185 protein-coding genes and 16 pseudogenes (2 of these 201 only partly in view) are annotated in these 230686 nt (G+C 67.5%); 72 read left to right on the top strand and 129 right to left on the bottom strand.

Translation table 11 applies throughout. The features are described from left to right. The 6 genes and pseudogenes from Bsp3421_RS05430 to Bsp3421_RS05405 all read right to left on the bottom strand — a co-directional run. Window positions 1–772, bottom strand: the 5' portion of a protein-coding gene (locus Bsp3421_RS05430) for an aldo/keto reductase (RefSeq protein WP_273997302.1). The gene continues 290 nt to the left of window position 1, outside the view; 772 of the gene's 1062 nt are visible here — the first part of the coding sequence; it begins with the start codon at window positions 770–772; its stop codon lies off the left edge, out of view. Then, window positions 769–2067, bottom strand: a complete 1299-nt coding sequence (locus Bsp3421_RS05425) for a UxaA family hydrolase (protein WP_273997301.1) — start codon at window positions 2065–2067, stop codon at window positions 769–771. Before Bsp3421_RS05425 ends, Bsp3421_RS05430 begins: the two co-directional genes overlap by 4 nt. Window positions 2068–2099: 32 nt before the next feature. Further along, the gene (locus tag Bsp3421_RS05420) at window positions 2100–2420 is read right to left on the bottom strand and encodes a UxaA family hydrolase (protein WP_273997300.1); all 321 of its coding nucleotides are present in this window, start codon (window positions 2418–2420) and stop codon (window positions 2100–2102) included. After that, window positions 2417–3454: an ABC transporter permease gene (locus Bsp3421_RS05415; RefSeq protein ID WP_273997299.1), complete on the bottom strand. Its 1038-nt coding sequence runs from the start codon at window positions 3452–3454 to the stop codon at window positions 2417–2419. Before Bsp3421_RS05415 ends, Bsp3421_RS05420 begins: the two co-directional genes overlap by 4 nt. After that, window positions 3444–4974: pseudogene (locus Bsp3421_RS05410) on the bottom strand (sugar ABC transporter ATP-binding protein). Before Bsp3421_RS05410 ends, Bsp3421_RS05415 begins: the two are co-directional and overlap by 11 nt. Next, on the bottom strand, window positions 4971–5984 hold the full coding sequence (locus Bsp3421_RS05405) for a sugar ABC transporter substrate-binding protein (protein ID WP_273997298.1): 1014 nt from the start codon (window positions 5982–5984) through the stop codon (window positions 4971–4973). The pseudogene Bsp3421_RS05410 and the gene Bsp3421_RS05405 overlap by 4 nt, the downstream one beginning before the upstream one ends. 191 nt (window positions 5985–6175) lie before the next feature. Here Bsp3421_RS05405 and Bsp3421_RS05400 point away from each other — a divergent pair, with 191 nt between their 5' ends. The 3 genes and pseudogenes from Bsp3421_RS05400 (at window position 6176) to Bsp3421_RS05390 (ending at window position 9380) form a co-directional block, all read left to right on the top strand. Then, a complete protein-coding gene (locus Bsp3421_RS05400; RefSeq protein ID WP_273997297.1) occupies window positions 6176–7003 on the top strand; it encodes an IclR family transcriptional regulator in 828 nt (275 codons plus the stop codon). Between the two features lie 83 nt (window positions 7004–7086). After that, window positions 7087–8458 (top strand): annotated as a pseudogene (gene iaaH / locus Bsp3421_RS05395) (indoleacetamide hydrolase). 379 nt (window positions 8459–8837) lie between these two features. Beyond that, window positions 8838–9380 (top strand): hypothetical protein, encoded by a 543-nt coding sequence (locus tag Bsp3421_RS05390; protein ID WP_273997296.1) that lies wholly within the window; start codon window positions 8838–8840, stop codon window positions 9378–9380. A gap of 211 nt (window positions 9381–9591) precedes the next feature. Here the strand turns inward: Bsp3421_RS05390 and Bsp3421_RS05385 are convergent, their stop codons facing one another. From Bsp3421_RS05385 to Bsp3421_RS05365, 5 genes are all read right to left on the bottom strand, one after another. Further along, a complete protein-coding gene (locus tag Bsp3421_RS05385; protein ID WP_273997295.1) occupies window positions 9592–11952 on the bottom strand; it encodes a bifunctional acetate--CoA ligase family protein/GNAT family N-acetyltransferase in 2361 nt (786 codons plus the stop codon). Window positions 11953–12467: 515 nt separating this feature from the next. Next, window positions 12468–12755 (bottom strand): H-NS histone family protein, encoded by a 288-nt coding sequence (locus Bsp3421_RS05380; protein WP_273997294.1) that lies wholly within the window; start codon window positions 12753–12755, stop codon window positions 12468–12470. A 102-nt stretch (window positions 12756–12857) separates the two neighbouring features. Beyond that, window positions 12858–13145, bottom strand: a complete 288-nt coding sequence (locus tag Bsp3421_RS05375; protein WP_443111473.1) for a hypothetical protein — start codon at window positions 13143–13145, stop codon at window positions 12858–12860. Window positions 13146–13206: 61 nt separating this feature from the next. After that, on the bottom strand, window positions 13207–13713 hold the full coding sequence (locus tag Bsp3421_RS05370) for a BON domain-containing protein (RefSeq protein ID WP_273997293.1): 507 nt from the start codon (window positions 13711–13713) through the stop codon (window positions 13207–13209). A 30-nt stretch (window positions 13714–13743) separates the two neighbouring features. Continuing rightward, complete coding sequence (locus Bsp3421_RS05365; protein ID WP_273998292.1) at window positions 13744–15183, bottom strand: sigma-54 interaction domain-containing protein; 1440 nt, start codon at window positions 15181–15183, stop codon at window positions 13744–13746. A 301-nt stretch (window positions 15184–15484) separates the two neighbouring features. Here Bsp3421_RS05365 and Bsp3421_RS05360 point away from each other — a divergent pair. Continuing rightward, window positions 15485–16889, top strand: a pseudogene (locus Bsp3421_RS05360) (GntP family permease). A 97-nt stretch (window positions 16890–16986) separates the two neighbouring features. Here Bsp3421_RS05360 and Bsp3421_RS05355 read toward each other — a convergent pair. Then, on the bottom strand, window positions 16987–17802 hold the full coding sequence (locus tag Bsp3421_RS05355) for an MFS transporter (protein ID WP_273998291.1): 816 nt from the start codon (window positions 17800–17802) through the stop codon (window positions 16987–16989). 165 nt (window positions 17803–17967) lie between these two features. On the opposite strand from Bsp3421_RS05355, the pseudogene Bsp3421_RS05350 reads away from it, so the two are divergent. Beyond that, a pseudogene (locus tag Bsp3421_RS05350) lies at window positions 17968–18238 on the top strand (hypothetical protein). Window positions 18239–18372: 134 nt separating this feature from the next. Continuing rightward, complete coding sequence (locus tag Bsp3421_RS05345; protein ID WP_273997291.1) at window positions 18373–19356, top strand: DedA family protein/thiosulfate sulfurtransferase GlpE; 984 nt, start codon at window positions 18373–18375, stop codon at window positions 19354–19356. Between the two features lie 51 nt (window positions 19357–19407). On the opposite strand, the gene Bsp3421_RS05340 is transcribed toward Bsp3421_RS05345, so the two are convergent. The 7 genes and pseudogenes from Bsp3421_RS05340 to Bsp3421_RS05310 all read right to left on the bottom strand — a co-directional run bounded on the left by Bsp3421_RS05340 (window position 19408) and on the right by Bsp3421_RS05310 (window position 27319). After that, a complete protein-coding gene (locus Bsp3421_RS05340; RefSeq protein WP_273997289.1) occupies window positions 19408–20859 on the bottom strand; it encodes an OprD family porin in 1452 nt (483 codons plus the stop codon). A 173-nt stretch (window positions 20860–21032) separates the two neighbouring features. Continuing rightward, window positions 21033–22082 carry an ABC transporter ATP-binding protein gene (locus Bsp3421_RS05335; protein ID WP_273997288.1) on the bottom strand — a complete coding sequence of 350 codons (1050 nt, stop codon included), beginning with the start codon at window positions 22080–22082 and terminating at the stop codon, window positions 21033–21035. Further along, a complete protein-coding gene (locus Bsp3421_RS05330; RefSeq protein ID WP_273997286.1) occupies window positions 22079–23068 on the bottom strand; it encodes an ABC transporter ATP-binding protein in 990 nt (329 codons plus the stop codon). Before Bsp3421_RS05330 ends, Bsp3421_RS05335 begins: the two co-directional genes overlap by 4 nt. A gap of 1 nt (window position 23069) precedes the next feature. Beyond that, window positions 23070–23972: pseudogene (locus Bsp3421_RS05325) on the bottom strand (ABC transporter permease). A 10-nt stretch (window positions 23973–23982) separates the two neighbouring features. Beyond that, window positions 23983–24921: an ABC transporter permease subunit gene (locus Bsp3421_RS05320; protein WP_273997285.1), complete on the bottom strand. Its 939-nt coding sequence runs from the start codon at window positions 24919–24921 to the stop codon at window positions 23983–23985. Window positions 24922–24934: 13 nt separating this feature from the next. Beyond that, window positions 24935–26554, bottom strand: a complete 1620-nt coding sequence (locus Bsp3421_RS05315) for a peptide ABC transporter substrate-binding protein (RefSeq protein ID WP_273997283.1) — start codon at window positions 26552–26554, stop codon at window positions 24935–24937. A gap of 183 nt (window positions 26555–26737) precedes the next feature. Beyond that, the gene (locus Bsp3421_RS05310) at window positions 26738–27319 is read right to left on the bottom strand and encodes a cupin domain-containing protein (RefSeq protein ID WP_252982212.1); all 582 of its coding nucleotides are present in this window, start codon (window positions 27317–27319) and stop codon (window positions 26738–26740) included. A gap of 675 nt (window positions 27320–27994) precedes the next feature. Between Bsp3421_RS05310 and Bsp3421_RS05305 the strand changes: the two genes are divergently transcribed. Further along, the gene (locus Bsp3421_RS05305; protein ID WP_273997282.1) at window positions 27995–29497 is read left to right on the top strand and encodes a peptide MFS transporter; all 1503 of its coding nucleotides are present in this window, start codon (window positions 27995–27997) and stop codon (window positions 29495–29497) included. 130 nt (window positions 29498–29627) lie between these two features. Further along, on the top strand, window positions 29628–29834 hold the full coding sequence (locus tag Bsp3421_RS05300; RefSeq protein WP_273997281.1) for a hypothetical protein: 207 nt from the start codon (window positions 29628–29630) through the stop codon (window positions 29832–29834). A 108-nt stretch (window positions 29835–29942) separates the two neighbouring features. On the opposite strand, the gene rarD is transcribed toward Bsp3421_RS05300, so the two are convergent. Both rarD and Bsp3421_RS05290 read right to left on the bottom strand, forming a co-directional pair. After that, entirely contained in the window at window positions 29943–30821 is an 879-nt protein-coding gene (gene rarD, locus Bsp3421_RS05295) for an EamA family transporter RarD (RefSeq protein WP_273998290.1), read from the bottom strand. Between the two features lie 29 nt (window positions 30822–30850). Further along, window positions 30851–31147, bottom strand: coding sequence for an acylphosphatase (locus tag Bsp3421_RS05290; RefSeq protein WP_273997280.1), 297 nt, complete (start codon window positions 31145–31147; stop codon window positions 30851–30853). Between the two features lie 160 nt (window positions 31148–31307). On the opposite strand from Bsp3421_RS05290, the gene hpnA reads away from it, so the two are divergent. Continuing rightward, entirely contained in the window at window positions 31308–32318 is a 1011-nt protein-coding gene (gene hpnA / locus Bsp3421_RS05285; protein ID WP_273997279.1) for a hopanoid-associated sugar epimerase, read from the top strand. A gap of 104 nt (window positions 32319–32422) precedes the next feature. Next, window positions 32423–34186 (top strand): hypothetical protein, encoded by a 1764-nt coding sequence (locus tag Bsp3421_RS05280; RefSeq protein WP_273997278.1) that lies wholly within the window; start codon window positions 32423–32425, stop codon window positions 34184–34186. Between the two features lie 34 nt (window positions 34187–34220). Here Bsp3421_RS05280 and Bsp3421_RS05275 read toward each other — a convergent pair whose 3' ends face one another. After that, a complete protein-coding gene (locus Bsp3421_RS05275; protein ID WP_273997276.1) occupies window positions 34221–35408 on the bottom strand; it encodes a glycosyltransferase in 1188 nt (395 codons plus the stop codon). A 359-nt stretch (window positions 35409–35767) separates the two neighbouring features. Here Bsp3421_RS05275 and ispH point away from each other — a divergent pair, with 359 nt between their 5' ends. From ispH to Bsp3421_RS05260, 3 genes are all read left to right on the top strand, one after another. Next, window positions 35768–36709, top strand: a complete 942-nt coding sequence (gene ispH, locus Bsp3421_RS05270) for a 4-hydroxy-3-methylbut-2-enyl diphosphate reductase (protein ID WP_273997275.1) — start codon at window positions 35768–35770, stop codon at window positions 36707–36709. 12 nt (window positions 36710–36721) lie between these two features. Beyond that, window positions 36722–37882, top strand: coding sequence for an adenosyl-hopene transferase HpnH (hpnH, locus tag Bsp3421_RS05265; protein ID WP_273997274.1), 1161 nt, complete (start codon window positions 36722–36724; stop codon window positions 37880–37882). 174 nt (window positions 37883–38056) lie between these two features. After that, window positions 38057–38410, top strand: a complete 354-nt coding sequence (locus tag Bsp3421_RS05260) for a DOPA 4,5-dioxygenase family protein (RefSeq protein ID WP_273997273.1) — start codon at window positions 38057–38059, stop codon at window positions 38408–38410. Window positions 38411–38953: 543 nt separating this feature from the next. Here Bsp3421_RS05260 and Bsp3421_RS05255 read toward each other — a convergent pair. Next, entirely contained in the window at window positions 38954–39316 is a 363-nt protein-coding gene (locus Bsp3421_RS05255; RefSeq protein WP_273997271.1) for a hypothetical protein, read from the bottom strand. 386 nt (window positions 39317–39702) lie between these two features. Between Bsp3421_RS05255 and Bsp3421_RS05250 the strand changes: the two genes are divergently transcribed. The 4 genes from Bsp3421_RS05250 to egtD all read left to right on the top strand — a co-directional run bounded on the left by Bsp3421_RS05250 (window position 39703) and on the right by egtD (window position 45417). Then, window positions 39703–40593, top strand: a complete 891-nt coding sequence (locus Bsp3421_RS05250) for a prohibitin family protein (RefSeq protein WP_273997270.1) — start codon at window positions 39703–39705, stop codon at window positions 40591–40593. A 203-nt stretch (window positions 40594–40796) separates the two neighbouring features. Further along, window positions 40797–42776 carry an acyltransferase family protein gene (locus Bsp3421_RS05245; RefSeq protein WP_273997269.1) on the top strand — a complete coding sequence of 660 codons (1980 nt, stop codon included), beginning with the start codon at window positions 40797–40799 and terminating at the stop codon, window positions 42774–42776. A gap of 417 nt (window positions 42777–43193) precedes the next feature. Then, window positions 43194–44414 (top strand): ergothioneine biosynthesis protein EgtB, encoded by a 1221-nt coding sequence (egtB, locus tag Bsp3421_RS05240; RefSeq protein ID WP_273997268.1) that lies wholly within the window; start codon window positions 43194–43196, stop codon window positions 44412–44414. Then, window positions 44407–45417 carry an L-histidine N(alpha)-methyltransferase gene (egtD, locus tag Bsp3421_RS05235; protein WP_273998289.1) on the top strand — a complete coding sequence of 337 codons (1011 nt, stop codon included), beginning with the start codon at window positions 44407–44409 and terminating at the stop codon, window positions 45415–45417. The genes egtB and egtD overlap by 8 nt, the downstream gene beginning before the upstream one ends. Before the next feature lie 187 nt (window positions 45418–45604). On the opposite strand, the gene Bsp3421_RS05230 is transcribed toward egtD, so the two are convergent. The 9 genes from Bsp3421_RS05230 to Bsp3421_RS05190 all read right to left on the bottom strand — a co-directional run bounded on the left by Bsp3421_RS05230 (window position 45605) and on the right by Bsp3421_RS05190 (window position 57984). Beyond that, a complete protein-coding gene (locus Bsp3421_RS05230) occupies window positions 45605–47227 on the bottom strand; it encodes an NAD(P)/FAD-dependent oxidoreductase (RefSeq protein ID WP_273997267.1) in 1623 nt (540 codons plus the stop codon). A gap of 639 nt (window positions 47228–47866) precedes the next feature. Continuing rightward, a complete protein-coding gene (locus Bsp3421_RS05225) occupies window positions 47867–48421 on the bottom strand; it encodes a hypothetical protein (RefSeq protein ID WP_273997266.1) in 555 nt (184 codons plus the stop codon). 353 nt (window positions 48422–48774) lie between these two features. Then, window positions 48775–48981, bottom strand: coding sequence for a YbdD/YjiX family protein (locus Bsp3421_RS05220; protein ID WP_273997264.1), 207 nt, complete (start codon window positions 48979–48981; stop codon window positions 48775–48777). A 13-nt stretch (window positions 48982–48994) separates the two neighbouring features. Continuing rightward, a complete protein-coding gene (locus tag Bsp3421_RS05215) occupies window positions 48995–51073 on the bottom strand; it encodes a carbon starvation CstA family protein (RefSeq protein ID WP_273997263.1) in 2079 nt (692 codons plus the stop codon). Window positions 51074–51302: 229 nt separating this feature from the next. Then, complete coding sequence (locus tag Bsp3421_RS05210) at window positions 51303–52259, bottom strand: queuosine precursor transporter (protein ID WP_273997262.1); 957 nt, start codon at window positions 52257–52259, stop codon at window positions 51303–51305. Window positions 52260–52668: 409 nt separating this feature from the next. Then, on the bottom strand, window positions 52669–53097 hold the full coding sequence (locus tag Bsp3421_RS05205; protein ID WP_273997261.1) for a PRC-barrel domain-containing protein: 429 nt from the start codon (window positions 53095–53097) through the stop codon (window positions 52669–52671). A 247-nt stretch (window positions 53098–53344) separates the two neighbouring features. Continuing rightward, window positions 53345–54538, bottom strand: coding sequence for a porin (locus Bsp3421_RS05200; protein WP_443111472.1), 1194 nt, complete (start codon window positions 54536–54538; stop codon window positions 53345–53347). A 382-nt stretch (window positions 54539–54920) separates the two neighbouring features. Continuing rightward, window positions 54921–56666, bottom strand: coding sequence for a phospholipase D-like domain-containing protein (locus Bsp3421_RS05195; RefSeq protein WP_273997259.1), 1746 nt, complete (start codon window positions 56664–56666; stop codon window positions 54921–54923). A 463-nt stretch (window positions 56667–57129) separates the two neighbouring features. Beyond that, on the bottom strand, window positions 57130–57984 hold the full coding sequence (locus tag Bsp3421_RS05190) for a mechanosensitive ion channel family protein (RefSeq protein WP_273997258.1): 855 nt from the start codon (window positions 57982–57984) through the stop codon (window positions 57130–57132). 329 nt (window positions 57985–58313) lie between these two features. Here Bsp3421_RS05190 and Bsp3421_RS05185 point away from each other — a divergent pair, with 329 nt between their 5' ends. Next, window positions 58314–58685, top strand: a complete 372-nt coding sequence (locus Bsp3421_RS05185; protein ID WP_273997257.1) for a hypothetical protein — start codon at window positions 58314–58316, stop codon at window positions 58683–58685. An 89-nt stretch (window positions 58686–58774) separates the two neighbouring features. Here the strand turns inward: Bsp3421_RS05185 and Bsp3421_RS05180 are convergent, their stop codons facing one another. Together Bsp3421_RS05180 and Bsp3421_RS05175 are read right to left on the bottom strand one after the other, a co-directional pair. Continuing rightward, a complete protein-coding gene (locus tag Bsp3421_RS05180) occupies window positions 58775–60928 on the bottom strand; it encodes a hypothetical protein (protein ID WP_273997256.1) in 2154 nt (717 codons plus the stop codon). A 317-nt stretch (window positions 60929–61245) separates the two neighbouring features. Then, a complete protein-coding gene (locus Bsp3421_RS05175; RefSeq protein ID WP_273997255.1) occupies window positions 61246–62295 on the bottom strand; it encodes an aldo/keto reductase in 1050 nt (349 codons plus the stop codon). A gap of 606 nt (window positions 62296–62901) precedes the next feature. Here Bsp3421_RS05175 and Bsp3421_RS05170 point away from each other — a divergent pair. Then, window positions 62902–63621 (top strand): CDP-alcohol phosphatidyltransferase family protein, encoded by a 720-nt coding sequence (locus tag Bsp3421_RS05170; RefSeq protein WP_273997254.1) that lies wholly within the window; start codon window positions 62902–62904, stop codon window positions 63619–63621. A gap of 24 nt (window positions 63622–63645) precedes the next feature. Here Bsp3421_RS05170 and ddlA read toward each other — a convergent pair whose 3' ends face one another. Then, complete coding sequence (gene ddlA / locus Bsp3421_RS05165; protein ID WP_273997253.1) at window positions 63646–64743, bottom strand: D-alanine--D-alanine ligase; 1098 nt, start codon at window positions 64741–64743, stop codon at window positions 63646–63648. Between the two features lie 157 nt (window positions 64744–64900). On the opposite strand from ddlA, the gene Bsp3421_RS05160 reads away from it, so the two are divergent. Continuing rightward, the gene (locus tag Bsp3421_RS05160; protein WP_273997252.1) at window positions 64901–65464 is read left to right on the top strand and encodes a GNAT family N-acetyltransferase; all 564 of its coding nucleotides are present in this window, start codon (window positions 64901–64903) and stop codon (window positions 65462–65464) included. Window positions 65465–65540: 76 nt separating this feature from the next. Here Bsp3421_RS05160 and Bsp3421_RS34260 read toward each other — a convergent pair whose 3' ends face one another. Beyond that, a complete protein-coding gene (locus tag Bsp3421_RS34260; RefSeq protein WP_443111491.1) occupies window positions 65541–65894 on the bottom strand; it encodes a hypothetical protein in 354 nt (117 codons plus the stop codon). Between the two features lie 776 nt (window positions 65895–66670). Here Bsp3421_RS34260 and Bsp3421_RS05150 point away from each other — a divergent pair. The 3 genes from Bsp3421_RS05150 to Bsp3421_RS05140 all read left to right on the top strand — a co-directional run bounded on the left by Bsp3421_RS05150 (window position 66671) and on the right by Bsp3421_RS05140 (window position 69056). After that, window positions 66671–67213, top strand: coding sequence for a helix-turn-helix transcriptional regulator (locus Bsp3421_RS05150; RefSeq protein WP_273997250.1), 543 nt, complete (start codon window positions 66671–66673; stop codon window positions 67211–67213). A 160-nt stretch (window positions 67214–67373) separates the two neighbouring features. Next, complete coding sequence (locus Bsp3421_RS05145; RefSeq protein ID WP_273997249.1) at window positions 67374–67976, top strand: ribosome-inactivating family protein; 603 nt, start codon at window positions 67374–67376, stop codon at window positions 67974–67976. A gap of 72 nt (window positions 67977–68048) precedes the next feature. Further along, the gene (locus Bsp3421_RS05140) at window positions 68049–69056 is read left to right on the top strand and encodes a hypothetical protein (RefSeq protein ID WP_443111471.1); all 1008 of its coding nucleotides are present in this window, start codon (window positions 68049–68051) and stop codon (window positions 69054–69056) included. Window positions 69057–69377: 321 nt separating this feature from the next. Here Bsp3421_RS05140 and Bsp3421_RS05135 read toward each other — a convergent pair whose 3' ends face one another. Next, a complete protein-coding gene (locus tag Bsp3421_RS05135; RefSeq protein ID WP_273997248.1) occupies window positions 69378–70052 on the bottom strand; it encodes a helix-turn-helix transcriptional regulator in 675 nt (224 codons plus the stop codon). Window positions 70053–70327: 275 nt separating this feature from the next. Here Bsp3421_RS05135 and Bsp3421_RS05130 point away from each other — a divergent pair, with 275 nt between their 5' ends. From Bsp3421_RS05130 to Bsp3421_RS05090, 9 genes are all read left to right on the top strand, one after another. After that, on the top strand, window positions 70328–71023 hold the full coding sequence (locus tag Bsp3421_RS05130) for a DUF2589 domain-containing protein (protein ID WP_273997247.1): 696 nt from the start codon (window positions 70328–70330) through the stop codon (window positions 71021–71023). A 28-nt stretch (window positions 71024–71051) separates the two neighbouring features. Continuing rightward, a complete protein-coding gene (locus Bsp3421_RS05125) occupies window positions 71052–71969 on the top strand; it encodes a DUF2589 domain-containing protein (RefSeq protein WP_273997246.1) in 918 nt (305 codons plus the stop codon). Next, window positions 71962–72408, top strand: a complete 447-nt coding sequence (locus tag Bsp3421_RS05120; protein ID WP_273997245.1) for a lysozyme — start codon at window positions 71962–71964, stop codon at window positions 72406–72408. Before Bsp3421_RS05125 ends, Bsp3421_RS05120 begins: the two co-directional genes overlap by 8 nt. Window positions 72409–72503: 95 nt before the next feature. Beyond that, a complete protein-coding gene (locus Bsp3421_RS05115; protein WP_273997244.1) occupies window positions 72504–72938 on the top strand; it encodes a hypothetical protein in 435 nt (144 codons plus the stop codon). A gap of 604 nt (window positions 72939–73542) precedes the next feature. Then, a complete protein-coding gene (locus tag Bsp3421_RS05110) occupies window positions 73543–74640 on the top strand; it encodes an extracellular catalytic domain type 2 short-chain-length polyhydroxyalkanoate depolymerase (RefSeq protein WP_273997243.1) in 1098 nt (365 codons plus the stop codon). A gap of 34 nt (window positions 74641–74674) precedes the next feature. Then, window positions 74675–75217: a hypothetical protein gene (locus Bsp3421_RS05105; RefSeq protein ID WP_273997242.1), complete on the top strand. Its 543-nt coding sequence runs from the start codon at window positions 74675–74677 to the stop codon at window positions 75215–75217. Then, window positions 75214–75837: a hypothetical protein gene (locus tag Bsp3421_RS05100; protein ID WP_273997241.1), complete on the top strand. Its 624-nt coding sequence runs from the start codon at window positions 75214–75216 to the stop codon at window positions 75835–75837. The genes Bsp3421_RS05105 and Bsp3421_RS05100 overlap by 4 nt, the downstream gene beginning before the upstream one ends. A gap of 106 nt (window positions 75838–75943) precedes the next feature. Next, window positions 75944–76561, top strand: a complete 618-nt coding sequence (locus tag Bsp3421_RS05095) for a hypothetical protein (protein ID WP_252982250.1) — start codon at window positions 75944–75946, stop codon at window positions 76559–76561. 59 nt (window positions 76562–76620) lie between these two features. Next, window positions 76621–77238: a hypothetical protein gene (locus Bsp3421_RS05090; RefSeq protein WP_273997240.1), complete on the top strand. Its 618-nt coding sequence runs from the start codon at window positions 76621–76623 to the stop codon at window positions 77236–77238. A gap of 24 nt (window positions 77239–77262) precedes the next feature. Here Bsp3421_RS05090 and Bsp3421_RS05085 read toward each other — a convergent pair whose 3' ends face one another. Next, the gene (locus tag Bsp3421_RS05085; RefSeq protein ID WP_273997239.1) at window positions 77263–79710 is read right to left on the bottom strand and encodes a penicillin-binding protein 1A; all 2448 of its coding nucleotides are present in this window, start codon (window positions 79708–79710) and stop codon (window positions 77263–77265) included. 307 nt (window positions 79711–80017) lie between these two features. On the opposite strand from Bsp3421_RS05085, the gene Bsp3421_RS05080 reads away from it, so the two are divergent. Beyond that, complete coding sequence (locus Bsp3421_RS05080; RefSeq protein ID WP_273997238.1) at window positions 80018–80842, top strand: class I SAM-dependent methyltransferase; 825 nt, start codon at window positions 80018–80020, stop codon at window positions 80840–80842. Between the two features lie 52 nt (window positions 80843–80894). Here Bsp3421_RS05080 and Bsp3421_RS05075 read toward each other — a convergent pair whose 3' ends face one another. The 23 genes and pseudogenes from Bsp3421_RS05075 to Bsp3421_RS04965 all read right to left on the bottom strand — a co-directional run bounded on the left by Bsp3421_RS05075 (window position 80895) and on the right by Bsp3421_RS04965 (window position 108534). Next, window positions 80895–81191 (bottom strand): DUF1493 family protein, encoded by a 297-nt coding sequence (locus Bsp3421_RS05075; RefSeq protein ID WP_273997237.1) that lies wholly within the window; start codon window positions 81189–81191, stop codon window positions 80895–80897. Between the two features lie 56 nt (window positions 81192–81247). Beyond that, a pseudogene (locus Bsp3421_RS05070) lies at window positions 81248–81678 on the bottom strand (STM2901 family protein). Window positions 81679–81956: 278 nt separating this feature from the next. Next, a complete protein-coding gene (locus tag Bsp3421_RS05065; RefSeq protein WP_273997235.1) occupies window positions 81957–83528 on the bottom strand; it encodes a thioredoxin family protein in 1572 nt (523 codons plus the stop codon). A 187-nt stretch (window positions 83529–83715) separates the two neighbouring features. Beyond that, a complete protein-coding gene (locus Bsp3421_RS05060; RefSeq protein ID WP_273997234.1) occupies window positions 83716–84891 on the bottom strand; it encodes a porin in 1176 nt (391 codons plus the stop codon). Window positions 84892–84982: 91 nt separating this feature from the next. After that, complete coding sequence (locus Bsp3421_RS05055) at window positions 84983–86596, bottom strand: amidase (RefSeq protein WP_273997233.1); 1614 nt, start codon at window positions 86594–86596, stop codon at window positions 84983–84985. Window positions 86597–86665: 69 nt separating this feature from the next. Beyond that, the gene (locus Bsp3421_RS05050; RefSeq protein ID WP_273997232.1) at window positions 86666–87568 is read right to left on the bottom strand and encodes a hypothetical protein; all 903 of its coding nucleotides are present in this window, start codon (window positions 87566–87568) and stop codon (window positions 86666–86668) included. Between the two features lie 93 nt (window positions 87569–87661). Beyond that, on the bottom strand, window positions 87662–90838 hold the full coding sequence (locus Bsp3421_RS05045) for a multidrug efflux RND transporter permease subunit (RefSeq protein ID WP_273997231.1): 3177 nt from the start codon (window positions 90836–90838) through the stop codon (window positions 87662–87664). A gap of 12 nt (window positions 90839–90850) precedes the next feature. Continuing rightward, window positions 90851–91402 carry a GNAT family N-acetyltransferase gene (locus tag Bsp3421_RS05040; protein ID WP_273997230.1) on the bottom strand — a complete coding sequence of 184 codons (552 nt, stop codon included), beginning with the start codon at window positions 91400–91402 and terminating at the stop codon, window positions 90851–90853. Next, window positions 91392–91955 (bottom strand): GNAT family N-acetyltransferase, encoded by a 564-nt coding sequence (locus Bsp3421_RS05035; protein WP_273997229.1) that lies wholly within the window; start codon window positions 91953–91955, stop codon window positions 91392–91394. The genes Bsp3421_RS05040 and Bsp3421_RS05035 overlap by 11 nt, the downstream gene beginning before the upstream one ends. Before the next feature lie 12 nt (window positions 91956–91967). After that, window positions 91968–93329: a metallopeptidase TldD-related protein gene (locus Bsp3421_RS05030; protein WP_273997228.1), complete on the bottom strand. Its 1362-nt coding sequence runs from the start codon at window positions 93327–93329 to the stop codon at window positions 91968–91970. Then, window positions 93329–94762, bottom strand: coding sequence for a TldD/PmbA family protein (locus Bsp3421_RS05025; RefSeq protein ID WP_273997227.1), 1434 nt, complete (start codon window positions 94760–94762; stop codon window positions 93329–93331). The genes Bsp3421_RS05030 and Bsp3421_RS05025 overlap by 1 nt, the downstream gene beginning before the upstream one ends. Continuing rightward, the gene (locus Bsp3421_RS05020; protein WP_273997226.1) at window positions 94759–96390 is read right to left on the bottom strand and encodes an ABC transporter ATP-binding protein; all 1632 of its coding nucleotides are present in this window, start codon (window positions 96388–96390) and stop codon (window positions 94759–94761) included. The genes Bsp3421_RS05025 and Bsp3421_RS05020 overlap by 4 nt, the downstream gene beginning before the upstream one ends. Then, window positions 96390–97502: an ABC transporter permease gene (locus Bsp3421_RS05015; RefSeq protein ID WP_273997225.1), complete on the bottom strand. Its 1113-nt coding sequence runs from the start codon at window positions 97500–97502 to the stop codon at window positions 96390–96392. Before Bsp3421_RS05015 ends, Bsp3421_RS05020 begins: the two co-directional genes overlap by 1 nt. Beyond that, on the bottom strand, window positions 97456–98508 hold the full coding sequence (locus tag Bsp3421_RS05010; RefSeq protein WP_273997224.1) for a microcin C ABC transporter permease YejB: 1053 nt from the start codon (window positions 98506–98508) through the stop codon (window positions 97456–97458). The genes Bsp3421_RS05015 and Bsp3421_RS05010 overlap by 47 nt, the downstream gene beginning before the upstream one ends. 4 nt (window positions 98509–98512) lie before the next feature. Further along, complete coding sequence (locus tag Bsp3421_RS05005) at window positions 98513–100441, bottom strand: extracellular solute-binding protein (protein ID WP_273997223.1); 1929 nt, start codon at window positions 100439–100441, stop codon at window positions 98513–98515. Between the two features lie 184 nt (window positions 100442–100625). Continuing rightward, window positions 100626–103418: a TonB-dependent receptor gene (locus Bsp3421_RS05000; RefSeq protein ID WP_273997222.1), complete on the bottom strand. Its 2793-nt coding sequence runs from the start codon at window positions 103416–103418 to the stop codon at window positions 100626–100628. Window positions 103419–103482: 64 nt separating this feature from the next. Beyond that, entirely contained in the window at window positions 103483–103611 is a 129-nt protein-coding gene (locus tag Bsp3421_RS04995; protein WP_273997221.1) for a hypothetical protein, read from the bottom strand. A gap of 178 nt (window positions 103612–103789) precedes the next feature. Continuing rightward, entirely contained in the window at window positions 103790–104365 is a 576-nt protein-coding gene (locus Bsp3421_RS04990) for a helix-turn-helix domain-containing protein (RefSeq protein WP_252984498.1), read from the bottom strand. Between the two features lie 391 nt (window positions 104366–104756). Further along, window positions 104757–105953, bottom strand: a complete 1197-nt coding sequence (locus Bsp3421_RS04985) for a tetratricopeptide repeat protein (RefSeq protein WP_273997220.1) — start codon at window positions 105951–105953, stop codon at window positions 104757–104759. A gap of 20 nt (window positions 105954–105973) precedes the next feature. Next, the gene (locus tag Bsp3421_RS04980) at window positions 105974–106405 is read right to left on the bottom strand and encodes an ExbD/TolR family protein (RefSeq protein WP_273997219.1); all 432 of its coding nucleotides are present in this window, start codon (window positions 106403–106405) and stop codon (window positions 105974–105976) included. A 9-nt stretch (window positions 106406–106414) separates the two neighbouring features. Beyond that, window positions 106415–106837, bottom strand: a complete 423-nt coding sequence (locus Bsp3421_RS04975; RefSeq protein ID WP_252984487.1) for an ExbD/TolR family protein — start codon at window positions 106835–106837, stop codon at window positions 106415–106417. A 12-nt stretch (window positions 106838–106849) separates the two neighbouring features. Then, a pseudogene (locus Bsp3421_RS04970) lies at window positions 106850–107763 on the bottom strand (MotA/TolQ/ExbB proton channel family protein). Between the two features lie 75 nt (window positions 107764–107838). Then, entirely contained in the window at window positions 107839–108534 is a 696-nt protein-coding gene (locus tag Bsp3421_RS04965; protein WP_273997218.1) for an energy transducer TonB, read from the bottom strand. Between the two features lie 1388 nt (window positions 108535–109922). On the opposite strand from Bsp3421_RS04965, the gene Bsp3421_RS04960 reads away from it, so the two are divergent. Both Bsp3421_RS04960 and Bsp3421_RS04955 read left to right on the top strand, forming a co-directional pair. Continuing rightward, complete coding sequence (locus Bsp3421_RS04960; RefSeq protein ID WP_273997217.1) at window positions 109923–111113, top strand: acyltransferase family protein; 1191 nt, start codon at window positions 109923–109925, stop codon at window positions 111111–111113. A 204-nt stretch (window positions 111114–111317) separates the two neighbouring features. After that, entirely contained in the window at window positions 111318–111863 is a 546-nt protein-coding gene (locus tag Bsp3421_RS04955) for a DNA-binding protein (protein ID WP_273997216.1), read from the top strand. A 241-nt stretch (window positions 111864–112104) separates the two neighbouring features. Here the strand turns inward: Bsp3421_RS04955 and Bsp3421_RS04950 are convergent, their stop codons facing one another. Further along, on the bottom strand, window positions 112105–112734 hold the full coding sequence (locus tag Bsp3421_RS04950) for a LysE family translocator (RefSeq protein WP_273997215.1): 630 nt from the start codon (window positions 112732–112734) through the stop codon (window positions 112105–112107). Window positions 112735–113668: 934 nt separating this feature from the next. Between Bsp3421_RS04950 and Bsp3421_RS04945 the strand changes: the two genes are divergently transcribed. The 3 genes from Bsp3421_RS04945 (at window position 113669) to Bsp3421_RS04935 (ending at window position 117220) form a co-directional block, all read left to right on the top strand. Next, window positions 113669–114433, top strand: coding sequence for a hypothetical protein (locus tag Bsp3421_RS04945; RefSeq protein WP_273997214.1), 765 nt, complete (start codon window positions 113669–113671; stop codon window positions 114431–114433). Window positions 114434–114447: 14 nt separating this feature from the next. Next, entirely contained in the window at window positions 114448–115608 is a 1161-nt protein-coding gene (locus Bsp3421_RS04940; RefSeq protein ID WP_443111490.1) for a cysteine desulfurase family protein, read from the top strand. A gap of 400 nt (window positions 115609–116008) precedes the next feature. Then, window positions 116009–117220 carry an MFS transporter gene (locus tag Bsp3421_RS04935; protein ID WP_273997212.1) on the top strand — a complete coding sequence of 404 codons (1212 nt, stop codon included), beginning with the start codon at window positions 116009–116011 and terminating at the stop codon, window positions 117218–117220. A gap of 22 nt (window positions 117221–117242) precedes the next feature. On the opposite strand, the gene Bsp3421_RS04930 is transcribed toward Bsp3421_RS04935, so the two are convergent. Genes Bsp3421_RS04930 through Bsp3421_RS04920 form a run of 3 tightly spaced genes read right to left on the bottom strand, consistent with a single transcriptional unit; the run spans window position 117243 to window position 118972 of the window. Further along, window positions 117243–117872, bottom strand: coding sequence for a LysE family translocator (locus Bsp3421_RS04930; protein WP_273997211.1), 630 nt, complete (start codon window positions 117870–117872; stop codon window positions 117243–117245). Between the two features lie 33 nt (window positions 117873–117905). Continuing rightward, window positions 117906–118238: a branched-chain amino acid transporter permease gene (locus tag Bsp3421_RS04925; protein ID WP_273997210.1), complete on the bottom strand. Its 333-nt coding sequence runs from the start codon at window positions 118236–118238 to the stop codon at window positions 117906–117908. Further along, complete coding sequence (locus Bsp3421_RS04920) at window positions 118235–118972, bottom strand: AzlC family ABC transporter permease (RefSeq protein WP_273997209.1); 738 nt, start codon at window positions 118970–118972, stop codon at window positions 118235–118237. Before Bsp3421_RS04920 ends, Bsp3421_RS04925 begins: the two co-directional genes overlap by 4 nt. 163 nt (window positions 118973–119135) lie before the next feature. Between Bsp3421_RS04920 and Bsp3421_RS04915 the strand changes: the two genes are divergently transcribed. Genes Bsp3421_RS04915 through Bsp3421_RS04905 form a run of 3 tightly spaced genes read left to right on the top strand, consistent with a single transcriptional unit; the run spans window position 119136 to window position 122598 of the window. After that, the gene (locus tag Bsp3421_RS04915; protein WP_273997208.1) at window positions 119136–120554 is read left to right on the top strand and encodes an aminotransferase-like domain-containing protein; all 1419 of its coding nucleotides are present in this window, start codon (window positions 119136–119138) and stop codon (window positions 120552–120554) included. Further along, on the top strand, window positions 120551–121954 hold the full coding sequence (locus tag Bsp3421_RS04910; protein WP_273997207.1) for a cache domain-containing protein: 1404 nt from the start codon (window positions 120551–120553) through the stop codon (window positions 121952–121954). The genes Bsp3421_RS04915 and Bsp3421_RS04910 overlap by 4 nt, the downstream gene beginning before the upstream one ends. Further along, window positions 121951–122598, top strand: a complete 648-nt coding sequence (locus Bsp3421_RS04905) for a response regulator (RefSeq protein ID WP_273997206.1) — start codon at window positions 121951–121953, stop codon at window positions 122596–122598. Before Bsp3421_RS04910 ends, Bsp3421_RS04905 begins: the two co-directional genes overlap by 4 nt. Window positions 122599–122723: 125 nt before the next feature. Here Bsp3421_RS04905 and Bsp3421_RS04900 read toward each other — a convergent pair whose 3' ends face one another. The 17 genes and pseudogenes from Bsp3421_RS04900 to Bsp3421_RS04820 all read right to left on the bottom strand — a co-directional run bounded on the left by Bsp3421_RS04900 (window position 122724) and on the right by Bsp3421_RS04820 (window position 151392). Beyond that, on the bottom strand, window positions 122724–123320 hold the full coding sequence (locus tag Bsp3421_RS04900; RefSeq protein ID WP_273997205.1) for an MlaC/ttg2D family ABC transporter substrate-binding protein: 597 nt from the start codon (window positions 123318–123320) through the stop codon (window positions 122724–122726). Window positions 123321–123725: 405 nt separating this feature from the next. After that, window positions 123726–124313 carry a hypothetical protein gene (locus Bsp3421_RS04895; protein ID WP_273997204.1) on the bottom strand — a complete coding sequence of 196 codons (588 nt, stop codon included), beginning with the start codon at window positions 124311–124313 and terminating at the stop codon, window positions 123726–123728. Beyond that, entirely contained in the window at window positions 124288–125286 is a 999-nt protein-coding gene (locus Bsp3421_RS04890) for a hypothetical protein (RefSeq protein WP_273997203.1), read from the bottom strand. The genes Bsp3421_RS04895 and Bsp3421_RS04890 overlap by 26 nt, the downstream gene beginning before the upstream one ends. Then, window positions 125279–127962, bottom strand: a pseudogene (locus Bsp3421_RS04885) (type VI secretion system Vgr family protein). The gene Bsp3421_RS04890 and the pseudogene Bsp3421_RS04885 overlap by 8 nt, the downstream one beginning before the upstream one ends. Window positions 127963–128362: 400 nt before the next feature. Continuing rightward, window positions 128363–129103 carry a TenA family transcriptional regulator gene (locus tag Bsp3421_RS04880; RefSeq protein ID WP_273997202.1) on the bottom strand — a complete coding sequence of 247 codons (741 nt, stop codon included), beginning with the start codon at window positions 129101–129103 and terminating at the stop codon, window positions 128363–128365. A gap of 33 nt (window positions 129104–129136) precedes the next feature. Beyond that, window positions 129137–131461 (bottom strand): putative bifunctional diguanylate cyclase/phosphodiesterase, encoded by a 2325-nt coding sequence (locus Bsp3421_RS04875; protein WP_273998287.1) that lies wholly within the window; start codon window positions 131459–131461, stop codon window positions 129137–129139. Between the two features lie 149 nt (window positions 131462–131610). Next, the gene (locus tag Bsp3421_RS04870; RefSeq protein ID WP_273997201.1) at window positions 131611–132714 is read right to left on the bottom strand and encodes an esterase/lipase family protein; all 1104 of its coding nucleotides are present in this window, start codon (window positions 132712–132714) and stop codon (window positions 131611–131613) included. Window positions 132715–132792: 78 nt separating this feature from the next. Further along, window positions 132793–133515 (bottom strand): 4'-phosphopantetheinyl transferase family protein, encoded by a 723-nt coding sequence (locus Bsp3421_RS04865; protein ID WP_273997200.1) that lies wholly within the window; start codon window positions 133513–133515, stop codon window positions 132793–132795. A 99-nt stretch (window positions 133516–133614) separates the two neighbouring features. Next, window positions 133615–134013 (bottom strand): DUF4345 domain-containing protein, encoded by a 399-nt coding sequence (locus tag Bsp3421_RS04860; protein WP_273997199.1) that lies wholly within the window; start codon window positions 134011–134013, stop codon window positions 133615–133617. Window positions 134014–134034: 21 nt separating this feature from the next. Beyond that, entirely contained in the window at window positions 134035–135336 is a 1302-nt protein-coding gene (locus Bsp3421_RS04855; protein ID WP_443111470.1) for a hypothetical protein, read from the bottom strand. A gap of 2 nt (window positions 135337–135338) precedes the next feature. After that, on the bottom strand, window positions 135339–136109 hold the full coding sequence (locus Bsp3421_RS04850) for an outer membrane lipoprotein-sorting protein (RefSeq protein WP_443111489.1): 771 nt from the start codon (window positions 136107–136109) through the stop codon (window positions 135339–135341). Between the two features lie 43 nt (window positions 136110–136152). After that, on the bottom strand, window positions 136153–137568 hold the full coding sequence (locus tag Bsp3421_RS04845) for an ABC transporter permease (RefSeq protein WP_273997197.1): 1416 nt from the start codon (window positions 137566–137568) through the stop codon (window positions 136153–136155). After that, window positions 137568–138275 carry an ABC transporter ATP-binding protein gene (locus tag Bsp3421_RS04840; RefSeq protein WP_273997196.1) on the bottom strand — a complete coding sequence of 236 codons (708 nt, stop codon included), beginning with the start codon at window positions 138273–138275 and terminating at the stop codon, window positions 137568–137570. Before Bsp3421_RS04840 ends, Bsp3421_RS04845 begins: the two co-directional genes overlap by 1 nt. Beyond that, a pseudogene (locus Bsp3421_RS04835) lies at window positions 138275–139649 on the bottom strand (flavin-containing monooxygenase). The gene Bsp3421_RS04840 and the pseudogene Bsp3421_RS04835 overlap by 1 nt, the downstream one beginning before the upstream one ends. A gap of 35 nt (window positions 139650–139684) precedes the next feature. Further along, window positions 139685–143632 carry a cytochrome P450 gene (locus tag Bsp3421_RS04830; RefSeq protein WP_273997195.1) on the bottom strand — a complete coding sequence of 1316 codons (3948 nt, stop codon included), beginning with the start codon at window positions 143630–143632 and terminating at the stop codon, window positions 139685–139687. Next, a complete protein-coding gene (locus tag Bsp3421_RS04825; RefSeq protein WP_273997194.1) occupies window positions 143629–149775 on the bottom strand; it encodes an SDR family oxidoreductase in 6147 nt (2048 codons plus the stop codon). Before Bsp3421_RS04825 ends, Bsp3421_RS04830 begins: the two co-directional genes overlap by 4 nt. 93 nt (window positions 149776–149868) lie before the next feature. Further along, entirely contained in the window at window positions 149869–151392 is a 1524-nt protein-coding gene (locus tag Bsp3421_RS04820) for an acyltransferase domain-containing protein (RefSeq protein WP_273998285.1), read from the bottom strand. 535 nt (window positions 151393–151927) lie between these two features. Between Bsp3421_RS04820 and Bsp3421_RS04815 the strand changes: the two genes are divergently transcribed. Both Bsp3421_RS04815 and Bsp3421_RS04810 read left to right on the top strand, forming a co-directional pair. Further along, window positions 151928–154564: an MMPL family transporter gene (locus Bsp3421_RS04815; protein ID WP_273997193.1), complete on the top strand. Its 2637-nt coding sequence runs from the start codon at window positions 151928–151930 to the stop codon at window positions 154562–154564. Continuing rightward, window positions 154557–155429: pseudogene (locus Bsp3421_RS04810) on the top strand (MlaA family lipoprotein); the annotation flags it as partial. The gene Bsp3421_RS04815 and the pseudogene Bsp3421_RS04810, both read left to right, overlap by 8 nt. A 49-nt stretch (window positions 155430–155478) precedes the next feature. Here the strand turns inward: Bsp3421_RS04810 and Bsp3421_RS04805 are convergent. The 8 genes and pseudogenes from Bsp3421_RS04805 to Bsp3421_RS04770 form a co-directional block, all read right to left on the bottom strand. Beyond that, the gene (locus tag Bsp3421_RS04805) at window positions 155479–156033 is read right to left on the bottom strand and encodes a carboxymuconolactone decarboxylase family protein (protein WP_273997191.1); all 555 of its coding nucleotides are present in this window, start codon (window positions 156031–156033) and stop codon (window positions 155479–155481) included. A 32-nt stretch (window positions 156034–156065) separates the two neighbouring features. Beyond that, the gene (locus Bsp3421_RS04800) at window positions 156066–157397 is read right to left on the bottom strand and encodes an aspartate aminotransferase family protein (RefSeq protein WP_273997190.1); all 1332 of its coding nucleotides are present in this window, start codon (window positions 157395–157397) and stop codon (window positions 156066–156068) included. Between the two features lie 127 nt (window positions 157398–157524). Beyond that, window positions 157525–157919, bottom strand: a pseudogene (locus Bsp3421_RS04795) (transporter substrate-binding domain-containing protein); the annotation flags it as partial. 454 nt (window positions 157920–158373) lie between these two features. Next, on the bottom strand, window positions 158374–159072 hold the full coding sequence (locus Bsp3421_RS04790; protein WP_273997189.1) for a phosphorylase: 699 nt from the start codon (window positions 159070–159072) through the stop codon (window positions 158374–158376). 6 nt (window positions 159073–159078) lie between these two features. After that, window positions 159079–161061, bottom strand: coding sequence for a squalene--hopene cyclase (gene shc, locus Bsp3421_RS04785; RefSeq protein WP_273997188.1), 1983 nt, complete (start codon window positions 161059–161061; stop codon window positions 159079–159081). Further along, a complete protein-coding gene (hpnE, locus tag Bsp3421_RS04780; RefSeq protein ID WP_273997187.1) occupies window positions 161058–162326 on the bottom strand; it encodes a hydroxysqualene dehydroxylase HpnE in 1269 nt (422 codons plus the stop codon). Before hpnE ends, shc begins: the two co-directional genes overlap by 4 nt. A 4-nt stretch (window positions 162327–162330) precedes the next feature. Beyond that, window positions 162331–163179 carry a presqualene diphosphate synthase HpnD gene (gene hpnD / locus Bsp3421_RS04775; protein WP_273997186.1) on the bottom strand — a complete coding sequence of 283 codons (849 nt, stop codon included), beginning with the start codon at window positions 163177–163179 and terminating at the stop codon, window positions 162331–162333. 198 nt (window positions 163180–163377) lie between these two features. Next, window positions 163378–163716 carry a hypothetical protein gene (locus tag Bsp3421_RS04770; protein WP_273997185.1) on the bottom strand — a complete coding sequence of 113 codons (339 nt, stop codon included), beginning with the start codon at window positions 163714–163716 and terminating at the stop codon, window positions 163378–163380. Window positions 163717–163919: 203 nt separating this feature from the next. Here Bsp3421_RS04770 and Bsp3421_RS04765 point away from each other — a divergent pair, with 203 nt between their 5' ends. Next, window positions 163920–164822 carry an alpha/beta fold hydrolase gene (locus Bsp3421_RS04765; protein WP_443111469.1) on the top strand — a complete coding sequence of 301 codons (903 nt, stop codon included), beginning with the start codon at window positions 163920–163922 and terminating at the stop codon, window positions 164820–164822. A 30-nt stretch (window positions 164823–164852) separates the two neighbouring features. Here the strand turns inward: Bsp3421_RS04765 and Bsp3421_RS04760 are convergent, their stop codons facing one another. From Bsp3421_RS04760 to Bsp3421_RS04750, 3 genes are read right to left on the bottom strand one after another with little or no spacing between them, the layout of a single operon-like run. Beyond that, window positions 164853–165791 (bottom strand): GGDEF domain-containing protein, encoded by a 939-nt coding sequence (locus Bsp3421_RS04760; RefSeq protein WP_252982695.1) that lies wholly within the window; start codon window positions 165789–165791, stop codon window positions 164853–164855. After that, the gene (locus Bsp3421_RS04755) at window positions 165788–166411 is read right to left on the bottom strand and encodes a chemotaxis protein CheC (protein WP_273997184.1); all 624 of its coding nucleotides are present in this window, start codon (window positions 166409–166411) and stop codon (window positions 165788–165790) included. Before Bsp3421_RS04755 ends, Bsp3421_RS04760 begins: the two co-directional genes overlap by 4 nt. Continuing rightward, the gene (locus Bsp3421_RS04750; protein ID WP_252982696.1) at window positions 166404–166772 is read right to left on the bottom strand and encodes a response regulator; all 369 of its coding nucleotides are present in this window, start codon (window positions 166770–166772) and stop codon (window positions 166404–166406) included. The genes Bsp3421_RS04755 and Bsp3421_RS04750 overlap by 8 nt, the downstream gene beginning before the upstream one ends. Window positions 166773–167272: 500 nt before the next feature. On the opposite strand from Bsp3421_RS04750, the gene Bsp3421_RS04745 reads away from it, so the two are divergent. Continuing rightward, window positions 167273–169534, top strand: coding sequence for a hybrid sensor histidine kinase/response regulator (locus tag Bsp3421_RS04745; RefSeq protein ID WP_273997183.1), 2262 nt, complete (start codon window positions 167273–167275; stop codon window positions 169532–169534). A 28-nt stretch (window positions 169535–169562) separates the two neighbouring features. On the opposite strand, the gene Bsp3421_RS04740 is transcribed toward Bsp3421_RS04745, so the two are convergent. Next, a complete protein-coding gene (locus Bsp3421_RS04740; protein ID WP_273997182.1) occupies window positions 169563–170117 on the bottom strand; it encodes an NADPH-dependent FMN reductase in 555 nt (184 codons plus the stop codon). A 373-nt stretch (window positions 170118–170490) separates the two neighbouring features. On the opposite strand from Bsp3421_RS04740, the gene Bsp3421_RS04735 reads away from it, so the two are divergent. Together Bsp3421_RS04735 and Bsp3421_RS04730 are read left to right on the top strand one after the other, a co-directional pair. Beyond that, a complete protein-coding gene (locus Bsp3421_RS04735; RefSeq protein WP_273997181.1) occupies window positions 170491–171096 on the top strand; it encodes an RNA polymerase factor sigma-70 in 606 nt (201 codons plus the stop codon). After that, entirely contained in the window at window positions 171077–171274 is a 198-nt protein-coding gene (locus Bsp3421_RS04730; RefSeq protein ID WP_273997180.1) for a zf-HC2 domain-containing protein, read from the top strand. The genes Bsp3421_RS04735 and Bsp3421_RS04730 overlap by 20 nt, the downstream gene beginning before the upstream one ends. A gap of 16 nt (window positions 171275–171290) precedes the next feature. Here the strand turns inward: Bsp3421_RS04730 and Bsp3421_RS04725 are convergent. The 3 genes and pseudogenes from Bsp3421_RS04725 to arsC all read right to left on the bottom strand — a co-directional run. Further along, a pseudogene (locus tag Bsp3421_RS04725) lies at window positions 171291–171701 on the bottom strand (transposase); the annotation flags it as partial. A 51-nt stretch (window positions 171702–171752) separates the two neighbouring features. Next, window positions 171753–173132, bottom strand: coding sequence for a GntT/GntP/DsdX family permease (locus Bsp3421_RS04720; protein ID WP_273997179.1), 1380 nt, complete (start codon window positions 173130–173132; stop codon window positions 171753–171755). A gap of 160 nt (window positions 173133–173292) precedes the next feature. Next, window positions 173293–173649, bottom strand: a complete 357-nt coding sequence (gene arsC / locus Bsp3421_RS04715) for an arsenate reductase (glutaredoxin) (RefSeq protein WP_273997178.1) — start codon at window positions 173647–173649, stop codon at window positions 173293–173295. A 1150-nt stretch (window positions 173650–174799) separates the two neighbouring features. On the opposite strand from arsC, the gene parA reads away from it, so the two are divergent. After that, entirely contained in the window at window positions 174800–175462 is a 663-nt protein-coding gene (gene parA, locus Bsp3421_RS04710; protein ID WP_252982703.1) for a ParA family partition ATPase, read from the top strand. 24 nt (window positions 175463–175486) lie between these two features. Next, window positions 175487–176548: a ParB/RepB/Spo0J family partition protein gene (locus Bsp3421_RS04705; protein WP_273997177.1), complete on the top strand. Its 1062-nt coding sequence runs from the start codon at window positions 175487–175489 to the stop codon at window positions 176546–176548. Between the two features lie 91 nt (window positions 176549–176639). Here Bsp3421_RS04705 and Bsp3421_RS04700 read toward each other — a convergent pair whose 3' ends face one another. Then, window positions 176640–178010 (bottom strand): replication initiation protein, encoded by a 1371-nt coding sequence (locus Bsp3421_RS04700; RefSeq protein ID WP_273997176.1) that lies wholly within the window; start codon window positions 178008–178010, stop codon window positions 176640–176642. 1810 nt (window positions 178011–179820) lie between these two features. Between Bsp3421_RS04700 and Bsp3421_RS04695 the strand changes: the two genes are divergently transcribed. Further along, complete coding sequence (locus Bsp3421_RS04695) at window positions 179821–181005, top strand: DNA-binding protein (protein WP_273997175.1); 1185 nt, start codon at window positions 179821–179823, stop codon at window positions 181003–181005. Between the two features lie 89 nt (window positions 181006–181094). On the opposite strand, the gene Bsp3421_RS04690 is transcribed toward Bsp3421_RS04695, so the two are convergent. Beyond that, on the bottom strand, window positions 181095–182075 hold the full coding sequence (locus tag Bsp3421_RS04690) for a tyrosine-type recombinase/integrase (RefSeq protein WP_273998283.1): 981 nt from the start codon (window positions 182073–182075) through the stop codon (window positions 181095–181097). A 263-nt stretch (window positions 182076–182338) separates the two neighbouring features. Between Bsp3421_RS04690 and Bsp3421_RS04685 the strand changes: the two genes are divergently transcribed. Then, on the top strand, window positions 182339–183754 hold the full coding sequence (locus Bsp3421_RS04685) for a DUF2252 domain-containing protein (RefSeq protein ID WP_273997174.1): 1416 nt from the start codon (window positions 182339–182341) through the stop codon (window positions 183752–183754). A 48-nt stretch (window positions 183755–183802) separates the two neighbouring features. On the opposite strand, the gene Bsp3421_RS04680 is transcribed toward Bsp3421_RS04685, so the two are convergent. Both Bsp3421_RS04680 and Bsp3421_RS04675 read right to left on the bottom strand, forming a co-directional pair. Further along, window positions 183803–184174 (bottom strand): DUF2471 family protein, encoded by a 372-nt coding sequence (locus Bsp3421_RS04680; RefSeq protein WP_273997173.1) that lies wholly within the window; start codon window positions 184172–184174, stop codon window positions 183803–183805. Between the two features lie 78 nt (window positions 184175–184252). Beyond that, window positions 184253–184855, bottom strand: coding sequence for a helix-turn-helix domain-containing protein (locus tag Bsp3421_RS04675; RefSeq protein WP_273997172.1), 603 nt, complete (start codon window positions 184853–184855; stop codon window positions 184253–184255). Between the two features lie 164 nt (window positions 184856–185019). Here Bsp3421_RS04675 and Bsp3421_RS04670 point away from each other — a divergent pair, with 164 nt between their 5' ends. Both Bsp3421_RS04670 and tdh read left to right on the top strand, forming a co-directional pair. After that, window positions 185020–186219, top strand: a complete 1200-nt coding sequence (locus Bsp3421_RS04670; protein WP_273997171.1) for a glycine C-acetyltransferase — start codon at window positions 185020–185022, stop codon at window positions 186217–186219. A gap of 12 nt (window positions 186220–186231) precedes the next feature. Then, complete coding sequence (gene tdh, locus Bsp3421_RS04665) at window positions 186232–187260, top strand: L-threonine 3-dehydrogenase (RefSeq protein WP_252982711.1); 1029 nt, start codon at window positions 186232–186234, stop codon at window positions 187258–187260. Window positions 187261–187311: 51 nt separating this feature from the next. On the opposite strand, the gene kdpA is transcribed toward tdh, so the two are convergent. The 3 genes from kdpA to Bsp3421_RS04650 form a co-directional block, all read right to left on the bottom strand. Continuing rightward, a complete protein-coding gene (kdpA, locus tag Bsp3421_RS04660) occupies window positions 187312–189120 on the bottom strand; it encodes a potassium-transporting ATPase subunit KdpA (protein WP_273997170.1) in 1809 nt (602 codons plus the stop codon). A gap of 140 nt (window positions 189121–189260) precedes the next feature. After that, a complete protein-coding gene (locus Bsp3421_RS04655; RefSeq protein ID WP_273997169.1) occupies window positions 189261–189656 on the bottom strand; it encodes a hypothetical protein in 396 nt (131 codons plus the stop codon). Then, window positions 189653–190288: a GNAT family N-acetyltransferase gene (locus tag Bsp3421_RS04650; protein ID WP_273997168.1), complete on the bottom strand. Its 636-nt coding sequence runs from the start codon at window positions 190286–190288 to the stop codon at window positions 189653–189655. The genes Bsp3421_RS04655 and Bsp3421_RS04650 overlap by 4 nt, the downstream gene beginning before the upstream one ends. 203 nt (window positions 190289–190491) lie before the next feature. Between Bsp3421_RS04650 and Bsp3421_RS04645 the strand changes: the two genes are divergently transcribed. Together Bsp3421_RS04645 and Bsp3421_RS04640 are read left to right on the top strand one after the other, a co-directional pair. Continuing rightward, window positions 190492–191118 (top strand): TetR/AcrR family transcriptional regulator, encoded by a 627-nt coding sequence (locus Bsp3421_RS04645; RefSeq protein ID WP_273997167.1) that lies wholly within the window; start codon window positions 190492–190494, stop codon window positions 191116–191118. 118 nt (window positions 191119–191236) lie between these two features. Next, a complete protein-coding gene (locus Bsp3421_RS04640) occupies window positions 191237–191716 on the top strand; it encodes a nuclear transport factor 2 family protein (protein ID WP_273997166.1) in 480 nt (159 codons plus the stop codon). A 7-nt stretch (window positions 191717–191723) separates the two neighbouring features. On the opposite strand, the gene Bsp3421_RS04635 is transcribed toward Bsp3421_RS04640, so the two are convergent. Both Bsp3421_RS04635 and Bsp3421_RS04630 read right to left on the bottom strand, forming a co-directional pair. Further along, window positions 191724–192716, bottom strand: a complete 993-nt coding sequence (locus tag Bsp3421_RS04635) for a M14 family metallopeptidase (RefSeq protein ID WP_273997165.1) — start codon at window positions 192714–192716, stop codon at window positions 191724–191726. A gap of 45 nt (window positions 192717–192761) precedes the next feature. Continuing rightward, window positions 192762–193847 (bottom strand): tartrate dehydrogenase, encoded by a 1086-nt coding sequence (locus Bsp3421_RS04630; protein WP_273997164.1) that lies wholly within the window; start codon window positions 193845–193847, stop codon window positions 192762–192764. Between the two features lie 126 nt (window positions 193848–193973). On the opposite strand from Bsp3421_RS04630, the gene Bsp3421_RS04625 reads away from it, so the two are divergent. From Bsp3421_RS04625 to Bsp3421_RS04610, 4 genes are all read left to right on the top strand, one after another. After that, window positions 193974–194891 (top strand): LysR substrate-binding domain-containing protein, encoded by a 918-nt coding sequence (locus Bsp3421_RS04625; RefSeq protein ID WP_273997163.1) that lies wholly within the window; start codon window positions 193974–193976, stop codon window positions 194889–194891. 327 nt (window positions 194892–195218) lie between these two features. Then, window positions 195219–195842 carry a glutathione S-transferase family protein gene (locus Bsp3421_RS04620; RefSeq protein ID WP_273997162.1) on the top strand — a complete coding sequence of 208 codons (624 nt, stop codon included), beginning with the start codon at window positions 195219–195221 and terminating at the stop codon, window positions 195840–195842. Window positions 195843–195894: 52 nt separating this feature from the next. Then, window positions 195895–196710, top strand: a complete 816-nt coding sequence (locus Bsp3421_RS04615) for a PhzF family phenazine biosynthesis protein (protein ID WP_273997161.1) — start codon at window positions 195895–195897, stop codon at window positions 196708–196710. A 406-nt stretch (window positions 196711–197116) separates the two neighbouring features. After that, window positions 197117–198658, top strand: coding sequence for a class I tRNA ligase family protein (locus Bsp3421_RS04610; protein WP_273997160.1), 1542 nt, complete (start codon window positions 197117–197119; stop codon window positions 198656–198658). Between the two features lie 98 nt (window positions 198659–198756). Here the strand turns inward: Bsp3421_RS04610 and Bsp3421_RS04605 are convergent, their stop codons facing one another. The 5 genes and pseudogenes from Bsp3421_RS04605 to Bsp3421_RS04585 form a co-directional block, all read right to left on the bottom strand. Further along, entirely contained in the window at window positions 198757–199638 is an 882-nt protein-coding gene (locus tag Bsp3421_RS04605; RefSeq protein WP_273997159.1) for a DUF5672 family protein, read from the bottom strand. A gap of 230 nt (window positions 199639–199868) precedes the next feature. After that, window positions 199869–200333, bottom strand: coding sequence for a hypothetical protein (locus Bsp3421_RS04600; RefSeq protein WP_273997158.1), 465 nt, complete (start codon window positions 200331–200333; stop codon window positions 199869–199871). Between the two features lie 74 nt (window positions 200334–200407). After that, window positions 200408–201619 carry a patatin-like phospholipase family protein gene (locus Bsp3421_RS04595; RefSeq protein ID WP_273997157.1) on the bottom strand — a complete coding sequence of 404 codons (1212 nt, stop codon included), beginning with the start codon at window positions 201617–201619 and terminating at the stop codon, window positions 200408–200410. Further along, window positions 201616–202401 carry a 3-hydroxybutyrate dehydrogenase gene (locus tag Bsp3421_RS04590; protein WP_273997156.1) on the bottom strand — a complete coding sequence of 262 codons (786 nt, stop codon included), beginning with the start codon at window positions 202399–202401 and terminating at the stop codon, window positions 201616–201618. Before Bsp3421_RS04590 ends, Bsp3421_RS04595 begins: the two co-directional genes overlap by 4 nt. Before the next feature lie 43 nt (window positions 202402–202444). Continuing rightward, window positions 202445–203185: pseudogene (locus Bsp3421_RS04585) on the bottom strand (acetoacetate decarboxylase). 456 nt (window positions 203186–203641) lie between these two features. Between Bsp3421_RS04585 and Bsp3421_RS04580 the strand changes: the two are divergent. Then, window positions 203642–204226, top strand: coding sequence for a phosphatase PAP2 family protein (locus Bsp3421_RS04580; protein ID WP_273997155.1), 585 nt, complete (start codon window positions 203642–203644; stop codon window positions 204224–204226). Between the two features lie 25 nt (window positions 204227–204251). Here the strand turns inward: Bsp3421_RS04580 and Bsp3421_RS04575 are convergent, their stop codons facing one another. The 7 genes from Bsp3421_RS04575 to Bsp3421_RS04545 form a co-directional block, all read right to left on the bottom strand. Beyond that, window positions 204252–204491 carry a hypothetical protein gene (locus tag Bsp3421_RS04575; RefSeq protein WP_273997154.1) on the bottom strand — a complete coding sequence of 80 codons (240 nt, stop codon included), beginning with the start codon at window positions 204489–204491 and terminating at the stop codon, window positions 204252–204254. Between the two features lie 12 nt (window positions 204492–204503). Next, window positions 204504–204800: a hypothetical protein gene (locus Bsp3421_RS04570; RefSeq protein WP_273997153.1), complete on the bottom strand. Its 297-nt coding sequence runs from the start codon at window positions 204798–204800 to the stop codon at window positions 204504–204506. Between the two features lie 127 nt (window positions 204801–204927). After that, window positions 204928–205746: a siderophore-interacting protein gene (locus tag Bsp3421_RS04565; RefSeq protein ID WP_273997152.1), complete on the bottom strand. Its 819-nt coding sequence runs from the start codon at window positions 205744–205746 to the stop codon at window positions 204928–204930. A gap of 35 nt (window positions 205747–205781) precedes the next feature. Continuing rightward, a complete protein-coding gene (locus tag Bsp3421_RS04560) occupies window positions 205782–206477 on the bottom strand; it encodes a PadR family transcriptional regulator (RefSeq protein ID WP_443111468.1) in 696 nt (231 codons plus the stop codon). Window positions 206478–207184: 707 nt separating this feature from the next. After that, on the bottom strand, window positions 207185–208369 hold the full coding sequence (locus Bsp3421_RS04555) for a porin (RefSeq protein WP_273997151.1): 1185 nt from the start codon (window positions 208367–208369) through the stop codon (window positions 207185–207187). 53 nt (window positions 208370–208422) lie between these two features. After that, window positions 208423–209205: an ABC transporter substrate-binding protein gene (locus Bsp3421_RS04550; RefSeq protein ID WP_273997150.1), complete on the bottom strand. Its 783-nt coding sequence runs from the start codon at window positions 209203–209205 to the stop codon at window positions 208423–208425. An 81-nt stretch (window positions 209206–209286) separates the two neighbouring features. After that, a complete protein-coding gene (locus Bsp3421_RS04545) occupies window positions 209287–210420 on the bottom strand; it encodes a M20 aminoacylase family protein (RefSeq protein WP_273998280.1) in 1134 nt (377 codons plus the stop codon). Between the two features lie 184 nt (window positions 210421–210604). Between Bsp3421_RS04545 and Bsp3421_RS04540 the strand changes: the two genes are divergently transcribed. Further along, window positions 210605–211564, top strand: coding sequence for a LysR substrate-binding domain-containing protein (locus Bsp3421_RS04540; RefSeq protein WP_273997149.1), 960 nt, complete (start codon window positions 210605–210607; stop codon window positions 211562–211564). Between the two features lie 75 nt (window positions 211565–211639). On the opposite strand, the gene Bsp3421_RS04535 is transcribed toward Bsp3421_RS04540, so the two are convergent. From Bsp3421_RS04535 to Bsp3421_RS04505, 7 genes are all read right to left on the bottom strand, one after another. After that, on the bottom strand, window positions 211640–212362 hold the full coding sequence (locus Bsp3421_RS04535; protein ID WP_273997148.1) for an HAD family hydrolase: 723 nt from the start codon (window positions 212360–212362) through the stop codon (window positions 211640–211642). Continuing rightward, complete coding sequence (locus tag Bsp3421_RS04530; RefSeq protein ID WP_273997147.1) at window positions 212353–212832, bottom strand: YbaK/prolyl-tRNA synthetase associated domain-containing protein; 480 nt, start codon at window positions 212830–212832, stop codon at window positions 212353–212355. Before Bsp3421_RS04530 ends, Bsp3421_RS04535 begins: the two co-directional genes overlap by 10 nt. Continuing rightward, window positions 212829–213800 (bottom strand): threo-3-hydroxy-L-aspartate ammonia-lyase, encoded by a 972-nt coding sequence (locus tag Bsp3421_RS04525; protein WP_273997146.1) that lies wholly within the window; start codon window positions 213798–213800, stop codon window positions 212829–212831. The genes Bsp3421_RS04530 and Bsp3421_RS04525 overlap by 4 nt, the downstream gene beginning before the upstream one ends. Beyond that, the gene (locus tag Bsp3421_RS04520; protein WP_273997145.1) at window positions 213797–214795 is read right to left on the bottom strand and encodes an ornithine cyclodeaminase family protein; all 999 of its coding nucleotides are present in this window, start codon (window positions 214793–214795) and stop codon (window positions 213797–213799) included. Before Bsp3421_RS04520 ends, Bsp3421_RS04525 begins: the two co-directional genes overlap by 4 nt. Window positions 214796–214887: 92 nt before the next feature. Then, the gene (locus tag Bsp3421_RS04515; protein WP_273997144.1) at window positions 214888–216201 is read right to left on the bottom strand and encodes a dicarboxylate/amino acid:cation symporter; all 1314 of its coding nucleotides are present in this window, start codon (window positions 216199–216201) and stop codon (window positions 214888–214890) included. A gap of 29 nt (window positions 216202–216230) precedes the next feature. Beyond that, entirely contained in the window at window positions 216231–216641 is a 411-nt protein-coding gene (locus Bsp3421_RS04510) for a RidA family protein (RefSeq protein WP_273997143.1), read from the bottom strand. Window positions 216642–216738: 97 nt separating this feature from the next. Then, window positions 216739–217851 (bottom strand): asparaginase, encoded by a 1113-nt coding sequence (locus tag Bsp3421_RS04505; protein ID WP_273997142.1) that lies wholly within the window; start codon window positions 217849–217851, stop codon window positions 216739–216741. Between the two features lie 179 nt (window positions 217852–218030). On the opposite strand from Bsp3421_RS04505, the gene Bsp3421_RS04500 reads away from it, so the two are divergent. After that, window positions 218031–218663 (top strand): helix-turn-helix transcriptional regulator, encoded by a 633-nt coding sequence (locus Bsp3421_RS04500; RefSeq protein ID WP_273998279.1) that lies wholly within the window; start codon window positions 218031–218033, stop codon window positions 218661–218663. 136 nt (window positions 218664–218799) lie between these two features. On the opposite strand, the gene Bsp3421_RS04495 is transcribed toward Bsp3421_RS04500, so the two are convergent. After that, the gene (locus tag Bsp3421_RS04495) at window positions 218800–219429 is read right to left on the bottom strand and encodes a TetR/AcrR family transcriptional regulator (protein WP_273997141.1); all 630 of its coding nucleotides are present in this window, start codon (window positions 219427–219429) and stop codon (window positions 218800–218802) included. A 132-nt stretch (window positions 219430–219561) separates the two neighbouring features. On the opposite strand from Bsp3421_RS04495, the gene Bsp3421_RS04490 reads away from it, so the two are divergent. From Bsp3421_RS04490 to Bsp3421_RS04470, 5 genes are all read left to right on the top strand, one after another. Continuing rightward, window positions 219562–220005 carry a hotdog fold domain-containing protein gene (locus Bsp3421_RS04490; RefSeq protein WP_273997140.1) on the top strand — a complete coding sequence of 148 codons (444 nt, stop codon included), beginning with the start codon at window positions 219562–219564 and terminating at the stop codon, window positions 220003–220005. 663 nt (window positions 220006–220668) lie between these two features. Beyond that, a complete protein-coding gene (locus tag Bsp3421_RS04485; protein ID WP_273998278.1) occupies window positions 220669–221442 on the top strand; it encodes an ABC transporter substrate-binding protein in 774 nt (257 codons plus the stop codon). A 54-nt stretch (window positions 221443–221496) separates the two neighbouring features. Next, window positions 221497–222186 carry an ABC transporter permease gene (locus Bsp3421_RS04480; protein WP_273997139.1) on the top strand — a complete coding sequence of 230 codons (690 nt, stop codon included), beginning with the start codon at window positions 221497–221499 and terminating at the stop codon, window positions 222184–222186. Next, window positions 222183–222896: an ABC transporter permease gene (locus tag Bsp3421_RS04475; RefSeq protein ID WP_273997138.1), complete on the top strand. Its 714-nt coding sequence runs from the start codon at window positions 222183–222185 to the stop codon at window positions 222894–222896. The genes Bsp3421_RS04480 and Bsp3421_RS04475 overlap by 4 nt, the downstream gene beginning before the upstream one ends. 42 nt (window positions 222897–222938) lie before the next feature. Beyond that, window positions 222939–223706: an ABC transporter ATP-binding protein gene (locus Bsp3421_RS04470; RefSeq protein ID WP_273997137.1), complete on the top strand. Its 768-nt coding sequence runs from the start codon at window positions 222939–222941 to the stop codon at window positions 223704–223706. A gap of 249 nt (window positions 223707–223955) precedes the next feature. Here Bsp3421_RS04470 and Bsp3421_RS04465 read toward each other — a convergent pair whose 3' ends face one another. Further along, the gene (locus Bsp3421_RS04465) at window positions 223956–224513 is read right to left on the bottom strand and encodes a recombinase family protein (protein ID WP_273997136.1); all 558 of its coding nucleotides are present in this window, start codon (window positions 224511–224513) and stop codon (window positions 223956–223958) included. A 914-nt stretch (window positions 224514–225427) separates the two neighbouring features. Here Bsp3421_RS04465 and Bsp3421_RS04460 point away from each other — a divergent pair. Both Bsp3421_RS04460 and Bsp3421_RS34255 read left to right on the top strand, forming a co-directional pair. Next, a complete protein-coding gene (locus tag Bsp3421_RS04460; protein WP_273997135.1) occupies window positions 225428–225874 on the top strand; it encodes a hypothetical protein in 447 nt (148 codons plus the stop codon). A gap of 124 nt (window positions 225875–225998) precedes the next feature. Continuing rightward, a pseudogene (locus tag Bsp3421_RS34255) lies at window positions 225999–227096 on the top strand (ESPR-type extended signal peptide-containing protein); the annotation flags it as partial. Window positions 227097–227218: 122 nt separating this feature from the next. Here Bsp3421_RS34255 and Bsp3421_RS04455 read toward each other — a convergent pair. Then, a complete protein-coding gene (locus Bsp3421_RS04455; protein WP_273997134.1) occupies window positions 227219–227353 on the bottom strand; it encodes a hypothetical protein in 135 nt (44 codons plus the stop codon). Between Bsp3421_RS04455 and Bsp3421_RS34250 the strand changes: the two are divergent. After that, window positions 227292–228770, top strand: a pseudogene (locus Bsp3421_RS34250) (YadA family autotransporter adhesin); the annotation flags it as partial. The gene Bsp3421_RS04455 and the pseudogene Bsp3421_RS34250 overlap by 62 nt on opposite strands. Before the next feature lie 92 nt (window positions 228771–228862). Here Bsp3421_RS34250 and Bsp3421_RS04440 read toward each other — a convergent pair. Then, the gene (locus Bsp3421_RS04440; protein WP_443111488.1) at window positions 228863–229069 is read right to left on the bottom strand and encodes a hypothetical protein; all 207 of its coding nucleotides are present in this window, start codon (window positions 229067–229069) and stop codon (window positions 228863–228865) included. Between Bsp3421_RS04440 and Bsp3421_RS34245 the strand changes: the two are divergent. Together Bsp3421_RS34245 and Bsp3421_RS04430 are read left to right on the top strand one after the other, a co-directional pair. After that, window positions 228969–229643, top strand: a pseudogene (locus Bsp3421_RS34245) (YadA family autotransporter adhesin); the annotation flags it as partial. The gene Bsp3421_RS04440 and the pseudogene Bsp3421_RS34245 sit on opposite strands and share 101 nt — an antisense overlap. Before the next feature lie 507 nt (window positions 229644–230150). Further along, a protein-coding gene (locus Bsp3421_RS04430; RefSeq protein WP_273997129.1) for a hypothetical protein crosses the window boundary here: on the top strand, window positions 230151–230686 show its beginning. Its footprint extends 8992 nt past the window's final position; the window shows 536 of its 9528 coding nt (coding positions 1–536); its start codon is at window positions 230151–230153; the stop codon falls past the right edge of the window.

Genomic DNA, 230686 nt, shown 5'->3' with positions numbered 1-230686 from the left:
CGCGCGCGAGAATGCCCGAATTGAACGCGCCGCCGAGCAGGAGCGCCACGCCGCGCTGCGCGCAGGCCGGCAGCAGGTCGGCGAGCGGCCCCTGTTCGAGCAGCGTGTAGCGGCCCGCGAGCAGCGCGCAGTCGATGTCGAACTCGGCGAGCGCATCGAGAATCACCGCGCTTTCGTTCACGCCCAGGCCGACCGCCTTCACCGCGCCCGACGCGCGCAACGCGTCGAGCGCGCGAAAGCCGCCGCCCATCGTCAGCTGCGCCCAGTAGTGCGTGTGCCGGTCGCGATGCGTGAGACGGCCGATATCGTGCACGAGCAGGATGTCGATCCCGGGCATGCCGAGCCGCTGCTGGCTGTCCTCGAACGCGCGCAGGATGCCGTCATGGCTGTAGTCGTACACCGCCTCGAACGGCAGCGGCTGCCGCCAGCCCTCGCTGCCGTCGTAGGGCGTCGTGCGCGGCACGTAGCGACGCCCCGCCTTGGTCGACAGCACGTAGTCGGCGCGCGGATACGCGCGCAGCGCGGCGCCGAGCCGATGCTCGGCGCGCGTGTGGCCGTAGTGCGGCGCGGTATCGAAATAGCGGATGCCGGCCTGCCAGGCGGCGTCGACGGTGGCCTGCGCGTCGGCGTCCGACAGGTCGCGGTACAGGCCGCCGAGCGGCGCGGTGCCGAGGCCGAGCGCCGTCAGCGTCAGGCCGCACGCGCCCACCGGGCGGCGCGGGCCGAGCGCGGCCGAGGCGCGCGGCGACGGCCGCGCATCCGCCGCCGTCATGCGCGCGGCCCCCGCGAGACGCCGGCAGGCAGGCAGGCCGGGCCGATCGGTTCGAATGCCTTGTACGTCAAGATGAACTCCTGATGACCGAGCGCTTCCGATTTCGATGCGCCGCCGCTCGCGACCGCGAGCGTCTTCGCGAACACCTCGCGGCCGACTTCGTCGAGCGTCGCGCGCCCGTCGAGGATGCGGCCCGCGTCGATATCCATGTCGCCCGCGAGCTTGCGGAAGGTGGCGGGATTCGCACACACCTTGATCACCGGCGCGAGCGCCGAACCCACCACCGAGCCGCGCCCCGTCGTGAACAGGATCACGTGCGCGCCGCACGCGATCAGTTCGGCGATCTCGGCATTGTCGCTGATATTCGGAAAGCCGAAGCGCGGTTCGCCGTCCGGCACGACGTCGAGCAGATACAGCCCCGAGGTCGGCGGCAGGTCGCCGGGTTTCACGAGGCCGACGATCGGCGACGCGCCGCTCTTCGCATACGCGCCGAGCGACTTCTCCTCCTGGGTCGTGAGGCCGCCGTCGGCGTTGCCGACCGCGAAGCTGCCGTGGCCGAGGGCGGCGTAATAGCGCTCGGCCTTGCGCACCGCCCCGACGATCTCGCGCCCCAGCTCGGGACGCGCGGCGCGCTGCGCCATGTGCGGCTCGCAGCCGACCAGCTCGCCCGTCTCCTCGAACAGGCAGGTCGCGCCCTGCGCGATCAGCAGATCGAACGCGCGGCCGACGGCCGGGTTCGCGGTGATCCCGCTCGTGCCGTCCGAGCCGCCGCAGATGGTGCCGACCACCAGTTCGTCGAGCGTCATCGGCGCCTTGCGCTGCGCGGCGAGCCGCGCGCGCGCATCGCGCACCCAGGCGACGCCCGCGTCGATCGTGCCCAGCGTGCCGCCCGCCTCCTGGATCGTCAGCACCGCGGTCGGCCGGCCGCTCGCGCGCACCGCGTCGACCAGATAGTGCTTGTTCATGCTCTCGCAGCCGAGCGACACGAACAGCACCGCGCCGACGTTCGGATGGGTCGCGAGCCGCGCGAGCATCTTCTCCGCATAGGCGTTCGGATAGCAGCCCGGAAAACCGATCAGGTGCACGGGCGGCGCGGCGCATTCGGGCGTCTCCGTCGCGCGCGGCGGCGCGCGGAAGCTCGCGACGATCTCCCGCGCGACGTGATGCGCGCACTCGACCAGATAGGCCACCGCGACGATATTGCGGATGCCCTTGCGCCCGTCGCTGCGCGGATAGCCGGCCAGGATCGCGGCGGCGACGCCGGGCTGGGCGTCGATGGATGCTGCCATGGTCATGATGCGTCCTCCTTCGGGCGCGCGGCCGCGCGTCACCGTTCGACGAAGGCCTGGCCCGCGTCGTGCGTATAGGTCGGCAGGTAGTCGCTGACGAGATTGTGGGTATGCAGATGCTCGCCGCGCGCGACCGCCCGGACCACGTGGCCGATCGGCGCGCCGTAGCGCCGCACCTTGTCGCCGTCCGCGAGCGCGCGGCGCGCGACCTTGTGGCCCAGCTCGACCGTCTGCGCGAGCGCCACCGGCTCGCCGTCGATCAGCACGCGCGTGCCGGCGTCGAGCCGGGTCGCCGCGATCAGGCAGTTGTCGTCGGGCGACAACAGCAGGAGGCGCGGATCGGTCGGCGGCGCGCTCATGCCGGCGCATCCGCGCCCGCGATGCGGGCGACCATCAGCGCGCCGAGGATGATCGCGCCGTAGATGGCCTGGATCCAGAACGACGGCACCTGCGCGAGCGTCAACAGGTTCTGCACGACGCCGAGCAGCAGCACGCCCGTGAGCGCGCCGAGCAGGCTGCCCTTGCCGCCGTCGAGCGAGATGCCGCCGATCACCGCTGCCGCGAACACCGTGAAGATCATGCCGCTGCCCTGGTTCGCGTTGATCGCGCCGACATAGCCGGTCACGACCAGCCCACCGAGCGCCGCGAGCGCCCCGCCCAGCACGAACACCGCCCAGGTGATGCGTTCGACGCGGATCCCCGCCGCGCGCGCGGCCTCCGGGTTGCCGCCGATCGCATACAGCGCGCGGCCGAGCCGGTGATAGCGCAGCATGAACGCGGCCGCGCCGAACGCCGCCGCCGCGAGCCACACCGACAGCGGCAGCCCGAGCAGCAACAGGGTCGCGAGCGCGAGGAACGCGGGCGGCAGGTCGAACAGCGTGCCGCCGCGCGTCGCGCCGACCAGCACGCCGCGCAGCACGATCAGCATCGCGAGCGTGACGATGAACGCGTTCAGGCGCATCCGCACCACCAGGAAGCCGTTCACCCAGCCGATCGCGGCCCCCGCCGCGACGGTCGCCGCGAGGCACGCCGCGACCGGCCATTCGAAGCCGAAGCCGGCCGACGCGGCGGGCATCGCGAGCATCGCGCCGAGCGCCGGCGCGACGCCGACCGTCGATTCGAGCGACAGGTCGAACTTGCCCGTCAGCACGATCAGCGCCTCGGCGAGCACGACCAGCGCGAGCGCCGCCGAGGCGCCCAGCACGCTCGTCAGGTTCGCGCGGGTCAGGAAGCTCGGGCTCACGAGCGCGCCGATCGTGATCAGCAGCACGAGCGCCGGCACCAGCGCGAGGTCGCGCAGGCGCACGGGCACGAAGTGCCGGCGCGGCGCCCCGCGCGCGCCGACGGTCGGATTCCCCGCGGCAAGCGCGGGACGCATCAGTTCAGGCTTCATGGCGTTCGACTCCTTCAATGCCTGCAATCAGATCCGCGTCCTGCCAGCCGGCCGCGTGTTCCGCGACGACGCGGCCGCGAAACATCACGAGCACCCGGTCGCACGCGCGCAGGTCGTCCAGCTCGCCCGACGCGACCAGCACCGCCGCGCCGGCCGCGCGCACCTGCTCGACCACGGCGAGCAGCGCGGCCTTCGACTTGACGTCGACGCCGGCGGTCGGATCGATCAGCACCAGCACGCGCGGCGCGTTCGCGAGCGCGCGCGCCATCACGACCTTCTGCTGGTTGCCGCCCGACAGCCCGGCGACAGGCTGATGCGGCCCCTGCGCGGCGATGCCGAGCGCCTCGATCATGCGCACGCCGAACGCGCGCTGACGCGCGGGCGACACGAAGCCCAGCGGGCCGAATCGATCGGCGATGGTCAGCGAGGCGTTCTCGGCGATCGACTGGCCGGGCACCAGCCCTTCGCGATGACGATCCTTCGGCACGCAGCCGACGCCGAGCGCGAGCGCCGCCGGCACGTCGCCCGGCGGCAGCGCGCTCGCGTCGACGCGGATCGCGCCCAGGCGCGGCGCGCGCAGGCCCGCGACCGCCTCGGCGACACCCGTGCGGCCGCTGCTCGTCGCGCCCGCCAGCCCGACGACCTCGCCGCGCCGCACCTCGAACGACACCTCGCGATAATCGTCGCCGGCGATCCGCTCGACCCGCAGCGCGACCGGCGCGTCGGCCGCGCACGGCGCGCGGCGCGCCGCATCGACCGGGGCGACGCCGCCGCGCTCGCCCGTCATCGCGTCGATCAGCGCGTCGCGCGGCAGCGCCGCCACCGGCGCGCTGACGATGTGCCGCGCGTCGCGCAGGACGGTCACCGCCTGGCAGATCTCATACACCTCCTGCAGGTGATGCGAGATGAACAGGAAGGTCACGCCGTCGCGCTGCAACGCGCGGATCCGCGCGAACAGCCGCTTGATCTCGTCGCCGTCGAGCTGCGCGGTCGGCTCGTCGAGGATGATGAAGCGCGCGCCGTACGACAGCGCGCGCGCGATCTCGACCAGCTGGCGCGCCTCGACGCCCAGGTCGCCCGCGCGCGCGTCCTCGCCGACCTCGATGCGCCAGTGGTCGAGCAGCGCGCGCGCGTCGCGGCGCAGGCCGCGCCAGTCGATCGCGCCGCGCCGCAGCGGCTGCCGGTTGATGAACAGGTTTTCCGCGACGCTCAAGCTCGCGCACGATCGTCGAATGCTGGTAGACGCACGCGACGCGCGCGCGCCACGCGTCGCGATCCGCGAGCGGCGGCGCGGCCGCGCCGTGAAACCGCACCTCGCCCGCGTCGGGCGCGCGCAGGCCGGTGAGGATCGACACCAGCGTCGACTTGCCCGCGCCGTTGCGGCCGACGAGCGCGTGCGATTCGCCGGGCCGCACGCACAGCTCGACCTCCGCGAGCGCGAGATGCGGGCCGAAGCGCTTGGTGACGCCGCGCGCCTCGACGACGGGCGCGCCCGCCGCGCCGGACGATGACGCGTTCATTTGAGCGTATTGCCCCACAGCTGCCGGTCGTCGACGTTCGCTTTCGTCACGAGCGGCGCGGGCAGCTGATCCTCGAGCACGCCCGGCCCGCGCTCGACGATCGTGCTGCCGTGATCGGTCGGCCCCGGCCGGAACGTCTGCCCGGCCAGCGCCGCCTTCAGGTAGTACAGCCCGTACTTCGCGTACAGGTCCGCCGGCTGCGACACGGTCGCGTCGATGTCGCCGCGCCGGATCGCCTCGAACTCCTGAGGAATGCCGTCGTTGCTGACGATCACCACGTGGCGCGGGTCGCCGGCCGGGAACAGCAGCTGCTTGCGGCGCAGGGTCTGCAGCGTCGGCGCGAGATAGACCCCGCCTGCCTGCATGTAGATCGCCTTCACGTCGGGATTCGCGGCCAGCAGGCTGTCGAGCGCAGCCGCGGCGGCATCGCCCTTCCAGGCGGCTGGGATCTCCAGCAGCGCGAGCTGCGGGAAGCCCTTCAGGCAAGCGCGGAACGCCTCCGAGCGATCGCGCCCGTTGACCGACGCGAGATCGCCCATGATCTGCACGACCTTGCCGCGCGGCACGTGCGCGCCGATGTAGCGGCACGCCTTCTCGCCGTACGCGTGGTTGTCGGCGCGCACCACCATCGCGACCCGGCCCTGGGTCGGCGCGACGTCCACCGCGACCACCGGCACCTTGCGCGCGGCGGCCGCATCGAGCGCCCGGCCGATCGCCGCCGAATCGAGCGGCCCGACCACGATGCCGCCCGCGCCGAGGTTCAGCAGCGTGTTGACGTCGGTGATCTGCTGCGCCGGATCGCCGTTCGAGTTGACGGGCGCGAGCAGGTCGAGCCCCAGCGCCTTCGCGTAGCGCGGCAGATAGGCGTGGTAAGACTGCCAGAACGGCGAGGTCAGCAAGGGCAGGTCGACGCCCACCTTGCCGGCGTCGGCGCGGACGGGCGGCCCCGCGAGCGCGCAGGCGAGCGCGACGCAGGCCGCCCAGAAACGGGGACGATTGATCGGAGTCATGCCTGTCTCCTATATGCGTTTAGTAATCTTGAGTGAAACGCCTAACCGCTACGCAATGGCCCCGGTATTGTTATGTGGATCGCATGCAATTCATTCACGGGTGAACATATTATTCATAGAAGGATTTTTTGAAGTCAAGCAAGGTGCGGCGCACCATCACTCCGGACTTTCCCTAGCCCTGACCCACGCCCATGAAGACCACGAAAGCACAGCCCCCCGGCCCCGACGACCAGGACGAACAAGACAGCGACGAAGTCGAGCGCTACCGCGCGCCCGCGCTCGACAAGGGCCTCGACATCCTGGAATTGCTGGCCGAGCAGAAGGAAGGCCTGACCCGCACCGAGATCACCAAGGAACTCGGCCGCAACGCGAGCGAGATCTACCGGATGCTCGAACGGCTCGTCGTGCGCCAGTACGTGATGCGCTCGCCGGGCGGCGACCGCTATACGCTGAGCCTCAAGCTGTTCGCGCTCGCGCATCGCCACCCGCCGATGAGCCGGCTGATCGCCGAGGCGCTGCCGCCGATGCAGCGCTTCGTGGACGCCGCCGAGCAGTCGTGCCACCTGTCCGTCTACGATCGCGGCAACCTGCTCGTGATCGCGCAGGTGGACGGCCCCGGCACCTGGGGGATCTCGGTCCGGCTCGGCTCGCGGGTGGGGCTCGTCGACACCGCGTCCGGCGAGGTGATGCTCGCGTTCCAGACCACCGACCAGCGCACCCACATGCTGGCCGAGCACACCCGCGTCAAGGGCGAGACGACGCTCGACGCCGATGCGCTCGCGCGCCGCTGCGAGGCGATCCGCGCGCGCGGCCACCTGCAGCAGGAGAGCCGCCAGACCTTCGGCGTCACCGATCTCACCTACCCGATCCTCGGGCCGTCCGGCCATGCGATCGCCGCGCTGACCTGCCCGTACCTGCGGCGCATCGACGCCTACGTCGCGCCGTCGCTCGACGCGGTCGCGGCGAGCCTGCGCGACACCGCGCGCGGTTTATCCATGTCGAGGAATGCCTTCATCTGACGGAATGTGAAATGATCCGGGGTTTGCGTTCACGCGCAACGCGCGCCGCATCCGGATGGTGCGCGCCACCTGGAGAGAGATCGATGCCGTCACCTCAGCCCGACCTTGTCTCGACCGCCAGCGCGCGGTCGATCGCCGCCTCCGTCAACGCCGGCCGCAGCCGCGCCGCCGACCATGCGGAAGCGGCGCTCGACCGCCTCGCGCGCATCGCGCCGCTCAACGCGATGACGCACGTCGACGCGGCGCTGGCGCGGCAGACGGCCGCGCGCGTCGACGCGGCGCGCGCCGAGGGCCGCACGCTGCCGCTCGCCGGCGTGCCGTTCGTGATCAAGGACAACCTCTATACGCCGGACCAGCCGACCACGGGCGCGAGCCCCGCGCTCGAAGGCTTCGCCGCGCCGCGCCACGCGACCACCGTGCGGCAGCTGCTCGACGCGGGCGCGGTGCCTCTGGGCAAGGCGAACATGCACGAACTGGCGTTCGGCATCACGAGCGCGAACGCGCATTACGGCGCGGTGGGCAACCCGCACGATCCGGCGCGCGTCGCCGGCGGGTCGAGCGGCGGCACCGCGGCCGCCGTCGCGGCCGGCATCCCGTTCGGGCTCGGCACCGACACGGGCGGCTCGGTGCGCATCCCGGCCGCGTTCTGCGGCGTCTACGGGCTGCGGCCGACGCTGCACCGCTACTCGACCGACGGCGTGCTCGCGCTCTCGCACACGCGCGACACCGTCGGCCCGATCGGCCAGGATCTCGACGACCTGCTGCTGCTCGACAGCGTGCTCGCCGGCGATGCGTCGGAGCCCGCCGCGCCGCCGCTCGCGGGGCTGACGATCGGCGTGCCCGGCACGCCCTACGCCGACGGCTTCGATCCGTTCGTCGCCGCGGCGGTCGAAGACGCGCACGCGCGGCTCGCGAAGGCGGGCGCGCGCCTCGTGCCGATCGACGCGCGCGCGCTGCACGACGCGGACGAGGCGTGCGGCTTCGCGATCGTGGCGTTCGAGACCCACGCGTACTGGCGGCGCTTCAGCGCGGACCGGCTCGGGCTGCCGTTCGCGGAATTCGTCGCGCGGCTCGCGAGCCACGACGTGCGCAACCTGTTCCAGGGGCTGCTCGAAGCGCCGCCGTCGAGCCGGGCCTACGCGGCCGCGCTCGACACGCGCACCACGATGATCCACTGGTACGACCAGGCATTTCGTCATAGCGGCGTCGATTGCCTGCATGCCGATGCCGACGCACGACCTCGCGCCGGAGCAGGCGGGCGCGCTGTTCTCCCGCGTGCTGCGGCAGACCAGCCCGGCGACGCTCGCGGGCGTGCCGTCGGTGTCGCTGCCGGCGGGGCGCGTCGCGCAGGCGCCCGCGCCCGTCGGCTTGATGCTCGAAGGGCCGGCGGGCAGCGACCGACGCCTGCTCGCGATCGCGCGCGCGCTCGACCGGCTGTTGCGCGACGCGGGTTGAGGCGGCGGTCGGCGGGTTCATGTTCGAAGGGACGGCAGGCAGCGGCTGGTGCCTGCTTGCCATCGCCTGCGCTCAACCGGCTGTTGCTCAACGCGGATTGAGGCGGCGACCGTGAATCGCGCAACCGGCGACCCTCGGCGGCAAGCCGCGGGACCGCCTGCCGCGCGGGTTCATGCTCATGCTCGATCGCGGCCGGGACGCGAGCGCGCGACCAACGGCCACGCGCTCGCCGCGCTCGACAAAGCCGCACGCCTGCCGCAAGGTCTCCTGCCGCCCCTCCCTCCGGCCCGAACGTCGCACCCGCCGCGTTACGCTAAAATGGCGGCCCTTTTCAATACTTCGCCCGCTCGCCCGGCGGCGGGCGCGTCTCACGGATCTCATGGCCAAACTTCTGACCGATCTCGAATTCCAGCGTTTCTCCGAACTTCAGCAGAAGCAGGCAAGCTTCACGATCACGGCCGAGGAGGCCGACGAACTGCGCGAGATCGTCGCACACGCGCAGAAGAAGCGCGACGATCGCGCCGCCGCGATGCAGGCGATCGAACAGCACATCGAGCAGTTCGCGATCACGCCGGACGAACTGTTCTCGCCGGAACAGATCGGCGAAGCCGCGCGCACCTACGGCCTCATCACCGCGAGCAAGAAGGAACGCGCGCTGCCGCCGACGCTGACCTTCAACGGCAAGCCGTATCAATGGACCAAGACGCTGCCCGACGAAGTGCGCGGGCCGCTGTTCGACGCCTTCAAGGCCGGCGAATCGGTGAAGCGCTTCATCGCGATGCCGAAGGACGGCGCGCGCTGCGCGCTGACGATCGCGCGACTCGAGCGCGAAACGGGCGCGATCTACGCGGACACGCTGCTCGACGAACTGGCGATCTCGCGCGACCAGGTCGACGAAGCGTCGACCAAGCTCGCCGCCTGAGTTCCGCCGCGCGACGGCCCGCGCCGTCGCGCGGGGGCATGCGCGACGACGACTACGGCCGCCGCCGCGCGTGACGCATGCCCGAGGCGCGCGCGAAAGCGACCCACCGCGCCGACACGCTGCGGTGAGTCGCGCATCAGCGCCGGCCGCACCTCCCGCAAAGCCTCACCTCGGCTCCCGAAAACCCTCACCTCGACGCGCACGCCATCCGTCACGGCTGCAGCTTCATCCGCACGCCGACCACCGACGGCTCCTCCGTCGGCGCCACCGTAAACCCGCAGGCCTTCGCGAGCGCGATCATCGGCGTGTTCTCGCGCAGCACTTCGCCGATCATCCACGCGGTGCCGCGCGAGCGCGCATGGTCGATGATCTGCGTCATCAACAGGCGGCCCAGGCCCTGCCCCTTCTGATCGGGGCGCACGGCGATCGCGAACTCGGTCGTTTCGTTGTCCGGATCGGTCACGGCCCGCACCACGGCGAGCGTATGCGCGCGGCCCGCCTCGTCGTCCGCGGTCGCGATCAAGGCCATCTCGCGGTCATAGTCGATCTGCGTCATGCGCGCCACCTGCGAATGATCGAAGCTGCGCACCGCGCCGAAGAAACGCATGCGCAGATCGTCCGGCGTCATCGACGCGAGCAGTTCGTTGTGCGCCTCCTCGTCCTCCGGGCGGATCGGCCGCAGCGTGATCGCGCGGCCGCGCCAGTCGAGCTTCTGCTCCAGCTGGCGCGGATACGGCATGATCGCGAGCCGGCTGCGCCCGGCCGCGAAGCGCACGCGCGGCGCGACCGTCACCACGCGTCCGGGCAACACCCGCAGCGTGACCGACAGCGCCACCAGCTCGCGCACGTCGCACACGGCCTGCGACAGCTCGGTGAACGCCGCGAGCAGCGGCTCGGGCGCCTCGCGGCGCGCATAGGGCGAGCGCTGCACGACGGCGCGCGCCAGCACCGTGTTGAACGGCGGCAGCCCATAAACCACGAACGGTGCGGAATAACCGTCGGCGGGCGGCACCGTATAGCGGAACACCGGGCCGAAGTTCGCGTCGTCGTACAGCTCGACCGCGATGTCGACGATCGCCTCGTCCGCGCGGTCGTTCGCCGCCTCGCCCGCGACCAGCCCGAAATGCGCGAGCCAGCGCGCCGCCGCCGCGCCGTCCAGCGCCGCGCGGCCGCCGTCGAGCGCCGCTCGCGCCGCCTCGCGCGCGGCCGATACCGAGGCGGCCGGCTGCAGCGGCGTGCCCTCGGGCGTCTGCATCAGCAGCTCGCGCCCGAGCCGATAGTCGACGAGCCGCGCATAGGCGCGCGCGAGCCGCTGCGGCGTGGTGTGCACCGGGATGCCGTGCGCGTGCAGCGCATCGCGCGTCGCCGCGTCCACCCCGCCGAAGAAGCACGCGAGGATCCCGCGATGCGCGAACGGACGCGCCTCGATCAGCACCTGCGCGACCGCGTCGACGGGCGCGCTGTGCGACGTCGCGTGCACGACGAACACGGTGCCCGTCTGCGGATGCGGCGCGAGCGCCTGCAGCACCGCGCCGAAATACTCGGGCCGCGCATCGTCGCCGAGCAGCAGCGGATTGCCCGCCGCGATGCCCTGCGGCAACAGGCCGGCCACCGCATTGACGGCCGTCTGCGGCCACTGCGCGAGCGCGGCGCCCGCGTCGTCGAACGCGTCGACCGCCAGCTTCGCGACGCCCGCGTCGCTCGTCAGCAGGGTTGCCGCGCCGCTCGTCGCGACGCGGCCGACGCCCAGCGTCTCGATCTCGTCGAGCAGATCGTCGAGCGCATCGACGCGCACCATCCCCGCGCGCTGGAACGCGGCCGTATACAGCGCGTCGCCGGGATCGGCGCGCCCGGTGCGCAACGCGAGCACCGGCTTGTTGCGCGCCGCCGCGCGCGCGGCCGACATGAACTTGCGCGCCGATTTGACGGTGTCGAGTTCGAGCAGGATCGCGCGCGTGCCGGGATCGCTCGCGAGATAGTCGAGCACGTCGGCGGCGTCGACGTCGGCTTCATCGCCGAGCGCGACCGCATGCGAGAAGCCCAGGCCGCGCGCGCGCGCCCAGCCGAGCACCGCGTTGGTCAGCGCGTTCGACTGCGACACCCACGCGACGCCGCCGGCCTTCACCGTGCAGGCGGGCGCGCCGAAATGCGCGTTCAGCACGGGCGACACCACGCCGACGCTGCCCGGCCCGACGATCCGCAGCACATGCGGCTTGGCGGCCGCGAGCGCGCGTTCGAGCGCGGCTTGGCCGGCGCTCGACTTCGCTTCGCCGACGATGATCGCGACGCGCGCGCCGAGCGCGCCGAGCTTGCGCACGATGCCGGGCCAGGTCGCGGGCGGCGTGCAGATGAGCGCGACCGAAGGCGCGCGCGGCAGCTGGTCGACCTGCGGATAGACGCGCTCGCCGTCCAGCGTGCCGTACTTCGGATTGACGGGCCACACCGGCCCGCCGAAACCGCCGTCGCGCACGCGCGCCCATACCATCGCGCCGATACTGCCGACGCGCGACGACGCGCCCACGACGGCGACGGATTTCGGCTGAAACAACGCATCGAGATTGCGGACGGTCACGACCACTCCAGCGGATGGGAAAGGGAGAACACGGATGGCATGCGCGGCGGCGAACGCGCGGGCGGACGCGGCCGGATACCCGCCCCCAAAGCATAGGCGAAGCGCGTGACGCTGCCTATCCGTGGCCCGCACGGCGGTCGGGCCAGGTCAAGATCCATGCGCGCGTCGCGCGAAGGTGAGCGTTTTCGGGATCCAAGGTGAGTGTTTTCGGGGATTCGCGCGACGTCGCCGAAAAAACCCGAAAGTGAGCGTGCAGCGCTTAATCGCCCCACCGTTGCCGGCGCGAATCGGTGCAGGCGGGTTTGCGCACGAAACTGGCGCGCGGCGCGCCTGAAGGCACGCAAATCCCGTCAAATCAGCGCGATATGCGGTGGATTATGTCCGGCCCGCCGGATCATGGATGCCCGGAAAAAGGATTCAGCCGGTGCGACGGCCCGCCCAAAACAAAATGGTGCGACCCGCGGCATTGCCGGTCGCACCGTCGTTCAAGGCGCCAAAGGTGAGTGTTTTCGGGATCAGTCCTTGATCAGGAAACGGTTGCGGTTCTTGCCGAGCCAGGCCGGCGCGCGGCCGCGGCCGCTCCAGGTCTCGCCCGTCTTCGGGTTCAGGTACTTCGGCGGCAGCGGGCGCTTCGGCTTGACCGCCGCGGCACTCCTGAAACCCAGTTCCTCCGGGGTAATGTCGTACTCCGCGATCTTCGCCTTGATGTCTTCAATCGCGTCGGAAATCGCCTTTTCACGCTCCTTGTCGATTTTCTGCTGCAGCTTCTCGAGTTGCGCGGTCAGTTGCCTATAGGTCGCCATAAGAGTGGAACTCCGTCTCGTTATTTATAGAGAAAGTATATAAATTAAAACGTCTTCAACCGTGCATTTTTTCTTTGGCTTTCATACATTGCAAGCCCGGTGTCAATCCGCTTTTTTTGGTTTGCATGCAAAGAGAAGGTTCCTGACTCCATTGTCGACCGATTGTTGGATCGTGTCGAAATCGCCACCACAAATACCCTGTGCGTTTTGAGTGCAGGTTTCCCAAGGCCCGCCCGCCGGACATTGCACGAGCGTCGTCGAGCGGCCGTCCGACGTGAACAGCGGCGCGCTGCCGCCGCAGGCCGAAAGCCCCGACATTAGAGCAATGGAAAAAAACATCCGCAATACGGTAATACTCCGCGAGGATGCCGATACCGGCGAAAGTTTCATGGGCTGACCTGTCAATCTCTTTTCGAACGTCGCGAGTATGCCATGCGGCCAGGCGCGCGCGTCAATTCGGATCGGGATGCGTCCGGTAAGGCAAGGGGCCGCGCGGATCATCGGTAATCCGCAGGTACACGCGCTGCACATCGGGCAGCGTTTCCAGCCCGTGCTGGAATGCGGCGCGGTCGAATGACGCGCCCGCGCACCCTTCCGCATAAATGAAGCGCCGCTGAATCGTCAGCCAGAGGCTCGTGCCGGCAAGCAGCGGAGAGGCGGCGAACCGCGCCTTCGCCGCGGCGGCGATCGGCGCGTCGTAGAGATAGGAATTCGGCTTGCTGCATTCATGCGCGAGCCAGCACGAGGTGCCCTGCTCGACGCGGTAGTGCGCATCGGTTTCCATCTGGCGACGCGTCGTGAACGGCCCGAGCGGCGTCGGGCACGCGGCGAACGACTGCGAGAGCGCGATGAACGGATCGTCGTACCAATTGCGCAGCGCCTCGGGCGCGCCGTCCTGCGCGAACGCCTGCGCCGCGCACCAGGCGCACGCGCACCATGCGATGCCGATCCGTCTCATCCGCGTCTCCCGGAACGGGCGCGGCCGCGCTCAGCGCGCGAGGCCGTGCGCCGCCAGTTTCTTGTAGAAGGTCGCGCGGCCGATGCCGATCCGCTCGGCCGCCTCGGTGACCCGCCCGTCGCACGCGTTCAGCGCCTCGGCGAGGAAGCCGCGCTCCCAGGCCGCGAACGCTTCCGCGTAGGCCGTTGCGTCCGCATCGACCGGCGCGGCCGCGCCCGCCTCCGCGACCGACGCGCGCGCGGGGCCCAGGACAGGCGCGAGTGCGCGCGCATCGATCACCGCATGCTCGGACAGCATCAGCGCGCGTTCGAGCGTGTTGCGCAGCTCGCGCACGTTGCCCGGCCATGCATGCGCGCACAGGGCGCGCAGCGCGTCGTCGGTCAGTTCGCAATGCGCGGCGCGGCCATGCTGCGCGGCCAGCTCCTCGAGCGTCGCGTAGACCAGCGCCTCGATGTCGGACGCGCGCTCGCGCAGCGGTGGCGCATGAATCGTCAGCACGTTGAGGCGGTAGTAGAGATCGGCGCGGAACCGTCCCGCGTCGACGAGCGCCGGCAGGTCCGCCGAGGTCGCCGCGATGATCCGCACGTTGGCCCGCACGATCCGGTTCGAGCCGACCGGCTCGAACTCCTTGTCCTGCAGCACGCGCAACAGCTTGCCCTGGAGCGGCAGCGGCATGTCGCCGATTTCGTCGAGGAACAACGTGCCGCCGTCCGCGAGTTCGAACTTGCCGACCCGCCCCTTGCGGTCCGCGCCGGTATACGCGCCGGGCGCCGCGCCGAAGAATTCGGTTTCGAGCAGCGCGTCGGGAATCGCCGCGACGTTGACCGTCACGAGCGGCTTCAGCGCGCGCGCCGAAGCCGCGTGGATCGCATGCGCGAGCAGTTCCTTGCCGGTGCCGGTCTCGCCGAGCAGCAGCACCGGCGAATCCACCTGCGCCGCGCGCCGTCCCTGCCGCTTGGTTTCGAGGCTCGCGGCGCTCGTGCCGATGAAGCTCGCGAACGTGTACTTCGCGCGGCGCGCCTGCGCGAGCGAGCGCTGCGTCGCGATCAGTTCCTGCTGCACCTGCAGATAGCGGGAGAACAGCGGTGTGAGCGTCTTCAGCTCGTCGAACAGCGCGAAGCCTATCGCGCCGATCGTCACGCCCGCCTCGTCCTTCAGCGGCAGGCGCGTGACGACGAGCGGCTCGCGCCCGGTCTCCATGATGTCGAGCAGGATCGGCCGGCCCGTGAGCACCACCTCGCGCATCAGGCTTTGCGGAATCACCGCCTCGCAGTCGCGCCCGATCGCCTGCCCCGGATCCGCATAGCCGAAGCGCGCCGCATAGCGCTGGTTGATCCACACGACGCGCGCGTCGCGGTCGACGATCAGCGTGCCCGCGCTCGAATGCTCGAAGGTCTTGAACAGCGACTCGGCCGCGCGCCGCAATACGTCGCCGTAATTCGCGGGCCAATCCGCCCAGTCGTTCATCATCTTGTCTTGATCGTCCGCCAGCATCGTCGTCTCCAAACCGGGACGGATTATCTCATTTTTGAGACAGCCCGCCACGGCACGCTGCACAAGGCGGGAGCGCACTTAGCGGCGGCCGGCTTGCGCCGCGTCGTCTCTTCCCGGAGACATTTTCGGTAGAATCATCCGCGCCCTGCCCCGGCGGCGCGCCGCGCGGGCGGGCGGACCCCGCCGGACGGCCGGTGGCACGAAACCTGCACGAGCCGCCGACGGGTCGCGTCCGCCGTTGCCGCGCCCATACAACAACCAGAACCAGGAGACTCTCTTGTCATTCGTGATCGTCCTCGCCGCGCTGGCGTTCCTGATGTTCGCCGCCTATCGCGGCTACAGCGTGATCCTGTTCGCGCCGATCGCCGCGCTCGGCGCGGTGCTGCTGACCGATCCGGCCGCCGTCGCGCCGGTGTTCTCCGGCATCTTCATGGAGAAGATGGTCGGCTTCGTGAAACTATATTTCCCGGTCTTCCTGCTCGGCGCCGTGTTCGGCAAGGTCATCGAGCTGTCGGGTTTCTCCGAGTCGATCGTCGCCGCCGCGATCCGCTACATCGGCCGCTCGCGCGCGAACGCGGTGATCGTCGCGGTGTGCGCGCTGCTCACCTACGGCGGCGTGTCGCTGTTCGTCGTGGTGTTCGCCGTCTATCCGTTCGCGGCCGAACTCTATCGTCAGAGCAACATCCCGAAGCGCCTGATGCCGGGCGCGATCGCGCTGGGGGCGTTCTCGTTCACGATGGATTCGCTGCCGGGCACGCCGCAGATCCAGAACATCATCCCGACCACCTTCTTCAAGACCACCGCCTGGGCCGCGCCGTGGCTCGGCACGATCGGTTCGGTGTTCATCATCATCGTCGGCCTGTCGTATCTCGAATGGCGCCGCCGCGCCGCGATGGCGAAGGGCGAAGGCTACGGCACCGCGCTCGTCAACGAGCCGGAGCGCGTCGAAACCCAATCGCTGCCGAACCCCCGCGCTCGCGATCGCGCCGCTCGTGCTGGTCGGCGTCGCGAATTTCGCGCTCACCAAGCTGATCCCAGTGTGGTACGGCGGCGCATCGTATACGGTGCCGCCCGAGGTGCTGCCCGGCGTGCACGCGCCCGTCACCACCTCGATCAAGACCGTGGTCGCGATCTGGTCGGTCGAGGCCGCGCTCCTGCTCGGCATCCTGCTCGTCGTGCTCACCGCGTTCAAGCGCGTCAGCGCGCGTTTCGCGACCGGCACCAAGACGGCCGTCGGCGGCGCGCTGCTCGCCGCGATGAACACCGCGTCCGAGTACGGCTTCGGCGGCGTGATCGCCGCGCTGCCGGGCTTCCTCGTCGTCAGCGACGCCCTCAAGAGCATTCCGAATCCGCTCGTCAACGCCGCGGTGTCGGTCAGTTCGCTCGCCGGCATCACCGGCTCGGCGTCGGGCGGCATGAGCATCGCGCTCGCCGCGATGTCGGACCTGTTCATCAAGGGCGCGCAGGCCGCGCAGATCCCGCTGGACGTGCTGCACCGGGTGGTCGCGATGGCAAGCGGCGGCATGGACACGCTGCCGCACAACGGCGCCGTGATCACCCTGCTCGCGGTGACCGGGCTCACCCACCGCGAGTCGTACCGCGACATCTTCGCGGTCACGCTGATCAAGACGCTCGCGGTGTTCTTCGTGATCGCGGTGTACTACGCGACCGGGCTCGTCTGACGCGCGGCGCGCTCGCGCTTCGCCCGACGGCCGCCGTTCGCGAGAGCGGCGGCCGTTTTTTCGAGCGCGCGAGCGATCACGCGATCACGCGCTGGCGTCACGCCGTGCCGGCCGCCGTCTTCGCGTGCCGCGTGGCCGCGCCGCGCGAATCGATCAGCGCGATCGCCACGGCGGCGGCCGCCGCCGAGATCGCGATCGCGACGAAGTTGGGCCGGACAACCATCGTGCCGCGAACGCGGCGCGGTGCGTATCCGGTCATCTGCGCGGCGACGTTCGGCATCATGCCACCGATCCCGAGCCCCGCGACGAAACGGCTCGCACCGCACGCGAACGGCTCCGCCGCGAGCCCGGCCAGCGCCGTGAACGCGCTGAACAGCACGAGGCAAATCACGATCGTCACGCACCGCCCGATCCGTTCGGCCAGTCCGCCGAAGCCGATGTTGCCGATCATCATCCCGACCAGCGCCGTGCTCGCCAGCACCCCGGCGGCGGCCAGCTGCAGCGCCATGTCGGCCATCATGGATGGCAGCGCGACGCCCATGATCGCGAGGTCGTAGCCGTCGCATACAATCATCAGCAGGCGCCGATGGAAACGGTCCAGCGCGGCGTTATCGGCGAGGTGTTGCAGATTCGTGTCGTGCATGACTTCTCCAATCGAGATCGCGGGCGGCACTGGCCGATCGCATGGCGCGCCATGCAGTCCCGCAATCTCGACAGGCGACACGATCGCCGCTTCTCCGCCGTGACGCTTGCGTGACCATGCGGTTCGGCACACAGACGAAGTTATGAAAACGAAAGCGCGCACGCGCGCCACGCACCCGGCATCGGCACGCGCGGCCGCGCTGCACCGCGCGATGCGCGACGCGGCCCCACCGACGCGATGCCCAATCGCAGTGCACGGACACTGTGTCATCGTCACGAAACATCAGAAGGAAAAGGCCCACGGTCGGGGTTCCGCCGCACCCTGCATGAAAATGTCCGTAATCGTCGCCGGTTCGCGTTAAACTGCACAAAGCTGTTTGCACCAGGGACTCTCCCACCTTCACGTTACGGCAAGAACGATACGAGGATAGGTTCGATGCGCACTACCGGCTCAACCGGGGCAATGACCCTGCTCACCGAACACGACCCGACCGACAGCCGCGAATTGCGCTCGCTGCGTCTCGAAGCGACGAGCGACGGCAAGAGCGTGCTGCTGATCGAAGTCGACGAACGCAAGCCCGGCATTCATCGCGAGGTGCGTTATGAAATCACGCCGGCGGAATTGATCGCCGCGATCCGTTCACACGGCGCCGAGCTTGCCGGGCGAAAGCCACGGCGCCGCCACGCTCGCCCGCAGCGCTATCTGACCCCTTCCCCACGGTGAGCGTGCGTTCTTCGCGCACGCTCACCGTCGTCCGTCCGGTTTCCCCCCAATCTCTTCGTGGTCTTGAAAATGGCCGATAATCGGCGCATTCAGTCGGTCTCATCCATTTGATTCGCCATGCTGCACGATCTCATCGCCCGCCACGGGCCGCTCATCGTCTTCGTCAACGTGTTCGCCGCGGCAGTCGGGCTGCCGGTGCCCGCGATGCCCACGCTCGTGCTGTTCGGCGCGATGGCGGCGCTGCATCCGGACATGCTCGGCGCGCAGCTCGTACCGGTGCTGCTGCTCACGGTGGTCGCGGCGCTGCTGGGCGACACGGTCTGGTACGTGGCGGGCCGCCGCTTCGGCGGCCGCACGCTGAAGACGCTGTGCCGGCTCTCGCTGTCGCGCGACACCTGCGTGCGTAAAACCGAGCATTTCTTCGGTCGCTGGGGCGTGCGCGTGCTCGCGGTCGCGCGCTTCATCCCGGGGCTGTCGCTGATCTCGGTGCCGATGGCGGGCGCGCTCGGCACGCGCTATCGCACCTTCGCCGGCTATGACGCGCTGGGCGCGCTGCTGTGGGCGGCCTGCGGGCTGCTCGTGGGCGTGCTGTTCTCGAAACAGATCGACTGGTTGTTCGCCGGCGCGAACCGGCTCGGCCGCGTGGCGCTGGTGGTGGTGGTCGCGCTGCTCGCGCTGTACGCGGCGGTGCGCTGGACGCGCCGGCGCGCGCTGATCCGCCAGCTCGCCAACGCGCGCATCGAGGTGGAGGAACTCGACCAGCTGCTGCAGGGCGACCCCGCGCCCGTGATCTTCGACATGCGCTCGCCCGAACACCGCCGCCTCGATCCGTATGCGATTCCGGGCGCGCAGTTTCCCGACGAGCACGCATTCGAGGCGTTCGTCGCGCGCTATCCGCTCACGCAGAAGTTCGTGATCTACTGCGCGTGCCCGAACGAAGTGACGGCGGCGCTGACGGCACGCCGCCTGAACCGCGCGGGCTTCGACAACGCGCTCGCGCTGCGCGGCGGCCTCGACGCGTGGCGCGACACGGGCCGCGCGCTGACCACGATCGCGCCGCCCGCGGCGGACGCGCCGCAGCTCGCGCCGCGCGCCGCCTGAGCGGCGCGGCCGCGACGCGCGCCGGGCCCGCCGCGCGTCGCGCGGCCGATATCAGAACACCTTGACCGGCATGTTCACGACCAGGCGGTATTCCTGGTTGCCGCTGTCCGAGTAGTGCATCGAACCCGCGTGCCACATCGCGATGAAGGTGATCTTCGTGTCCTTGAACCTGCCGCTCTGGATCGTGTAGGACGGGATGAAGCCGAACTCGTGGTGACGCCCCTGGATCGGCGCGCCGTTCTTCCAGTACATGCTCGACTGGCTCGAATCGAGCGCCGCGCTCGCGGAACCGTCCGCGCCCCAGCCTTCCAGCGCCCACACCATCGCCTTGAAGCCGGGCAGCCCCGCGTCCTTGCCCCAGAACGTGTAGCGCAGCTGCAGCGATTTTTCGTGCGGCGCGTTGTAGTCGACGTTCATCGAGTTGACGAGGAAGATGCCGTTGGTCTCGTTCAGGTAGTCGAAGAACTGGTCGCCGAGAATCTGTTGATAGCCGAGCAGCAGCTCGTGCGGCCCGTGCTGCGCGGCCAGCGACAGGCTGTATGCGTTGTTGTCGATCTTGCCCTGGCGCGCGTCGCCGGTGTCGTGCGACGAGTAGACGTTGCCGAAGCCCGTCCACTTGATCGTCTGCGGCGCGCCGTAGCTCTGCTTCACCGACGCATAGTATTGCCGGTACACGTCGTCCGCCTGGCTCGCATACAGCGACGCCGAACCCGTCGGCGAGTAATCCCAGGTGCCGCCCGCATAGGTGAAGCGATCGACGCGCGTGCCGCCGTATTGCGTCGTCAGATTGGTCAACGTGGTGCGGCCGCGCGCGTTGTTCTTCGTGAAGCTGCCGGCTTCGAGCATCACGTTGCGGAACTCGTTGCTGACAAGGGTCGCGCCGAGGAAGGTCGGCGGCAGCGCACGGTTGTCGTGCTGCTCCATGAACGGATTGTCGACCGCCTGCAAACCGTACTTGAGCACCGTGTTGGAGATCCGGGCCTTCACGTCGTAGATGCCCGGGAACGCCCATGCGAGCTGGTTCGAGCCACCGCCGCCCTTCGCGACGTGGACCATGTTGCCCGCGCCCATCCCGCCGTCGAGCTTCAGCGCCGCGTAGAGCGACGCATCCACGCCGAAGCCGATCAACCCCTGCGTGTAGCCCGATTCGAAATTCGCCATCGCCCCCTGGATCCACGCGTGGCGGTGCGGGCCGCCCTTCGCGTCGAGCACGTCGGCGTAGTTGCGGAACAGCACGTTCAGGTGGCTGTCGGCGATGAAGCCATTGGATTGCGACTGGCTCGACTTCGGCTCGGGCGGCGTCACCGCCTGGGTGGCCTCCGCGTTGACGATCGCGTTCGGCGTCGTCGCCTGCTGCGCGACCGAGGTCGCGCCCGATGCGGACGCGGCCGGCGCGTCGTCCGCCCATGCTGCGGGACTCAGCGCGAGCCCCGCGACTGCCGGCCAGCTCCATGCAAGCCGGACCGCCCTCGATGCCACCTTCATCGATTTATTTTTTCCCATGACCGTCACTTTTTATATGTGTGTGTGAACCACCATTACCGGCCGTCTCTCTCGGCCGGCAACACCCCGGCGCGTCCGAAAAAACGAACGCACCTTCCCAACGGCGCGGGAATCACCCCGCGCCGCCCCGTGAACACCGGTTGTCGATGTGTTGTGTTTGTCTATGTCGCGCGTCAGCGCGCGCCCACCCGGATGCACGCGACGCGCGACGCCGATCCGCCGCGCACTTCCGGCTGCGGCGTTTCATGCGAACACGCGTCGATCGCATCGGGGCAGCGCGTGCGGAACGCGCAGCCCGACGGGGGATTGAGCGGCGACGGCATCTCGCCCGACAGCAGCAGCGACCGGCGCGCGCGCTCGCGCACCGGGTCCGGCACCGGCGCGGCGGCGAGCAGCGCGCGCGTATACGGATGCTGCGGCGCGCCGTACACGTCGCGCCGCTCGCCGAACTCCATCACGCGGCCGAGATACATGACGAGCACGCGCTGGCTGATGGCCTTCACCACCGCCAGGTCGTGCGCAACGAAAAGATAGGAGAGCGACAGTTCGCGCTGCAGGTCGCGCAGCAGATTGACGATCTGCGCCTGGATCGATACGTCGAGCGCCGACACCGGCTCGTCGCAGATCACGAGGCGCGGCTCGGCGATCAGCGCGCGCGCGATCCCGACGCGCTGGCACTGGCCGCCCGAGAACTCGTGCGGATAACGCAGCAGGTGATGCGAATTGAGGCCGACGCGTTCGAGCATCGCGAGCACGCGCACGCGGATCTCGTTGCGACCGAGCTGCGGCTGATGCGTGACGAGCGGCTCCGCGACCACCTGCTCGATCGTCATGCGCGGATCGAGCGACGCGAGCGGATCCTGGAAGATCATCTGCATTTCGCTGCGCAGGGTGCGGATATCGCGGCGCGCACCCTGCACGAGCGGCTTGCCGCGCCACGCCACGCTGCCGGCCGTGATCGGCGCGAGGCCGATCAGCGCGCGCGCGAGCGTCGATTTTCCGCAGCCCGATTCGCCGACGAGCCCGACCGTCTCGCCGGGCCGCACGTCGAACGACACGCCGTCGACCGCGCGCAGCGTGCCCTTGCGCGACCACGGGTAGCCACCGAGCGGCACGCGGAAATGCACCTTGAGGTCGCGCACCGACAGCAGCGCGTCGTCGCCGCGCGCGGCGCCGGCCGGAGCGGGCGCCGCGGCCGGGGAAGTAAGACCGGCCGCGCTCATCGCAGTCCTCCGGAGATATCCGCCACGGGCCGATGGCAGGCGCGCACCGCGCCCGCCTCCGAGTAGCGGGTGAGTTCGGGACGATCCGTCCGGCAATGCGCCGAGGCATAGTCGCAGCGCCGCGCGAATGCGCAGCCCTGCGAAATCTGGCCGGGCAGCGGCGGATTGCCGGGAATCGCGATCAGCGGCGCGTTGTCGGGCGCATCGAGACGCGGCAGCGCGTTCAGCAGGCCGATCGTGTACGGATGCGACGGCGCGGCGAAAATCGCCTCGGCGCTCGCGTATTCGACGGTGCGGCCCGCGTACATCACCATCACGTCGTCGGCGAGCCCCGCCACCACGCCCATGTCGTGCGTGATCAGCACGATCGAGGTGCCGCGTTCGCGGTTCAGCTCGCGCAGCAGTTCGATGATCTGCGCCTGCACGGTGACGTCGAGCGCGGTGGTCGGCTCGTCGGCGATCAGGATCTCCGGCTCCGACAGCAGCGTCATCGCGATCATCACGCGCTGGCGCATGCCGCCCGAGAATTCATGCGGATACATGCGGATGCGGCGCGCGGCGTCGGGAATCCGCACCGCTTCGAGCGCCTCGATCGCGCGCCGGATCGCCGCGCGGCGCGACAGCTTGCGGTGCAGCTGCAGGCTTTCCGTCATCTGGCGTTCGATCGTCAGGAACGGATTCAGCGAGGTCATCGGATCCTGGAAGATCATGCCGATCCGGTTGCCGCGCACCGCGTTGAGCTGGCGCGTGTTCATCGCGAGCAGGTTCTCGCCGTGGAAACGCGCCTCGCCGGTGGTCGAGCCGTTGGCGGCGAGCAGGCCGAGCAGCGCCATCACGGTCTGGCTCTTGCCGGAGCCGGATTCGCCGACGATGCCGAGGGTCTTGCCGGCCTCCAGCGCGAACGACACGCCGGATACCGCGTCGACGGGCGGCGCATCCTTGCGCGTGAAGCGCACGCCGAGTTGATTGACTTCGAGCAGGGCCATGTCAGCGATCCTTCGGGTCGAGCGCGTCGCGCAGGCCATCGCCGACGAAATTCACGCAGTAGAGCGTCACGCACAGCAGGATCGCCGGCGCGAGCAGCAGCCAGGGCATCGCATCGAGCTTCTGCGCGCCGTCCTGGATCAGCACGCCCTAGCTCGTCATCGGCTCCTGCACCCCGAGCCCGAGGAACGACAGCACCGATTCGGTCAGGATCACGCCCGGCACGCTGACGGTCGCGTACACGACCACCACGCCGAGCAGGTTCGGCACGATATGGCGCGCCACGATCGAGGCGGGCCTCACGCCGATCGCGCGCGCCGCATCGACGAACTCGCGATTGCGCAGCGACAGCGTCTGGCCGCGCACCACGCGCGCCATGTCGAGCCACGAGAACGCGCTGATCGTCAGCACGACGAGCATGAACGAGCGGCCGAACAGCGTCATCATCAGGATGGCGATCAGCAGGTACGGGATCGCGTACATCATGTCGACGACGCGCATCATCGCGGAATCGATCCGGCCGCCGGCGAAGCCGGCCGTCGCGCCCCACGCGACGCCGAACAGGCCCGACACCAGCGTGCCGAGCAGGCCGACCTCGAGCGACACGCGCCCGCCGATCAGCGTGCGCACCAGCAGGTCGCGGCCGAGTTCGTCGGTGCCGAACCAATGCTGGTTCGCCCAGGTCGGCGCGAGGCTGATCGACGACCAGTCGCTCGCGGTCGGATCGTTCGCCAGCAGCATCGGCCCGAACACGCAGGCGAGCGCGATCAGCACCAGGATCGCGAGGCTCAGCATCGCGGCGCGGTTGTGCCTGAAGCGGCGCAGCGCCAGTTCGAGCGGCGTGCGCGAGCGCGGCGGCGCATCGCTGTGCTCGGGCAGCTCGACGGAGGGAGTAGCAAGCGTCACGGGCGCCTCCTCAATAACGGATGCGCGGATCGAGCCACGCGTACGTGAGGTCGACCAGCAGATTGAACAACACCGCGACCACCGTCGTCAGCACGACGAGACCGAGCACCAGCGTGTAGTCGCGGTTGATCGCGCCGTTCACGACCAGTTGGCCGAGGCCCGGCAGCGCGAACACGGATTCGGTGACGACCGCCGCGGTGATCGACGAGATGCACACCGAGCCGACCAGCGACACCACCGGCATCAGCGCCGGCTTGAGCGCGTGGCGCAGCACGATCGTGCGGCGCGGCAGCCCTTTCGCGCGCGCGGTGCGGATGTAGTTGCTCGACAGCGTCTCGATCATCGAGCCGCGCATCACGCGCGCGAGCTGCGACACGTTGATCAGGGTCAGCAGCAGGATCGGCAGCACCCGGTAGCGCCAGCCGCCGTCGCCCCAGCCGCCGGCCGGCAGCCAGCCGTTGCCCTCGCCCGTCTTCAGCAGGATCGCGAAGATCAGCACCAGGACGGGGCCGAGCACGAACGGCGGGATCACGTTGCCGAAGTTGCCGATCAGCATCACGATGCGATCGACGAAGCTGTCGCGCCACACCGCGGCCATCGTGCCGAGCAGCACGCCGAACCCGATCGAGATCGGGATCGAGATGCCGCCGACCCCGAGGCTGACCGGAAACGCCTTGCGCACGAGATCGTTGACCGTCCAGTCGACGTAGCGGTACGACGGCCCGAGGTCGCCGTGCAGCAGCGCGTTCAGGTACATCAGGTACTGCTTCCACAGCGGCTGGTCGAGGTGGTACTTCGCGTTCAGGTTCGCGAGCGTCGCGGCGGACAGCTGCTTCTCGCCGTCGAACGGCCCGCCCGGCGTGAAGTGCAGCAGCAGGTAGCAGACGGTGATCACCGCGAGGATCGTCGGCACCGCCCAGAGCGTGCGACGCAAGGCATAGGCCAGCATGGGTGCGCTCCCCTCAGTGCTTGATCAGGTACAGGTCCTGCGACGCGCGCATGTCGATGAAGTTCGTCAGCGAGTAGCCGCCGACGTACGACTTGACGAGCCGGTCCGCGGTGTACTGGAACAGCGGCAGCATCGGGTAGTCGTTCATCGCGAGGTCGTGCGCCTGCGTGAGCAGCGCCGAGCGCGCCTTGTCGTCGAGCTTCTGGTTGCCCTCGGCAACGAGCGCGTCGACCTTCGGGTTGCAGTAGCCGACCGTGTTCTGCGGGCTGCCGCAGCGCAGCAGGTCGAAGAAGGTCATCGCGTCGTTGTAGTCGGCGAACCAGCCGTCGCGCGCCATCTGCACCTTGCCGTCATGCCGCAGCTTCATCAGCACCTTGAATTCGACGTTCTCGAGCTTCGCGTTCACGCCGAGCTTGGTGCGCCACTCGGATGCCGAGAACAGCGCGACCTTCTTGTGCAGGTCGCTGGTGTTGTAGGTCAGCGTGAACGACAGCGGATTCGCATCCGAATAGCCGGCCTGCTTCAGCAGGTTCTTCGCGTACTCGACGCGCTTGGCCATCGGCCAGCTCGCCCAGTCCGGCTTGAACGGATGGTCGATGCCCTTGGTGCCGGCCGGCATCAGCCCGTACATCGGCACCTCGCCCGCCTGCGTGAGCTTCGAGGTCAGGATGTCGCGGTCGAGCACCATCGCGAGCGCCTGGCGCACGCGCTTGTCCTTGAACACCGGCTCGCTGTTCTTCACGTAGTAGTAATAGCTCGCGAGCTGCAGGCCCTGGCGCAGCTCCTTGCCGAACTGCGTGCTCACCTGCTTGATCACGCCCGCCGGAATCGAGTACGTGTAGTCGATCTGCCCCGACTGGTACATGCGCATCGCGGTATCGTCGCTCTCGATCGGCAGGTAGGTCACCTTGCGGATCACGACGTTGCGCGCATTCCAGTACTTGTCGCTCTTCGCGGCCACGATGCGGTTGTTCGGCTGCCAGTCGACCAGCGTGTACGGGCCGTTGCTGACCATGTTCTTCGGCCGGGTCCAGGCGTCGCCGAGGCGCGTGACGACGTCCTTGTTGATCGGCACGAGCGTCACCATCGCGGTCAGCTCGGGGAAGTACGCGACGGGCACCGTGGTCGTCACTTCCAGCGTATACGGGTCGACCGCGCGCACGCCCAGGTTCGACACCGGCTGCTTGCCGGCGATGATGTCGGTCGCGTTCTTCACGAACTCGATCAGAATCGTGTACTTCGAACCTGTTTTCGGATCCGCGACGCGCTGCCAGGCATAGACGAAATCCGCCGCCGTCACCGGCTGGCCGTTGCTCCACTTCGCATCGCGGCGCAGCTTGAACACCCACGTCTCCGGCGTCTTGCGCTCCCATGACTGCGCCACCCCCGGCACCACCGAGCCGTCCGCCGCGATCCGCGTGAGCCCCTCGAACAGATCGAGGCTGACCGTGTTGGCCGTCCACGACTCGATGTGCGCGGGGTCGAGCGACTCGACCTCGGCAGGCACCTGCCGCGTCAGATCCTGCTGGTCGGCAAGCGCGACGTTGGCGGGAACGGTCACGGCGGATGCCGGATGCATCGTCGTCAGGGCGAGCGCGGCCAGCACGGCCGTCATGGCATGCGTAAGTTTCATGGATATGCAGAGTTGGCTGAATTAACGGAGAGAACGCGCGACGCGAACGCGCCGGGCGCCTGAGACGCTTAGGGCTGCAACGACGGAGGCGGCCCCTGATGCTGATGTCTCGTCATTTTAGTATTCCTTACATTTCTTTCGATGGGCATTCCATTCGAAAACGAAATGAGGAATCCCCACGCATTAGAACAACCTCGGCGTCCCGACCCAGACTACCACTGATTCGATTTTCGCAGTGTTGACCCAGCTATGGGGGACGGTCGACTGATAATGCGCGCTGTCACCGGCGTGCAGGACGAAGGTCTTGCCTTCCAGCGTCAGCGACACTTCTCCGTCGATCACATACAGGAATTCCTCGCCTGCATGCGTCGTCACCTCCGACCGCTTCTGGCCCGGCGGCATCCGCACGAGAATCGCCTCGAGCTGACGTCCTTCCGGCACGTTGGTCAGGCGCGCAAACAGATTGGCCGAATCGGCAAAACTGAAAAAGCGCAGCTGATCGCCGCGGCAAACCGAGCGCTCTTCACTGGGCGTCTCGACGAAATACTGCACCGTGACGCCCAGCGCATGGGCAATGCCGGCCAACGACGTGATGGACGGCGATGCCAGACCGCGCTCGACCTGCGACAGGAACGGCTTGGAAATACCCGCGGCCGTGGCCGTTTCGTCGAGCGTGCGCTTCAAGCGCTGTCGCAACGCCCGGATCTTGCCGCCAAGCGCAATTGCCGCATTGGCAGGCCGCGTGTTTTCAGTGGGAGGAACCATAGCAGGCCGAAATCTGATCGTCAAAAATTGTTTGATGGAAAATAACTAAGTTTGATGAATATGGCTTAGTCTTCGTCTTGCTGATTGATGTCATCAAGATGAAAACCGGGCCAAGACCGCCAGGCCATACTGGCGGCAACGCGCTATCTTGCCAGACTCAAAACCTTCACAGGCAGCCACGGTGAGGCTTCGAGGGTTTTGGCGGAGGGCGGCCGGCCCAACAGGCTCAATCGTCTGACGACATCGCCACTGGGGAAAACCCGCTGGATTTCCGGGAATACCCTGAGTGACGAATTCGCCACTCGCCGCGAGAATCGCGGCCGTTCCGCGACCCCTTATTCATGCCAGGGGTCGGTTCCTGTTCTACCGATCCGCACGCGCGGCCTGTCCGCGGCGCGCGCGGGCCGATGGCGCGCCGCGACCCGGCGCCCCCGCAGTCGCACTGAAATGACCGTACTTGCTCGACCGCGCGCGCGCCGCCGTCCCGCCGGCGGCAGCGCCCACGCAGCGGCGCGCCCACGGCCACGCCGATCCGCCGCGCACCTAGCGGCTCGTCCATTCCGCCCGCCCCGGCGCGCGTCCCGCACCCGGGACCGGCGCATCAGCACATCGGCGCATCATTCAAGGCAGGCCGCGCCCGCGCGCGCCGGCCCCCCGTTCAAACAGAGGTCCATGATGAATACAGCACGTGTCTCGCAGACACGATCGTTTACGACGGTCTTCCTGATCGAAATGTGGGAGCGTTTCGGTTACTACGGGATGGCGGCCCTGCTCGTCCTGTTCATGGTCAACCAGCTCGGCTTCACCGACAGCCATGCGAACCTGACCTGGGGCGCGTTCACCGCGCTCGTCTACGCGTCGCCGTCGATCGGCGGCTGGATCGGCGACAAGGTGCTCGGCACGCGCCGCACGATGATCGTCGGCGCGGTCGTGCTGTGCGTCGGCTACCTGATGCTCGCGATGCCGAACGAACATCTTGCCTACCTGTACGGCTCGCTCGGCGTGATCGTGGTCGGCAACGGGCTGTTCAAGGCCAACGCCGCGAACCTCGTGCGCCGCATCTACGAAGGCGACGACAGCCGCATCGACAGCGCGTTCACGATCTACTACATGGCGGTCAACATCGGATCGACCACCTCGATTCTCGCGACGCCGTGGATCAAGGACCACTGGGGCTGGCACGCGGCCTTCGCGGTGTGCAGCGCCGGCATGCTGCTCGCGATCCTGAACTTCGTGCTCATGCACCGCACGCTCGCGGACATCGGCTCGCCGCCCGACGCGGAGCCGGTGCACTGGCGGCGCGCGATCGCGGTCGTCGCCGGCGGCGCGGCGCTCGCGCTGATCACGATGTACGTGCTCGAACACAAGGCGCTCGCGGTCGCGAGCGTGTGGACCGCGGCGTTCGCGATCCTCGCGATCTTCGCGTACATGATCGCGAAATCGGACAGCTCGGAGCGCGCGGGCCTGATCGCCGCGCTGGTGCTGATCGCCCAGGTGATCCTGTTCTTCATCTTCTACGTGCAGATGTCGACCTCGCTCACGCTGTTCGCGCTGCGCAATGTCGATCCGCGCTTCATCCTGTTCGGCACGACGCTGTTTACGTGGAGCGCCGCGCAATTCCAGGCGCTGAATCCGATCTGGATCATGCTGCTGAGCCCGCTGCTCGTGATCCTCTACAACCGCTTCTCGAAAGCGGGCCACGACATTCCGGTCGCGGTGAAATACGCGGTGGGCTTCGGCTCGGTCGCGATCGGCTACCTGGTGTTCTCGATCAGCGGCCGCTTCGCGGTCGACGGGCGGGTGTCGTCGTGGTTCATGGTGTGGGGCTACGGGCTTTACTCGCTCGGCGAGCTGCTGGTCAGCGGCCTCGGCCTCGCGATGATCGCGCGCTACGTGCCGGCCCGCATGAGCGGCTTCATGATGGGTGCGTACTTCGTCGCGACCGGCGTGTCCCAGTATCTGGGCAGCGTGATCGCGAACTTCGCGCAGATGCCGTCGCACGACCTGCCGGCCAGCGCGTCGCTGCCGCTGTACACGAACCTGTTCATGTGGCTCGGCTGGCTCGCCGCGGGCGGCATGGGCGTCTCGCTTCTGCTGCTGCCGCTGATGCGCCGGCTGTCGCACGAGCATCATCGCTGCGTGAACGAACAGCGCAACGCGCAGGCCGCGCCGCAGTAACGCTCAGTAATTTCCCTGTTCAGTGAATTCCCTCGTCGCGCGCCATTCCGCTGCCAAATGTGCGCACCCGTCCTACACTGGATGCATAGAGTCCATCGGACCACGACGCACCACGACGAGGGGAACCACGATGAAAAACAGAACCACGCGGCTGCTGCGCATTCTGTCGGACATCCGGCATGCGCAGCGGTGCACCGCGCTACGCGCCGCCGCCGCATCGGCCGAAGCCGACGCGGTGCTGGCCGAGCCCTCGGAGCCCGATCCGGACGACGCGGACGCGCAACGTTTCGACGACGCCGCACTCACGATCCGCTCCCGTATCAGCTCACCTCACTGACGGCGTCCGTCGTCACGCGCCGCCCGCACGGGCGCATCGTTCTCCTTGTGTCTGCCCCGCCCCGGCGTCCGGGTTTGCCCCGACGCCCGGCCGCCTGTCGACGCATCGTCAGCGCGCGACGCGACCGCGCCGCCGCAGATGCGCCGCGCCGTGCCACGCGGTCAGCGCGACCGCGAGCCAGATCGGCCCATAGGTCGCGAGCCGCGCGGACGTGAGCGGCTCGCCGAGGAACAGCACCGCGACCACGACCAGCAGGATCGGCTCGACATAACCGAGGATGCCGAACAGCGTCATCGGCAGCAGGCGGCTCGCCTTCAGGTAGCTCGCGAGCGCGATCGTGCTGAGCGCGCCGAGCCCGGGCAACAGCAGCCACAGCGCCGGATGCGCGGCAACGTGCGTCGGGCTCGCGGCGAGCGTCGCCACCGCGATCGGCAACAGCAGGAGCATCTCGCCCGCGAACAGCGCGAGCGAATCGGCCTGGATGCGCCGGCGCAACATGAAGTACGGCGGATAGCCGAGCGCGACCACCAGGGTCGGCCATGCGAACGCGCGCGTCGTCCACAGCTCGTGCGCGACGCCCGCCGCCGCGCACGCGACCGCGAGCCACTGCAGGCCGGCGAGCCGCTCGTGGTAATGGAACCGCCCGACCAGCACCATGGTCAGCGGCAACAGGAAGTAGCCGAGCGAGACGTCGAGCATCCGGCCGTGCAGCGGCGCCCACAAGAAGAGCCAGAGCTGCACGCCCAGGAGCGCCGCGCCCGCGACCAGCATCAGCGCGGTGTGCGGCTCGGTGCGCAGGCGCGCCGCCAGCGCGCCGAGCGCGGGCCCATTGCCACGCAGCGCGACGAGCGCGAGCGCGCCGGGCACGGTCCAGATGACGCGCCACGCGAAGATGTCGAGGCCCGTCAGCGGCGCGAGCAGCTGCGCATAGCCCGACAGCAGCGCGAACAGCGCGGATGCGGCCACCGACAGCGCGACGCCGCGCATGGCGCCCGACGATTCCGGCAGAACGGCGCTCACTGCTGCTGGAAGCGTTCGAAGCGCCGGTCGGTGGGCCGTTCCTCGAAGCTGACCTCGGTCACGCGCGCGGCGGGCGGCCCGTGCCGCAGCCAGGCGAGCATGCGATCGATCTGCGGCGCGGGGCCCTGGATCATCGCCTCGACCGAACCGTCCTCGAGGTTCGACACCCAGCCGCGCAACTTCAGCGCATGCGCCTCACGCACCGTGGCGTGACGGAATCCGACGCCCTGCACGATGCCGCGCACCCGTACGTAATATGTCTCGATCCGTTCGTCCAGATCGTTGCTGCCCATCGTCTTCCCCTGTACCGATATCATCCAAGCCCGGCATTGTAGTCGCGCCGCGTGCATCCCGTAGGCACGGCGCCCCGGGGCAAACCCGCACAAGCACGTACAATCCCGTCCGACACGCAACCGCGGCGCGGCCCCGGGCCGCGCCGCCATGAGGACAGGCATGACTGATACACCACGCGATCTCGTTCTGGTCACCGGCGCATCCGGTTTCGTGGGCTCCGCCGTCGCGCGCATCGCGCGCGAGAAGGGCTACGCGGTGCGCGTGCTGGTGCGCGCGACGAGCCCGCGCACCAACCTCGCGGACCTCGACGCCGAGATCGTCACGGGCGACATGCGCGACGAGACGTCGATGCGCCGCGCGCTGCGCGGCGTGCGCTACCTGCTGCACGTCGCCGCCGACTACCGGCTGTGGGCGCCCGATCCGGGCGAGATCGAACGCGCGAACCTGGAGGGCGCGCTCGCGACGATGCGCGCGGCGCGCGCGGAAGGGGTCGAGCGGATCGTCTACACGAGCAGCGTCGCGACGCTGAAGGTCACCCCGTCCGGGCACGCCTCGGATGAGACCGCGCCGCTCGCGGCCGACCAGGCGATCGGCGTCTACAAGCGCAGCAAGGTGCTTGCCGAACGCGCGGTCGAGAAGATGATCACGGAAGACGGGCTGCCCGCCGTGATCGTCAACCCGTCGACGCCGATCGGCCCGCGCGACGTGAAGCCGACGCCGACCGGCCGCATCATCGTCGAGGCCGCGCTCGGCAAGATTCCCGCGTTCGTCGATACCGGGCTGAACCTCGTGCACGTCGACGACGTCGCGCACGGTCATTTTCTCGCGCTCGAGCGCGGCCGGATCGGCGAGCGCTACATCCTCGGCGGCGAGAACCTGCCGCTGCAGACGATGCTCGCGGACATCGCGCAGCTCACCGGCCGCAAGCCGCCGACGATCGCGCTGCCGCGCTGGCCGCTGTATCCGCTCGCGGCGGGCGCGGAACTGGTCGCGAAGGTGACGAAGCGCGAACCGTTCGTCACGATCGATGGTCTGAGGATGTCGAAGAACAAGATGTACTTCACATCGGCGAAGGCGGAACGCGAGCTGGGCTACCGCGCGCGGCCGTACCGGCAGGGTCTCGAGGATGCGCTCGCGTGGTTCCGCGAAGCGGGCTACCTGAACGCGTGACGCCTGCCCGGGCGGCTCGCGCGATGCGCATTTTGTTACACGCAATCGTCTGCCCGCCGGGACGCAACGGGTAAAATCCCCGGTCTTACGTAGAGAAATACCGCATGAACCTGAACGAACAGATCGATGCGCTCGATGGCGGCATCGATCAGCTCATCCATACCGCGCGCAACGTCGCGCGCGCCGCGCGGGCGGCCAACGACGCCGCCGTCTCGACCCAGGCCGCTCATGAACTGGCGAGCGCCGACAAGGCTGCGGCCCAAGCGCTCGCCGAGCAGGCCGAGGCGGTGCAGGCCGCTGCCGAAGCGGCCGCGGCGCGGGCCGTCACCGATCGCTCGCACGCCGAGGTGCTGGCGGCGCAGGCCGCCGAGGAGCGCGCGGCGGCCGAAGCCGCCACCGCGCGGCTCGCCGAAGAACGCGCGGCAGCCGAGGCGCTCGCCGCGCGGGCCGCCAACGATCGCGCCGCCGCCGACGCCGCCTCCGCGCGGCTCGCCGAAGAACGCGCGGCAGCCGAGGCGCTCGCCGCGCAGGCCGCCAACGATCGCGCCGCCGCCGACGCCGCCTCCGCGCGGCTCGCCGAAGAACGCGCGGCAACCGAGGCGCTCGCCGCGCGGGCCGCCAACGATCGTGCCGCCGCCGAAGCGCTGACCACCCAAGCTGCCGACGCTCGCACCACGGCCGAAGCCGCCGCCGCGCAGCTCGCCGACGCGCGAGCGGCAGCCGAGGCGCTCGCCGCGCAGGCCGCCAACGACCGCGCCGCCGCCGAAGCCGCCACCGCGCAACTCGCCGACGAACGCGCGGCAGCCGAGGCGCTCGCCGCACAGGCCGCCAACGATCGCGCCGCCGCCGACGCCGCCACCGCGCAACTCGCCGACGAACGTGCCGCAACCGAAGCGCTCGCCGCGCGGGCCGCCAACGATCGCGCCGCCGCCGACGCCGCCACCGCGCAACTCGCCGACGAACGTGCCGCAACCGAGGCGCTCGCCGCGCAGGCCGCCGACGATCGCGCCGCCGCCGAAGCCGCCACCGCGCAACTCGCCGACGAACGCGCGGCGGCCGAGGCGCTCGCCGCGCAGGCCGCCAACGATCGCGCCGCCGCCGAAGCCGCCACCGCGCAACTCGCCGACGAACGTGCCGCAACCGAGGCGCTCGCCGCGCAGGCCGCCGACGATCGCGCCGCCGCCGAAGCCGCCCAACGCGCGAACGAACACGCGGTGGCCGAAGCGCTGGCCGCGCAAAACGCCGACGCCCGCGCCGCCGCCGACGCCTCTCAACACACCGGCGCCGAACTGCTGGCCGCGCAAGCCGCCGCAGATCGCGCGGCGGCGGAAATGCTCGCGGCGCAAGCCGCCGCCGACCGCGCCTCGGCCGAGGCCGCCGCGGCCCAGGCCGCGGCCGATCGCGACCTCGCCGAAACGGCGCGCACGCAAGCCGCCGCCGACAAGTCGGCCGCCGAAACGCTCGCCGCGCAGGCCGCCGCCGACCGCGACGCCGCGCCGACGCTCGCCCGATCCCACGCCGAGCAACCGGCCGAGACGGACGAGCGCCCGACGCTGCGGGTCAATCGCCCCACCCAGGATGAGCTCACTTTAACGATCCACCACCATGCCGTATCGCTGCACCCGGCGCAGTTGAGCCAGTTGATCGAGGAGTTGTCGCACGCGCGTGCGTCGATGAGCGTCGAACAGCCGGCGGGCGTGCCGTCCGGCTGGCGTTTCGTGTCGACGAAGAATCCGATGATGGCGGTGCAGAAGCAGTCGAACGGCGACCGCCTGCTGATCGCGCGGCACACGGGCTACGGCTGGGTGCCGTTCACGTTCTCGCCTGATGTGGTGATCCAGCTCTACATGCTGCTCACGCAGAAGTGAGCGGACGGCGGGGCGGCCCTGCCGCCCCGCGCGTTCAGCGCTCCACCGGCGCCTGCACGCGCGCCTTCCACTGGCCGCCCTTGCCGCGCCAGTAGCGCACGGCGGACGCGAAGGTCGCGCCCACATAGAACAGCGCGACGAGCGGCAGCGCCGGCGCCCACAGCGGCGAACGGCGGTAATAGCCGAGCATCGGCGCATACGCGGTGCACATCGAAGCCCACGCGAGCCACGCCGGCCAGGCGCGCGCGCCGTAGGCGAGCGCGGCAACCGGCGGCAGCAGGTAGATGACGGCCATCCCGAACAGCGTCCCCACGAGCATCAGCGGCGAATAGCGCAGCTGCGTGAACGCGGTGCGCGCGATCATGTTCCAGATGTCGCGCCAGCTGTCGTACGGGCGCAGCGACACGCTGCGATCCGCGAGATCGAGCCGGATCGGATGCCGGCCCTCGCCGCGATGCTTGATCTGCGCGGCCAGGCTGCAATCGTCGATCAGCGCGCCGCGGATCGACTCGATCCCGCCCGCCTCCTCCAGCGCCGCGCGGCGCACCAGCATGCAGCCGCCCGCCGCGCCGGCGGTGCGATTGCGCGGATCGTTGATCCACGAGAACGGATACAGCTTCGCGAAGAAGAACACGAACGCCGGAATCAGCGCCTTCTCCCAGAACGAATCGCAGCGCAGCCGCACCATCAGCGACACCAGATCGCGCTGCTCGGCCTGCGCGCGCGTCACGAGCTGGGCCACGGCGTCGGGCGGATGGCCGATGTCGGCGTCGGTCAGCAGCAGGTAGTCGGCCGGCAGCCCGAGCGTGCGCACGGCCGCGATGCCCTGCGACTGCGCCCACACCTTGCCCGACCAGCCGGCCGGCAGCGGCTGCGCGCCCAGCACCGTCAGGCGCTCCGCGCGGCCGATGGCGAGCGCCGCCGCGCGCGCGGCGTCGGCCGTGCCGTCGGTGCTGTGGTCATCGACGACGATCAGGTGGAACGCCCCCGGATAATCCTGTTCGAGCAGCGAGGTGACCGCCGCCGCGATCACGTCGGCCTCGTTGCGGGCCGGCACCACGGCCGCCACGGCCGGCCAGCCGTCCCGGGCCGCCGCGCCGCGCGCCTCGGGCGGCAGGCGGCGCGCCGGACGCGCGCGCCAGAAACCGCCGCGCGCGAACAACAATACGAGCCAGATCACGAGCGACAGGCACGACAGCAGGAACACGATCACGAGCGTCATGCGCGTTCCCCCGCCGCCGGGGAGCGGTGCGCGGCATGCGTCGCCGCGCGGCTGTAAGTTTTGTAAATATCGACGTCCATCAAGCCTGCCCTCGGGTCCGCGCGCCCAGACGCCGCGCGGACGGTTGCAAAACCGCGTAGTTTACTGGGTTCCGCGCGGCCCGGCGCCGAGCCTCGGGTTGTGCCGGTTGCAACATCGTCAGGAACGGTAAAGCACGCAAAGGCCGATAGGGTTAAAATGCGCGATTAATTCGGGGTGCCGGGTTCCGTTCCCGCATTCATAACATCTAAGTTGGGGCGATCGGGCCGGCCTGCACGGCTCTCTCGAACCCCGCGTCTGTCGTCGGAGTTCGCCCAAATATGCGAGTCATCCTTGCCCAGCCCCGCGGCTTTTGTGCGGGGGTTGTCCGCGCGATCGAGATCGTCGATCGCGCGCTGCAACAGCATGGCGCGCCGGTCTATGTGCGGCATGAAATTGTCCACAACCGGCACGTCGTGGAAAACTTGAGAAATAAAGGGGCGCAGTTCGTCGAGGAACTCGACGAGGTGCCGCACGGCGCCGTCGCGATCTTCAGCGCGCACGGCGTCGCCCAAACCGTCGAGCGCGACGCCGAGGCCCGCGGCCTCGACGTGCTCGACGCGACCTGCCCGCTCGTGACCAAGGTGCACGTGCAAGGCCGCCAGTACGTGGCCGCCGGCCGCCGCCTGATCCTGATCGGCCACGCCGGCCATCCGGAGGTCGAGGGCACGATCGGCCAGATTCCGGGCGAGGTGGTTCTCGTCCAGAGCGAGGCCGAGGTCGACGGGCTGACGCTGCCGGTCGACACGCCGGTCGCGTACGTGACGCAGACCACGCTGTCGGTCGACGACACGCGGGGCATCATCGAGGCGCTGACGCGCAAGTTCACCGACATCGTCGGCCCGGACACGCGCGACATCTGCTACGCGACGCAAAACCGCCAGGCGGCGGTGCGCGAGCTGAGCGCGCAGGTCGAGGTGCTGCTCGTGGTCGGCGCGACCAACAGCTCGAACTCGAACCGCCTGCGCGAGATCGGCACCGAAAGCGGCGTGCCGAGCTACCTCGTCGCGGACGGCTCCGAGATCCGCCCGGAATGGTTCGCGAACGCGACCACGGTGGGCCTGACGGCCGGCGCATCGGCGCCGGAGGAAATGGTTGAGGATGTGATCGGCGCCTTGCGCGCCCTGGGTCCCGTCGACGTCGTCACGATGGCGGGCCGGGAAGAAAAAGTTGAATTCAAGTTGCCGGCGAAGCTGTTGCAAGCTGTCGCCCGCGAAGTCTAAGGAGGACATCTCTTGTCTATTCCGCTGCTCCAACAAGTCCGCGTCGGCGCCTATATCGTGCGCCAGCACCTTTCCGGCAACAAGCGCTACCCGCTCGCGCTGATGCTCGAACCGCTGTTCCGCTGCAATCTCGCCTGCAACGGCTGCGGCAAGATCGACTATCCGGATCCCATCCTGAACCAGCGCCTGTCCGTCGAGGAATGCCTGCAGGCCGTCGACGAGTGCAACGCGCCGGTGGTCTCGATCGCGGGCGGCGAACCGCTGCTGCACAAGGAAATGCCGGAGATCGTCCGCGGCATCATGAAGCGCAAGAAGTTCGTGTACCTGTGCACGAACGCGCTGCTGATGGAAAAGAAGATGGACGACTACCAGCCGAGCCCGTACTTCGTCTGGTCGGTCCACCTCGACGGCGACAAGGACATGCACGACCACGCCGTGTCGCAGGACGGTGTGTACGAGAAGGCGGTCGCGGCGATCAGGGAAGCGAAGCGCCGCGGCTTCCGCGTGAACATCAACTGCACGCTGTTCAACGACGCGATCCCCGAGCGCGTCGCGAAGTTCTTCGACACGCTCAAGCCGATCGGCGTGGACGGCATCACGGTGTCGCCGGGCTACGCGTACGAGCGCGCGCCGGATCAGCAGCACTTCCTGAACCGCGACAAGACCAAGAACCTGTTCCGCGAGATCCTGAAGCGCGGCGACGGCGGCAAGCGCTGGTCGTTCAGCCAGTCGTCGCTGTTCCTCGACTTCCTGGCCGGCAACCAGACCTACAAGTGCACGCCGTGGGGCAACCCCGCGCGCACCGTGTTCGGCTGGCAGAAGCCGTGCTATCTGGTCGGCGAAGGTTATGTGAAGACCTTCAAGGAACTGATGGAAGACACCAACTGGGACAACTACGGCGTCGGCAACTACGAGAAGTGCGCGGACTGCATGGTCCACTGCGGCTTCGAGGCGACGGCGGTGATGGATACCATCGCGCATCCGCTGAAGGCGTTCGCCGTGAGCCGTAAGGGCATCAAGACCGAAGGCGCGTTCGCGCCGGATATCCCGATCGACAATCAGCGCCCCGCCGAGTACGTGTTCTCGCGCCACGTCGAGATCAAGCTCGAGGAAATCCAGCGCGCCGGCAAGGGCAAGCTGCAGAAGTCGACCAAGTCGGCCGCGGCGGCCTGACCGCGCGGCGCCGCGCGCGCCGTGCAGCCTGACCGACGCAAGGGGCGTCACGGACTCGGTCCGTGACGCCCTTTTTGCTGGTGCGCCGCACGCGTCTCGCGCGCACGCGCTACTATCCTCGTTTCATCCGCGGCGCACCACGATGCCGCGCATCCCTCCCGCCCGAGAACCGTCATGTCCCTGCTCGATCCCGCCGCCATCGAAAGCTGGCATGCGCACGTCTATTTCGACGCCGCCCATCGCGATGCCGCCTGGGCCTTCCGCGAGGTCGTCGACCAGCAGTTCGGCGCGCGGCTGCAACTCGGCCGCTTCCACGAGCAGCCGGTCGGCCCGCATCCGGTCTGGTCGTACCAGCTCGCGTTCGGGCGCGAGCACTTCGACACCATCGTGCCGTGGCTCGTGCTGAATCACGGCGCGCTCGACATCTTCCTGCATCCGAACACCCGCGACGAACTGCGCGACCATCGCGACTGCGCGACCTGGATCGGGCGTTCGTATACGTTGAATCTGGCCGGGTTGACCGACTAGCGGGCAGACGGCCGCGCCCGCTGGCGTCAGGCGGCGCTGGCCGCCGCGCGCCGCCGCGGCCAGCGCCGCCGCGACCGGCAGCTTCACGCCGCTCGTCGCGCACGCCGACACGTGCTGCCACAGTTCGGACAGCTGATATCTCGGCAGGGTCGCGAAGTAATCGTCCTGCAGCGTGACGAGGCGTTCCAGCACCGGGCTGTCGGCCGCATCGAGCGCGCAGCGCGCCTCCGCGCGTTCGAGCACGCGCTCCGCCTCGACGCACAGCGCGATCTGCGCATCGGGCACGTCGGCCAGATCGCTGAGCAGGAACACCAGGTACACGGCCGTCTGCAAACGCCGCAGCATCTCGAGATCGCCATGACCGCCGCGCATCGCGACGAGCGCCAGGTGATATTTGAGGGAGATCGACCGCACCTGGGCGGGCGGCATCGGCAGCAGCCACGCCTTCGTCATGGGCCGGCGGCCCTTTCCCTTGTTCCCGTGTTTCATCCCGTCCTCCCTAAGCCGTGCGGGGCACGCCGCGTCGGACGCACGCCGCCCCGCTCAGAACGTGTTCTCGCCCTTCAGGTAGTAGGCGGTCTTCACGCAGAACGCCCGCACCGGACGCCCGGACTGCGTATCCTCGGCGACGCGCGCCTCCATCGCCGCGCGCGCTTCGGCTGAGCGGTCCGGCTGCGGGTGATGGACGCGCGCGAGCGCGCGCTGCATGTCGAGCGGATAGCGCTGGTTGCCGGCCGAGGTGGCGCGATAGCCGACGCGCTGCAGTTGCAGCAGCTGCCGGTCCGTATCGGCGCGCGCCGCCCACCAGCCGAACGATCCCGCGCCGCCGTCCGGTTGCGCGAATGCGACGGCGGGCAGCCCGGCGAGCGCGCCGGACAGCGCGAGCAGGGGGACGAGCGATTTCATCGTGGCCTCCAGAATGACGTCCCACCGCGCCCCCTGGCGCGATGTCTTGAAAACATCGTAATGGGCCGCTCAAATCGAATGAATATTTGAAATCACAATTCAACGTTGTCGCACCGGAAACGGCATGCGCCAATCCCCCTTCCGATCCCCTCCATTCAGCGCCGACGCCTTTGCCTGCGAGCCCGCCGGTCGCTTTAAACCCATTCAACAAAACGTCGGAAATAGGCATCCGTGACCTCACGCAATAGGTCATTGCCGATATTCGAGACAATTTCCACGATCGATGAGAAAAGGCGCGCGTTCCGCTACACTGGCCGACGCCGCCGCGCGTACCACGCCGCGGAGGTGGACACACACCACTGAGAGACCATAAGAAGGACCACAAGATGGGCAAGATCCTCTTCATCGTGATTTTCGCGGGCGTCATCGCGGTCGCGCTCACCACCGGCCTCGCCGCCCGCTCCAACCCGAGGAAGCTGCGCCCGTCCGTCGGGATCGCCGCGTTCGTCGGCGTCACGCTGGCCGGGCTGCTGTTCATGTCGCTCACGCAGGTCCGGCAATCGACCTACGGCGTCGTCACCACCTTCGGCCACATCGAGGCCGACACGCTGCCCGAGGGGCTGCATGTGGTCAGCCCGGTGTCGAACGTGCATGAAGTCTTCGTCGGCGTCGCGGTCGCGCGGGTCGAGAAAGCCCAGGCGGCGTCGAAGGATCTGCAATCCGTGCACACCGACCTCACGATGAACTATCGCGTCGACCCGTCGCGCGTGCGGGCGCTCTACGCGATGGCGCCGTCGCTGACCTACGAGTCCGACTACGTCCAGCCCGCGATGTTCGAGGTGTTCAAGGCGGTGGTCTCGCGCTACACCGCCGAGCAGCTCGTCACCGAACGGCAGCTCGTGTCGCAGGACATCCTCGCCTCGCTCGAAGCGAAGCTCAAGCCCTACGGCTTCGTGATCCAGGACATCAACATCACCGCCTTCGCGTTCAGCGAAGCGTTCGACCAGGCGATCGAAGCCAAGGTCACCGCGAGCCAGAAGGCGGAACAGGCCGAGCGCGAGCTGCAGCGCGTCAAGTTCGAAGCCGACCAGAAGATCGCGCAGGCCGAAGGCGAGGCCAAGGCGATCGCGATCCAGGCCCAGGCGATCAAGACCAACGGCGGCGACGAATATCTGCGCCTGCAGGCCATCAATCGCTGGGACGGCAAACTGCCGACCTACATGTCGCCGCACTCGCCCATGCCTTTCATCGGTCTTTCGGCGGACGCGAACAAATAAGCGCCGGCGGCCGGCGCAGGCGGGCCGCGTTCGCAGCGGCGCGCCCGCACTCCCGCGCCGAAGATCGCGCCCGTCAACCGAGATGCAACAATTGCTCGTTTTATCTCAATAATGCCCCTAGAATCCGGGCTCGATTATTGAGTCACGCGCGATAGTGCGCGGATTCGCAGAAAACAAAAACGTCATTACGGGGTTATCAGCAGATGGACCAAGTTCAAGGTTCACGCGTCGTCGTGCCGATGGAGGGGGCGCGAAGCCCGGCCGCGGCCCTCGTCCACGCACGCGGCGGGCATCCCGCCTACCGGCCCGACATCGACGGGCTGCGTGCGGTCGCCGTCGTCTCCGTCGTCCTGTTCCATGCGTTTCCGAGCCTGTTGCGGGGCGGCTTCGTCGGCGTCGACCTCTTCTTCGTCATCTCCGGCTACCTGATCCACGCGCTGATGCTGCGCGAACTGGACCAGCGGACCTTCTCGTTCGGCGACTTCTACGCGCGGCGCGTCAAGCGGCTGTTCCCCGCGCTGCTGCTGATGGGCCTCGCGAGCTACGCATTCGGCTGGTTCAACCTGCTCGACAGCGAGTTCAAGACGTTCGGCAAGCACCTGATGGGCGGCGCGCTGTCGGTGACCAACCTCATGCAGTGGCAGGAAGCCGGCTACTTCGACACCTCGGCCGAGCTGAAGCCCCTGCTGCACCTGTGGTCGCTCGGCGTCGAGGAACAGTTCTACCTGCTCTGGCCGATGGCGCTGTGGCTCGCCTGGCGGCGGCGCATGTCGATCGCGCTGCTCGTCGCGGGCGCGGGCCTCGCGTCGTTCCTCGCCAACGTCCTGACGGTGAAGCTGTACCCGGTGGCCGACTTCTACTCCCCGCTCACCCGCGCCTGGGAACTGATGATGGGCGGCATGCTGGCGATCCGCCATCACGCCGCGCCCGGCGCATCGTCCGCCCAGGCAAACCGCAAATCCGCGGCGGGCCTCGTGCTGCTCGCGCTGTCGATCTGCGTGCTCGACAAGGACGCGGCGTTCCCGGGCTGGTGGGCGCTGCTGCCGACACTCGGTGCATGCCTGCTGATCGACGCCGGCCCGCAGGCATGGATCAACCGCACCCTGCTGTCGCAACGTGCGATGGTATCGATCGGGCTCATCAGCTACCCGCTCTATCTGTATCACTGGCCGCTGCTGTCCTATGCGCGCATCACGTGGGGAGAGACGCCGCCGTGGACGCTGCGCGCCGCGCTCGCGCTGGCCGGCTTGCCGCTCGCCTGGCTCACCTACCGCTTCATCGAGCAGCCGCTGCGCCGGCGCGCACGCACGCCGCTCAAGGTCGCGGCGCTCGTCGTGCTGATGGCGGGCATCGCCTACGCCGGCTACACCACGTACCGGCGCGACGGCCTCGCGTTCCGGATGTCGCATTCCGTCACGCGTTTCGCGCAGGACGTCGACCTCGATGTCGACCGCGATTGGCGCAGGCATGCCTGCTACCTCGAAGGCGACGCCGACAATGATCGCCCGTTCGCGCCCGCGTGCACGGAAGCCGGCGCCGCGCCCCTGTTGTTCCTGTGGGGCGACTCGCACGCCGCCGCGCTGTATCCGGGACTCGTGCAGCATCGCGACGTGCTCGGCATGCGGATCGCGCAATACACCGCCTCGGGCTGCCCTCCGCTGATCGGCGCGCAGGCGGTCGCGCCGCGCTGCGCGGCCATCCACGCGCGCATCCTGCGCCAGCTCGCCGCCGCGCATCCCGCCACCGTCGTGCTGACGGGCCGCTGGCTGCCCGAGCAGTTGCCAAACCTGGCGCCGACCGTCGCGGCCATCCGCCGCGCCGGCGTGCAGGACATCATGCTGATCGGACCCGTGCCGCGCTGGCAGGATTCGCTGCCGAAGGTGTACTGGCGCTACTGGCGCGCGGAACATGCGCCGCTGCCGGAGCGCTCGACCTTCGGCCTCGAAGCGGATGTCCGCGCGATCGACCAGGAGGCGCGCGCGACCGCCGCGACGCTCGGCATCCGCTACCTGTCCGGCTACGACGCGTTCTGCGATGCGCGCGGCTGCCTGACGCGCGTCGGCGGCGACGCGTCGGCGGACCAGCCCGGCAAGATCGTCACCTTCGACGACGCGCACCTCACGCCGGCGGGCGCGGACCTGTTGGCCGCCACGCTCGCGCGGCGGCTGCACGCCGCGCGCTGAGCGGGCCGCGGGCTCGGGTCGCGGCGTGAGCCCGCGAGCCCGCGAGCCCGCGAGCCCATTCAAACGTCATATCAATGCACGCCGACGCGCGCCCGCGCGTCGGGCGCGCGCCGCCTCATCGATTTTCCGCAAGTCAAACGTCAGCCCGCGAAACCGGCGTTCGCGACATCCGCCCGGCGTCGTGCGCAGGCGCGGACCCGCCGCCCGGCTTCACGCCCAGCCGGTTTCGCGCGTCCCGACGGCATGCCCCGCGTGCGACGACTGTCATGGGTTGTCATCACGCGATGAGCGTTCATCGCCTATGATGAACCGGTGCGCGCCGCGAGCCGCACGCCGAAAGCCCGACGACGCCTCGACGGAGGCGTCGCCGCAGCCCGCGAGCGCGCCGAGCGGGCCCCCCAGTCAGGATGACAGCCGATGACGGAACGAGCAGCTCCGACACGTCTGCCGGGCGACGCCCTGCGCCGACGCTTCCTGGATGTGCGCACGCACAGCACCGCGCTCGCCGCGCCGCTGAGCGCGGAGGATCAGGCCTTGCAGTCCATGCCGGACGCGAGCCCGACCAAGTGGCATCTCGCGCACACGACCTGGTTCTTCGAGACCGTCGTGCTCGCACGCCACGCGCGCGGCTACACGCCGTTCGACGCGCACTACGCCTATCTTTTCAATTCCTATTACGAAGCGCTCGGCCCGCGACATGCGCGTCCGCAGCGCGGGCTGCTGTCGCGGCCGTCGCTCGACGAGGTGCGACGCTACCGCGAGCACGTCGACGCCGCGCTCCTGCGTTTGCTGGACGACACGCCGGAGGGCGCGCGCGGCGCGTTCGCCGCCGAGATCGAGCTGGGCCTGCATCACGAGCAGCAGCACCAGGAGTTGATCCTGACCGACATCCTGCACGCGTTCTCGCTCAATCCGCTGCTGCCCGCGTACCGCGCGCACGCCGCGCCGCGCGCGGTCGCGCCGTCGGGCGCGCTGCGCTGGCTGTCGCACCCGGGCGGCGCGGTCGAGGTCGGCGATGCGGGGCGCGGGTTCGCCTTCGATAATGAACGGCCGCGCCATCCAGTGCTGCTGCAGCCCTATTCGATCGGAAACCGCCTCGTCACCAACGGCGAATACGCGGATTTCATCGCGGACGACGGCTATGCGCGCCCCGAGCTGTGGCTGTCCGACGGCTGGGCGACCGTGCAGCGCGAAGCGTGGCGCGCACCGCTCTATTGGCAGCCGGGCGACATGCGCGGCGATTGGCTCGTGTTCGGGCTCGGCGGCGCGCACGCGCTCGATCGCACGGCGCCGGTCGCGCATCTGAGCTTCTATGAGGCCGCCGCTTATGCGGAATGGGCGCAGGCGCGCCTGCCGACCGAATTCGAATGGGAGGCGGCGAGCATCCTGCCCGGCATCGCACAGGTCAGCGACAGTGTATGGCAGTGGACGCGCTCCGCCTATGCGCCGTATCCCGGCTTTCGGCCGCTGCCCGGCATCGCGGCCGAGTACAACGGCAAGTTCATGGTCGGGCAGCAGGTATTGCGCGGGGGCAGCGTCGCGACGCCGTCCGGCCATGCGCGACCGACCTATCGCAACTTCTTTCCGCCGGCAGCGCGCTGGCAGTTCTCGGGAGTACGCCTTGCAAAGGATGCCTGACGACCTCGACGCGCGCGACGCGTTCGATACGATGCGCGCCAGCCCGTTCGGCCGCGATCTGCTGGAAGGGCTCGGCCGCACGCCGCGCAGCATCGCGCCGAAGTATTTCTACGACGCGGCCGGGTCCGCGCTGTTCGACCGGATCTGCGCGCTGCCCGAGTATTATCCGACGCGTACCGAATACGCGATTCTCGGCCGGCATGCGGGCGAGATCGCGGCGCGGATCGGCGCAAAAGCGCAGTTGATCGAGTTCGGCGCGGGCTCGCTCGCGAAAATCCGCATCGTGCTCGACGCGTTGAACTCGGCGGGGCTCGCGCCGCGCGCTTATCTGCCGGTGGATATTTCCGCCGAGCATCTTGCACGCGAGGCGCTGACGTTGCGCGCGACCTACCCATCGCTCGACGTCAGGCCGGTGGTGGCCGATTACCTGCAGCCGACGCAGTGGCGGCCGCTCGAGCAGCTGGACGGACGGCGCGTCGGGTGCTTCCTGGGGTCGACGATCGGCAATTTCTCGATTGCCGAGGCGACGGCGTTTCTACGTCACGCGGCGGCGCTGCTCGCGGGCGGCGCGTTGTTGATCGGGGTCGATCTGGTGAAGGACCCGGCCATCCTGCATCGCGCCTACAACGATGCGGCGGGCGTGACGGCCGCATTCAACCTGAATCTGCTGCGGCGCGCGAACGCTGAACTGGCGGCGGATTTCGCGCTGGATGCGTGGGCGCATCGCGCGTTCTACGATGGCATCCGGCAGCGGATCGAAATGCATCTCGTAAGCCGCCGCGATCAGGCCGTCCAGGTCGCGGGCCGGCGTTTCAGATTCGCGCAGGGCGAAACGCTGCACACCGAGAACTCGCACAAGTTCACGATCGATGGATTTCATGCGTTGGCGCGCGAGGCGGGGTTCGTGCCGGGGCCGGTTTGGATCGACGACGCGCATCTGTTCAGCGTGCATTGGCTCGACAGCCCGGCTCCGCACACGCCCTTGCACACGCCGTTGTCGTGAAAGGGTGACGCGCGTGGCGTTGCGCGACGCCTCGTGAAAAGCGCCACCCCACGGAATGCCCGAGAGGATCGGGGCGGGCCGGTCGGGAGCGGCCCTGGATGGTCATCGGCCTCGCGCCCGGGCCGACACGCGAAAGCCGGCGCCACCCGGCTCACGAACCTTCGTGAGCCGAGCGGGGCCCGGCGCATCAGGATGCGCGCGTCGACGTCAGATTGAGCGCCACCGCCTGCGCGACTTCGATGCCGTCGATCGCGGCCGAATAGATGCCGCCCGCGTACCCCGCGCCTTCGCCGGCCGGATACAGGCCTTCGACGTTCATGCTTTGATAGTCGTCCTTGCGTCGAACCCGGATCGGCGACGACGTGCGCGTCTCCACGCCGGTGAGCACGGCGTCGTGCATCGCGAAGCCCGCGATCTTCTTGTCGATCTCGGGCAGGGCTTCACGGATCGCTTCGATCACGTAGTCCGGGAGCGCGGTGCTGAGATCGGTCGGGTGCACGCCGGGCTTGTACGACGGCGCCACGGAACCCAGCGACGTCGACGGCCGGCCCGCGATGAAATCCCCGACCAGCTGGCCGGGCGCCGAGTAATCGCCGCCGCCGAGTTCGAATGCGCGCTCTTCCCATTTGCGCTGGAACGCGATGCCCGCGAGCGGGCCGCCCGGATAGTCTTCCGGCGTGATGCCGACGACGATGCCCGCATTCGCATTGCGCTCGGCCCGCGAGTACTGGCTCATGCCGTTGGTGACCACGCGGCCCGGCTCGGAGGTCGCCGCGACCACCGTGCCGCCGGGGCACATGCAGAAGCTGTAGACGGCCCGGCCGTTGCTGCAGTGGTGGACCACCTTGTAGTCGGCCGCGCCAAGCTGCTTGTGGCCCGCGAACTTGCCGAAGCGGCTGCGATCGATCAGCCCCTGCGGATGTTCGATGCGGAAACCCAGCGAGAACGGCTTGGCTTCGATATAGACGCCGCGATCGTGCAGCATCTGGAAGGTGTCGCGCGCGCTGTGGCCGACCGCCAGCACCACGTGGTCGCAGCGCAGCGTTTCCCCGTTCGAGAGCTTGAGCGCGCGCACCTTGCCCTGATCGATCTCGATGTCGTCGACCCGGGTCTCGAAGCGCACTTCCCCACCGAGTTCGTGGATGGTCGCGCGCATTTTTTCCACCATGCTGACGAGGCGGAACGTGCCGATGTGCGGCCGGCTCAGATACAGGATGTCGTCCGGCGCACCCGCCTTGACGAATTCGTCCAGCACCTTGCGGCCATAGTGGTGAGGATCCTTGATCTGGCTGTACAGCTTGCCGTCGGAGAACGTCCCGGCCCCGCCTTCGCCGAACTGCACGTTGGATTCGGGATTGAGCACGCCCTTGCGCCACAGGCCGAAGGTGTCCTTGGTGCGCTCGCGCACGGCCTTGCCGCGTTCGAGGATGATGGGGCGGAATCCCATCTGCGCGAGGATCAGCCCGGCGAACAGCCCGCACGGCCCCATGCCGATGACGACCGGGCGCAGGGCCTCGGTATGCTCGGGCGCCTTCGCGACGAAGCGGTACGCCATGTCGGGCGTCACGCCGCAATGCGGCTTGCCGGCGAGCCGCTCGAGCGCGGCCGCTTCGTTCTTGACCTCGACATCGACGATATACGTCAGCTTGATGTCGGCGCGCTTGCGGGCGTCGTGCGCACGGCGGAACACCGTATAGCGGAGGAGTTCGTCTGCCGCCACGCCGAGGTCCGCGAGGCGCGCCCGGATCGCGGCTTCGAGATCACTTTCGGGGTGATCGAGGGGGAGTTTGACTTCGCTTAGACGTAACATGAGTACTGGAATGCGGTCGCCACGGCGTCGTGGCGGTGTTGAGACAGGCGGAGGCCGGCATGCGGGCGGCGGCGCCACGTGGGCCTCTCTGATCGCGGGAACAGCGCGACGAGGGGCGGCGCACCGACCCGGCCCGACCACTCGGGCGCGTCAGGATATCGGAGCATACAGCGCGCCGTGTGCGGGGAATATTCTTCTGATTCCAACCCATTTTGAAGCGAAAAGTGCTTCGTCATGTCGGCACCGGCGAGTGGTTCATGCGAGAACCACGCCATGCGGGCTTGACCGCCCGGGTTGTCCGAACGGGCCGGCGGAGCACATCGATATCCCTGCCGCGCAAGCGTACGGCCGGCCGCCAGAGGAAAGGGAGGCGCGATGCGCTGCGCCCGCAGCCCCGCTTTCCGTGGTGCCGCGATTATAAGAAAGCGTCACCTGGGCTGCAAATCTATTTGGGCCGGCTCCGCGTCGGCCCCGACGCCATTGGATCTCTCCTGCAGCCGAACGCGGATTCTCGATCGACGGGACCGTACGTCAGCGCCGCGCGTCGCACGCAATCGACTCGTTCCCGCGACGCCTGCTCGTCGAACGGAACCTCCGTCGAGGCCCGACGGTTCGAGACGTTCCGCCCGGGTTTCGACGCTAAGGCGCATGAACGCTACGCATGTTCCGTACTTCCGCCCGTGCCGAATAGATGGCTTCGAACAATTCTTCGAGTCTTGTCGCGATCTTGAAATAGCACAGGTATTCCGCGTACAGAACCAAGGCCCTGATCGTAGTGCGCTGCGTTCCAGCAAGCAGGGTTGCCAGCATGGGTCGAAGGTCCGCCCAATCCACCAATGAGCGCTCGGCGGCAGATACGCATTGTTCGAAATGGTAGAGCAGGTTGTCGAAGCAGTCCCGGACATAGACCTCGTTCAACGTTTTCGGTATTCGATCAATATTGAGGATCGCGACGAGTTGCTCCTCAGTCACTTCGAATGATTCGGTCGCGTCTTTCTCGTCTCGGGTAAACCGTCGCCCGATCCACGCCCCGAGCATGTACGAGGCCGCGAGCGCCTTGGGATTGGCGTCCAAATCATCGAGCATCTGCTTTGCCAGCTTGGCTCTCTCCCAGGTTCGTCGTTCGCTGCTTTCGGCAAAGTGTTTCCAGATCGCGAATCCGCCGCCAAGGATTGCGACCAACCAGAAAGCCATTTGGAGCAGGTCATACGCCGTATGAAATTCCACTGTGATCCCCCCGTAAGCAGCGCTCCTGCGTGGCCCACAAGAAACAATTATGCGGGTGTACGCCTCTGCAATCTCGCATTTCCACGAAAAATTCGATGCGTTCAACCCTGGGGAATGCGGATCGACAGGGTGTCGATCATGGACCTGCGTCGACACGTTTCCGTCGGCCAGACTGATCGCCTTCGAGCTACTCCGTGGGGGCGCTCCGAGCAGGCATTGATATCCCCGGACGCCCTCGGTGAACGCAAAAAAAGCGCCATGACCCTGGTCATGGCGCTCACCCATCCTACGCGATGCATCCGGCTGGCACCCCGGTCAAATCAACAGCACTTCCCCGCCCCCGACCCATACCGCGCATTCTGCCGTTCGCGGAAAAATTCCTCGTACGACATCACGGGCCGATCGGGATGCGTCGCGCGCATATGCGCGACATAGGTGTCGTAATCGGGCAGGCCCACCATCAGGCGCAGCGCCTGCCCGAGATACCGGCCCGCGCTGCGCAGTTCACCGCCGAGATCGGAGAACATCGCCGGCCTCCCGTCAGCGGCCGCTGCCGAGCACCTGCCCGGCCGGCATCGGCTCGAACGGCGTCTCGCGCGAGGTCGGCTTCGCCTCGCGTCGCGCGCGCAGCACGGCCAGCACGCCATACACCACGATGCTCAACACCACGAACATGAACAAGCCGGCCAGCGTCGCATCGACATAGTCGTTGAAGATGATCCGCTTCATCTGCGCGAGCGACTTCGCCGGGGCCAGCACCTTGCCCTCGTCGAGCGCCGCCTGCAGCTTCGCCGCATGCGCGAGGAAGCTGACCTTCGGGTTCGCGTCGAAGATCTTCTGCCATCCGGCCGTCAGCGTGCAGATCAGCAGCCATGCGGTCGGCACCAACGTGACCCACGCATAGCGCTCGCGCTTCATCTTGAACAGCACCACCGTGCCCAGCACCAGCGCGATCGCCGCCAGCATCTGGTTCGAAATGCCGAACAGCGGCCACAACGTGTTGATGCCGCCCAGCGGATCGACCACGCCCTGATACAGGAAGTAACCCCAGGCCGCCACGCACAGCGCCGTCGCGATCAGGTTCGCCGGCAGCGACTCCGTCCGCTTGAGCGCCGGATGGAACGTGCCGAGCAGATCCTGAAGCATGAAACGTCCCGCGCGCGTGCCGGCATCGACCGCCGTCAGGATGAACAGTGCCTCGAACAGGATCGCGAAGTGATACCAGAACGCCATCATCGCCGGGCCGCCGATCACCTGATGCAGGATGTGCGCCATCCCGACCGCGAGCGTCGGCGCGCCGCCGGCGCGCGCGATGATGGTCGATTCGCCCACCGCCTTCGCGGTTTCGGTCAGCATCTCGGGCGTCAACACGAAGCCCCATTGCGTCACCGTCTGCGCCACCGCTTCCGGCGTCGTGCCCAGCACGGCGGCCGGCGCATTCATCGCGAAGTAAACCCCGGGCTCGATCACGGACGCGGCCACCAGCGCCATGATCGCGACGAACGATTCCATCAGCATCGCGCCGTAGCCGATGAAACGCGCATTGGTTTCATTGTCGAGCAGCTTCGGCGTCGTGCCCGACGAGATCAGCGCGTGGAAGCCCGACACCGCGCCGCACGCGATCGTGATGAACAGGAACGGGAACAGGTTGCCCGACCACACCGGGCCGGTGCCGTCGATGAACTTCGTCAGCGCGGGCATCTTCAGTTCCGGCGCGACCACCAGGATGCCGATCGCGAGGCCGAGGATCGTGCCGATCTTGAGGAAGGTCGACAGGTAGTCGCGCGGCGCGAGCAGCAGCCACACCGGCAGCACCGATGCCACGAAGCCGTAGCCGATCAGAATCCACGTGAGCTGCGTGCCGTTGAAGGTGAACCACGCGGCCAGCGCCGGCGCATCATGCACGTACTGGCCGAACGCGATCGAGGCCATCAATCCGATGAAGCCGATCACCGACACCTCGCCGATGCGCCCCGGACGGATATAGCGCGTATAGACGCCCATGAACAGCGCGATCGGAATCGTCGCGGCGACCGTGAACGTGCCCCACGGCGAATTGGTCAGCGCCTTGACGACGATCAGCGCGAGCACCGCGAGAATGATCACCATGATCAGGAACGCGCCGAACAACGCGATCACGCCGGGCACGGTGCCCAGCTCCATCTTCACGAGATCGCCGAGCGAGCGGCCGTCGCGGCGCGACGAGATGAACAGCACGATGAAATCCTGCACCGCGCCCGCGAACACCACGCCCGCGAGTATCCACAGCATCCCGGGCATGTAGCCCATCTGCGCGGCGAGCACGGGGCCGACGAGCGGCCCGGCGCCGGCGATCGCGGCGAAGTGATGGCCGAACAGCACGTACTTGTTGGTCGGCACGTAGTCGAGGCCGTCGTTGTATTTGACGGCGGGGGTCATCCGCAAGCCGTCGAGCTGCACGACCTTGCTCGCGATGAAACGGCTGTAGAAACGATACGCGATCAAGTAGACGCACACGGCGGCAATCACGATCCACAGCGCGCTGATCCGCTCCCCGTGCGCGAGCGCGATCGTGCCGAACGCGAACGCGCCGAGCAGCGCGACCGCTGTCCATATCAGATATCCGGATGCCCGATTCATGACGTCTCCTGTCTTTTATTGAAATAGGCGGCGTGCGGCCGCGGTGAAAACATGCGCCCGGCTCGCGCGCGCGAGCCGGGACCGGCTATTGTTCGCTTTCACGCCAACGCGAACAAGCGGATTACTACGTATGGCCGATACGTATCATTACGTAGGGGATCGGGCGGGAATCGCCTTCGGCGCGGGCCGGCGCCCGCGTGCGGCCGGCGGGGGACGCCGGCCGGCGCGCTCAGTTCCGGAACGAAAACGGATTGAAGCGCGTGTGGTAGTCGTAGTAGTCGATCTGGTCCATCTGCTTGAGCCGGCGCGAGGCGGCCGTGACGACGGGCAGCAGGATCAGTTCGTACAGCAGCTTCACGGCGACCTGGATGCCGATCATTGTGAACACAACGTCATCGGGCAGACGGCCCCAGAACAGGATCACGCAGAACAGCGCGCTGTCGATCACGACGGCAAGGCCCGTGCTCGACACGATGCGCGCCCACAGATGGCGGCCGGCGCTCGCGACCTTGAGCTTGGCGAGAAAGGTCGTGTTGACGAACTCGCCGCAGAAGTAGGCCACCGTCGACGCGACGAAGGTGCGCGCGAATTCGAGCGCGAGCGCGGGATAGGCCGCGGCCAGCGTCGGGTTCTCCGCTTCCCAGGTGGGCAGGCCCGGCGGCAGCGTCAGCAGCCACATGCCGATGACGAACATCAGGTTCACCACGAGCCCGCCCCAGATCACCATGCGGCTCACGCTGTAGCCGTAGACCTCGGTGATGATCGTGCTGAACGCGTAGGTCATCGGAAACGCGATCAGCGCGGCGGGAATGCCGACGCTGCCCGTGCCCAGGAACGGCAGCCAGTCGAGCTGGATCTCGATCACGCGCGCGCCCGTCACGTTCGACAACATCAGGAAGCCGACGTAGATCAAGGACAGCAGCAGCACGGCGGGCGTGAGCCGCTGCTTGCGCGTGGGAAAGCAGGACAGCGGGACGAGCTGGTCGGTGTAGGCGGCGGCGTTGAGAAAGCCGATATGGGCGACGTCCTTGCGCGAGAACTTGTCGAGCCAGGCCTTTTCGTTCAGGTCGCGCGGCGCCATCCGGAAGGTGGCGCCGGAGTTCCGCTCGCGCACGAGCACCAGCAGTTCATCGCTCTCGCGCATCGGTTCGATGACGGCCTCGATTTCGTGGGACGGAAATTCCATGATCGGCTATTGGGGCGGCGTGGTTGTCGAATCGAGGTGGATCGGGCCCATCGCGACTGGGCGTGTACCGCATCTCGCGCAGGGATCGACGCCTCTCCTCGTCGTCGATCCGGCCGGCTCGCGAAGCCGCGCGGCGTCTCGCACTTGGCATGCCGCACCGCGCCGGGCACCGCGCCGGACTGCGATATATATCACAAGTCCGGGCGCGCGCATTCTCCAACAATCCGAATCACCGCACACCGAATCATCGCGCGAAGCCGCCGCCGTCGCCACGCGAGCGCCCGGTCGCGACGATGCGGATCACGAGCGCCGCCGCCCCGCGCCCCGCTCGCCGGCGCGCAGGCCGAACGCGCCGCGACGAACCGCGGCGCACGTCCGCGCCCGGTTCGCCGCCCGGCGCGCGCGCCGCTCAATGCTTCGCGTCGACCTGCTTCGGCTTCGGCGGCGCCGGCACCTTCGCATACTGGAACGCGGGCGTCGCCTTCAGCGCATCCTTGGTCGCGCCGGGCAGGTAGATGTTGCCGTTGCGCACGTCGAGCGACGCGATCGGCACCGCGACGTCGTGCGCCGCCACGCCGAGGAAGCCGCCCGCCGACACGATCGCCGCCGAGACCGACCCGTCCGGCGCGATGATCAGATCGCGCACCGTGCCGACTTTCTGGTTGTCGTCGTTGTAGACCGCCTTGCCAAGCACGCTCTTCTTCACGCTCCAGCCTTCGAGCAGCGCCTGCGACTGCTCGACGGTCACGCTGAGCGGCTGCGCGCCCGCGATCTGCGCATGCGCGCTCACGCTCGATGCCAGAACTGCCATTGCCACGATAGTTTTGTCGTATGCCATGCTGATGCACTCCGGTCAGGTATAGGCCTCGAAGACATGCCGCCAGCATCCCGCGCCCCCAGGCCGCGGGCCGGCGGGCGGCTCACGCTTCATCGATGAAGCGGCGGCGAACCGCGTCGCCGTCGCGCGCCGCGCGGTCGTTCGGAGTCCTGCTTCCGAAAGCCCGGCGTCACGCGCCTGTCATGGTAGCGTGTCTCGCGCCGGGCTGCCATGAAGCGCGGCCGTGTGCCGCGGCGCGCGGCATCGCTCAGAAACGATGACGCAGGCCCGCGGCCACCACCACCTGCACGTTGTCCGACGACGGCGCGAACGTGTACACCGATGCGTTGAACACGGGATTGCCGCCGCCGTTCGAACGCTTGTACACGCCTTCGACGTAGACGTCGGTGCGCTTCGAGAACATGTAGTCCCCCTGGAGCACGACCTGATGCCATTTCGGCTGCGCGGAACGCGCGCCCGCATCGAAACGACCGTCGGTGTAGGTGTAGCCCACGGCGGCCGACACGGCCGGCGTGAACAGGTAGCGCCCGTCGATCGAGTAGTTGTCGAGCGTGAGCGTGCGTCCGCTCAGCGGCGCGATCTTGCCGCCCGACCAGACGCCCGTCACGTCGTCCGTGGTCGAATGCGTCCACGACAGTCCCACCGACGCCGCGCCGATCCTGTAGCGCCCGGCCACGCCCCAGATGCGCTCGCGTCCGCCGCGAATCGCCGCGCCGCCGTCGGTCGTGCTCAATGCGCCGCTCGGATTCGCGTTGGCCGGATTCGCGTCGCGATCGATCTGCACGTAGGCCGCGCCGAGCGACAGCGGCCCGTTCGCATAGGAAAGGCCCGCGCTGTACGCGCGGTTGTTCGAGAACTGCCCCGCCTGGTTCGAGAACGCATACATCGCCCCGGCGCGCAGCCCGCGATAGCTGGGCGAGACGTACTTGACCGCGTGGTTCATGCGCTGGAATTTGATCGAGTCGTCGTTGTCGAACGGATGCACCGCGAGGTTGCCGCCCCAGCCGGGGCCGGGCACGCCGAGCGGCGACACGAAGTCGATCATGAAATCGTACTGGCGGCCCAGCGTGACCGCGCCGTAGCGCTTCGATTGCAGGCCGACGAACGCCTGGCGGCCGAAGATGTCGCCGCCGTTGCCGATCGCCCCGCTGCTCGGCGAGAAGCCGTTCTCGAGCGTGAAGATCGCCGCCGTGCCGCCGCCGAGATCCTCCTTGCCCTGGATCCCCCAGCGCGTGCCGTTGAGGCCGCCCATGCCCATCGACCAGCCGCTGCCGAGCGGCTTGCCATGGCTGCCCGGGTTGTTCACGTAGGCGATCGCCGTGTCGATCAACCCGTACAGCGTGATGCTGCTCTGTGCCTTCGCGTAGTCCGTCACCACCATGCCGGCCACCAACGACGCCGCGATTTGTCCTGTGCGCGTAAAACTTATTTTCATTCTCATGCAATAAAAACGGGCAGTTCGCGCGGCGGCGCGCGCACGGCATCGCCTGCCGCGCCGTTCGTCCGCTGCGCCGGAATCCTTGCGTCATCCTGCCGACTGTCCCTTATGGCTCGCTCTCCCGCGCAACCCGGCGCGATGCCCCGCCGCCATCGAAAAATCCGCCCCGACGCGCCCGGCAAGGCCCCGCGGCAAGGCCTGCCGGCCTCGTCCGCGACGCGCCGGGCGTCGTCTTCGCCGCGTCGCGAAGCGTACCGGGTTGCGCACCCCGATCGGCACGCCGCGCGTCGACGCCGCCTTCGCGGCGTCGACGCATTTCATGCCGGCCGGGATGGTAAACGACGGTTTGCGCGAAGGCGAACGGCAAATCGCCGCACGGCGCGCGTCAGCGCGTGAACAGCAAACGTTCCGTTTGACGAATGCTGCCATTCTGGTAATACGCGGCGTACCACTTCGCCGGGTTCTTCTTCAGGCACAGCGGCGCGGCCGCCTTGCCCGCCGCTTCCACGCGCTTCAGCGCGGCCGCGAACGCATAGTGATCGACGAGCCGCAGCCCTTCGATCGCGAACGCCGTCGCGATCGCGCGGTCGTAGATCGCGAACAGGTTGTCGCCGTTATGGGTCTCGCCGCCCTCCGAGAGATTCGACGAGCCGCCGAACACCACCGGGTTCGCGCCGTTGAAGTCGATCACCACGAACTTGTGGTGCACCACGTGCGCGGCCGCGCCGTGCACTTCGAGTTCGGTATTGAACGGCGGCGGGAAGGTTTCCGGATTCGCCTTCGAATAGACCAGCTCGCCGCCGCGATTCGGCGTGAAGACCTGCGTGCCGTCGACCGTGTCGTCCGCGGGATCGACATCGTCGGAAATGCCGTACGAGAATATCTTCGGATCGTCGTGCAGCTTGCTCAGCGCTTCGAGCACCTTGCCCGCGCCCTTGAGTTCCATCACCGCGAAGATCACCGAGCTGTCCGCGTGCTCGATCGCCTCCAGCAGCGTGTCGAGCGAGAACGTCGGCGACCTGTGCGGCGCGAACGACAGCTTCACCGCCGGCAGGCCCGGCTCCGTCAGGTTCAGCTCCGTTTGCGAGATCGCGTTCGCCTCGAAGGGGCCGAGCTTCAGGTCCGCATCGAACGCAACCTGGAACGCCATACCGTATTCGCCCGCGATCGCCGCGTTGTCGAACACGACGACATGATTCGCATTGACGTACAGGCCCGTGATGGAGAAGTTGGTCGAGCCGCTCAGCACCCGCACCGCGCGGCCCTGTGCGTCGCGCTTGATCAGCACCTTGTTGTGCTGATACCGCCCGAAGCGGCCGCGCTTGAAATTCCCCGCCTGCCCGTCGGCCGCCGCCGCGGCGATCGCGGCGAAGGCCTTGCCCGCGACCGTGTCGTCGCCATGCTGGCGCGGATCGTTGTCCGCCAGCAAGCGCAGGCGGCCCGCACCCGCCATCAGTTCGAGCGCGGTGACGAGATCGGGCTCGTTCAGGTCGTAGACGAACGCATCGAGCGTGCAGGCCGCGTCGGCATGGCAATCGTTGAGGAAATCGACGATCGCCTGGCGCGCATGGCCGCCGAGCCAGGTCCACTCCTCCTTGAAGGGCCCGGTCGCGAACTGCCAGTCGCCGCCCGGCTTCGGTTCGTACGGCGCGTTGTGAAACCTGTCGGCGTAGGCCTGCGACGACAGATAGCCGCGCGTGAACGCCACTTCGATCGGGCCTTCCCTGAACGGGCCCACGTCGATCCGAAGGTCGACGCGCTGGTCGTCGACGAGGTCGGTCGTTTCGTCATCCTTGAAACGCTTGACGACGACCTCGTAGCGGAACGCGCCCGCCGTCCCGTCGGGCGGGAAATCCAGCCACCAGAATTTCTGGAACGGCGCCGTATCCGACGGGAAGAACTTGCCCGTCTTCGAGACGGCCCGATCCGTGTAGGCGCCCGCGAAATTCAGCCGGTTGCCGAGCCACGTCCATTGCTGGCTCGATGCGGGCGCGCGGCGGATCGCGAAGCCCGCGAGCTTGTCGACGAGGTGATCGGCCAGGCTGAACGCCAGCATCACGCAGCGGTCGCCGGCATACGCCTTGACCGTCAATCCGCCCGCGGCGGCCGTTGCATTGAAAACTTGTGTCATCACGTGTTCCTCATGGAGGCGTCAACGGAGAAAAATCCGGCCGGGCAGGCGGCGGCCATCGCAAGACCTTGCATGGCGCGCCGCCTTCGCACGGCGGCAATCGGCTCGATTGCCGCGCCAGCATAAGCAGCCGATAGGGCACGAATGTGATGATCGGGAAACAGCGGGAAAGGATTGAAGGGGTGCTGCAGGACGGTGCCGCTCGAACGGCGGCCGATGCCGTGGGCGCGGCGGCGCTTCGGCGCGCACCCGACGCGACGATCGTTCGGGCTGCGATGCGGGCCGCCTGACCTCGCATGCGTGACAACGCCATGTTCGACGCCGTACTGTCACACGGCCCGGCGCTCCGGCGCCGAACCCACGCGAGCCGCCGCCACAAACAAGCGCGCCCGCCGGCCATGCGGGCGCGTGCGGCGCCGCGCACTGTGAACGACCGAAGCTCTTCGCGACGCCCACGGCAACCTCATTGCAGGTTCGCCTCATCCTTCACGATGTGCAACTCGCGCGTGCGCACCGGCAGCGCGCACTGCGCATCGGTCAGCGCCTTGCGGACCCGGCGCGCCAGCGCCCAGCGCACATCCCAGAACGCGTCGGTATTCGACCAGACCCGCACGTTGAGCACCGCCGTGCTGTCGTCGAAGCGCATGACCATCACGCGCGGCTCGGGATCGGCCAGCACGCCCTCGCTGCGCGCCGCGAGCGCGCGCAGCGCCTCGATCGCGCGATTGACGTCGTCGCGCATCGACACCTCGACCTCGAGATCGAGTCGACGCGTGGCATTGCGCGTGTAGTTGCGGATCGAATTGCTCCACAGCGCGCTGTTCGGCACGTATTCGCAGATGCCGTCGGGCTTCGTGAGGCGCGTGGTGAACAGGCTCACTTCCTCGACCGTGCCGGCCACCGAGCCGCCGCCGCCGTCGATATAGTCGCCGACCTTGAACGGCCGCAACAGCAGCAGCATGATGCCCGCCGCGATGTTCTGCATCGTGCCTTGCAGCGCGAGGCCGATCGCGAGGCCGGCGGCGCCCAGCACGGCGACGATGCTCGCGGTCTGGATGCCGAGCTGCGAGAGCGCGCCGACGATCGCGACGATCCGGATGCTCCAGACGCTCACGTCCGCGATGATCGGCCGCAGGGTGTCGTCCACGCGCGATTGGCGGGTCAGCACGCGGTTGAGCCAGCGGCCCACCCGCTTCGAGATCCACCAGCCGACGACGAGGATCAGGAGGCTCGTGCACAGGCTGATCGCGAAGGTCGTCAGCGCGTTCCAGAGGAAGGTCCAGCGGTCGGGATGAATATGGGAGAGCAGGGATTCCATGGTGAGATCGTTCAGGGTCGGGGTCCTCGCGGCGCGGCCGCAACGGGTGGAACGGACGCCGGGCGCGATGCGGGCCCGGGCGGCGGGACGCTGGAAACCGGCCGCGGCCCGCGCCCGAGGCGGTTCCGGCGGGCGCGGCGCCCCGCCGGACGCGGGCGGCCGTTTCCAGCAAAAACCGGGTTGGTGTGCTTCCAGCGCGAAGAGTTCACTGGGTCCGCCATATTCGGACAAATCTCAATGACAGGGGGCCCGTCCGCTCCCATCCCCGGAGGCCGCGCATTCGGGGATAATCCGCTTCGAACGACGACACGACCCATGACGGAGTATCCATGCGTAACACAATGATTGCCCTGACCTTGCTGGCCGCTTCGACACCCTGTCTCGCCGACGGCGTTCGCATCCCCGAAGGTTTCGTGGATGGCAATGCCTATCAGAAATTCAGCGCGCTGGAGAAGCAGCGCTATCTCGACGGCGTCGTCGACGGTTTCTATTTCGGCCCGGTGTTCGCCTATCAGAACCTGTCGCGCGTGGTCAAACTGAAGGAGTGCGTGACCAACCTCCATCTGACGGACACGCAGCTCGTCAAGCTCGCCGATCAGTACCTCGCGGGCCATCCGCAAGCGCTGGGCATGCCGATGCACGGCAGCGTCTTCGTGACGCTGCGCGACGCATGCGCGAAGGGCGGCGCCGCGATCGACTGAACCCCGCCGGGCTCCCCCCGTGCCGGCAGGCTTCGCGACGGCCGCCCGGTGATGTCGATATCGCCGGACGGCCGCCTCCCGTGCGCGAATCAGTCCGCGCGGGCCAGCACCGCGCCGGTCCGCACGCCGTCACGCGCCCACCAGTACCGCCCCGCCCGCTGCTGCGGCGCATGGATCGCGAGATACGTCGTGCTCCAGAGCTGCGCCGCGTTCGACTCCGTGACGTCGGTGCTGCGCGTGCCGAACGCGTCGCTGCGATAGCGTCCGTCCACGTAGGACCAGGTCCACATCTCCGACGCCCGCATCTCCTTCGCGTTCTCGACCATCTGCCACAGCCGGGTCCGGGTCTGTTCGAGCAGCGTGCGCGTCGAGGCAGGCAAATCCTGGCGCGCGAGCTGCCGGTCGAGCCCGGCCGCCCACAACGCCTGCTGCCACGACCACACCACCGTGCCGTGGTACGCGGAACTCGAGAACTTCGGCCACAGCGACTCGTCCGCGTAGACCGGGTTCGCGACCAGCATGCCGATGTCCGTCGCCAGTCCCGCCGGGAACGGACGCATCATGTCGGTCGCGATGCGTTCGAGCATGTCGGCGGGCGGCGCGCCGAACACCAGCGCGAACCCGCCATCCGAATTCATCACGCCGACCGGCTGCCCCTGCGCGTCGAGCGACACCGCGTAGAACGACAGCGGCCCGCCGGGCGCGGCCGCCGCCGGCACGCCGACCTGCGCCGCATAGCGCGCCACCCGCGCGGCCGCCTGCGCGGCCGGCACCGTCACCTGGAAGCGGTTCGGCGCCTCGGCTTCCCACACCGCCGCCGACGCGGCCGCGGTCGCGAGCTGCGCGCGCTGCCCCGCGTCCAGATACGGATCGAGCAGCCCGCGCGCGAGGAACGCGCCCGTCGCGCGCAACGCGGCCGGCACCAGCACCGCGTTGACGTCGTAGGGATAGACGCCGCCGCCGAGGCCATCCGTGCTGTCGCGCCAATTGCCGACGATCTCGCCGCGCCTCAGCTGGATCAGGTTCGCCACGACCGGCTGCGCGGCGAACGCCTGCGCGCTGCCCGCGACCCGCATCAGGTTGCGCACCAGCCGGCTGCCGTTCGACACGCCGTCGCGCCCGACCTCCGCGAGATAGGCGCGCGCGCGCGCCTGGCCGCGCGGATCGTCGATCAGCCACGCGGACAGGATCGGCGCGAGCAGGTAGTCGCCGTCGATCATCTTGTAGTCGTAGGTCGGCGTCGGATCGTTCGCGCGGCCCTGCTTCTGGTTGTCGATCAACGCGAACTCGCCGATCCCTTCCTCATGCGCGACGCGCCCGTCCGTCGACAGCCGCGCGAGCACCGCGCTCAGGCCCGCCTCGACCGCCACCGGCTGCAAGGCCGGCATCAGCATCCGCAGCGAGATCAGCGTATCGCGGCCGAAGTAGGTGTCGTACTGCCACGAGCCCGCGAGCAGCTTGTCCTCGTAGCTCAGGAACGCCAGCACGTTCTGGCTGCGGTCGTCCGGATTGACCGCCGACGTGAACAGCGCCGACTTGTCGATGGGCGTGAGCGGCGTCTCGCCCGTCACCGCCTCCACATGCACGCGCAAGGCCCGCGCGCCGGCCGCCGCGCGCAGGCGGGGCTTGCCGTCCGGTCCCGCCGTCACGCCGCCGCCCTCGCGCAGGCTCACGCGCAGCGCATAGCCGGGCGCGCCGTCGACGCGGTCCCGCGCCCAGCTCACGGTCGAGCCCGTGATGGTCGGCGTCGCGCCGATCGCGTCGGGAATCGACGCGCCGCCGTTGTAGTCGCGCAGGAAGCGCACGGAACTCAGCACCGCCGCGCGCACCGTCAGCTGATCGGTGTCGACCGTGAGATCCGCGCCGATCCCGTACTGGTCACGCCCCTTCGCGTCCTTGACGTGCACCGACGCGACCGGCGCGTCGAGCGTCCAGTTCACCGCTTGCGGCGTATCGTCGAACCACAGCCCGGTGCCGCTGTTGCCCGCCGGAAATATCGCGAGCAGCCTGGGCTTCGCGGACGAACGCGCGAGCAGGTGCGCGGCCACCTGGTCCTGCCGGTAGAACGCATTGATCTGGCCGCCCTCGTCGATCCTGAACTGCAGGGCCGCCGTGCCGCCGTCTCCTCCTCCGTCGCCGGCCGACGGCCGCGTGCTCGTGCCGTCGTCGCTCCAGCAACCTGCCAGCCCAACGCTTAGGAATGCCAATATCTGCAACGATATGAGCGAGCGTTTCACATCCATCCGTGCCTCCAGTTTTTATCGTGAATCATTCGGATTGTTGCCTCGTGACCTTAAATCAGAGGATTACGGATTGCAAACAGCAGCGCGCCGACATTGAATGGAATCATCGATGCAGCCAATCCGATAGCATGCGGAGGCGACGTGGAAGGACTTGGGATCGGGGGGATCGGGCGGTGTTGGTCAGGCCGCGCGCAGCCGGACCATGAGGCGCGGCGGGGGCCGCCGGAACGCGCGCGGCGCGCGCGGGCCCTGAGGTCCGCGCGCGCCGGCGTCGTAGAGGCAAACAGCGGCGGCGCGACCGCGCGCCGCCGTTCAGGTCAGCGTTGCGACGCGTCCAGCACCTGCCGCTGGCGCGGCTCGCCCTGGCGCGCGAGCATCCAGCCCGGATACTCGCCCGGCAGCGCGCCGGCCTTGTCGAGCGTCGCCAGTTCCTCGGCGCTCAGTTGCACCGCGGTGGCCGCCACGTTGTCCGCGAGTTGGTCCGGACGCTTCGCGCCGATGATCACGCTCGTCACGACCGGCTGATGCAGCAGCCACGCGAGCGCGACCTGCGCGACCGACACGCCGCGCGGCGCGGCGATCGCACGCATCGCGTCGATCACGTCGTAGGCGCGGTCGAGCACGACCGGCGGGAAATCGAACGTGGTGCGCCGGCCGCCCGCCTCCGACGCGCCGTCGCGCCCGTACTTGCCGCTCAGCAGCCCGCCCGCGAGCGGGCTCCACACCATGAGGCCGACGCCTTCGCTGCGCAGCATCGGCGCCAGTTCGCGCTCGAGATCGCGGCCCGCGATCGTGTAGTACGCCTGCAGCGACGCGAAGCGCGAGAAGCCGCGCCGTTCCGCGATGCCGAGCGCCTTCATGATCTGCCACGCGGCCCAGTTCGACACGCCGACATAGCGCACGTGCCCTTGCTGCACGAGCGTATCGAGCGCGGCCAGCGTCTCCTCGATCGGCGTCGCCACGTCGAAGCCGTGCACCTGATACAGATCGATGTGATCGAGCTGCAGGCGCGCAAGGCTGGCCTTGACGCCTTCCATGATGTGATAGCGCGACAGGCCGCGCGAGTTCGGCCCGCGCGTGCCGGTTTCGCCGAACACCTTGGTCGCGACCACGACGTTCTCGCGCGGCACCTTGAGGTTCCTCAACGCCTGTCCGGTGATGATCTCCGAGCGCCCTTCCGAGTACACGTCGGCAGTATCGATAAAGTTGATGCCCGCGTCGAGCGCGCCGCCGACGAGCCGCTCCGCGTCTTCCTGCTGCACGTTGCCGATCTGGCTCCAGAGCGGGCCCTGGCCGCCGAACGTCATGGTGCCGAGACACAGTTCCGAGACGAACAAGCCGGTATTGCCGAGTTTTTTGTAACGCATGAGGGTCACTCCCGTTGCAAGACATGCCATCGCGCACGGCCCGCCGGACACGTGTCCGGCGCAGCCGCCGCGGGTGACTCATTATGCGAGCGCCGCGGTGCGCGACGGATGCCCGATCCTGCGTCATTCCTGCCTGTTTCTCCATGCTTGCGCGCCGGACGCGCGCGCATCGGGTCGGCCGGCGCCGGCGACTATGCGAAGCGCCCGCTCATTGCCACCGCCGAGGCGTGCCGCTTGGTCCATCGTCAAGGAGTCGATCTCGCGCGCGCCCGCGCGCTGATCACACCGCTTCACAACATGATGCGGGCCTGTCCGCAGGACACGGCGAACGATATCGATCAGTTGATCGATGCGTTCGAGACATGCGCGGCGGCGCTGGTCCAAGCCCCCGACGGCCGCCTCGACGCTCGAACCCCACCCCTCGCGCCGGAACCGACGCCGGTGCGCGCGCGTCTCCGTCGAGACCTCGCGGGGGTCCCACGGTCCCGGAGCCGGAGCCGAGCGCCCCTCCGGCACGCCGCCGGGCGCGCCGGCCGGCGACTTCGCCCATCACGGGCGCGAGCCAATTAGAATCAGGCCTTCGATAAAAACGAGAGGGCAACCGACATGAAAGCTGGCATGCGTCCCGACGCCGCGCTGTTCAGCCTCGCCAACCTGATCACGCTCGGCTCCTTGAGCGCGAGCCTGATGCTGATGTCCCTCGTGGCCGCCGGGCACTTCGCGCCGATCGGCGCGCTGTTCGTCGCCGCGCTGGCCTGCGACGGGCTCGACGGCTTCGTCGCGCGGGCGCGCGGCACCACCGGCCCGCTCGGAGAGCGGCTCGACAGCCTGATCGACGTCGTATCGTTCGGCATCCTGCCGCCCGTCGTCGCCTGGGCGTATTGCGGCCACGCGGGCGCGCCTGCGCTGCTGCCCGCGATGTTCGTGTATCTGGCGTGCGCCGCGATCCGCCTCGGCAGATTCAACATCCAGCCCGACAAATCGGTGTTCTTCGGACTGAACAGCCCGACCGCCGCCACGCTCGTGATCCTGCCGGTATGCGTCGCGTTCGACCGGTATGGCGCGACCCCGCCCGCGTGGTTCGCCACCTTCGTCAATGGGTCGCTGGTGCTCGCGGGGCTGCTGATGATCAGCCCGTTCACCTACGTCAGCACCAAGAAACTGCGCATCCGCATGCGGCCGTTGCCGCTGCTGGCGGTTGCAACCGGCGTGGCCGGCGCGTTCATTGCACTCGGCGCGGGCGCGGCGCTGTACGCGCTGGTGCTGCTCTATACGTTGTCGGGCCCCGGCCGCGCGCTCGCCGGCCGGGTCCGCGGGCGCGCATGACGCGCGCCCATGCCGGCGCGCGCCTCAGGCTTGTGCCGGCCCCGACAGCGACCGGTTCAGCGCGGTATCGGCCGCATGCCGTTCGAGCGCGAGATCGATCAGCCGGCTGACGAGTTCGCGATACGGCAGCCCCGACGCCTCCCACAGCTTCGGGAACATGCTGATGTTGGTGAAGCCCGGCAGCGTGTTGATCTCGTTGATGAGGATCGTGCCGTCCGCCTTCAGGAAGAAGTCGACCCGCGCGAGGCCCGCGCATTCGAGCACGCGGAACGCATCCACGGCCGCCGCGCGGATCCGGTCGCTCGTCGCCGCGTCGAGCGCGGCCGGAATCACGACCTGGGCCGCGTCGTCGTCGATGTACTTGCTGTCGTAGGAATAGAAGCCGCGCGTCAGGACGATTTCACCGCACTGGCTCGCGGCGGGTTCGTCGTTGCCGAGCACCGCGCATTCGATCTCACGGCCGTCGACCGCGCTTTCCACCAGGACCTTGTGGTCGAACGACAGCGCCAGCTCGACGGCCGCCGCATACTCCGCCGCGTTGGCCGCCCGGCTCACGCCGACCGACGAACCCGAGTTCGCCGGCTTCACGAACAGCACGTCGCCGAGCGTCGCCGCGACGCGCGCGTACGACGTCGCGGCCGCCGTGCGGCGGGTCAGCGTCACCCAGGGCGTGACCGGCAGGCCCGCATCGCGCAGCAGCCGCTTCGCGACGTCCTTGTCCATGCACACGGCCGAGCCGAGCACGTCCGCGCCGACGAACGCGACGCTCGCCATCTTCAGCCAGCCCTGCAGCGCGCCGTCCTCGCCGAGCATCCCGTGCACGATCGGGAACACGACGTCGATCTGCGGCATCGCCTCGCCCGAGCCGCGCTCGACCCACTGCTCGCGCGTCTTGCCCGGCGTCATCGCCAGCTCGCGGTTCGAGCGGTTCAGCGCGATCAGCGCGGGATCGTCGCGGTTCAGCAGATACGACGACGCCTCGGACAGGTGCCACGCGCCCGCCTTGTCGATCCCGATCAGGACCGGCTCGAAGCGATCGCGATCGAGCGCGTCGACGATGTTGCGCGCCGATTGCAGCGATACTTCATGTTCCGTGGTGCGCCCGCCGAAGATGATCGCCACCCGAAGTTTTCCTGCTCCGTGCCCCATACCGTTCCCGCCTCCGCGCGTGAAAAAATGCGTGATACGGTATGACGTCGCGATGCCAACGTCAACCCGAATCCGTCGCGCCGCGCCCGATATCGCCGGGGCGGTCGCGCACCCAACCGAAAACTCGCCGATGACCGTACTCCTGCGCCCTGCCGCGCCCGCCGACGCCGCCGCACTCGGCGATCTCTACCTGCGCTCGCGCGGCGCGCTGGCCGCCTACGCGCCGCTCGCCCATGCGCCCGCCGCGGTGCGCGACTGGCTCGCCCGCGTGCTGATCCCGTCGGGCGGCGTCACGGTCGCGCACGACGGCGACGCGCTGGTCGGCATGAGCGCGCATACGCACGACGGCCCGCTCACCTGGCTCGACCAGCTCTACGTGTGCCCGACGCGCCTGCGCGAGGGCATCGGCGCGCGCCTGCTGGCCCACGTGCAGGCGCTGACGCCGGTCGCGCTCCAGCTGCACACGTTCCAGCCCAATGCCGCCGCGATCGCGTTCTACGAGCGGCACGGCTTCGTCGAGATCGGGCGCGGCGACGGCAGCGACAACGAGGAGCGCTGCCCGGACCTCGTCTATCGCTGGGTCGCCCCGCCGGCGTCCGGCCGAGCCGCGTCCGGCGGGGCCGACGCCCGCCCGGGCGGCGACCGGCCCGGCCTTTCCGCGGCGGTCGCGCCGGATCGGGAAATCTCGAAATAGGGACGATCCTGGTTGCCGCACGGCGCCGCGCCCGGGGTCCGCTTCATCCGCCCATGCCGCGCGAACCACACGGCAGTCAGAAGGAACGCCATTCGATGAGACCCGACCCGACGTCCATTCGCATCGTCGCGCTCGACGACCACGCCTTCGTCCGGCGCGGGATGGAAGCCCATCTCGCGCATACGCCGGGGCTCGAACTGGTCGGCGTCTTCGCGCATTCGCGCGACTTGCCGACTAGCGTGATGTATTCATGCTGCCCGCTGAAGCTCACCTCATCTACACCGAGATGCTTCGACGGCGCTGGCGGACATCTTGTCAATCCGCGCCTTACCGCTCGCTGGATGATGCAGTCGATTGCATTCCAGCTCAGCCGCATCCGGCGGCTCACAGCCTGAATCGATGCTTCGCGAAGCCAGTCCACCCCATGCATTTCAAACGCGCTGGTGTAGCGACTGCCGTGGGCAGTCCACGGTACTTGTACGGTCAAACAACCATGCTCAGGACACTCTACGCGCGGCAAATGGGCCTGAACGGCGGTTTCATATTCGCAAGTATCAAGATGACGCCATTGCCGTATTCGAATGTCGCAACGTGGGCAACGACGAGTGCATTGGGGGGCAGACGAATCGTGCACGCGAGCACATTCGCGCGCTGACGAGCACGACCTTTCGACGCTCATCTGGATTGACTGAAACAACTCGCCAAGGATGCCGAAGTTTCAAAATCCTTGTGTAAAGACCGCGTTCGTTCACGGCATTTGATAATTGAAAAATGCCAATTATCTATCGACACCCGAGCTGTCGGTACTCCGACTCGAGATTTGCCCGCTTATCGTACTGTCGCAACTCGTTTCGAGGCTTACCATCCGAGCCCATACCTTGCACAGCTATATTCTTGCGGTCTGGAGAAGCGATGGCCTGGCTGATGGCGGAACTGAGTTCCCTGCACCGTGTTGGCGTCGACTCCGATGAAGATGCGGATATGCCTCCATCAAGGTTACGCGCCAAGGGGGACTTGAACTGAGTGCCAGAGGGGTCCGGTACGACGCTTCCGCTGGCAACGTGAGCGCCAGCATACACAGAAAACATCAGCAAACTCAGGAATGCGAAAATCATGCGCATACAAACCACCCGCCGCTATCTAAGAGGACCAGTAAGACTTCGGCCCATTAAGATAGTTCGCTCCGGCATTCTTGACCGACCGCAATTGGGGAAGGACCTGTTCGACTATGCGCTCGGGCCCGGCGAGATCGACGGGCTCAACCGGATCCGCGCGCGCCATCCGGCCTGCCGGATCCTCATGTCGTCGGCGTTCGACGCCGCCCCGCCACCGTGGCGCTCGCGCTGCGCTCGGGCGCGAGCGGGTTCTTCGGCAAGCAGCAGGACTCGGCGCACTGACCGGCGCGATCCGCGCGTGGCGCACGGCCACCTGTATCCGCGCGCCGACCTCGCACCGCAGGTCGGCGCCGCCGCGCCGGGCGGGCGGCCGTCGCCGGCCAGCCGGGACGATCCGGACGCGCCCGCGCCGGACCGCCGCGCGCACGCGGGATGGCACGACGTGAACCTGAGCCCGCGCGAACACGAGGTGCTGCGCTGCTGTCTCGCCGGCATGAGCGTGACGGACATCGCGCTGAAATTCTCGCGCAGCCCCAAGACCATCAGTTCGCAGAAGCAGGCCGCGTTCCGCAAGCCCGGCATCACGCGCGATCTCGAGCTGTTCTCCGTGCGTCACCTGCTCGGGAACGAATGAGGCGCGCGACGCCCGCCCCGGGCCGTTGGTCCCACCCGCCTCCGTGACGTCCGCCGCATTGTGCGCGGCGGGCGCGCCGCGCACAGTGGCATCGCCTCCCGCCGCGCCGCCTTCCGCGTCGCGCCGCCCGGCGACCCTTCCGGCACACTCACCGACGATCATGACGCTACGATGCACTCAGGGCCAGGCCTACAGCGCGGACCTCCCGACCCTGCGCAACGCCATTCGCGCCAACGGCACGCGCGCCAACACGCTGGCGGTGCCCGTCCAGATCCCGAACACGCCTCCCGGCTGCGCGCTGTCGCTGATCCTCAATCTCGCGCATGAAGCCAGCGGCGCGCTGGTCGCGCCCACCGCGTCGCTCTATACGCTCGGCTTCGTCAAGGCGCATGGCACGTTCTACTTCGCGGCCGCGGCGCCGCTGCCGTGGGCGCCGCCCGTCGGGGCGACCAACCTCGGCGCGAGCGGCTCCTACGCGAGCCTCGGCTACACGGTCGCGCCGCTGCCCAGCCTGACCGCGCCCAACCTGTCCGCCTCGGCGCTCACGCTGAGCGGCTTCAACGGCCCCGTGCCGATCGGCGGCGGCACGCCGGTCGCCGATGCGCTGACGCGCGCGATCATCGCGCTGTCGGAGGCGCTCCGCTTCACCACGGCCGAATGGGCGATCGTCGACGCGCTCGATCACGGCGTGCCCTATTTCCCCACCGCAGCCGGCCACCAGGCGCTGTTCACCAACGGGTCGGGCCACGGGATCGGCCTGTGAAGGCGCGACGCGCCGCCGCCGCCGCGCCGCGACGGCCCCTTCGCGCCGCGCGCGCACCGGCCGAGTCATGAGATGCGCGCCCCTCGCTTCATGCGCGCGTCCGGGCCGCGCGAACCTCGGCCCGCGCCGGCCGCCTCGGGCGCGCTGCGCGCGCAACTGCGCGACGAGTGCGACGCGATGGCCCGCTACGCGCTGCACCACGGGCTGCCGGTCGCGCCCGAGCTGATCGCGCAGCTGGGCCGCCTGATCGACGCGCAGGGCGGCATGGCCGCCGACGCGCCGCGGGCGCTCGCGACGATCCATCGCAAGCTCGCCGCCACCATCGCGCCCGCCACGCCGCAGGCGGTGACGCTGCTCGACGCGCAGCGCTGGCGCCGGCATCCGCTCGCCTGGCTCGGGCCGGTGCCGCTCGTCCGGATGCTGACGCTCGCGGCGCTCGGGTTTCTCGTCGCGGTGATCACGACCGGCCTGTCGTCCGAAGTGTCCTCCGACAACATCGATCGCGGCTTTCTCAATTCGCACGGCAGCCTGCTGCTGTGGAACGCGCTGTTCCTGCTGTTCTGCGCGGGGCTCGGCGCGTCGTTCGCGACGCTGTTCCAGGCGCACCGCTACATCGCGGCGTCGACCTACGATCCGAAGTACGACGCATCGTACGGCGCGCGCCTGATCCTCGGCGTGATGGCCGGGCTGATCCTCGTCGAGATGCTGCCGCCGCATCTGTTCGAGGACGGCAGCATGCACAGCTTCGGCAAGCCCGCGCTCGCGATGCTGGGCGGCTTCTCGGCCACCGCCGTGCACCGGCTGCTGCACCGGCTCGTCGAGACGCTCGAGACGCTGGTGCGCGGCGATCGCTCGGCCGATACGCGCGCCGCGCTGCAGGCGCGCCACGCGCAGGCGGCGCATGACCGCACGCAATGGCAAAGCGAGCTGGCCACGCAATTGCTCGACCTGCAGCAGGCGATCGATCGCGACGGGTCCGCCGATGCGCTGCGCGCGCGCCTCGCCGACTTCACCCGCGCGATGCTCTCCGGCGATCCGGCGCGCGGCGCGGACGCGCCGCCGCAGGTCGATGCGGAGTGAGCAGCGCGGACGGCGCATGAGGCGCAAGATCCGCCGGCGTCGCGCGGCGCGCCGGGACGCGCGCGGGCCCGCACTGGTCCGCACTGGTCCGCACTGGTCCGCACTGGTCCGCACTGGTCCGCACTGGTCCGCACTGGTTTGCACTGGTTTGCGCGGGCCCGCGCGGATCTGCGCCGGCTCGTGCGAGCGCGCCCGGCGGCGCGCCCACCCGCGCGATGCGCCGCACACGCGCATCCCGCGCGACCGACGCCGCGGAGGCACTGCGCCACGGCCGGCCGCGCGAACGCGCATCGCGCCGGCTCCTCGCGCGTCACTCGCGCGTCACTCGCGCGCCGCGACGCCCGGCGCGCCGGCCGGGCGCGGCATATCGATCGTCACGTGCCGCGCCAGCCACAACGCGGCCTCGGTCCGGTTGCTGACGCCGATCTGGCGAAACAGCGCATAGAGATGGTTCTTGATCGTGCCTTCCGCGACATTCAGCACCCGGCAGATCTGCTTGTTGGACTTGCCCTCGGCCAGCAGCCGCAACACCTCGCGCTGGCGCGGCGTCAGGCGTTCGAAAGCGCGGTCTCCGTTCGAGCGGTCCTCCGCATGCAGCCCGAGGCCGTCGCGCGCCGGGACGTAGATCGCCCCCGACGCAACCCGGCACAACGCGTCGGCGAATTCGTCGGCATCGGCGTAGCGCTCGACGATGCCCGCCGCGCCCGCGAGCATCGCGTCGGCGACGGTCTGGCGACACACCGCGCTGACGACGAACAACCAGGGGGCCGCGCCGAACGCATCGCGCAGCAGCTTCGGCCACCCCACCCGCGCCGCGCGCTCGTCCCATTCGAGCGTGACCGCGCGGACCCCGTCCGGCGGCAACGCGCCGCGTATGCGGTCGATGTCCGCCGGATCGCGGGCCGGCCAGACATGGCAGCTGCGGTCGCGTTTCCACAGGACATCGGCAACCCCGGCAATGAATAAAGGCGTGCTGTCGATCATCAGGACATTCATTTTCGCTTTACCCCTCAGTGACGAGACGCCAAGCGTGATGTTAATTGCGTCTCCTGCGCTCGCTTTTACCGCTCTTTCAAAAAAGCCGCACTAGGTACGTCGCTCCGTGAAGAATGTACTAATCCACGCTTCGATTGAATTATTTGGTCATTTTTCAGATCTTCAGCACCTGCCGTCCACCATGACCGATAGGCCATATCGAGTGCTTTCCCGCTTATGTAATTTAAATATCGGCAACACATCCGTGGTGCCGGACTTACATCGAGGAGCCAGTTATGGACGCCAGTTTTATCGGTTCTGTCATTAATGCTTTACCGATGGATCAAATGATTGCAGGTCCATTGAAAGCGATGATTAGCGCGCAGACCCAGGCCGCGAAAAGCTACGCCGATTTCCTGATGCAGGTATGCATTCAGGACGGCAAGGCGGTGGCCGTGCAATTCGACTACGACGAGACGCTGGTGGACGAGAGCGGCGTGTCGAAGGGCGTGATGCAGAAGACCATGCGCATTCCGCTGCTCGCGGCGATCGTCCACCCGATCATCGCGATCGAGGAGGGCACGATCGACTTCGAGATGGAGATCACGCAATCGGAGAAAGCGTCGTCGTCGACCGAGGGCAGCGGCTCGTTCCAGGCCAAGCTCGGCTGGGGGCCGATCAGCGTCAGCCTGTCGGGGCGCGTGTCGCACAAGTCGGAACAGACCCGCAGCACCGACACCCGCGCGAAATATTCGATCCACACGCAGGTCAAGCGCCAGGCGCCGCCCGAAGCGCTGATGCGGGTCATCGACTTCCTGACCGAAGCCGCGACGAAGCCGGTCGTCACCGACGCGAAGGCGAAGGACGTCAAGCCGCTGCCCACCACGCCGACCGACGGCACGCTGATCGGCCAGAGCACGGCCGCCGGCGGCGGAACCGGAGCCGGCGACGGCGCGAGCGGCAACGCGCCGGCTCCGCAGCCCCAACCCTAAGCGCTGATCGCGACGGGCGGGCCCACCCATGTTCAAGTTCCTGAAACGGCGGCGCGCGGCGCCGCCTCCCCAGCCGGATGCTCCGGCCGCCGACGGGGCGCGCGGACCGGATGCCGAGGCCGTGCCCGGCGCGCCGGCAGACCCGCCCGCGCAGGTCCGCCCGGCCCACCCGGCAGCCGCCGGCCCCGCGCCGGAGCCGATCCCGCCCGGTGCGCCGCCGTCGGGGGTGTCGTCGTCGGGGGTGTCGTCGTCTGGTGCGCCGTCGTCGGGTGCGCCGTCGTCGGGTGCGCCGTCGTCGGGTGCGCCGTCGTCGGGTGCGCCGTCGTCGGGTGCGCCGTCGTCGGGTGAACCGTCGTCGGGTGAACCGCCCGGTTCGCCACCAGGTTCGCCGCCCGGTTCGCCGCCGGGTGCCGCCCCGCCGCCGCGCGGGCTCGCGCTCGACGAAATCGCGCGCGGCATGCAGCACGCGGCGGCGGCGGCGAACCAACTGCTCGCGCACCAGTACACGGCGGTGCTCGACCAGTTCTTCGACGCCGCGGAGGACGGGCTGCTGACGCCGCGCACGGTCGACGTCGCACTCGACGCGGAGCACACGATGCCGGTGCCGCTCGTCGCGCTCGCGACGCCGCGCGGGCTCGCGCTCGATCGCATGGTCGTGCATCTGACGGTGCGCGGCGACTTCACCGAGGCCCTGCCCGCGGGCGGCTTCGCGGGCGACGACCAGCGCTGCCGCTTCTACGTGACGCTCGCGCCGCCGTCCGCGCGCGGCGATGCGCAGGGCCAGGCGCAGGGCCGCGCGAGCGCGCGCGACAGCCAGCACATCGACATCGAGATGCAGTTCGCGGCGCTCGCGCCGCCCGAAGCCATCATGCGCGTGATCGACGAATACACCCATCGCCTCGTGCCGCGCGCACGCCACGAGGGCGAGGAGCCCAATCATGCCTGACCATCCCGAGCACACCGGTACGCAGGGCGTCGACCTGATCAAGCAGTTCGAGGGCCTGCGCCTGAATCGCTATCTCGACGCCGTCGGCAAGCCGACGATCGGCTACGGCCACCTGATCCTGCCGAGCGAGCGCTTCGACCGCCCGCTCACCGCGAGCGCCGCGGAGGCGCTGCTGCGCCGCGACCTGCGCGGCGCCGAGCAGGCGGTCCACCAGCTGGTGCGCGTGCCGCTCACGCAACAGCAGTTCGACGCGCTGATCTGCTTCGTCTTCAACCTGGGCGGCGGACGGCTGCGCACGTCGACGCTCGGCCGCTACCTGAACGCCGGCGCGTACGCGAAGGCGGCCGACCAGTTTCTCGTGTGGAACAAGGCGGGCGGCAAACCGCTCGCGGGTCTCACGCGACGCCGCGAAGCGGAACGCAAGCTGTTCCTGTCCTGATCCGAACCGGAGGAAATGCCATGCATGCACGACACACCGGCCCGCGAGGCCGCGCGGGTTCCAGCCGATGCCGCGTCGCGGGCGCGGCGCTCGCCATGTTCGCCGTCCTTGCCGCGCCGGCTGCGCGCGCGCAGCCGTCCGGCGCGCCGCCGACCTGCCGCGCGGAAGTCGCCGATCTCGACACAGCGCTGCAACGCGCGCAACAGCCCGGGCTGTGCGAGCGCTGCGCGGAACGCCTCGCGCGCACGTTGGAGAGTCTGTACACGAACGGCGTGTTGCCGTCGTTCTACCAGTCGGCCGGGCAGGCCGACTGGAGCGACCCGCAGCGCCGGCCCGCGATGCTGAGCGGCGTGAGCCTCGCGGGCCAGCCGGACGGCCCCGATCTGCTGGCCGACATCGACAGCGGCTACGGCCCGCGCGGGTCGCTCCGGTTGCGCTATACGACCGGCAACCGGCCGCTGGCCGTGACGACTTCGGATCGCGCGGTCACGATTGCCGTGACGCGCTGCGTCGCGGCCGCGCCGCGTTAGCGTGGTCGCGCCGCGTGCGTGGTCGATGACCGCGCCCACCCGGGCGTCCCACCGGCCGACCTCACTCCGCACGCGGCGGCAACGCCTGCGCGATGCGCCGCGCGCCGTCCGCCACGGCGGATGCGGGCATGCACCGCACCGGGCCCGCTCGTCGATCGGCGGCACATGACGACGTCGCCACGCGCGATGCGATACGGCGCAGCGCGCCCCCTTCGACACATGCCTCCTCGGCAAGCTTTGCGCCCGGTTCGCGGATATCCCTGTCGATATCGCTCTGCGCGCACGCCTCGCCTTCAGCCCGTTACCGCATACGGGACGCTTCCGCCATTCAGCCGCCTCGACTCGCCCGCCCGTCGCGGATCGAGGCCGACATCGCCTTCGCAGGCAGCCTCCCCGGCCCGTCACCGCCTCCATGCCGCGCGCCCCGTTCGCCGCCCGCGCATGCCGGCCCGCGTCCACCCCGGCCGCCCGTCATGGGCCACCAACCGTCCCGGCCGCCCTATTCAAGCGCGCGCCCCGCGCCCTTACGCTGCAAGGGCATCAGGACGCCACGTCACGCAGCACGCAGCCCATCCCGTCATCCCTCGATACAAGGAGCAACAGCATGCACGCGGCCCACGCCTCTCCGCCGTCCCTTCCCATCGTCCGCGCCGGCGCGCGCCGCGTTTTCGCCGCCCTGCTGCTCGCCGCCGCGGCCGCCGCCCCGCCCAGCCCGCGCCGACGACGCCCCGCCCTGCCCGCGCTGGCCGCCGACCTGCGGCAGACCTCGGTCTCCGGCCTGTCGTCCGGCGCGTTCATGGCGGCGCAGTTCGACGTCGCGTGGTCGAGCCGCCTGATCGGCGCGGGCATCATCGCGGGCGGCGCATTCCACTGCGCCGGCGAACTGCCCGCGCTCGACCCGGCCACCGCCGCGATGACGCAATGCATGCGCCCGCTCGGCGCCGCGCCGTCGGCGGAAGGCGCGTGGCGCGACGCGCGGCGCTTCGCGCAGGCAGGCCAGATCGACGATCCGGCGGCCCTGCGCACGCAGCGCATCTATGTGTTCAGCGGTGCGAAGGACACCGTGGTCGCGACGCGCGTCGTCGACCAGGCCGCGCGCTTCTACGCGCTCGCAGGCGTGCCGAAGGCGAACCTCCACTACCAGCGCCATCCGGATGCCGGCCACGCGCTGATCACCGACAACCCCGACGACAACCCCTGCGACGCCAACCGCAGCCCCTACCTCAACAACTGCGGCTTCGATCTCGCGCAGGACATCCTGCGCTGGCTCTACGCGACGCCCGATGCGCCGCTCAATCCGCCCGCCGAGCACCCGGCCGGCCGCCTGCTCGCCTTCGACCAGCGCGCCTTCGATCCGCGCGAGCAGGCGTCGCTCGCGGACACCGGCTACCTGTACGTGCCCGCCGCCTGCGATGCGGCCGGCTGCGCCGTGCACGTCGCCTTCCACGGTTGCGCGCAGGACGTCGCGGCGATCGGCCAACGCTTCGTGCGCGACGGCGGCTACAACGCGCTCGCGGAGACCAACCGGATCATCGTGCTGTACCCGCAGGTCGCGACATCGACCGTCAATCCGCTCGGCTGCTGGGATTTCTGGGGCTATTCGAGCCCCGACCCCGACCAGCCGAATTTCTACAGCCGCGAAGCGCCGCAGATGCGCGCGGTGATGGCGATGATCCGCCGCCTCGGCGCCGCGCGCCCCTGATCCCTCTCCATCCCGAACCGATCGAGGAACCCTCATGCTCTCGAACTTCATCACGCAATGGGAAGCAGCCAATCTCAGCGCGTTCCAACTGCTGGGCAAGGCCGTCGCGCAAACAGCCAATCCGGGCGGCCTCGCGGGCGCCGCCGTCGATGCGGGCGCGTGGCGCGCCTGGCTGCGCACCGCGCTGCAAGCCAGCCAGCACTACCTGAAAACCTGCGAATCCGCGCTCGACGCCGGCTGGCGCGAGCAGCGCGACCGGCTCGCGCTCGCGGGCAGCGGCGAGGCCGTCAAGGAACTCGCGGCGCTCAACGCGGATCTCGCGACCCGTGCGACGCAGGGGCATGTCGAGCATGCCGGCGCGCTCGCCAGCGCGACCGCGCAATACCTGACCGATCTCGGCCGCAGCCGCAACCCGTCCGACGCCCTGCTCGCATTCGGCCGGCTCGCCGTCGACATGCAGGGCCAGAGCCGCGCCCATGCGCTGCATCTCGCCTCGCTCGCGGGCGGCGTGCCCCCCGCGCTCGCGCAATGGGCGGACCGGCACCTGGCCGGCGACGCCGCGGAGCAGACGTCATGAACATCGCGCTGCGTTTCATCAACCGCTCGAACGACCGCGGCAACAGCGAGGTGGTGCTGTTCCAGCGCAACGTGGTGCCGGATCTCGACGAATTCGCGCTCGCCTGGAAAGTGATCCGGTTCTGCGGCCGCGACTGCCTGCATCCGTTCACCTACTCGACCGCGATCGAACTCGCGCTCGGCGACGAGCACGGCAATTTCTCGCCGCGCCTGCGCGCCGGCCATACCGGCCGCTTCGTCGTCGACACCCATCCGGGCGGACGCGGCCGCCTGGTGCCCGCATCCGCGCACGGCGCGGTCACGGGGGAGCTGGAAGTCGTCAACCAGATGACGCGCGGCGCGGTCAACGTCAACGCATTCAGCGCGGGCCGGCTGATCGCCGCCAAGCACGCGGTCGCGCCGGGCCAGAAGGCGGTGTTCCGCTTCACCCCGGCGCTGTGGATCGGCCTCGCGTCGCAGGTGCAGGAGAGCCGCGCGCTGAGCGCGGGCGTGCTGTCCAGCGACCACACGATGCTGCCGCTCGCGGGCGTGACGCGCGCCGACATCGTGATGACGGGCGGCGGCGGCGGCGCCGACGCGCAGCCGTTCGCCTTCACGCTCGACAACGTCGTGCGCGGCTGACGCGCCGCGCGGATTTCGCTTTCCGGTGTAACGGCCCGCCGCCGGCGGGCCGGTGGCAAGGTGCGCGGCAAACCGATTGCCGTCTTTCAACCCAAGGAGCAAGCAAGTGGATATCCAGCTGAACTTCGTCAACCGCTCGAACGACGCGAACAACTCGAGCATCGTGATCTTCCAGAAAAACGTCGCGACCGACTTCGACGAACTCGCGATCGCCTGGAAGGTGATCCGCAACTGCGGGCAGGGCGACAACCATCCGTTCAAGTTCCCGATGACCATGAGCGTGAGCGCGAGCGACAGCTACGGCAACTACATGCCGCAGCAGATCGCGACCAACGGCCAGGTGTTCCAGGTCGTGCGTTCGAACTCGGGCGACGTGCTGACGCTCGCGACCGACCCGGGCAACAGCTCGGAAGTACAGGTCCGCAACGATCTGCCGAGCGGCGCCGCGAACGCGACGATCTACAAGGACGGCAGCGCGCTCGCGACCAAGACCTCGATCGCGCCGGGACAGAAGGCGGTGTTCCAGTTCAAGCCGACGCTGTGGATCGGCGTGGCGTCGCAGATCGAGCAGGGCGCGCTGCTGAACTCGGCGGTGATCTCCGACATCAACACGGAGCTGTCGTTGCTCGGTCTCGCGAGCGCCGACATCGTGATGACGGGCGGCGGCCCGGGCCCGCGCTCGCTGCCGTTCACGTTCCGTCTCGAGAACGTCGTGATGGCGTGACGCCACGGCCGGCGGCGGCCGCGCCGCCGCCGCGCTCCCACGAACGACAAGGACCCATCATGGACATCAAGCTCAATTTCATCAATCGCTCGAACGACGTCAACAACAGCCAGATCGTGATCTTTCAGAAGAACGTCGCGACCGATTTCGACGAACTCGCGATCGCGTGGAAAGTCATCACATATTGCGGGCGCGGCGACAACCACCCGTTCGTGTTCCCGGTGCGCACCACGCTCACCGCGAGCGACTCGGACGGCAACTTCATGCCGCAGCGGCCCGCGCAGAACGGCCAGATGTTCAGCGTCGCGCGCAGCGCGTCCGGCAACGTGCTGAGCCTCGCGGGCGCGTCGTCCAGCTCGCGCGAGATCCAGCTGCGCAACGACCTGCGCAAGGGCGCGATCAGCGTGTCGGCCTTCAAGGACAACCGCCTGCTCGCGCGCAAGACGGGCGTCGTGCCCGGGCAGAAGGCGGTGTTCGAGTTCAAGCCGACGCTGTGGATCGGCACCGCGTCGCAGATCGAGGAAGGCGCGACGCTGAACTCGGCGGTGATCTCCGACATCAACACGGAACTGACGCTGCTCGGCGTCGCGAGCGCCGACATCGTGATGACGGGCGGCGGCGGCGGGTCCGCCGCCGTGCCGTATCAGTTCCAGCTGGCGAACGTGATCATGTGCTGAAGCGGGCGCCTCGCGAACGGCGGCTCAGCCGCCATTCACGGAGGCCGGCGCCGACGCCGGCGCCGGGGCGTCCGGCGCGGGCGTGGGCGCGAGCGGCACGTCCCCGGCCGGCAGCGCGCCGCCCGTGTCGGGCGGCGCGACGGGCGCGAACGGTTGCGACGCCGGCACGGAAACGCCGGACGCGGCGACCGCCGACGCCGCCCAGGCCGCCGACGCGGCGGACGCAGCCTCCGACGCCGCCGGTGCGGCCGGTGCGCTGGCCTCCTCGACCGGCTCGGGGCGCGGCGCGCGCACGATCTTCGGCGGCGCCTTCTGCTCCGTCTTGCCGAACAGATACTGATACCAGTCGCGCAGCTTCTCGCGGAAGATCTCGAACGCGCTCGGCGGCACGTCGGTCGCGAAGCGCGCGCGCGCGTCGATCAGGCGTGCGCGGAACGCGCGCTGATAGAAATCGCCGACGATCGGCAGCGCGCTGCGCGCGCCCTGCCCCCAGTAGTCGCTGCCGAGCGTCACGCGGCCGTCGTCGAAGCCGACCCAGGCGCCCGCCACCAGCTGCGGCTGCATCAGGATGAACCAGCCGTCCGTGTTGTCCTGGGTGGTGCCGGTCTTGCCCGCGACGTCCGCGCGGATCCCGAAGCGCGAGCGGATGCTCGCGCCCGTGCCGCGATCGATCACGCCGCGCATCACGTCGAGCAGCGTGCGCGCGGCGCGGTCGTCGAGCGCGCGCTCGGCCGAGGCCGGATCGAACTCGGCCAGCACCTCGCCGTTGCGATCCTCGATGCGCGTCACCATGCGCGGCTCGACGTAGGCGCCGAAGTTCGCGATCGTCCCATACGCGGCCACCATTTCCTTCAGCGTCACCGGGCTCGTGCCCAGCGCGAGCGACGGCACCGGGTCCAGCGCGCTGTCGCGCACGCCCATCGCGCGCGCGAGCCGCGCGACCTTGGCCGGGCCGACCGTCTCCATCAGCTGCGCGGTGATGCGGTTGCGCGAATAGGCAAGCGCGTCGCGCAGCGTGACCGGACGGCCGCTCGGCGGCGATTCGTCGCTCGGCCGCCAGATCTCCCCGCCCTTGAGCGGAATCTCGACGGCCTGATCGGGAATGGTGTCGCCGGGCGACGCGCCCGACGCAAACGCCGCGCCATACACGAACGGCTTGAAGGTCGAACCCGGCTGACGCCGCGCCTGCTGCACGTGATCAAACGGCTCGGTCGTGAAGTCGCGGCTGCCGACCCACGCGCGGATCCAGCCGGTGCCCGGCTCGATCGCGATGAAGCCGGCCTGCACGTCGGCCTTCGCCTTGCACAGCGCGCGCGTGAACGCGCGGTCCGCGCCGAGCTTTTTCAGTGCATCCGCATCGTTTTGCCCGGCGTCGCGCGCCGCGCGATAGTCGGACGTCTCGCGGATGAAGGTCTGGAACAGCGGATTGCGCGGCGCGCAGCCGCTGCCCGCGTTCCAGGCGCCGTTCGCGATCCCCTGCAGCTGGTTCGCGTGCTGCGTGAGCGCGGCATTCGCCATCGTCTGCAGGCGCGAGTCGATCGTCGTGCGCACGACGAGCCCGTCCGCGTAGATGTTGTAGTCGTTGCGGTCCGCCCAGGCGATCAGCCACTTGCGCAACTGCTGCGCGAAGTGCGGCGCGGGGCCGGGCGGCTCGGTCTGGCGCTCGAAGTCGATGCGCAGCGGCTTCTTCTGCAGCGACGCATACGCGGCCGGCGACAGCTTGCCGTACTTCACCATCTGCGCGAGCACCGTATTGCGCCGCTGCAATGCGCGCTCCGGGTTCAGCACCGGGTTGTAGTAGCTGTTGCCCTTCAGCATCCCGACGAGGGTTGCGCTGTCGAGCACGTCGAGCTGGTCGGCCGACTTGTCGAAGTAGGTGCGCGCCGCCATCTCCACGCCGTAGGCGTTGTACAGGAACGGCACGGTGTTCAGGTAGGTTTCGAGGATCTGCGGCTTGCTGTAGACGGCCTCGATCTTGAACGCGGTGATCGCTTCCTTGAGCTTGCGCGTGAGGGTCGGCGCGCGGCCGATCTCGTCCGGGTACAGATTGCGCGCCAGCTGCTGGGTGATCGTCGAGCCGCCCTGGCGGCTGCCCGAGAAGGTGTGCAGCGCAGCGGACGCGGTGCGTCGCCAGTCGAGCCCGTGGTGTTCGTAGAAGCGATGATCCTCGGTCGCGATCAACGCATCGACCATGTGCGGCGAGATGTCCGCGAGCGCGACCCATTCGCGGTTCGCCGGCTTGAACTCGGCGAGCAGCTTGCCGTCGACGGACAGGATCCGGGCGGGCGCGTCGACGCGCGCCTTGCGGATGTCGCCGATGCCCGGCGTGAACGGGATCAGCAGCAGCACGTAGAGCGCGAACAGCGCGACGGGCGCGGCGCACGCGACGGCCACGCCGCGCCGGGTCGGATGGCGCACGCGCGCCCACAGCGCGGCGCGCGCGGAACGGATGACGGGCGCCGCACGGGCCACGATGGCGCGGACGACGGAACGAATGGCGGCGAATCCTTGCGCGCACCGGTCACGGAAAGACGACACGAGGCTCGGGAGTAAGGGTGGAAAGCCCGCATCGTATCAAAACGCGGGGGGTGGACCGGGAAGCGTAGGGCATGCGGCGGCCGCCGGTGCGGTGCGACGGGTTGGCGCGCCCGCTTGCGCAACGCGGGTTACGCCGCTGCCGCGCCTCGCTCCGCGCGCAATACCGAACGCTCCGCATGGCGGGCCGTGCGCGCCATCGATAAGATCGAGGCACCTTCACTCTCTCGCCCCGGCCCCCGTCATGTCCGCCACCGAACACTATCTGCAGGATTTCCACGCGCGCCGGCCGGGTGCGACCCGCCGCGCGTTCGCGCACCACCCGTGCCGGTCCGCTGGCGGCGAATACGCGTCGTCCTACGCCGTGCTCGCCGCGCTCGTGCCGCGCGATGCGGGCACGCCGACGGTGGTCGACGTCGCCTGCGGCGACGGGCCGCTGCTGCAACTGCTCGCCACCCGGAACGACACGCCGCCGCGCCTCGTCGGCGTCGATTTCAGCCGGGGCGAACTCGCCGCCGCGCGTGCCGTGCTGCCTGCGGAGGTCGACCTGCTCCACGCGCGCGCGCAACAGTTGCCGATCGAAAGCGGCACGGTCGACTACGTGCTGTCGCACATGGCGCTGATGCTGATGGACGATCTGGATACGGTGATGGCCGAGATCCGGCGCGTGCTGAAACCGGGCGGCCTGTTCGCGACCGTGGTCGGGCGCAGCTTCCTGCTCGGCGAAGCGGGCGAGGTCCTGCTCGACGTGTTCCGGCCGATCGCGCGCGATGCGCTGTCGCCGCTGCGCTTCGGCGATGCGCGCACGTCCACGCCGGAGGGTTGGGCCGCCTGCGTCGGGCGCGGCTTCGATGCGCCGCATTGCGAAGATCTGGAGGTGAAATGGACGCCGACGCCGCAGGAATTGTGGGAGTCGATGCTCGAAACCTACGACGCCGACCGGCTGCCCGAGGCGGCGCGGCAGGCGTTTCGGGAGCGCCTGCTTGCGGCGCTCGCGCCGCTATGCGACGCGCAGGGGCGACTCGACACGGCGTGGGGGCTGCGCCTCGTGCGCGCGCGGGCTTGCTGAGGATTCGGCGGTGTGATGAACACAACGTGATGGGATGCCTATTCCTTGTGCGCTATTCTCGCGACCACTTCCCGTCGCGCATGACCGCCTCCAGCATCCCGAGCGTCAGCGCCCGGCCGCCGAGCGCATCGCGCGCCGCCGCGCTGAACGGCGCTTTCAAGGCGGCCCACATAACATCGCGCCGGCGCATGCTCGCGGAAGGAACGTAATCCTCGACCGTGAAATCGCCGAGGTCCACATCGAAGCGCGCGGCCCAAGCGCGCATCACCGACGCGATCCTGGCCGGTTCCCAGTCCAGGTCGTGATACAGATCCATGTCGCGGGTCAGTTGCGCGTCCAGGCCGAACAAGGAAGGCGCACGCACCTCGCGAATGAATGCTTGCAGGTGGCTCCACGGGTCATCCATCACAAACGATCCTCTGGTTTCACGAGGCGATTGCATGTCGTCATGGTCCGATAGCCAATCGTCACCGCATCAGACGCCGTGATCACCCATCCGACACCTGGAATGGCGCGCCCGACAAACGCACCAATGTGATTCGTATATTTCACTCGCAACAAAGCCACACTCTTCAGCGAAGTAAACGTCGGCAAAATCCGATACTTGATTTCAAAAGGAAGCAGGGAGCGGGACAGCTTTGACGAGACTGATGTTCCTTTGACAGCGCCAGCAAACTTCCCTCGCGTCGGTACGAAACGAGCGCCTGCCAGGATCATTCCGACACCCACTATGTCACTCACGCCCAAGACCTCCATGGTCTCGTCTATCGCAACAAAAAAAGCCATTCGACAGGCGTCAGATTTTCATGATTTCCGTAATGGTACGTATTAGCCATGTGTCATTCAGCGCTCTCGGAGCGTTGAAAACGATCTTTGAAAACAACACGCAGCTTAATCCGCATTATCCACCGTCCATCTTAATACTGTTGATCTAACCTACGCATAAACGGCATCCAAGGCCGCGCGTTCGAGAAGCGTTGAGCCACGCACATTTTTCTTCTGCATACCGAACTTTCCTAAAGATCATCCTTTCGTCAATCTATCAGGTAGCTCCCGATCCCCTCCGCCCCCTCGCGAAGGCCCGCGCCGTCGCGCGAGCCCCCGCGTTCCCGCCTCAAGCCTTGGCCGGCTGGATCAGACTCCCGCACGTCCCCGCCTGCGGATCGCCGGCCGGCAGTTTCCCGCACACGCCCTCGAACTGCCGCACCACCGCCTTCACGGTCGACTCGTGCGCCCCGCCCTTGTTCCAGCGCACCAGCTGCGCCACCACCGTCGTCAACGCGCGGCGATTCGCGCCGTAGAACGCGTTGCGGGTCTGCGCGACCTGCGTGAGCAGGCTGTTCGCGATGCCCTGGATCCGCGCGGTATCGTCCGGCGCCAGCTCCACCGCGTTCGTGAAGTACTTCGCGCCCCAGCGCAGCCGCGTCGCCGGCCCGCTCGCCGCGTTGTACGCCTTCTCGTACCAGTCGAGCGCAGCCGTCTTGTCGCCGCGCGCCTTCGCGTTCGCGGCCAGCCCCGACATGAAGTAATACGGCGTCGCCGAGCGCGGCAGCTCCGCCTTCAGCAGCGCATCCGATGCATCGAGCAGGCCCGCGTCGGTCAGCGTGTCGGCGGCCGTGCTGATCACCGCCGCCCGCTCGTAGACGTTGGTGGTCGCCTTGTCCGCCGCCGCGACCTGCGTGCGCACCGTGTCGAGCAGCGGTTTCGCGAGCGGGCCCTTCGGCGTGTCGAGACGCGCCAGCGCGACGCGCCCGTCGAGCGCCGCGAGCCGGTCGATCGGCGACAGCGAACGGTCGCCGTTCAACCGCACGAGCGCCGCATCGTAGGCGCCGGCGAGACGCGCGCGCGCCGCCGCGTCCCTGCCCGCCAGATAGCCGACGAGATCGGCGGGCGCCGTGACCAGCACGTCGAAATTGCTGCGGCTCTGCGCCGCGTCGCGCAATACGTCCTGCAACGCGGCCAGGCCCGCCGCCTTGTCGATCTCGCCCTGTTGCGCGCCCGCGCCGCTGCTCCCCGCCGCCGCCACGACCGCCTTCAGTTCCAGCCGCAGCGCCTCGCCGTTCGCGTGATCGGCCTTCGCGCGCTGCGCGAGCGTCTGCAGTGTCTGCGCGACGCGCTCGTTCGGCACCGGCAGGTCGCCGTCGGTATCCCACGAGTAGTCGGCCAACATCCGCCATTCGTCCGGCGTCAGCTTCGCGCCGTCCTTGAGCGCGTTCGCGAGCGTCTGCCGCACCGGATGGGCCGCGTTCATGCCGAGCGACAGCGCCTGCATGTAGCGTTCGAGATCGACCTCGCCCGGCAGGCGCGTGATCTCGGTGCCGTCCGGACGGAACAGGATCATGGTCGGATAGCCGCGCACCTTGAAGCGTTCGCCGAGCTTCTGCGCGCTTTCGTTGTCACCGTCGAGGTAGACCGGCACGAAGAACGACGAGCGGTCCTTGAATGCCTGCTGGCTGAAGATGGTCGCCTTCACCTGGTTGCACGAGGGGCACCACACCGCGCCCCAGTACAGCAGCAGCGGCTTGTTGGTCCGCTTCGCCTGCGCGAACGCGGCATCCACGTCGCCCTGCTGCCAGGCGATGCCGGGCGGCAGGTGGACCGGCGCGGGCGGCGTGTTGGCGGCCAGGCAGGCGCCCGCGACCGCAAACAACGCGGCCGCCGCCATGGTTCGAATCGTCGTGTTCATGGGTGTCCCTCGGAAGCGCCGACGCGTCGCCGGCCGCTGCGGCCCACGCGCGTCATGATCGATGAATGGGAATACGTATTAAATCAAATCGTCTGAAGTATAGATACGGTATCGCATAATCCAAGCGCGGGCGAGGCGGGGCAGCGCATCCGCCGCCCCGCCTCGCCCGCGCGTCGCGCACGGTTCGTCAGAACCGGTGACGGATGCCCACCACCGCGAGTTCCTGCGAATCCGTACCCGAATTCACGCCATACGAGCCGATCGACGCGGCCGCGTTGACCACCGTGCCGTTCGCGCCGAGCGTCCGGCCGCTGGCCTTCTGGTAGCCGAACAGCGCATACAGGTCGGTGCGCTTCGACAGCGAATAATCCGCGCCGAGGTTCACCTGGTTGTAGTGCGCGGACGTCTGGCCCGACAGCGCCGTGTAGTTGTAGCCGATCCCCGCGCGCACCGCCGGCGAGAACTGGTAGTCGAGGAACGCCGAGCCGCTGTTGAACTTCGCGGTCTGGGTGAACGCCGACAGCGAATCCGCGCCGTACTGCGTGTTCGAATACGCGACCCCGAAGGTGGCCGACCCCAGCACGTACTGGGCCGCCGCGCGCACGATCTGGATCGACTTCGCGCTCGAGAAGCCCTGGTTGATCACCGTGTTGAACAGCGTGTCCGAGCTGCTGTTCCAGCTGCGCACGCCGCTCGTGGCCGTATTGCCGCCGTTCGCGTAGAAGAAGCCCGCGCCGAGCGACAGCGGCCCGGTCGCGTAGCTCGCCGCGAAGCTGTAGGTGCGGCCGTTGCCCGCCGCGCCCGCCACGCCGCCGAAGCCGTACAGCGCCTCGACCTGGAAGCCCGCGTACAGCGGGCTCACGTACTTGATCGAATTGCTGACGCGCAGGCTGTTGTCGTAGTTGTCGAGATCGCCCGGCGTCGCGAACACGCCGCCGTAGTAGTTGTCCGCGGTGAGGCCCTGCACGAGATCGACGATCGGATCGTACTGGCGGCCGAGCGTCACGGTGCCCCAGGCGGTGCTCGACAGCCCGACCACCGACTTGCGGCCGAACTCGCGCTGCCCCTGGTTCGCCACCCCGGTGCCGATATTGAAGCCGTTCTCGAGCTGGAACAGCGCCGACAGCCCGCCGCCCAGATCCTCGCTGCCCTTCAGGCCCCAGCGGCTGCCCGACAGATTGCCGCTGCTGAACTTGACGAGCGACGACTGATTCTTGCCCGCGCCGTCCTGCGCGTTGTGCACGTAGGCAATGCCCGCGTCGACGATGCCGTACAGCGTGACGCTGCTCTGTGCGTGGGCGGCGGTGGCGACCAAGGCGCTGGCGGGCAGCGCGAGCAGGGCGAGGCGCGTGGTGTGCTTCATGAAATGGCTTCCTGTTGTTGATTGTTTCTCCAGACCGGCTGCCACGATACGGGGCCGCCGGCCGGCAGGAAACCAATTAATTCTGAGATGGTTATGAAGCGTCCGTTCCGTTGGGCGTCGGCGCGTCGGGCGGCGGAACGTTCGTGCGTTCGACGAAGCGCGGCGCCGCGCGCCACTGCGTCGCCTGCTCGAACGCATGGCCGAGCGCGAGCAGGCGCGCCTCGCTCCACGGCGCGCCGACGAACGACACGCCGACGGGCAGGCCGCGCACCAGCCCGGCCGGCACCGTCAGGTGCGGATAGCCGGCGACCGCGGCCGGCGTCGAGAAGCCGTCGCCCGCGGCGTCGCCGTTGATCAGGTCGATCAGCCAGGCGGTGCCGCCCGTGGGCGCGACGAGCGCGTCGAGGCGATGCGCGCGCAGCACCCGCGCGAGCCCCGCGTCGCGCGCGCGGCGGCAGGCGCGCAGCGCGCGCCGGTACGCGGGGCTGTCGAGGCCGCCCGCGGCCTGGGTCTGCAACAGCAGTTCCTGCGCGAAGTACGGCATTTCCTTCGCGCGCTGCGCGTAGTTGAATTCGATCACGTCCGCCACGTTGCGCACGGACGCGTGCGGCGCGAACTGCGCGAGCCACTGCGGCAGGCCATGACGGAACTCGTGCAGCAGCACGACCAGTTCGTCGCCCTGGTAGTCGGGCTTCGGCAGATCGACGGGATCGATCACGACCGCGCCGAGCCGCGACATCACCGCGATCGACTGCTCGATGCGGGCGTCGACTTCGTCATGGCCGGTGAAGTACGCGCGCGCGACGCCGATCCGCGCGCCGCGCAGCGCGTCGGGATGCAAGGCGCCGACGTAGTCGACGGGCGCGAACGCGGATGCGCCCGCGCGCCGCGCCGCCGGATCGCGCGCGTCGCGCCCGGCCAGCACCGACAGCAGCAGCGCCGCGTCGGCGACCGTGCGCGCGATCGGCCCGGCCGTATCCTGGCTCGCCGAGATCGGGATGATGCCGTCGCGGCTCACGAGCCCGACGGTCGGCTTGAGCCCGACCACGCCGTTGATCGACGCGGGCGACACGATCGAGCCGTCGGTTTCCGTGCCCACCGCCATCGCGACGAACTGCGCGGCGACCGCCGCGGCCGAGCCGGAGCTGGAGCCGCTCGTCGTGCGGTCGAGCGCGTGCGGGTTCAGCGACAGTCCGCCGCGCCCGCTCCAGCCGCTCGTCGAGCGGGTCGAACGGAAGTTCGCCCACTCGCTCAGGTTGGTCTTGCCGGTGATCACCGCGCCCGCGCGCCGCAGGCGCTCGACCAGGAACGCGTCGCGCGTGGCCGACACGCCGTCGAGCGCGAGCGAGCCGGCCGTCGTCGCCATCCGGTCGCCGGTCGCGATGTTGTCCTTGAGCGCGACCGTGACGCCGTGCAGCGGCCCGCGCACCCGGCCCGCGTCGCGTTCCGCGTCGAGCGCGGCGGCGATCGACGCGGCGTCCGGATTGAGTTCGATGAAGCTGCGCAGGCGCGGGCCGCCGCGATCGAGCGTCTCGATCCGCTCCCGTTCGTGCTGCACGGCCCACGCGGCCCCGGACGCGCCCGGCCCCGGCGACAATTCGCTCGCGCGGCCCGGCAGCGGGCGCTCGGCCGCCGCGCGGGCCGAAGCGGCGCCCCATGCCGAACTCAATGCGCCCAGCGCGGCCAGGAAGCGGCGTCGTTCCATCCTTGTGTTCTCCAGTCGAGGGACTTCGGCAGGGCGCGCGCCGCGCGCCCGTCCATCAGGCATCAGGCATCAGGCGCCGCGCGCCTCGCGCAGCGCGGCCGCCTGCGCATCGTACATGTCGCGCAGGCCCGCATCCTCCCAGCCGGCCGCGATCGCCTCCGCCTGCTCGAACGCGCGCGCGCCCGCCTCGGGTTCGCCGAGCCCGTGGCGCGCGTGCGCGATCTCCACCAGCAGGAACGCGCGATCGATTTCCGCGTGACCGTCCTCGAGCAGCCCCGCGCCGCGCTCCGCCGCCGCGAGCGCATCCGTATGCCGGCCGAGCGCGCGGTGCGCACGCGCGCACAGGTAGTCGCCGCGCGCCGCGTTCAGCGGCGTGCCGGCCCGCGCCCACAGCGCCCGGCTCGTTTCCGCGCCGCGCCGGATCGCGTCGCGCACCGTGGCGTGCGCGAACGGCGGGCCGCCGTCGGCATCGAGCAAGGCCGACACCGCGTTGTTGAAGCCGGACGCGAGCATCGTGTCGGCCGGCCCGGCGGGCGGCAGCGGATCAAGCTGGTCGAGCGCGGTCAGGAGGCTCGCCGCGCAGTGCTCGGCGCGGCCGCCGGGCAGCGCGTGCGCGGCCGTCGCGACCCGCACCGCCGCGCCCGCGAGCGCCGCCGACACGCCGTCGCGCTGCATCCGGTGTTCGAGGTAATGCGCCTGGGCCGGATCCCCGGCCAGCGACGCCGCGACCGCGCCGTTGCGCAGCACCGCGAGCGGCGGCGCGTCGTCCGTCAGCAGTTGGCGCTGGAAGCGCAGCGCGTCGTCCCAGCGCTTGAAATGCTCGCCGATCACATGATTCGCGAGCCAGCCCGCGCGCGCCTGGAAGCGCGTCTCGACGCCGTGTTCGAGCACGGCCCACAGCCGCGCTTCCGCCTCGGCGGGAGCGCTGTCGTGCAGCGCCATGATGGCGTTGATTTCCTGGTCCACATCCATTCGTCATGCTCCCCGACGGTGATGCGATAGGCCGCGACGGCCCGTTCGCGGCCGCGTCGCGCGGCCGCACCTGAACTGCGGGACGGACGACCCTCAGTCGCCCGCCGCCTGCCCGCCGCCCGCGCCGGCGGACACCTGTGTCTCGTCGTGCGCCGCGCCGCGCCGGCGGCGGCCGGCGCGCAGCGACGCCACCACATAGAACGCGATGGGCGCGAACACGAGCCCGAACACGGTGGCCGCGAGCACCCCGCCGAACGCGCCGGTGCCGATCGAGCGGCGGCTCTCCGCGCCGCCGCCCGTCGCGAGCACGAGCGGCACCACGCCCAGCAGGAACGCCATCGACGTCATCACGATCGGCCGGAAACGCCCCGCCGCCGCCTCGATCACCGCCTGCTGCAGCGCCATGCCGCGCGCATGCAGGTCGCGCGCGAACTGCACGATCAGGATGGCGTTCTTCGCGGACAGCCCGATCACCGTGATCATCCCCACCTTGAAGTAGATGTCGTTCGGCAGCCCGCGCAGCAGCGCGGCCGCGATCGCGCCGATCACCCCGAGCGGCACGATCACGAGCACCGACAGCGGAATCGTCCAGCTCTCGTACAGCGCCGCGAGCGCCATGAACACCGCGAGCACCGACAGGCCGATCAGCAGCGGCGTCTGCTTCGCCGCGATGGTTTCCTCGCGCGCCGCATCCACCCAATCATAGGAGATTCCGGTCGGCAAGCCAGCCGCGAGCCGCTCCATCTCGGCCATCGCCGCGCCCGAGCTGTAGCCGTTCGCCGGCCGCCCGTTCAGGTCGAGCGACGGATAGCCGTTGTAGCGGTTCAGCGCGACGGGGCCGACGCTCCAGTGCGGCGTCGCGATCGCCGCGAGCGGCACCATGTCGCCGTTGCGGTTCGGCACCGTCATCGCCATCAGCTGCGCGTCGGTCATGCGCGTCGCCGCGTCGGCCTCGATGATCACGCGCCGCATCCGCCCCTTGGTCGGGAAGTCGTCCACGTAGTTCGAGCCGAAGGTGCCGCCCAGCAGCGCCGCGATCTTGTCGAACGACACGCCGAGCGCATAGGCCTTCTCGCGGTCGATTTCGAGCATCACGCGCGGCGCGTCCGGCAGATCCTCGAAGTGCACGGACGCGAGCGCCGGGTCGGCCCGCGCACGATCGGCGAGCCGCGCGCGCGCGTCCTTCAGCGCGGCGATGCCGAGCCCGCCGCGGTCTTCCAGCCGGAACGTGAAGCCGTCCGAGTGGCCGATGCCCGGCACCGACGGCGGCAGCGACGCCTCGACCTGCCCTTCGAGGATCGAGGCGAAGCGCTCGTTGAGGCGATCGCGCAGCGTGACCGCGTCGACGCTGCGCGTGCTCCAGTCCTTCAGCTCGACGAACGCCATGCCGACGTTCTGCCCGCTACCGGCGAAGCTCCAGCCGATCACCGTGGTCACGTTGGCGATGCCCGGCTGCGCATGCAGCAGGGTCTCGACCCGCTGCATCACGGCCATCGTGCGGTCCTGCGTCGCGCCGGCCGGCAACTGCACCATCACCTGCAGCTGGCCCTGGTCCTCGGTCGGCAGGAAGCCGCCCGGCAGCGCCCAGTACATGATCGCGCCCACGCCGAGCAGGGCCGCGTAGATGCCGAGCACCGGCCCGACGCGCCGCACCGTGCGCGTGGTGAGCCGCCGATAGCCGTCGGACGCGCGCGTGAAGCCGTTCGCGAACCATTCCGCCCAGCGCGCGCCGAACTCCCGCCGGCCCGCGCGCGGCGCGTGCGCGTCGGCCATCGGCTTGAGCAGGTTCGCGCACAGCGCGGGAGTGAGCGACAGCGCCATGAACGACGACACCAGCATCGACGCGATCATCGCCACCGAGAACTGCCGGTAGATGCCGCCGACCCCGCCCGGGAAGAACGCCATCGGCACGAACACCGCGGTCAGCACCGCGGTCACGCCGACGATCGCGCCGCCGATGCGCTTCATCGCGCGCCGGGTCGCCTCGCGCGGCGGCAGGCCTTCATCCTCCATCACGCGGTGCACGGCCTCGACCACCACGATCGCGTCGTCGACCAGGATCCCGATCGCGAGCACGAGGCCGAACATCGTGAACACGTTGATCGACAGCCCGAACATCCACATCGCGACGAACGCGCCCATCAGCGTGACCGGGATCACGACGGTCGGCACGAGCGTGTAGCGCAGGTCGCGCAGGAACAGCCACATCACGCAGAACACCAGCACGACCGCCTCGCACAGCGTCAGCACGACCTCCTCGATCGCGATCTTGACGAAGTGCGCGCCGTCGAACGGAATCTCGACCGCGACGCCGGACGGCAGCGTCTTCGACTGCTCCGCGAGCCGCGCGCGGATCGCATTCGAGGTTTCGAGCGCGTTGCCGCGCGGCCCGAGCTGGATCCCGACGGTCGCGGCCGGCTTGCCGTTCAGGCGCGACCAGAACGTATAGTCGTCGCGGCCCAGCTCCACGCGCGCGACGTCGCGCAGCCGCACCGACGCGCCGTCGGGCTTCGACTTCAGGACGATCGAGCCGAACTCCTCGGGCGACACCAACTGGCCCTTCACGATCACCGACGCGGTCAGCTGCTGGCCGCCGACGGTCGGGGCATCGCCGAGCGCGCCCGCCGTGACGGCCGCGTTCTGCGCGGAGACCGCGTTGATCACGTCGTCGGCGCCGAGGTTGTACTGGCGCAGCTTGACGGGATCGAGCCAGATCCGCAGCGCCTGGTCGGCGTCCCACAGCTGCGCGGCGCCGACGCCGGGCGCGCGCTTCAATTCGCGCAGCACGTAGCGGCTCAGGTAGTCGCTCAGCTGCACCGAATCGCGCGTGCCGTCGGTCGAGCGCAGCGCGACCAGCATCAGGAAGGTGTTGGCGGCCTTGAACACGCCGATGCCCTGCTGCACCACCTGCTGCGGCAGCCGCGACTCGATCTGCTTGAGGCGGTTCTGCACGTCGACGAGCGCGATGTCGGGATTGGTGCCCGGCGCGAAGGTCACGTCGATCTCCAGCTCGCCGTGGCCGCCGCTGCCCGTCGTGTAGTAGAGCATCCCGTCCGCGCCGTCGAGGCTTTCCTCGATGATGCTGGCGACGTCGGAATCGATCGTCTCGGTCGACGCGCCCGGATAGTTGGCGTTGATGATCACGCGCGGCGGCGCGAGGCGCGGATACTGCGCGATCGGCAGCTGCGGGATCGCGAGCATGCCGGCGAGCACGATCGCGAGCGCGACGATCCAGGCGAACACCGGCCGGTCGATGAAGAAGGAAGGCATGGGCGGCTCCGCTCAGGCGCGCGCGAGCGCGGGGGCGTCGACGAAGCGCGCCATGTGCAGCACGTCCGCCAGCTCGCCGTCGCGCACCGCGTAGGCGCGCGAGCGGCCTTCCTCGACGAAGCCGAAGCGGCGATACAGCGCGATCGCGCGCGCGTTGGCGACGAACACCGTCAATTCGAGCCGGCGCAGGCCGAGCACGTGGTCGGCGTGGGCGACGAGCGCCGCCAGCAGCGCCGCGCCGACGCCGCGCCCCGCGTAGGCGTCGTGCACGCCGAGGCCGAGCGGCGCGCTGTGCGAGCGGCGCGGCGGCGCGACGTCGAAGCCGCCATGACCGACCACCCGCCCGCCGACGAGCGCGCACAGCTCGACGCCCTCCGCGCGCCGCGCGCTCAGCCGCGCGAGCCAGGCGTCGACCGCCTCGCGGCCGCGAAACGGCAACGCGAGCGTCTCGCGCAGCACGCCCGGTTGATTGCGAATCTCCGCGATCGCCGCCGCGTCGCCCGCCTCGAGCGCGCGGATCGTCACGTCGCCGGGCAAGGCCGGGACGCCAGCATCATGTGTCATGTGTCGTGTGTTCCGCCGCGACGGGCATCGGCGCGCGCAGGCGCGCCATCAGACAACCGTCGACCAGTCCCTCGTCGCGCAGCGCGAAACCGCGCTGGCGCACCTCCATCTCGAAGCCGGCCGAGCACAACAGCGCGCTCGCCGCTTCGTTGTCTGCATACAGTGTGGCTTCGAGCCGCCGCAGGCCGAGCCAGCGATCGGCGAGATCGAGCATCGCCAGCAGCAGCGCGCGGCCGATGCCCCGCCGCTGCCAGTCGTCGTGCACGACGAGCGAAAGCGACGCGACGTGCGCGCGCCGATAGCGCCCCGGCGTCAGCTCCGCCCAGCCGACCAGCGTGTCGCCGACCCACGCGGCCAGCAAGTGCCGGCTCAGCACCGCCACTTCGAGCCACGCGCGGCACGCGTCAAGCGTCAGGTGCGGCGCGCGCGGTTCCCAGTACGCCAGCGCGGGCCGCTGCGCGAGCGCATGCAGCGCCGCCGCGTCGTCGAGCGACAGCGGCCGCAGCGCCAGCCCGGCGAACGGCGCGGCGGCGGCGGCGCGGTCGACGCTCATCCGGCTGCCTCTCTACAAGGTCAGCTCAAAACCACGCGCAAGCAGGCCCGGCAGGCACAGCCCGCCCGTCGCGCGTTCGCCCCAGGTGTTTTCGTCCAGCAACAGCTCGGGCTTCTCGCCCAACTGCTCCAGTTCCTCGCCGAACAGCCGGTACAGGCTGTCGTCGAAACGCATGGCGTCGATGGGCGCGACGATCCGGCCGTGCTCGACCCAGAACGTCGCGAAGCGCGTCATGCCGGTCAGCCGGCAGTTCATCCGGTCCGAGAAATTCACGTACCAGAGATTGCCGATGTACAGCCCGGTGTCGAGCGTCGCGAGCACGTCGGCGTCCGCGAGCGCGCCGCCCGCCATCGTGAGCGACACCGGCGCCTCGGGCTCCTCCGCGCCGTTCGGGGTCAGCCCGTGCTCGCGCGCGGTACGCGCGCTCGTGAGCCGGCCCACGCTGCGCCCGCCCGCGACGAGCGGCACGTTGTCGCGCACGTAGCCGTCGGCGTTGAACGCCGGGGCGATGCCGAGCGTCAGGTCCTCGGTGAAGGCGATGCGCGGATCGAATGCGGCGTCGCCGGCATGCAGCCGGTGCAGCGGGCTGCGCGCGCTCGCGTGCGTGCGCGCCGAAAACCCGTCCTCGGCCATCACGTCCACCAGCTGTTCGAGCGCGGTCGGTTCGAAATAGGTGCGATAGCGGCCCGGCGCGAGCGTCTTCGGCGCGAGCCGCAAGGTCGGCAGCCGCGCCGCGGCCGCCTCGACCCGGCGCGCGAATTCCGCGTCGCGCCAGTCGTCGCCCGTGTAGCGCGTGCGGATCGCGCGGCCGCTCGGGTCGTACAGCGACCAGCTGAAATCGAAATTGGTGACCGCGTACCAGCCGCGGCTGCCGCGCGTCGACGCAAAACCGCGCGACAAGGTGCCGCCCGCGTAGAAGCCGACGAAGTCGAGCCCCCGCGCGCACTCGGCCACCGTGCGCGCGAGCGCGGCCGCCTCGGGCAGCCGGCCGTCGCGGCGGGTTTCGCGTTGCCAGGACGTCGTGTCGAACAGCAGGTGCGGATCGTCGGGCGCGTCGCGCAGGCTGTCGCGCAGCGTGGTCAGCGCGTCCGCGAGTGCGGCGCGATCGGCATCCGCATCGCCGCAGATGGTCAGCGACAGCGACGCCTGCCGCGCGCCGTCGATCAGGCGCACGCCCAGCTTGCCCTGCACGACCTGACCGGTCTGGCGGATGCGCCCGCCGTTGAAGCGGACGAAGTCCGATTGCTCGGCCGCGAGCGTGAGCAGCACGGTCTCGTCGCCGCGCGCCACGCGTGCCGCGTCGTCCGCGAGCCGGCCGAAATGCGCGTGCCAGCCGATGCCGCCCGCCGCGCCGTCGAGGTCGATGACGCTCATCACGCGCCTCCGAACACGTCGACGTCGGCGAACACGCATGCGGGCAACGCATGGCCGACGCGGATCACCTGCGTGGGTTCGCCCTTGCCGCAGTACGGCGTGCCGTACACGCCGCGGGTCGACGCATCGCCGACCGCGCGCAGGCTGCGCCAGAAGCTCGCGGAAATGCCGCGGTAGTTCGGCTGCTTGACCACCTGTGTCAGGCGGCCGTTCTCGATCAGTTGGCCGAATTCACAGCCGAACTGGAATTTGTTGCGATGGTCGTCGATCGACCACGAATTATTGGTGCGCATCAGGATGCCGTTCTCGATCCCCGCGATCAGCTGGTCGAGCGAATGCATGCCGGGTTCGATGTTCAGGTTCGCCATCCGGTCGATCGGCGGCCGGTTCCAGTTCGAGGCGCGCGAATTCGCCACGCCCGCGAGCCCCGCGCGCTGCTGCGACAGCGCGCCGCCGAGCGGACGCTCCAGCACGCCGTCGCGGATCAGGTGCTGCCGGGTGGCCGCGCTGCCGTCGTCGTCGAAGGCGTACGACGCCGCCTCGCCCGGCACGCCCGGATCGAAGGTCACGTTCAGGAGCGCCGAGCCGTATTGATAATGACCGAACATCTCCGGCTTCACGAAGCTCCAGCCCGCGAAGTTGCGCTCGTCGCCGAGGATCCGGTCCAGCTCCAGCGGATGACCGATCGACTCGTGGATCTGCAGCATCATCTGGTCCGGCATCAGCAGCAGGTCGCGCTTGCCCGACGGACAATTCGGCGCGGCGAGCAGCCGCAGCGCCTCGTCGGCGATGCGCGCGCCCGCGCCGTCGAACTGGTGGCGCGCGAGCACGTCGAGCCCACCCTGCGTGAGCGTGCCGTACGCGCCGAGCGTGCGGATCTGGGTGTCGCCGTCCGCATGCGCGGTGGCGCTCAGCTGCGGCATCAGGAAGCGGAAGCGCTGCGCGATCCGCACCCCGTCGCTCGTCAGGTACAGCTGGTCCGCATGCGCGACCTGCACGCTCGCCGTGCGCTCGACGATGCGCGCGTCGACGGCCGCCGCCGCGCATTCGTGCGCAAGCCGCTCGATCCATTCGCGACGGGTCGGCAAGGCTTCGTCGAGATCCGGCGAAGCGTAGTGGCCACTCACCTCAGGACGTGCGATCGCACGATGATCGATCAGCGACAGCGCGGCGCTCGCCTTCGCGCGCGCGGTCGCGACGTCGAGCGCGGCCTGCAGGCCGGCGGGCGACAGGTTCACGGTGGCCGCGTAGCCGGCGCCCGCGCCGGCCCAGGCGATCAGCATCGCGCCGCGATCGCGCACGCTCGACAGCGGCAGCGCGACGTCGTTGCGCACCGCGTGTTCGTCGATCTGCTCGTCCACGATGCGCAGCGACCAGAAATCGGCCTCGCTGCGCAACCCGCGGGCCGCGTCGGCCCACCGCTCATCGATCATCGGCTCTTCTCGGGCAGCGCGCCGTCCGGCGCCATCATCGACGACGCCAGCAGCGACTGAGTATAGGGATGCGACGGCGCATGCAGCACATCGAGCGTGTCACCCTGCTCGACTACACGCCCCGCTTTCATCACGATCACCCGGTGCGCCATGGCGCGCATGACCGCGAGATCGTGGGTAATGAACAAGTAGCTGAGTTTGTACTTTTTCTGGAGATTCGTCAGCAGGTTCAACACCTGTTTTTGTATAGAAACGTCGAGCGCGCTGGTCGGCTCGTCGAGCACCAGCAGCTCGGGTTCGACCGCCAGCGCACGCGCGATCGCGATGCGCTGGCGCTGGCCACCCGAGAACTCGTGCGGATAGCGCAGCATCGATTCGGCCGGCATCCCGACTTCCTCCAGCAGCCCGGCGATCCGCGCGCGCCGCGCGGGCCCGGCGATCTCCGGCCGATGCACGGCCAGCCCCTCGCCGATGATCTGCTCGATCGTCATGCGCGGCGACAGCGAACCGAAAGGATCCTGGAACACCACCTGCATGCGCGCATACAGCTTGCGGCGTTCGTCGGTCGAACGCAGCGATGCGAGCGGCAGCCCGCCGATCTCGATGCTGCCGGACGCCGGGCGCTGCAGCCCGAGCACCGCCGACGCCAGCGTCGACTTGCCGGAGCCCGACTCGCCGACGATCCCGAGCGTCTCGCCGCGCCGCAGGCTCAGCGCGACCTCGTGCACCGCGCGGAACGCCGTGCGGCCGAACAGCGAGCGCAGGCCCTTCGCCGGCACCCGGTAGTCGATCGCGAGATCCTTCACGTCGACGATCTTGCCCGCGTCGGCCGCCACCGGTTCGATCGCGCGCTGCGGCTCGCTGTCGAGCAGCCGCTGGGTGTACGGGTGCTGCGGATTGCCGAACAGCGCGTCGGTCGTGTTGGTCTCGACCAGCACGCCCTTCTCCATGACCGCGACCCGCTGCGCGAAGCGCCGCACCAGGTTCAGGTCGTGCGTGATCAGCAGCACGGCCATGCCGCGCTCGGCCGCCTCCTGCTCTTGCAGTTCGATCAGCAGGTCGACGATCTGCTGGCGCACCGTCACGTCGAGCGCGGTGGTCGGCTCGTCCGCGAGCAGGAGACGCGGCCGGCACGCGAGCGCCATCGCGATCATCGCGCGCTGCCGCTGGCCGCCCGAGAGCTGGTGCGGGAAGCTGTCGATGCGCCGCTCCGGCTCGGGAATCCCGGTCCGGCGCAGCAGCTCGATGCCGCGCTCGCGCGCGGCGCCCGGGCGCAGGCCCTCGTGCAGCCGCAGGCTTTCCGCGATCTGCTTGCCGATGGTGTACAGCGGGTTGAGCGCCGTCATCGGCTCCTGGAACACCATCGCGATGTCCTTGCCGCGAATCCCGCGCATCTGCTGCTCGGTCTTCTTGAGGAGGTCCTCGCCGTTGAACAGCATGCGGCCCGACAGCTGCGCCTGGGCGACGAGCCGCAGGATCGACAGCGCGGTCACGCTCTTGCCCGAGCCCGATTCGCCCACCAGCGCGACGCGTTCGCCGCGCGCGACCGACAGGCTCAGTTCCTGCACGGCGACTTTCTCGCCGAATCGCACCGAGAAGCGGTCGATTTCCAACAACGGTGCCGCCATCACTTGCCTCCGCCGAATGCCGAGCCGCGCGAGCGGGTGTCGAGCGCGTTGCGCAGCGCATCGCCCATGAAGGTCAGCAGCAGCAGCGTGATCACCAGCGCCGAGAATGCCGACACCGAGATCCACCACGCGTCGAGATTGTTCTTGCCCTCCTGTAAAAGCTCACCGAGGCTCGGGGTCGGCGGCGGCACGCCGAGGCCGAGGAAGTCGAGGCTCGTCAGCGACAGGATCGCCGCGCTCATGCGGAACGGCAGGAAGGTGATCACGGGCGTCAGGCTGTTCGGCAGCACGTGGCGCCACATGATCTGCCAGTTCGACAGCCCCATGGTGCGCGCGGCCTTCACGTAGTCGAGCGAGCGGTTGCGCAGGAACTCGGCGCGCACGTAGTCGGACAGCACGAGCCAGCCGAACATCGACAGCAGGATGAACAGCAGCCACAGCGACGGATCGAAGATCGAGGCGAAGATGATCAGCAGGTACAGGTCCGGCATCGCGCTCCAGATCTCGATCAGGCGCTGGCCGATCAGGTCGGTGCGGCCGCCGTAGAAGCCCTGCACCGCGCCCGACAGCACGCCGAGCAGCACGCCCGACACGGTCAGCGCGAGCGACATCAGCACCGACAGCCGGAAGCCGTACAGCAGGCGCGCGAGCACGTCGCGGCCGAACTGGTCGGTGCCGAGCCAGTTGCTCGACGTCGGCGGCGCCGGATACGGATGCGACGCGAAATAGTCGATCGTGTCGTAGTGGTAGCGGCTCAGCGGATAGATCGCGAAGTTGCCGTTCGCCTCGAGCTTCGACTTGATGTACGGATCGAGGTAGTTGGTCTTCGCCGGGAAATCGCCGCCGAACAGCGTCTCCGGGTACTCCTTCACGATCGGGAAGTAGTAGTGCCCTTCGTAGCGCACCATGAGCGGCCGGTCGTTCGACAGCACCTCGGCGAACAGGCTGACCACGAACAGCGTCGCGAAGATCACGAGGCTCCAGTAGCCGAGCGGCTGGCTGCGAAAACGCAGCCAGGTGCGCCGCCAGGGCGACACGGACGCGGCGCAGGCCACGTTCGCCGGATCAGTGGTCCAGGCGGTTGAATTGGATGCGGGGGTCGACGAGGACATAGCAGACGTCAGCGATGAGTTTGGTAACGAGGCCGATCAGCGTGAACAGGAACAGCGAGCCGAGCACCACGGGGTAATCGCGGCGGATCACCGAGTCGTACGACAGCTGGCCCATCCCGTTCAGCGAGAACAGCGTTTCGATCAGCAGGTTGCCGTTCAGGAACGCGGCGACGAAGGCGGCGGGCAGCCCGGTCAGGAGCGGAATCGCCGCGTTGCGCAGCACGTGCTTCCACAGCACGTCGCGCTCGGGCGCGCCCTTGGCGCGGGCCGTCAGCACGTACTGGCGGCCAATCTCCTCGAGGAAAGTGTTCTTGGTCAGGATCGTGACGATCGCGAAGTTGCCGACCACCGATGCGGTGACGGGCAGCGCGATGTGCCACAGGTAATCGAGCGCCTTGCCGACGGTCGACAGGGAATCGAAGTTGTCGGAGGTGAGCCCGCGCATCGGGAACACCTGCCAGAAGGTGCCGCCGCCGAACAGCATCAGCAGCAGCACGCCGAGCACGAAGCCGGGAATCGCGTAGCCGCCGAGCACCAGCACGCTCGTCACCGTGTCGAAGCGCGAGCCGTTGCGCACCGCCTTGGCGATCCCCAGCGGCACCGAAACGAGGTAGGTGAGCAGCACCGTCCACAGCCCGAGCGTGATCGACACGGGCAGGCGCGAACGGATCACGTTCCACACGCTGTCGTGCGCGAAATACGACTGGCCGAGATCGAAGGTCGCGTAGCTCTTCACCATCATCAGATAGCGCGTGAGCGGCGGCTTGTCGAAGCCGAACTGTTTCTTGATCTGCTCGATCTGCTGCGGATCGACGCCCTGGCTGCCGTGATAGCCGCCCCCGCCGCCGCCCGTCTCGCCGCCGCGCGCCGCGCCGTGGCGCAGCTGGTTCATCACCTGCTCGACCGGACCGCCCGGCACGAACTGCGTGACGACGAAGGTGATGGTGATCACCCCGATCAGCGTCGGGATCATCAGCAGCAGGCGCCTCAAGATATATGCAAGCATGGTCTTACCTCGCTACGACGCCGCCCGGCTGCGCGCCGGCCGGCTTCTTCTGGTACCAGTAGTCGATGATCCAATCCTCGTACTGGTAGGTGGTCGGCACGACCTTCGGGAACCCGAGCGTGCTCTTGTAGCCGATCCGCGCGTTCGGCAGGTAGTACTGCGGCACGAGGATGTACATGTTGATCAGCACGCGGTCGAGCGCATGCATCGCGGTCTGCAGCTCGTCGAGCGTCTGCGCGGTCAGCGCGGCCTGGATCAGCGCGTCCACCGCCTTCGAGCGCACCCCCGGATAGTTTTCCGAACCCACCTGCGAGGCCGCCGCGCTGCCGAAGCGGCGCGTCAGCTCCACGCCCGGGATCGTCACCGGGTTGTAGATGAAGGTGGTCATGTCGTACTCGAAGTTGTCGAGCCGCTTCTGGTACAGCGCGCTGTCGATCTCGTGCATGCGGGCCTGGATCCCGAGCATGCCGAGCGCCTGGATGTACGGCAGGATCAGGCGGTCCATCCCGGGCTGGTTGTCGATGAACTCGATCGTCATCGCATTGCCGTCCTTGTCGCGCAGCGCGCCGTCGCGGTAGTGCCAGCCCGCCTGTTCGAGCAGGTCGCGCGCCTGGCGCAGGTTCGCGCGCAGCGAACCCGGCGGCAGCGTGCTCGGCTGCTGCACCATCGGCCCGAACACCTCGGGCGGCAGCTCCGCGCGGAACGGGTCCAGCAGCGCCAGTTCCTTGTCGCTCGGCACGCCGGTCGCCTTGAACGGGCTCGCGTCCCAGAAGCTGTTCGTGCGGCGGTACTGGCCGTAGAACATCATCCGGTTCATCCAATCGTAGTCGAACGCCAGCGCCAGTGCGTGACGCACGCGCACGTCCTTGAACATCGGCTTGCGCATGTTGATCAGGAAGCCCTGCATCTGCGCGGGGCCGTCCGGGAACAGACCCTTCTTCAGCAGCCCGTTGTTGAAGTTCTTGCCGACGTACTTGCGCGCCCACTGGGTCGAGCTGTATTCCATGCGCGCGTCGATATCGCCGGCCTTGAACGCTTCGAGCGCCGTGTACTGGTCGAGATACAGCTTGAACGACACCTTCTCGAAGCGGAACATGCCGCGCCGCGTCGGCAGGTTGGCGGCCCAGTAGTCGGGATTGCGCCGGTACAGGATCTGCTTGTCGTCCTTGCGTTCCGCGATCAGGTATGCGCCGCTCGCGATCGGCGGCACGTTCGCGATCTGGTCGAACGGCGGACGCTTGCCGTCCGGCCCCATGCCCCATTTGGGCGAGAACACCGGCAGGTCGCCCGCGATCAGCGGCGCGTCGCGTTCGGCCTGCTTGAAATCGAAACGGATCGTGAGCCGGTCGAGCACCACCGCGCGCTTGATCACCGCGAACTGCGCGCTGACGATCGGCGAGGCCTGCGGGCCCGACAGCGTGTCGTAGGAATACTTGACGTCGGCGGCCGTGATCGGATCGCCGTTCGAGAAGCGCGCGGCCGGATTGATGTGGAAGGTCGCCGAACTGTAGTCGGGGGCGACCTGCACGTCGTCGGCGATCAGCGCGTACTCGGAGGCCAGCTCGTCCCAGCTGCGCTGCATCAGCGTGTCGAACATCAGGTTCTTGATGTCCGGCGCGGCCGAGCCGCGCGTGATGAACGGATTCAGCGAATCGTAGCTCTGCGCCTGGTCGTAGTTCTCGAAGCTGAGCATGCCGTCGGTCGGCGCATCGGGCTCCGCGTAGTCGAAGTGCGTGAAATCGGGGGGATATTTGGGCTGATCGTATTGCGCGATCCCGGCGGCCGCGTGCGCGGCCAAGGGCGCGAGCCCGGCCGCCGCGAGCGCCGCGCACGCGACGGTCAGGATCCGGGCAATCCGCCGGGGCAGTCCGCCTGGCGCCGCCGTGGGCGCCGGTCGCGAAAGCGTCGGCAAACGCAACGTCACAAGTCTCATCTTCAGCCTGCGTAGGGACGCGCCGGCTTGTGGCCGGCGCTGGGTCAATCTGGTTCGCGGCGCCGGGCGGCCGGATCGCGACGCGCGTCGAACCGCCTGGTACCGCCTCCGGCCGGAGGCGGGCCGCACTCGACGCATCGCGAAGAGCACGGCCCGCCGGCGGCCGGTCAAGCCACGTACTGCATCAGAACTTGTAGGTCGCGCCGATTTGCGCGAAGCGACCGATATACGTGTACAGCGACGAGTCGTAGCCCGTCTGGTAGCTCGAGTTCATGTAGACCGGATCGAACGGGGGCGCACGATTGAAGATGTTGTCGATGCCCGCGTAAATGGTCCAGTGCTTGATACCCGTATAGCTGACCATCAGGTTGAACTGGCTGTACGACGCCACGCTGCCCTGCATGTTCGGATACTGGCCCGCCGGGAGAATGGCCTGCGTGTACGGACCCGTATACATCCAGGTCAGCGTCGCGTTCCACTTGCTCTGGTAGTTCCAGCCCAGGCTCGTGTTGCCCTTCCAGCGCGGGAAGCTGCCGCCGAACGGCTGGTTCAGCGAACCGTTGTTGCCCGCGAAGTCGGTCGACACGCCGCCCACCGGCATCTTGAAGTGCCACACGTAGGCCCAGTCACCCGACAGCGTGAAGGTGCCGAGCTTGGTCGGGACCGACTGGCGGAAGGTGGTTTCGAAGCCATCCGTGTCGAGCGACGACAGGTTCTGGAACGGCATCAGCACGTACGCGATCGAGCCGTTCGAGCTGCGCACCACCTGCGTCGGATCGTTCTGGTTGACAGTCTGCTGGATGTCCGCCGTACCGATCACGTTGTCGATGTGGATCTTGTACCAGTCGAAGCCGATATCGGTGTTGCGGGTCGGCGAGAGCTGGAAGCCCACGTTGTAGTTCTTCGTGCGCTCCGGCTGCAGGTTGCGGTTGCCGGTCTGCACTTCCTCGACCAGGCCGTATGCGCCCGGATTGTTCGGATCGTGCGGATCGACCGCGCCCTGTGCGCTGAAGCTGCGCGAAGGCGTGTTCTCGATCAGCGTCGGTGCGCGGAAGCCGCGGTTGTACGAACCGTACATCGTCAGCTCGCGAACCGGCTGGAAGCGCAGTGCGAAGCGCGGCGAGAATGCGCCGCCGAAATCGCTGTAGTGATCGTAGCGGCCCGACTGGCTGAAGGTGAGGTTTTTCAGGATCGGAATGTCGATCTGGTAGTACACCGCCGCGACGTTGCGCTGACCGCTCACCGATTGCAGCGCCGGCGAGATGAACGTGCCGTCCGCGTAACCCGCGCTGTTGCCGACATACTGGCTCTGGTGCATGAACTGCGCGCCGAGGCCCAGGCCGACGTCACCCGTGGGCAACTTGAACAGCGACGGCGCCGACATCGTTGCATCCAGCGCGTCGAGCTTCGTGATCGCCTGGTTGGAGGTCGAGCCGAACAGGCCCGCGAGGCCGTTCGGCGTGGCCGACGGATTCGCGAAGTTGAACACGCCGTTCTGCACGATGTTCTCCAGCGCGTTCGCGTTGATGCGGTTCGTGAAGGTGTTCGAGACCGTATCCTGCGAGTGCGTATACGAGGTCGACCAGTCCAGGTCTCCCACGTACGGCGCCGTGAACGTGCCCTTCACGCCCGTCGCGGCCCGCCAGAAATTCGCGCTGGTGCGCACCCCCTGGGTGTTCGGGAACGCGTACACGAGTTTCGACGGCACGCCGAACGGGTTGTACGGGTTGCTCGCCGGCACCACGTTCGAGATCAGGCGCAGGCCGCCCGTCGCCGGGTCATATGCTTGCGTGCTGTTGCCGAGGCCGCCGACGAAGTTGTTGGTATTCGTCGTGTTGTTGCTTTCCCACAGATCGGCGAACGCCTGCATCGAATCGCTGATCTTGAAGTCGGCGTGCACCTTCGCGCTCAGGCGCTCGGTCCACGGCGACAGCGAGGTCGCGTAGGCAGTGTTGTTCTGGCAGATCGTGCCCGGGCCGTTGATCCGCGCGGTGGCGCTGCCAGCGATCGCCGAGCCGCCCCACGGGCACGGGCTCAGCGGCACTTTCGCGCCGGCCGGGTTGCGCCAGTATGACGGCGACTGGTTGTACAGGCCGCCCGGGAAGTTCGAGAAATTCTGATTTTCGGTAGTGTCGCGATCCGCCGCCGACACGCCGTTGAAGCGGTAGAAGCTCGCGGCCGCCGTCACGTTGAAGCGGTCCGCGTTGAGGTCGCCGAAGCCGCCGAGAATGCTGAACTTGGTGGTGCCCGCACCGCCGCCGTTCTGCGTCGCGCCGCCGTAGCTGCCGTCGAGCTGCAGGCCCTGGAAGTTCTTCTTCGTGATGATGTTGACCACGCCCGCGATCGCGTCGGAGCCGTACTGCGACACCGCGCCGGTCTTGACGATTTCGATCCGGTCGATGATGTTGAGCGGCAGCGTGTTCAGATCGAAGAACTGGTCCGTCACGTTCGTCGCGAACGCGTACGGCGCCACGCGCTGACCGTCGATCAGCACCAGCGTGTACTTCTCCGACAGGCCGCGCAGCGCGATGCCCGCGCCGCCCGGCGCGAAGCTGTTGGTCGTGCCTTCCGCCCAGCTGCTCGCCGAGTTCGCGGTCGTGCTGCGCAGGTAGTCCGCCACGCTGTTCTGGCCGCTGGCCTCGATGTCCTTCGCGGTAACCGTCTGGACCTGGTTGAAGCCCACCTTGTCGGCGCTGCGGATCAGCGAGCCCGTCACTTCGAAGCGCTTGATCTGCGCGACGTTGTTCTTCACGGGCGTCTTCTTCGCCGCCGCTGCGCCGGACGCGCCCGCGGGTGCGTCCGCAACCGGTGCGGCGGTCGTATCGGCCGGCGCGCTCTGCGCGACGGCCTGCGCAACCGCGGACGGGCCGGGTTGCGGCTGGCTCTGTGCAAACGCCGGGCCCGCCAGCGTCGCCGTCAATGCCAGCTCAGTCCAGATTATCCGTCTGATGGCCAGCGCCAATGCTCTTTGCTTCATGTTCCCCTCTCACTCGTCAGTAAGACCCCACCCGTTCCGCGCGCGAGCTTGTTGTAGTTCCCCGTCACGCGGTACTGGGCACTTGTGTGCCATTCCCTTTATTGCCGACTTGCACTTCTACTGCCTGAAACATCGATAAAGCGGCATGTCCCGATGCCGCCGACCATCGCTTCATATCCTTCTTCTGGTTCATCGATCACACCAAGAGCGTCAGCTTTTTGCAGCTTGTTCCGGGAACGGGCACGCCGTGGTCCCGCGGCTCTGTTGTCGCCATGGCCGCTTGATGCATCCTCGACTGATAGGATTCCTTACATTAAGCTTGATATGGTCAGGCTGTTATTTGCTATTCGTTATTCGTTATTGCCGTTCATTCAGAACAACCTGGGCGTTCCCACCCAGACGATCACCGCCTCTTCATTGGCGGTATTGCCCCACGCATGCGGCACCGTGGATTCGTAATGCGCGGTATCGCCCGCTTTCAGGCTGAACGTGCGCCCGTCGAGCGTCAGCGCCACTTCGCCGGACATCACGTACAAAAACTCTTCACCCGCGTGCGTGGTCACTTCAGACGCCGGCTGCCCGGCCGGCATCTTCACGAGGATCGCATCGAGCTTGCGTCCGTCGGCAAGATTCGTCAGTCGCGCAAACGAACTGGCCGAATTGGCGAAACTGAAATACTGCAGTTTCTCGCTGCGGCAAACCGATTTCGCTTCCGTCGGCGTATCGACGAAATACTGCATCGTGACGCCGAGCGCCTTGGCGATTCCCACCAGGGAGGTAATGGATGGTGTCGCGCGCCCCCGTTCGACCTGCGACAGAAACGGTTTGGAAATCCCCGCCGCTGCCGCCGCCTCGTCAAGCGTGAGCTTGAGCCGCTGGCGCAGCGCCCGTATTTTGTTTCCTATCGAGACTGTGACCAGTGCCGATTCGTCGGTTTGCAAAACCATAGCAAGACAGAATCCCGCGGTCAAAATCTGTTTGATATAAGTGCATCGTGTTTGATGAGAACGATGCGACCGAAGCAGGGCATATGTGCCGTATCGGAAACCGGCAAACGTTTTGCATGCGTGCACCACAGGTCCCATGCGGTGCACATTGCACATATCCATTCGCACAACTTATCGATACGGCGATTTCCCCGCCGTTGCTTTCCCGGCGCTTCGTCCGGTCAGGAAAATGCCCTGTCAGTCATACCGCCCGCATGCGGGGCGCGCCCCGCGCCGGCCGATCCTGCCGCCGGCGCGCGACGCGCCCATCACTGCGTCCCCAACCCCTGCCGCCTGAATTTTCCAGCCGCGCGTCGCGCCGGCAGCACACCGGCCCGCGCGCGATCATCTGTCACTTCGCCGCCACCATCGCCCACAAGCGCGCCAGTTCCGCCGATCCGTCCGCGCCCTTCACCGTCTTGAAGATCTGCACGGCGCGGGCCTTCTGGCCGGCCACGTAATACGCTTCGCCGAGGCGCAGCTGCGCGGCGTCCGGATGGTCGATGCCACCCTTCGCGATCGCCGCCTCCATCGCCGCGAGCCCCTGCTTCGCCTGTCCCGCGTACACCTGGTTCATCCCCGCATCGAGCGGCGCAACCGGATTCGCGGGATCGGCAGGCGCCTGCGCCCGCTTCGCGGCGAGCGCCTGCAGGCGCTTCTGGCGATCGGCGCCGGCATCGCGGCCGAGCACGCCCGACGCAAAGCCCTGGTCGATCACCTGCTTGCCTTCCACCGGCGTGCCCGCGACGATCGACAACTGGGTCATCTCCATGTAGTCGTCGGCCGTGGTCAGCGTGCCCGTCGCGCGCCGCAGGCGGTACATGTCGACGTCGAGCGACGACAGGTAGCCGGGCTTCGAGCGGATCGCCTGGAACAGCTGGTCCCAGTACGCCGGATTCGGGTGATACGCGACCAGCTTCTCCAGCGAATCGCGATACGCGGCGCCGTCCTTCACGCGCTGCGCGCAGGTGCCGAGCATCTGCAGCTGCCCCTCGTCGGGCGTGCGGCCCGCGCGGGTCTGCGCGTCGACGCTCGCCTTGAGCTGCGTGACCACCTGCCCGCAATCGCCGGACAGGTAGTACGACTGCGTGAGCAGCGTGCGCATGTCGGGATCGCCGCCGCCCGACTTCAGATAGCGCTGCGCGATCTTGATCGCCTGCGGGTAGTTCTTCTGCTGGAAGTAGATGCCCGCGAGCGCCGCCGTCGTGCGCTGCTCGTCCTCGCCGCTCAGCCGTCCCGAGCCCAGCAACGTCTCGTACGCCTGGATCGCCGTGCCCGTGTCGCCGGCCGCCATCGCCGCCGCGCCGCGCATCTCCTCGACCATGTAGGTCTCGTAGGGCGTCTTGTTCGGTACCGCCGCGGCCTGCGCGATCTTGCCGAGCGCATCGCGATACTTGTGCGCGCGGTACAGGTCCTGGGCGGCGTTCAGCGGCTTCGAGACATCGGGACGCAGCGAATCGGCCGCCACCGCGGACGACAGCGTCGCGAACGCGAACACTCCGCCGAGCGCGGCCGCGATGACGGCGCGCTTCAATCGTTGCTGGATCATGGAAAGCTCGCTTGTTTTCTTTATTGCATGTACTGCTCGTTGCCGATCAGACCGATCTTGGTCGCGCCCACCCGCTGCGCGGACGCGAGCACGGAGGCCACGTCCTTGTACGGCACCAGCTTGTTCGGCCGCAGATGGATCTCGGCCTGCACCGGCTCGGCCGCGACCTGCGTCAGCTTCGCTTCCAGCGCGGCACGGTCCGGCACCAGGGTGCCGTTCCAGGTGGTCGTGCCGTCGAAGTCGATATCGATCTGCACGATCTCCGGCTGTACCGCCGGCGGCGGCGGATTGCCGACCGGCAGGTTCATCTTGACCGAGTGCATCTGGATCGGGATCGTGATGATCAGCATGATCAGCAGCACCAGCATCACGTCGATGAGCGGCGTGGTGTTGATGTCGACCATCACATCCGGTTCGCCACCCCCGCCACCCGAAGATACGTTCATGCCCATCGTCGACTCCTAGCCGCCGCGCGCCGGCGGCTCAGTGATGAATGAAACCTTGGCGATCCCTGCGCGCTCGCACGCGGTGATCACGCGGCCGATGAATTCATAGCGCGTGTTCTGATCGCCGCGCACATGCACGTCCGGCTGCGGCATCTGGACCGATACGGCCTTCAGCTTCGTCAGGAGCGTCGGCGCATCCACGAGCGCGTCGTTCCAGAAGAAATCGCCATCGCGATTGACCGCGATTTCCACGCTCTTCGGCGTCGTCTGCAGCGGCTGCACCGCTTCCTTCGGCAGCTGGAGCGGGATCGTGTGCGTGACGACCGGGATCGTGATCAGGAAGATGATCAGCAACACCAGCATCACGTCCACGAGCGGCGTGGTGTTGATGGCGGAGATAACCTCGTCGTTATCTTCTTGCCCAACGCTCATGGCCATGGCGAACCTCGCTTACTGAACCAGCGACGCGGCGGATTGCGACTTGCGCGCACCGCGCTTGCCGCCGGCCAGCAGAACCGTATGCAGTTGCGCGCCGAAGTTGCGCACGCGCTCCATCACGGACTTGTTGCGGCGGACGAGGAAGTTGTAGCCGAGCACCGCCGGCACCGCGACCGCGAGACCGATCGCCGTCATGATCAGCGCCTCGCCCACCGGGCCCGCGACCTTGTCGATCGACGCCTGGCCCGCGATACCGATCGCGGTCAGCGCGTGATAGATCCCCCCACACCGTACCGAACAGGCCGACGAACGGCGCCGTCGAGCCGACCGTGCCGAGGAACGCGAGGCCGTCCTGCAGGCGGTTCGAGACGTTGGTGATGGCGCGCTCGACCGACACGTCGATCCAGGTATTGCGGTCGACGGCTTCGAGCAGCGCTTCGTCGTGGTGCTCGCCGGCTTCGATCGCGGTTTCGGCGATGAAGCGGAACGGCGATGCCTCGTCGAGCAGCTTCGCGCCTTCGGCGAGCGACGGCGCGGTCCACAGCTGCTCATCGGCGACCTTGGCGCGGCGGTTGGCGCGCAGCTGCTCGATGAACTTGGTGATCATGATGTACCAGCTGCCCATCGACATGATCACGAGCAGGATCAGCACGAAGCGGGCCACGAAGTCGCCGTTCTTCCAGAGCGCGCCGAGACCGTAGGGGGTTCTCGACGGATTCGCTCGTGGCGGGCGGCGGCGGCGGCGCCGGCTCGTTGGCGGCGGGCGCAGGAGCCTGCGCCGTTGCGGGCGCCGTGGCGGGCGCCGATGCGGCCGCGGTTGCGTCGCTTGCCTGAGCGTAGGCCAGCTGCGGCGCAACAAGCGCGTCAACCGCGGTTACGGAGATCAACATGCTTGCCGCCAGCGCGGCCAGGGAACGCTTCTTCATACCCACTCCAGAACTTTCGTTGAACTTACGAAATTGACTCGATCATCCTTCTGCTGTCACCGCCCTCCCGGACGATCAGTTCAGGTTGAAGGAGAACGGAACCTGTACGCGCACCGACTGCCCTTGCGCCACGCACTTGAATCGCTTGACCGTGTTGTACGCGGCACGATCGAGGACCGGATCCGCCGACTGCGCGACACGCTCATTCGTGATGTTGCCTTCCGCATCGACGACGAACTCGATCATGACGTCGCCCGTGATGTTGTTCTCCTGCGCTTCCTTCGGGTACTGCATCGAAGCACGGATCGAATCCGAATTCGGGCACACCACGCCGACTTCATGGCTCACCGGCTTGGCGGCCGGCGCAGCGGCGACGGGCGGCGCGACGGCGGGCGCGGACTGCACGGGTGCGGACTGGTGCGTGATGGTGGCCTGCGGCGGCGCCTGGACCGGCACCTCGGGCGGCGGCACGAACGGCGGCGGCGGCGGCGCGAACTTGGGCGGCGGCAGCTTGACGACCGGCATCGGGGGCGGAGGCGGCGGCTTCACCGGCTCGATGATGCGGGTTTCGATCGGATGCTGGATGACCTGGACGACCTTGGTGGCCAGGCCGTTGAGCAGCGCGTAGATCAGGACGATGTGCAGCACCAGCACGATCGCGATGCCGCCGAACCGGCGGACGGGATTCTGTTGCTTCTTGCCGAATTCGCGCGGGCGGCCCAATCTCGCCAGCCCGCCGTTGTTAGCGGCCAAACCTTCCTCGACTTTCATACCCACCTTCAATCCCCCAAGCGTGAATCGCCCAGATTCGCGGCCACGACATCCGGTTCAGCCTTAACGACTCTTATTTACGGGAAAACCCGAATTACGGGAAAACCCCGATTTATTCGCTTAATTCGATATCCAGCTTTCATTAAGCAAATCAAGAGCCGACACAAAAACGATGAATACGGCACCCCTAATTCATTTGAGGCAGTTCGGGCGGCGCTATCGCTGCTCCAACCGCATCGAGCGAAAGCAATTTGTCAGAATCGTACGGATGCGTACGAGGGACAAGTTGGTCGCCTTCCCGCTGAGCCGTGATGATGCGGCGCTTCTTGGAGGCAGAAGATAGCAAGGAAAAAAATTGGGCGTCAAACTTTATTTGATACACCCACACAAAATTTGGAGTACTTGTTCAAAATCCATCAGTAAGGGAATTGAAGGATTTTGTATTGATGGGAGTAAATAAAATGTAAGAATTCGCGGCATTAACGGGACCGCAAACCGCGCACTGAAATTGTGCAATGCAATGCGCTTTGCGCGCGCAGCGATTATCTCGGATTTATTTTTTAATTAGCTCGGCTTTCGCGCGGCACGATTGTATTCGATATTCATCGCATGGCAATAAGCGACATAGATGCAATGCCATCATTCAGCATTCCTCTGATAGTTTTGAACCAATGATGCGGATTGTCTCCGCGCGGCTGCCGGGCTGTCGGGCGGACGTAAAAACCGTGCATGGCGATTGGCGGCATGCGGAGGTTCCGACCCGCCGCGTTGGACGGATTCGCCACCTGACAAACACGCTCGATCACCGTTCTCCAGCGCCAGAAATTGGCCCGATCGGCGCCATATTCACGCCACGAAGACCTGTCCCGCACCTGGGTTCGCGCCCCGATTTTTACACTTTGTTACGCGAAAACCGCCTGAATTCGTGAGACGCACGTCTCAATGATCGCAGCGAACCCGGCGGGAAGATGGGCGCATGAATGAATGGACACCCTGTGTCGCGACGGGCCGCCCTCGCCCGCCCTTCTGCGGCTGCGCCGCGATCGCATGACGACACGACGCGCGCGCCGGCAGGCCGCATCCGCGGTTCGCCCTGCATGCCATGCCGGCGATCTCAACCCGTCTCCGCCGCCACCCGATCATATGGATTCCAGAATAAATTTTCCGATCCGGCCTTGAGCCGGCACGCGTATATGCATCCATATATTGCCCAACCGCATAGGGGACACGCATCCGCCTGCATATGCCGCTCGCTCGACCTTGAGTAGGTTAGCGCACGGAACGCACCGTCCTGGTGCGCTACCGTGCGATTTTCCCCAGATCCATCGCCTGGTTTCGGGCCCAGACCGCGCCGCGCGCGACCCGCCAGCCCGTCCACGGCCCCGCCCATGCCAAATCCCGCCCCGTCCCATCGCCTGGCCCACCTGGATGCCATGCGTGCGATCGCCGTGCTGCTCGTGATCTGGACGCACTACGCGGAATTGTTCGCCCGCATCGCCGGCTCCCAGTTGTACCTCGACACGCTGCAGCGCTCGATCGATTTCGGCCGGGTCGGCGTCGTGCTGTTCTTCGGGATCAGCGGCATGCTGATCCCGACCAGCCTGCGCGGCGCGGCCGGAGACGGCACACGGCGCTTCGTGATCCGCCGCTTCTTCCGGCTCTATCCCGCCTACTGGCTGTCGCTGCCGCTCGGCTATCTCGTGTACTGGGTGCTGTTCGGCAACCGGATGAACGCAGCCGGCCTGCTCGCCAACATCACGATGATCCCGACCGCGTTCGGCTTCGAGCCGGTGATGGGACACTACTGGACGCTCGAAACCGAGCTGTACTTCTACGTGCTGTGCCTCGTGCTGTTCCGGCTCGGCGGGCTGCACCGGATGCGCGTCCTGTGCGCCACCTGCGCCGGACTGTGCCTCCTGTTCGTCGCGACGGGCGCACTGCACCTGATTCCGGCAAGCGCGCTCGGGCAATACAAGGGCATGCTGTTCCACCTCGCGATCATGTTCTGGGGCGCGTGCTTCCGGCAGGCTTATGACGCAGCGGCGGCCGACGCGTCGGCCGCCGCTGCGTCGAGCGCCACGCTGTCGGCCGGTATCGGGCACCTGCTGCGGCCCATCACGTATCGCGCCGCGGTTGTCCTGCTGACCGCGCTGCTCATCCTCGTCGCGCTGTCGATGGCGGTCGTGAACTGGCGGCACGGCGACCTCGCCCACGTGTCCACGTCGCTCGGCTATGTGGCGGGGCTGGCCCTGTTCATCACGTTCGCCACCGTGCTGAAGCTGCGCTCGCGCTTCCTCGCCTGGCTCGGCGAGATCAGCTATTCGGTTTATCTGCTGCACGGCGTCCCGCTGTATCTGGTGTTCTGGGCCGCCCAACGCTGGTACCTGACCGGCGGGCCGCTCGCGCTCTACATGGCAACGGCGCTCGTACCGGCAATCCTGCTGTCGTGGCTCAGCTACCGCTGGTGCGAAGCGCCGGCCGTACGCATCGCCCATGCGCTCACGCCGGCGCGGCGCGACGCGACCGGCGCCGGCGGCGAGGCGGCCGGCTCGATGCGCGCCGCGCCGCCGTCGCGCTGAGCGACGCGAAGACCGGCGCGGTCCCTCCCGCTCGCCGCTGCGCCCCGCGGCGCATCCCGTCTCCCCCGGCGCGTCAGCTTCACGGTGAGAACGCGGCGTTTCAAAAATTTATGCGCATAAAATCCGCGTCGAGCCCGTGATCCGCCCCTTGTATAATCCGCGCGCCGTCTGCTGGCTCCCTCAACCTGCTTCACGGAACTCGACATGGCCATCATTGGCGTCATGGGCTCGGGCACGACCGAATGGCCCGAACTGGCCGCGCCGCTTGGCGCGTGGATTGCGCAGCAAGGTCATGATCTGCTGACGGGCGCGGGACACGGGGTGATGCTGTGCTGCGCCCGCGCATTCGCGTTGACGCCGGGGCGCACCGGGCGTTCGATCGGCGTCGTGCCGACCGAGCCTGATCCCGTGAGAGGGTTCGCGCCGTGCGCGGGCTATCCGAATCCATACATCGACCTGCCGCTCCTCACGCCGCTGCCTCGCAAGGAGGCGGACTCGCCCGATACGGCGCTGAACCGCAACTACGTGAACATCCTGACGAGCGACGTCGTGATCGCGCTGCCGGGCAGCCGCGGCACGCTCGACGAGATCCGGCTCGCCGTGCGCTTCGGTAAGCCGTTGATGTGTGTGGGCCCTCACACTGCGTTTGCGGCCGTGCCGGCGGGAACCTTGATCGGTACGCAGCTGGAAGAGGTTTATCGCTTCGTTCTGGCACACACCCGAACCCCGTCCACGTTGGCCGCGCGCTGAGATGCAAATGTCAGTGTGTACTCACATATAGCGCTCGGCTGCACCGGGATAACGACGTGCTGCGCCGCGCCCTATGCCGTTCCTGCTCTATCGGGCCGGCACTCGGCCGGGCAAGCGAAGCGATCACTCACCATCCAAAGATGGCAAGCAAGGTCCGCGTCCCCAGGCATAAAAATGCCCGCCGAAGGCGGGCTGTCCTGCAACGCGGCGCGCGCGGCAAAGGCGGTGGGCCCTCCCGCCCTCATCGCGCCATCGCGAGCCTCGCCCCGAGCGCGATCAACAAGGCCCCCATCACCGCATCGATCGGCTTGCGCAGGCGCGCATACCCGCGCTGCACGCGCGCGGTCGAGAAGATCACGGCCATCGCGCTGAACCAGCTGACCGACACCGTCGCCACGAGCGCCACGAGCGCCACCGTCGCGCCGTGCACCCAGCCCGGCGCGTGCGCGGGCAGCAGCGTCACGAACAGGCTGCCGAAGAACGCGACGGCCTTCGGATTGGTGAGCCCCACGAGCACCCCGCGCCGATACGCATGCGGGCCGCCGCGCACCGTCGGCGCGCCCGTGTCGAGCCGCGCCGACGGCTTGCGCAGCCCCATGAGCGTCTTGACGCCGAGATAGACGAGGTAGGCGGCGCCCGCGATCCGGATCGCGCCATACAGCCAGGCGAGTTCCGTCAGGATCAGCCCGAGCCCGAATACCGCGAGGGTCGCCCACAGCGCGTGCGAGGTCGCGATCCCGAGCGCCGCGTGCACGCCGGGGCGGCGTCCCGCAAGCGCGTGCGAGGTCACCGAGATCATGTCGGGACCGGGGCTGGCGCAGGCCAGCAGCATGACGCCGGCAACGGCGGCGAGTTGCGGAACATAGCTCATCGGGAAACACCTTCGAATCAACAGGAAAGAGGATCAGGCGGAACCCTGCATCTTAATCCGGATGCCTCGCGCCCTGCCCGCCGCCCCTCCCCATTCGGCCCCGGTATTCGCGATGCGTCGGCCATCCTGCCATCGGTGCGGGGCGTCGATGCCGCCCCCGAGTGCGCGACCTTTGCTCGGCATCACCGCTCGGCCTCGCACGCGACACGTCCGCCGGGCTCCCTGCCATTTCTGGCAGTTATCTTTATATCAAATTGTGGATAGCTTATGACTCATAGTAGAAAGCGATTCTCGGCAATCTCACGACAAGACACGAGCATCGCGTCACCCGGTTTCTCGTCATTGCGAATCACTCAACAAAGACGCACTTAGAACCCATCGGCAGATGGAACAACGACGTCAAGGAGACACCCATTGCTCCGGCCCGGCGATCGCCTCCGGCCGGGCGGTGACATGGCACAACCAGGCCGGGCGGGCTCGATATCGGAACCCCGGCTTTCCAACGCTGTTGCTTGCGCGTCAGCCGACCAATCTCGATGCGGATTGCTTGGACGATCGCGGCTCACGACAGCATGCTCGAAACAGGAGCGCGGGGAGGGAATACGACGGGAGCCTGATTCACCGGCTCATCAAGGGAGCGCATCCGGCTTTGCGCCCCTTGACCATGGACGACATGAACGGCAAGCCGGTGGGACGCCCTGAAAAGCCAGCGATCCCGCGAAGCTGACACCCTAATCAGGACTCCGTGACGATTTACATCGTCATGCAAAAAACGCTCCTCAGCGTGAGGCCGATAGATTCATGCAAGTCAACCATCCGTCAGGATCAACGCGGCAAAAGACGGGCGTGGCGATCGACAACGGCGCTCCGGGCGCCTGGATGAAATCGTCCCCCGGCATCAATCCGATCTTTCGTGAACCCTCAAGGGGCATTGATGACAGTCAATCAACTGGAAACGAGCGTAAGCATACTAGCGGGCAATTCACGGGTCTTCATCGACCATGAAGGCTCGATCGTTGTCGAGCCGCAGTTGAAGGCATTCGATGCGGCGCTGCAGTTCGCCGAGCGCAGCCGGGATCAGCACGGACGGTTGCCGAGGCTATCCGTGGCGTTCGATCATCGCGGGATATTTCGCCTCCAGTTTCTTGCGGAGAAGCTGTCCAACTCCCAGAAGCGAAACCCACGCCTGAGCCATCTTCACCCGTCGATCATGCAGGTGTTCCAGCCTCTGGCCGAGAAGCACCAGATTCCGCTCGGCGAAATACATGCGATCCACGAAGACTCCGCCCGGCAGCACATCGTTCACATCCTCGCCGCCGGCGACATACCGGAAGCCGTATCGCGGCGGATGGTGTCCCGATCCTCGGCCGACAGCAAACCGGCGACATGCGGCGCGGCCGGCGACGAGCCCACGCAAAAGCTGACGTGCGCGGCGATTACGAAGGAATACTTCGAGAAAGCGGCGGGAGACAACACGGGCCGGGATGCCGTTCTCGAGGTGTACTTCGAGGACAGCGCATGGTCGAGAGGTCTCGCCTACGTGCGCGGCTTGCAGCTCAGCCACATGCTCGGCGTCTCGACCGCGATCCGGCTCAATATGGTGAATGCGGACGGCGAAGTGAGCCGCGGCGATCTGGTCAAGGTCGATGCGCTCGCGCACGCGGAAGAACAAGCAACGCATTCCGCTCTTCAAGGGTGAACATCATGCAAGACATGGCGCAACCGATATACATGGACAACAACGCGACCACCGCGTTGGATCCCGACGTGCTCGATTACATGATGCCCTATCTGACCAGCGCCTACGGCAACGCGGCCAGCAACAGCCACGAGTTTGGCTGGAAGGCGATGGCGGCCGTCGACGATGCGCGGAAAACGATCGCCGCGTCGATCAACGCGGCCGGTCCATCGGATGTGATCTTCACGTCCGGCGCCACCGAATCGATCAATCTCGCCATCGGGGGCCTCAAGAGCCGCGACGGGAAAGGGCATGTCATCACATCCATGATCGAGCACAAGGCGGTTCTCGATTCCTGCGGCAGGCTCCAGTCGACGGGCGCCGAGGTGACCTATCTCGCCCCGCAGGGCAACGGCATCGTCTCTCCTGACGCGATCGCGCGCGCCATCCGAGACGATACCTATCTCGTCTCGATCATGGCCGCCAACAACGAGATCGGCTCCCTGCAGAAAATCGCGGAAATCGGCGCGATCTGCAAGGCGCGCGGCATTCCCTTCCATACGGACGCCACGCAGGCCCTCGGCAAGGTGGAGATCGACGTCCAGCGGATGAACATCGGCCTCGCATCGTTTTCCGGGCACAAGATATATGGGCCGAAGGGCGTGGGAGCGCTTTACGTCAATTCGCTCGACCCTCACATCAGGCTCGATCCGCTCATTGTCGGCGGCGGGCACGAGCGGGGCTTGCGCTCGGGAACCCTCAACGTACCGGGCATCGCAGGCTTCGGACGCGCCGTCGAACTGTCCTGCCGGAACCTGGCTGCCGAGGCGACGCAACTCCGTCATCTGCGGGATCTGCTGCGCGCGTACATCGTCGAGAACATCGCCGACATCCGGATCAACGGCGACGTCGTCGAATGTCTTCCGGGCCTGCTGAACGTATCGTTCGAAGGCATCGACGCGGATTCGCTCTTGCTGGAGCTGTCCGACGAGGTCGCGCTGTCGTCGGGCTCGGCATGCACGTCGGCCAATGCGGCGCCCTCGCATGTCCTCAAGGCGATCGGCGTCGGCGATGCGCTGGCTCAGGCGAGCGTGCGCTTCGGCCTGGGGCGGTTCAACACCGAAGCGGAAATCCGCTACGTCGGCCGCCGGTTGAGCGAAGCCGTCAACAAGCTGAGGGCGATGGTGCCGAAATGATTCCAGGTCCGTCCCGACAAAAGCAGGCGCGCCGGTCTCCCGCCGGAGCAGGTTCCAGGTTTCAGGCGGCCTGCGGCTGTCGACCGGACCCGACCGCATCGGCGTCCGGATCCGGATGACGCGGCGTAACGGACGGCCCCGGCGGCATATAGCGTCGCCGCGTTCGACGCGCATCGCATCATGGCCCGTTCCGTCGCCGCCGGATTCCGGCGACGGGTTCGACCTCCCGATCGGGAGGCCCGCGCGAGCCGCGGCGAGGTCGTTCCGGCGCGCCGCCTCGCTGAACGGCGCATTTCACGGCATGCGGGCGATCGAAACGAGATCGCCCGACGGCCCCCTCGCACCCTGGCACACCCTACTCATGCGAACGACATCGGCCCCCTTTCTGCTCTTCGGAACCATGCTCACGGCCGCCGGTTACGGCGCGACCTTCCTGATTTCCGCCTATTTCCGCGCGCGGGGCGGCAGCGACATCGATACGGGCGCGACCTTGGGCGTGGCGCTGACAGGCACATTGATCGGCGTGCCGCTGGTCGGATGGTTTGCCGGACGATACGAGGCCTCGCGCCTTGCATCGCTCGCGGCGCTGGCGATGTCGTGCGGCTATTTTATTTTTGGCGGTCTCGCCGGCGAACGGGCCGACGTGACGCGCGCGGCCGCGTTCCTGATCGGCCTGGGTTGGGGCATGTTCTATATCAGCGGGCCGATGGCTTTGTCGGAACGCGTCACGGACACCGATCGAGGTTTGTGGTTTACCCGCTTCAGCGCGTTTCAAATGGCCGGAATCTGCGGCAGCCCCGTGCTCCTCACGGCGGCGATCCAACAGATCGGGCTGCCCATCCGGACAATTTTCCTGGCGGTGGGGGCAGCGGGAATCATCGCGTCGGGGCTGCTGCTGACCTTTGGCGTTCGGGAACCGCGCGGCCGGCGTGAAGCATCGCTTCGACCTTGGGTAAGAAAAATCACCCGGATCGCCGCGGGCAGCGCGATCCGTCCTGTCGTGATGGTGGGGCTCGGCGGATGCGTCTTCTCCGGCATGATGTCGTTCCAGGGATCGCTGGTCGAAGGCACCCGCGCGAACGCAGGGACCTTCTTCGCCGTGCATGCGGTGACGGTGATCGTCTCCCGGCTGGTGCTGGCCCGGCGTCTGTCGGCAATGCCGCGCATTCCGCTGGTCGTGGTCCTGATGTCGTTCCTGATCATCGGCGTGCTGGCCATGCTCGGCATGCCCGTGCACCCCGCCTTCCAGGTCGCGGCGGCCATCTCGACCGGAATCGGATACGGGCTGGTTTATCCCGTGATACAGACCTGGGCGATCAACGACTCCCGTCTCGAAGATCGCCACGCGGCGCTGACCTGGTTCGTGGCCGCCTATTTCATCGGCATATTTGGATTTCCCGCCATCGGCGGCTGGATCCTCGTGACCGAGGGCAAGACCAGCTTCATCCTGATCCTCGCGGCGCTGGCGTTGCTCGAGCTTGTCGTGGCGTTGCTGCATGCGCCCGGACGCCGCGTGCGCGAGCGGACGGGCAATCCGGCGCGACCGGGCGTCGTCGACCGAAGCGGCCAGGTCGCGAAGCAACCTGCCGTGGAGAAGCCGGGCCTCCGCTGATCCGCCGTTCTGGAGCGAGACGCTACGTCAACGACAACAGGATGCCTGCCGCGAGCGCACCGTATACGCAAGCGCACGCCACGCCGAACGGCCGGCGCGCGCGCGCCAATGCGGGCGCGGCCCGGCGCGAGGAGAACAGCAGCGCATAGCCCATGAAGATGCCGAAGCCGAGCGCGCAGCAGCTGGCGACGAGCGCGAACGTGCGCCACGGCGCCGCGGCCGCGCCGAGCCCGATGGTCGTGACCGCCAGCCAGTTCAGCACCGCCTTCGGGTTGGTCAGGTGGATGCCGAGCCCGCGCAGATAGAAACGCGCGCCGCCGCCGTCCATGCGCGCGGCGGCCTCGGCGGACGCGGGCGGCGGCCCCCATGCCGTGCCGCAGGTCCGCCACGCGAGCCAGAGCAGATACCCGGCGCCCGCGAGCTTCAGGGTCGCGAGCCGGCCCGGCACGGCGACCAGCAGCGCCGACACCCCCGCGGCCGCCATCACCGCCCAGCACAGCGAGCCGCTGATCACGCCGGCCGCGAGCGCGATCCCGCGCGCGCGGCCATGGTTGAGGGCCGCGTCGGCGATCGCGAGATTGCCCGGGCCGGGGCTCGCGGTACCGATCAGGTAAACGGCGAGCGCCGCGCCGAAACCGGACACATCATTCATTCAACCCATCCTCGCAACGACACGCTCACGGGTTCAGCCGACACCCACCCCGTTCACGAACACCAGATGACACCCGAGCCCCACGCCGATCGACAGCAGCGCGCGCCCGGTGCGCCAGTACAGTCCCAGCGACAAGGCGAGCGCGACCAGCTCCGGCAACCCGTACGGGTAGCGGGTCGGATCGAGATCGCGCAGCGTATACGCGACCAGCAGCAGCATCACGCCCGGCGGCATCGCATCGCGCAGATACCGCAGGTAGCCCTCCCCCGCGCCGCGCCGCAGCAGCGCGAACGGCGCGATACGCAACGCGATCGTCACCGCCGAGATCGTCGCGATCACGGCCAGCGCGCGCCAGTCGCTCGTCATGCCCACGATGCGCGCCGCCCGAACAGGTAGCCCGCCGTCACGAGCCCGAGGTAGACGAGCAGCCCGGTGATCAGGAACGAGTGCTCATGAAGCCAGCGCTCGCTCGCGAACGCGGCCACGCACGCGGCGCCCGCCGCGCCCAGCCGCGCGCGGGTGCCGTTCGCGCGGATCGCGTCCACCGCGAGCAGCGCGAACATCCCCGTCAGCGCGAAACCGAAGCCCCGCAGGCCGCCCGGCAACGCGAGCCCGACGAGCGCGCCGGCGGCGGCGCCCGCGACCCACCATGCGTGGCTCGCGAACTGCAGCGCGGTGATTTCGGGGCCGTCGAGCGCCGCGCCTTCGCCAGCCGCGGTGATCGCATAGATTTCGTCGGTCAGCACGAACACGCCGTAGGCGCGCTGCGCGCGCGTGCGCAGCCGGTCGAGCGGAAACGACAGGCCGTAGAACACATGGCGGAAATTGACGACCAGCGCGGTCAGCGCAACCTGCGCGAGCGGCATGCCGGACACCATCAGCCCGATCGCGAGAAACTCGATCGAGCCCGCGAAGATCAGCAGCGCGGACAACGGCGCCCAATACCAATGCACGCCGCTCGTCACCGCGAACACGCCGAAGGCGAGCCCGATCGGCACATAGGCGGTCGCGACCGGCAGGGACAGCCGCAGCGCGCGTGCATAACACGCATGCGACGGCTGATCCGGCGCGGCCGCGCGGGAGGATTCGACAGGGGTCACACGGGCTCCGCTCGGGCAGGATGAGGACGAGGCGCGCGGCGGGCCGCACGACGGGCTGGCGGCCATTATTCCGCTAGAATGCCGACGGCGGAATGAACAGTACCGAACAATCACTAGAAACTGTTCAGCCCATTTCGCCGAACACTTCGGCACCGGAGACCCGATGAAGCTTGCGCTCGACACCACCGACAGCGCGCCGCTGACCGATCAGCTGGCGAGCCAGATCGAGGATCTGATCCGTTCGCGCCATCTGCGCGCGGGCGTCAAGCTGCCGTCGATCCGCCAGCTCGCGGCCGAGCAGCAGATCAGCCGCTTTCCGGTGATCGAGGCCTACGACCGTCTCGCGTCGCGCGGCTTGATCCAGCCGAAGCACGGTTCGGGCTATTACGTGACGAGCCGCGCCGACGGCCGCGACCGCGCCGTGGGCAGCACCGATCCGCGCGCGGTCGAGGTCGCATCCGGTCACATCCTGAGCCAGTTCGATGCGGCGGCCGATGCGGGCGCCGCGCTGTCGAGCGGCTTCGTGCCGGCCCCCTGGCGCGATCTCGAAGGCATCGCGCAGACGGTGCGCCAGATCGCGCGCGCCGAACCCGCGAGCCTGATCGACTACGCGCCGCCGCAGGGCGACGCCCAACTGCGCGCGCTGATCGCGCACCGCCTCGTTCCGCTCGGCATCGACACGACCGCGCAGCAGGTGCTCGTCACCCACAGCGCGACGCACGCGCTCGACCTCGTGGTCCGGCTGCTGCTGAAGCCGGGCGATACGGTGTTCGTCGAGGATCCCGGCTATTTCAATCTGTTCGGCCTGCTCAAGCTGCAAGGCATCCGCGTGATCGGCATCCCGCGCCGCGCGAACGGCCCCGACACCGACGCCCTCGACGCCGCGCTCGCGCACCATCGCCCCGTCGCATTCTTCGTCCACTCGGCGCTGCACAACCCGACCGCGACGAACCTGATGCCGCCCGTCGCGTTCCGGGTGCTGCAACTCGCGCAGCAGCACGACTTCATGCTGGTCGAGGACGACGTCTACGCCGATTTCCAGACCCTGCCGACCCAGCGGCTCGCCGCGCTCGACCAGCTCGATCGCGTGATCTACATCGGCGGATTCTCGAAGACGCTGTCGGCCTCGCTGCGGCTCGGCTATCTCGCTGCGCGCGCGGATCTCGTCAAGGCGCTGGTCGACGTGAAGGCGCTCACCAGCATGGGCGGCTCGCGGCTCGCCGAACGCGTGATCGCGACGCTGCTCGAACGCGGCGCGCATCGCAAGCATCTGGAGCGGCTGCGCCGCCGCGCGGGCGAGGCGCTCACGCAGGCGGCCGCGCTGCTGGGCGGAGCCGGCTGGACCCTCTACGAGCCGCCGGCGGGCGGGCTGTTCGCCTGGGCGCGCGCGCCGGGCGTCGACGATTCGGCCCGCCTCGCCGAAGCCGCACGCGCGCACGGCCTGCGGCTCGCGCCGGGCAGCGAACACCGGCCGGACGGCGCGGCGACGCCCTGGGTGCGGCTCAATCTCGCGCATCTGCAGGATCCGCGCGCGCGCGCCTTCGTCGCCGCGGTCGGCCATGCCGGCGGAGACGCCGCGTGAAACTGAAGGCCAAGATCTTCCTGCTCGCGATCGTGCCGTTCCTGCTCGCGATCGCGGGCATCGGCTTCGGCGTGCGCCAGCAGGCGACCGCGCTCGCGCGCACCCAGCATGCGACGATCCAGACCGCCTATATGTCGAGCAAGGAAGTCGAGCTGCGCCATTACGTCGAGCTGGCGACCAGCGCGATCGAACCGCTCTACGAAGCCGGCCGCGACAACGCGCGCGACGATGCGATGCTGCGCATGCAGGCGCTCGCGATGCTGCGCAAGATGGACTTCGGCCCGGACGGCTACTTCTTCGTCTACGACCTGCACGGCAATTCGCTGATGCACCCGCGCGAGCCCGAACGGGTCGGGCACAACTTCTGGGGACTGCGCGACCCGCAGGGCGTGCTGACGATCCAGCAGCTGACCGCCGCCGCGTCGCATGGCGGCGGCTACGTGCGCTACCTCTGGCAACGCCCGTCGACCGGCCGCCTCGCGCCGAAGCTCGGCTACGTGGTCGCGCTCGACCGCTGGGGCTGGATGCTCGGCACGGGGATCTACCTCGACGACGTCGACACCGCGCTCAACCGCATCGATCAGCGCGCGTCGGCGAACATCGAGCGCACGATGACGTGGATCAGCGCGATCGCGCTCGCGGGCGCGGGCGTGATCGCGCTGTGCGCGCTGGTGCTGAACGTCAGCGAATCGCGCAGCACCGACGCCAAGCTCAAGCGGCTCGCGCAGCAGGTGGTCGAATCGCAGGAGCACGAGCGCGCGCGGCTGTCGCGCGAACTGCACGACGGCATCAGCCAGATGATGGTGTCCGCGAAGCTCATGCTGGAATCGGCGCTCGCGCGCTTCGAACACGGCCCCGCGCGACAGCCCGAGGCGGAGGCCGCGCTCGGGAAAGGCGTCGCGCGGCTCGGCGATACGCTGCGCGAAGTGCGGCGGATCTCGCATGCGCTGCGGCCGTCGATGCTCGACGACCTCGGCCTCGCGGCCGCGCTCGACCAGCTCGTGCGCGAGCTGGGCGGCGAAGCGGACGTCGAGTTGAGCTTCTCGCAGCGCGCGCAGGCCGATGCGCCGCCGCTGCCGGCGTCCGTCAAGACCGCGCTGTTCCGGATCGCACAAGAAGCGCTGACCAACATCATCCGCCACGCGCATGCGTCGCACGCGACCGTCACGCTCGACGCCTCCACGCGCGCCGTCACGTTGTCGATCTCGGATAACGGCAGCGGCTTCGACGCCGACCTCGTGCTCGCCGACGCGCGCGGCGGCGTCGGCCTGCGCAACATGCGCGAACGGCTCGACGCGCTGGGCGGCACGCTCAGGATCAGTTCGCAGCTCGGCCATACGGTGATCGCCGCGCGCGTGCCGCTCGCCGCCCCCACCGCCCAACCAGGAATTGCCCGATGAATGCTCCCTCCTCCTCCGCCCGCGCCGCCCGCCTGCTGCTGGTCGACGACCATCCGCTCGTGCGCGACGGCCTGAGGATGCGGCTCGAAGCCGCGCCCGGGCTCAGCGTGGTCGGCGAGGCCGGCAACGCCGACGAGGCGCTCACGCTCGCCGATGCGCTCGAACCCGACCTGACGCTGATGGATGTCGGCATGGCCGGCATGAACGGCATCACGCTCGCGGGGGTTTTCCACGAACGCTTTCCGGCGATCCGGGTGCTGATGCTGTCGATGCACGACAACATCGAGTATGTGACGCAGGCGGTGCGCGCGGGCGCGAGCGGTTATCTGCTCAAGGATTCGCCCGCGAGCGAGATCGTGCGCGCGATCGGCGCGGTGCTGGCCGGACAGACTTTCTTCAGCGAAGGGCTCGCCGCGCGGATGATCCAGGCCAACGCATCGGCGCCTCCGCTCGAACGGCTGACGCCGCGCGAGCGCGACATTCTCGATGCGCTCGCCGAGGGGCTGTCCAGCAAGCAGATCGCGCTGCAGAACGGCTTGTCCGTGCGCACGGTCGAGACGCATCGGCTGAACCTGAAACGCAAGCTCGGCATCGAGGGGCAGGCGGAACTGATCAAGTTCGCGGTCGAGCACCGGCGGCGTTGAGGCGTGGGGGTCTCGGACGGGTGCGGGTGTGGTGCATCGCGGGGCGCGCGCTGCAACGTAGCGGGAAATGAAAAGAGGCCGGGCGACATGTCGCCCGGCCTCTTGCGTCCTGGGGTATTCGCGCGTTAGTTCACGCGTGCGTTGTGCTTGGTCAGGAACGCGATCAGGCCATCGATGCCGCCCTGCGCGAGCTGGCTCTTGAACTGCCCCTGGTAGACCTGGATCAGCCACGCGCCCGACATGTCGATGTCGTAGATCCTCCAGTCGCCGTCGACCTTGCCGAGCCGGTAGCCGACGTTCTGGCTGTCGCCCGGGGTGGTCACCGTCGACTGCACGAGCGCGTCGGCGCCGCCTGCGCCGCCCGCGCGGAACGAGAACTTAGCGTCCTGGCTGCCGAGCTGCGCGAGCGATGCCGCGTAGGTGCGCGTCATCAGGATCTTGAACTGCTTGTACAGCTCCTGCTGCTGTTGCGGCGTCGCCTGCTTCCAGGCGTCACCGACCGCGATGCGCGTGGTGCGCTCGAAGTTCGTCGCCGGCAGGAAGCGCGCTTCCACCACCTGCGTGATCTTCGCCATGTCGCCGCTGCGCGCGCCGGGGTCCGTCTTCATCGCGTTCACGGTGCCTTCGACCGCGTTCTTCACGATCTCGACCGGCGTGGACTGCGCGAAAGCCGACACGGACACCACCGCCGTGGCGAGAAAAGCAATCAGATGACGTTTCATGCGTATAGAGCCAAGAGATGGAAAAATTCTCTTTATTTATCAAAGAGTTCGTGGATTTTACACCGAATCGCGGCGGGGCTTCGCGTGGATTGGGGCGGGAGGGTCAAGGGGTTAGGGTGGGGGCGATGTGGGCTGGTGGAGGTTCCGGCGGAGGGGATGTCGAAGGGGGCGACGTCGTAGTCGCACAGTCGACAGGTCAGGTCAGGTCAGGTCAGGTACATGCAACCACAATCACAACGGCAAGCGCGAAAATACACTGATGGCGATGCTCCATGCATCCCTCAATCCACCGTCCGAGCGCTCTTCGTGATCGTATATTTCGTGAACGTCATCGCGTTACTCGTCCCTGCTAGTACGCACTCTCATGATCAAAGCCATCGACAGTTGTATTTCTCCGGATGTTCGTTATCGTCGATTCTCGACGAACGTATTCCCGTTGTACCGATACTCACGGGTCGCAGGGCCGGAGTCGTCGATGTTGGTCCAAGAGATCTTGAAGCCGGCGGAATCGTCGAGCCACTCGATCGCAAGATATGGTGATCGATTGTTTACGTCGGTGTCGAGAGACACGCTATGCAAACAACTTTGCACCACCATCGAGTACGCTGATACTGCGACGCTGTCCTTGATCTGAAGCGCGTACAGCGTGCCTTCCTCTCCAGCACCGCAGAAGCCCATAGGGTGGTTGCTCGACGACTGGTTCACCACAACCAAAACGAACTCCTTCCCCTCAAGCACTTTTGATGTCGCCGAAGGAAACCCGATACTCGATGCCGAAGTCACTGCCCGGCGAAGCGTCGTTGGTAATTGCACGGCGCTTGTCCGATGGCGTGCGCCGTCCACTTCAACTATTCGCTTACCATCCTGCTGCAACTCGCGTCCATTCGAGAGATGTACCGAGGTTGGTGCCTCCGTGTCCGCAAAGACGCTTGCCGCCATCGCGATCGCCGCGATACAGGCAAAAAACTTAGTTACCAAAGATGTGATCGACATAACAGATTCCTGAATACATCCAACGATGCTCTTTATCCTGACCTTTATCCATTTTCTTGTACTGTTCGAGATCTCGATCGTGAAGTTCGGCCTCGGTTTTCCCAGCGTTCTTGGGATCCTTCATGCTCCATCCAATGTTACCTGTCTGCGTGTCACACAACACATCCCGACGTTCAAGTTGTCCCGTGGTCTTGTTTGCTTCGTAATAACTACCACCGTTCCATCTGGCAAAGGTCTCGCGTTTTAGCTGGTCGTCCGTATAGGGCAGACCTTTGAAGCCATTGATAGCTTCTCTTTGTTTCTGCTGATAAAGCGACGCGCCTGCCTTGATGTTCTCTTTCCAGTTCCAAACCTGCTCGTAACTTGGCGCAGGATTCGTCATTTGGGTCATCCCATAGCCTTCATCGCCAGCGACCACTGGTTCACTATCTGCGTTGATGAAGTTTTTGAATCGACTCTCCTTCTCAAGGATAAGTTCGAAACCCACTGTATTTGGAATTGCCTTGAGGTACGTCAGAACGTCATCCTTTGACGGGTTTTTCCCCAGAATGAACACCGTTCGTCGGAACTCGGCTGCCCCTGCCTTGACTTCAACGGATAGCTTGCCACCAATGATCCTCTCGTTCAGCCTTGCTTCCCAGATCGTGTCATTGCTTGTGAATGAGCCCGTCTCTGAGAACGACCTGACCTTCCTTCCACGCTTTTCCGATTCACGCAACGAACTCACCTGCGCATCCCATACAATCATCCATTTCCATTCATAAGGTGACGCAGCATCTGTCTTGATCTCGAATGTAATCGCAGGAAATCGTGCCGCCTCGTCGATGTAGAACTTATTTCCTGTCATGGGGCGAACCCACTCTCCAGTGTCGTTCTTCACGATGGCTTTCACCAATGAATTTTGATCGGTTCCAGTTGTCGACGCATGCTTCACATGACGCTTCACGGTTTTATGCTTCTTCGTCTCAGTCATACTCGATCTCCTTATACACCGTCAGGGAAAGTGACTCCGGTTGATCGGTGTGGATATGCTCGGTCAATCCGTTTGCATCGCTGAAGCCGCTCCACACCTGTCCCGACTCGCTCTCGACCTCGTAGCGAGTGTGTGGCAATACCGTCTCTCCATCGTCGTCGACCAAATGGAACTGTTCGTGATAACGCTGAACGCCACTGGCATGAGGTAGGCTAGGTGGCACGTAACCTTGCGCGGTTGGCCCGTCAAAGCTGTGCGTCGCGCCCTTGATGTCGATCTTGCCCGGCGCGTGGATCTCGATGTTGCCGCCCGCGATGCGCACGTACGCGCCGCCCGAGGTCAGCAGCACCTCCTTCGGCGAGGCCACCTCGATCGTCTGCGTCGCCGACAGGATCTTCACCGTCTTCTGCGCCGTCAGCTCGATGTTGTCCGAGTGCGCCTGGATCTCCACCTTGCCCTTGCCCGCGAACAGCTTCATCCCCGCGTTCTGCGCGAACAGGCTCAGCTTCTCCGTCACGCTCGCGATCAGCGACTTCCCTGCCGCCACGTGCGTGCTGTGTCCGCTCACCACGTTGATGTGCTGGTCCGCGCTGATCTGCGTGCTCTGCTGCGTCGACAGACCGATCCCCGCCGGGCTCCCGAACAGCATCGCCGGCTCCTTGAACGCCGCCGCCGAGCCCGTCCCGCCGCCCGCCGTGCGCCCGCCCGTCGCGCCGCCCGGCTTCGTGTCGCGCGTCACGTCGCTCAGCGCGCCCAGCGCCGCGCGCCCTTCGCTCAAACTCTCCGCGTGATGGGTCGCGCTCGCGTTCGACAGCGCGTCGAGCAGCTGCTGCGCGTTGCCCCTGGCGATGCGTGTCGCTCGCGTCGAACGGCTGGCTCGCCGCCGATTTCGGATAGGTCGTCACATACAGGCCGCCGCCCGCACCGCGCCGTAGGCGTCCGTGCGCAGATCGAAGCCCTGCCCGAGGAACGGCCCGCGCGCATTCCCGTCCTGCTGGATCAGGTAGCCCAGATGCAGGTGCGTATTGCCCTGGCTGCTGAACAACTGCGCGCGGTTCTGGCCCGTCGCATCGTCGAACACCATCTGGTTGTAGCCGCTGCCCGCGTATTCCTTCGTGCGGTAGCCCGACAGGATCCCGTTCGAATGCCACTGCGGCTTCACCGCCCGTTATAAACCCGCGCGGTAATCAGCGGCCGATCGCAGTCGCCGCCCACATAGTCGACGATCACCTCCTCGCCCACCCGCAGCGGATGCACCGCGCCGTAGCCCGCACCGCTGTCCGAGAACGCCGCGCGCAGCCAGCACGACGCGCGCTCGTCGCCCGCGTTCAGGCGGTCCCACGAACTGCACCTTGTGACGGTTCAGGTCGTCGGTATCACCTCCTCGCCCTTCGGCCCCACCACGATCGCCGTCTCCAGATGCATCTCGGGCTTCGCATGCTCGAACGCGCTGCGGTACGGCACCGACGCGCGCTGCGCCTCGATCTCGACGTGGTAGAACCCTTGCGCGCCATCGCCCGCGTGCGGCACGCTCGCCGCGGCGGATGCGCCTGTCGCGCGCCTCGGCGATCACACCCGCGAGGCTGTGCGGGAAGTTCGTCTCCCCGCCGCCGAGCGGCAGGTTGTTCTCGATCACGCGCGTGATCCCGATGATCACGAACTCGCGCTGCTCGGCCGCGTCGCGGTCGTGCTCCGGATGCCCGGCGAGATGGAAACGGCGGCCCGCGTCCGCGCCGCGCCGCCCACGCCGTGGAAACGCTTCGCGCGCGACTCCCATTCCTCGAGCCGGATCGCCGACAGCCGGTCGCCGTTCGCCTGCGGGCCGTAGGTGTACGCACCCGTGTATTCGTAGACCTCGGTCTGCCCCGGCAGCTCGCCCTGGTTCGCCTTGGTCGGCAACGACGTGCCTTTCGGGTTGTGCAGCGTCGACGGCTGCTTGTAGTCGAACGTGCGCGACGCGAACGCAGTGCTTTGCAGCGTGCGCGAGCCGGCCCACTGCGTGAGCGCGTCGCGCTCGCTGCCGAGATCGGCGCGGTGGAAGCGGATTGTGTCCGGCGTCATCGCATCGAGCGACTGCGGCGTGTCGGTGATGACGAACGTATGCGACTTGCCGTCGTCGGCGTGACGCCAGAAGCCGTACAGGCCCTCCGCTTCGAGCAGGCGGTGCACGAAGTTCCAGTCGGTTTCGCTTTGGCGGCAGTAGGAACGCGACGGCAGCGGCTTCGACAGCGCGAACTGGAAGTGCCCCCGGGCCTGGGGGTGTTCGTTGAAGACGTCGGCAATGATCGCGTCGGCGGGACGGTCCTGCCAGATGCGCTCGTCGCGCCGGAAACGCAGGAAGTGCAGCCACGACGCGAACACCAGCTGATAGCTCGTCAGGCCGCCGTCCGCGCCCAGGCGGCGGGCCGTGTGCACGTAGCCGTTGAACGGGCGATACGATTTGTCGGCCTGCTGCAGCCACGCGGTGACGGGCTGCGCGATCAGCTTCTTCAGTTCGACGTCGCCCGCCCCGGACACGACATCGACGGTCCAGCTGAAATCACGACCGAGTGCCGAGACCGCCAACGCGCGCCTGGGAACGAACGTGTTCGCCGGCAGCGGTGTATCCAGCCGCAACAGTCGGTCTTGCTGGATCAGGCCACTCCTGATGCTCAGCATCAGCTGGTGCGCATCCATCGGGCATACCTTTCGTTCTATTTAAGATAATCGCCGACAGAAATTGCTGTCCGGCCCACATGCCGGATTGTACAAACGATCGCAATCGATGAACGAGATTCTGCGTGAACTTAGGATGGCTATGCGGCGGAGTCGTCACGAAAATCCAAACAATCCTTAAAGCCGACCACACAAACAGCAGTAACCATTCCACCCAACGCGGGAAAAATGCAGGAAATGGGCCCCGCGATCTCGCATCCATCGATCAGCCGGTCATCCGGCCTGAATACGCGGCGATGCACTCCGCCCCCCTTCTACGCTTCCATCGAAACGCATGCGGAACGCATCCTTGCAAGGATACTTTTCGAGACGGCACCTCCCAAAAAGCCACCCATCCAGAACCACTCAACCACCCAGCCCCTCACCCCTCCAAACAGCAGCCCAAGCTCATCTCGAAATACCTGAAGCTCCGCTCCACCCCTGCCGCGACATCCCGCACCTGCTCGGCGCTCGGCGCGTGCCCAAGCAGCGTCGCCACGATATCCAGCGCCTCCCACGGATGCTTGTCGTCATAGCTCGAATGCAGCCGCAGCCAGCGCATCGCGCGGCCGCGCACCTCCGCGCCGAACAGTTGCTCGTACGCCTCCGACCGGCACAGATCCGCGCTCCATTCCCCCGTCACGCCCTCGATCGCGTAATTGGTCGCCGCGATGCTTGCCGCGAGCGAATCCACGCTGCTGCTCTTCCAGCACCAGTGGCTCAACGCGAGCGCCGCCGGCGGGCTCTCGCCGTCGCTGAGCACGCGCCGCTCGATGCCGCACGCCTGCGCCCAATCCGCCCAGTACTCGACATGGTTCAGCTCGACCCGGATATTGCGGATCAGATAGCGGCGCGCCTTCTCCTCGCCCGGCGACTGCTCGCCGTTCGCCTTCAACAGGTTCATCGACATGTACTTCGGAAACTGCTCGACCACCGGCCAGCCATTCACGAAGAACGCGCGCACCTGCTCGTCGCCGAGCCGGCCGTCGCGCATCAACGTAAACACCTCGTGGAAGCGCACGCGGTCGCGCGCCTCACGCACCTCGCCCACCATGTCCTCCAACCAATGCGGATAGCTGGCGATATCCATCAGGTCGCCCTCTCTTTCGAATGGAATGTGCACGTTCCTCTCCTTGTATGACTTCACGTGTTCACGTCAATACCCGCCCTCGCGCCACGGCGACGGCTTCGCAAAGTAGTAACCCTGGTAGAAATCGATCCCCAGCTCGCGCAGCACCCGCAGTTCGGCCGCCGATTCCACATGCTCGGCCACCGTGCCGCAGCGCATCGAGTGCGCGACTTCGTTGATCGCGCTGACGACGCCGTAGCTGACCCGGTCCGACAGCATGTTCGACACGAACTCGCCGTCGATCTTCAGGTAATCGATCGGCAGGTTGCGCAGGTACAGGAACGAGGACATCCCCGCACCGAAATCGTCGAGCGCGAAGCGGCAGCCCACCGCGCGCAATTCGTTGATGAAGCGCGACGCGAGATCGAGATTCTTCACCGCGATCGTCTCGGTGATCTCGAAGCAGACCGCTTTCGGATCGAGCCCCGACGCAAGCAACTCCGTCACGACGAATTCGAGAAACCGTTCGTCGGAAATCGACGCACCCGACAGGTTCACGTTGTATTCGCGATACTCGCGCGCGGCGAGCGCGCCCAGCTTGCGGAACACGGTGCGGATCACCCAGCGATCGATGAGCCCCATCAATCCATATCGCTCGGCCGCCGGCAGGAAGGCCGCGGGCGACACGTCATGCCCCGCGTCGCCCACCATGCGCAGCAGCAGTTCCGCCCGCTCGGGCACCGCGCCCGACGCATCGGTCCCGACGATCGGCTGGACGTACAGCCGGAAGCCGTCCGCTTCGAGCGCGGTCTTGATGCGCCGGCTCCACTGCACGTCGCCGACGTGGCGCGCCTGCTGCAGGTCGCTCGGGTCCGCGAGCTGGATCCGGTTGCGGCCGCGCTCCTTCGCGATGTAGCACGCGATGTCGGCAAGCTTCACCGCTTCTTCGAGGCTGTGCGGCGCGCGCTCAAGCTCCAGCATGCCGATGCTGACGCTCACGCGGAACCGCTCGCCCTCCCAGCTGAACACGAAATCCTCCAGGCTGCGGCGCAGGCGCTCGGCCTTGTTCTTCGACGGCCACGCGCCCGCGCCGCCCGGCAGCAACACGCCGAACTCGTCGCCGCCGAGCCGCGCAAGCACGTCGTCGTCGTCGAGGCAGTTGCGAAAGCGCTGCGTCACTTCGCGCAGCATCGCATCGCCGGCCGCATGGCCGCAGGTGTCGTTCACTTCCTTGAAACGATCGAGATCGAGCATCAGCAGCGTCGCGCCGTCGCGGGCCGGCTCGAACAGCGTCGTTTCCAGCCGCCGCTCGAACTCGACGCGATTCACGAGCCCCGTCAACACATCGTGCGTCGCCTGCCACGCGAGGCTTTCGAGGAACTGCTGCTCCCTCGTCATGTTGCGCAGGATCAGCACGTAGCCGACGTGGCCGCGCGCGTCGTCGCCCATCTCGGAGATCAGCGTCTGCACGACGATCTTCGCGTTGTCCCGGCGCAGCAGATGCGCCTTGCGCCGCACCGGCTCGCGCGTGCCGTTCTGCCGGTACTCGTCGACCACGTCGATCACCGCGCCCGTCTCCCTGTCGAGCAGCATCAGCATCGCCGCCATCGGCGCGCCCGCGCAGTCGGCGGACGCGTGGCCGAGCAACTGCTCGGCGGCCTTGTTGATCGAGTCGATCTGCTTCGCGACGCTGATCGTGATCACCGCCTCGGCCACCGCGCTCAGCGCCGCCTCCGCACGCGCCTCGCTGCGTTCGAGCGCGGTCTGAATCGACAGGCGCTGCAGCGCGAGCCGGCGCGCCCACACGAGCGTCAGGTACATCAGGAACAGCGACGCCGCGACATAGCAGGCGAGCAGCAGCGCGACGCTCGACCGGAATTCCGCGCTCAGCGAGCTGGAAAAGTGATCGGGCAGCCCCGACACGCGCTCGTTGATATCCCAGATCCGGTATTCGAGCTGCCTGATGCGCGGATCGCCGAGGTTGCCGCGCTGCACGAGATCGCGCAGTTCGTGCGCGATCGTGCCCAGCTCGGCCAGTTCGAGATCGGCCTGGGTCCAGCAGCGCAGCGCGTAGTCGACCTTGGTGACCCAGCTCAGCGCGGGAAACAGCCAGACCGCCGCGGCCGCGTCGCTCGGCTCGATGCCGCTCGCGACGATCGCGCGGCGCGCGGCCCCGCGATCGGGCGGATCCCGTTGCAGCGCGGCGCGCGCGAGCCCGAGCAGATAGGGCTTGCCGATCGCCGTCTCGTAGCGGCGGTAGGCCTCGGGGTCGCCGGTTTCCGCATAGCGGCTCAAATAGATCACGGCGTCCTTCTGCGATTTCGACCAGGCGCTCTCGCCGCCGATGTACACCCGCAGAAACGACACCACCGCGAGGGTGATGATCACGACACACACCAGCACCGTCACCATCAGCAGGATCGGCCAGATGTCACGCGCGGGCCGCAGCCGCGCGGCGCCGCGCCCCCCACGGCGGTGGTCCGCCTGATCGCGCTTGCTCGAAGTCACGTTCTTCCTTCGTCCACAATGGCCCCAGGCCGGAGCGGCGTGGGGCCCGTCCGTCAAGTGCCTTGCAGTTTCAGGCGATTCGCATGGGTCCGCATCACCGCGACGGGATCGGCCGCGTACGCGCCGCGCACGCCGAGCAGCTGGTTGATCGCATCGAAGTGGTTCCACTTGTAGCCGGTCGACACCACGGTGCCGTACAGCGAGCTGCACACCGACGTGAAGCCGTCGTTCGGGCCCGCGTGCTGCAAGGCCATGATGTTGCCGGCCATCAGGAACACGAGGGTCGACGGGTCGAGCACGTTGGCCGGATCGATGAGCGGGATCACGCTCGTGTCGACCGCGCCCGTGACGAGACCGAGCAGCGACACCGGTTGATACGCGCTGCCCGTCCACGAATACAGCAGGTGGCGGTTGCCCGCGACGCTCTCGCTGCCCGCGCCGGTCGCGCAGGCGCCCGCGCGCCCCAGCCCCGCGCTCGGCAACAGCTGGTTGAAGCCCGTCGCGTCGTCCGTACTGAGCGCGCGCAGGGCCGCGATCGCATCCTGGTTCGTGTTGTGCGAGCTGCTGGTCAGAATCCCGAACACGTTCAGCAGCGCGCCGAATACCGGCGTCGACAATCCGGTCGGGTCGAGCCGCAACGCGGCCAGCACGAAGTCGGCGAATTGGGAGCCGCGATGCGGGGTCGCGATGGTCGTGACCGAGGCGACCTGCGCAGGCGCGACGGTCGCGACGTAGCGCGCGGTCAGCCCGCCCTGGCTATGGCCGATCAGATTGACCTTCGACGCGCCGGTGAGCGCCAGCACCCGCTTCACGTACGCGAGCAGCTGCTCGCCGCGTCCGTTCGGCCCCAGGTCGCTCTGGAAACCGGACAGGTTGGCCACATATACCGTCGCGCCGTGCCGTTCGAGATCCTGCTGCATGCCGTACCAGTAAGGCAGCACGCCGAGGTAGTCGTCGGTGCCGGTGAGCCCGTGCACCAGGATGATCGGATAGCGGGTCGCCGCGTAGTTGTCGACGGGCGGCGCCGCGCGCGCCCCGCCGACGGGCGCGAGCGCGAACGATGCCGCGGCGAGTACGGTCGCGCCCGCGGCCAATACGGCGCGGCAGCGGCGCGCGACCCAGCGTCGGAATGGCAGGTCGCCGGAAAATTTCGACATGGATGACAGGTTTCCTCTTGGTGTCCGTATTGCGTTGCATTCCGACGCGTGCGCCGCGCCGCCCTCCCTGCGCCGCGCTTACCAGCCGAGGCAATAGCCCCGCAGCACGGCACCCGCCTGCTCGGTCGCGACCGCCGCCCGCCAGGTCGGTCCCAGCGCGATGTCCGCGACCGTCCAGCGGCCCGTCCGGTCGTCGCACGCGCCGCGCGTCGCCGCGACCGGCCACGCGAGCGTCAGCTCGCGCCGATCGCGGGCAATACCGATGCCCTGAGCCTTCAACACCGCCTCCTTGCGCGTCCACATCTGCAACAGCCAGCCCTTGCGCGCCGCCGCCGGCATCCTGGCGAAACCGTCGCGCTCCGCACCGACCAGCGCGGTCTCGGCGAGCGCGTCGAGGTCGATGCGACGCTGCATCGACTCCAGGTCGCAGCCCACCCGCTGCCGGCCGCCGATGGCCAGCAGCACGCCGCCCGCCGCATGGCTCACGTTGAATTGCAGCTCGCGACCGAACAGCACCGGCTTGCCGCCCGCCTCGACGTCGAACACGAGCCGCGCCGGATCGACGTCGAGATACGCGCCGAGCACCACGCGCAGCATCCCTCGGGCAAACATGAACAGCTCGCGATGCGCGCGCCACCGCAGCCGCGCCGCCCGCTCGCGTTCGCTGATCGACAGGCAGTCGAGCTTCAGGTACGAGCCTGCCTCGTCGAGACGCGCACGCCAGATCTGTACCTCGCCGTCCAGCGCGCGCTGCATCAAGGCGGCCGACGGGCGCGCCACGGTAAAACCCCATTCACTCATTACTTCCTGCCATTTCTGTTACCGCCAAATACACATCGATTACTTACTCAGTAGAGCCAATTGTTTGAATGACGACCGGACTCTTCCGAGGGCGTGCGATCAGCCCGCGCCCGCCGCGACCTTGCGCTGCCACGCGATGAACAGCGGCGCGCCGAGGATTTCGAGCGCGGTGAACCCGATGAACGGCGGGAACGGCGCCCCGAGCGCGGCGAGCGAGATCAGGCGGCCGATCCCGCCGATGAAGATCATGATCCACAGGGTACGGAACAACGCGCCTTGCCGTTCGATCGAGGGGATCACCGAGAAAGCCGCGAGCCCGAGGCCCAGCCACACCCCGGCGTAGAAGCGCAGGTTGCTGTCGAGCGTCGCGTCGGCGGGCACCTGCACGCCCAGCGAGGCATAGAGCGGATCGTTGACGCCCAGCATGCCCAGCACGCCGGTGATGGTGGGAACGGCCGCGAGGATCGCGGTGGCGACTTGCAGCGCGCGTTTGCTCATGGAATGTCAGCCTTCGTTTCGTTATCGATAAAAAATGCCCAGCACCTGCACGCTGCCCGACTCCGGCATCGCACCGAAGCGGCTCCACGCCGGCCCGGTCTGCCGCAGGTACTGTACGGCAACGTCGAAGCGGTCGAAGCGCCGCCGCAATTCCAGCCAGTATTGCCGCCCCGCGCCGAGATCGGCCTGCACGAAGCCCGACAGGTCGAGCCGGCGGACCCCGACGTTGCGCCACACCGCCATCGCGAACACCCCGTGACGGGTCGGCAGTTCCTGCGCGGCGACCGAGGTCCGCACCGCCGCGCCCCAGGCGAGCGGATTGCCCGCCTGCAGCGCGCGCCATTCACCCGCCGATGCGCCGCCGCTGTTGCTCTGGAACTCGGCCGTCAGCGACAGATCGATCGGCAGCGTCCAGGTCGCACCGAACGCCGAACTCGTTCGAAACGCGCGGTCGACGTTGCTGCCCGTCGCGCGGCCGATCAGCGACGGACGGTAGCCGCCCGCCCACTCGCCATACGCGACCACCGCGTTGCCGAGCAGGAGGCTGAGATTCTGGCCGAATTGCGGCGATTGGCCGCTCTCACCATACACCACCCACTGCGGCTGCACCGTATCGCTCAGGCGCTGGCTGCTGACCAGCATCCAGCGATCGACGCCGTTGGTGCGCTGCAGGTCCGAGCCGGCCGTCGGATCGCCGGGCAAGCTGCGGCTCGCGAGCCGCGGCGACAGCATCAGCGCGACCGAGCCGGTGTCCCACACCCGCTGCACCCGCGCGGCGACCGTGCCGAGCCGGTTGGTATGCCGGCTGTCGGGATCGGGCGGCACGTCGAGGCTGACCGCGCCCGCCTTGAAGAAATCCGTCGGGTTGTAGCCGAGTGCCGCGCCGACCCGTTCGTTGATCCGGCCCGCATCGATCATCAGGTACGGCGACGCGCGCCAGCTCGCATAAGCTTCCTTCACCAGCATCACGTCGCGATGCGACGCCGCATCCGTCGACAACGGATCGAAACGGTCGAAGCGCATCGAGAAATGCGCGGCGAATGACGGCGTCAGCGCCTGATCGAGCTGGAATTCGAGCGACAGCTGGTTGCGCCACGACGCGCCCGCGTCGCGATAGTCGCTGTAGCGCACTGCATCCTGCACGCTGAACTTCCACGGACGCGCGGTTTCAGGCGCTGTGACGGGCGTCGCGTCGGCGAGGTCGAGCGCGGCCGCGGCCGGATCGTCCGTCCCGGCCGCGCGCGCGCCACCCGGCAGCGCCAACGCCAACGCCCACGCAACGGCCAACGCGAGCGAGCCATTTCGCCACCCGCCCCGCTCCACCCTCATTGCGCCTGGAAGCGGGGCAGGTAGTCGCGCTGCAGCCAGGCATCCGGGATGTCCTGCCACTGGTAGCCGGAAAAGCGCATCACCGTGACCCAGGCCGTGTCGAGCCCGTCGATGATGACGGTCTCGGTCGGCCTCTCGACGCCCAGTTCCATCGTGTAGCGCCGGTAGTAGGCGGTCTTCAGCAGCCGCTCGCTCTCCGAATAGAACTTCGCCTTCACGGGCCGGCTGCTGGTCGCGTCGAGCCACATCTCGATGCGATGGTAGGTGAGGCCCGCCGCCTTGCCGGACAGCGACAGCTTGTACGTATGACGCGGCTGGCGATCGCCGTCGGTCACGTCTTCCTCGCCCTTCAGCTCGGCCTGGTAGTCGTGCGCGAGATTGACCGTCACCACGTCGCCGTTCGCGGCCTGGCCGAGCAGGCGCTGGTCCGGCGAGATGCGGATGCTCGCCTGGTTGGCCGGGTCGTAGAACCACAGATCGTTGCCGTTCTTCAGCATCAGCTTGCCGGTGTCGCGCGCGGGCGCGACAAAGCGCACCAGTGTGCGGAACGCGCCGCCCGGCGCGTCCGGCTTCGAATAGATCGACAGCGTGTTGCCGTCGACCTGCTTGCCGCCCCGGTACTCGGTCAGCGATGCGGTCAGCACGAACGAGCGGGTCGGCGTGCGGATCGCATCGCTCGCCGCCAGCAGCTTCTGCGGATCGGGCGGCGTCTGCGCGTACGCGCCGCCCACCGCCATGCACAGGCCGATCCATCCCGTCACCAGCATCCGACGCACGCGCCACCTCCCAGTTGTATTCATCCGAATGTCCTCACACATAGCGCAGCGCGTCGACGATCGACAGCCGCGCCGCATGGCGCGCCGGCAGCCACGCGGACAGCCCCGCGACGCACGCGAGCCCGACGAAGGTCAGCGCGATCAGGCGCCACTCGCCCCACACCCGCACCGTGAGCGCGACCGAATCGATGCGCGCGGGCGGGGTCCAGGCAAGCCCGCTGTGGTTGATCGCGGACGCGAGCGCCAGCGCCGCCAGCACGCCGAGCGACGCGCCCACCACGCCGAGCAGCGCGCCCTCGCAAACGAACAGCGCCTGGATCCCGCCGCGCCGCACGCCCATCGCGCGCAAGGTGCCGATCTCGACGGTGCGTTCGAGAATCGCGGTGCTCATCGTGTTGCTGATCACGAACAGCACGATCGCGCCGATCAGCACGAACACGAACCCGAAGATCATCGAGAACATGCGGTTGGTCTGGCCGTAGAACGGATTGAGCGCCGCGAAGTCGAGCAGGTCGAGCGGCTGCCCCTCGAAGCGGCCGCCCAGCAGTTGTTCGATCCGCTCGCGCGCGGCCGGCAGCTGCGCGCTGTGGCGCAGCTGCAGTTCGATCGCCGTCACGCGCGGCGTATCGCCGCCGTAGACGAGCCGCTGCGCGCGGTCCAGGTGCAGCGCCAGATACACGTCGTCGAGTTCCTTCACGCCCTGCTGCTCGGCTTTCACCACCGTGAAGCCGCCGACGTTCGGCGCGCCGTAGGCATTCGCGGCCAGCACCTCGAGGTGGGGCGCGCCCGCGCGCGCGGGCTGCGCCGCCGCCTCGTCGGCGGCGAGCGCGAGCACGTCGGCGGGCGCATCGGCCGCGCTCGCGCTCGCCGCGCGCGCCGCCGGCTGCGCGGCCGCGTCGGCGGCGTCGCCGCAGTCCGGCACGTGCAGCGGGCCGCACATGCGCAGCACGCGCGCCACGCCCCGTCCGACCACCGCCGCGTCGGGCGCGGTGCCGGCCAGCGCGTACGGCTTCGGCGCGAGCGGGAAGCCGTACTCGTTCCAGGTCTGCATGCGGCTCTGGTCGGCGGCCACCGCGCCCTGGGCGAGCACCGTGCGCGAGACGCCCGCCGCGAAATTGCCGGCGATTCCGCCGAATTGCAGCGTCGGCGTGAGCACCTCGATCATCGGGCTCAGCACCCGATCGTCGCGCAGGCGCGCGACCAGCCGCGCATAGTCCTGGATCCCATAGGCAACCGAATTGCCGCTGCCGTACTGGAAATAGCCGTGCCGCTGGATTTGCAGGTGACCGCTGCGCCGCACGAAATCGGTTTGCAGCCCGAGCGTGATGTCCTTGCTGAAGCCGCCGAACAGCAGGATCGCGCACACCCCGACGATCATCGCGAGCAGCGTCGTGATCGAGCGCCGCCGGTTCCGCTGCAGGTTGCGCAGCGCCAACATGAAGGTATGCATCAGCGTTGCGCCTCCTCGGTCATGCGACGCTCGCCGATGATCCGGCCGTCGCGGATCTGCACGATGGCGTCGGCCGCGTCGAGCACCTGCGGATCGTGCGACGACACGATGAACGACACGCCGCTGTCGCGCTGCATGCGACGCATCAGCGCGATGATGGCCTGGCCGGTCACGCTGTCGAGGTTCGCGGTCGGTTCGTCGGCGAGCACGAGCGCGGGGCCGGCCGCGAGCGCGCGCGCAATCGCGACGCGCTGCCGCTGTCCGCCCGACAGCTGGCTCGGCCGGTGCGCGCCCTTGCCGCCCAGGCCTACCGCGTCGAGCAGTTCGGACACGCGCCGGGCGCGTTCGCGCGCGGGCCGCCGCGCCATCAGCAGCGGATATTCGACGTTCTCGTAGGCCGACAGCACCGGCAGCAGATTGAACGATTGGAAAATATGGCCGACGCGGCGTGCGCGGAAATCCGACAGCGCGTTGTCCGACAGCTCGGCCGTATCCTGGCCGTCCACCGTCACGCGGCCGCGATCGGGCCGGTCGATGCAGCCGATCAGATTGAGCAGCGTGGTCTTGCCGCTGCCGGACGGCCCGCTCAGCACCGTGAAGCGGTTCGTGTCGAGCCGCACCGACACGTCCGCGAGCCCGACGACCTCCACGCTGTCCATCAGGTAGGTCTTGCTGACATGTTCGACGGAGACGATCGCCGCGCTCATCACGCCTCCCGCGCCCGCGCGCCCTGCGCGGCCGCCGGACGCGCGACGTCGGCCGCGCGCCGCGCGGGCAGCGCGCGGATCAGCCGCTTGAGCGCGCGCCGGTACGTGAAATGCTCGAGTTCGATCACATGCCGCTGCGTGTCGCTGAACTGGATCCCGCCGGTCGAGTCGGCGCGGCCGCGCGCGACCAGCCGGTCGATGCGGCGCGCACGCGCCGGCGCGGCCTCGCGCGCGGCCAGATAGCGCGCGACGAGCTGGGCCTGATAGTCCATCAGCGGCCAGTTGCCGGTCGAGGTCTGGAACAGGCCGATGAAGAACAGGTTCGGATGCGCGGCGTCGAAGATGTTCAGGTACAAGTGCGGCTGCATCTTGTCCCACGTCAGGTACGACGCGTCGAGGAACGGAAAGCTCAGCTGGAAGCCGGTCGCGTAGACGATCACGTCGACCTGCGCCTCGCTGCCGTCGGCGAACGCCACGCGGTCGCCCTTCAGCTCGCGGACATCGGGCTTCGCGACCAGGTCGCCATGTCCTAGGTGGTAGAACAGCGTCGAGTTGATGATGAAGTGCGATTCGAACAGCTTGTGGTCCGGCTTCGGCAGGCCGTATTCCTCGGGCTGGCCGGCCGTCGTCAGGCGCAGCAGCCGCTCGCCGAAGAAGCGCCGCGCCCACAGCGGCATGCGCAGCTTGAGCGGCCACTCGGCCCAGCGGTCGGCCGGGATGCCGAACAGGAACTTCGGCCAGTAGAAATAGCCGCGCCGCGTGCTGTGGTACACCGCCTTCGCGTGGTGCACGGCCTCGACCGCGATGTCGCAGCCCGAATTGCCCGCGCCGACCACCAGCACCCGCCGGTCCTTTGAACACCTCGGGGGTCTTGTATTGCGCCGAATGCAGTTGCAGGCCGTCGAACCGGCCCGGAAAATCCGGCACCTGCGGCTTGCACAGATGGCCGTTGCAGACGACCACGCCGCGGTATTCGCGCACCTCGCGGCGATCGAGTTCGACGCGCCACAGCACGCCGTCCGCGGCCGGCGCGATCTCCAGCACCGTGCGATTGAATTCCACGTGCTCGTACACGCCGAAGCGCCGTGCGTAATCGCGCAGGTAGGCGAGCGCCTGATCGCCGCGCGCATAGGTCGGGTAGTCGGCCGGCATCGGATAGTCGGTGTACTCGGAGAACGCGCGCGAGCTGATCATGTGCACCGAGCGGTAGATCGCGCTGCACGGCTTGCCGTAGTACCAGGTGCCGCCGATCTCGTCCTCGCGTTCGATCAGGTCGAACTCGATCCCCTGCTCGCGCAGGTTCTTGGCCGTCGTGATGCCGGCGGCCCCGGCGCCGATGATGCAGTAACGCTTGCTGTAGTCGCGGTTCGTCATGGTTGCCCTGGGTTCCTTGATGCGGCGCGCGGCGCTCAGGCGCGCAACGGCGCGGCCAGCTCGCCGTCCGCGCACGCCGTCGCGGCGTCGACGCGGCTGTCGTCCAGCCGCAGCAGCATGTAGCCGCGCGCGTCGAGCACCGCGAAGCGGCCCGTCGTGTACTCGACCACCGTGTCGGCCGACGCGGCGGGCAGCGGCGCGAGCTTCAGCGCGCCGATCCGCCAGCACGACGGCGGCTCCACGGCGAGCGCCTGCCAATCCGCCAGCAGCGCGCGCAGGATCTGTTCGAGATGGTTCACCGGCAGGCGCAGCGCCGGCGTCACCGGGCCGTTCCACAGCGCGCCCGGCTCGGCGGCCGGCACGCGGCCGAGCCGGGCGATGCCCGCCGCCGCGTCGCCCGGCGCGTGCCACTCGCCGGGCGGCAGCAGTTCGCCGTTCCACGCCGCGAGCGGCGGGTCCGCCGCGCGCAGCGGCGCGGGCGGACCGGCGAGCGGCCGCGCGAGCACCGCGCCGACCTGTTCCGGCTGCAGCCGGTAGACGAGCGTCGCGCTCAGCAGCTCAGCCTGCGTATCCGCATCGCCGCACCGCACGTCGACGCGCCACACGTCGCCGATCAGGTAGCCCACCGCCGCGCTGCGCAGCGTGACGGACTGCCCCAGCCCCGCCGCGATCGGCAGCGCGTCGAGATGCAGCACGACGTCGGCCAGCTCGCCGAGGAAACGGGCCTCGCCCGTCGGCGGCATCACCCAGTCGGCCAGCGCGCACGCGTGTTCGAGCAGCAGCGACGCGGGCAGCGCGACGCGGCCGCCGAGCCGGAACGCGTTCGCATAGGGCACGACGGCCGGATCGAGCGTGTAGCGGGTTTCGAAGCGCTTCGACGGCCGGAACCGCAGCGGCTCGCCCGCGTGGTGATGACGCGCGACCAGCTCGGCGAGATTCGGCAGCTCGCGGATGACCGGGAAGCCCTTGATCTGGAGCGGCGTCGGCGCGCGGCCGACCGCGCCCATGAACATCACCTCGCCGCTGTCCGGCGCCGCCAGCTCGCGCAGCCAGTGGCGCACGCCTTCGTCGACGCTCATCGGCGTGATGTAGCGCTGCGTGACCGCGAAGTTCGTGATCATTCCGACGCCCTCCCAGGTCGGCCAGACCAGCGTCTTCACGCTGCATGCGGGCGGCAGCGCGCGATGGCGCGCCCACATCCCGAGACGCGCGAGCGCCTCGTTCGCCGCCGCGTAGTCGGTTTCGCCCGTCATGCCGCCCCAGCGGCCCGTCAGCGATCCGACGTTGCAGAACTGCGTGATGCGCGGCCGCTGGCGCACCGCCTCGCACAGGTTCGCGAAGCCGAGCACCTTGGTGCGCACGATCTGCACGAAGTCGTCCGCCCGCTTCTGCGCGAGCCGCACCGGCTGGTCGACGCCCGCGTTGTGGATCACCATGCGCAGCGCCTCGCCGAATTCGTCGAACAGCGCGCGCACCGCGCCGCGATCGGTGACGTCGCAGACCCGGTAGCGCAGCGGCAGGTCGCGCGCGGCCGCGTCGTCGAGCGCCGCCTTCAGCTCGCGGCGACGCTTCAGGCCCAACAGGCGATCGCGGATCACCTTCGGCGGCTGCTCGGGCGTCGCCTGCCGCAATTGATCGTGGCTGTAGCGGCGGAACGCGTCGTCGTCGAGCGCGAGCCACGCCTCGCTGCCGTCGGCCAGCGGCTCGCGGCCCGTGACGACCACCGTGCAGCCTGTCTGGGAGGCCAGCGCCCGCGCGCACAGCAAACCGATGCCGCGCGCGCCGCCCGAGAACAGCACGACGTCGCCCGGCCCCAGCGCGGGCCCGGTATCGACCGCGAGCGGCGGCAGCTCATGACGCCGCGCCTGCAGCGTGTAGCGCCGGCCCTGCTGATAGCCGATCTCGTACAGCCCCCAGCGATACAGCTCGCGCGCGATCAGCTGGTCGGCCCGGCGGATCTCGTCGGCGGACACATCGAGCACCCGCACGTTGCAGTTCGGCAGCTCCTGCGGCAGCGTTTTCGCGAGGCCGGCCCACAAGCCGCCGAGCGGCTGCGCGCCGCCGTCGCCGTAGCCCATCAGGCCGTCGATCCAGGTGACGGCGAGATAGAACAAGCGCTCGGTGTCCTCCTCGGCCGCCCAGTCCGCGTAGCAGGCCTGCAGCAGCGCGACGCTGCGCCGCATCGGCGCTTCCCAGGCGTCGGCCGCGTCGAGCGCGAACGGCGCCTCGACGCCCAGGTCGACGATCCCGTCGAACGGCCCGGCCGCGTGGACCAGCACCTTGGCGGCGGCGGCCGGATCAACGCCGTGCTCGGGCGCGAACACCGTGACCTTCGCGCAGGTGCGCGCGAGCGCCGCCGCGACCCGCTCGACCGTGCTGGCGCGCCCGTTGACGATCGCGATCCGCCGCCCGCTCAGGCGCGGCGACGGGCTTTCGGGGGGCAGCTCGACGGGCGCCGGCTGCCAGGTGTAGCGCCACGCCGGCACGGTCGCGGGGCGCGGCGCGGACGGCGGCGCCGGCAGCGGCGGCGCGGCGGCCGGATCGGCGGGCCGGGCACGGTCCGCCGGCGACCCGGCGTCGGGCCGCGCGGCGCGCGCGAGCGCCTGCTCGCGCGCCTGTTCGAGATGGCTGCGCCGCCGCTCGCGCGGCTTCACGATGAGCCGGATGCCGTGCACGGGCCGCAGCGAAATCATCGCGCCTAGCTCGATCGGATGGCCGGGCAGCGCATTGAGATCGAAATGCTGCGCGACCACCGCGACCAGCACCCGCATCTGCAGCAGCGCGGTCTGGAACCCGATGCATTTGCGCATGCCGCCGCCGAACGGGAAGTACACGTACTTGTGGCGGGTCGTCGCGCCGCTCGCGAAATTGTCCGGATCGAACGCGTCGGGATTGCGCCAGAAGGCCGGATGCCGATGCGTGACGTACGGCGACATGAACACCGACGAGCCCGCCGGGATGTGATAGCCGCCGATCTCGTCGTCGTCGACGAGGTCGCGCGTGAAGCCCCAGATCGGCGGATAGACGCGCAGCACCTCGTCGACCACCTGCGACAGGTACGGCAGCTGCTCGAAGTCCTGCGCACCGGGCGCGCGGCCGCCGAGCCGCGCATCCAGCTCGTCGCGCAGATTGCGCAGCACGGCCGGATGCTGCGCGAGCGCGTACAGCGCCCAGGCGAGACCGGTGCCCGTCGTCTCGTGGCCGGCGAGGAACACCGTCATCACCTCGTCGTGCACCTCCTGCTGCGTGAACGGCACGTCGGTGTCCGGGTCGCGCGCGTTGAGCAGCAGCGAGATCACGTCGCTCGCCTCGCAGCGCGCCTCGCGATGATCGGCGATGATGCGCGCGACGATCGAATCGATGCCGCGCCGCGCGAGCGCGATGCGGCGATTGAACCGCGTCGGCGCCCAACGCGGAATGAAGTCGTTCAGGTTGCCCTGCGGCATCATCGCCTGGATGCCGAAGCGCACCGCCGGCCCCACCTGCTCCGCGTGCGTCGAGATGTCGGTGTTGAACACCATGAGGCCGAGCATGCGCAGGCTCAGGTGCATCATGTCCTCGACCACGTCGACCGATTCGCCGGGCGGCAGCGCGCTCCAGCGGTTCGCGAGCGCGAGCGCCGCATCGCCGACCGCCGCCGCGTGCGCCTCCACCTGCTTCTTGTGGAACAACGGCTGCACCGCGCGCCGGTGGCGGCGCCAGAACTCGCCGTCGGTCGTCAGCAGGCCGTCGCCGAAGAACAGCTTGAAGTTGTCGTAGAAGCGGCCGCGCACGTAGTTGCGGTGATTGTCCTGCAGCACGTGCTGCACGTGCTCGGGATGCGCGAGCGCATGCGTGAGGAACGGCCCGAGCCGGTTGCGCACGACATCGCCGTACTGCTGCTGCAGCCGCAGCAGCATCGTGATCGGGTTGTGCTTGTACTCGGCCAGATTGCCCATCAACAGGCTGCCGCGCGGACCGGGGGCGAGGCGCGGCCGGCTCATGCGACGACCCGCTCGGCCGCCGCCGCCACCACCGCCTCGACTTCGGCGCGGGTCGCGTAGATGCCCGTCACGCGGTGCACGTAGCCGATCACGACGCCCGTCACGTCCTGCATCTGCATCAGCATCCGGCCGTCGGGACGCGCCGCCACGAAGCGATTGCCGCCGTGGCCGCCCTCCAGCGCGAACTCGCGCGGCGTCGCCGACAGGTCGATGCGCGCGTAGCGGTGCGCCAGCTCGATGTCGTTGCCGTCCTCGTACAGATCGATGCGGCCGATCGACACCGGCGCGGCGAGCGGAATGTAGTCGCCGCCGACCGGGTTCAGCACCGCGACGCGCGCGAGCCCGTCGAGCAGGATGCTCGGGATCGCGAAGCGCGAGAACACCGGATCGTCGGGCGCCACGTTCAGCTGGTAGCGCGCGGTCTTGCCCGCCGCGCCGACGCCCGTGTCAGTGGTCGACACGAACGGCCCGCTGAGCCGCACGGGCGCCGCAGCGAAGTGATAGGGATCGGGCACCGGCTGCCACGCGTCGTCGGCCTGCGCGGGCCACAGCGGCGCACGCGCATGGTGCGGCGCGAGCAGCGCGTCGATCTCGAAGTGCAGCTTGTCGCGCACGAGCACCTGGCCGGTCGGCGCGAGCACGTCGCCCGTGATCCGCACCGCCACCACGAGCGCATCGCCGTCGCGGCCCGCGAGCCGCGCGTGAATCCGCTTCGCGCTCGGCCGCGTGGTGTCGTAGACGCGCAGGAAGTGCCGGAACGACGCGTTGCGGAAGCCCACCACGTGCAATCCCGGCGCGAGCCGCAGCGCGGCCTCGGCGGCCAGCTCCGGCACGAAGGTGCCGGGCAGCGTCGCGAAGCGGTTGACGACATGGTGCTGCAGATAGGCGTCGGTCCGCAGGTCGAAGATCCGTTCGAAGGTCACGCTGTCGTCGCTGCGCGCCACTTCGCGGCCCAGGTAGAAATCGTGCCGGCCCGGCTGCGCGTGGGCGGGCGCGTTCGGCTCGAAGAACGCGGGCAGATGCGCGTCGATCGCGCGCCGCTCGGCCGCGCCGAGGTGCACCGAATTCGGCGCACGCCCGGCGAGGTTGATCTCGCGCAGGAAGTGATGGATGCCCTCCGCTGTCCGCATGCTCGTGAACAGGCCGCTTTTCTCGAGGAACGCGCGCGTGACCGGATTCGCGCCCAGGCCGACCGAGCGCCACAGGGTCCAGCCGATCGTGAATTCATCCTGGCCGAGCCGCGCATGCCGGTCGCTCGCCTGCGTGTTCAGGAAATCGTTGCCGGCCGCGTAGTCGGTTTCGCCCGCCTGCCCGGTCAGCCCGATGAACGAGCCGAAATTGCACCAGGCGCGCGGCGGCGCATCGGCGAACGCGTCGCGCAGGTTCCAGTAGCCGCGGATCTTGATGTCGCGGACCGCGACGAAATCGTCGAACGACTTGACCTGCACCGAGGCGGAGCGGTTGAGCCCCGCCGCGTTGACGACGAGATCCACCGGCTGCCCGCCCGCGACGATCCGCTGCACGGCCGCGCGCACGCTGTCCGCGTCGAGCACGTCGGCGCGCAGGTAGCGCACCTTGTGCGGCCCGCAGTAGGACTTCATCACGTCGAGATTGCGACGCGCGGCGCGGGCCTCCACCTGGCGCTCGAACGCCTTGATGATGACGGGCAGCGGCAGCGACGGATGGCGCGCCTTCTGTTCGCGGATGTAGTCGGGACGACGGCGCGCGAACGCCTCGTCGCTGCCCGCGAACACGTCGGGCCCGTAGGCGTCGAGCGCGCTGCTGCCGATCAGGTACAGCGTGGGCCGAAAGTGCTGGGCGACCGCCTTCATCAGTTCGGCCGTGATCCCGCGCGCCCCGCCGACCGCGACCACCACCGAATCGGGGCCGAGCCGGGCGAGGCCGTCGGCCGGCAGCGCGCCGGCCTCCTCGGTCACGCGCGGTGTCAGGCGGCGCGCGCCGTCGAGCACGACCACCGGCAGCAGCTGACGCGCGCCGCTCTCGTGCTCCGCCTGCGCGATCGCGCCGCGCGGATCGCCGCGATCGGTGAACACGGCCAGCGCGCGCGCATTCGGCAGCTCGATCGCGAGCGCCTTCACGAGCCCGGAGAACATCCCCGCATCGGGATGCAGCACGCCCTCGGTCGTCGCATCGAGCAGCAGCGCGAGACACGACCCTTCCGCGGCGACGTCGTCGTAGCACTGCTTGAGCGCGAGGAACGCGAGATCGTGCAAGGCGAGCCGCTCCGGCGCGGGCGGGGCCGCCCGGCCGGCCGGCAGTCGGCTCGCCCCCAGCGACGACAGCACGCGCACGTGGCGCGCGCCGGCGGGCAGCAGGCCCGCCAGGGCGCGCTCGTCGCGCGGCGCGACGACGTACAGCCGCACGCCCGGCAGCGAGCCGGGACGCGTCGACAGCACAACCAGGTCCGCGGGCATCGGCAGGCCGTCGAGCAGCTCGGGGGCGTCGGTGACGACCACGCAGGCGGGCGGCAGGAAGGCGATCGGGCCCGCGCCCGCGTGCCACGGCGCATCGCACAGATCGATCCGATAGCGCGTCACGCCGAGCGGCTCGCCGTCGGCCGCGACCGCCGTCGCGCGCAGCGCGGCGGGCAGCGGGCTGCGCGCCGGTTCGACGCCGGCAGGCAGCGGCGGAGTCGGGGTGGGCTTGACGGTCGGCGGCGCGAAAGACGTCGACGCATCGGCACGCGCGGCCGACGCGAAGCCCGCGGCTGGCGGCGCGTGCCGGTCGAGCCGCACGCCGAACCGGGTCCGGTCGCCGTCGTTGCCGAACGACACCGACGCGGCCGGCTCCGTGCCGACCAGCGCGCGCAGGATCGCAAGCGCCGCCTCCGCGCCCGCATACGTGACGGTGCGCCCGTCGGCGTCGCGCAGCGCGGGCCGGGCACCGACCCCGGCGGACGTCTCGCTGTCGACCCACGCGAGCACCGGCAGCCCGGCTGCTTCGGCCCGCGCCCCGGTCGTCACGGCGAACAGCACGACGCCCTCGGCCAGCGGCCGATCGAATGCGGGCTGCACCTCCTCCGCCGAATTGCCGTTGATCCCGCCGACCAGCACCATGTCGAGTTCGCCGCTGCGCAGCACGCGCGCGGCCACCTCGAATGCGGCGAGCGTCGACGCATGGCCGGCGTCGACCGTCATGTTCATCCCGTGCAGGTCGTGATAGTTCGCGACGCGCGCCGGGATCACGTTCGGCATCATGCCGGGGAACGCGTTCTCGGTGGTGGGCGGCACGAGCGCGCGGGTCGCGTCGGCGAGCCGCCCGAGCAGCGCGTCGAGCCTCGGCTGCGCCGCCGTGCGCGGATCGGCGCGCAGTGCGGTCGCGATGTCGTCGAGATAGCAGCGGCTCGCATAGAGCGCCGCATTGCGGGTCGGGCCCATGTGGCCCATCACGATGCCGATCGTATCCGCATGGTCGCGCCAGAAAGCCGCGACCCGCTCGCGCAGCTCATGCGCCGCATCGAGCGCCATCAGCTGACAGCGGTCCAGCGCGCGCAGCACGGCGGGCGGCATCCGCACCCGGTCGAAACCGGGCAGCGGATAGCTGAGGCCGAAGCTCGCGCGCGGCGCGGGGCCCTCGCCCGCGAGCCAGCGCGTGACCGCCGCGTCGTCGTCGAGGCCCGGGAACTTGGCTGACCACGCGACGATCGCGAGCGGTTCGCGCCGCGCCGGCGCGGCGCGCACGGCCATCGGCAGGTCAGGCCGGTATTCGCTGACGATCAGGTGGCCGTTGGTGCCGCCGAAGCCGAAGCCCGACACGGCCGCGACGCGCGGGCTGTCCGCGCGCGGCGGCCAGTCGACGGGCGCGCGCGGAATCGTGAAGCCGCTCGTCTCCAGTTCGAACTCGCGCGGCGGCGCGCTGAAGCGGTGTTGCGGCGGAATCCGGCCGTGTTCGAGCGCGAGCAGCACCTGGATCAGCGACACCACGCCCGCCGCCCAGCCGGTATGGCCGACCAGCGACTTGTTCGACGTGACCTGCACCGGGCGATCGCGCCGGATCATCTCGCGCAGGCTCTGGAATTCGGCGAGATCGCCGGCGGGCGTGCCGGTCGCATGCGCGACGACCCAATCGGGCAGATCCCGACCGGCCTCGGCCGGCTCGTACGCGCGGCGGATCGCGATGCTCTGGCCGGCCGAATTCGGCGCGTAGATGGCCTTGCCCTTGCCGTCGGACGACGAACCGAAGCCCTTCAGCACGCCCAGCACGCGATCGCCGTCGGCGAGCGCGCGCTTGAGCCGCTTGAGGATCACGACGCCCGCGCCGTCGGCGAACAGCACGCCGTCGCAGGCGGCGTCGAGCGGCCGCACTTCGCCGCTGCGCGACAGACCGTGCAGCTTCGAGAACAGGATCGAGCCGCGCGGCGCGAGCGCGAACGCGCCGCCGCAGGCGACCACGTCGTGCTTGCCGAGCAACAGGCCCTTGATGCCGAGGTCCACCGAATACAGCGACGACGAACACGCGGTGTCGACCATCATGTATTCCGCATCGTCGGGCAGCACGCCGCGCATCGCGTTCGCGCCGACCCGGTGCGGGAAGAATTCGGCCAGCTCGCCGGCGCCGCGCGCGTAGCGCGTGCGCAGCACCGCGTCGATCCGCGCGGCGAGGTCCGCACGCTCGGCCGGCGTCGCATCCTCGTCGTCCAGCACCGCGCGCAGGCGCTCGCGCAAGCCTGCCAGCACCATGCCTTCTTCCAGATGCTGGCTGCCGTCCGCCGTATAGCCGACCACGAACGACGCGCGGTCGCCGACGCGGATCCGCACGCCCGCGAGCGCCTGGCGCAGCGCGTGGCGCAGCCACAGCGTGGTCAGTTCGCGCGGCGCGGCGCCCGCGTCGAGTTCCGCGCGCAGCGCCGCTTCCGGCGCGAAGCGCTCGATGAACACCGAACGGGATTGATAGCTCTTGTCCTCCGCCGCCGGATCGGGCGAATAGAACGACCGGTAGTCCCAACGATCGGGCGGCACGTTGCCGAACAGTTCGGGGCCGTCGAGCAGCGCCTGCCAGAAGGCTTGCGGATCGTTGGCGCCGGGCAGCGCGAGCCCCATGCCGACGACGGCGATCGCGTCGCCGTCGTCTGGGGTGTCGTGTGCGGCGGGCACGGCGACGCCCGGAGAGGGCGCGGCGGCATTCGCGGCGGGCGGCGGATTGCCCGCGATGACGGGCTCGGCCCGGGTTGCCTGGGTTGCCTGGGTTGCCTGGGTTGCCTGGGTTGCCTGGGTTGCCGAAGCAGCCGAAGCAGCCGAAGCAGCCGAAGCAGCCGAAGCAGCCGAAGCAGCCGAAGCAGCCGAAGACCCATTCGCCCGGTGCACGTTCGCGCCGGACCCGGCCGCCGCCTTCGTCCATTCGCGCCGCGGCGACAAGCCCTCGCTGCACAGCGACAGCCCGCCATCGGCCACCACGACCTGCCCCGTGACCCAGCGCGCGGCGTCGGACGCGAGGAACAGCACGACGTCGGCGAGATCCTCGGCGGTCGCGAGCCGGCCAAGCGGCGTCGCGGCGATGCTCGACCGCTTCGTGTTGTCCGGATCCGGGAACTGCGCGGCAACATCGCCGTCGATCAGCGTCGACGACGCGCCGTTCACCCGGATGCCGAGTTCCGCATACTCGACCGCGAGATAGCGCGTCAGCGATTCGAGCGCCGCCTTCGCGGTGCCGACCACCAGGTAGTTCGCGGGCACGAGCGTCGACCCGACCGACGACACATTGACGATCGCCCCGCCGCCCGCGCGCGCCATCAGCCGCGCCGCGCGCCGCGCGCACCAGAACGCGCCCTTCAGGTTGGTGTCGAGCGCGCGGTCGAAGTGCTCGGCCGCGATGTCGTCCACGCCGAGCAGCGCGCCGGACGCCGCGTTGTTGACGAGAATGTCGAGCCGCCCATACTTCGCCTCGATTTCGTCGAACATCCGATCGACCTGCGCGGGCTGCGCCACCGACGCGCGCATCACGTCGACCGTCACGCCCAGCGCGCGCAGCTCTTCCACGGTTTGCCTGGACGCATCCAGCGAATGAAAGAAATTGACGATGACATCGGCTCCGGCTTCCGCGAAGCGCCGGCAGATCGCCTTGCCGACGTTCTTCGCGCCGCCCGTGACCAGAACCCGCTTCCCTTTCAAATAGGCGTTCGACATAAATCGCAGACCTTAGGATACCCAAACATTCGAACCTGACCGATAGACAAATTCGATCGTCTTCTCTACTCGCCGTGCTCTATCGGCACGTGCTCAACCCGCGACGAGCGCCGCCGTGCCCTGATGCTCGTAGACGAAATCGACGATCTGCCCCATCGCCTTGAAGTCGCCGGTGCGGAAATTGGCGGGCAGCGGCGGCAGCCCATAGCGGCCGCTGATCCGCTGGATGATCTCGGTCTGCTTGACGGAGTCGATCCCCAATTCCGCCTCCAGCTCGACGGTTTCGCTGAACACTTCGGTCGGGTACTCCATTGCTTCCGCGTAGATCGCGACCAGTTCGGCGAACAGCTGGTCGCGCGGCACGAGGCGGGTGGGCTCGGCCGCGACGGAGACGGGAACGGGAACGGGAACGGGAGTGGGCGACATGACCGCCGCACGCACCGCGTCGGACGGCGCCAAGGCCACGCCGGCGCCGATGCCGGGCAGATGCGGCGCGGGCGCGGCCGTCAGGCTGCGCGCGGTGAAGAAACGCTGCAGCTCGTCCTTGATCTTGTCCACGATCCCCGGGCCGCTGTGGCGCCAGAATTCGTCGAACTCCAGATTCAGGTTGCTTGCGCGAATGTCGTCGTTCATGGCCCTTTCCCCTTTAAAATATTCACAAACTCGCTCAACTGCGTCCAACTCTTCATGCACCCCCGTCGCACCCGCGAAGGTCCGGACCGCGCCCGGCCCCGCCACGCGCACGACGATCCTGCTCAGCGCGTTCAGCGCGCCGCATTCGACAAACACGCGCACGCCGGCCGTTTTCAGATGGGCCACGCCGTCCCGAAAATAAACCGGCATGACAAAATGCCCGGCCAGGGATTCGGCCAGATCATCGGAATCCGTATAGAAGCGATTGAGTATCGGAGAATATATGCGGTACTTGAATGGATTTTTTATATATACCCGCAGTCGTCTCCCGAATTCACCCCGCGCATTTTCAAGATGGGAATGGTGGAACGCATAGGGCGAATTGAGCCGCTGCGCGGAGACCCCCTCGGCCGTGCAATAGGCAATGAATGCCTGGACGGCGTCGCGCGGCCCCGAGACCACGGTCTGCGACACGTGATTCTCGACGGCGATCCGCACGCCCGCGTCGCCGCCCGGGAAGCGCGCGGCCAGATGCGCGCGCACCCGTTCCGGCGCCGCGGCGACCGCGGCCATCACGCCGTCGCGCGGCGCGGCCGCCTGCAGCGACGCGATCCGGTCGCAGACGATTTCGGCGCCTTGCTCGACCGTATAGGCGCCGCCGCACACGAGTGCGGCGATCTCGCCGAAGCTATGCCCCATCATCACGTCCGGCCGGACGCCGCGTGCGCACAGGGCCTCGAAGCGGGCCACGGACGCCGCGTAGATGGCCAGTTGCAGCAGGTCGGGCGCCTCCGCGAGAAAGCGCTCGACGCCGCACCGCTCGTCCCACAGCGCGTCGAGCAGCGGACGGCCGAGCCGCCGCGCCGCCACGGCGTCGATCGCCAGCAGCGCCTGCCGTGCGGATGGACAGACCTGCGCCACCGCACGGCTCGCCCCGGCATGGAACGCCCCCTGCCCCGGAAAAAGAAACGCAACTTGCATCATGAGATTGCCCTTGTCGCCATCACTCCGATGCCGATCTATCCAATACGCACCGCTGCGCCTCCCCACGTCTGCCCGCGCCTCCCCACGTCTGCCCGATTTCACCTCGCGCCGTTCCAGCGGCGGCCCGCTTTAATGTGGTAAATCGCGCGCATTTAATGTGGTAAATGTCATGCACAATTTAGCATAAGGACTCCGAACGCTATGTTCGGCAAATCACAGTTCCAACTGACTTATTATCTTTCGATCCATCGCCCGCCAGATCGAATTTGACTATTTCCATGCTGAAAATAGGACCACGCCTTAAGTCATTTTCTTAACACTCAGCGGTCAATTAGCCGGAATTAATGGGCGGGCGGAGATATTGCGCGGGGGCGCCCCGCATTGGCCGCGCGCCGGGAACGAATGCCGGCCCGCCGGCGCCCCGCCTCGCCCGTGCGGCCGCCTCCCGGGGCCCGACGGATCCGCGCCACTCCGAAACCGGCTCGCCGGTATACTTGCCGTTTTGCCCGTGCCTCCACGCCAGCCAGTCGTCCCCATGCTGACATCCCTGCTCGTCCAACTCGTCGCCTGGTCAGTCCGCCGCCCCATCCGGGTCGTCGTGCTGTCGCTGGTCATCGCCGCGCTAAGCGGCGTCTACGTCGCTCATCACTTCCGCATCAACACCGACGTCAGCAAGCTGATCGAGACCGACGCCGAGTGGTCCGCGCTCGGTTCAGCGATGGACACCGCGTTCCCACAACGGGGCCAGACCATCCTCGCGGTCGTCGAGGCGCCCGCGCCCGAATTCGCGAGCGCCGCGGCCAATGCACTCGCGGCCGGCCTCGCGAAGGAAACCGAGGCCGGCAGGATCGGCCAGGTGTCCGAGCCGGCGGGCGGCCCGCTGTTCGAGCGCAACGGCCTGCTGTTCCTGCCGACGTCCGAACTCGCGGACACCACGGCGCAGCTCGCCAGCGCGCGCCCGCTGATCAACGTGCTCGCGAAGGATCCGAGCATCACCGGGCTCGCGACCACGCTGGCCACGACGCTCGGGCTGCCGCTGCAATCCGGGCAGGTCAAGCTGCCGTCGATGGCCAAGCTGCTGTCGCGCAGCGCGGCCACCGTCGACGACGTGCTGGCCGGCCGCCCCGCCGCGTTCTCGTGGCGCGCGCTGGTCGATTCCGACGCGGCGCGCCAGCCCGCGCGCGCATTCGTGACCGTGCAGCCGATGGTCGACTACCAGGCGCTGAAGGCGGGCGAGCAGACCTCGCAGACCATCCGCGAGGTTGCGCGCACGCTCGACCTCGGCCAGCGTTACGGCGCCGTCGTGCGCCTGACGGGCGAGCAGCCGCTCGCCGACGAGGAGTTCGCGTCGGTGCAGGACGGCGCGGCCGTCAACGGCATCGCCACGCTGGTGGTCGTGCTGGTGATCCTGTGGCTCGCGCTGCGCTCGAAGCGGATGATCGGCGCGGTGCTCGCGACGCTCGCGGTCGGCCTCGTCGTCACGGCCGCGCTCGGCCTGATGATGGTCGGCTCGCTGAACATGATCTCGGTCGCGTTCATGGTGCTGTTCGTCGGCCTCGGCGTCGATTTCGCGATCCAGTACGGCGTCAAGTACCGCGAGGAGCGGCATCACGACGCGAACCTCGACCACGCGCTGCTCGGCGCCGCGCATGCGATGGGCATGCCGCTGTCGCTCGCGACGGCGGCCGTCGCCGCCAGCTTCTTCTCGTTCCTGCCGACCGCCTACCGCGGCGTGTCGGAACTGGGCCTGATCGCGGGCGTCGGCATGTTCGTCGCCTACGCCACGACGCTCACGCTGCTGCCCGCGCTGCTCAAGCTGCTCGCCCCGCCCGGCGAGCGCATCGCGCCGGGGTTCCCGCGCCTCGCCCCCATCGACGACTACCTCGACCACCACCGCAAGCCGATCCTGATCGGCACGCTGGTGGTCGTGGTCGGCGCGCTGCCGCTCCTCACGCAGCTGCATTTCGACTTCAATCCGCTGCACCTGAAGGACCCGAAGAGCGAATCGATGGCGACGCTGCTCGCGCTCAAGGATTCGCCGGAAGCGTCGATCAACGACGTCGCGCTGCTCGCGCCCTCGCTCGCCGCCGGCGAAGCGGCCGCGAGCCGCCTCGCCGCGCTGCCCGAGGTCGGCCGCACGACCACGCTCAATACCTTCATCCCGGCCGACCAGCCGGCCAAGCTCGCGCTGGTCGCGCCCGTCGCGGCCGCGCTGCTGCCCGCGCTGACCCAGCAGCCGGCCGCGCCGGCCGGCGACGCGCAGCGGGTCGCCGCGCTCAAGCGCACGTCGAGCCTGCTCGACTATGCGGCGGAAGATCACCCGGGCCCGGGCGCGGCCGCGGCCAAGCACCTGTCCGAATCGCTCGCGAAGCTCGCGGCCGCCGACAGCGCAACGCGCGACCGCGCGGAACACGCGTTCGGCGACTCGCTGCGCATCGCGCTCGCGCAGCTCACGCAACTGCTGCGACCCGAAACGATCACGCGCGACACGCTGCCGCCGCAACTGGTGCGCGACTGGATCGCGCCGGACGGCCACGCGCTCGTGCAGATCTCGCCGAAGATCCCGGCCGGCGCGAATCCCGGCGACGACGCGGTGCTGCGCCGCTTCGCGAAGGCGGTGAAGGCCGCCGATCCGGGCGCGATCGGCGGCCCGATCTCGATCCTGCATTCGGCCGACACGATCATCAAGGCGTTCCTGCAGGCGGCCGCGCTGTCGGTGCTGTCGATCACGATCCTGCTGTGGATCACGCTGCGCCGCTTCGGCGACGTGCTGCGCACGCTCGTGCCGCTGCTCGTGTCCGGCGTGGTCACGCTCGAGCTGTGCGTCGTGTTCGGGATGTCGCTCAACTTCGCGAACATCATCGCGCTGCCGCTGATGCTCGGCGTCGGCGTGGCGTTCAAGGTCTACTTCGTGATGGCATGGCGCGCGGGCCAGACCGGCCTCCTGCAATCGAGCCTCACGCACGCGGTGCTGTACAGCGCCGCGACCACGGCCACCGCATTCGGCAGCCTGTGGCTGTCGCATCATCCGGGCACCGCCAGCATGGGCAAGCTGCTCGCGCTCGCGCTCACCTGCACGCTGATCGGCGCCGTGGTCTTCCAGCCCGTGCTGATGGGCAAGCCGCGCGCGGCGCGTGCGACGAATCAACCCCCACAAGGTATCGATGAATAAGCTGCGTATCACGACGACGGCGCTGCTCGCCGCCAGCGCGTTCCTCGGTGGCTGCGCCACCGGCCCCGAGCGGCACCCGGGCGACCCGCTCGAACCGATGAACCGCGCGATCTTCACGTTCAACGACACGGTCGATCAGGCGATCGCGGTGCCGATCGCGAAGGGCTATCAGAAAGTGACGCCGACGCCGGTGCGCTCGGCCGTCAGCAATTTCTTCTCGAACCTCGGCGACCTCGGCAACATCGCGAACAACCTGCTGCAGCTGCGGATCACCGATGCGACGGAAGACGTGATGCGGGTCGTGATCAACTCGCTGTTCGGGGTGGCCGGGCTGTTCGACATCGCGACCCCGGCCGGCCTGCCCAAGCATCACCAGGACTTCGGGCTCACGATGGCGCGCTGGGGCGTGCCGGCCGGCCCGTATCTGGTGCTGCCGATCTTCGGGCCCAGCTCGTTCCGCGACGGCGTCGGCCGCGCGGTGGACGTGCGCTTCAACCTGCTGAACTACATCGAGCCCGCCGCGCGCAACCCGATGTATATCGCGCAGTTCATCAGCGCGCGCTCGGACATGCTCGGCGCGACCGACCTGCTGCAACAGGCGGCGCTCGACAAGTACTCGTTCGTTCGCGATGCGTATACGCAGCAGCGCCGCTCGCTGACCTACAAGGGCGCCGAGGCGTCGTCGCAGGGCGCGCTGCCCGACTACGGCGATCCGGGCGATGATACGGGCCACGACGCGCCCGCAGCGGGCAAATCGGCCGAGCCGGCCGGCCTGCCGCAGTACCAGGATCCGGGCGATGCACCCGCGCCGGCCAGCGCGCCGGTGCCGGCGAGTGCGCCCGCGGCCGCCAGCGCGCCCGCGGCCCGCTGAGCCCCAAGCCCGGCCGGCGCCCGATGCGGCGCCGGCCGGCGCGTCATTCCGCGAACGGCAGCGCCGTTTGCCCCTCCGCCCGCATCTCGAACACGTTCAGCGTCATCGAGACCAGCGCGTAGTAGCCCAGCAAGCCCACCAGGTTCACGACGACCGTCGCCCCGAAGCGCCCGACCGCCTCGCGATAGGTCGCGTCGGAGACGCGCTGCGTGTCGTACAGCTCGCTCGCGAAGCGCACGATCAGCGCGTCCGCCGGATCGTCGCAGACGGGCCGGGCGCCGGTGCGCAGCGCCTCCGCGGTCGCGGCGGGCACGCCCGCGTCGAGCGCGATCGGCAGGTGGATGTGCCACTCGGCCTGCGAGCGCCAGCGCGCCGCCGTGACGAGGATCGCCAGTTCCGACAGGCGCAGCGGCAAACCGGTCTGGTAGCGGCAGAAGGCCCCGAGCCGTTGCGCGTGCTGCGCCAGTTCCGGGCTGTGGATCCAGCCGAGGAACGGGCCGTTCAGGTTGCCGCGCGGACCGTTCAGGATGTCGTGCAGCACCGTGCGCTGCGCATCGGTCGCGGCGGCGGGATCGAAAGAGGGAAGTCGCGAGGTCATGGTGACGTGGGCCTGTGAAGTCGGGGGTTGGGTCAATGGCTCGCCGCCAGCGCCGCATCGACCGCCTCGCCGAACCGTTCGACGATCGTGTCGATATCGCGCGCGGTGCAGATGAACGGCGGCGCGAGCAGCACATGATCGCCCAAACGGCCGTCGACCGTGCCGCCCATCGGATACACCATCAAGCCGCGCTGCATCGCCTCGCGCCGGATCTGCGCATGCAGCCGGCGGGCCGGATCGAACGGCGTCTTCGCGGCCCGGTCGCGCACGAATTCGACGCCGACGAACAGGCCGCGCCCGCGCACGTCGCCGACCTGCCCGCACCCGGCGAAGCGCGCGTCCAGCGCGGCGCGCAGCTGCTCGCCGCGTACCTTGACGTTGTCGAGCAGGCGCTCGTCGGCGATCACGCGCTGCACCTCGAGCGCCGCCGCGCAGGCGGTCGCGTGGCCGATATAGGTGTGGCCATGCTGGAAGAAACCGGAACCGCCGACGATCGCCGCGTAGATCCGCGCGCTGACGAGCGCGGCGCCGATCGGCTGATAGCCCGCGCCGAGGCCCTTCGCGATCGTCAGGATATCGGGCGCGACGCCGTCTTCCTCGCAGGCGAACAAATAGCCGGTGCGGCCCATGCCCGCCATGATTTCATCGAGGATCAGCAGCACGCCGTACTTGTCGCACACCGCGCGGATCTTGCGGAAATAGGCGCGCACGGGCGGCACCGCGCCCGCCGTCGCGCCCACCACCGTCTCGGCGACGAACGCCGCGACCGTCTCCGGCCCGAGCGACAGGATCGTGTCCTCGAGCTCGTCGGCGAGGCGCTGCGCGAATGCTTCCTCGGTTTCGCCCTCGCGTTGTTCGCGATAGGCATAGCACGGGCTCACGTGATGGGCGTCGATCAGGAGCGGCAGGAACGGCTCGCGCCGCCATGCATTGCCGCCGATCGCGAGCGCGCCGAGCGTGTTGCCGTGGTAACTCTGCCGGCGCGCGATGAAATGGCGGCGCGCGGGTTCGCCGATCTCGACGAAATACTGGCGCGCCAGCTTCAACGACGCCTCGATCGCCTCCGAGCCGCCCGAGACGAAATACACGTGTTCGAGCCCGGCGGGCGCGGCCCCGATGAGATGATCCGCGAGCGCTTCGGCCGCCTCCGTCGTGAAGAACGACGAATGCGCGTACGGCAGCCGGCTCGCCTGCCGGTGCATCGCGTCGATCACGCGCGGATGGCTGTGACCGAGACAGGACACGGCTGCGCCGCCGCAGGCGTCGATGTAGCGCTTGCCGGTCGAATCGATGATCTCGATGCCGTCGCCGGCCACGGCGACCGGCAGCGTCGCGCGCGGCGCACGGTGGAATACGGTGGTCATGTCATGCCTCTCGATGTCAGGATGCCGCGCCGCGCGCGACGTATTGGGTGAAGCGCGGCACGCCCTGCGCGCGCACCTCGAAGCGGACTACGTCGTCCGTGATGGTGAAACAGGCCGTGGCGAGCGTGTTTTCGTCGTCGGGATCGCGCGGACCGTCGTATTGCCGGTCTGCACCATCGCGGCGAGGCCGCTGTCGTAGTACGGATCGGCAAAATCGATCGCCTTGCGGCGTTCCTCGCGAATCGTCATCCCCGAGAGCGCGACGTCGATATTGCGGGTCTGCAGGGCCGGGATCAGACCGCTGAAATCCATCGGCTGAAGCTGGTATTTCCAGCCCTGACTCTTGGCGATCTCCGCCCACCGGTCGAGATCGAAGCCGACGTACCTGTCGCCCTGCCGGAATTCGAACGGCATGAACGAGGTGTCGGTGCCGACGATGAGCGTCTTGTCCTGCGCGTGGGCGAAATCCGCGCCCAGCAACGCGACGGCGATGATGGACTGCATGAAGGAACGGCGTCCCATGGTGCTTCTCCGCTAGGGTTGGCGATGCCCCGCAGTGGATCCCCGGGGTGTCGCGCCTGACATCCGACTCATTGCAACATACGAATCACAATCAACACATTATGAAACATATGTTGTCAGAACGGATACTACGACGCCAAAAAAGCGGGCAACCGTAAATTGGATCGCGGGAAACCCTGACGGCGGGTTGAGGGCGGGAACAGGTCGCCGAAGGCTGCGGCTCGGCGAAGGAATGCGGAATCGATGCGCGGCGGCGGCCGGCCGAGCCCGCGCAGGCGCACCGTTCCGTATCGGCAGGCGACGTGAAAAGAGAAAGACGGGGAGGAACCGGCGTCAGCCGGTCCGTAAAGAAAGGCGAGGAGGGCGAACCATCGATGGAACGATGCGGCGGGGCCGGGCGCCGCGCGCAGACGCGCCTGCGCGCCTGCGCGCCTCATTCCCCACGGGACGCGCGTCAGCCGATCCGCAGCGCGTCCGCCTGCTCGAACGCGTGCCGCGCCTGCACGAGCGTCGTGCGCGCCGCGCGCGCATCGGCGGCGACCTGCAGCAGCCCGCGCAACTGCGCGGGCTCGCGCAGCAGTTCGCGCAGGATCGGCATGATCGCGGTGCTGCCGTCGTCGCGCAGGCCGGCGAGGGCCGCGCGCGGCAGCGTGCGCCACGCGGGATCGACGATCACCCGGCACACCGCGAACGGCACGCCGCGCGCGGCCGCGAACGCGGCGGCGATATGCGATTCCATGTCGACGGCGAGCGCCATCTTCGTGTGGTGCAGCGACGCCTTGCCGGCCGCATCGACCACCGGCGCGCCGACCGCCGCGAGCCGGCCGCGCCGCAGACGCGCCTGCACCGGCGTGCCGTGCAGCGCCGCGGCGAGCCGCGCGCTCCACGCGGCATCGGTCGGCGCGATGCCGAACGGCCCGTCGATCGCGTCGGCGATCACCAGCGTGCCCGGCTCCAGGCCGGGCGCGAGCCCGCCCGCGGTGCCGAAACTGATGATGCCCGCGCAACCGCGCGCCGTCGCGTCGGTGAGCGCGCGTTCGAGCCGGTCCGCGCGCGCCGCATAGACGGCCTCGACACCGCGCCCGCGCGCGATGCGCGCCTCGAATGCCATGCCGGCAACCGCGATCACCGGCGCTGCGACTGCTTGGCTCATCGCGCGTTACATCCCCACCGTCACGTGCCGGGTGTTGGCGCGCTTCAGGTTGCGATAGCGCGCGAGCGCCCACAGCGGGAAGAACTTGCGGTAGCCGTGGTAACGCAGATAGAACACGCGCGGGAAGCCCGTCGCGGTGAAGCGCGTCTCGTCCCACAGCCCTTCGGCGTTCTGCTGCGCGACCAGGTAGTCGACGCCGCGCGCGACCGCCGGATGGTCGACCTCGCCCGCGGCCATCAGCCCGAGCAGCGCCCACGCGGTCTGCGACGAGGTGCTCGCCGCGGGCTCGTAGCCGCGATAGTCGAGCTTGTAGCTGTCGCCGTCCTCGCCCCAGCCGCCGTCCGCGTTCTGGACCGACAACAGCCATTGCGCGCCGCGCTTCACGCGCGGATCGTCATGGCCGAGTCCCGCCGCGTTGAGCGAGCACAGCGCGGTCCAGGTGCCGTAGACGTAGTTCATGCCCCAGCGGCCGTACCAGCTGCCGTCCGCTTCCTGCTCCTTCAGCATGTAGTCGAGCGCGCGCTGCGCGGGCACGCTGTTCGCGGGCGTCTCGCCCAGCTGCGCCAGCATCGACAGGCAGCGGCCCGACACGTCGGCCGTCGGCGGATCGAGCAGCGCGCCGTGGTCCGAGAACGGAATGTTGTTCAGGTAGTACTGGGTGTTCTCCGGCTCGAACGCGCCCCAGCCGCCGTCGCTGCTCTGCATGCCGACCACCCACTCGCGCGCGCGCGCGATCGCCTCGCGATCCTCGTCCGAGCCGGTGAGTTCCGCTGCGCGCTGCATCGCCATCGCCACCACCGCGGTGTCATCGACGTCGGGGTAGTGCGGGTTCGCATACTGGAATGCCCAGCCGCCCGGCCGTATGTGCGGCCGGCGCGAGATCCAGTCGCCGCGCACGTCGAGGATCTGCAGCGGACGCAGCCAGCGCAGCCCGCGCACGGCCGCATCCTGCGCGCGCGCCTCGCCCGTCTCGAGCAGCGCGTGCGCGGCGAGCGAGGTGTCCCACACGGGCGACAGGCACGGCTGGCAATAGGCCTCGTCCTCGCCGACCACGAGCAGCTTCTCGATCGAACGGCGCGCGATCGCGCGGTTCGGATCGTCCTCCGGGTAGCCGAGCGCCGCGTACATCATCACGGCGTTGGCCATCGCCGGGTAGATCGCGCCGAGGCCGTCCTCGCCGTTCAGGCGTTCGTTGACGAACGCGACCGCGCGGTTGATCGCGCGGTCGCGCGCATAACGCGGGAACAGCCCGTCGACCGCGCGCAGCACGCCGTCGACCACCCGGAAGAACGCGAACCAGTTCGCGTTCTGGTGCGGCTGGCGCGGCAGCAGGCCGGTGTTGACGGGCGCGCTCCTGAACAGCTCGTCGATCCGCACGCCGCGCGGGTTCTTCGCGACCGGGCGCTTCGCGTTCAACACCAGGAGCGGCACGATCACGGTGCGCGCCCAGTACGACACCTTCGACAGATGGAACGGGAACCACTGCGGCAGCAGCATGATCTCGGCCGGCATCATCGGCACCGCGTGCCACGGCACCACGCCGAACAGCGCGAGCTGGATCCGCGTGAACACGTTCGACATCTCCGCGCCGCCCATCGCGTGAATCGCGCGGCGCGCGCGCTGCATGTGCTCGGCGTCCTCGTCGTCGCCGATCATCTTGAGCGCGAAATACGCCTTCACGCTCGCGCTGACGTTCGGCGCGCCGTCGGTGAACAGCGGCCAGCCGCCGTCCGCCTGCTGGATCCGGCGCAGATAGCGCGCGATCTTCTGTTCGAGTTCGAGGTTCGGCGTCTCGCCGAGGTAATGGACGAGCAGCACGTATTCGGCCGGAATCGTCGAATCCGCTTCGAGTTCGTAGACCCAGTGGCCGTCCGCGTTCTGCGCGGCGAGCAGCGCATCGGTCGCGCGGGTGACCGCCGCGTCGAGCGCGGCGGGAGCGGGCGCCGCATCGGCGGCGTCCAGTGCTTGCATATCCGTGAGATCGTTCATCGGTCCCTCTCTGATGGTGTCTGGAGCGCGTCGGCGGCCTGCTGGCCGGCGCGGATCGCGCCCTCGACGGTCGCGGGCAGGCCGGTCGCGACCCAATCTCCCGCCAGCGCGAGATTCGGCCAGCGCGTACGCACGCCCGGACGTTTCATTTCCTGTTCCGGCACCGCCGCGAAACCGGCCTCCCGCTCGATCGACAGACGCCACGCGGGCGGCGTCTCGGCCGGCAGGTCGGCGGCGCGCGCCACGTCGCGCCACAGCAGCGCCGCGAGCGCGTCGTCCGGCGTGTCGAGCAGACGGCCGGCGTCGCGCACGCTGACGGCCAGCCGGCCCTCGCAGGCGAACAGCCAGTCGGCCGTGCCGTTGACGAGCCCGGTGACGGGCGCAAGCGCGGCCGGGCGCTCGAGCGCGAACTGCGCGGTGATCGTCGCGTTGAACGCGTCGGGCACGACGAGCCCCGGCACGAGCGCACGCGCGACCGCGGGCGACACCGCGAGCACCGCCGCGTCGCCGGCGTCGAGCGCGACCCGTTCGCCGTCGAACACCAGCGCCTCCAGCCGGTCGCCGGCCGCGGAGAACGCCAGCTCGCGCACCCCCGCGCCGAGCCGGATCGTCGCGCCGTCATGCTGCAACAGCCGCAGCGCGGGATCGACGAATGCGCTGCCGAGCCCGTGGCGCGCGACGAGCGGCCGGCACGCCTGCCCGCCGGCGAACAGCGAGCCGCGCACCAGCGCGGCCGCCAGCTCGGCGGTGGCGTGACGCGGCTCGACGTTGAGCTGCGCGAGCAGGAACGGCCGCAGGAAGCGATCCCACAGCACGCCGTCGCAGCGCATGGTCTGCGCGAGCGTGCGGCCCGGGCGCGCCAGCAGCAGCGGCAGCAGCAACAGGTAGTCGGCGGCCGTCGTGCCGGGCACGCGCTGGCTCGCGTCGAAGATCCAGGTCGGGAGCGGACCGGAGCTGAGCTTCAGCAGCCAGCGTTGCCGCGCGACCAGATCCGCGAACGGATACTCGGGCAGCGCCGGGCCGACCAGCTGGTCGGCAGCGCCGATCGTGCGCAGGTAGTGGAGCGTCGCCGCGTGCCCGGACAGCAGCAGATGATTGCCCGTGTCGAGCGTCGCGTTGAGCGTGCGGTCGAAATACGAGCGGCACCGTCCGCCGGCCTGCGCGGCGGCCTCGTGCAGCACCACGCGGTGGCCGCGCCGCTGGGCGGCGACGGCGGCCGCGAGGCCCGCCAGGCCCGCGCCGATCACGTGGACGGTTCGCGCCATCGGCTCAGAACAGCGCGTAACGCGCCGCGATCAGCAACATCTTCGCGCGCGGCTTGCGCAGCGGCGCGCGCGGCGGCGCGAAGCCCCGCGCGCGCGCGGCGTCGAGGATGCAGCGATAGGCGCCCGACATGATGCGCGGCGCCTTGACCAGCGCGCGCGGCGTGGCATCCATCACCGCGTCGGCCTGCGCGAAGTGCTGCAGCGCGCGTTCGGCGAGCGTCGCGCACACGCGCGGCAGCGCCGGATCACGCGCGATCGTGCGCGGATCCGTGACCGCGATCCCCTCGCGCGCCAGCAACTCGCGCGGCAGGTAGCAGCGGTCGATCTCGGCGTCGGCGTCGATGTCGCGCAGGATGTTGGTCAGTTGCAGCGCGCGGCCCAGGTGATGCGCGAGCAGCCGGCCCGGCTCCTCCTGCATCCCGAAAACCCTCACCGACAAGCGGCCCGCCGAACTCGCGACGCGGTCGCAGTAGAGGTCGAGCGTCGCTTCGTCGGGGGCGCAGATATCCTCGGCGGCGTCCATCGCCATGCCGTCGATCATGTCGTGGAAATCGGCGCGCTGCAGGTTGAACGCCTGGATCTCGCGCGTGAGCGGCACGAGCGAGGCGCGCGGCGAGCCGGCGAAGCAGGCGTCGATGTCCGCGCGCCAGCGATCGAGGCCCGCGGCGCGTTCGGGGCGCGGGCCGCCCTCGTCGGCGATGTCGTCGACCGCGCGGCAGAACGCGTAGATCTGATACATCGCGTCGCGCTGCGCGGCGGGCAGGATGCGCATCGCCAGGTAGAAAGAGCTGCTCGATGTGACGGCAGCGGCGTCGGTTTCGGTATCGTCCACGACGGGATTGGAAACGGCCAAGACGAGCTCCGGCTAGGGCGCCCCGGGGGCGATTGAAGAAGCCATGCCCGGCTGGGGATGGAAAATGCGTGCGAGATATGCGAACGATAGGCGCAGACAGGCACAAATTACCGGCTGGAAGCCGGAAATGGCCGAAAGTATAGCAATCTTTAAGACCCGCTGCCGCTCGAATCGCCTTGTCGCACGGGCCGCCGCGCGTCACGCGAACACGATGTCGCCCTGCAGTTCGAGTGCGATCAGCCCCATGCCGCGCGCCAGCGTCAGCATCTGCCGCCGTTCGAGCCGCGAACCCATGAAGCTCGTGACCTGGCCGTCCGGCTCGACCGTGAACTGGAACACCGGATGCGGGCCGCCGGTCCCGAACCACGCGCCCGGCACGTCGTTCGACTCGCACCAGTCGAGCCGCGCGAAATGCCGGCCGATCTGCTCGCGCACCGCGTCGGCCGCGCCGATCGGCGGCGGCGCATCGCCCAGGTCGTCGAGCGTGTAGGGGCCGGGCTTGGCGGGGCGCAGGTAGAACAAGTAGTCGAGGTTCATGGGGCGCGATCAAGGGGCGAAAGCAGCAAATTACTGCCATCGTCGCGGTATGAGAATCGGAACAAACGATTTGTCGCTTGCATGAGACAAACCCGGGGCAGCGGCCGTCGTCCAACCGTGCACATCGAACTTGGGGTCTGACTATTTACTTAATAAGATAACGCGAAACCGACGCAGATCGTCCATCCTTCAGGAGACACCGCTTGTCCATCGAATCCCGCGACCCCGCTTCCGCGCGTCCCGTCCCGCATGCCGCCGCGCTGCCCGTCGTGCTCGTGCACGGCGCATGGCACGGCGCTTGGAGCTATGAACGCGTGCAGCCGACGCTGGCCGCGCGCGGCCACGCGACGCTCGCGCGCGACCTGCCCGCGCATGGTCTCAACGCGCGCTTTCCGCGCGCCTTCCTGAACCGCCCGCTCGACACCGCCGCGTTCGCGAGCGAACCGTCGCCGGTCGCGGCCACCACGCTCGACGACTATGCGCGGCAGGTGCTGGAGACCATCGACCAGATGTGCGCGCTCGGCCATCGGCAAGTCGTGCTGGTCGGGCACAGCATGGGCGGCATTGCGATCACGGCCGCCGCCGAGCGCGCGCCCGAGAAGATCGCGAAGCTGGTCTACCTCGCCGCCTTCATGCCCGCCTCGGGCGTGGCCGGACTCGACTACGTGCGCGCGCCGGAAAACAAGGGGGAAGGGCTCGGCGCGCTGATGCTCGCGAGCCCGCGCGCCGTGGGCGCGCTGCGGATGGATCCGCGCAGCGGCGACGCCGCCTACCTGGCCAACGCGAAGGCGGCGCTGTGCGCCGATGCCGGCGACGCCGCATTCGAGGCCGCGTGCGCGCTGCTGAGCTGCGACGTGCCCGCCGCGCCGTTCGCGACGCCGATCGCGACGACCCGCGAACGCTGGGGGGCGATCGAACGCCACTACATCCGGTGCAGCCAGGATCGCGTGTTGCTGCCGGCGCTGCAGCAGCGCTTCATCGCCGAGGCCGATGCGTTCACGCCGGACAACCGCACCCACGCGCACACGCTGGACAGCAGCCACCTGCCGTTCCTGTCGCAGCCGGACACGCTCGCGAACCTGCTCGCGGACATCGCGCGCAGCTGAACCGGGCAGGAAGACGCGGTCGCGGCGGCGTCAGCCGAACGCGACCGAGCAGTTGCGCCCCTGCCGCTTCGCGCGATAGAGCGCCGCGTCCGCTTCGTTGATCAGCACCTCGTAGGTCCCGGCGCCCGCGTGCGCGGCCGCGCCGCCGACGCTCGCCGTCACCGGCACGCGCACGCCCTCGACGTCGATCGGCGTGCTGCCGATCGTCTGGCGGATCTTCTCGGCGACGTGCATCGCCTCGTCGAGCCCGGTGCAGGGCAGCAGCAGCGCGAATTCCTCGCCGCCGAAGCGCCCGAAGGTGTCCTGCCCGCGCACCACCTCGGCGACGCGGCGCGCCATCACGCGCAGCACGTTGTCGCCGACCACGTGGCCGAAGCGGTCGTTGATGGTCTTGAAGTGATCGAGATCGAACAGCAGCACCGACAAGCTGCCGCCGTAACGCTGCCAGCGCGCGAATTCGTCACGCAGGCGGGCCTCGAAGAAGCGCCGGTTCGCGATGCCCGTGAGGCCGTCGCGATTCGCGTATTCCTGCAGTTTCGCGACCGCCTCCTCGCGCTCGCGCTGCATCACGCTCACGTGGGTCACGTCGGAGATCGTCACGCACACGGCCTCCACCTCGCGGCCGCGCGTGATCGGCATGAAGGTGCAGTCCTGCTGCATGAAGTCGACGCCGCCCGTGATCGGCCGGTCATGATCGAAGCGGAACAGGTAGGGCCGCTGCTCCCAGGAGCTGAACGCGAAGCTGCCGAGCTGGAACACGCTCTCGAGCTTGCGCGACAGCCAGGTGCGCGGCAGTTCCGGGAAGCAGTCGAAGAGCCGCCGCCCGATCACGTCCTCGGCGGCCACGCCACTGTGATCGTGCATGAACCGGTTCCACATGAGGACCTTCATGTCGCGGTCGAGCACGAAAATACCGAAGCTGACCCGCTCGATCACGAGGTCGCTCAACGAAGACGAGGTAGGGTTCATAAGCTTGACAGCAGGGTATCGAGGGCGTCGCTCATCTGGCGGATCGAATCCTCCGCCATCAGCATCACGAAATGGGCGCGGAAACCGTCGTCCTCGAGCCCGAAATTGACTTCAAGCAGCAGCGCGACGCTCCACGCGAGCACCGCGGGCTGGAACACATCGTCGAGCGCGATATCGGCGCCGAGCAGCCCGGGCGGCGAAAACACCGGCGTGCGCCCGAGTTCGTCGAGGATCGACGACACGCAGGCGCCCATCAGCACGTTGGCGACGTCGAACACGAGTTCGGCCTGCGTGATGGTCTCGCATTCGGTGTCGGTGTAGGCGCCGTCCACGAGCGAGACGAGCTGCCCGAGCCCCGCGCTGCGGCACAGCACGAGCGCCTCGCCCTTGATGTCCGAACGGAAGCCCTGGCGCACCGCGGTGATGTTCTCGTGGATGCCGGTCATGTCGCGCAGCGTGCGGCCCGCCTCCGCCGCCTTGACGACGCGCACCCGCGGCACCGACAGTTCGATGAAGGTGCCGAGCAGCAGCGCGAGGCGCGCGGCCGCCCGGCCCATCGCGAGATTGGCGATCTCCTGCAACGCGTCGCGTTGCTCCGCCGTCAGCAGCGTGTCAGGCATACAACCCATACTCCTTGAGAATGGGCAACAGTGCCTCCGAGGTGACGGGCTTGGCGACGAACGCCACCGCACCTAGCTCGCGAACACGTGCCTGCGCCATCGGCTGGATATCGGCGGAAACGACGATCACGAAGGTGTTGAGATCTTCGTGACGCAGCGTCTCGAGCACCTGATAACCGCTCATGTCGGGCATCGTGAGGTCGAGGAACATCACGGAAGCCTTGCCGTCGCGATACAACGCCAGCGCCTCATGGCCGTTCGACGCATAGGTGATGTCAACGTCCCAGCCCCCCGGCAGTGCCTTCGTCAACAGCTTGCGCGCAAGCAGGGAATCGTCGGCAATCACAATCGGCAAAGGCATGGCAGGCTGGCGGTAAACGGAGTTGTCTGTCTCGCGTTAACGACGGCTTACCGCGCTTCTTTAGACTTAACGCAAAAAGATCACGCGATTGACACGACATTTGTCCGCCGCGCGGCGCACCCGGGACCAGCCGGCGCCTCGCTCGCCCCTCCCTGTCCGGCGCCCGCTCCCGGCGCCCCCGGCATCGCGGGCGCGCCCACCGCAAAGGAAAGCGAAGCGCGATTCTCGGAGTAAACACCGCGCGTTGCAACTCGCCATTTTTCGGCTTTAGAACAGAATTGATCCCCCTGAAAACATTTCCGGGAAAGCCTTGAATTATTTTTGGGATAAGTACGCAAATTATTCTATTGCGCACGTTTGCGCTTTTGAATTCGTCGCTGATTTCATGTACGACAGCGAATCGAGGGAAAATGCGTGTATGCACGAATGCGGACGGCGGACGGCGCCGCCTCGCAACTCGTTTATGATGACAGCCGGTTCTTCCGCCCCCGCCTTAGCCGATGATGCCCGAACGGCCCGACACCACCCGCCCTCCCGCCGATCCGGACTGGCAGGAAGACGCACCTTATCCGTCCGCCGCGCCGGAGCACGACTTCGCGATGCGGCGCATCACGCTGATCGTGCTGCTCGTGGCGGCCGTCGTGCTGCCGTCCCTGTACGTGGCGGTGATGGCTTACAACGACCTGCGCACGCGGGAAGCCACCGCGCGCGACGTGACGATGCGCACCGTGCGCGTGGCGGAGGAACACGCGCTCAAGGTGTTCGACCTCAGCGAAACGCTCGACGCGCGGATCGTCGACCTGGTGCAGGACCTCGATGATACGGCCGTCCGCCACCAGGAGGCCGATATCCATGACGCGCTCAATACCATCGGCGGCGGCTATCCGCAGGTCGCGTCGGTGTCGATCTTCGGCGCGAGCGGCATGCTGCTCGCGAACAGCCTGTACTACCCCGCGCCTTACGCGTCGATCGCGGACCGCGACGATTTCGTCGGGATCCGCGACGGCAAGGTGATCGAGCACATCTCGCGGGTCATGCCGGGCCCCCTGCGGCTCAAGGGGCCGCCCGTGTTCAATACCGGCGTCGCGCGGCGGCACAGCGACGGCACCTTCGCCGGGATGGTGTCGATCGCGTTGAAGTCGTCCTACTTCAGCGCGTTCTACCGCGACCTGCTCGGCGGCGCGAACGCGCCGATGACGATGGCGCTCACGCGCACCGATGGCGCGGTGCTCGCCTCCTATCCACCGTTGCCGGCCGGCGCGAACGCGCCGGCGGCCGCGAGCGGTGACGACGCCGGCGATCCGCGCGCGGGCGTGGTGCGCGTGAACCACGACGGCGACAGCGAGATCGTCGCGTACCGGCGGGTCGGCAGCTATCCCGTGCTCGTGTCGTGCGCCTATCGCACCTCGGCGATCTGGCGCGAGTGGTATCAGCACCTGAGCGTGCTGTTCCTGTCGATGTTCGTGCCGTCGATCGCGCTGTGGAGCGTGATCTGGCTGTCGCTCAAGCGCCTGCGCGCCGAGGAGGAGGCCTGGGAACGCTGGCAGGCCGAGGCGTCGATGCGCCGCTCGATCGAGTCGGCGTACCGCCAGTCGCGCAAGATGGAAGCGCTCGGCAACCTGGTCGGCAGCGTCGCGCACGACTTCAACAACCTGCTGATGATCATCTCGAGCAACGTGCAGATCGCACGGCGGCGCGGGGTCCAGCACCTCGACACCGAACTCGCGGCGATCGAGCGCGCGCTGAAGAACGGCCAGTCGCTGACGCGCCAGCTGCTCGGCGTGGCCCGCAAGCAGCCGCTGCGCAGCGAGACGATCGACGTCGCGCAGTGGCTCGCCGCGTGCCGCGAGTTGCTCAAGACCTCGCTCGGCTCGAAATCATCGCTCGTCGTCGAGACGCCGTCCGACCTGTGGCCGATCCACGTCGACATGGCCGAGTTGGAGCTGGCCGTGATCAACCTCGCCGTCAACGCGCGCGATGCGATGCCGCACGGCGGCTGCTTCACGATCCGCGCGCACAACATCTCGTTCCGCCGCGAGGACGGCTTCCCGCTGACGGGCGACTTCGTCCAGCTCGCGCTCGACGACACCGGCGCGGGGATGCCGCCCGACGTGCTCGCGCGCGCGTTCGAGCCGCTCTTCACGACCAAGGCGAAAGGCATGGGCACCGGGCTCGGCCTGCCGCAGGTGTTCGCGTTCTCCGAACGCTCGGGCGGCCTCGCGACCATCGACAGCGCGATCGGCGCGGGCACCTCGGTGCGCCTGTACCTGCCGCGCGCCCGCGCCGGCGAGATGCCGCGCGCGGTGATCGCGGCCGACGCCGCCGACGCTCATCCCGCCGGACCGCCGCCCGACGGCCTGCGGATCCTGCTGGTGGAAGACAACGGCGAGGTGGCGGCGGGCACCGAGGCGCTGCTGCAAATGCTCGGCCACGAGGTCGCCTATGCCGCGAACGCCGACGACGCGCTGCAGCTCCTGCACGAGCCCGGCGACGATCCGGGCGCGCCCGGCGCGTTCGACCTCGTGATCTCCGACATCCACATGCCGGGCAAGCTCAACGGCATCGACCTCGCGGAAACGATCGAACACGGGCCGCTGAAGCTGCCCGTGATCCTCGTGACCGGCTATGCGGAAGAACTCGACCGCACGCGCCGCGTCAATGCGCGCGTGCTGTCGAAGCCGTTCGACATCACGCTGCTCGACAGCCTGCTGCTGACGATCCGCGAGGCGCGCGACGCCCGCCTCGCGGGGCCCGGGCAGTAAGGTCCGCCGCGCTTGCGCGTTGACATGCTTACACGCTCGCGTGGCGCCGCACCCAGTCGGCGTAGCGATCGACGAAGCGCTGCAGGAACTGGCGCGTATCGTCGCTGACGATGTTGCCCTGTGCATCGATGCGCGCGGCATCGTGCTTGATGAACATCTCGGGCTGCGCGAGCGTCGCGACGTCGAGATAGGCAAGCACGTTGCGCAGATGCTGCTGCGACAGCGCCGTGCCGGTCGCCCCCGGCGACGTGCCCAGCACCGCTCCCGGCTTGCCCGCCCAGACATTGCCGCCGTACGGGCGCGAACCCCAGTCGAGCGCGTTCTTCAGCACGCCCGGCACCGAGCGGTTGTATTCGGGCGTGACGAACAGCAGGCCCTGCGCGGCCTCGATCTGCTGTTTGAAACGGCGGGCGGGTTCCGGGAAGTCGGCGTCGTAGTCCTGGCTGTACAGCGGCAGGGCGCCGATGTCGGCGAATTCGAAGGTGAAATCGTCCGGCGCGAGCGAGATCACCGCATGCGCGAGCGCCCGGTTGATCGATTCGCGCCGCAAGCTGCCGACCACTACTGCAATTCGATACGTCATGGCTTTCTCCTTCCGCCTGGTTGTCAATACGTAGGATTCGTTCGCAATCCGTCATCCACAGCCCATTTGTAAGCAGGCCAGCTTGAGTCCTGCTGCACGGGCGATTGGGACCGACTTTCCACAAAGTTTTCCACAGAAACTGTGGATAACTTTGGAAACATGCAGGGCAGTTACATCCATGTCGACGGGATGTCGTTTCCGTGTCCCGACTGTGTCCGGAGCGGCGAACGCATCGCCAGCATAAACCGCTTGTTTGAAATCCCGACGAAAGATGCCGACGCGCGTTTGCGTGCGCACCGGTCGGGCGGGTAACCTTGCGGCTGGCCCGTGCGGAACGCGCGGGCGAGATTCACTTGGAACAGGATCGCATTCGATGCAACCCGCGCGCGCCGCGCACGACAACCCGACCTATCTCGCGCAACTGCGCCGCGACCTGCTGCGATTCGCGCGCCTTCAATTGCGCGACGCCGACGCGGCCGAAGACGCCGTGCAGGAGGCGCTCGCCGCCGCCTGGAGCCAGGCCGACCGTTTCGAAGGGCAATCGGCCCACAAGACCTGGGTCTTCGGAATCCTGCGCAACAAGCTGATCGACACGATGCGGATGCGGCGACGGACCATCAACGCGTCGGCGCTCGAAGCGGAGCTGGAAATCGAATCGCTGTTCGACCGCGAGCTGTTCAAGGACAACGGCCACTGGAGCCCGCACGCGAAGCCGCGGCCGTGGCCCCGCCCGGAGACCTTGCTCCAGCAGCGGCAGTTCTGGACGCTGTTCGATGCGTGCCTCGACCACCTGCCCGAGCAGATCGGGCGCGTTTTCATGATGCGCGAGTTCCTCGGCTTCGAGATCGAGGACATCTGCGGCGAGCTGGCGCTGACCGCAAACCATTGCAGCGTGCTGCTGTATCGCGCGCGGACCCGCCTGCGTACCTGCCTCACCGAAAAAGGCCTGACAACCGAAGATGCTGCTGGGGAAATGTAAGGACATCACCCGTCTGCTGTCGGACGGACTCGACCGCGCGCTGACCACGGGCGAGCAGTGGCGCGTGCGCGTGCATCTGCCGAGTTGCAGCGGATGTCGCAACTATCGACGGCAGATCGCGCTGCTGCGCCGGGCGGTGCGTGTCGCGAGCGGAAGGGAGACGGGGGAGGGGGACTGAGTAACCGTCTTCCGAGTCAAACCCGATGAAGTGAATCGTCCCAAGGTGGGTTGGTTTTGACCATGGCATTGAGCATGGTCAGGAGCTTGCGCATGCAGGCAACGATCGCGACCTTGGGCCGTTTGCCGGCGGCCTTCAGGCGTTGATAGAAGGCTCTGATGGCGGGGTTGTGGCGTGTCGCGGTCAACGTGGCCATGTACAGCACGCGACGGATCGCGAAGCGGCCACCTTGAACCCGTCGTCGCCCATTACGTAAGCCGGAATCGCAGGCGACGGGAGCAACGCCAACGAGGGCTGCAATTTGACGGCGACTGAGCTTGCCCCATTCGGGCAGTTCCGCGATCAGGCAGGCGCTGGATACCGGGCCAATTCCATGTGTGGACTGCAACAGGCGGTCGAGTTCACTGAAGTGCTCGCGTACATAACTGGCCGGCGCGCCCGGCCCACCAGGCTCGACGCGGACGCGACCTTGCCGATCTCAGCTGAACACGCTCCACAGCGCGAGCGTCAGAACGAGCCCGACCACCGACACGATCGTCTGCAATACCGACCAGGTCATCACGGTCTGCTTGAGATCGAGACCGAAGTATTCGCGCACCATCCAGAAACCGGCGTCGTTGACGTGGCAGAAAAACACCGAGCCCGCGCCGATCGCAAGCGCGAGTAGTGCGTCGTGCGGCGCGCTCAGCCCCGCGACCAGAGGCGCGACGATGCCGGCCGTGGTGGTGGTCGCCACTGTCGCCGAGCCCGTCGCCTGACGCAGCGCGACCGCGATCAGCCACGCCAGCAGCAATAGCGGGACATGCGCGCCGAGCGCGATCTTGCCGATCGTGCCGCTGATCCCGGCCAGGACGAGCGTCTGCTTGAGGCCGCCGCCCGCGCCGATCGTCAGCAGCAGCGCAGCGATCGGCGGCAGGCTCTTGCGCAGCGTCGCGCCGACCCGCTCGCGTGGCGTCCCGCGCGCCCAACCCAACGCGACAATCGCGAACAGCACGGTCAGCCCCAGCGCGATCAGCGGCTCGCCGAGGAAATCGAGGATCGCGTACGCATGCGTGTGCGGCGCGAGCCACAGCTTCGCGACCGTGCGGCCCAGCATCAATAGCGCCGGCAGGAGGATCGTGACGAGCGAGATCGCGAAACCGGGCAGCGCCTCGTCGGGACGCGCGGAGGCAAAGACGCGGGCCATCTCGGCAGGCTCCGTCACCGGCATCCGCTTCGCGAGCCACGAACCGTACAGTGGCCCCGCCAGTACGACGGCCGGCAGCGCGACGATCAATCCGAGCCCGATCGTGATGCCGAGATCCGCATGGAGCGCGCTCACCGCGATCAGCGGACCGGGATGCGGCGGCAGCAGCGCGTGCAGTGTCGTCATGCCGGCCAGCGCGGGAATCGCGATCCGCATGATCGGCTGCTGTGCGCGCCGTGCCATCACGAAGATGATCGGCACCATCATGACGAGGCCGACTTCGAAGAACAGCGGCAGCCCGATGATCAATGCGACGAGCGCCATGAGCCACGGCAGCGTGCGCGGGCTCGCATGGTCGAGGATCGTGCCGGCGAGGCGATCGGCCGCGCCGGAATCGGCCATCAACGCGCCGAGCATCGCCCCCAGGGCGATGATGATGCCGACGTCGCCGAGCAACGCGCCGGCGCCCTTGCTGAACGCACCCGCGACGCCCTCGAGCGGCAGGCCCGCGACGAAGCCGGCGGCGAACGTGCCGACCAGGATCGACAGGAACGGCGCGAGTTTCAGCGCGCTGATGAACACGATGATGATCGCGAGACCGACCAGACAGGCGACGATCAGCTGCGAATCGTGTGGGGACCACGGCAGGGGAGCAAGCAGGGCAGACGGCACGGAAACCTCTGACGGAACGGGAAAGCCGGCGTCAACGCCTCGGTGCGGCCGCGTGGTCCTTCCGATGGTGGGGGAGGAGCGGGGCCCACGCGCGGCGCGGCGCGTGAGAGGAGCGGCGCGGGCGCGCGCCGCTTAATTGCAATATTTCTTCTTTAAAAAATTACTCGAATAGCGATTTCACGTCTTCCGGCGGGCGGCCAATCGCGGCCTTGCCCTGGTAGACGACGATCGGGCGTTGCAGCAGGACCGGATGCTCGGCAATCGCCGCGAGCAGACGCGCATCCGGAATGCTGGCGTCGCCGAGCCCGAGTTCCTGATAGGGCGCTTCGTTGTCGCGGATCATGTCGCGCACTGGGCGGCCGAGTTGCTGATGGAGTGCAGCGAGTTGCTCGACGGTGGGCGGCTGCTTCAGGTATTCGACGATATCGATCGGCTCGCCCGCGGGGTTGAGCGTCTCGAGCAGCGCCAGGGTTTCGCGGGACTTCGAGCATCGGGGGTTGTGAAAGATCGTGGTCATGGGTCGGGCAGGGACTGATGGATGGTGACCGGGCTATTGTAGCCATCGCGCCCCAGGCGTGGCGGCTGCGATGGAGGAAGGCGGACAGTGTGCGTTTGATGATGGGGAGGGGGTGAGTGCTTCGGGCCGCATGGAAATGCGTGGCAATCCGAACTTTATGCGCATAAGGAAAGGGGTAGAAGGTGACTTCAGGAAAGGACTTTCGTGCCCGTCAATTCCATCCTGGTTCGTCGCTTGTACCGGCAAGTTTGGGCATCGATCGGCCCCACGCGACGGGATTGGGGGATAGCGCCTCCCTTTGAAGAAGACCACGACTTTATGCGCATAAGGGTTGGTGCCGTGCCGTGCCGTGCCGTGCCGTGCCGTGCCGTGCCGTGCCGTGCCGTGCCGTGCCGTGCCGTGCCGTGCCGTGCCGTGCCGTGCCGTGCCGTGCCGTGCCGTGCCGTGCCGTGCCGTGCCGTGCCGTGCCGTGCCGTGCCGTGCCGTGCCGTGCCGTGCCGTGCCGTGCCGTGCCGTGCCGTGCCGTGCCGTGTTGAGCCGTTGAGCCGTTGAGCCGTTGAGCCGTTGAGCCGTTGAGCCCGTGTAGCCGTAAGCCCGGATGATCTATTTGGGAGGAGGGCGGCTTCGTTGGCATTGACTTACCAGGTCCGCTTTCAGCTGAAGAGGGCAGAGGGCGCGCCCGTTCATCGATCAAGCGCGTCCACCAAGCTTTATGCGCATAAAGCTCGAGGCTGCCCCAACAACCTGCTTAACCGGACATCCCGTAGACGTCGCGCCATCACCAGCCCTTGCGCCTCATCGCGGATCTCTGCCACGTAAGCCGGACTTCCGCCCAAATCGCGAGCCATCGAAAGGCCCTCGACAAAAACATGAGCCCTATGGACATGCACCTACCACCGGGCACCGCACTGGCTTTATGCGCATAAACCAACCTAGCGATGCCTATCTCGAATTGCGCCAGCACCGCACCTCGCCCCTGACCGAAAAGTGCCCTGCTCGCAGTACCCCAACCCTTCCACTCAAACCCCGCCCGAGCTTTATGCGCATAAATGCTCTGCCGAACGGCCAATCCGTAGTCCGTTCACCACATATTCGTTGAAATAAAAAAATCGTCCTGTAAAATTCCTACGATCAAAAACAGGAGTGTAAATTGGCAGCGGAAATCATTGCAGTCACTCAGCAGAAGGGTGGTGTCGGCAAAAGCACCATTGCCATGCATCTCGGCGCCGCCTTCCATGAAAAAGGTCGACGCGTGCTGGTCATCGACGCCGACGGTCAAAATACCCTCGTCCACTGGTCCAGCGCTTCCGCCGATACCGATACCGGCATCCCGTTCCCCGTCGTCAACCTCGCCGAAGCCGGCGGCCAGATCCACCGCGAGATCAAGAAGTTCATCAACGACTACGACATCATCGTGGTCGATTGCCCCCCCTCGATCACCGAAAAGGTCTCCGGCGTCGTCCTACTGGCCGCGACGGTCGCGGTCATCCCGACCTCGTCATCGCCTGCCGACTACTGGTCGAGCGTCGGCCTCGTGAAGCTGATCCAGCAGGCGCAAGTCATGAACGAAGACCTGCGCGCCGTGTTCCTGCTCAACAAGACCGAGGAAAAACGCATGCTGACGCGCGAGCTGAAGCGTGCACTGGAAGAACTCGGCTTCCCGCTCCTCAAGACCCAGATCCCGACGCGCGAGGCCTACAAGCAGGCCATGGCGCTCGGGCAAACCGTCCTGCAGATGAACGATCGCGGCGCCAAGCTCGCCGCGGCGGAAATCCGCGCATGCGCCGACGAAATCGTCGCCATGCTGCCCTGACTTTATGCGCATAAAGGACCCTGAATGAAACCCTCCCAATTCGCCAAAGGCTTCCAAGCGCGTCCCGACATCACCACGAGCGAGAAGCGCACCGCGCTCGACCGGCTCAACGCGATCGACGGCATCGTCAAATCCGACGCCGCGCCCGCGGCGCCCGCCGCGAAGTCCGCGAAAAAGGACATCCCCGTCACCATCGTGGAAACGCCGCCGGCGGAATCCGTCGACGAGTCGAGCCAGTACCACGCCTGGCGCATCGCGAACCACTATCAGGCGGGGCAGGTCATCGAGCTGCCGCTCAAGACGATCAAGCCGAGCCCGTTCAATCCGCGCCACTTCTACCTGAAGTCGTCGATCGCGGAACTGGCGGTCAATCTCGCCAAGCAAGGCCAGCAGCAGGCCATCCACGTGATTCCCGATTACGACAATCCGGGCACGTACTTCGTCAGCGACGGTGGCCGCCGGGTCCGGGCATTGAAGGAAGCCAACAAGGAAACGGTCAAGGCCATCGTCATCGATCTGCCGATCGGCCTGCAGAGCTACAAGCTCGGCTACGACCTGAACGTCCAGCGCGATTCGCAGACCGTGTTCGACAACGCCGTCGTATGGAAGCGTTTTCTCGACGACAAGTATTTCCAGAGCCAGAAGGAGCTGGCCGAGCATCTCGGCCTCGATGAATCGACCGTTGCGGTCGCGCTGTCGATCGGCAAGCTGCCGGAAGCGGTCATGCAGGAGATGGTCGCGCGCCCCGATCGCTTCGGCTCGAACATGGCGTACCAGGTCGGCCGCTATCACGTGGCGCGCGGCACCGACGCGACGCTGCGCCTGATCCACAAGATCCTGTCCGACGATCTGAGCACGCGGCAGGTAGCCGATATCGTCAAGGGGCGAGCCACGGCACAGGAAAACGCCAAGCCCGCGGGCCGGCAGCGCTATGCGCAGCGGCACGAGATCAAGCTCGGCGGGGTATCGGTGGGGGATCTGAAGTCCTACGGCGAGGACCGCCTCGAGCTGCGCCTGCGCGGCCTGACGCGGGACAAGCGCGACGAGATCCTGCAGCAGCTCGAGCGGATGCTGTTGTCGAACTGATCCGTGTCGGTGGGGCAGGCGGAAAACAAATCGGGGCCCATCAGGGCCCCGATTGCTTTTCAGGTGTGCGACTCGCGCACACCGCGCTCGACTAAGCGGCGCGCGACTGGCTGAGCGTGAAGGCGAGCAGGTCGCCGTCCGTCGGTTCGCCCCAGGTCTTCTGCGCGAGCCAGTCGAAGAAGGCCGTCTCGGTCAGCTTGGAATCAAGGCCGCGCCGGCGCCAGTCATCGCGCAGGTGAGAACCGAGCGCGGGCAGCACGTCCGCCTCGAACGACTCGCGGGCCACTTCCCGTTCCGCGTCACCTTGCTCTTCGTACAGCGCCTTCGCCTCCTTGCGGCGATACGCATCGTACTCGCCACGCAACCGCGCCTTCGGATCGTCCTGCTGCACGCCGGCCGCCGCGCCCTTGCCGGCCGCACCGGCGCTCGGCAGCGCCTCGACGGAATCGACGGGCGGCGCATAACCTTTCTTGAGCGCGTCCTTGAACAAGGCGGCGGCGCTGCGCACGGGCGGCAGCGTCGTGCTGCGCATCCGTTGCTCGGTCATCTGCAGCGCGGCGCGAATGCGATTCTCCTCGCTGTCCGCGTACAGCGTCTGCGCTTCCTTGAGCGGAATGCCGATCTTCACCATCCGGTCGACCAGCGTGCTGTCGAACACGTTCGGATGTTCGTCGAGCGCGAGCATCGGCTGCTTGCGCTCCGATACGCGGAACTGGATCTCCGCGACGCGACGCCCTTCGCGATGCTCGATCAGTTCGACGAAGATATTGGTCACCGCATTCACTTCGGCGATCGCGGGCCGCAGGTAGTCCCGCTTGAAATACTTGTACTCGCGCTTCGCTTCGTCGCCGGCCTCGGTGTCGGGCGTGCCCGACAGGATCGGCCGCCACCATTCCCACGGCTCGCGCATCGTCAGATGGCTCGGGTTGGTCAGATAGCGCACGCAGATCTCGTACAGCGCCAAGCCGGCGCTGCTGCGCAGCTGGCTCTGGAACTGGAGGCTCAGACGCGCATACTGGACCGGGTCGAGCAGCTTCTTCTTGATCTTGGGCGCGAAAGAAAATTCGACCCAGACACGTCGCGTGGCTGGGTCTTCGAGAATTTCCGCATCGGCGATCAGGGTGGAGATCCCCCACTTGCGCCCGGGCTTCTGGCTTGACGTCCCGGTGCTCCATTCGACCTGCACCGACACCATCCGCCTCAGGTGCTCCTTGACGAGCGCGGTGTCATTGGAATCGAATGCCGAGTTCGCCACGATGTCCGACAACAGCGCGCGATAGGTATCGCCGGAATCGTCGGCCTGTTGCGCGACCGCAAGCAGCACGTTGAACAACTTGCGGGTCAGGAGGGTGATCTTGCCGTTCTTGGGCTGGATCGCGATGGCCTCGACGGCCTTCCGCAATTCGGCTGAGCTGGCACTCACCACATCCACATCGGTCTTCTTGGCGCGCTTCGTTGCCATGCTTCGGGTCGGAGGAGAAGGTTCCCCGAAGCATAGCGCCTGTGGTGAAGCACGTCTATAACGAGATGCTCACCGTATCGGGTGAAGCGCCACGCCAAATCACAGCTCACCCGATTACTCTCCCGTAAAGGCTCACCGGACAAAAAAACCTCGAAAACCCGATGCGCCTTTCTGGCTGTGGGGCCCGCAGCATATGGGCTTGCGCGGCAACATGCAAGAGTTGCCGCACAGATTTCCCGTATCGTCTCACCTTAAATCGATGTCGTGATTTTGCGACTCGAAGCCCGTTTTCGGCCCGCCCACGCACGGTGATGTTTTATTCGCCGATTTCCTCCCCGGATCGATACGCCCTTGGCGGCCTTCCTGTGCGCGCGCAGCAATCCTCCCCCCTCTGCCGCACACGCAAAGACGCCAGAGCGCCAAAAACGACGCGCAAGCGCGGGATTGAGGGCATTTTTACCCCCCGGCATCCCGCCTCGATGCCACACATTTTCCGCGTCATCCGCCTAAATCCCGAACATGCTCACCAGTGAGCGGGTGAAAGAGAACGGTGCGGAGACGGCTCAGTATTGCCGCACGGGCAACCAATGCGCAGCAACTCCCGAAAACGCTCACCTTTGATGGAATTCATGCGGCCCGAACATCGGTTTTGACGCTCCCGAAAACCCTCACCTCAGCCTTTCTGATAAAAAAAACTCAATGTAGTCAGACGCTTAAGTGATGTTGCTGAAGCATGGCCTGAAGCAAGCAGGCCCCGAATTCCCTCACCTTTGACCAACGGTCGATACCTGGCGGAACACAGTCCCACTCCCGAAAAGCTTCACCTTTGCTGATTTTTCGCCTCGAAAACGGCGACCCAGGCCCAGTATTGGCGGGCTTTTCCGGGCAAGTAGACACTCACTCCTCCTGAAAAGCTTCACCTTGAGCAAATTTTGGGCATTTCCGGGCTCCCGAAAAACCTCACCTCAAGATTCTTTACCCTGCCCTGCGCAAAATCCCGAAAATACTCACCTTTGCCTGGGATTCCGACCACGCCTCCCCAATACGGATCCCGAAAAACCTCACCTCAGCAACCCAACCCCCTTCCCCGAAGCCCACAGCGGGCGGGCTTTCCCGGAAATCCTCACAGTCATTACCGCTGGAATCCCGATAAATCTCACCGATGCCTCCCAATTGCTTAAAAGAAGGGCAGAATTCGCTGTGCACCGGCCTCCCGAAAAGCTTCACCTAGGCTGATTTCGCTGTGTCGGGCACAGTTTCGGCCTGGCGGGGCTTCACCCGTGCTGCAGCCCCGAAAAGTCTCACCTTTGCGGAATTCCGCTGTGCAGGCGGCTCCCGAATCCGCTCACGACCTTTCCCGCAGGCACTCACGCTCGCCCCTGAACCCCATCACTTCGCGTCCTGCAAAATGTCACCATGACTCCCGTAAAGCTTCACCTCACTGTCCGGAATCCCTTGCTGGTAAAGCGTTTGCCGTGGCGTTAACGTTTTTAACAAGGGTTCAAGGGTGTTTACTTTCTAATACTCTCTAGCGCCCTCCCGCGAGTTTTCCACAACACCCCAACACCCTCACCCACCGCTATGTGAAACAACGTGGTAGATTCCAGGAACGGCTGAAAGTCTTTCCAAAACAATCAGTTACCCGCTATTCTTAGATTTGTTTCACGGATATTCGAGCCAGCAGCAGCCAGATGCAACACTTGAAGCGCCAAAGAGCGCCATGTCGGCAAAAGCGCAACAGACCCTTCAAAAGGGTAGAGAAAAATACGTGTTTCGTTATGATTGATACATTTCAATCGTCCCGGCCATCATGACGCTCGACGAAATACGCCAATCCATCCGCGACGAACTCGATGCTCTGCGCACAGCGGGGGCACGCCGGCAGGATCTGTCCCTGCATGCCTGCAAGCGCTTGTTCTTCGATCTGGGCATCCGACCATCCGCTGCCAACGTCCGCGATCTCACCCAGACCGGCAGTGCCAGCGATATTCCGAAAGACATCGACCATTTCTGGGAACGGATCCGCTCCGCGTCCCGCATCAGGCTCGATGGCGCCGCGCTTCCGAAAGGACTGGAGGAAAAAGCAGGCAGTCTGCTCGGTGCGCTTTATGAAGAAGCGCTGAAAGCCGCCCGGCACAGCCTGGACGACGAGCGCCGGGAATCCGAAGCCACCTTGGCGGCAGCCGATCAGCGCTGCCGGGATGCACAGATTCGCCAGGAAACGCTCGAGGCCGCGCTGCACAAGAGCGAGGCTCGCATCGAGCAGCTCCAGGCGCGGTTGACCGATGCCGAAATCCAGCGCGCCTCTGCATCGACACAGGATTTCGCGCAGCAGCATTCCCTGCAGGAATCGGTGCAGCGTCTGCAAAGCGACAACTCACTGCTGAATCAGCGTCTCGACGCCGAACAGACCCAGAACGCGGCATTGCGCGAGCGGCTCGACACGCTGCACATGGAACTGCGCGAGCGCACCGAGCACTATGCGCAGCAGATCAAGGATGCGGTTGCGGAAGCCGAACGCCGTGTGAAACCCATGCTGGTCGAGCTGGACTCGTTGCGCAGCATGGCGGCGACCTATCAGTCCGGGCTGCGCGACGTGAATCGGAAGGAATTCGATTTCCTGCAGCAGCTGAGCGCGGCCAAGGCCCGGGCGGACCGGCTCGACGAGCAATTGCGCAGCCAGGGCGACGAACTGGCCGAGCTGGCGAAGGAAGCCGACGCGCTACGGGCGAATCCGGGCATGACGCCCGAGTTGGCCGTGTTGGTGATGCGTCTTGCGGAAACCGGCCAACTCGACCCCGCGGCGTTCGGTGCGATTGGAACGATGCTCGATACGCACGTGACGCTGCCGGCCCACTGCCCGAAATGCGAGGACGGGGAGCCGGAGTTGTCGTGCAGCGACGAGGGTTATGAATTGCTGTGTCCCGAATGCGAACATGCATCGGGGCCGGTAGCGTCTCGTTTCGAGGCGGTGACCCGTTTTGGTCGCGTCTGACGGCGCGTCGGCGCGACGTTTTCCCGGCACAGGTGAGACGATCCGGGATCTTAAAGGTGAGCTTTTTCAGGAGCTGAAAATAGCCGGATTCAGGCTGTGCCGGGCTCTGTGGAACGCATTTCCTCTGATACCGGGCTCGTATTTTGTCGTTCCGTCTGCCAGTTCTTCCAGGCTCGATGCAGACGATGCGATGAAACGGGCTGCATGAATCCGAGCCAGCCGCCGACCCGCTCCGGATCGACCCCATTCTCGAACAACTCGGCCGCATAGGTGTTGCGCAGGGTTTGCGGACTGGCCCGCGCACTGCGCGACGAGGCGATGTCGGCCGTTTCGATGATGGCGTCGACCGCTCGCAGCATCGTGGCCTTGTGCATGGGCCGGCCGTTCAGCGAGGCGGGGAAGACGAGGTCGCCCGGTATCCGGCTGCGGCGCCGCTCCGCCAGCCACGCGTCGAATAGCGCGATCGCGAATGACGCGACGTGGGTTTCCCTCACGCTATCGGGCTGCGATGCATGAACCGTCAGCATGGTGGCATCCGATTTTATGCAACTAATCGTTAATGACCGTGCTTCGCCGGTTTTCAGTCCCGCGCCGAGAAATGCCGCGACGAGCGCGCGATCGCGGCGCTCCTTCCAGTGAGCGCCGCCGCCGGTGGGCAAGGGCGAGAACAGGCAGGTGAGCAACGCGGCGCGTTCGACCGGCGCGAGGAAGCCGGTCGGATCGTTGTCGCGCGCGCTGCGCCAGCTTGCTTCGCCATCCTGAGCAATGAAGCGGGCCGGATTGGTCGAGCCGTATTCGCTGCGGCGGACGTGATCGAGCACGCGTTCGATCAGGCGAAGATAGCGGATGCGCTGGGTTTTCTTGATCGGCAGTTCACCGACGAACAGGGCGATCGATTGGGTATCCACCGTGGCGAGATCCTGCCGCTGTTCTCCCAGCCATGCGAGGAATGCACCCCACTGCGCGCGGTAAACGTCGGCGGACGAACGGCGGAATTCCTGGGTAGCGAGCCAGGCGTCGAACGCGGCGTCCGGCTGTGTCGTCCAATCGGCGGGGCGCTGGTTGAACAGGTCGGGGCGCTGGTGGGCGCGCGGGGTGTCGAAGGGGGCGCCGACATTTCAATATTTCCGTTAGTTGCGATCAATGATAGTGCGTCGGCTGCGCTCAATAAAGCGTTTCGTGCCTCGGCGAGGGCCCGCATTTACTTCGCCTGACCCTTTTCGTATGCTCGATGAGCGCCCGCCGCGTGACGCCCGATGCCTTGCGCGTCACGCGGCGCGCCGCTCGGGCGGCCCGGGTGGACGGGCGCCCGCGTCGATTCGAGGAGGCGGACATGAAGCACACGGTGACCGTGGCGGAACGCCAGGCCCAGGGGCGTGCGGTGCGCGCGACGACGCCGCGCCGGACCCATGCGCAGGTCGGGCGGACGGAGCGCGACCCGCTGGCATTGCTCGAACTCAGCAGCGCAGGCCGGGTCGCGGCACTTGTGCCGCTGCGTTATGGCCGGATGCTGGCCTCGCCGTTCGCGTTTTTCCGAGGCAGCGCGATCATTCAGGCGCACGATCTGGCCGGCACGCCCGACAGCGGCCTGCGTTTCCAGATCTGCGGCGATTGCCACCTGATGAACTTCGGCGGCTTCGCCACGCCGGAGCGCGACTTGCTGTTCGACCTGAACGATTTCGACGAAACCGCGCCTGGGCCGTGGGAGTGGGATCTGAAACGGCTGGTCGCGAGTTTCGCCATCGCCGCCCGCCAACTGGGGCACGGCGACGCGTTCGCCGCCGAACTGGCCTACCGCGCGGCGCGAACCTACCAGTATCGAATCGCCGAATACGCGCAGATGGGCGTGCTCGACCTTTGGTACGAGCGCATCACGTTCGACCGGATGATCGAATCGGCCGGCACCGACGTGCTGCGCGAGCGGATCCGGCGCGGGATCGAGCGCGCATCGCGCCGCACGCATGAAACGGTGCTGCCGAAGCTGGCGTCGCTCGAGCACGGCACCTGGCGGATCCGCGATGCGCCGCCCGCGGTGTTCCATGTGTTCGGCAGGACCACGCTGTTCGGCCCGGAGGACGACTGGATGGGGCTCGGCGACTGGGCGACGCTGATCCAGCCGATCTACCGCGACTACCTGGGCTCGCTCGCGCCCGATCGCGCCGCGCTGCTGTCGCACTTCCGGATGCACGACCTCGCGTTCAAGGTGGTCGGCGTGGGCAGCGTTGGCACGCGCTGCCTGATCCTGCTGCTGACCGATCCGCAGGACGGGCCGCTGTTCCTGCAATTCAAGGAGGCGTCGCAGTCGGTCGTGTCGAGGTTCGTGCGGAGCCGCGGCCCCAGGCACGACGGCCATCGCGTCGTGGCGGGCCAGCGCCTGATGCAGGCCGCGAGCGATCCGTTCCTCGGCTGGACGAGCGGCCCGTTCGGCCGGCCGATCTACGGCCGGCAATTGCGCGACATGAAGATTTCCGCGCAACTGGAGCTGTTCGACCGCGACACGTTCCGCCACTACGCGCAGCTGTGCGGCTGGACGCTTGCGCGCGCGCATGCGAAGGCCGGCGGGTGTGCGCCGCAGATCGCGGGTTATGCCGGCAAGGGCGAGCGGCTCGCGGAGGCGCTCGCCCGCTATGCGATGGCCTATGCGGACCAGATCGAACGCGACTACGAGATTTTTCGCCGCGCCTGCCGAAGCGGCCGGCTCGAGGCCCGCACCGAGGCCGACATGGCGGCCGATTTCGGCATCGGCTGACGTACGCGCGACGCCGGCCGGCCGGCGGGAACCGGCGCCCGGCGGCATCTAGCCGCCCCACGCGCGTGCGGCGCGTTTGCCGCGGGTGGGCGGTGGCCCCGCGTGCGGACGGGCGGCCTCGTAGGCCGCGACGGCGAACGAGAATACCGCAGGCAGGGCGTTCGAGCGGCCGAAATCGATCAGGTCGTCGGTTTCGGGGAAATGCATCTCCGGCGGCCGCTCGAACAGGCAGCGCAGCATTGGATCGTGCCGGCTCGCAAAGCCGAGATCCGCCAGCGCCTCGGCCTCGATCGCGTGCAGCAGCCGCCACGTGAGCGGCACCTGCTGGCGAATGTAGCGTCCCGCCACGTGGCGGACGATCGTCTCCATATCGTGCGCCGCAGCCTTGAAGCTGAGCGCGGCCAAATCCTGTTCGGTCATCGCGGGCTCCTGTTTCACGTATACTGTACAAATATACAGTGCTGCGCGCAACTGGCCGTTTTGCCAGGATGCCCCGCGTCAGCGGTGGATCACGATCAGCAGCGCCTTTGCCTCGCCCTTGCCGACGTTGCGGATCGCATGCGGCGCGTCGGCCGCGTAGCGCGCGGTGTCGCCCGCCTTCATGCGCCGGGTCACGCCCGCCGCTTCCACTTCAAGCGAGCCGTTCAGCACCGTCAGGTGCTCGCGCGTGCCGGGCTCGTGCGCGTTCGACACCAGCGCGCCCTGCGCGGCCAGCGTCAGTTCGTACCATTCGAACTTGCCGGCGAGCTCGATCGGACCCCATACCCGCAGCTGGTATTGCGCATCGTGGCCTGCGAGCGTCGGGATGTCGTGCGGGCCGTCGACGCGGATCGTCTCGGGCGCCTTCGGCTGCGCGAACAACTCGTCGAGGCTGATGCCGAGCGCATTGGTGAGCCGCCACGCGACCGCGATCGTCGGATTTGCCTTGTCCCGCTCGATTTCCGACAGCATCGATTTCGACACCCCGGCCGCACGCGACAGGTCGTCGAGCGTCAGCTTGCGCTCGGTGCGCAGGCGCTGGATCTGCTCGCCGACGCGCGGCGGCGTCGCGGCGGCGGGCGCGGAATCCGACGGGCGCCGTGATCCGGTGGAGCTTGCCATTTGATTTCCGTTCACTTAGAGTTGTTCGGTATTTCGAATTTCAGTTCGAAATACCAGAAATATACGATAAATCTAACGGCCGACTATATCAGGAGCAGGCTGCTTCGCCGACGTCACGAGCGCGGCGGGGCGTGCGGCCTGCGGCCATGTCAGGAGTTTTTGCGATGCGTGATGCCTTTCTTGCCCGGGTGCGCGAGACGCTCGACCAGATCCGCACGGACGGTTTCTACAAGACCGAGCGCGAGATCGCGAGCCCGCAGGCCGCCGACGTGCGGCTCGCCGACGGCGCGCCGGTACTCAATTTCTGCGCGAACAACTACCTGGGGCTCGCGAACGACGCGCGCCTCGTCGCCGCCGCCCAGGCAGGGCTCGAGCGCGACGGGTTCGGGATGGCGTCGGTGCGCTTCATCTGTGGCACCCAGACCGTGCACAAGAAACTGGAACGCGCGTTGTCGGCGTTCCTCGGCACCGACGACACGATCCTCTATTCGAGCTGCTTCGACGCGAACGGCGGCCTGTTCGAAACGCTGCTCGACGAGCAGGACGCGATCATCAGCGACGAGCTGAACCACGCGAGCATCATCGACGGCGTGCGCCTGTCGAAGGCGAAGCGCTTCCGCTACCGCAACAACGACCTCGCCGATCTCGAGGCGAAGCTGCGCGAGGCGGACGCCGCCGGCGCGCGCTTCAAGCTGATCGCGACCGATGGCGTGTTCTCGATGGACGGCATCATCGCGGACCTGAAAGGCATCTGCGACCTGGCCGACCGCTACGGCGCGCTCGTCATGGTCGACGATTCGCACGCGGTCGGCTTCATCGGCGCGCATGGCCGGGGCACGCCCGAGCACTGCGGCGTCGAGGGGCGCATCGACATCATCACCGGCACGCTCGGCAAGGCGCTGGGCGGCGCGTCGGGCGGCTACGTGGCCGCCCGGCGCGAGATCGTCGAATTGCTGCGCCAGCGCTCGCGGCCGTACCTGTTCTCCAACACGCTGACGCCGAGCATCGCCGAGGCTTCGCTCAAGGTGCTCGAACTGCTTGCGAGCGACGAAGGCGCGCGCCTGCGCGAGCGGGTGCGCGCGAACGGCGCGCGGTTCCGCGAGCGGATGAGCGCGGCGGGCTTCACGCTGGTGCCGGGCGAGCACCCGATCATCCCGGTGATGCTCGGCGATGCGCAGGTCGCGACCCGCATGGCGGATGCGCTGCTGAAGGAAGGCGTCTACGTGATCGGCTTCTCGTTCCCGGTCGTGCCGCGCGGTCGCGCGCGCATCCGCACCCAGATGAGCGCCGCGCATACGCCTGAACAGATCGACCGGACGGTCGACGCGTTCGTGAAGGTCGGCCGCTCGCTCGGCATCATCTGACGGAGGCGCGACATGAAGGCACTCGCCAAGCTGGAACGCGCCCCGGGCCTGACGCTCACGCGCGTGAAGAAGCCGGAGGTCGGCCACAACGACGTCCTGATCAAGATCCACCGCACCGCGATCTGCGGTACCGACATCCATATCTGGAAGTGGGACGACTGGGCGCAGAAGACGATCCCGGTGCCGATGCACGTCGGGCATGAATATGTCGGCGAAATCGTCGAGATGGGCCAGGAGGTGCGCGGCTTCGAGATCGGCGATCGCGTCTCGGGCGAAGGGCACATCACGTGCGGTTTCTGTCGCAACTGTCGCGCCGGGCGTCGCCACCTGTGCCGCAACACGGTCGGGGTCGGCGTGAACCGCGAGGGCGCGTTCGCCGAGTATCTGGCGATTCCGGCGTTCAATGCGTTCAAGATTCCGCCCGAGATCTCCGACGACCTCGCCGCGATCTTCGATCCGTTCGGCAATGCGACTCATACCGCGCTGTCGTTCAACCTCGTCGGCGAGGACGTGCTGATCACGGGCGCGGGACCGATCGGCGTGATGGCGGTGGCGATCGCGAAGCACGTCGGCGCGCGCAATGTCGTGATCACCGACATCAACGACTATCGCCTCGACCTCGCGCGCAAGATGGGCGCGACGCGCGCGGTGAACGTCACGCGCGAGTCGCTGCGCGACGTGATGAGCGATCTGCACATGACGGAAGGGTTCGACGTGGGCCTCGAAATGTCCGGCGTGCCGAGCGCGTTCACGAGCCTGCTGGAGTCGATGAACCACGGCGGCAAGGTCGCGCTGCTCGGCATCCCGCCCGCGCAGACCGCGATCGACTGGAACCAGGTGATCTTCAAGGGCCTGGAAATCAAGGGCATCTACGGTCGCGAGATGTTCGAGACCTGGTACAAGATGGTCGCGATGCTGCAAAGCGGGCTCGACCTGTCGCCGATCCTCACCCACCGCTTCCCGGTCGACGACTTCGAAAAAGGCTTCGCCGCGATGCTGTCGGGCGAAAGCGGCAAGGTGATCCTCGACTGGACCGTTTGAGTCCGGCGCGACGCGGGTGGGCCTTGCGCCGCGCCGGCGCCGCGGCCCGCTTCAGCGCGCGCCGAGCATCGTCAGCTGCTCGACGATCGGGCCGAGCGCGAGCGCGGGCAGATAGGTCAGCGCGGCCGTCAGCAGGATCGTGCCGATCAGGAATCCGATGAACAGCGGGCCGTGGGTCGGCAGCGTGCCGGCGCCGGCCGTGCGTCGCGCCTTAGGCGCGAGCGAGCCGGCCAGCGCGAGCACCGGCACGATCACCGCGAAGCGGCCGAACCACATCGCCGCCGCCAGCATCGCGTTGTAGTAGCCGGTGTTCGCCGCAAGTCCGGCGAATGCGCTGCCGTTGTTGTTGGCGGCCGACGAGAACGCATACAGGATCTCGCTCAGCCCGTGCGCGCCGGGATTGCCGACGCCGGCGAGGCCCGCGGGCAGCAGCACCGACAGCGCGGTGCCGACGAGCACGAGGAGCGGCGTCGCGAGCAGCGCGATCGCGACCATCTTCATGTCGAACGCCTCGATCTTCTTGCCGAGGTATTCCGGCGCGCGGCCGATCATCAGGCCCGCCAGGAAAACCGCGAGCAGCGCATGCACCAGCATGCCGAACAGGCCCGAGCCCGGGCCGCCGAACACCACCTCGCCCGTCTGCATCAGCAGCATCGGCGCGAGGCCGCCGAGCGGCGTGAACGAATCGTGCATCGCGTTGACCGCGCCGTCGCCGCTGCCGGTGGTCACGGTCGCGTACAGCGCCGACGACACGATGCCGAAGCGCGTCTCCTTGCCTTCCATGTTGCCGCCGGGATTCAGCGCGGACGCCTGCGCATCGATGCCCGGCGCGCCGAGCTGCGCGCTGCCCGCCTGTTCCGCGTGGATCGTCGCGGCGGCCAGCACGACGAGGATCGCGAGCATCGCCGCGTAGATCGCCCAGCCTTGTCGACGGTCGTCGACCATTTCGCCGAAGGTGTAGCAGAGCCCGGCCGGGATCAGCACGAGCGCGATCATCTGCAGGAAGTCGGACAGCGGCGTCGGGTTCTCGTACGGATGCGCCGAGTTCGCGTTGAAGAAACCGCCGCCGTCGCCGCTCAGCACCTTGATCGATTCCTGCGACGCGACGGGCCCCATCGGCAGGACCTGCGTGCGCCGCGTGTCGGTCTGCACGAGCGGCCGGCCGGCGGCGTCGCGCAGCGGCGCGCCGTGCGCGTCGAGCCGGGGCGTTTGCCAGCTGACGGCCTGGACGGTCGAGACGGTGCGATAGTCGGCGAAGTTCTGCAGCGTGCCCTGCGAGATGAACGCAGCCGCGAACAGCGCGGACAGCGGCACGAGGATGTAGAGCGTCGCGCGCGTCAGGTCGGCCCACGGGTTGCCGACGGTGCGCGCGCCGCGCTGCGCGAATGCGCGGATCAGCGCGAACAGCACGGCGATGCCGGTGGCCGCGGACAGGAAGCTCTGCACGGCGATGCCGAGCATCTGGCTCAGGTAGCTGAGGGTGGTTTCGCCCGCGTAGCCCTGCCAACTGGTGTTGCTGGCGAAGCTGACCGCGGTGTTGAACGCCGTATCGGCGGAGACGGCCGCGAGGGCCTGGGGATTGAGCGGCAGCGCCCCTTGCAGGCGCTGCAGCGCGTACAACACGAGTGCGCCCAGCAGGTTGAACGACAGCACGACGACCGCATACTGCTTCCAACTCGCGCCCTGGTCGGGGTCGACGCCCGCCGCGCGGTAGATCCAGCGTTCGACCACGCGGCCTGTTCGGAGCGGCCCGGGCGGATCGCCTTCCGCGATGCGCGCCATGTAAAGCCCGAGCGGCTTGACGAGCAGCGTCAGCACGACGACGAAACATCCCAGTTGCAGGACTGCGTTGAACCCCATCGATGACATTCCCCTGTTGGCTTGCCCCCGGGTTCAGGCCGGAGGATGACATTTCCATTGCAGCGCATCGGAAGTCATTTCGCGGGAAAAAATCGGGCCGTTCGCGTAAACACACCGTCAAATCTGGCGCGCCGCGCGCGTCACGCGTCGAGGAGGTGCGGATTCAGTTCGAGGTGCAGGATCACGAGCCAGCGCTTCGGGCAGGCGGCGTCGACGAGCGGTGCGCGATGGCGCGCGCACGGCGCGCCGAGCTGGTCGTTCGCCTTCGCCTCACGGTATGCGCGCCGCGCGTCGGCCTGCAGCCAGTAGCTGACGAGCGCGCAGCTGACGAAGTTGAACAGCAGCGCCGCGCCCTCGTCGGCCCCGTGGTCGCCGAGGCCCGCGCAGTAGCGGAACGCGAGGGTCAGCAACTGGCCCATGCCGAGCGTGACGAGCACGATCCTGGCGATGCCGCGCAGGCGCAGCGCCGCCTGCATGCGGGCCTGGTGCGGATCGGTATCGGGCGAAGGGGGGCGGCGGCGGTCTTCGGGTTTCATGCGGCGCGGCTGTAGGGTGTGTGGGCCAGCGTGAGCTGGCGCGACCAGGCGGCGAGCGACGGCGCGGCCATCGCGGGCTTGCTGAGGATCGCGCTGTCGTAGCCCTTGCCGGCGAAGTGGATCACGTCGACGAGGCGAAAGTCCTGCCGCGTGTAGAAGTCGACCAGGTGCGCGGCCGGCTGCGGCGTATCGAGCGCGAGGCGCGTATAGCCGCGCGTCGCGGCCCAGTGGCCGGCGAACGCGAGCATCGATTGGCCGATGCCCCGCCCCTGCCAGATCGGATCGACGCCGAGTTGGCGCACGCTCGCGACATTGGCGCGGCGGTACAGGTCGCAGGCCGATTCCGGATCGCGTCCGTAGAGCGTCATGGTCGCGACCAGATGGCCCTTGCAGACCGCGACGAAACAGTCGCCGGCCAGCGCGCGCTGGCGCGTGACGGCGGGCGGCTGGTCGACGCATGGACAGTTGAGCCCCATCTGGCCGAGGCGCGCGAACGCGCGGTGCAGCAGCGCGGTCAGCGTTTCATAACTGTCCTGGACCGGATCGAACCGGCGCAGCACGACTCGCCCGTCGACCTGCTTCGCGCAGGCGAAGTGCGCGGGTTGGCTCGCTGTCGTTCGTTGCTTTTGCATGACATCCCCCATCCCTCATCGGTTGCCCGAAGTGTAGGGAGGGGCGGCGGTTCGCTTCAAGAAAAAATGTCGTAAAAAATTGCCGGCCGCGCAGCGTTTGGCGAGGCGGCGCGCGGGTCGCGCGTTATTTCGCGACGGCGCGGGGAAACCCGTGCGCTGACAAGGTGATTGACAAGGGAGAATGATCGTTCTACCTTATCGGCATGGAACCCACGATCTCGACCGACGACACGTCGTCCTCTTCCTCCGGTGCGCGCGAACGGCTGCTCGATGCCGCCGAAACGCTGATCTATGCAGGCGGCATCCACGCGACGGGTGTCGATGCGATCGTCAAGCTGTCCGGCGCCGCGCGCAAGAGCTTCTACACGCATTTCGCTTCGAAGGAAGCGTTGGTCGCCGCCGCGCTCGAACGGCGCGATGTGCGCTGGATGACCTGGTTCGCCGCAGCGACGCTCAAGCGCGGCAAGACGCCGCGCGCCCGTCTGCTCGGCGTGTTCGACGTGCTGCGCGAGTGGTTCGTGCAGGCGGATTTCCACGGCTGCGCATTCCTGAACGCGTCAGGGGAAATCGCCGAGCCCGACGATCCGATTCGATTGGTCGCACGCATGCACAAGGCCCGTCTGCTTGCGTTCGTGCACGAGCAGTTCGATGCGCTCGCGGCGGCGGGCGGCATCGCGCGCCGGCAGGCCGAACCGCTCGCGCGTCAGTGGCTGGTGCTGATCGACGGCGCGATTGGCGTCGCGCTCGTCAGCGGCGATGCGTCGGCGGCGCACGACGCGCGCGCGGCGGCGGAGCGGCTGCTCGACGCGGTGGCGTCCGAGATGCGCTGAGCCAGGGCGGGCCGAACCGGGTCCGCTTCGTACCGAAGCAAAGAATTAGTTTTCCTGATCGGTCGGCCTGCGTCAGGCCGGCCGATGGATTGTCTCGTCCCTTCAACTGGAGAACATGATGTCCGAGTCTGCTGAAATCCGTCCCCCCGTGCCGCCGTTCACGCACGACACCGCGATCCAGAAAGTGCGCGCGGCCGAAGACGGCTGGAATACCCGCGATCCCGAGCGCGTGTCGCTTGCCTATACGCCGGACAGCACGTGGCGCAACCGCGCGGAGTTCGTGACGGGGCGCGCGGAAATCGTCGCGCTGCTGCGTCGCAAGTGGACGCGCGAGCTGGACTACCGGCTCATCAAGGAACTGTGGGCGGTGACGGAGAACCGGATCGCGGTGCGCTTCGCGTACGAATGGCGCGACGACGCAGGCAACTGGTTCCGCTCCTACGGCAACGAGAACTGGGCGTTCGATGCGAACGGCCTGATGGCGCATCGTCATGCATCCATCAACGACCTGCCGATCCGCGAATCCGAGCGCCTGTTCCATTGGCCGCTCGGGCGGCGGCCCGACGATCATCCGGGCCTGTCCGAACTGGGCCTGTGAAGGTGAGTCAGGCGCTCGGCGCGCGCTCACGTTCGAGCCGGCCGAGCCGGACGACCGTGACGCCGGGCCGCAACTGGCGCAGCGACGGCATGACGAGCACGCAGTCCGGGTAGGGCGTGCGCACCGGCTCGCCATCCGACCAGCCGATGAGCGCGCCCGCCTCGGCGAAATGCTCGAGGCCTGTGTACGGGCCGGCGAAACGGAAATCGGTGCTGCGCGCGACGACGGGTTCGGTTACCTGGACGATGCGCAGCGCCGGCGCGGGCGGCAGGAACCAGTCCGGCTGCAGGTCGTCGCGCGCGAGCGTGCCGGCGGCGACGAGAAAGCGCGCGGTGGCGTCGCGCGCAACCGCGACGGCTTGCGCTTCCCAGTGTTGGCCGCATTCGACGAGGAGCGCGTTGCGCGGGCTGGCGGGATCGCCGAACGCGCCGTAGTCGCGCATGCGCGTGCCCTCGGGATGGCCCGCGTCGCGGATCACGGTGGCGGGCGCGCCGACCCGCAGCGCCAGCTCGACGCCCTTGTCGAGCGGCCCGGCGAGCCCGAGCGGCGCGCTGCGTTCGTGCATCGAGTGCAGGTCGAGCAGCAGGTCGGCCGCGTCGACGAACGGCCGCAGCGCGCGGGCGCGCGCGAGTTCGACCGAGTCGCGCGACAGGTCGTCGAGCAGCGCGGGCGTCCACACCCGATTGAAATCCTGGTCGACGAAACGCGAGGCGTCCGGACTGCGCGGATCGAAGCGGCGATAGGCGGCGACGTTCGCGAACGACAGCATCAGCGTGCCGCGACGCGGACGCACGCGCCGCGTCAGCAGCGCATCGACGACGAGCGCGCCGCACACTTCGTTGCCGTGCGTGAGCGCATTGACGAGCACCGACGGCCCCGGCGCACCCGACTCGAAGCGATGGACATAATCGACGCCGGTGTTGCCGGATCGATGCGGTTCGAGGTCCGGAAAGGCGACCTCGATCGAATAGTGAGGGTTTTCGGGAGCCGGTGAGGTCATGGTGAGATTTTTCGGGAGCCGATGAAAATGGGCGGCGCGGGCCGCTCAGGCCAGCAGCCGCGCGACGATCGCGTCGCCGACTTCGCGCGTGGTGGCGTGCCCGCCCAGGTCGCCGGGGTGCGGTCCGTCGCGCAGCACCGCTTCGATCGCGCCGAGGATCGCGTCATGCGCGTCGCGCGCGGGGCCGGCGCCGTGACCGAGGAAGTCGAGCATCAGCGCGACCGACCAGATCATCGCGACCGGGTTCGCGATGCCGCGCCCCGCGATGTCCGGCGCGGAGCCGTGCACCGGCTCGAACAGCGACGGAAAGCGTCGCTCCGGATTCAGGTTGGCGGACGGCGCGATGCCGATCGTGCCGGTGCAGGCCGGGCCGAGGTCGGACAGGATGTCGCCGAACAGGTTCGAGGCGACCACCACGTCGAAACGGTCGGGCTGCATCACGAAGCGCGCGCACAGGATGTCGATGTGCTGCTTGTCCCAGGCGACGTCGGGGAAGTGCGCGGCCATCTCCGCGGCGCGCGCGTCCCACCACGGCATGCTGATCGCGATGCCGTTGCTCTTCGTCGCGACCGTCAGGCGTTTCGCGCGGCGCCGTGCCAGCTCGAAGGCGAACTTCATGACGCGCTCGGTGCCGTGTCGCGTGAATACCGATTGCTGGACCACGAATTCGCGCTCGGTGCCCTCGAACATCGCGCCGCCCACCGCCGAGTATTCGCCCTCGGTGTTCTCGCGCACGATCATGAAATCGATGTCGCCCGCGCGCCGGCCCGCGAGCGGGCACGGCACGCCATCGAACAGGCGCGCGGGGCGCAGGTTGATGTACTGGTCGAACTCGCGGCGGAAACGGATCAGCGAGCCCCACAGCGACACGTGGTCGGGCACCGTCGCGGGCCAGCCGACCGCACCGAACAGGATTGCGTCCTGGTGCGCGAGCTGCGGCTTCCAGTCGGCGGGCATCATCTGGCCGTGTTGCGTGTAGTAGTCGCAGCTGGCCCATTCGATCGGCGTGAGATCGAAGCGCAGCCCGAAGCGCTGCGTGATCGCGTCGAGCACGCGCAGTCCCTCGGGCATCACTTCCCGGCCGATGCCGTCGCCGGGGATGACGGCGATCTTGTACGCGTGCGCGTTCATGCGTTTCTCCTGTGGATGCGGAATGGAACGCGCGCCGCCGACCCGGGCCGGGCACGCATGCTGGCATTTTATTTATTTCCAGCGGGATTAGAATCGGCCATCCGGTTAATCGACTTTTCACACATCGTGAACAAAGCCCCGAATCTCGACGACCTGCGCGTGTTCAGCGTGGTGGTGCGACTCGCCAGCTTCAGCGCGGCCGCCGAGCAACTGGGCGTGTCGCCCGCGTACGTGAGCAAGCGCATCGCCCTGCTCGAAACGCAGCTCGGCACGCGGCTGCTGCATCGCTCGACGCGCCGCGTCGCGGTGACCGACGCGGGCGAGCGGGTCTATGCGTGGGCGGACAAGATCCTCGACGACGTCGATCATCTCGTCGAGGATGTGTCGACCACCCGCAGCGTGCCGCGCGGCACGCTGCGCATCTCCAGCAGCTTCGGGTTCGGGCGGCTCGTGGTCGCGCCCGCGCTGCTCGATTTCAGCGCGCGCTATCCGCAATTGAATGTCCGGCTCGATCTGTTCGACCGGCTCGTCGACGTCGCAGGCGAAGGTTTTGATCTCGATATCCGGATCGGCGACGAGATCGCCGAACACCTGATCGCGAAGCGGCTCGCCGCCAATCAGCGGGTGCTGTGCGCGTCGCCCGACTATCTCGCGCGGCACGGCACGCCGCGCCAGCTCGCGGATCTTGCCGCGCACCAGTGTCTCGCGATCAAGGAGCGCGACCACCCGTTCGGCGTGTGGCGCCTGACGATGCGCGGCGAGACCGTGAGCGTGAAGGTGGGCGGCGCGCTGTCGACCAATCATGGCGAGGTCGCCGTGCAGTGGGCGCTGGCCGGGCGCGGCATCGTGCTGCGTTCGATGTGGGAGGCGGCGCCGTTGCTCGCGAGCGGTGCGCTGCAGCGCGTGCTGCCCGACGCGAGCCAGCCCGCGCCTATCTGGGCCGTGTATCCGGCGCGGCTCGCGTCGTCGGCGAAGGTGCGCGTGTGCGTCGATTTCCTCGCGGATGCGTTTGCGCACTGGAACGACGCGGAGCCGGCGCGTTAGCGGCCATGCCGGGCGTCATGCGTCACGAGACGCGCAAGAGGCGCAAGAGGCGCAAGAGGCGCAAGAGGCGCAAGAGGCGCAAGAGGCGCAAGAGGCGCAAGAGGCGCAAGAGGCGCAAGGCGCAAACGTATTCCTGGGTCCACGGACGGCGCGCGAACCCTCGGCGAATTCAACCGCGATCGCTCGAAAGGTGAGTGTTTTCGGGAGCTGTGCGCGGAGCCGCGCGCCGCGTCGAAGTGCACCGGCCCGCGCGTCCCGAACTGTCTCTATACGGGCCTGTGCACGTCCTCTAGAATCGATCGCTCCTCTTCCAACGGGTGAGCCGACATGCTGAAGATTCTCGGTAAGGCGCCGTCCATCAACGTCCGCAAAGTGCTGTGGACCTGCGCCGAATTGCAACTCGCGTTCGAACACGAAGACTGGGGCGCGGGCTTTCGGCCCACGCAGACGCCTGAGTTCCTCGAACTGAATCCGAACGGGCTCGTGCCCGTGATCCAGGACGACGATTTCGTGCTGTGGGAATCGCATGCGATCGTTCGCTATCTGGTTACCGTCTATGGCGGCGAGCACCTGTATCCGGTCGAGCCGCATGCGCGGGCGCGCGTCGACCAGTGGCTCGACTGGCAGGCGACCGTGCTGAATCCTGCATGGAGCTATGCGTTTCTCGGCCTGATCCGCAAGCAGCCGACACACCAGGATCCCGAGCAGATCCGCGCCTCGTGCGTGAACTGGACGCGTCGCATGGAGCTTCTCGATGCGCAGCTCGAGGCGACCGGTGCGTTCGTCGCGGGCGGCGCGTTCACCTTGGCCGATATTTCGATCGGGCTGTCGGTGAATCGCTGGTTCGGCACGCCGTTCGACAAGCCGGACCTGCCGGCGGTCTCCGCGTATTTCGACAGCCTTGCCGAGCGGCCCGGTTTCGCCGAATACTGCAGTAACGGTTTGCCTTGAGCCGTCGCGCGGCGTCCTGCTTGCGTCCCTTTCCTCGACACTGAGTCCGGGCATGGCTTTCGAACACCTGCGCGCGCCGTCGGCCGGCGTACCGATCTATCAGGTCGATGCTTTCGCGAGCCGGCGTTTCGCCGGCAATCCCGCCGCCGTGATGCTGCTGGAACGCTTTCCGGACGACGCGACGATGCAGGCGCTCGCCGCCGAGAACAATCTCGCGGAGACCGCATTCGTCGTGCCGGAAGGCGGCGACTACCGGTTGCGCTGGTTTACGCCGGCGGTCGAAGTGCCGCTGTGCGGACACGCGACGCTCGCGAGCGCGGCCGTCGTGATGGAGCGCGTCGAGCCGGGACGCACGCGCGTCGTGTTCCATTCGCGGAGCGGGCCGTTGACGGTCGAGCGGCGCGGAGACGCCTACGTCATGAACTTCCCGGTTCGCGACGCGCAGGTCTGCGCGTCGCCGCCCGGGCTCGTCGCTGCGTTGGGTGTCGAGCCGGTCGAGGTATGCGTCAACGCGTTCAGCTATCTCGCTCGCCTGCCGGATGCCCGGGCGGTGCGCGAGCTGACGCCGCACATGAGCGCACTGGCCGCGCTCGACCGCAGCGGCGTGATCGTCACGGCCGAAGGCGATGCGGGCTACGATTTCGTGAGCCGTTACTTTGCGCCGGCGAAGGGCGTGCCGGAAGATCCGGTGACGGGCAGCGTGCACTGCATGCTCGCGCCGTACTGGGCGGCGCGGCTCGGCAAGACGGCATTCCGCGCCTATCAGGCGTCGGCGCGCGGCGGCGAGATACGTTGCCGGCTGCTCGGCGAACGGATCGAGCTGGAAGGCGCGTGCGTGTTTTTCCTGGAAGGACGCGCGACGTTCTAACGGATAGGCGTCCGTCCTTTTTCCCGGACGCGCACATGCATGCCGTTCGTTCGCGAGGCACGACGGTGAGTCGATTGCGTGCGCAACGCTCACGTTGGCGGTGCGGCTGCCATGAAGGGTGAGATTTGTCGGGAGCGTGTCGCCGATGCGCCGGGATCCGGTCGCCGGGCTACCGCTTCACACACCTCGCCGCTGGACACGCGCTGCGTTACCTGTCACGATGAATCGCACGCGGTCACGGCCGCCGGTTCGCCACCTGATTCAATCCACTCATTCATGCAAGCCACTCAAGTCTTCTTCCGTTCGATGCGTATGCCCCTGGCAGGTTATCCACCCGGGCGCTGAGGGCTTTTTGCTTGTAAAAAAGGGACGCCGCGGGCGTCCCTTTTTCATTTCCGGAGAGGCCATGACGGTTCGATACATCACCACGCCGATTTACTACGTCAACGACCGGCCCCATCTCGGCCATGCCTATGCGAGCGTGCACGCCGACATCATGGCCCGCTACCTGCGCGCGGCCGGGCACGCGGTGATCTCGCTCACGGGCGCCGACGAGCACGGCGAGAAGATCGCGCGCGCCGCGCAGCAGGCGAACGAGATGCCGCGTGCGTTCGCCGAGCGTCACGCGCGTTCGTTCGAGGACGCATGGCGGCGGCTGGCCGTCGAGCCGGACCGGTTCGTCCGCACCACCGCGCCCGCGCACGCCGAGGTGGTGTCCGCGTGCCTCGCGCGGCTGCACGAGGCCGGCGACATCTATCTGGCGGAGTATGAAGGCCTCTATTCGGTCGGCCAGGAGCGTTTCGTCACCGACAAGGAACTGGTGGACGGCAAGCTGCCCGAGGACAAGGAGCCGCCCGTGCCGCGGCGCGAGCCCAACTATTTCTTCCGGATGGAGCGGCATCGCGACTGGATGCGCGCGCTGCTGCGCGACGAGCCGGACCTGATCCAGCCCGCGCAGTACCGCAACGAAGTGCTGAAGCTGCTGGCGGAGCCGATCGGCGATCTGAGCATCTCGCGACCCGTCGAGCGTCTCGCGTGGGGGATTCCGATTCCGTGGGACGCCGGGCATGTGACCTACGTCTGGTTCGATGCGCTGCTCAGCTACGTGTCGTCGCTCGGCTATCCGGACCATCCCGATTTCGCCGCGTACTGGCCGACCGTGCGGCATGTGATCGGCAAGGACATCCTGCGCACGCACACGCTGTTCTGGCTGAGCATGCTGCACGCGCTCGGCATCGCGCCCTATCGGCGCCTGCATGTGTCGGGCCATCTGCTCGGCGCGGACGGCCGCAAGATGAGCAAGTCGCTCGGCAACGGCGTCGATCCGCTCGAAGCGGCGGACACCTACGGCGTCGATGCGTTGCGCTACACGCTGGTCCGCGAGGTGAGCTTCGGCTTCGACGGGATCATCAGCCATGCGGTCCTCGCGCGGCGCCTGAGCGGGGAGTTGGCCGACGATCTCGGCAATCTCGTCTCGCGCACGCTGTCGATGGTGGCGAAGTATCGCGGCGGCCGGGTGCCCGCGCCGCATGGCTACGATGCGGAGGAGGCGGCGCTGATCGCGCGCGCCGACGCACTGCCCGCGCATGTGCTCGCGCTCGTCGACGACATGCGGCTCGGGCGCGCGGTCGAGCAGGTCATGGCGCTCGTGCAGGAACTCAATGCCTATGTCGCGCATCGCGCGCCGTGGGTGCTGGCGAGGCAGGCGGACGCCGACGCATCCGCGCGGCTCGATACGGTGCTGTACTTGGTGGTCGAAGGGCTGGGGCGCGTCGCGGGCCTGCTGCATCCGGTGATGCCGGGCAAGATGACCACGCTGTGCGAATGGCTGGGACTGGCGGCGCCGCCGCGTTGGGAGGCGCGCTGGGGCGAGGGCGTCGCGCCGGGCAATCGGGTACGGGAGGGCGTGTTGTTCCCGAAGCGAGAAGCCGGCACGCGCGGCGGGTAGTCGGCCGCCGCCGCGTGCGTCACAGGCGCTGGGGCCGCACGAGCCGTGCGACTTGCCTGCACGGCGTGCGGCCCCCGGCTTCGGTTCGACGCGCGCTGTTACTCAAGACGAGCGCTGTCGCCAGATATGTTCGCTGTCTTTTCGCAGATGTCGATATACGTCAAGGCGACGTCGCCGGGGAGGCCCATATTCACCATGTTTTGCTTGAGCTGTTGCGGGCTCCAGAGACGACGATAGCGTTCGTACATTGTCTTCACGCAGGGGAATTTCCGCAGCTCGCAGTAGACCATCAGCAACTGCATGACCATGGTCGATGTGAAGGTCCGCTCGTTCAGCGTGCGGACGATGTCCATCAACGCCTCGTCGTCGACGTGTCGCCACATGTTGTACGCGGCATGAAAGCCGAATGTCGGCGCTGTGGGCCGGGTATGTTCATAGGAAAAGCGGGCCGCGACCTCCGCAGGCGCAAATCGAATGCCATACTCGGTCTCCAGGAACGGCCGGTATGCCCGGCAGATCAAATCATCCTCGTTCATGCCGGGAATAAGTTCAACTCGCGGATCGGCAAGCGCCTGCAGTAATTTCGCCGAGCGCAAGGAAAATCCGCCGTTGCCCACATTCATGCCGTCCTGGTGGAACGGCCAGCATGCCCCGATGTAGTCGTACGTGAGGAACGCATGGCTCCATGCGGCCGCGTTCACCACATAGCCGTCCCACTGAACGACCAGGGCCCAAGGCGTGGTCACATGACTCGCGAGATCCTTGACCATGAAGGCAGAATATTCCGCCCCCGACTGCAGGCGGGGAATCAGTACCGTGCGTGCGCTGCTCGGCACGGCTTCGTGGCTGAACAGGATCGCGTCGGCGAACGCGCATTGCGCAGCCGAGATGTCCAGCGCGCGGGCGGCGAGCGCCGGATGGACCGAGTCGGCTGCGCATAGTGTCACTTGGGGCAGTTCCAAGTCCGGATGACGATTCATCGATGCAGGCTGTCGTGAGTATCTGCGATGAAGGCACGTTCCGGACTATCGTACGTTAGGCGAAGGGCACTGTCACGCTGAAGGCACGACAGCGAGGGCGACGTGACGAGGGCGCGACCGCTCTTTCTGGCCGGCGCTTTCTTTCGGTCATTACATCGGGCACAAGAAGGGGGCTGTTCCCCAGGCAGGCCGGTGCGCGCCGCGCGCCGGGGGCGGCTGCGGCGCGCCTCTCACAGGCGCTGGGTCTGCGCGAGCGACAGCACGCGCGCCCAGCGCTGCGCATCGCGCTTGCTGCGCATCGGCAGCGTCCACGCGGCGCGTTGCGGGTCGCGCACCTTGACGATCAGGCACCGCGCGTCGTTGGCGGCTTCGGCCGCGCAGCCGGTCAGCTCGGTCAGCGTGTAGAGCCCTTCCTTGCCGTCCTGCGACAGCGACAGCAGGCCCTTGGTCGCCGACAGCCGCAGCGTGGCCCCGGCGTGCCGGAATTCATGGGTCCAGCCGTCCTGCTTCGTATTGGGCGCGATGTCGCGCCGCCGGCGCAGCCACCACGACACCAGCGCGACGAGCGCCGCCGCCGCGATGACGGCCGCACCGATCGCGATCGGCTCACCGAAGTGCGCGGCGATCGACTGGAAGGCATAGACGGCGCCCCAGACGAGGGCGGCGAGCACGATGAAGGCGATGAGGATCGGCATGGCGATGCGAGGGCGGGGAATGAGACGTCGGAAACAACCGGCGCGCGGGTGCGCACCGGCTTGATGCGGCGCGCTCAGCGCATGCGGTGGATATCGTGCGTGACGAAGCCCGCGTCGTTGTCGGGCAGCGCGAGCCCGTCCTTGACCGACAGCGTGCGCCGGATGTCGGTGAGCCCGGCGCTCCAGTGGTCGCGCATCGTGGACAAGCCGAACTGGTAGTCCTTGTAGTGCTGCTCGTAGGCCTTCTGCTCATAAATCAGGTGCTGCACGTTGTAGCGCTTGCTGCATGACAGCACCTCGGCCTGCTGGCACCACGGATCGCTCTTGCGCTGCGCTTCCGGCACCTGGTCGAGCACGCGGCGCAGCACGTTGCGAAAGCGCTGTTCGCGTTGCAGGGTGTCGGTGACGAAGCGCGTGCGGCTCGAGTACTGGACGTCCTTGGTGCGTTCGGTGACGTCGTTCATCGATTCCGGCAGCGGCCCGCGCGCGCTCCACAGGTCGACCTGGAACGCGAGCGTGTCACGTCGCGGCGACGCGCGCAGCACTTCCATGAGCGGCGTGTTCGAGACGATGCCGCCGTCCCAGTAGAACTCGCCGTCGATCTCGACGGGCGGGAACGCGGGCGGCAGCGCGCCCGAGGCCATGAAGTGCTCGGGCCGAAGCGTCGTCTTCGTGTTGTCGAAGTAGATGAAGTTGCCGGTGCCGACGTTCACGGCGCCGACCGACACCCGCGTTTCGCCCGAGTTGATGCGGTCGAAATCACACAGCTTGAGCAGCGTCGCGCGCAGCGCGGAGGTGTCGTAGTAGCTGACCTTCCCGGGCGGTTGGGTGGCGCCCGGGAGCGGCGGCGGGAAGCGCGGCACGAAGAAGCCGCGCTGGCCCTGCATCACCGCGCTGGCCGCCTGGCTCGCCGTGAAGAAGGTGCGCACCGAATCGTGACTGTTGAACAGCGCGAACTCGAACGCGGCCGGCAGCGCGGGGAAGAACGCGGGCTGGCAGATCGTTTCCCAGAATTCGCGCAGGCGCTCAACGCGCCGTTCCGGCGGATTGCCGGCGATCAGCGCGGTGTTGAGCGCGCCGATCGAGATGCCGGCGATCCAGTTGAGCGGAACGCCTGCTTCATGCAGGCCCTCGAACACCCCCGCCTGGTAGGCACCGAGCGCGCCGCCGCCTTGCAGCACGAGCGCGATCGTCTCGTACGGCAACACGTGAGGCGGCGTGATGCTGGTCTCGTGCAGGTCGGCTGGATCGACCGCCTGCTTTTCGGTTCTGGCGTGCGGCTTCATTGCATGAACCATCCGTGACTGACGATGAACGACTGGCCGGTCAACGCCGCGCTCGGGAACGCGGACAGGAACAGCACCGTCTGCGCGACGTCCTCGACCGTGGTGAACACGCCGTCCACCGTGTTGCCGAGCATCACATGCTTGATCACGTCGTCTTCGCTGATGCCGAGTTCCTTCGCCTGCTCCGGAATCTGCTTGTCGACGAGCGGCGTGCGCACGAAGCCCGGACACACCACGTGCGAGCGCACGTTGTGCTTCGCGCCTTCCTTGGCCAGCACGCGCGCGAGGCCCAGCAAGCCGTGCTTCGCCGTCACATAGGCCGACTTCAGCGGCGACGCCTCGTGCGAGTGCACCGAGCCCATGTAGATCACCACGCCGCCGCGATCGTCCTTGTACATGTACTTGAGCGCCGCCTTGGTCGTCAGGAACGCGCCGTCGACGTGGATCGCCTGCATCTTTTTCCAGTCCGAGAACGCATAGTTCTCGATCGGATTCACGATCTGGATGCCCGCGTTCGACACCAGGATGTCGATCGTGCCGAAGGCCGCCGCCACCTTGTCGATCCCGCTGTTGACCGCTTCCTCGCTGGTCACGTCCATCGCGACGCCGATCGCCTTGCCGCCCGCCTGCCTGATCTGTTCCGCCACCGCGTTCGCGCCGTCCTGGTTCAGGTCCGCGATCGCCACCGCCGCGCCCGCCTTCGCCAGTTCCAGCGCGATCTCCTTGCCGATCCCGCTCGCCGCGCCCGTCACGACCGCCGTCTTGCCATTCAGATTGCTCATGATCGAATTCCCAGTAAGAAGTGAAAGGAAGAAAACGCGTGCGTCACTGCGCGAGGTAATCGTAGACGACTTCGCCGAGGTCGAGCGTCAGGTCGGCGATCAGGTGCCGGGCCTCGACGATTTCGAGCACCGGCAGCTCCGCGACCGGCGCGAGCGCATGCGGCGCGAGTTGCAGCGACGCCGGGCCGGTCCAGGCGCCCTTCATCTTGATGTCCTGCAGGTAGTAGCGCACGAGTTCGCATACCCGCGCCGAGCCGTCGACGTGGGGGATGATCTTCAGCAGGAAATTCGCGCCGGCGAGGCGCTTCGTCTGCTCGGCGTTGTCCAGCTCGCGGTGCTTGTAGCCCATCGTGCCGGTCGCAACCCGCACCGGGCCATAGTTGAGCGTGCCGATCAGCGTGTCGATGTGGGTTTCGAGCGTCGGTTGCGCGAGCTTCTTCGGGAAGCCCTACAGCTCGCGGCCGCCCGCGATCGGCGGGTGATCGTTCAGGTACATCGCGAGCGTGTAGCCGCCGGGCTGACCGTTGAATTCGACCGGGATCACCTGGCCGCTCTCGGTGTAGTCGCCGAAGCCGGTCGAATCCGGCATGCGGATGAATTCGTAATGCACGAGCGGCTCGACCACCTTCAGCGGCTCCGGAACGATCTCGCGCAGCCGGTCCATGTCGGTGCGATACGTGATGATCAGGAACTCCCGATTGACGAAGCGATAAGGGCCCATCGGGAATGCTGGGCTGGTAAGAGGCATCGCAAATGCTTTCGACCGGACCTGGCTGGGATTCATGCGGACTCCTTGTTGATCGCTTCGTGGATGAGAGGTGTCGATATCGTATGCTTCTGTGTATCGATTGTGCGATGCCGCAAATGGAAAAGATTATTGCGTCTTTCGAGATATCGAGCGAATGAGTATTGATAATCTTGAGACAAGTCTGATGGATTCTTGCCTAAGCTTGCATGGTGGCGCTGCTCGCCGTACATCAGGCTTTCAGAAGGTGAGCATTTCCGGGATGCAAGGTGAGAGCTTACGGGATATCGGGCGTCGATGGGGTGGGTCGGCCTCGATAAGGACGGTTGAACTTCTGCGCTGCACACGTGTTCAAACCCCGGCGTCGTTATAATCCGGCGCTTTCTTTCAATTCGTGGCGCACCGGATTCCGGCGTCTCTTCCGGTGTACGCGTCCGGCATCATCGCGCGCATCGATTGATTCGGTTCGTGCGCTTTGTCCCCCGTTTCGATTCCATGCAGAATTTCAATCTCATCGTCTTCACCGCGCTCAACGCCGGTTCCACCCCCCATCCCGCCGTCGTTCATCTCGCCGTGTTCTGTGCGCGGTGGCTCGTCTATGTCGTACCGCTGTTGCTGGCCCTGACCTGGGCGCTCGGCGCGCAGCACGCGACGCGTCGTCAGGCGATCGAGGCGGCTCTCGCCGCATGCGCGGCGCTCGCGCTCGCGCAGGTGATCTCGACGTTCTGGTATTCGCCCCGGCCGTTCGTCGCGGGCGTCGGCGCGCAGCTGATCCCGCATGCGCCGGACGGCTCGTTTCCGAGCAATCACATGACCTTCGTGTGGAGCATCACGGCGGGCCTGCTGCTCGCGCGCACGACGCGCGCGGCCGGGGCGGCGCTGATCGGCGTCGCGCTCGCGGTGGCGTGGGGTCGCATCTATGCAGGCGTGCACTGGCCGCTCGACATGGTGGGCGGCGTGCTGGTGGGCACCGCGGGCGCGCTGGCCGTGCACCTTTACGGGCGCGGGCTGACCGCGCTGTGCGATCGGATCGGCGAGGCATTGCACGCGCGGCTGTTCGGCCGCCTGCGCGCGCGCTGAGGCAGGACGCTGTGCGGCGGCGCGCTCAGCTGGACGGGCCCGCTTGAGCAGGGGCGGCCGATCCGGCGGCGGGCGTGCCGCCATGCAGTTCGGTGCCGTCGTCCATCACGGGTCGCGCGGTTTGCCGATCGAGCGCGCTGTCGGCGAGGATCGCGCACATCGCGACGAACAGCGCGAGCGCGATGGCGGCCAGGCCGCAGTAGCCGGCGATCCTGAGACGACGCAGCAGAACCGCGGAGGGCGCGCGACGCGGGTTCGTGTTCATGGCGGCGCGCGCTCAGTGAAGCCGGCGTGCGAAGCGGGCGCGCGCGAGGCCGGCGGCGATCGTCAAGCAGGCGCCGCCCGCGCTGCCGGCGCCGACGTCGCCGAGCAGCGCGCCGAGATCGAAGCCGCCTGCCGCCTGGGCGGAGGCGCCCAGCGCCGACTTGATGAGTTCCCCGCCGAGGCCGCCGCCGACGAGGCCCGCGAGCGTGTTGCCGAGCGGACCGAGGCCATACTTCTCGGCCAGCGCGCCCGCGACGTTGCCGCCCGTCGCGCCGCTTGCCAGCTGAATGATCAGGTTGAGCGCTTGCATGGTGGCCTCCCCGACACCGGAACGGCGTGCCCGTTTGCGCGCCGGGGCTGCGCAGTGCGCGCGCTTCGGCGTTTGAACAGGTATAGGCGATGCACCGGGTAGATGCAACCGCGCAACCTGCGCGGGATCAGTCGTCGAGCGTTTCGTGGACCGCGGCCGCGCCGCGCTTCCAGTAGGCGGCCGCGCGGATGCGGCTCTTGTCGACGCCGCGCTCGCCGCACAGATGCTGGCGCACGGCGCGCATCGCGGCGGCCTCGCCGGCCGCCCACACGTAGCCGTCGCCGGACGGCAGCGGCAGATCGCGGAGCGCGTGCAGCAGCGCGCTGTCGCCGCCGGCGGCTTCCGTGTCGCGGTGACGCCAGGTCAGATGCAGCTCGGCGGCGCTGCGGAATTCGACCTGCGCCGAGAAATCCGCGACTTCCAGCACGGCCGCGACGCGCGTGCCCGCGGGCAATTCCTCCAGGCGGCGCGCGATCGCGGGCAAGGCGGTGTCGTCGCCGATCAGCAGATGCCAGTCGAAATCATTCGGGATGACGAACGAGCCGCGCGGGCCGCCGATGCCGAGCGTCTGGCCGATGCGCGCCTGCGCCGCCCAGGTGGAGGCGGGGCCGGGATGGTGCAGCACGAACTCGAGATCCAGCTCGCGCGCGGCGCGATCGTAGCGGCGCGGCGTGAAGTCGCGCGCGACGGGCTTCGGCTGGCCCTCCGGAAACACGGGGCCGTCGGGCCCGAGCGTCGGCATGTGCGGAGCGTCCTGCCCCGGTGCGGGGAAGAACACCTTGACGTGGTCGTCGAACGACGCCGATTCGAAATCGTCGAGATCGGGGCCGGTCAGCGTGACGCGCAACAGATGCGGCGTGACGGGCGTGATCAGCTTGACGTGCAGCAGGCGGAACTTGAGCGGATGGCGGACGCGGATCACCGCGCGCTCGGCTTGGTTTTGCATGTATCGGTTCTCCAGGGTGCGGCTGGGTGGACTGCTCAGGCTGCGGAGCCGCTTTCGATCTCGGTGGCGGCGCGCAGCAGGATGGCGGCGATGCGGCGTTGTTCGTCCGCGCTTGCGCCGGCCTTGTGCAGCAGCGCGCGCTTGAGCGCGAGGCGGGCCTCGACGAAATCCTTCAGCCAGCCGCGCGTGTCGTCGCCGGCCTCGGCGCCTTCGCCCGCGAATGCGCGCCGCATGAATTCCATCTTGCGTCCGAAGTGGGTGAGCTTCGCGAACAGCAGCTCGACTTGCTCGCGCTGCGAGGCGAGGTGGTCGCGGCCGGCGTCGGCGAGCGCATAGCGCTTGCGGTTGCCTTCGACTTCCACGGTCACGTAGCCGACTTCCTCCAGGTACGTGAGCGCCGGGTACACCATGCCGGGGCTGGGCGCATAGAAGCCGCTCGAACGGGTGTCAAGCGCCTTGATCAGCTCGTAGCCATGACTCGGCTGCTCGGCGAGCAGGGCGAGAAGGAGCAGCTGCAGGTCGTCGGACGTGAACTGGCGGCCGCGCGGCAGGCCTTCGTCATCGCCGCCGAAACCGCCTCCTCCGAACGGGCCGAAGCCGCGCCGGCCGCCGCCACCGCCGCCCCGATGGCGGCCGATCGCTTGCCAGAACAGTTCGGCCATCGGATGACGGCCCCAGCCGTCGCCGTGGCGGCCGTGATGTGCGTGGGAATGAGGGTGACGGTGACGCATGGCAGAACTCCATTGTGTCGTAAGATGTATCGAAAGATATATATCGAAAGATACGAAGTCAAATGGGAAATTGAGGGTGGGATGAGGGCGGGAGGGCGGGTTGCTGCGGGCTCTTGATGAAAGGGGGTTTTCGCACCTATCGAATGGGGGGCGATAGGTACGCCCGATGCGGGGGCCATTTTCCCGGGCCGTGGCGCACGCGGGCAGAAGTCGTCGCGCTGCTCGACCGCCCTCGGACGAGGACATCCCCGTCCACGAGAAAGTTCGACTACGCCCTCGACGGCAAGGTCGCACCGACCGTGCAGCGTTGCGCGGCAAGCGGCTGTTCGACGATCCCGCGCGCGGTGACTGTGCGTCCTGTCATATCGACTCGTCGGGCGTGAACGGTGGGCACCTGCTGCTGGCTGACATCGCGCTTTACTGCGATGGAATGCGTTATCGACCGAGTCTGTCGGGAAGCTGAAGGGTCAACTCGTTTTCGGTCGAAGTCTGCCGGTTCTGACGCCGGCCGTCGGCAACGGCTAACGTGGCTAACGCAACTATCTGGACAGCATCATCCGACATGGATGGCATGCATCGAGATCGATGAGCATCGACTCCCGGATCGACCGGTTTCGCGGTCCGGCGGCGAGGACCGGATAGTAGGCATCGGCAGTTGAAGCGGCCGCTTGCCCGGCGGCCGTCATTGCGGTCAGAACCGGCAACCGTCAGAACCGGTGCCGAATCCCCGCATGCACCATCACCTGCTTCGCATTCGACGACAGATCGGCCGCGCCGGGGATATAGGCCTGATCGAGCGACGAGCCGGTCGCGTCGCCGGCAATCCGCTGGTAGGCGCCCATCAGATAGACATCCGTGCGCTTCGATAAGTTGTAGTCGGCCATCAAGCCGATCGAATGGATCTTCGGCTTCGCGGTGCCTGTCGTCGCGTCGTAGCGCACCATCGTGTACACGTACTGCGCGCCGACGAAAAATGCCGGCGTGAACTGGTACTTGCCGTTCACCTCGACGTTCTGGTACTTGATCGACGTCACCGTGCCGCTCGCGAGCGGCCCCGTGACGGGTTCGATCGTCTCGTCGCCGAACAAGTAGCCGACGTTCGCGGTCGGTCGCGTGACGTTGCTGTTCGTGTACGCGAACCCGATCGTCGCGGGCCCGGCCGTGTAGTTGACGCCGGCGCCGAAGATTCTCAGCCGCGCCGACACGAAGTTCGCATCGGCGCCGACCGAACCGGAGCCCGCGATTGCGCCGCCGGATGTCGCGCCCGGATTGTCCGCATTCAGGAACGCCGCGCCGACTAGCAAGCCGCCCTGCTCGTACTGCGCGCCGACGCTCCACTGGCGATTGGTCGCGAACCCGGTGTCGTTGCTGAAACTGTACGTGCCGCCGAACGAGAAGCCGGAAAAATCAGGGCTCGCGTACTTGACCGTATTGTTTGTGCGGAACGTGTTTCCCGTATTGTCGTTGTCGAGCGGGTGCGCGAACGGATAGACGCCCCAACTGCCGTTGGCGGTCGTCGGTGCGAGATAATCGACGACCGAATCGTACTGCCGCCCGAGCGTCAGCGTGCCATAACGCGCGCTGCCCAGCCCCACATACGCTTGCCGCCCGAACATGCGCCCACCCTGTGCCAGCGTGCCGGTGTTCACGTTGAAGCCATTTTCGATCTGGAACACGGCGTTATAGCCGCCGCCGAGATCTTCGGTCCCCTTCAGCCCCCAGCGGCTGCCCTGCGCGAAGCCGCTCGCCATCTGCCATGCGCCGCGGCCCCCGACGTTGTTCGTATAGTCGATGCCGGCGTCGACGAGGCCGTAGAGCGTCACGCTTCCCTGCGCGAACGCGGGCGCGGCGCACAGCGCCGGGATGGCGGCGAGAAATGATCTCCAGTTCATTCGTTTTCCTTATTTGTATCGTCGGGCCTGCGCGCATGCCAGGAGCGAGACGGTTACTTCGCGCCGTAGATGTCGAAGGCGAAGTACTTTCGATTGATCTTCTGATACGTGCCGTTCGCCAGGATCGTCGCCAGCGCGCGGTTGAACGCGTCGCGCAGGTCGTTGTCCTGCTTGCGCAGACCGAGGCCGTCTCCCTGTCCGAAATACTTCACGTCGTCGATCGGCGCGCCGACGAACATATAGTCCTTGCCCTGCGGCTTTTTCAGAAAGCCGTCGCTGGCCGCGATCGACGCCTGGAACGCGGCGTCGAGCCGTCCCGACATGAGATCGGCATAGACCTGATCCTGGTTCTGGTACGACACGAGCTGTACGCCGGCCGGCTGCCAGTTCGCAATCGCGTAATCGGCTTGCGCGGAACCCTGCTCGACGCCGACGCGCTTGCCTTTCAGCGAATTGGCCGTCGGCAGCAACGGCGAGCCCTTGCGCGCGATCAGCCGGGCCGGCGCGTTCGAGATGCGGTTGGTGAAGGCGATCTGCTGCATCCGCTTCGGCGTGATCGTCATCGACGACGCGATCACGTCGAACTTGCGCGCGAGCAGCCCCGGGATCATCCCGTCGAAGCTCGACTCGACCCACACGCAACGGGCATGAAGTTCCGCGCACAACGCGTTCGTGATGTCGATCCCGAATCCCGTCAACGTGCCGTCGGGCAGCTTGTATTCAAGTGGTGGGTAGGTCGGATCGACCCCGAGGCGGATCTCCTTGCCCGTCCAGTCACCGGCGTGGGCCGCTCCTGCCGCCAGTACGATCGTGAGTGCTGCCGTCCACTGCTTCATTGCCCGTCTCCTCGTGTGAATCGTGAATCGTGAATCGAGATGGTCCGGCGCGTCGGGCGCCGGTTATTCGCGCGTGCCGCATCACGCGAGATACCGCTCCGCCAGCGCGACCCAGTAGCTCGCGCCCGTCGCGAGGCATGTATCGTTGAAGTCGTAGCCGGGGTGGTGCAGCCCGCATCCGGTCGCGCCGTCGTCGTTGCCGACCCCGTTGCCGATCGACAGGTAGCTGCCGGGGCACACGTCGAGCATGAACGCGAAATCCTCGCTCGCGGCGATCGGCCGCAAATGCGGAATCAACGCCGCGTCGCCTCCCCATTCACGGGCCACGTCGCGCGCGAACGCCGTTTCCGCCGCGTGATTGACGAGCACCGGATAGCCGTGTCGATAGTCGATCTCGGCCGTGGCGCCGTAACTCGCGGCCTGCCCGTGCACGATCGCGCGAATGCGCCGCTCGAGCAGAGCACGCACGTCCGATGACAGTGCGCGCACGCTGAGCGCGAGTTCCGCATGCGGCGGAATCACGTTCGAAGCCGTGCCCGCGTGAATCGAGCCGGCCGAGACGATTGCCAGGTCCTGCGGATTCACGTTGCGCGACACGACCGTCTGCAACGCCATCACGATCGACGCGCACACGACCACCGGATCGATCGTCATGTGCGGCGCGGCGCCGTGCCCGCCTTGTCCGATCACGCGCACGAGCACCTCGTCGGCCGATGCCATCGCCGGGCCGTCGCAGAAACCGAGCACGCCGGCCGGCAGGCCGGGCACGTTGTGCATCGCGAATACCGCATCGCACGGAAATCGCGCGAACAGCCCGTCGTCGATCATCCGCTTCGCGCCGCCGAGCCCTTCTTCGGCCGGCTGGAAAATCAGGTTCAACGTGCCGTCGAAGTGCGCGCGTCCGGCAAGGCAGCAGGCGGCCGCAAGCAACATCGCCGTATGGCCGTCGTGGCCGCATGCGTGCATCACGCCATCGCGCCGGCTGGCATGCGGCAACCCGGTCGTCTCCTGGATCGGCAGCGCGTCCATGTCGGCGCGCAACCCGAGCCGCTTCCCGGGGCCGCGCGTCAGCGTGCCGACCACGCCCGTGCCGCCGAGCCCGCGCGTGACCTGATACCCCCACGTTGTCAGGCAGCCGGCAACGAGGTCGCTCGTCGTGTGTTCCTCGAAGCCGAGTTCCGGATGCGCGTGGAGCCGGTGGCGCAGTGCAATCATCTCCGCCTCGATGGCCGCTATTTCCGGCAGGATAGGTTTCTGGTCCAACCCCGATTCTCCTTTGCACGCTTCGGTCGCCGATCGCCCTCATGACCGATCGTGGCCGCATCGTATGCAGCGAAAATCGCGTCGAACAGCCGCGCTTTCGTTATGATGACAACCTTTGGTTGTCGGGTATTACGCCATGAGCACCATGAAGCTGCATCAGTTGCAGGCACTCGTCGCGAGCGCGGAGGCGGGCAGCATCCGCGGTGCGGCACGCGCACTGGGGCTGTCGCAGGCGGCCGTCACGCGGGCGCTGCGCGAGCTGGAAGCGAGCGAACGCCTGCCGCTGCTCGTGCGCGCGCCGGAAGGCATCGGCTTCACCGAATATGGCAAGACACTGCTCACGCACGCGAAGCTCGTGTTGAAGCAACTCGAACACGCGCAGAGCGATCTCGAACGGATGCGCGGCCGCATCGAGGGCCGACTGAGCATCGGCGTCACGCCGTGGCTCACGGTGACGTTCCTTGCCGAGGCGGTGTTGCGGTTTCGCGAACGCATGCCCGACGTGCGCCTCGAACTCTACGAAGCGCTGATGGCCGTCGCACAGCCGCTCCTGCGCGACGGCAGCATGGATTTCGCGCTCGGACATGTGCAGCCCGGCGGCACGCAGGAATTCGCCTTCGAGCCGATGCTGCGCTACGAGACGTCGGTCATGGTGCGCGCCGGCCATCCGCTCGAACGCGCGCGGTCGATCCATGACTTGCTCGACAACGACTGGGTGCTGAATTTCGCGGCCGACGGGCAGGCCGCGCTCGTCGACTACCTGTTCACGCGTCACGGCGCGCGGATCGACGAACGGCGCATCGTTCGCGCGCAGTCGGTCGCGATGTTGCAGACGATGCTCGAACAGGCCGGCATGTGCACGTGGTGCCCGACGATTCTCGCGGCCGTGCCGCCGTTCGGCGAACGGATGCGCGCGGTGCCGTTGCAGGAGACGTTCGAGCCGCGCGACCTCGGAATCGTCATGCGCCGCAGCAGCACGTTGAGCGACGCCGCGCGCTGTTTCATCGAGTGCCTGCTGCAGGTGATCCGCCGGCATGCGCGATCCGCACGCAAGGAGGACCTTGCACTGTTTCGCACGCTGACGCTGCGGGTGTAGCCGCCGTCGAACGTCGAGCATGTGGCGCATTCGACACACGCACTCAATCGATCGGCTGCGTTCAGCTTCCGGGGTTCAGCGCGGCGAGAGAGGGCCCTTCAAGGCTCGACACAGCGTCGACAAGCTCCGGATCGTCGAATACGGACGCGCGGTCTGGCGGGGTGCGGCTTTCGCCTCGGACCCGCCTTCGCGAACAATCCAGGCTGCCTGGAGGCCGGCATTCAGCGCGCCTAGAACGTCGAGGTCAAAGTCATCGCCGACATGCAGCACCGTGTCGGGCTGCACGCCGGCCCGCCTGGCCGCTTCCAGAAAGATGCGGGGATCGGGTTTCGCGCAACCGAAGGTATCGGCAGCCAAATGGATTCGGAAGAATTCGTCGCAACCGGTCAGCTTCAAGTCGGCATTGCCGTTCGTCACCGCCGCGAGGGGGAATCGGGCGCCCAGCCAGGTCAACGCCGGCCGGACGTCCTCATGGAATTCGACCTTCTGCCGCGCCGCATAGAAGATCCGGTATGCGTCCTCGGCAAGCGCGACGTCCTCGTTCGCCAGTTCCAGGACGAGCCGGATCGAGCCCAGGCGTAAAGCCCGGTAGTTGCCCGCCAGGTCCGGATGCAAGCGCGCGTGTTGATCCCGAAGCGTTCCAAGCGTCCGCCCGCTTCGCAGCACGGCGGCTGTTCCCGGAGCGTGCTCGAGCAGCCAGGCGTGGAGGGCGATTTCCGCACGCTCGACCGCGAGCCTGAAGGACCAGAGCGTGTCGTCCAGATCGAACGAGATGGCCGATACCTTGCCTAGGCGCATAGCGATCGCAGGAGTGGTTTGGCGATCCGCACGTAGTCGGCCGAATCGAGCACCATCGAGCGGTCGAGCCGACCGGCATTGAAGGCGATCTCGTCGAAACGTTCGACCAGTTCGGGGTCGACGATCAGCGTGATGGCCGGCGAGAACGTGAAAGGCGGGATGGCGCCGATGACGCAGCCCGTCTCCCGTTGCGCTTCTTCAGGCGACGCAAGCGTCGCCTTCTTGATCCCCGCGGCGGCGGCCACCCGCTTGAAGTCGAGTTTCCTGTCGCCCGGCAGGATCGCAAGGACCAGCGTGCCGTCGTCGTCCCTGCTCCTGCAGAGCATCGCTTTCGCCCCCTGCCCCGGCGCCGTGCCGCGCACGGCGGCGACCTGATCGGACCGCCCCTCCGCGGGATGCGCGATGACGCGGAACCGGGCCGCTTCGTCTTCGAGCAAGGCAACCAGCGTGTCGAACACCGTGGCCGTCATGCTTGCGCCGCCAACGCGCAGAAACGCGCAAGGTCGATGTTGCCGCCGCTGACCAGCACGCCGACGCGTTTCCCCTTGAGCGCGTCTTTCGCATTCAAGGCAGCCGCGAGCCCCAGGCACCCGGTCGGCTCCACGATCATCTTCATGTAGGCGGCGAAGAACTTCATGGCGTTCACCAGATCGGCATCCGACGCCGTCAGGATGTCATTCACATCGCGTTTGATGATCTCGAACGTGTAGTTTCCGAGATGCTGGGTCTGCGCGCCGTCCGCGATCGTGTTCGGCGTCTCGATATGAACGATTTCGCCGCTCCGGAACGATCGCTGACCGTCGCTGCCGGCCTCCGGCTCGACGCCGTACACGATACAGTGCGGCGCCAAGGCACGGGTCGATAGCGCGCTGCCCGACAGCAGGCCACCGCCGCCCAACGGCACGAACAGGTTGTCGAGCGGGCCCACCTCCTCGAAGAGTTCCTTCGCAGCCGTACCCTGTCCCGACAGGATGTCCGGGTGATCGTAGGGCGGAATCAGCGTGAGGCCGTTTTCGTCCGCGAGACGCCGGCCGATCGCTTCGCGATCCTCGGTGTAGCGGTCGTACACGACCACCTGCGCCCCGTATCCCTTCGTCGCCGCCACTTTCGTCGCGGGCGCATCATGCGGCATCACGATCGTCGCGGGAATGCCGAGAATTTTCGCGGACAGGGCGACCCCCTGGGCATGGTTGCCCGATGAGAACGCGACCACGCCGGCTTTGCGCTGCTCGGGCGAAAATCGCGCGAGCGCATTGAACGCGCCGCGAAACTTGAACGCACCCATGCGTTGGAAGTTCTCGCACTTGAAGAACACTTGCGCGCCCATGATTTCGTTCAGCATGCGCGAGGTCTGAACCGGGGTGCGATGCGCCACGCCGGCGATCCGCGAAGCAGCCGCCTCGACGTCGGCGTAGGTGGGAAGCGCGAAAGTCGTCATGTCGGACTCGAAAGGGAGGAGGTTGACCAAGGCCATGCGATGGACGTTCCGAGATGGTTGTCCTTGGCATGCTCGTACAGAAAGCGCGCAACCGTGAGGTCCTGCAACGCCAGGCCCGTCATATCGAACACGGTGATGTCGCGCGCGGACCGCTCGAAGGCACGCGTGCCGGCAAGGAGGTCGCCGATTTCCGTGCACGGCAGCGACGGCGCCCACTGGCATTCGCCGATGCTGCGCGCCTGAACTTCATCGTCGACGAAAATCCGCGCACGCTCCAGCACGCCATCGGGCAATTCGCGCTTGCCGGCCGTGTCGGCGCCGACGCAGGTGAGATGTGTGCCCGGCTGGACCGCATCGGCCTGGAACAGCGCGCCGTTGCCCGGCGTCGCGGTGATCACGATATCGCTGGCCGCAACGGCATCGTTCCGGTCTTGCGCGACGCCGATGGCGCACCGGTCCTGGAAAGCGGCCTCGAAGGCCGGCTCGGGCTCGCCGGTCGCGCTCACGTAGTGCACCGTGCAGCGGTGCCGCAGGCCTTCCAGGGCGTAGCGAAGCTGAACCCTCGCCTGAACGCCGGTGCCGAAAATGCAGATCCGCGTACTCTCCGGTCGCGCGAACCGTTGCAGCCCCAAGCCTCCCGCCGCGCCCGTGCGCGCGGTGGTGATCGCGTTGCCGTCCATGATGCAGAGCGGCCGCCCCGTCGCGGGATCGAACAGCACGACGGTCGCCTGGTGAGGTTCACCGCCGGCGTTCCGGTTGCCGGGCCAGAAGCCGGCCGCCTTGAAGCCGAGCAGAGCCTGGCTCGCCACTTCGCCGGACTTGATGCCGAATACGCCGCCCGTATGCAACTTCTCGCGCACGACAGGGAAGACTCGGCCGGTTCGCCGACTGTGAAGGGTGAATGCTTCGCGAACCGCCGCCGTGACCTGCTCCGCCTGCAAGGCAGGTTCCACAACATCACGGTCGAGAAGGAGAAGCGTTGCGTCTGTCGGCATGATCGTGGGTGTTTCCGGTCGGATGACTTGGATTATAAATTATTTCCATAAATAGACAAAGTGTACAAATCGATGAACCGAACGCCGCCGGATCAGGAGGACCGAACGCTCCCGTAATCGGGGGCGGATTCAGTACTTGTGTCCGGCGGCGCGGGAGCGTGTTCGTGCGTCCCGGCCGGCGACAATTCGCCCTCCCACTTGGCCACCACGACACTGGCGATGCTGTTGCCCAGGACGTTGGTGGCCGTGCGGCCCATGTCAAGCAGTTGATCGATGCCCATCACCAGCAGCAAGCCCGCTTCCGGCAGGTGGAACATCGGCAGGATCGCGGCCACCACGACCAGCGAGCCTCGCGGAACCGCGGCCATGCCCTTGCTGCTGATCATCAGGATGAGGAGCATCGTGAGCTGCGTGCCGATGGGCATGTGAACGCCGAACGCCTGGGCGATGAAAATCGCCGCGAATGCCTGATAGACCATCGAGCCGTCGAGATTGAACGAGTAGCCAAGCGGCAGCACGAAGCCGACAAGACGCCGATGCACGCCGAACTCGGTCAGCTTTTCCGTCAGGACGGGAAAAGCCGCCTCGCTGCTGGCGGTGGAGAACGCAATCATCATCGGTTCGCGAATCTTCCTGATCAGTTCAGGCATGCGACGGCCCAAGGCGGCATGGCCGGCGAAATAGAGCACCGTCCACAAGGCGAACAATGCGACGTAGAACCAGCCGATGAGCCTGCCGTAGGTGACGATGACGCCCAGGCCCTGCACGGTCACGACACCCGCGATGGCGGAAAGGATGCCGAGCGGCGCGAACGCCATCACGGCGTTCGTCGCACGCAGCATCGTCTCCATCAGCCCGTCGACGGCACGCTTCAGGACCACGCCCGATTCTCCCGGAACCTTTCCCAGCGCGATGCCGAAAAACAGCGAGAACACCAGGATCTGCATGATCTGGTTGCTCGCCATCGCTTCGACCATGCTGCTCGGGACGATGTGCGTCAGGAAGTCCTTTGCGTTGAGCGCGCTCGTTTGCAGATGGGTCGACGCATCCGCGGGTGGCAGCGGCAGGTTGAGGCTGGAACCGGGTTTCGCGATGTTGACGAACAGCAGGCCGATGCCGAGCGACACGAGGGAGGCCGCGATGAACCAGCCAAGCGCCTTCGCGCCAATCCGTCCGATCGATTTTCCGCTGTCCATGCCGGCAATGCCGGAGACGAGCGTCGCGAAGACCAGCGGCGCGATGATCATCTTGACCATGTGCAGGAAAATCGTCGTCACCACGCCGAAGTCGGCGGCAATTGCCTTGGCGGCGGCTTCGTCCGCGGCATATTGATGGCAGGCATAGCCGATGGCGATGCCGAGGATCATGCCGAGCAGAATCCAATGGGCCAGCTTCCACTTTTTCATGATGGTGCCTCCTTCGATCCTTTGCTGTCTCAACGGGCCGACGCCAAGGCGACGGCTTCCACTTCGATGGCCGCGCCGTAGTGCAGGGAGGCGGATTCCGCCACCGCCCGAGCGGGCCGGTGGGAGCCGATCCAATCGGCATAGAGCCCGTTGAAAGCGGGCCAGTGCGCGATGTCGGACACGAAGACCCGAACCTGAACCAGATCGTCACGCGTGACGCGAGCGGCTTTCAAGGCCGCATCGACGTTGCGCAGCACCTGCTTCGCCTGCGTGTCGAAGGGCGCGTCGCTCAGCGGCCGGCCCGTGGCGTCGATCGGCAATTGACCGGAGACGAATACCCAGCCGTTCGCGATGCAAACGTGCGAGTAGTGCCCGGCTGGCGGCGTCATGTCGGGGGCATTGACACACGCAATGGCGGAAGTTCGGGGCTGGATGGACATGCGTTGACTCCTGTGCGACGGCGTTTGATCGGGGAGAGGCGGCAACCGCGGAAAGCACCTGCGATGGTCGGCAGGCGATCCGCTCACGAGACGGGATTCAGTACGTCGACTCGAAAGCGCGCTGGATCTGGTCCGGCGAGGTCACGCCGTTGGCGATGAGCAACTGAGCGAGAACGCGCGACTTCTGAGGGTTCAGGTCATGGGAAACGACGAAGCCGCGCTTGTCGTCGGGCACCTCGACATTCCGATTGACGAAGCCGCTGCCGACACGCGTGGAACGGATCACGACGATGCCTTTACGCGCGGCCGATTCCATCGCGTCCAACGCGGCCCTCGACGCGTTTCCATCCCCGACGCCCGCGAGCACGATGCCCTTTGCGTCGTGCCGGACAGCATCCTGGATCTGCGTCGCGTCCATGTCCGCGTGCGCATACACGATGTCCACCCGGGGCAGCCCGCCGCTTGGCAGTCCAAATGCTTTCCTGTGAACGGTCGGCGCGGGAGAGAGGTAGCGGATCGAGGCGGGGTCGACATAACCGAGCGGGCCGGCGTTCGGATTCCGGAACGTCTGTACCGACGTCGTGTTGGCCTTGGTCGCCCAACGCGGGCTGTTGATCGTGTCGTTCATCACCATCAGCACGCCGCGGTCGGCGGATTGCGGGCTGGCGGCGACTTCCACCGCTTCGTACAGATTCATCGGGCCGTCGGCGCTCGCCGCTTCCGCCGGGCGCATGGAACCCACGAGAACGACCGGCGTGCCGGTGGAGAGGACGCGATCGAGGAAGAAGCCGGTTTCTTCCATCGTGTCCGTGCCGTGCGTAATCACGATGCCGTCGGCCTCGTTCCGGTCGACGGCCTGCTTGATGCGGTTCGCGAGCCGATACCAGATCGCGCTGTTCATGTCCTGCGAGCCGATGTTCGAAATCTGTTCCGCCTGGATGGACGCGATCTTGCCAAGACCGGGGACGCTCGCGACGAGCTGATCGCCGCGAATGCCGCCGGCGTTGTAGCCGATCGCCGAGCGCGGATCAGACGTGCTTGCGATCGTGCCGCCCGTCGCCAGCACGAGAATCCTCGGCAGGCCGCGCGGTGAATTCGCGCCGGGCTGCTGTGCGCCGGCCGCTGTCGCGACGGCCCCGATCGTCAGCGTCAAAAGCGCCGTACGAAGCCCTCGCGTCAAGACGTCCCGGCGTAGATGTTGCTTGTGCATGGCAGATCTCCTGGTATCGATTCGGGGACCGAGCGCGGTATGCGAGAAAGTCGTGGGCCGACGCAAGATCTGGATGCATTGTCCATATTTAGACATTAAGTAAAAATAAGGGATTGCGCGAATTTCCCCTCGTGCGCCGAGGGGCTATACAATGTGACGATATCTAGATGAATCGTCCAATGGCCAAGAGAAAACTCACCCGCGAGCAGCAGACAATCCTCGAACAGGTCGAGCACATCGCAGCGGGATTGGGCGAAACGCTCGCCCCATTCACGGAGGTGGTGGTTCACGACCTCCTTCATCCGAAAAACGCGATCCTCGCGATACATAACAACCTGTCCGGACGCCAGGTCGGCGATCCCGCGACCGAACTCGGCCTCGCGCGGATCGCCGATGCCGAGTATCCGCAGGTTCTGGCCAATTACGCCAATCGTTTCGCGGATGGCCGGCAGGCCAAGAGCACGTCGATCGGCATCAAGGATTCGGATGGGCACTACATTGCCGCGCTCTGTCTGAACGTCGACGTGACGCTGTTTCGCAGCATCGCCAGCATGCTGGAACAGTTTTCCGCGCTCGGGAGCGACGGGGCCAAGGAATCGCTTGACCCATCGAGCGCGGAGTCCCTGCGCGAACGGATCGATCGATTCGCGGTCGGGCTCGCGACGACACCCCAGGCGCTGCGCACCGACCAACGCAGGGCGCTGATGCAAGCGCTCAGGGATGAGGGCTACCTCGATCTGCGACGGTCGATGGAGACGGTCGCGCAACACCTGGGTGTATCGCGAGCGACTGTCTACAACGACGCGAAGTAAGAAAAATGCCGCATGTCGCGGCATTTTTTTGGAGCATGCTTGCCGACCACGGCATCGAGGAGGATCCCGGGCAGCCGCGTTGGCGCATCAGCATCTGTATTGCGATCCGTGTATTGGCGTAGTCAGCCAGGGCCCGTCAATAGAGCGACGACACCGCGTCGATCGAATGCCATGCAGCGGCGGCGAGGGCTTCACGGTACTTCGCGGGCGACGTCCGGACACGTTTGGCCAGCCAGGCGCGGCAATAGCTTTCCGACTGTCCGACGAGCAGGGACAACAGCAACTCGAGCGGGCATGTCGTGAACGCTTCCCGCCGGCCGGGCTGATGAAACCAGACGAGCATCGTCTTGTTCCGTTCCTTGCTCCGGCTCGCCAACTCGGCGCCGTAAGGACCTTGAGACAGGAACGTGTGCGCCCGGAATTTGAACCGGGCCAGTTCCGGTTCGGCCACGACCCAGTCGACATAGGCAAAGACGATCGCCTGAATCCCCTCCTGCACTGAATTTGCCTGCCCCAGATAGCGCGCTGTCAGATCGGACAGATCGTCTTGTCCGCAATGGAACAGGGCGGCAACGATGCCATCCTTATTCGTGAAGTGGTGATAGATCGCCCCCACGCTGGTCTCGCATCGATCCTTGATCACCTCGATCGTGGTGGTGTCGATGCCCTGGGTGTTGAAGCAATCGAGCGCGGTCGCAAGAATCTCGCGTTTGAGCTGCGCGCGTCGCCCGGGATAGTGGCGCTCGAGAACGGTCTGAACGGACAAGCTGGCTCCCGATAGGGCTGCGGTTTTAGAGCATCGCCACTGTGGACGACCCCGTCGATCTGTTGACACGAAATTCTACATTGGAGCAATATTCCGTTACAGAATAATATTCTGTTCTTATAGGAGATGAACGTGAGTCAGGTTCTCGATTTCTTCAAGATGGCTGGGGCCGAGCAACTCAGCAAGCTGGTGTGTCAGCAAGCCCCGTATTTCGGTTCCATCGCGCCGACGGTCGTGGCATTGGAGCCCGGCCGCGCCGAGGCGCGCGTGCCGTTTCGTCACGAAATCACCAATCACCTGGGCACCGTGCATGCGATTGCGCTGTGCAACGCGGCGGAACTGGTCGGCGGGTTGATGACTGAAGTGTCGATTCCGGCGGGCGCGAAATGGATCCCGCGCGGCATGCAGGTGGCCTATCTCGCCAAGGCCAAGTCAGACGTGACTGCCATTGCGGATGGCGCCGGCGTCGACTGGTCCTCGGGCGGCGATGTGGTCGTGCCGGTGGAGATCGTGGATACCGAGGGCCAAAAGGTGTTTACCGCGCACATCACCATGAACGTCAAGCTGCCAGGCTGAGCTCACATGCGTCGCCGCGCGCTGTGTGTGCGGCATGATCCACCTGGGTTTCAGGAGCGGATCCCGCAAAAGCGCCTGCTGATATCGGCAAGCACAGCGGATGCTTATTCCTTGAGAGCGGTGTGAGGACGGCTCGGGTCGTCATTCCCGCGCACACCTCGAAGACCGACGGCCGGCACGATTCAATGATCGTGCCGGCGCACGGGGATCAGGATTCAGCCAAGCCTCTCTCAGCCGGTACGCCCATCCAACGCAATGTTGGTGGTGCTGTCTTGCCGGCGATCCTTTCCGAATGCCGACGTATCGAATCCCGACATCCGAGCGACGAGTAGTCGAATGAGCGCCGTCGCTTCATTGGATTGGGCGTGGGCGATCGAGATATTTAGGAATCGGATTGATTGATCCCGCGGCCGTTATTTTGAATATGCGCCTGTGCAATTCGCTTCCGGAGTTCTCTTACAAGTGTAATGGTCAGTTGTAAGACAACTTCATCACAAGTAGAGATAAATACGGATTGTCCCTACCAGGGTGGTGGCGGCAAAGTTGTATGTACAACTTGGGCGGCCATTTTCGGGTGCGCGCATCGCACAGGTTGCGTGGGTTCGCATCGCCAAGGCGGGTTCGGACTCAACCGAAATCTCCTTTGCCATCACTGGAAACATCATGAAGAAACTCGCCCTCAGCTTGGTCCTGGCCTGCGTCGCCGTGGGAGTGCATGCGAAAGATTGGTCGACGATCCGCTTCGGCGTCGATGCCAGCTATCCGCCGTTCGAATCGAAGGGAACGGACGGCAAGGTCGCCGGCTTCGACATCGACCTCGGCAATGAAATCTGCGCGCGCCTGAAGGCGAAATGCGTCTGGATCGAAAACGACTTCGACGGCATGATCCCGGCCCTGAAGGCGAAGAAGTTCGACGGTGTGCTGTCGTCGATGACGATGACGCCGCAACGTGAAGAACAGATCGATTTTTCAGACAAATTATTCAGTACCCCTACTCGCCTCGTCGCGAAGAAGGGATCGCCGGTGGCGCCGACCCTGGACTCGCTGAAAGGCAAGACGGTGGGCGTCGAACAAGGGACGACCCAGGAAGCCTACGCGAAAGCGCATTGGGCGCCGAACGGGGTGCAGGTCGTGCCGTACCAGAATCAGGATCAGGTCTACCAGGATCTGATCTCCGGCCGTCTCGACGCGGCGCTGCAGGACGCGGTGCAAGCCGATGTCGGGTTCCTCAAGACGCCGCGCGGCGCCGGATTCCAGTTCGCCGGCGGCGATATCGTCGACCCGAAGACCTTGGGCAGCGGCGCGGGCATCGGCCTGCGCAAGGAAGACACCGATCTGAAAGCGAAGATCAACCAGGCGATCACCGACATCGTGAAGGACGGCACGTACAAGAAGCTCGAGAAGAAGTACTTCGCGTTCGACGTCTACGGCAGCTGACCGTATTGCGCCGCCTGCGGCCGCGGGCGCCTGTCTCTTTCTGGATGCGCTGACATGATCTTCCAAGGATTTGGCCCGCTGCTGTGGGCCGGCACGGTCGAGACCGTGAAACTCGCGGTGTTGTCGCTTGCCGCGTCGCTCGTGCTCGGGCTCGCCGGTGCCGCCGCGAAGCTGTCGACGAACCGCGCGCTGGCGACGCTCGGCAAGTTCTATACGACGCTGATCCGCGCCGTACCCGATCTCGTGCTGATGCTGTTGCTGTTCTACGGCATACAGATCCTGCTCAACCATTGCACCGATCTGGTCGGCTGGGACCAGATCGACATCGATCCGTTCGTCGCGGGTGTGTTGACGCTCGGCTTCATCTACGGGGCGTACTTCACCGAGACGTTCCGCGGCGCATTCCTGTCGGTGCCGCGCGGCCAGATCGAAGCCGGCTTCGCGTACGGCATGAGCGGCTGGCGCGTGTTCCGGCGCATTCTGTTTCCGCAGATGATGCGTTTCGCGATGCCCGGCATCGGCAATAACTGGCAGGTGCTCGTGAAAGCGACGGCGCTGGTGTCGATCATCGGTCTGGCCGATATCGTGAAAGCCTCGCAGGATGCCGGCAAGAGTACGTTGAATTTCTTCTTCTTCACGCTGGCGGCGGGGGCGATTTATCTTGCGATCACCACCGTGTCCAATGTCGTGTTGTATCACCTCGAAAAGCGCTATTCAGTCGGCGTCCGGAGGCTCTCATTGTGATCGAGATCGTTCGCCAGTACTGGCAAAGCTATCTGTATACCGACGGCTATCGCCTCAGCGGCCTGGCCATTACGCTGTGGCTCCTGGTGGTGTCGATCGGGCTGGGTTTCTGCCTCGCCATCCCGCTGGCGATCGCGCGAGCGTCGAGCAATCGCTGGCTGTCGAGATCGGTATGGCTCTACACCTATGTCTTCCGCGGCACGCCGCTGTATGTGCAGTTGCTGATGTGTTACACGGGCATCTACAGCCTGCAGGTCGTGCACAACCACGTGCTGCTCGATACGTTCTTTCGCAACGCGATGAACTGCACGCTGCTCGCCTTCACGCTGAACGAGTGCGCGTATGCAACGGAGATTTTCGCGGGCGCGATCAAGTCGACGGCCGTGGGCGAGATCGAGGCGGGCGTCGCCTATGGGATGTCGCGTTTCAAGCTCTATACGAGGATCATCCTGCCCTCCGCACTGCGTCGCTCCCTGCCGAGCTACAGCAATGAAGTGATTCTGATGCTGCATGCGACGACGCTCGCTTTCACGGCGACGGTGCCCGACATCCTGAAGGTGACGCGCGACGTCAATTCGGCGACCTATATGTCGTTCCAGGCGTATGGCATCGCGGCGCTGCTCTATGCGGCGGTCGTTTTCGCGCTCATCTGGATGTTCCGCAGGTTGGAGATGCGCTGGCTTGCCTATCTGGCGCCGCGCGGCCATTGACGACCGGGCCGGCCTTACCCGATTCACGAAGGAAGCATTTGTATGTATAAGCTCAGCGTTGAAAATCTGCACAAGAAGTTTGGCGACAACGAGGTGCTGAAGGGCGTCTCGCTGAACGCGAAGCCGGGCGACGTGATCAGCATCATCGGGTCGAGCGGCTCGGGTAAAAGCACGTTCCTGCGCTGCATCAACTTTCTCGAACAACCCTGCTCCGGGCAGATCACGGTGGGCGGGGAGGTGATCAGGACCGAACTCGACAGTAACGGCGGGCTGCGCGTGGCCGATCGGAAGCAGCTGCAGCGCATGCGCACGAAGCTTTCCATGGTGTTCCAGCATTTCAACCTGTGGGCGCACATGACGGTGATCGAGAACATCATCGAAGCACCGATCGCGGTGCTGGGGCTCGACAAGGAAGCGGCGACGGCCAGGGCGCGCAAATATCTGGAGAAGGTCGGCTTGCAGCCGCGCGTCGAAGGCATGTATCCGTCGCATCTGTCAGGCGGACAGCAGCAGCGCGTCGCGATCGCGCGCGCGCTCGCGATGGAGCCGGAAGTGATGCTGTTCGACGAGCCGACCTCGGCGCTCGATCCGGAGCTGGTCGGCGAAGTGCTGAAGGTCATGCAGGCGCTCGCGGAGGAAGGCCGGACGATGGTGGTCGTCACGCACGAGATGGGGTTTGCGCGGAACGTGTCCAATCATGTGATCTTCCTGCATCAGGGCAAGATCGAGGAGGAGGGGCCGCCGCAGGAGATTCTCGTCGAGCCGAAGTGCGAGCGGCTGAAGCAGTTCTTGTCGGGACGCTTGAAGTGAGGGAGGAGGGTTCGTCGGGCGGACGCGCGGCTGGGCCGCTCCGATCGATCGCGCGCTCGACGTGGCAGAGGGGCTGCGATCATTTTCCGCTCGGCACCAGGCGGAAAATCGATCGCATTGCCCGTCTCGGCGACGGCCCGATACAGGTATCGCGATGCGCAGGATGACGGCCGGTGGAAGCGGGCACCGGGTAATCCGCCGCGCATGAGCGATCCGACAAATAGCCGGAATGTTCCGGCCAACGGTTCATCAAGTTGTGTTCTCGCTGGCCAGGATGCGCTTCAAGGTGCGTGGATGCACATTGAAATGGGCTGCGACATCCATGATCGATTTTCGTTTCAACAAGGTCAGCGCTTGTGCGCGCTGTTTGTCATCGAGAGCCGGCTTGCGGCCGATCGGTTTTCCTCGGGCGCGCGCCGCAGCCATTCCGGCGCGGGTGCGTTCGCTGATGAGACTGCGTTCGAATTGCGCAAGCGCAGCCATCAGATGAAAAATCAGCACGCCGCTCGAGGAGTTGGTATTGATCGACTCCATGATCGAGGCGAATTGGATATTCCGGCCGTCCAGATGCGTGACCAGATCGATGAGTTTGCTCAACGAACGGCCGAGGCGATCCAGCCGCCATACCATCAATGTGTCACCGGCGGACATCGTCTCGAGGGCAGCGTCGAGACCGGGGCGCGAAAAATCGGCGCCTGAAATCCCCTGATCCGTATGGATCGTGTCGCAGCCTGCACGGGTCAATGCATCTATTTGAAGTTCGAGATTCTGCTCGTCAGTGGAAACACGTGCGTAGCCGACGATCATATCCGCTCCCGCAAATCTGACAATCCCGACGTCAAGCCGCGCTGTCGGCAATGTGCCGGAACGCGTGCGTTCGGTTGGAATGCCGTCGGTCGACGGTCGTTCTTTGCTGTATTCAAGGTACTCAAATTCATCTCTCGGTAGAGTGGGTCTGCTGCCCGGCTGGTCAAGTCGCGAAGTTGATTGCTGTGTCGAGCGCATCTCAGTGTCGGTCGACGCTCTTCTTCCATTCGTCTCGATCTCGTGGCCGCCAGCATCGGCAGGATGCGTCGCGGTTGGCCTCGAAAATTCAGTCGGGTCTTTTTGTCTATTTAAAAAAATTTGTCTAATGAAGTTACTTTTTTGCTAGTAAAAACCCTTAAAAAAATAAAATAAAAAGGTCAAAAATGTTTCAATAATGAACAGTTTTTCCTGACAAAATCGTCCAATCGTTAAGAAGAGTTAACGCGGAGCGGTTTGCCGAAATTCTACTGGACAAAAAGGTTCCATTTTGTCCGAGGCCGAGTGACAAATGGCGTTCCTTGCCTGTCAAGGCTCACAGCGGACCCGAGGACTGTTTCTACGAATTTGATACAAGGGAACGTTTATGTTCAGTCACTTATATGACGTGAAACCCGCGAATTACGGCCTGTTGGGCCTTCGGCGCGGGCAGATTTTGCCGAGTTTCCCTGTCGAATCGGCTAGGCGGGATGCCGATTTGTAGGCGGATCGTAGGCTGCGGGGTGCGAGTGAGGGGGCGCTTATTGTTTTTACGCATTCCTTCGAAAGATCTGATTTTTGAATTCGAGCGGATGGAAAGTGATGATCGATGGGCGGTAATCGGAGTTCATGGGATTCGGTAATTGAATTTGGATTGACGTCGATCTGAATGAGTTTCTCGATGAGTTTCGATAGGTCGGGTGCTTGGGGAGATGGAAATGCTGAATTCCAATCAGATTCGTTCGCAAGAATCGCGCGCGCTGGCGCCAGCCGACAAAATGGTGGGCCATCTTCTGCGAGTTACTTCCCTCTGCGACCTGGAAGACGTGAATGCTTATGTCAGTGAAGTCGAATCGATTGTGTTCGAGTTGCTGGCACAGCATGTCGATCGTCGGAGCCGGAAGACGGCGCGGTCGGCGTACAAGGCCGGCGTCTCAATGGGACTTGGCGGTGCGGCTTTCGATGTCGGCGCCGGGGCGGCAGTCCTGGATGGCGGCGAGCTTGAAGCATCTCGTGCGATGTTGACGGCAATCATGCAAGCGGGCTACCGGCACGGTCGGGCAATACGGAACTGGGTCGAGGAGCAGAAGCGTCTAGGGAATTTTCAGCTGACGGGCGATAGCGGCAGCGCGGCATTGCGCAAGTCGTTCAGCACTTTCTCGTAGAAAAGAATAGAGATCGATTTGTCTTTGTGCGATTTGCGTATGGCAGTCCTAATTAATTTATAGGCCAATGCGAGAAATCTACGCCTGTGTCGTAAGACAGCGCATCAGCCGATGAGGTGATGAGATGAACAAGTCGTACAGAACAATCTGGAATGAAGCGCTCGGGGCGTGGGTTGCGGCGTCGGAACTTGCCATGGTGCGAGGCAAATCGAACAAGTCGACGGTCGCGAAGGCCGTTGCGGCCGCCGTGCTCGTCGCGGCCGCTCAAGGCGGCTATGCCAGTACGATCGGGGTGGGTTCGGGGGCAGTCGCGGGCGGTAGCGCGTGCGGTACTTCCGGCGTAGGCCCGGACGGTACGACTAACTACACCAATCGCGCGATCACGGACGGTAACGGCTCGTTCTCCACGGTTGCGGGTTGCTCGGCTAACGGCGGTGGTCATTTGGGTGTCACGCTGTACGGTTTCTACACGACTGTAACCGGCGACGGCGGCACGGCGATAGGTCTGGGTGCTTACGCTGCGGAATGGGCAACCGCTGTCGGCTTGCAGGCGACTGCCACGGGACAAGGAAGTAATGCGCTCGGATTCAACTCACTGGCCAATGGGTCAGGTGCAACCGCGCTTGGCTATGAAGATACTGCAGGTTCAACCGGTGCGGTGGCGATCGGTATAAGTAATACTGCCGCGGCGTCAACTGCCGTTACTGTGGGTTATGGAAACCGGCTCGGGGCTTCTGGAGCAGGGAGCACTGTAGTTGGCGTTAATAACAACGTGAATACAACTGCCGGGAATAGCTCGACGGTGCTGGGCAACGGTAATAGTGTCACCGGCTCATCTAATATGGCGTTAGGGCTTGCTAACGCCATTGCTGGCGGCGGCAATGTAGTGGCAGTTGGCAATGCGAACGTAATTGGGGTGGTGGGAGATAACACTAATTTTTACGATTCCTTTGGGATGCGCAATACGGTAACCGGCACGGATTCCGTCGCGCTGGGAAATTTCAATACGGCTACCGGCGCAAATTCACTGGGTTTAGGGTTGAGTAGCGCGGCCTCGGGAGCCCAGAGTATTGGAATGGGATATCTTGCGACGGGTAGCGGTACAAGCTCATCTGCCTTGGGCGCCAGATCTATAGCGAGTGGGAATCAGGCGACCGCTGTGGGCAACCTTGATTTAGCGTCGGGTCTGAATGCGCTGGCGGTCGGTGATTCGTCGACCGCCAGCGCGACCAATTCGGTTGCTATGGGGATTGGCTCGACGGCGGCGGCGAATTCGACAGTCGCAATTGGTCAAGCGGATGTAATTGCAGCCGCCGCGGGTACGGGGGCGACGGCGATTGGTTATCAGTCAAGCGTGACGACCGGCACCGGCGCGGTGGCGATCGGTAGCCAGCAGACGGCCAGCGGCAATGGTGCGGTGGCGATCGGGGATCCGAACGTCGCGACCGGCACCGGCGCGGTGGCGATGGGTGCGAACAATACGGCAACCGGGAACGGCGCCCTTGCGATCGGTAACGCCAATACGGCAACGATCGATCAGGCCGTTGCGCTGGGTTCTACCAATACCGTCAGCGGCCAAAATGCCATCGGTATCGGGCTGAGTAACGTGGCCACAGGCACCAACAGCATTGCATTTGGAGCGAACACGTTGGCCAGCGGTAGCAGTGCAATCGCCATCGGCTTGCAGTCAACGGCTTCGGGAGCCACAAGTAACGCATTGGGAACGTTCGCGACGAGTAGCGGGGTAGATGCGTCCTCGTTTGGCACTTCAACTACGGCAAGTGGGGCTCAGTCACTTGCGGTGGGCTACGGTGCCAGGGCAACAGGTCAGAATTCGCTGGCCGCTGGCGATACGGCGACTGCAAGCGGAGTCAACACGGTCGCTATGGGTACGGGTGCGAATGCGGCGGCGAATACGGCGGTCGCAATTGGTCTGGCGAGTTCGGTCGGCAGCGCTGCCGGTACCGGATCGACAGCGATCGGGATGGAATCAAGCGTGACAAGTGGAACCGGCGCGGTGGCGATCGGCAACCAGCAGACGGCCAGCGGCAACGGCGCGGTGGCGATCGGGGATCCGAACAGCGCGACCGGCACGGGTGCGGTAGCTGTCGGTGCGAACAATACGGCGAACGGGCAGGGTGCCGTCGCGGAAGGTAACAGCAACACGGCGACCGGTCAGGGATCGGTTGCCTTGGGTAATACGTCGACCGCCGCCAGTGCGGGTTCCCTGGCAATGGGCGATACGGCGAGCGTTGTCGCGGCCGCGACGAACGGCGTGGCGCTGGGCACTGGCGCTACCGTCAGCAATGCGGGCGCGGTTGCGCTGGGCTCGGGTTCCGTGACGGCGGCGGCGAATCCGACGGCGACGGGCACGGTCGGCGGCGTGACGTACAACTACGCGGGGACGACGCCGGCAAGCGTGGTGAGCGTGGGCGCGCCGGGAGCGGAGCGGCAGATCACGAACGTAGCCGCGGGCCGGGTGACGGCGACGAGCACGGATGCGATCAACGGTTCGCAGTTGTTTGCGACGAACACGGCAATCAACAGTTTGTCGACGTCCACGTCGACAGGGATCAGCTCGTTGTCGACAGGTCTGTCCACGACGAACAGCACGGTCACTTCACTGTCGACCTCGACTTCGACCGGTCTGTCGTCGGCGAACAGCTCCATCGCATCGTTGTCGACTTCGACGTCAACGGGTATCTCGTCACTGTCGACGGGCTTGTCGACGACGAATAGCAACGTGGCCTCGTTGTCGACGTCGACGTCGACCGCCATCAATGCGGCGAAGACGCACTACTACAGCGTGAACGACAACGGCACGCAGCAAGGGAACTACAACGATAACGGCGCAACGGGCGTCAACGCACTGGCGGCAGGCACCAACGCGACAGCGGCGGGCGCGAGCGCGGTGGCGGTCGGCAACGGCGCTAATGCGAACTCGGGCGGTGCGGTGGCGATCGGCCAGAACGCAACGGCGACGGGTGGTCAGGCGGTGTCGGTGGGCGTGAGCAACACGGCGAACGGCAACGGTGCGGTGGCGATCGGGGATCCGAACAGCGCGACCGGCACGGGTGCGGTAGCCGTTGGCGCGAACAATACGGCGAGCGGGACAGGCGCGATAGCGATCGGTAACGCCAATTCGGCGATTGGCGCGAGCGCCGTCGCGTTGGGCAATGGCACCGTGGCGAACAGCAACGGGGTGGCGATCGGTCAGGGGGCTGTTGCCACCGGAGCGAATGGCAACGTTGCGATCGGCAATTCAGTATCGGCGACCGGCACTGGTGCGATCGCGCTTGGCAATAGCGGGACCTTCACTGCCACGGCCATCGCTTCAGGCGCGGATGCATTGGCGCTTGGTAACGGCTCGACTGCGAGCGGAGCGGCAGGTTCGGTCGCTCTGGGTGCATCGGCTGTAGCCACGAATACGTTTGCGACCGCATTGGGCTCAAACGCCACTGCGTCCGGAAGCGGATCCATCGCATCCGGGCAAGGAGCGGACGCTACGGCGACCAACGCGCTGGCATTCGGTGCGGGCTCGACGGCCAACGTAGCGAACTCGGTTGCCCTCGGCTCCGGCTCGGTGACGGCAGCGGCGAATCCGACAGCGACGGGCACGGTCGGGGGCGTGACGTACAACTACGCGGGGACGAATCCGTCGAGCGTGGTGAGCGTGGGCGCGCCGGGTGCGGAGCGGCAGATCACGAACGTAGCCGCGGGCCGGGTGACGGCGACGAGCACGGATGCGATCAACGGCTCGCAGCTGTTCGCGACGAACACGGCGATCAACAGCTTGTCGACGTCGACCTCGACGGGTCTGTCGACGGCGACGAGTTCGATCGGCTCGCTGTCGACGGGCCTGTCCACGACGAACAGCAACGTAGCCTCGTTGTCGACTTCGACGTCAACGGGCATCACGTCGTTGTCGACGGGTTTGTCCACGACGAATAGTACGGTGGCCTCGCTGTCGACGTCGACCTCGACGGGTCTGTCGACGGCGACGATCTCGATCGGCTCGCTGTCGACGGGCCTGTCCACGACGAACAGCAACGTGGCCTCGTTGTCGACGTCGACGTCGACCGGGTTGTCGACGGCGACCAGCTCGATTGCATCGTTGTCGACTTCGACGTCAACGGGCATCACGTCGTTGTCGACGGGTTTGTCCACGACGAATAGTACGGTGGCCTCGCTGTCGACGTCGACCTCGACGGGTCTGTCAACGGCGACGAGCTCGATCGGCTCGCTGTCGACGGGCCTGTCCACGACGAACAGCAACGTGGCCTCCTTGTCGACGTCGACGTCGACCGGGTTGTCGACGGCAACCAGTTCGATCACATCGCTGTCGACGTCGACCTCGACCGCCATCAATGCGGTGAAGACGCACTACTACAGCGTGAACGACAACGGCACGCAGCAAGGGAACTACAACGATAACGGCGCGACGGGCATCAACGCGCTGGCGGCGGGCACGAACGCGACAGCGGCAGGAGCGAGTGCGGTGGCGGTTGGTGATGGAGCCAACGCGAATTCCGGCGGTGCGGTGGCGATCGGCCAGAATGCAACGGCGACGGGCGGCCAGGCGGTGTCGGTCGGCGTGGGCAACACGGCGAACGGTAATGGGGCCGTGGCGATCGGCGATCCGAACAGCGCGACAGGCACTGGCGCGATCGCGATGGGTGCGAACAACACGTCGAACGGCCAGGGTGCGGTGGCGCTGGGCAATGCGAACACGGCAACGGGGCAGGGTTCGGTGGCGTTGGGCAATACCTCGACGGCGAACGCGGCGGGTTCGGTGGCGATGGGTTCGGGCGC

The sequence above is a fragment of the Burkholderia sp. FERM BP-3421 genome (assembly GCF_028657905.1).
In the GTDB taxonomy this organism is placed as follows: Bacteria; Pseudomonadota; Gammaproteobacteria; order Burkholderiales; family Burkholderiaceae; genus Burkholderia.
Note: the sequence above shows the minus strand (reverse complement) of the source record. Positions and strands in the feature narration are given on the sequence as shown.

Coding starts and splice junctions, on each gene's coding strand:
- Bsp3421_RS05215 (WP_273997263.1), bottom strand. CDS start 51,073: ATGAATCGGGCATCCGGATATCTGATATGGACAGCGGTCGCGCTGCTC.
- Bsp3421_RS04745 (WP_273997183.1), top strand. CDS start 167,273: ATGATGCCCGAACGGCCCGACACCACCCGCCCTCCCGCCGATCCGGAC.
- Bsp3421_RS04925 (WP_273997210.1), bottom strand. CDS start 118,238: ATGACGAGCGACTGGCGCGCGCTGGCCGTGATCGCGACGATCTCGGCG.
- Bsp3421_RS04595 (WP_273997157.1), bottom strand. CDS start 201,619: ATGAAGCCGCACGCCAGAACCGAAAAGCAGGCGGTCGATCCAGCCGAC.
- Bsp3421_RS04790 (WP_273997189.1), bottom strand. CDS start 159,072: ATGAGCCAAGCAGTCGCAGCGCCGGTGATCGCGGTTGCCGGCATGGCA.
- Bsp3421_RS04960 (WP_273997217.1), top strand. CDS start 109,923: ATGCCAAATCCCGCCCCGTCCCATCGCCTGGCCCACCTGGATGCCATG.
- Bsp3421_RS05205 (WP_273997261.1), bottom strand. CDS start 53,097: ATGGCATACGACAAAACTATCGTGGCAATGGCAGTTCTGGCATCGAGC.
- Bsp3421_RS04750 (WP_252982696.1), bottom strand. CDS start 166,772: ATGCCTTTGCCGATTGTGATTGCCGACGATTCCCTGCTTGCGCGCAAG.
- Bsp3421_RS05005 (WP_273997223.1), bottom strand. CDS start 100,441: ATGAGACTTGTGACGTTGCGTTTGCCGACGCTTTCGCGACCGGCGCCC.
- Bsp3421_RS04895 (WP_273997204.1), bottom strand. CDS start 124,313: ATGTCGATCACATCTTTGGTAACTAAGTTTTTTGCCTGTATCGCGGCG.
- Bsp3421_RS04740 (WP_273997182.1), bottom strand. CDS start 170,117: ATGACGTATCGAATTGCAGTAGTGGTCGGCAGCTTGCGGCGCGAATCG.
- Bsp3421_RS04940 (WP_443111490.1), top strand. CDS start 114,448: ATGGCGCAACCGATATACATGGACAACAACGCGACCACCGCGTTGGAT.
- Bsp3421_RS04465 (WP_273997136.1), bottom strand. CDS start 224,513: ATGATCGTCGGCTACGCACGTGTTTCCACTGACGAGCAGAATCTCGAA.
- Bsp3421_RS04565 (WP_273997152.1), bottom strand. CDS start 205,746: ATGCAAAACCAAGCCGAGCGCGCGGTGATCCGCGTCCGCCATCCGCTC.
- Bsp3421_RS04620 (WP_273997162.1), top strand. CDS start 195,219: ATGCTGAAGATTCTCGGTAAGGCGCCGTCCATCAACGTCCGCAAAGTG.
- Bsp3421_RS04610 (WP_273997160.1), top strand. CDS start 197,117: ATGACGGTTCGATACATCACCACGCCGATTTACTACGTCAACGACCGG.
- Bsp3421_RS04570 (WP_273997153.1), bottom strand. CDS start 204,800: ATGCAAGCGCTCAACCTGATCATTCAGCTGGCAAGCGGCGCGACGGGC.
- Bsp3421_RS05290 (WP_273997280.1), bottom strand. CDS start 31,147: ATGGGCAGCAACGATCTGGACGAACGGATCGAGACATATTACGTACGG.
- Bsp3421_RS04645 (WP_273997167.1), top strand. CDS start 190,492: ATGGAACCCACGATCTCGACCGACGACACGTCGTCCTCTTCCTCCGGT.
- Bsp3421_RS04510 (WP_273997143.1), bottom strand. CDS start 216,641: ATGTCCATCCAGCCCCGAACTTCCGCCATTGCGTGTGTCAATGCCCCC.
- arsC (WP_273997178.1), bottom strand. CDS start 173,649: ATGACCACGATCTTTCACAACCCCCGATGCTCGAAGTCCCGCGAAACC.
- Bsp3421_RS05400 (WP_273997297.1), top strand. CDS start 6,176: ATGAAGACCACGAAAGCACAGCCCCCCGGCCCCGACGACCAGGACGAA.
- Bsp3421_RS04680 (WP_273997173.1), bottom strand. CDS start 184,174: ATGACCGAACAGGATTTGGCCGCGCTCAGCTTCAAGGCTGCGGCGCAC.
- Bsp3421_RS05260 (WP_273997273.1), top strand. CDS start 38,057: ATGTCCCTGCTCGATCCCGCCGCCATCGAAAGCTGGCATGCGCACGTC.
- egtD (WP_273998289.1), top strand. CDS start 44,407: ATGCCTGACGACCTCGACGCGCGCGACGCGTTCGATACGATGCGCGCC.
- Bsp3421_RS05120 (WP_273997245.1), top strand. CDS start 71,962: ATGCCTGACCATCCCGAGCACACCGGTACGCAGGGCGTCGACCTGATC.
- Bsp3421_RS05380 (WP_273997294.1), bottom strand. CDS start 12,755: ATGGCGACCTATAGGCAACTGACCGCGCAACTCGAGAAGCTGCAGCAG.
- Bsp3421_RS05305 (WP_273997282.1), top strand. CDS start 27,995: ATGAATACAGCACGTGTCTCGCAGACACGATCGTTTACGACGGTCTTC.
- Bsp3421_RS04735 (WP_273997181.1), top strand. CDS start 170,491: ATGCAACCCGCGCGCGCCGCGCACGACAACCCGACCTATCTCGCGCAA.
- Bsp3421_RS04605 (WP_273997159.1), bottom strand. CDS start 199,638: ATGAATCGTCATCCGGACTTGGAACTGCCCCAAGTGACACTATGCGCA.
- Bsp3421_RS05115 (WP_273997244.1), top strand. CDS start 72,504: ATGTTCGCCGTCCTTGCCGCGCCGGCTGCGCGCGCGCAGCCGTCCGGC.
- Bsp3421_RS05230 (WP_273997267.1), bottom strand. CDS start 47,227: ATGTTACGTCTAAGCGAAGTCAAACTCCCCCTCGATCACCCCGAAAGT.
- Bsp3421_RS04530 (WP_273997147.1), bottom strand. CDS start 212,832: ATGACGGCCACGGTGTTCGACACGCTGGTTGCCTTGCTCGAAGACGAA.
- Bsp3421_RS04995 (WP_273997221.1), bottom strand. CDS start 103,611: ATGAACCAGAAGAAGGATATGAAGCGATGGTCGGCGGCATCGGGACAT.
- Bsp3421_RS05050 (WP_273997232.1), bottom strand. CDS start 87,568: ATGGATGTGGACCAGGAAATCAACGCCATCATGGCGCTGCACGACAGC.
- Bsp3421_RS04550 (WP_273997150.1), bottom strand. CDS start 209,205: ATGAAGCAGTGGACGGCAGCACTCACGATCGTACTGGCGGCAGGAGCG.
- Bsp3421_RS04600 (WP_273997158.1), bottom strand. CDS start 200,333: ATGCCGATCCTCATCGCCTTCATCGTGCTCGCCGCCCTCGTCTGGGGC.
- tdh (WP_252982711.1), top strand. CDS start 186,232: ATGAAGGCACTCGCCAAGCTGGAACGCGCCCCGGGCCTGACGCTCACG.
- Bsp3421_RS05000 (WP_273997222.1), bottom strand. CDS start 103,418: ATGAAGCAAAGAGCATTGGCGCTGGCCATCAGACGGATAATCTGGACT.
- Bsp3421_RS05100 (WP_273997241.1), top strand. CDS start 75,214: ATGAACATCGCGCTGCGTTTCATCAACCGCTCGAACGACCGCGGCAAC.
- Bsp3421_RS04460 (WP_273997135.1), top strand. CDS start 225,428: ATGCTGAATTCCAATCAGATTCGTTCGCAAGAATCGCGCGCGCTGGCG.
- Bsp3421_RS05060 (WP_273997234.1), bottom strand. CDS start 84,891: ATGAAGCACACCACGCGCCTCGCCCTGCTCGCGCTGCCCGCCAGCGCC.
- Bsp3421_RS04655 (WP_273997169.1), bottom strand. CDS start 189,656: ATGAAACCCGAAGACCGCCGCCGCCCCCCTTCGCCCGATACCGATCCG.
- Bsp3421_RS05280 (WP_273997278.1), top strand. CDS start 32,423: ATGAACCTGAACGAACAGATCGATGCGCTCGATGGCGGCATCGATCAG.
- Bsp3421_RS04520 (WP_273997145.1), bottom strand. CDS start 214,795: ATGCCGACAGACGCAACGCTTCTCCTTCTCGACCGTGATGTTGTGGAA.
- Bsp3421_RS04815 (WP_273997193.1), top strand. CDS start 151,928: ATGCTGACATCCCTGCTCGTCCAACTCGTCGCCTGGTCAGTCCGCCGC.
- Bsp3421_RS05405 (WP_273997298.1), bottom strand. CDS start 5,984: ATGACTCCGATCAATCGTCCCCGTTTCTGGGCGGCCTGCGTCGCGCTC.
- Bsp3421_RS04630 (WP_273997164.1), bottom strand. CDS start 193,847: ATGAACGCGCACGCGTACAAGATCGCCGTCATCCCCGGCGACGGCATC.
- Bsp3421_RS04525 (WP_273997146.1), bottom strand. CDS start 213,800: ATGACGACTTTCGCGCTTCCCACCTACGCCGACGTCGAGGCGGCTGCT.
- Bsp3421_RS04870 (WP_273997201.1), bottom strand. CDS start 132,714: ATGTCGAAATTTTCCGGCGACCTGCCATTCCGACGCTGGGTCGCGCGC.
- Bsp3421_RS05020 (WP_273997226.1), bottom strand. CDS start 96,390: ATGGCGGCACCGTTGTTGGAAATCGACCGCTTCTCGGTGCGATTCGGC.
- Bsp3421_RS04850 (WP_443111489.1), bottom strand. CDS start 136,109: ATGCTGGTGACGGGATGGATCGGCCTGTGCATGGCGGTGGGCGGCGCG.
- rarD (WP_273998290.1), bottom strand. CDS start 30,821: ATGCGCGGCGTCGCGCTGTCGGTGGCCGCATCCGCGCTGTTCGCGCTG.
- Bsp3421_RS05045 (WP_273997231.1), bottom strand. CDS start 90,838: ATGCCTTCCTTCTTCATCGACCGGCCGGTGTTCGCCTGGATCGTCGCG.
- Bsp3421_RS04575 (WP_273997154.1), bottom strand. CDS start 204,491: ATGAACACGAACCCGCGTCGCGCGCCCTCCGCGGTTCTGCTGCGTCGT.
- Bsp3421_RS05125 (WP_273997246.1), top strand. CDS start 71,052: ATGTTCAAGTTCCTGAAACGGCGGCGCGCGGCGCCGCCTCCCCAGCCG.
- Bsp3421_RS05335 (WP_273997288.1), bottom strand. CDS start 22,082: ATGAGCGCGGCCGGTCTTACTTCCCCGGCCGCGGCGCCCGCTCCGGCC.
- Bsp3421_RS05420 (WP_273997300.1), bottom strand. CDS start 2,420: ATGAGCGCGCCGCCGACCGATCCGCGCCTCCTGCTGTTGTCGCCCGAC.
- Bsp3421_RS04485 (WP_273998278.1), top strand. CDS start 220,669: ATGAAGAAACTCGCCCTCAGCTTGGTCCTGGCCTGCGTCGCCGTGGGA.
- Bsp3421_RS04500 (WP_273998279.1), top strand. CDS start 218,031: ATGGCCAAGAGAAAACTCACCCGCGAGCAGCAGACAATCCTCGAACAG.
- Bsp3421_RS05170 (WP_273997254.1), top strand. CDS start 62,902: ATGAAAGCTGGCATGCGTCCCGACGCCGCGCTGTTCAGCCTCGCCAAC.
- Bsp3421_RS05365 (WP_273998292.1), bottom strand. CDS start 15,183: ATGATGAACGACTGGGCGGATTGGCCCGCGAATTACGGCGACGTATTG.
- Bsp3421_RS05390 (WP_273997296.1), top strand. CDS start 8,838: ATGGCCAAACTTCTGACCGATCTCGAATTCCAGCGTTTCTCCGAACTT.
- kdpA (WP_273997170.1), bottom strand. CDS start 189,120: ATGGGGTTCAACGCAGTCCTGCAACTGGGATGTTTCGTCGTCGTGCTG.
- Bsp3421_RS04590 (WP_273997156.1), bottom strand. CDS start 202,401: ATGAGCAATCTGAATGGCAAGACGGCGGTCGTGACGGGCGCGGCGAGC.
- Bsp3421_RS05340 (WP_273997289.1), bottom strand. CDS start 20,859: ATGGGAAAAAATAAATCGATGAAGGTGGCATCGAGGGCGGTCCGGCTT.
- Bsp3421_RS05035 (WP_273997229.1), bottom strand. CDS start 91,955: ATGAGCGTCGACCGCGCCGCCGCCGCCGCGCCGTTCGCCGGGCTGGCG.
- shc (WP_273997188.1), bottom strand. CDS start 161,061: ATGAACGATCTCACGGATATGCAAGCACTGGACGCCGCCGATGCGGCG.
- Bsp3421_RS05090 (WP_273997240.1), top strand. CDS start 76,621: ATGGACATCAAGCTCAATTTCATCAATCGCTCGAACGACGTCAACAAC.
- Bsp3421_RS05160 (WP_273997252.1), top strand. CDS start 64,901: ATGACCGTACTCCTGCGCCCTGCCGCGCCCGCCGACGCCGCCGCACTC.
- Bsp3421_RS04845 (WP_273997197.1), bottom strand. CDS start 137,568: ATGCATACCTTCATGTTGGCGCTGCGCAACCTGCAGCGGAACCGGCGG.
- Bsp3421_RS05040 (WP_273997230.1), bottom strand. CDS start 91,402: ATGACACATGATGCTGGCGTCCCGGCCTTGCCCGGCGACGTGACGATC.
- Bsp3421_RS04985 (WP_273997220.1), bottom strand. CDS start 105,953: ATGATCCAGCAACGATTGAAGCGCGCCGTCATCGCGGCCGCGCTCGGC.
- Bsp3421_RS04545 (WP_273998280.1), bottom strand. CDS start 210,420: ATGATTGCACTGCGCCACCGGCTCCACGCGCATCCGGAACTCGGCTTC.
- Bsp3421_RS05300 (WP_273997281.1), top strand. CDS start 29,628: ATGAAAAACAGAACCACGCGGCTGCTGCGCATTCTGTCGGACATCCGG.
- Bsp3421_RS04640 (WP_273997166.1), top strand. CDS start 191,237: ATGTCCGAGTCTGCTGAAATCCGTCCCCCCGTGCCGCCGTTCACGCAC.
- Bsp3421_RS05210 (WP_273997262.1), bottom strand. CDS start 52,259: ATGGAATTTCCGTCCCACGAAATCGAGGCCGTCATCGAACCGATGCGC.
- Bsp3421_RS04705 (WP_273997177.1), top strand. CDS start 175,487: ATGAAACCCTCCCAATTCGCCAAAGGCTTCCAAGCGCGTCCCGACATC.
- Bsp3421_RS05415 (WP_273997299.1), bottom strand. CDS start 3,454: ATGAAGCCTGAACTGATGCGTCCCGCGCTTGCCGCGGGGAATCCGACC.
- Bsp3421_RS04730 (WP_273997180.1), top strand. CDS start 171,077: ATGCTGCTGGGGAAATGTAAGGACATCACCCGTCTGCTGTCGGACGGA.
- Bsp3421_RS04860 (WP_273997199.1), bottom strand. CDS start 134,013: ATGAGCAAACGCGCGCTGCAAGTCGCCACCGCGATCCTCGCGGCCGTT.
- Bsp3421_RS04825 (WP_273997194.1), bottom strand. CDS start 149,775: ATGTCGAACGCCTATTTGAAAGGGAAGCGGGTTCTGGTCACGGGCGGC.
- Bsp3421_RS05010 (WP_273997224.1), bottom strand. CDS start 98,508: ATGCTTGCATATATCTTGAGGCGCCTGCTGCTGATGATCCCGACGCTG.
- Bsp3421_RS04695 (WP_273997175.1), top strand. CDS start 179,821: ATGACGCTCGACGAAATACGCCAATCCATCCGCGACGAACTCGATGCT.
- Bsp3421_RS05195 (WP_273997259.1), bottom strand. CDS start 56,666: ATGACACAAGTTTTCAATGCAACGGCCGCCGCGGGCGGATTGACGGTC.
- Bsp3421_RS05375 (WP_443111473.1), bottom strand. CDS start 13,145: ATGAAACTTTCGCCGGTATCGGCATCCTCGCGGAGTATTACCGTATTG.
- Bsp3421_RS05080 (WP_273997238.1), top strand. CDS start 80,018: ATGTCCGCCACCGAACACTATCTGCAGGATTTCCACGCGCGCCGGCCG.
- Bsp3421_RS04980 (WP_273997219.1), bottom strand. CDS start 106,405: ATGGGCATGAACGTATCTTCGGGTGGCGGGGGTGGCGAACCGGATGTG.
- Bsp3421_RS04615 (WP_273997161.1), top strand. CDS start 195,895: ATGGCTTTCGAACACCTGCGCGCGCCGTCGGCCGGCGTACCGATCTAT.
- Bsp3421_RS05105 (WP_273997242.1), top strand. CDS start 74,675: ATGCTCTCGAACTTCATCACGCAATGGGAAGCAGCCAATCTCAGCGCG.
- Bsp3421_RS05245 (WP_273997269.1), top strand. CDS start 40,797: ATGGACCAAGTTCAAGGTTCACGCGTCGTCGTGCCGATGGAGGGGGCG.
- Bsp3421_RS04670 (WP_273997171.1), top strand. CDS start 185,020: ATGCGTGATGCCTTTCTTGCCCGGGTGCGCGAGACGCTCGACCAGATC.
- Bsp3421_RS04805 (WP_273997191.1), bottom strand. CDS start 156,033: ATGACCTCGCGACTTCCCTCTTTCGATCCCGCCGCCGCGACCGATGCG.
- Bsp3421_RS04760 (WP_252982695.1), bottom strand. CDS start 165,791: ATGAACCCTACCTCGTCTTCGTTGAGCGACCTCGTGATCGAGCGGGTC.
- Bsp3421_RS04515 (WP_273997144.1), bottom strand. CDS start 216,201: ATGAAAAAGTGGAAGCTGGCCCATTGGATTCTGCTCGGCATGATCCTC.
- Bsp3421_RS04560 (WP_443111468.1), bottom strand. CDS start 206,477: ATGCGTCACCGTCACCCTCATTCCCACGCACATCACGGCCGCCACGGC.
- Bsp3421_RS04905 (WP_273997206.1), top strand. CDS start 121,951: ATGAATGCTCCCTCCTCCTCCGCCCGCGCCGCCCGCCTGCTGCTGGTC.
- Bsp3421_RS04555 (WP_273997151.1), bottom strand. CDS start 208,369: ATGAACTGGAGATCATTTCTCGCCGCCATCCCGGCGCTGTGCGCCGCG.
- Bsp3421_RS04685 (WP_273997174.1), top strand. CDS start 182,339: ATGAAGCACACGGTGACCGTGGCGGAACGCCAGGCCCAGGGGCGTGCG.
- Bsp3421_RS05255 (WP_273997271.1), bottom strand. CDS start 39,316: ATGAAATCGCTCGTCCCCCTGCTCGCGCTGTCCGGCGCGCTCGCCGGG.
- Bsp3421_RS04990 (WP_252984498.1), bottom strand. CDS start 104,365: ATGGTTTTGCAAACCGACGAATCGGCACTGGTCACAGTCTCGATAGGA.
- Bsp3421_RS05220 (WP_273997264.1), bottom strand. CDS start 48,981: ATGTTCTCCGATCTCGGCGGTGAACTGCGCAGCGCGGGCCGGTATCTC.
- Bsp3421_RS04480 (WP_273997139.1), top strand. CDS start 221,497: ATGATCTTCCAAGGATTTGGCCCGCTGCTGTGGGCCGGCACGGTCGAG.
- Bsp3421_RS04945 (WP_273997214.1), top strand. CDS start 113,669: ATGACAGTCAATCAACTGGAAACGAGCGTAAGCATACTAGCGGGCAAT.
- Bsp3421_RS04635 (WP_273997165.1), bottom strand. CDS start 192,716: ATGACCTCACCGGCTCCCGAAAACCCTCACTATTCGATCGAGGTCGCC.
- Bsp3421_RS04965 (WP_273997218.1), bottom strand. CDS start 108,534: ATGAAAGTCGAGGAAGGTTTGGCCGCTAACAACGGCGGGCTGGCGAGA.
- Bsp3421_RS04955 (WP_273997216.1), top strand. CDS start 111,318: ATGGCCATCATTGGCGTCATGGGCTCGGGCACGACCGAATGGCCCGAA.
- Bsp3421_RS05330 (WP_273997286.1), bottom strand. CDS start 23,068: ATGGCCCTGCTCGAAGTCAATCAACTCGGCGTGCGCTTCACGCGCAAG.
- Bsp3421_RS05190 (WP_273997258.1), bottom strand. CDS start 57,984: ATGGAATCCCTGCTCTCCCATATTCATCCCGACCGCTGGACCTTCCTC.
- Bsp3421_RS04890 (WP_273997203.1), bottom strand. CDS start 125,286: ATGACTGAGACGAAGAAGCATAAAACCGTGAAGCGTCATGTGAAGCAT.
- Bsp3421_RS04505 (WP_273997142.1), bottom strand. CDS start 217,851: ATGCACAAGCAACATCTACGCCGGGACGTCTTGACGCGAGGGCTTCGT.
- Bsp3421_RS05310 (WP_252982212.1), bottom strand. CDS start 27,319: ATGGTTCCTCCCACTGAAAACACGCGGCCTGCCAATGCGGCAATTGCG.
- Bsp3421_RS04770 (WP_273997185.1), bottom strand. CDS start 163,716: ATGAACCTCGACTACTTGTTCTACCTGCGCCCCGCCAAGCCCGGCCCC.
- Bsp3421_RS04865 (WP_273997200.1), bottom strand. CDS start 133,515: ATGAGTGAATGGGGTTTTACCGTGGCGCGCCCGTCGGCCGCCTTGATG.
- egtB (WP_273997268.1), top strand. CDS start 43,194: ATGACGGAACGAGCAGCTCCGACACGTCTGCCGGGCGACGCCCTGCGC.
- Bsp3421_RS05130 (WP_273997247.1), top strand. CDS start 70,328: ATGGACGCCAGTTTTATCGGTTCTGTCATTAATGCTTTACCGATGGAT.
- Bsp3421_RS04675 (WP_273997172.1), bottom strand. CDS start 184,855: ATGGCAAGCTCCACCGGATCACGGCGCCCGTCGGATTCCGCGCCCGCC.
- Bsp3421_RS04580 (WP_273997155.1), top strand. CDS start 203,642: ATGCAGAATTTCAATCTCATCGTCTTCACCGCGCTCAACGCCGGTTCC.
- Bsp3421_RS05135 (WP_273997248.1), bottom strand. CDS start 70,052: ATGAATGTCCTGATGATCGACAGCACGCCTTTATTCATTGCCGGGGTT.
- Bsp3421_RS04935 (WP_273997212.1), top strand. CDS start 116,009: ATGCTCACGGCCGCCGGTTACGGCGCGACCTTCCTGATTTCCGCCTAT.
- Bsp3421_RS05055 (WP_273997233.1), bottom strand. CDS start 86,596: ATGGAACGACGCCGCTTCCTGGCCGCGCTGGGCGCATTGAGTTCGGCA.
- Bsp3421_RS05140 (WP_443111471.1), top strand. CDS start 68,049: ATGCGCGCCCCTCGCTTCATGCGCGCGTCCGGGCCGCGCGAACCTCGG.
- Bsp3421_RS04840 (WP_273997196.1), bottom strand. CDS start 138,275: ATGAGCGCGGCGATCGTCTCCGTCGAACATGTCAGCAAGACCTACCTG.
- Bsp3421_RS05175 (WP_273997255.1), bottom strand. CDS start 62,295: ATGCGTTACAAAAAACTCGGCAATACCGGCTTGTTCGTCTCGGAACTG.
- Bsp3421_RS05315 (WP_273997283.1), bottom strand. CDS start 26,554: ATGAAACTTACGCATGCCATGACGGCCGTGCTGGCCGCGCTCGCCCTG.
- Bsp3421_RS04915 (WP_273997208.1), top strand. CDS start 119,136: ATGAAGCTTGCGCTCGACACCACCGACAGCGCGCCGCTGACCGATCAG.
- Bsp3421_RS05180 (WP_273997256.1), bottom strand. CDS start 60,928: ATGGATGTGAAACGCTCGCTCATATCGTTGCAGATATTGGCATTCCTA.
- Bsp3421_RS04975 (WP_252984487.1), bottom strand. CDS start 106,837: ATGGCCATGAGCGTTGGGCAAGAAGATAACGACGAGGTTATCTCCGCC.
- Bsp3421_RS04820 (WP_273998285.1), bottom strand. CDS start 151,392: ATGATGCAAGTTGCGTTTCTTTTTCCGGGGCAGGGGGCGTTCCATGCC.
- Bsp3421_RS05355 (WP_273998291.1), bottom strand. CDS start 17,802: ATGACACAGTGTCCGTGCACTGCGATTGGGCATCGCGTCGGTGGGGCC.
- Bsp3421_RS04900 (WP_273997205.1), bottom strand. CDS start 123,320: ATGAAACGTCATCTGATTGCTTTTCTCGCCACGGCGGTGGTGTCCGTG.
- hpnE (WP_273997187.1), bottom strand. CDS start 162,326: ATGGCGCGAACCGTCCACGTGATCGGCGCGGGCCTGGCGGGCCTCGCG.
- Bsp3421_RS04755 (WP_273997184.1), bottom strand. CDS start 166,411: ATGCCTGACACGCTGCTGACGGCGGAGCAACGCGACGCGTTGCAGGAG.
- Bsp3421_RS05110 (WP_273997243.1), top strand. CDS start 73,543: ATGCACGCGGCCCACGCCTCTCCGCCGTCCCTTCCCATCGTCCGCGCC.
- Bsp3421_RS05025 (WP_273997227.1), bottom strand. CDS start 94,762: ATGATCGATGAGCGGTGGGCCGACGCGGCCCGCGGGTTGCGCAGCGAG.
- Bsp3421_RS04930 (WP_273997211.1), bottom strand. CDS start 117,872: ATGAATGATGTGTCCGGTTTCGGCGCGGCGCTCGCCGTTTACCTGATC.
- Bsp3421_RS05030 (WP_273997228.1), bottom strand. CDS start 93,329: ATGAGCGTCATCGACCTCGACGGCGCGGCGGGCGGCATCGGCTGGCAC.
- ispH (WP_273997275.1), top strand. CDS start 35,768: ATGCGAGTCATCCTTGCCCAGCCCCGCGGCTTTTGTGCGGGGGTTGTC.
- Bsp3421_RS05275 (WP_273997276.1), bottom strand. CDS start 35,408: ATGACGCTCGTGATCGTGTTCCTGCTGTCGTGCCTGTCGCTCGTGATC.
- Bsp3421_RS34260 (WP_443111491.1), bottom strand. CDS start 65,894: ATGCATGGGGTGGACTGGCTTCGCGAAGCATCGATTCAGGCTGTGAGC.
- Bsp3421_RS05320 (WP_273997285.1), bottom strand. CDS start 24,921: ATGCTGGCCTATGCCTTGCGTCGCACGCTCTGGGCGGTGCCGACGATC.
- Bsp3421_RS04950 (WP_273997215.1), bottom strand. CDS start 112,734: ATGAGCTATGTTCCGCAACTCGCCGCCGTTGCCGGCGTCATGCTGCTG.
- Bsp3421_RS05370 (WP_273997293.1), bottom strand. CDS start 13,713: ATGAGACGGATCGGCATCGCATGGTGCGCGTGCGCCTGGTGCGCGGCG.
- Bsp3421_RS04800 (WP_273997190.1), bottom strand. CDS start 157,397: ATGACCACCGTATTCCACCGTGCGCCGCGCGCGACGCTGCCGGTCGCC.
- Bsp3421_RS05145 (WP_273997249.1), top strand. CDS start 67,374: ATGACGCTACGATGCACTCAGGGCCAGGCCTACAGCGCGGACCTCCCG.
- Bsp3421_RS05200 (WP_443111472.1), bottom strand. CDS start 54,538: ATGAGAATGAAAATAAGTTTTACGCGCACAGGACAAATCGCGGCGTCG.
- Bsp3421_RS05185 (WP_273997257.1), top strand. CDS start 58,314: ATGCGTAACACAATGATTGCCCTGACCTTGCTGGCCGCTTCGACACCC.
- Bsp3421_RS05015 (WP_273997225.1), bottom strand. CDS start 97,502: ATGTCCTCGTCGACCCCCGCATCCAATTCAACCGCCTGGACCACTGAT.
- Bsp3421_RS04540 (WP_273997149.1), top strand. CDS start 210,605: ATGAGCACCATGAAGCTGCATCAGTTGCAGGCACTCGTCGCGAGCGCG.
- Bsp3421_RS04650 (WP_273997168.1), bottom strand. CDS start 190,288: ATGCAAAAGCAACGAACGACAGCGAGCCAACCCGCGCACTTCGCCTGC.
- Bsp3421_RS04535 (WP_273997148.1), bottom strand. CDS start 212,362: ATGCGCCTAGGCAAGGTATCGGCCATCTCGTTCGATCTGGACGACACG.
- hpnA (WP_273997279.1), top strand. CDS start 31,308: ATGACTGATACACCACGCGATCTCGTTCTGGTCACCGGCGCATCCGGT.
- Bsp3421_RS05065 (WP_273997235.1), bottom strand. CDS start 83,528: ATGAACACGACGATTCGAACCATGGCGGCGGCCGCGTTGTTTGCGGTC.
- Bsp3421_RS04700 (WP_273997176.1), bottom strand. CDS start 178,010: ATGGCAACGAAGCGCGCCAAGAAGACCGATGTGGATGTGGTGAGTGCC.
- Bsp3421_RS05250 (WP_273997270.1), top strand. CDS start 39,703: ATGGGCAAGATCCTCTTCATCGTGATTTTCGCGGGCGTCATCGCGGTC.
- Bsp3421_RS05345 (WP_273997291.1), top strand. CDS start 18,373: ATGCTGCACGATCTCATCGCCCGCCACGGGCCGCTCATCGTCTTCGTC.
- Bsp3421_RS05225 (WP_273997266.1), bottom strand. CDS start 48,421: ATGGCTTTCTGGTTGGTCGCAATCCTTGGCGGCGGATTCGCGATCTGG.
- Bsp3421_RS04830 (WP_273997195.1), bottom strand. CDS start 143,632: ATGAGCCGGCCGCGCCTCGCCCCCGGTCCGCGCGGCAGCCTGTTGATG.
- Bsp3421_RS04875 (WP_273998287.1), bottom strand. CDS start 131,461: ATGGTGACGGTGCTGGTGTGTGTCGTGATCATCACCCTCGCGGTGGTG.
- Bsp3421_RS05425 (WP_273997301.1), bottom strand. CDS start 2,067: ATGACCATGGCAGCATCCATCGACGCCCAGCCCGGCGTCGCCGCCGCG.
- Bsp3421_RS04470 (WP_273997137.1), top strand. CDS start 222,939: ATGTATAAGCTCAGCGTTGAAAATCTGCACAAGAAGTTTGGCGACAAC.